This is a genomic window from Kolteria novifilia, from assembly GCA_007748055.1.
Taxonomy (GTDB): Bacteria; Planctomycetota; Planctomycetia; order Kolteriales; family Kolteriaceae; genus Kolteria; species Kolteria novifilia.
The window spans coordinates 3,460,290-3,690,975 of the sequence record CP036279.1 but is presented as its reverse complement, the minus strand read 5'-3'; the positions used below and the strand labels follow the sequence as shown (position 1 = coordinate 3,690,975).

Annotated in this window: 163 protein-coding genes and 1 tRNA gene (2 of these 164 only partly in view); 96 read left to right on the top strand and 68 right to left on the bottom strand. The window is 61.7% G+C overall.

The genetic code is table 11. The features are described 5' to 3' along the window. Positions 1–3,032, top strand: the 3' portion of a protein-coding gene (locus tag Pan216_RS13430; protein ID WP_145258479.1) for an ABC transporter permease/M1 family aminopeptidase. Its footprint begins 241 nt before the window's first position; the window shows 3,032 of its 3,273 coding nt (coding positions 242–3,273); its start codon lies beyond the left edge, outside the window; its stop codon occupies positions 3,030–3,032. On the opposite strand, the gene Pan216_RS13425 is transcribed toward Pan216_RS13430, so the two are convergent. Then, entirely contained in the window at positions 3,008–3,706 is a 699-nt protein-coding gene (locus Pan216_RS13425; protein ID WP_145254028.1) for an IS630 family transposase, read from the bottom strand. The two genes, Pan216_RS13430 and Pan216_RS13425, sit on opposite strands and share 25 nt — an antisense overlap. After that, positions 3,703–4,146, bottom strand: coding sequence for a helix-turn-helix domain-containing protein (locus Pan216_RS13420; protein WP_145254025.1), 444 nt, complete (start codon positions 4,144–4,146; stop codon positions 3,703–3,705). The genes Pan216_RS13425 and Pan216_RS13420 overlap by 4 nt, the downstream gene beginning before the upstream one ends. Before the next feature lie 129 nt (positions 4,147–4,275). Here Pan216_RS13420 and Pan216_RS13415 point away from each other — a divergent pair, with 129 nt between their 5' ends. The 6 genes from Pan216_RS13415 to Pan216_RS13390 all read left to right on the top strand — a co-directional run bounded on the left by Pan216_RS13415 (position 4,276) and on the right by Pan216_RS13390 (position 12,224). Next, positions 4,276–4,593 carry a hypothetical protein gene (locus Pan216_RS13415; protein WP_145258478.1) on the top strand — a complete coding sequence of 106 codons (318 nt, stop codon included), beginning with the start codon at positions 4,276–4,278 and terminating at the stop codon, positions 4,591–4,593. A gap of 452 nt (positions 4,594–5,045) precedes the next feature. Beyond that, complete coding sequence (locus Pan216_RS13410) at positions 5,046–5,411, top strand: DUF4280 domain-containing protein (protein WP_145258477.1); 366 nt, start codon at positions 5,046–5,048, stop codon at positions 5,409–5,411. An 83-nt stretch (positions 5,412–5,494) separates the two neighbouring features. Then, entirely contained in the window at positions 5,495–8,482 is a 2,988-nt protein-coding gene (gene tssI, locus Pan216_RS13405; RefSeq protein ID WP_145258476.1) for a type VI secretion system tip protein TssI/VgrG, read from the top strand. A gap of 7 nt (positions 8,483–8,489) precedes the next feature. Further along, entirely contained in the window at positions 8,490–9,095 is a 606-nt protein-coding gene (locus Pan216_RS13400) for a DUF6931 family protein (RefSeq protein ID WP_145258475.1), read from the top strand. Continuing rightward, entirely contained in the window at positions 9,092–9,751 is a 660-nt protein-coding gene (locus Pan216_RS13395) for a hypothetical protein (protein WP_145258474.1), read from the top strand. Before Pan216_RS13400 ends, Pan216_RS13395 begins: the two co-directional genes overlap by 4 nt. 118 nt (positions 9,752–9,869) lie before the next feature. Next, entirely contained in the window at positions 9,870–12,224 is a 2,355-nt protein-coding gene (locus Pan216_RS13390) for a serine/threonine-protein kinase (RefSeq protein ID WP_145258473.1), read from the top strand. A gap of 1,332 nt (positions 12,225–13,556) precedes the next feature. Here Pan216_RS13390 and Pan216_RS13385 read toward each other — a convergent pair. The 6 genes from Pan216_RS13385 to Pan216_RS28695 form a co-directional block, all read right to left on the bottom strand. Then, complete coding sequence (locus Pan216_RS13385; protein ID WP_145258472.1) at positions 13,557–15,383, bottom strand: Hsp70 family protein; 1,827 nt, start codon at positions 15,381–15,383, stop codon at positions 13,557–13,559. Positions 15,384–15,460: 77 nt separating this feature from the next. Next, positions 15,461–16,117 carry a nucleotide exchange factor GrpE gene (locus Pan216_RS13380; RefSeq protein ID WP_419193622.1) on the bottom strand — a complete coding sequence of 219 codons (657 nt, stop codon included), beginning with the start codon at positions 16,115–16,117 and terminating at the stop codon, positions 15,461–15,463. Between the two features lie 66 nt (positions 16,118–16,183). Then, complete coding sequence (locus tag Pan216_RS13375; protein ID WP_145258470.1) at positions 16,184–16,573, bottom strand: DnaJ domain-containing protein; 390 nt, start codon at positions 16,571–16,573, stop codon at positions 16,184–16,186. A 30-nt stretch (positions 16,574–16,603) separates the two neighbouring features. Continuing rightward, positions 16,604–18,823 carry a hypothetical protein gene (locus tag Pan216_RS13370; protein WP_145258469.1) on the bottom strand — a complete coding sequence of 740 codons (2,220 nt, stop codon included), beginning with the start codon at positions 18,821–18,823 and terminating at the stop codon, positions 16,604–16,606. A gap of 607 nt (positions 18,824–19,430) precedes the next feature. Next, positions 19,431–19,502: transfer RNA gene (locus Pan216_RS13365), tRNA-Asn, on the bottom strand. Positions 19,503–20,175: 673 nt separating this feature from the next. After that, entirely contained in the window at positions 20,176–20,463 is a 288-nt protein-coding gene (locus tag Pan216_RS28695) for a hypothetical protein (RefSeq protein ID WP_145258468.1), read from the bottom strand. A 98-nt stretch (positions 20,464–20,561) separates the two neighbouring features. On the opposite strand from Pan216_RS28695, the gene Pan216_RS13355 reads away from it, so the two are divergent. Then, positions 20,562–21,263 (top strand): metal-dependent hydrolase, encoded by a 702-nt coding sequence (locus Pan216_RS13355; RefSeq protein WP_145258467.1) that lies wholly within the window; start codon positions 20,562–20,564, stop codon positions 21,261–21,263. 179 nt (positions 21,264–21,442) lie between these two features. Here the strand turns inward: Pan216_RS13355 and Pan216_RS13350 are convergent, their stop codons facing one another. The 4 genes from Pan216_RS13350 to Pan216_RS13335 form a co-directional block, all read right to left on the bottom strand. Next, positions 21,443–22,246, bottom strand: a complete 804-nt coding sequence (locus tag Pan216_RS13350; RefSeq protein WP_145258466.1) for an ROK family protein — start codon at positions 22,244–22,246, stop codon at positions 21,443–21,445. A 298-nt stretch (positions 22,247–22,544) separates the two neighbouring features. Next, a complete protein-coding gene (locus tag Pan216_RS13345) occupies positions 22,545–23,987 on the bottom strand; it encodes an MFS transporter (RefSeq protein WP_419193620.1) in 1,443 nt (480 codons plus the stop codon). 247 nt (positions 23,988–24,234) lie between these two features. After that, on the bottom strand, positions 24,235–25,680 hold the full coding sequence (locus Pan216_RS13340; protein WP_145258464.1) for an MFS transporter: 1,446 nt from the start codon (positions 25,678–25,680) through the stop codon (positions 24,235–24,237). 218 nt (positions 25,681–25,898) lie between these two features. Further along, complete coding sequence (locus Pan216_RS13335) at positions 25,899–28,676, bottom strand: valine--tRNA ligase (RefSeq protein WP_145258463.1); 2,778 nt, start codon at positions 28,674–28,676, stop codon at positions 25,899–25,901. An 872-nt stretch (positions 28,677–29,548) separates the two neighbouring features. On the opposite strand from Pan216_RS13335, the gene Pan216_RS13330 reads away from it, so the two are divergent. The 10 genes from Pan216_RS13330 to Pan216_RS13285 all read left to right on the top strand — a co-directional run bounded on the left by Pan216_RS13330 (position 29,549) and on the right by Pan216_RS13285 (position 38,214). Then, positions 29,549–30,808, top strand: a complete 1,260-nt coding sequence (locus tag Pan216_RS13330; protein WP_145258462.1) for a HEAT repeat domain-containing protein — start codon at positions 29,549–29,551, stop codon at positions 30,806–30,808. A gap of 252 nt (positions 30,809–31,060) precedes the next feature. Next, positions 31,061–31,882 carry a hypothetical protein gene (locus Pan216_RS13325; RefSeq protein ID WP_145258461.1) on the top strand — a complete coding sequence of 274 codons (822 nt, stop codon included), beginning with the start codon at positions 31,061–31,063 and terminating at the stop codon, positions 31,880–31,882. A 139-nt stretch (positions 31,883–32,021) separates the two neighbouring features. Then, on the top strand, positions 32,022–32,624 hold the full coding sequence (locus tag Pan216_RS13320; RefSeq protein WP_145258460.1) for a 4Fe-4S binding protein: 603 nt from the start codon (positions 32,022–32,024) through the stop codon (positions 32,622–32,624). A gap of 55 nt (positions 32,625–32,679) precedes the next feature. Beyond that, entirely contained in the window at positions 32,680–33,153 is a 474-nt protein-coding gene (locus Pan216_RS13315) for a DUF2203 domain-containing protein (protein WP_145258459.1), read from the top strand. Between the two features lie 12 nt (positions 33,154–33,165). Further along, positions 33,166–33,747 carry an NADH-quinone oxidoreductase subunit A gene (locus Pan216_RS13310; RefSeq protein WP_145258458.1) on the top strand — a complete coding sequence of 194 codons (582 nt, stop codon included), beginning with the start codon at positions 33,166–33,168 and terminating at the stop codon, positions 33,745–33,747. 204 nt (positions 33,748–33,951) lie between these two features. Continuing rightward, a complete protein-coding gene (locus tag Pan216_RS13305; RefSeq protein WP_145263947.1) occupies positions 33,952–34,527 on the top strand; it encodes an NADH-quinone oxidoreductase subunit B in 576 nt (191 codons plus the stop codon). Continuing rightward, complete coding sequence (locus Pan216_RS13300; protein WP_419193619.1) at positions 34,524–35,054, top strand: NADH-quinone oxidoreductase subunit C; 531 nt, start codon at positions 34,524–34,526, stop codon at positions 35,052–35,054. The genes Pan216_RS13305 and Pan216_RS13300 overlap by 4 nt, the downstream gene beginning before the upstream one ends. Positions 35,055–35,113: 59 nt before the next feature. Beyond that, positions 35,114–36,283: an NADH-quinone oxidoreductase subunit D gene (locus tag Pan216_RS13295; RefSeq protein ID WP_145258457.1), complete on the top strand. Its 1,170-nt coding sequence runs from the start codon at positions 35,114–35,116 to the stop codon at positions 36,281–36,283. A 614-nt stretch (positions 36,284–36,897) separates the two neighbouring features. Then, complete coding sequence (locus Pan216_RS13290) at positions 36,898–37,704, top strand: MBL fold metallo-hydrolase (RefSeq protein ID WP_145258456.1); 807 nt, start codon at positions 36,898–36,900, stop codon at positions 37,702–37,704. Positions 37,705–37,710: 6 nt separating this feature from the next. Next, positions 37,711–38,214 (top strand): DUF1499 domain-containing protein, encoded by a 504-nt coding sequence (locus Pan216_RS13285; RefSeq protein ID WP_419193618.1) that lies wholly within the window; start codon positions 37,711–37,713, stop codon positions 38,212–38,214. Positions 38,215–38,259: 45 nt separating this feature from the next. Here Pan216_RS13285 and Pan216_RS13280 read toward each other — a convergent pair whose 3' ends face one another. The 5 genes from Pan216_RS13280 to Pan216_RS13260 all read right to left on the bottom strand — a co-directional run bounded on the left by Pan216_RS13280 (position 38,260) and on the right by Pan216_RS13260 (position 44,970). Next, the gene (locus tag Pan216_RS13280) at positions 38,260–38,871 is read right to left on the bottom strand and encodes a hypothetical protein (protein ID WP_145258455.1); all 612 of its coding nucleotides are present in this window, start codon (positions 38,869–38,871) and stop codon (positions 38,260–38,262) included. A gap of 83 nt (positions 38,872–38,954) precedes the next feature. Then, positions 38,955–39,497, bottom strand: coding sequence for a type II secretion system protein (locus Pan216_RS13275; RefSeq protein WP_145258454.1), 543 nt, complete (start codon positions 39,495–39,497; stop codon positions 38,955–38,957). Beyond that, a complete protein-coding gene (locus Pan216_RS13270) occupies positions 39,494–42,691 on the bottom strand; it encodes a serine/threonine-protein kinase (RefSeq protein ID WP_145258453.1) in 3,198 nt (1,065 codons plus the stop codon). The genes Pan216_RS13275 and Pan216_RS13270 overlap by 4 nt, the downstream gene beginning before the upstream one ends. 78 nt (positions 42,692–42,769) lie before the next feature. Then, positions 42,770–43,411: a sigma-70 family RNA polymerase sigma factor gene (locus Pan216_RS13265; RefSeq protein WP_145258452.1), complete on the bottom strand. Its 642-nt coding sequence runs from the start codon at positions 43,409–43,411 to the stop codon at positions 42,770–42,772. Between the two features lie 938 nt (positions 43,412–44,349). After that, positions 44,350–44,970, bottom strand: coding sequence for a hypothetical protein (locus Pan216_RS13260; protein ID WP_145258451.1), 621 nt, complete (start codon positions 44,968–44,970; stop codon positions 44,350–44,352). Positions 44,971–45,057: 87 nt separating this feature from the next. Here Pan216_RS13260 and Pan216_RS13255 point away from each other — a divergent pair, with 87 nt between their 5' ends. Beyond that, entirely contained in the window at positions 45,058–45,918 is an 861-nt protein-coding gene (locus tag Pan216_RS13255; protein ID WP_145258450.1) for a hypothetical protein, read from the top strand. A gap of 227 nt (positions 45,919–46,145) precedes the next feature. Here the strand turns inward: Pan216_RS13255 and Pan216_RS28335 are convergent, their stop codons facing one another. Next, positions 46,146–47,279, bottom strand: a complete 1,134-nt coding sequence (locus Pan216_RS28335) for a hypothetical protein (protein ID WP_419193617.1) — start codon at positions 47,277–47,279, stop codon at positions 46,146–46,148. 431 nt (positions 47,280–47,710) lie between these two features. Here Pan216_RS28335 and Pan216_RS13245 point away from each other — a divergent pair, with 431 nt between their 5' ends. From Pan216_RS13245 to Pan216_RS13200, 10 genes are all read left to right on the top strand, one after another. Beyond that, positions 47,711–50,395: a PVC-type heme-binding CxxCH protein gene (locus Pan216_RS13245; RefSeq protein WP_145258449.1), complete on the top strand. Its 2,685-nt coding sequence runs from the start codon at positions 47,711–47,713 to the stop codon at positions 50,393–50,395. Between the two features lie 242 nt (positions 50,396–50,637). Next, on the top strand, positions 50,638–52,581 hold the full coding sequence (locus tag Pan216_RS13240) for a c-type cytochrome (RefSeq protein ID WP_145258448.1): 1,944 nt from the start codon (positions 50,638–50,640) through the stop codon (positions 52,579–52,581). A gap of 710 nt (positions 52,582–53,291) precedes the next feature. Then, positions 53,292–53,744 carry an IS200/IS605 family transposase gene (tnpA, locus tag Pan216_RS13235; RefSeq protein WP_145258447.1) on the top strand — a complete coding sequence of 151 codons (453 nt, stop codon included), beginning with the start codon at positions 53,292–53,294 and terminating at the stop codon, positions 53,742–53,744. A 490-nt stretch (positions 53,745–54,234) separates the two neighbouring features. Further along, positions 54,235–54,642: a hypothetical protein gene (locus Pan216_RS13230; protein ID WP_145258446.1), complete on the top strand. Its 408-nt coding sequence runs from the start codon at positions 54,235–54,237 to the stop codon at positions 54,640–54,642. Positions 54,643–55,050: 408 nt separating this feature from the next. Further along, positions 55,051–56,343, top strand: a complete 1,293-nt coding sequence (locus Pan216_RS13225; RefSeq protein ID WP_145258445.1) for a Gfo/Idh/MocA family protein — start codon at positions 55,051–55,053, stop codon at positions 56,341–56,343. Between the two features lie 177 nt (positions 56,344–56,520). Then, positions 56,521–57,411, top strand: a complete 891-nt coding sequence (locus Pan216_RS13220; protein ID WP_419193616.1) for a sugar phosphate isomerase/epimerase family protein — start codon at positions 56,521–56,523, stop codon at positions 57,409–57,411. Positions 57,412–57,629: 218 nt separating this feature from the next. Next, a complete protein-coding gene (locus Pan216_RS13215) occupies positions 57,630–58,556 on the top strand; it encodes a sugar phosphate isomerase family (RefSeq protein ID WP_145258444.1) in 927 nt (308 codons plus the stop codon). A gap of 17 nt (positions 58,557–58,573) precedes the next feature. Further along, on the top strand, positions 58,574–59,350 hold the full coding sequence (locus Pan216_RS13210; protein WP_145258443.1) for a PIG-L deacetylase family protein: 777 nt from the start codon (positions 58,574–58,576) through the stop codon (positions 59,348–59,350). 216 nt (positions 59,351–59,566) lie between these two features. Then, positions 59,567–60,853: a polysaccharide pyruvyl transferase family protein gene (locus Pan216_RS13205; RefSeq protein WP_145258442.1), complete on the top strand. Its 1,287-nt coding sequence runs from the start codon at positions 59,567–59,569 to the stop codon at positions 60,851–60,853. Positions 60,854–63,807: 2,954 nt separating this feature from the next. Beyond that, positions 63,808–65,715: an endonuclease MutS2 gene (locus tag Pan216_RS13200; protein ID WP_145258441.1), complete on the top strand. Its 1,908-nt coding sequence runs from the start codon at positions 63,808–63,810 to the stop codon at positions 65,713–65,715. A gap of 352 nt (positions 65,716–66,067) precedes the next feature. On the opposite strand, the gene Pan216_RS13195 is transcribed toward Pan216_RS13200, so the two are convergent. Beyond that, positions 66,068–66,466: a (deoxy)nucleoside triphosphate pyrophosphohydrolase gene (locus Pan216_RS13195; RefSeq protein ID WP_145258440.1), complete on the bottom strand. Its 399-nt coding sequence runs from the start codon at positions 66,464–66,466 to the stop codon at positions 66,068–66,070. A 299-nt stretch (positions 66,467–66,765) separates the two neighbouring features. On the opposite strand from Pan216_RS13195, the gene Pan216_RS13190 reads away from it, so the two are divergent. The 5 genes from Pan216_RS13190 (at position 66,766) to Pan216_RS13170 (ending at position 74,035) form a co-directional block, all read left to right on the top strand. Continuing rightward, positions 66,766–68,181, top strand: a complete 1,416-nt coding sequence (locus Pan216_RS13190) for an ArnT family glycosyltransferase (RefSeq protein ID WP_419193615.1) — start codon at positions 66,766–66,768, stop codon at positions 68,179–68,181. Positions 68,182–68,496: 315 nt separating this feature from the next. Next, the gene (locus Pan216_RS13185; protein WP_419193614.1) at positions 68,497–69,786 is read left to right on the top strand and encodes a DUF1207 domain-containing protein; all 1,290 of its coding nucleotides are present in this window, start codon (positions 68,497–68,499) and stop codon (positions 69,784–69,786) included. Positions 69,787–71,043: 1,257 nt separating this feature from the next. Then, complete coding sequence (locus Pan216_RS13180; RefSeq protein ID WP_145254871.1) at positions 71,044–72,288, top strand: ISL3 family transposase; 1,245 nt, start codon at positions 71,044–71,046, stop codon at positions 72,286–72,288. Between the two features lie 249 nt (positions 72,289–72,537). Then, entirely contained in the window at positions 72,538–73,350 is an 813-nt protein-coding gene (locus tag Pan216_RS13175) for a hypothetical protein (RefSeq protein WP_145258437.1), read from the top strand. Between the two features lie 190 nt (positions 73,351–73,540). Then, complete coding sequence (locus Pan216_RS13170; protein WP_145258436.1) at positions 73,541–74,035, top strand: hypothetical protein; 495 nt, start codon at positions 73,541–73,543, stop codon at positions 74,033–74,035. 233 nt (positions 74,036–74,268) lie between these two features. Here Pan216_RS13170 and Pan216_RS13165 read toward each other — a convergent pair whose 3' ends face one another. The 3 genes from Pan216_RS13165 to Pan216_RS13155 form a co-directional block, all read right to left on the bottom strand. Continuing rightward, entirely contained in the window at positions 74,269–75,576 is a 1,308-nt protein-coding gene (locus Pan216_RS13165; protein ID WP_145258435.1) for an MFS transporter, read from the bottom strand. 241 nt (positions 75,577–75,817) lie between these two features. Beyond that, a complete protein-coding gene (locus Pan216_RS13160) occupies positions 75,818–77,278 on the bottom strand; it encodes a sulfatase (protein WP_145258434.1) in 1,461 nt (486 codons plus the stop codon). A gap of 64 nt (positions 77,279–77,342) precedes the next feature. Further along, positions 77,343–78,788, bottom strand: a complete 1,446-nt coding sequence (locus tag Pan216_RS13155) for a sulfatase (RefSeq protein ID WP_419193613.1) — start codon at positions 78,786–78,788, stop codon at positions 77,343–77,345. 365 nt (positions 78,789–79,153) lie between these two features. Between Pan216_RS13155 and Pan216_RS13150 the strand changes: the two genes are divergently transcribed. The 4 genes from Pan216_RS13150 to Pan216_RS13135 all read left to right on the top strand — a co-directional run bounded on the left by Pan216_RS13150 (position 79,154) and on the right by Pan216_RS13135 (position 83,899). After that, entirely contained in the window at positions 79,154–79,615 is a 462-nt protein-coding gene (locus tag Pan216_RS13150) for a hypothetical protein (RefSeq protein WP_145258433.1), read from the top strand. Between the two features lie 304 nt (positions 79,616–79,919). Continuing rightward, positions 79,920–80,897 (top strand): substrate-binding domain-containing protein, encoded by a 978-nt coding sequence (locus Pan216_RS13145; RefSeq protein WP_145258432.1) that lies wholly within the window; start codon positions 79,920–79,922, stop codon positions 80,895–80,897. Between the two features lie 114 nt (positions 80,898–81,011). Beyond that, on the top strand, positions 81,012–82,541 hold the full coding sequence (locus Pan216_RS13140; RefSeq protein WP_419193612.1) for a sugar ABC transporter ATP-binding protein: 1,530 nt from the start codon (positions 81,012–81,014) through the stop codon (positions 82,539–82,541). A 17-nt stretch (positions 82,542–82,558) separates the two neighbouring features. Continuing rightward, complete coding sequence (locus Pan216_RS13135) at positions 82,559–83,899, top strand: ABC transporter permease (RefSeq protein WP_145258431.1); 1,341 nt, start codon at positions 82,559–82,561, stop codon at positions 83,897–83,899. A 31-nt stretch (positions 83,900–83,930) separates the two neighbouring features. Here the strand turns inward: Pan216_RS13135 and Pan216_RS13130 are convergent, their stop codons facing one another. The 4 genes from Pan216_RS13130 to Pan216_RS13115 form a co-directional block, all read right to left on the bottom strand. Next, positions 83,931–86,081, bottom strand: a complete 2,151-nt coding sequence (locus Pan216_RS13130) for a HEAT repeat domain-containing protein (protein WP_145258430.1) — start codon at positions 86,079–86,081, stop codon at positions 83,931–83,933. 72 nt (positions 86,082–86,153) lie between these two features. After that, positions 86,154–87,677: a sulfatase family protein gene (locus tag Pan216_RS13125; RefSeq protein ID WP_145258429.1), complete on the bottom strand. Its 1,524-nt coding sequence runs from the start codon at positions 87,675–87,677 to the stop codon at positions 86,154–86,156. Positions 87,678–87,965: 288 nt separating this feature from the next. Beyond that, positions 87,966–88,982, bottom strand: a complete 1,017-nt coding sequence (locus Pan216_RS13120; protein WP_145263933.1) for an NAD-dependent epimerase/dehydratase family protein — start codon at positions 88,980–88,982, stop codon at positions 87,966–87,968. A 129-nt stretch (positions 88,983–89,111) separates the two neighbouring features. Continuing rightward, positions 89,112–89,942, bottom strand: coding sequence for an ABC transporter ATP-binding protein (locus Pan216_RS13115; RefSeq protein ID WP_419193611.1), 831 nt, complete (start codon positions 89,940–89,942; stop codon positions 89,112–89,114). 331 nt (positions 89,943–90,273) lie between these two features. Here Pan216_RS13115 and Pan216_RS13110 point away from each other — a divergent pair, with 331 nt between their 5' ends. Then, a complete protein-coding gene (locus tag Pan216_RS13110) occupies positions 90,274–91,032 on the top strand; it encodes a class I SAM-dependent methyltransferase (RefSeq protein WP_145258427.1) in 759 nt (252 codons plus the stop codon). Between the two features lie 227 nt (positions 91,033–91,259). Here the strand turns inward: Pan216_RS13110 and Pan216_RS13105 are convergent, their stop codons facing one another. Beyond that, positions 91,260–92,831: a PRC-barrel domain-containing protein gene (locus tag Pan216_RS13105; RefSeq protein WP_145258426.1), complete on the bottom strand. Its 1,572-nt coding sequence runs from the start codon at positions 92,829–92,831 to the stop codon at positions 91,260–91,262. 675 nt (positions 92,832–93,506) lie between these two features. Here Pan216_RS13105 and Pan216_RS13100 point away from each other — a divergent pair. Together Pan216_RS13100 and Pan216_RS13095 are read left to right on the top strand one after the other, a co-directional pair. Beyond that, positions 93,507–94,292, top strand: coding sequence for an ImuA family protein (locus tag Pan216_RS13100; protein ID WP_145258425.1), 786 nt, complete (start codon positions 93,507–93,509; stop codon positions 94,290–94,292). Beyond that, positions 94,216–95,814 (top strand): Y-family DNA polymerase, encoded by a 1,599-nt coding sequence (locus Pan216_RS13095; RefSeq protein ID WP_145258424.1) that lies wholly within the window; start codon positions 94,216–94,218, stop codon positions 95,812–95,814. Before Pan216_RS13100 ends, Pan216_RS13095 begins: the two co-directional genes overlap by 77 nt. Before the next feature lie 95 nt (positions 95,815–95,909). Here the strand turns inward: Pan216_RS13095 and fusA are convergent, their stop codons facing one another. After that, positions 95,910–97,991, bottom strand: coding sequence for an elongation factor G (gene fusA / locus Pan216_RS13090; protein WP_145258423.1), 2,082 nt, complete (start codon positions 97,989–97,991; stop codon positions 95,910–95,912). Positions 97,992–98,888: 897 nt separating this feature from the next. Between fusA and carB the strand changes: the two genes are divergently transcribed. The 8 genes from carB to Pan216_RS13050 all read left to right on the top strand — a co-directional run bounded on the left by carB (position 98,889) and on the right by Pan216_RS13050 (position 108,780). Further along, positions 98,889–102,122: a carbamoyl-phosphate synthase large subunit gene (carB, locus tag Pan216_RS13085; protein WP_145258422.1), complete on the top strand. Its 3,234-nt coding sequence runs from the start codon at positions 98,889–98,891 to the stop codon at positions 102,120–102,122. 257 nt (positions 102,123–102,379) lie between these two features. Further along, positions 102,380–103,618 carry a putative sugar nucleotidyl transferase gene (locus Pan216_RS13080; RefSeq protein ID WP_145258421.1) on the top strand — a complete coding sequence of 413 codons (1,239 nt, stop codon included), beginning with the start codon at positions 102,380–102,382 and terminating at the stop codon, positions 103,616–103,618. A 303-nt stretch (positions 103,619–103,921) separates the two neighbouring features. After that, the gene (locus Pan216_RS13075; protein ID WP_419193610.1) at positions 103,922–104,878 is read left to right on the top strand and encodes an EF-hand domain-containing protein; all 957 of its coding nucleotides are present in this window, start codon (positions 103,922–103,924) and stop codon (positions 104,876–104,878) included. Between the two features lie 220 nt (positions 104,879–105,098). After that, complete coding sequence (locus tag Pan216_RS13070; RefSeq protein WP_145258419.1) at positions 105,099–105,785, top strand: MotA/TolQ/ExbB proton channel family protein; 687 nt, start codon at positions 105,099–105,101, stop codon at positions 105,783–105,785. Then, positions 105,782–106,651, top strand: a complete 870-nt coding sequence (locus Pan216_RS13065; RefSeq protein WP_145258418.1) for a hypothetical protein — start codon at positions 105,782–105,784, stop codon at positions 106,649–106,651. Before Pan216_RS13070 ends, Pan216_RS13065 begins: the two co-directional genes overlap by 4 nt. 52 nt (positions 106,652–106,703) lie before the next feature. After that, entirely contained in the window at positions 106,704–107,111 is a 408-nt protein-coding gene (locus Pan216_RS13060; RefSeq protein ID WP_145258417.1) for a hypothetical protein, read from the top strand. A 630-nt stretch (positions 107,112–107,741) separates the two neighbouring features. Continuing rightward, a complete protein-coding gene (locus tag Pan216_RS13055; RefSeq protein ID WP_145258416.1) occupies positions 107,742–108,308 on the top strand; it encodes a Uma2 family endonuclease in 567 nt (188 codons plus the stop codon). A 25-nt stretch (positions 108,309–108,333) separates the two neighbouring features. Next, a complete protein-coding gene (locus Pan216_RS13050; protein ID WP_419193609.1) occupies positions 108,334–108,780 on the top strand; it encodes a Uma2 family endonuclease in 447 nt (148 codons plus the stop codon). Between the two features lie 120 nt (positions 108,781–108,900). On the opposite strand, the gene Pan216_RS13045 is transcribed toward Pan216_RS13050, so the two are convergent. Beyond that, positions 108,901–109,896 carry an acetyl-CoA carboxylase carboxyltransferase subunit alpha gene (locus Pan216_RS13045; RefSeq protein WP_145258414.1) on the bottom strand — a complete coding sequence of 332 codons (996 nt, stop codon included), beginning with the start codon at positions 109,894–109,896 and terminating at the stop codon, positions 108,901–108,903. A gap of 288 nt (positions 109,897–110,184) precedes the next feature. Here Pan216_RS13045 and Pan216_RS13040 point away from each other — a divergent pair, with 288 nt between their 5' ends. Next, positions 110,185–111,699 (top strand): serine hydrolase, encoded by a 1,515-nt coding sequence (locus Pan216_RS13040; protein WP_145258413.1) that lies wholly within the window; start codon positions 110,185–110,187, stop codon positions 111,697–111,699. Between the two features lie 61 nt (positions 111,700–111,760). Here Pan216_RS13040 and Pan216_RS13035 read toward each other — a convergent pair whose 3' ends face one another. Further along, positions 111,761–113,998 (bottom strand): sensor histidine kinase, encoded by a 2,238-nt coding sequence (locus Pan216_RS13035; protein ID WP_145258412.1) that lies wholly within the window; start codon positions 113,996–113,998, stop codon positions 111,761–111,763. Between the two features lie 226 nt (positions 113,999–114,224). Beyond that, on the bottom strand, positions 114,225–115,370 hold the full coding sequence (locus tag Pan216_RS13030) for an aminotransferase class V-fold PLP-dependent enzyme (protein WP_145258411.1): 1,146 nt from the start codon (positions 115,368–115,370) through the stop codon (positions 114,225–114,227). Between the two features lie 211 nt (positions 115,371–115,581). Here Pan216_RS13030 and Pan216_RS13025 point away from each other — a divergent pair, with 211 nt between their 5' ends. Both Pan216_RS13025 and hemL read left to right on the top strand, forming a co-directional pair. Next, a complete protein-coding gene (locus Pan216_RS13025; RefSeq protein WP_145258410.1) occupies positions 115,582–116,796 on the top strand; it encodes a Tm-1-like ATP-binding domain-containing protein in 1,215 nt (404 codons plus the stop codon). 504 nt (positions 116,797–117,300) lie between these two features. Next, entirely contained in the window at positions 117,301–118,596 is a 1,296-nt protein-coding gene (gene hemL / locus Pan216_RS13020; protein WP_145263930.1) for a glutamate-1-semialdehyde 2,1-aminomutase, read from the top strand. Positions 118,597–118,785: 189 nt separating this feature from the next. On the opposite strand, the gene Pan216_RS13015 is transcribed toward hemL, so the two are convergent. The 3 genes from Pan216_RS13015 to ligA form a co-directional block, all read right to left on the bottom strand. Further along, entirely contained in the window at positions 118,786–119,610 is an 825-nt protein-coding gene (locus Pan216_RS13015; protein ID WP_145258409.1) for a tetratricopeptide repeat protein, read from the bottom strand. An 801-nt stretch (positions 119,611–120,411) separates the two neighbouring features. Beyond that, complete coding sequence (locus Pan216_RS13010; RefSeq protein ID WP_145258408.1) at positions 120,412–123,789, bottom strand: fused MFS/spermidine synthase; 3,378 nt, start codon at positions 123,787–123,789, stop codon at positions 120,412–120,414. A gap of 224 nt (positions 123,790–124,013) precedes the next feature. After that, complete coding sequence (gene ligA, locus Pan216_RS13005; protein ID WP_145258407.1) at positions 124,014–126,029, bottom strand: NAD-dependent DNA ligase LigA; 2,016 nt, start codon at positions 126,027–126,029, stop codon at positions 124,014–124,016. Positions 126,030–126,248: 219 nt separating this feature from the next. Here ligA and Pan216_RS13000 point away from each other — a divergent pair, with 219 nt between their 5' ends. From Pan216_RS13000 to plsX, 6 genes are all read left to right on the top strand, one after another. Then, positions 126,249–127,457, top strand: a complete 1,209-nt coding sequence (locus Pan216_RS13000; protein WP_145258406.1) for a HAMP domain-containing histidine kinase — start codon at positions 126,249–126,251, stop codon at positions 127,455–127,457. Beyond that, positions 127,454–128,881 (top strand): bifunctional folylpolyglutamate synthase/dihydrofolate synthase, encoded by a 1,428-nt coding sequence (locus Pan216_RS12995; protein WP_145258405.1) that lies wholly within the window; start codon positions 127,454–127,456, stop codon positions 128,879–128,881. The genes Pan216_RS13000 and Pan216_RS12995 overlap by 4 nt, the downstream gene beginning before the upstream one ends. Before the next feature lie 118 nt (positions 128,882–128,999). Beyond that, complete coding sequence (locus Pan216_RS12990; RefSeq protein WP_145258404.1) at positions 129,000–129,590, top strand: FHA domain-containing protein; 591 nt, start codon at positions 129,000–129,002, stop codon at positions 129,588–129,590. Positions 129,591–129,977: 387 nt separating this feature from the next. Next, entirely contained in the window at positions 129,978–130,478 is a 501-nt protein-coding gene (locus Pan216_RS12985) for an FxsA family protein (protein ID WP_419193608.1), read from the top strand. Positions 130,479–131,003: 525 nt separating this feature from the next. Next, positions 131,004–131,189, top strand: coding sequence for a 50S ribosomal protein L32 (gene rpmF / locus Pan216_RS12980; protein WP_145258402.1), 186 nt, complete (start codon positions 131,004–131,006; stop codon positions 131,187–131,189). A 4-nt stretch (positions 131,190–131,193) separates the two neighbouring features. Continuing rightward, positions 131,194–132,216: a phosphate acyltransferase PlsX gene (plsX, locus tag Pan216_RS12975; protein WP_145258401.1), complete on the top strand. Its 1,023-nt coding sequence runs from the start codon at positions 131,194–131,196 to the stop codon at positions 132,214–132,216. A gap of 54 nt (positions 132,217–132,270) precedes the next feature. Here plsX and Pan216_RS12970 read toward each other — a convergent pair whose 3' ends face one another. Beyond that, positions 132,271–132,801 carry a hypothetical protein gene (locus Pan216_RS12970; protein ID WP_145258400.1) on the bottom strand — a complete coding sequence of 177 codons (531 nt, stop codon included), beginning with the start codon at positions 132,799–132,801 and terminating at the stop codon, positions 132,271–132,273. Then, positions 132,798–133,559, bottom strand: coding sequence for a hypothetical protein (locus Pan216_RS12965; protein WP_145258399.1), 762 nt, complete (start codon positions 133,557–133,559; stop codon positions 132,798–132,800). The genes Pan216_RS12970 and Pan216_RS12965 overlap by 4 nt, the downstream gene beginning before the upstream one ends. 473 nt (positions 133,560–134,032) lie before the next feature. On the opposite strand from Pan216_RS12965, the gene Pan216_RS12960 reads away from it, so the two are divergent. Continuing rightward, complete coding sequence (locus Pan216_RS12960) at positions 134,033–135,553, top strand: hypothetical protein (protein WP_145258398.1); 1,521 nt, start codon at positions 134,033–134,035, stop codon at positions 135,551–135,553. A 473-nt stretch (positions 135,554–136,026) separates the two neighbouring features. Here the strand turns inward: Pan216_RS12960 and Pan216_RS12955 are convergent, their stop codons facing one another. Beyond that, entirely contained in the window at positions 136,027–136,866 is an 840-nt protein-coding gene (locus Pan216_RS12955; protein ID WP_419193607.1) for a sugar phosphate isomerase/epimerase family protein, read from the bottom strand. A 218-nt stretch (positions 136,867–137,084) separates the two neighbouring features. On the opposite strand from Pan216_RS12955, the gene Pan216_RS12950 reads away from it, so the two are divergent. The 5 genes from Pan216_RS12950 (at position 137,085) to Pan216_RS12930 (ending at position 143,847) form a co-directional block, all read left to right on the top strand. After that, the gene (locus tag Pan216_RS12950) at positions 137,085–138,056 is read left to right on the top strand and encodes a DUF1573 domain-containing protein (RefSeq protein ID WP_419193606.1); all 972 of its coding nucleotides are present in this window, start codon (positions 137,085–137,087) and stop codon (positions 138,054–138,056) included. 382 nt (positions 138,057–138,438) lie between these two features. Beyond that, positions 138,439–140,190 carry an aspartate--tRNA ligase gene (aspS, locus tag Pan216_RS12945; RefSeq protein WP_145258396.1) on the top strand — a complete coding sequence of 584 codons (1,752 nt, stop codon included), beginning with the start codon at positions 138,439–138,441 and terminating at the stop codon, positions 140,188–140,190. 15 nt (positions 140,191–140,205) lie between these two features. Then, positions 140,206–140,784: a hypothetical protein gene (locus tag Pan216_RS12940; protein WP_145258395.1), complete on the top strand. Its 579-nt coding sequence runs from the start codon at positions 140,206–140,208 to the stop codon at positions 140,782–140,784. A gap of 285 nt (positions 140,785–141,069) precedes the next feature. Beyond that, complete coding sequence (locus Pan216_RS12935; RefSeq protein ID WP_145258394.1) at positions 141,070–143,271, top strand: glycosyl hydrolase family 95 catalytic domain-containing protein; 2,202 nt, start codon at positions 141,070–141,072, stop codon at positions 143,269–143,271. Positions 143,272–143,358: 87 nt separating this feature from the next. After that, entirely contained in the window at positions 143,359–143,847 is a 489-nt protein-coding gene (locus tag Pan216_RS12930; protein WP_419193605.1) for a DinB family protein, read from the top strand. Between the two features lie 17 nt (positions 143,848–143,864). Here Pan216_RS12930 and Pan216_RS12925 read toward each other — a convergent pair whose 3' ends face one another. After that, the gene (locus Pan216_RS12925; RefSeq protein ID WP_145258392.1) at positions 143,865–144,308 is read right to left on the bottom strand and encodes a nucleoside deaminase; all 444 of its coding nucleotides are present in this window, start codon (positions 144,306–144,308) and stop codon (positions 143,865–143,867) included. Positions 144,309–144,594: 286 nt separating this feature from the next. Here Pan216_RS12925 and Pan216_RS12920 point away from each other — a divergent pair, with 286 nt between their 5' ends. From Pan216_RS12920 to Pan216_RS12895, 6 genes are all read left to right on the top strand, one after another. Beyond that, complete coding sequence (locus Pan216_RS12920) at positions 144,595–145,905, top strand: TolC family protein (RefSeq protein WP_419193604.1); 1,311 nt, start codon at positions 144,595–144,597, stop codon at positions 145,903–145,905. 118 nt (positions 145,906–146,023) lie between these two features. Further along, complete coding sequence (locus Pan216_RS12915; protein ID WP_145258390.1) at positions 146,024–147,121, top strand: HlyD family efflux transporter periplasmic adaptor subunit; 1,098 nt, start codon at positions 146,024–146,026, stop codon at positions 147,119–147,121. Between the two features lie 65 nt (positions 147,122–147,186). Beyond that, entirely contained in the window at positions 147,187–148,386 is a 1,200-nt protein-coding gene (locus tag Pan216_RS12910) for an FtsX-like permease family protein (protein WP_419193603.1), read from the top strand. After that, the gene (devC, locus tag Pan216_RS12905; protein ID WP_419193602.1) at positions 148,383–149,627 is read left to right on the top strand and encodes an ABC transporter permease DevC; all 1,245 of its coding nucleotides are present in this window, start codon (positions 148,383–148,385) and stop codon (positions 149,625–149,627) included. The genes Pan216_RS12910 and devC overlap by 4 nt, the downstream gene beginning before the upstream one ends. Beyond that, a complete protein-coding gene (locus Pan216_RS12900) occupies positions 149,624–150,742 on the top strand; it encodes an ATP-binding cassette domain-containing protein (protein WP_145258387.1) in 1,119 nt (372 codons plus the stop codon). The genes devC and Pan216_RS12900 overlap by 4 nt, the downstream gene beginning before the upstream one ends. Positions 150,743–150,957: 215 nt before the next feature. Next, positions 150,958–151,335 carry a hypothetical protein gene (locus tag Pan216_RS12895; protein WP_145258386.1) on the top strand — a complete coding sequence of 126 codons (378 nt, stop codon included), beginning with the start codon at positions 150,958–150,960 and terminating at the stop codon, positions 151,333–151,335. A 133-nt stretch (positions 151,336–151,468) separates the two neighbouring features. Here Pan216_RS12895 and Pan216_RS12890 read toward each other — a convergent pair whose 3' ends face one another. From Pan216_RS12890 to Pan216_RS12875, 4 genes are all read right to left on the bottom strand, one after another. Beyond that, positions 151,469–152,956, bottom strand: coding sequence for a DUF1501 domain-containing protein (locus Pan216_RS12890; protein WP_419193601.1), 1,488 nt, complete (start codon positions 152,954–152,956; stop codon positions 151,469–151,471). A gap of 51 nt (positions 152,957–153,007) precedes the next feature. After that, a complete protein-coding gene (locus Pan216_RS12885; RefSeq protein ID WP_145258385.1) occupies positions 153,008–155,215 on the bottom strand; it encodes a DUF1549 domain-containing protein in 2,208 nt (735 codons plus the stop codon). A 165-nt stretch (positions 155,216–155,380) separates the two neighbouring features. After that, complete coding sequence (locus Pan216_RS12880; RefSeq protein ID WP_145258384.1) at positions 155,381–157,078, bottom strand: LamG-like jellyroll fold domain-containing protein; 1,698 nt, start codon at positions 157,076–157,078, stop codon at positions 155,381–155,383. After that, a complete protein-coding gene (locus tag Pan216_RS12875) occupies positions 157,075–157,590 on the bottom strand; it encodes a sigma-70 family RNA polymerase sigma factor (RefSeq protein ID WP_419193600.1) in 516 nt (171 codons plus the stop codon). The genes Pan216_RS12880 and Pan216_RS12875 overlap by 4 nt, the downstream gene beginning before the upstream one ends. A 596-nt stretch (positions 157,591–158,186) precedes the next feature. On the opposite strand from Pan216_RS12875, the gene Pan216_RS12870 reads away from it, so the two are divergent. The 10 genes from Pan216_RS12870 (at position 158,187) to Pan216_RS28330 (ending at position 172,939) form a co-directional block, all read left to right on the top strand. After that, positions 158,187–159,440, top strand: a complete 1,254-nt coding sequence (locus Pan216_RS12870; protein WP_145258382.1) for an urea ABC transporter substrate-binding protein — start codon at positions 158,187–158,189, stop codon at positions 159,438–159,440. A 101-nt stretch (positions 159,441–159,541) separates the two neighbouring features. Further along, positions 159,542–161,677: a methyl-accepting chemotaxis protein gene (locus Pan216_RS12865; RefSeq protein ID WP_419193674.1), complete on the top strand. Its 2,136-nt coding sequence runs from the start codon at positions 159,542–159,544 to the stop codon at positions 161,675–161,677. A gap of 266 nt (positions 161,678–161,943) precedes the next feature. After that, the gene (locus Pan216_RS12860) at positions 161,944–163,656 is read left to right on the top strand and encodes a methyl-accepting chemotaxis protein (RefSeq protein WP_145258380.1); all 1,713 of its coding nucleotides are present in this window, start codon (positions 161,944–161,946) and stop codon (positions 163,654–163,656) included. A gap of 7 nt (positions 163,657–163,663) precedes the next feature. After that, positions 163,664–164,158 carry a chemotaxis protein CheW gene (locus tag Pan216_RS12855; protein WP_419193599.1) on the top strand — a complete coding sequence of 165 codons (495 nt, stop codon included), beginning with the start codon at positions 163,664–163,666 and terminating at the stop codon, positions 164,156–164,158. Beyond that, entirely contained in the window at positions 164,128–165,402 is a 1,275-nt protein-coding gene (locus Pan216_RS12850) for a CheR family methyltransferase (protein WP_145258378.1), read from the top strand. The genes Pan216_RS12855 and Pan216_RS12850 overlap by 31 nt, the downstream gene beginning before the upstream one ends. Then, on the top strand, positions 165,399–166,094 hold the full coding sequence (locus Pan216_RS12845; protein ID WP_145258377.1) for a chemotaxis protein CheW: 696 nt from the start codon (positions 165,399–165,401) through the stop codon (positions 166,092–166,094). The genes Pan216_RS12850 and Pan216_RS12845 overlap by 4 nt, the downstream gene beginning before the upstream one ends. Continuing rightward, entirely contained in the window at positions 166,094–168,955 is a 2,862-nt protein-coding gene (locus Pan216_RS12840) for a hybrid sensor histidine kinase/response regulator (RefSeq protein WP_145258376.1), read from the top strand. Before Pan216_RS12845 ends, Pan216_RS12840 begins: the two co-directional genes overlap by 1 nt. Beyond that, complete coding sequence (cheB, locus tag Pan216_RS12835) at positions 168,952–169,956, top strand: chemotaxis response regulator protein-glutamate methylesterase (RefSeq protein ID WP_145258375.1); 1,005 nt, start codon at positions 168,952–168,954, stop codon at positions 169,954–169,956. The genes Pan216_RS12840 and cheB overlap by 4 nt, the downstream gene beginning before the upstream one ends. Before the next feature lie 316 nt (positions 169,957–170,272). Further along, the gene (locus tag Pan216_RS12830; RefSeq protein WP_145258374.1) at positions 170,273–171,241 is read left to right on the top strand and encodes a YybH family protein; all 969 of its coding nucleotides are present in this window, start codon (positions 170,273–170,275) and stop codon (positions 171,239–171,241) included. 24 nt (positions 171,242–171,265) lie between these two features. Continuing rightward, positions 171,266–172,939, top strand: a complete 1,674-nt coding sequence (locus Pan216_RS28330; RefSeq protein ID WP_419193598.1) for a hypothetical protein — start codon at positions 171,266–171,268, stop codon at positions 172,937–172,939. Positions 172,940–173,328: 389 nt separating this feature from the next. On the opposite strand, the gene Pan216_RS12810 is transcribed toward Pan216_RS28330, so the two are convergent. Continuing rightward, positions 173,329–174,768 carry a sulfatase-like hydrolase/transferase gene (locus tag Pan216_RS12810; RefSeq protein WP_145258371.1) on the bottom strand — a complete coding sequence of 480 codons (1,440 nt, stop codon included), beginning with the start codon at positions 174,766–174,768 and terminating at the stop codon, positions 173,329–173,331. A 316-nt stretch (positions 174,769–175,084) separates the two neighbouring features. Then, entirely contained in the window at positions 175,085–175,858 is a 774-nt protein-coding gene (locus Pan216_RS12805; RefSeq protein WP_145258370.1) for a hypothetical protein, read from the bottom strand. Positions 175,859–176,179: 321 nt separating this feature from the next. Here Pan216_RS12805 and Pan216_RS12800 point away from each other — a divergent pair, with 321 nt between their 5' ends. Continuing rightward, entirely contained in the window at positions 176,180–176,842 is a 663-nt protein-coding gene (locus Pan216_RS12800) for a nucleoside/nucleotide kinase family protein (protein ID WP_419193597.1), read from the top strand. A 183-nt stretch (positions 176,843–177,025) separates the two neighbouring features. Here the strand turns inward: Pan216_RS12800 and Pan216_RS12795 are convergent, their stop codons facing one another. The 4 genes from Pan216_RS12795 to Pan216_RS12780 all read right to left on the bottom strand — a co-directional run bounded on the left by Pan216_RS12795 (position 177,026) and on the right by Pan216_RS12780 (position 183,574). Beyond that, positions 177,026–179,425, bottom strand: a complete 2,400-nt coding sequence (locus tag Pan216_RS12795; protein ID WP_419193673.1) for a serine/threonine-protein kinase — start codon at positions 179,423–179,425, stop codon at positions 177,026–177,028. Between the two features lie 143 nt (positions 179,426–179,568). Further along, the gene (locus tag Pan216_RS12790) at positions 179,569–180,294 is read right to left on the bottom strand and encodes a hypothetical protein (protein WP_145258368.1); all 726 of its coding nucleotides are present in this window, start codon (positions 180,292–180,294) and stop codon (positions 179,569–179,571) included. 65 nt (positions 180,295–180,359) lie between these two features. Further along, positions 180,360–180,953, bottom strand: a complete 594-nt coding sequence (locus tag Pan216_RS12785; RefSeq protein WP_145258367.1) for a DUF6931 family protein — start codon at positions 180,951–180,953, stop codon at positions 180,360–180,362. Positions 180,954–181,210: 257 nt separating this feature from the next. Continuing rightward, the gene (locus tag Pan216_RS12780; RefSeq protein WP_145258366.1) at positions 181,211–183,574 is read right to left on the bottom strand and encodes a type VI secretion system Vgr family protein; all 2,364 of its coding nucleotides are present in this window, start codon (positions 183,572–183,574) and stop codon (positions 181,211–181,213) included. Between the two features lie 590 nt (positions 183,575–184,164). Between Pan216_RS12780 and Pan216_RS12775 the strand changes: the two genes are divergently transcribed. Beyond that, the gene (locus Pan216_RS12775; RefSeq protein ID WP_145258365.1) at positions 184,165–184,557 is read left to right on the top strand and encodes a hypothetical protein; all 393 of its coding nucleotides are present in this window, start codon (positions 184,165–184,167) and stop codon (positions 184,555–184,557) included. 278 nt (positions 184,558–184,835) lie between these two features. Here the strand turns inward: Pan216_RS12775 and Pan216_RS12770 are convergent, their stop codons facing one another. Both Pan216_RS12770 and Pan216_RS12765 read right to left on the bottom strand, forming a co-directional pair. Further along, positions 184,836–186,284, bottom strand: a complete 1,449-nt coding sequence (locus tag Pan216_RS12770) for a DUF1501 domain-containing protein (RefSeq protein WP_145258364.1) — start codon at positions 186,282–186,284, stop codon at positions 184,836–184,838. Between the two features lie 5 nt (positions 186,285–186,289). Continuing rightward, complete coding sequence (locus Pan216_RS12765) at positions 186,290–188,764, bottom strand: PSD1 and planctomycete cytochrome C domain-containing protein (RefSeq protein ID WP_145258363.1); 2,475 nt, start codon at positions 188,762–188,764, stop codon at positions 186,290–186,292. Between the two features lie 425 nt (positions 188,765–189,189). Between Pan216_RS12765 and Pan216_RS12760 the strand changes: the two genes are divergently transcribed. Next, positions 189,190–191,556: a hypothetical protein gene (locus tag Pan216_RS12760; RefSeq protein WP_145258362.1), complete on the top strand. Its 2,367-nt coding sequence runs from the start codon at positions 189,190–189,192 to the stop codon at positions 191,554–191,556. A 32-nt stretch (positions 191,557–191,588) separates the two neighbouring features. On the opposite strand, the gene dgt is transcribed toward Pan216_RS12760, so the two are convergent. From dgt to Pan216_RS12745, 3 genes are all read right to left on the bottom strand, one after another. Next, positions 191,589–192,950 (bottom strand): dGTP triphosphohydrolase, encoded by a 1,362-nt coding sequence (gene dgt, locus Pan216_RS12755; RefSeq protein ID WP_145258361.1) that lies wholly within the window; start codon positions 192,948–192,950, stop codon positions 191,589–191,591. 710 nt (positions 192,951–193,660) lie between these two features. Next, positions 193,661–194,860, bottom strand: coding sequence for a DUF3365 domain-containing protein (locus Pan216_RS12750; RefSeq protein ID WP_145258360.1), 1,200 nt, complete (start codon positions 194,858–194,860; stop codon positions 193,661–193,663). A gap of 881 nt (positions 194,861–195,741) precedes the next feature. Further along, a complete protein-coding gene (locus Pan216_RS12745; RefSeq protein ID WP_145258359.1) occupies positions 195,742–196,683 on the bottom strand; it encodes a ParB/RepB/Spo0J family partition protein in 942 nt (313 codons plus the stop codon). A 400-nt stretch (positions 196,684–197,083) separates the two neighbouring features. On the opposite strand from Pan216_RS12745, the gene Pan216_RS12740 reads away from it, so the two are divergent. Beyond that, on the top strand, positions 197,084–198,073 hold the full coding sequence (locus tag Pan216_RS12740) for a chemotaxis protein (RefSeq protein WP_145258358.1): 990 nt from the start codon (positions 197,084–197,086) through the stop codon (positions 198,071–198,073). 162 nt (positions 198,074–198,235) lie between these two features. On the opposite strand, the gene Pan216_RS12735 is transcribed toward Pan216_RS12740, so the two are convergent. The 4 genes from Pan216_RS12735 to Pan216_RS12720 form a co-directional block, all read right to left on the bottom strand. After that, on the bottom strand, positions 198,236–201,484 hold the full coding sequence (locus tag Pan216_RS12735) for an error-prone DNA polymerase (protein ID WP_145258357.1): 3,249 nt from the start codon (positions 201,482–201,484) through the stop codon (positions 198,236–198,238). A 418-nt stretch (positions 201,485–201,902) separates the two neighbouring features. Beyond that, positions 201,903–202,877 carry a DUF1559 family PulG-like putative transporter gene (locus tag Pan216_RS12730; RefSeq protein WP_419193596.1) on the bottom strand — a complete coding sequence of 325 codons (975 nt, stop codon included), beginning with the start codon at positions 202,875–202,877 and terminating at the stop codon, positions 201,903–201,905. A gap of 207 nt (positions 202,878–203,084) precedes the next feature. Continuing rightward, positions 203,085–204,041, bottom strand: a complete 957-nt coding sequence (locus Pan216_RS12725) for a DUF1559 domain-containing protein (RefSeq protein WP_419193595.1) — start codon at positions 204,039–204,041, stop codon at positions 203,085–203,087. Positions 204,042–204,321: 280 nt separating this feature from the next. After that, a complete protein-coding gene (locus Pan216_RS12720; RefSeq protein ID WP_145258354.1) occupies positions 204,322–204,789 on the bottom strand; it encodes a nucleotide exchange factor GrpE in 468 nt (155 codons plus the stop codon). Positions 204,790–204,946: 157 nt separating this feature from the next. Between Pan216_RS12720 and Pan216_RS12715 the strand changes: the two genes are divergently transcribed. Then, the gene (locus Pan216_RS12715) at positions 204,947–205,366 is read left to right on the top strand and encodes a hypothetical protein (RefSeq protein ID WP_145258353.1); all 420 of its coding nucleotides are present in this window, start codon (positions 204,947–204,949) and stop codon (positions 205,364–205,366) included. A 97-nt stretch (positions 205,367–205,463) separates the two neighbouring features. On the opposite strand, the gene Pan216_RS12710 is transcribed toward Pan216_RS12715, so the two are convergent. Both Pan216_RS12710 and waaF read right to left on the bottom strand, forming a co-directional pair. Next, the gene (locus Pan216_RS12710) at positions 205,464–205,862 is read right to left on the bottom strand and encodes a VOC family protein (RefSeq protein WP_419193594.1); all 399 of its coding nucleotides are present in this window, start codon (positions 205,860–205,862) and stop codon (positions 205,464–205,466) included. Between the two features lie 152 nt (positions 205,863–206,014). Further along, positions 206,015–207,112, bottom strand: coding sequence for a lipopolysaccharide heptosyltransferase II (gene waaF, locus Pan216_RS12705; RefSeq protein ID WP_419193672.1), 1,098 nt, complete (start codon positions 207,110–207,112; stop codon positions 206,015–206,017). Between waaF and Pan216_RS28325 the strand changes: the two genes are divergently transcribed. Beyond that, positions 207,045–207,191 (top strand): hypothetical protein, encoded by a 147-nt coding sequence (locus Pan216_RS28325; RefSeq protein WP_419193716.1) that lies wholly within the window; start codon positions 207,045–207,047, stop codon positions 207,189–207,191. The two genes, waaF and Pan216_RS28325, sit on opposite strands and share 68 nt — an antisense overlap. Before the next feature lie 421 nt (positions 207,192–207,612). Here Pan216_RS28325 and Pan216_RS12700 read toward each other — a convergent pair whose 3' ends face one another. After that, complete coding sequence (locus Pan216_RS12700; protein WP_145258350.1) at positions 207,613–209,139, bottom strand: hypothetical protein; 1,527 nt, start codon at positions 209,137–209,139, stop codon at positions 207,613–207,615. A 539-nt stretch (positions 209,140–209,678) separates the two neighbouring features. Here Pan216_RS12700 and Pan216_RS12695 point away from each other — a divergent pair. From Pan216_RS12695 to Pan216_RS12680, 4 genes are all read left to right on the top strand, one after another. After that, on the top strand, positions 209,679–210,206 hold the full coding sequence (locus tag Pan216_RS12695; RefSeq protein WP_145258349.1) for a hypothetical protein: 528 nt from the start codon (positions 209,679–209,681) through the stop codon (positions 210,204–210,206). 151 nt (positions 210,207–210,357) lie between these two features. Further along, complete coding sequence (locus Pan216_RS12690) at positions 210,358–210,858, top strand: hypothetical protein (protein ID WP_145258348.1); 501 nt, start codon at positions 210,358–210,360, stop codon at positions 210,856–210,858. A 260-nt stretch (positions 210,859–211,118) separates the two neighbouring features. Continuing rightward, the gene (locus Pan216_RS12685; protein WP_145258347.1) at positions 211,119–212,030 is read left to right on the top strand and encodes a carbohydrate kinase family protein; all 912 of its coding nucleotides are present in this window, start codon (positions 211,119–211,121) and stop codon (positions 212,028–212,030) included. A gap of 37 nt (positions 212,031–212,067) precedes the next feature. Then, a complete protein-coding gene (locus Pan216_RS12680) occupies positions 212,068–213,390 on the top strand; it encodes an amylo-alpha-1,6-glucosidase (protein WP_145258346.1) in 1,323 nt (440 codons plus the stop codon). Positions 213,391–213,735: 345 nt separating this feature from the next. On the opposite strand, the gene Pan216_RS12675 is transcribed toward Pan216_RS12680, so the two are convergent. From Pan216_RS12675 to Pan216_RS12665, 3 genes are read right to left on the bottom strand one after another with little or no spacing between them, the layout of a single operon-like run. Beyond that, positions 213,736–215,034: a sulfatase family protein gene (locus Pan216_RS12675; RefSeq protein ID WP_145258345.1), complete on the bottom strand. Its 1,299-nt coding sequence runs from the start codon at positions 215,032–215,034 to the stop codon at positions 213,736–213,738. Positions 215,035–215,043: 9 nt separating this feature from the next. After that, a complete protein-coding gene (locus Pan216_RS12670) occupies positions 215,044–215,949 on the bottom strand; it encodes an alpha/beta hydrolase (protein ID WP_145258344.1) in 906 nt (301 codons plus the stop codon). A 19-nt stretch (positions 215,950–215,968) separates the two neighbouring features. Continuing rightward, on the bottom strand, positions 215,969–216,562 hold the full coding sequence (locus tag Pan216_RS12665) for an STAS domain-containing protein (protein WP_145258343.1): 594 nt from the start codon (positions 216,560–216,562) through the stop codon (positions 215,969–215,971). A 354-nt stretch (positions 216,563–216,916) separates the two neighbouring features. Here Pan216_RS12665 and Pan216_RS12660 point away from each other — a divergent pair, with 354 nt between their 5' ends. The 4 genes from Pan216_RS12660 to lpdA all read left to right on the top strand — a co-directional run bounded on the left by Pan216_RS12660 (position 216,917) and on the right by lpdA (position 223,521). Next, a complete protein-coding gene (locus tag Pan216_RS12660; RefSeq protein ID WP_419193593.1) occupies positions 216,917–217,651 on the top strand; it encodes an HAD-IA family hydrolase in 735 nt (244 codons plus the stop codon). A gap of 208 nt (positions 217,652–217,859) precedes the next feature. Further along, positions 217,860–220,544, top strand: a complete 2,685-nt coding sequence (aceE, locus tag Pan216_RS12655) for a pyruvate dehydrogenase (acetyl-transferring), homodimeric type (RefSeq protein ID WP_145258341.1) — start codon at positions 217,860–217,862, stop codon at positions 220,542–220,544. Positions 220,545–220,616: 72 nt separating this feature from the next. Further along, positions 220,617–221,942, top strand: a complete 1,326-nt coding sequence (locus Pan216_RS12650; RefSeq protein WP_145258340.1) for a 2-oxo acid dehydrogenase subunit E2 — start codon at positions 220,617–220,619, stop codon at positions 221,940–221,942. Between the two features lie 148 nt (positions 221,943–222,090). Beyond that, entirely contained in the window at positions 222,091–223,521 is a 1,431-nt protein-coding gene (gene lpdA / locus Pan216_RS12645; RefSeq protein WP_145258339.1) for a dihydrolipoyl dehydrogenase, read from the top strand. 22 nt (positions 223,522–223,543) lie between these two features. Here lpdA and Pan216_RS12640 read toward each other — a convergent pair whose 3' ends face one another. Both Pan216_RS12640 and Pan216_RS12635 read right to left on the bottom strand, forming a co-directional pair. Next, complete coding sequence (locus Pan216_RS12640; protein WP_145258338.1) at positions 223,544–223,771, bottom strand: hypothetical protein; 228 nt, start codon at positions 223,769–223,771, stop codon at positions 223,544–223,546. 8 nt (positions 223,772–223,779) lie between these two features. Continuing rightward, positions 223,780–224,148 (bottom strand): 4a-hydroxytetrahydrobiopterin dehydratase, encoded by a 369-nt coding sequence (locus Pan216_RS12635; RefSeq protein ID WP_145258337.1) that lies wholly within the window; start codon positions 224,146–224,148, stop codon positions 223,780–223,782. A 339-nt stretch (positions 224,149–224,487) separates the two neighbouring features. Here Pan216_RS12635 and Pan216_RS12630 point away from each other — a divergent pair, with 339 nt between their 5' ends. Beyond that, positions 224,488–225,888 carry a sulfatase family protein gene (locus tag Pan216_RS12630; protein WP_145258336.1) on the top strand — a complete coding sequence of 467 codons (1,401 nt, stop codon included), beginning with the start codon at positions 224,488–224,490 and terminating at the stop codon, positions 225,886–225,888. Between the two features lie 99 nt (positions 225,889–225,987). On the opposite strand, the gene Pan216_RS12625 is transcribed toward Pan216_RS12630, so the two are convergent. The 3 genes from Pan216_RS12625 to Pan216_RS12615 all read right to left on the bottom strand — a co-directional run bounded on the left by Pan216_RS12625 (position 225,988) and on the right by Pan216_RS12615 (position 230,144). Then, positions 225,988–226,653 (bottom strand): hypothetical protein, encoded by a 666-nt coding sequence (locus Pan216_RS12625; RefSeq protein WP_419193592.1) that lies wholly within the window; start codon positions 226,651–226,653, stop codon positions 225,988–225,990. 86 nt (positions 226,654–226,739) lie between these two features. Then, a complete protein-coding gene (locus Pan216_RS12620; protein WP_145258335.1) occupies positions 226,740–228,182 on the bottom strand; it encodes a Gfo/Idh/MocA family protein in 1,443 nt (480 codons plus the stop codon). A 150-nt stretch (positions 228,183–228,332) separates the two neighbouring features. Continuing rightward, positions 228,333–230,144 carry an adenylate/guanylate cyclase domain-containing protein gene (locus Pan216_RS12615; RefSeq protein ID WP_419193591.1) on the bottom strand — a complete coding sequence of 604 codons (1,812 nt, stop codon included), beginning with the start codon at positions 230,142–230,144 and terminating at the stop codon, positions 228,333–228,335. A gap of 275 nt (positions 230,145–230,419) precedes the next feature. Here Pan216_RS12615 and Pan216_RS12610 point away from each other — a divergent pair, with 275 nt between their 5' ends. After that, positions 230,420–230,686: the 5' end (the start) of a class I adenylate-forming enzyme family protein gene (locus tag Pan216_RS12610; protein WP_145258333.1), read on the top strand. Its footprint extends 1,302 nt past the window's final position; the window shows 267 of its 1,569 coding nt (coding positions 1–267); its start codon is at positions 230,420–230,422; its stop codon lies off the right edge, out of view.

Sequence of the window (230,686 nt, the reverse complement as noted above, 5' to 3'; positions counted from 1 at the left end):
CCTTTCGAACCGAGGAGCTAGTCCTCACCGCGCCCGTCGATCGCATCACGCTCGGCTTGGGGCGATTCCTGGTCGCGTTCCTGGTTGTCATCGCCGCCGCGGCGATGTTCATTCCCGGCATGTTGCTCGGTACCCTGGCGAGCGGAATTCCCCCCGAGGTGATCGGGCCGACCGTGCCGTCTCACTACGCCAAGGCGATGGGGTACTTCCTCATCCCGAACTACTTTCTGCTCTCGGCGCTGGTCTTCCTCATCTCCAGTCGTTGGCAGAGCAAGTCGCTCGCCTTTGGGTCGGGGATCGGGGCGCTGGCGTTGTGGGTGACCTGCCGGATGATGCTTGGCCGGGGCATCTTTCGCCAGGAGGTCTTCTCCACCTATGCGCTGCTCGATCCCTTCGGCTCGATCGCGTCGTTCGAGTTCGTCGTCGGCCGGACGGTGGCCCAGAACAACGTGCTCTTTCCTCCGTTGGACGGCCTGCTGTTCACCAACCGGCTGATCTGGATAGGGGTTGGTTGTCTCTTCGTGGTCCTTGGAGTCGCCCTCGTTCCGATGCGGCCACGGGTGACGCGACTCAAACGAAACAGCCTCCTTGCGGGGAAGTCGAGCAACCACGCGGGCATCGCTCCCGCGAAGGCCCTAGGACCAACGTCTTGGCAAGCTAGCGAGCCGAGCCCTCTCGTCGAACTCGTCGCACTGCTGCGATGGGAGCTGATGCTTATTTGTCGCCAGCCCTCATCGAAGATCTGTCTCGCGTTCGCGGCGATCACGATCTGGTGGTCGGCGGCGAGCTCGGCCACGTACCAGTTCTCCCTGCCGAGCACGGACCTGCTCGTTCACACGACGAGCTACTACTTCCGCAAGACACTGGTATTGGCGATCGTCTGGATCGCGAGCGAGCTGATCTGGCGCGACCAATCCCTGGGCGTCAACGAGCTGATCGACGTTCAGCCGAGTCGGGACAGCGTCCGATTCCTCTCCAAGACGCTGACGCTGGTGGTCGTGGTCGTCGTCTTCTGGATGTTGGCGATCCTGGTCAACATCTCCTACCAACTCGCGCACGGATACGTTCGTCTAGAACTCGGCTTATATCTCACCGACAGTTTTATCTTCAAGGTTCCCTACTACCTCTTCCTCGCGGTGTTGGCGCTTTCGATTCAAGCGATCGTGAGACATCGCTACATCGCGATCGGGATCGTGCTACTCGTCTACGTGTCCGAGACGTTTCTCGACGCGTTGCACTGGTACCACCCGCTGGTGCGCTACGGTCGCGTCAGTCACGTCTGGTACTCGCTGATGGATGGGTACGGCCACTTCTGGAAGGCTCACCGATGGATGCTGCTCTACTGGTCACTCGGTGCCGTGGTCGTCTGGCTGGTCGGCTGGGGTAGCTATTCGCGAGGCACCCATCCGTCCCCGCGGAGGCACTACTGGCGACATCGATTGCTTTCTGCCAGGGGAGGGGGCGCGCTGTTGGTGGCCCTGAGTCTGTTCCTCGGAACAGGTGGGTACATCTGGTTTCAGTCGACGGTGAACGCGACGTGGCCCCCCATTGACGTCGACGCGACCTACGCCAGGGTCGAAGCGACGTACGGCGAGCAATGGCGTGGCGTTCCCCAGCCGCGCATTGTCGCGATCGAAGGGGATCTCGAACTTATTCCTTCCGAGCGGCGCTTCGAATTGAAGGGTGCGTACGTTCTCGAGAACCAAAGCGAGGCCGCGATTGAGGAAATTCTCGTCCTCGCGTCGCCGGGGCTCGACGTCGAAGAGATCGCGTTCGATCGCGAGGCCGTCCTCACCCACCGCGATGAGGCCCTGAACATCCAGACCTGGCGGTTGTCGACTCCGATGGAGCCCGGCACGCGGATGGAGATGTCCTTCCGCACCGCGAACGCTCCTCCGACCGGTATCGAAGTACACGCCCACGGTGACGGCGTCCCGGACGTCGCTCCCATCGAGGTGATCGGGAATGGAACCTCCCTACTGAACCTTCAGATCATGCCGGCGATCGGCTACACCGACCGGGTCGAACACAAGCCGGCTTGGAAACGCCGCCGCTACGGGCTTCCCAAGACGTGGGCAGCGCCTTCGGGTGACGCCGCGATCAGTCAACCCCACGCGACGCTGCATCTTGGGTGGGTCGAATCGTTCGAGATGGTGATTCACACCGCTCCCGACCAGACGGCTCTCCACGCCGGAGTCCTCGTTGATCAATGGATCGAGCCCAACGGTCGACGCGGGTTTCGCTACCGAGCCGACAGGCCGACCAGGGGATGGAGCGGCATCCTAAGCGGACGCTACGTGAAGAAGAAGCTTTCTCGCGACAGGCTACCCGATGTCGAGGTCTTCGTCGATCCGCAGCACGTCGCCAACGGTGACTTCTTCGGACGAAGTCTGCACGACGCGATGGAGCATTTCACCAACCGCTACGGTCCGCCTCCCTTCGAGACGTTCCGCCTCGGAGAACAGTCGCTGCACTACGATGGGCTCGGGGCCCGTGGGGGGCTTGGTTTCTCCAGTGAGGTGCTCGGCTGGAAGACCGACATCGATGCCAACGGCGGCGAGGACATCAAACGGATGGCCGCGGTGATGATGGGGCTGAACTGGTTTGGGGATCAGATCATCCCCGCGAACGTCGCGGGCGCCAAGGTCATCCATGCGGGATTTCCCTATTGGGCCGCGTCGCTCTACCTGCACCAACATCGCGACCCGAACGTCGATCGACGACTGCGTGCCCAGGACCTGCTTGAGATGTTTCGCGGCCGCGGCGAGATGACCGACCAGGAGGCGCCGTTCGCCGTGGAGTTCAAGGACTCCACACTGATCCGCAAGAAGGGATCGGTCCTCATCCTCTATCTCGCCCACCTGATCGGTGCCGAGGAATTGGAACGAATCATCGGGGCGTTCTTGGAGAAGTGTCGCTACCGAAAGGCTCCCTATCCGACCGCGGCGGAGTTCCTCGATCACTTACGTGCCCACATTCCCGAGAAGTATCATCCTCAACTAGTGCATCATCCATTCTTAATTTTTGGGTAGAGTCGGGCCAGTTTGGTGCGTGCTTCGTCGATTTGTAGTTGCCAGTCGACGCCGCGCTGCTTCTGGTTGGTCTGATCGGACCAAGCCCCGATTTCGTCTCGTAATTCGTCGAGTTCGCCGACGCGTCGACCGGTCAGACACTGTCGTGTCATCGCGCTCAGTTCGCATTCGGCGACGTTTAGCCAGCTCCCATGCTTCGGAGTGTAGACGAACGTGATTCGCTTGACATAGGCACGTGCCACGGCAGGCTCAAACAACTCGTAGAACGCTCCCTTGGTGTGGGTGTTTAGGTTGTCGAGAACCAGCGTCACTTGCTGGCAATCGGCGTAGCGAGTGTCGAGCAGTTGCGCGACCTCTTGCGCCCAATCAACCTTGGTGCGTTGCGACCTGGCCGTCGCTTGGCGAAAACCTGAAAGCGGCTCGCTGAACATGAAGATGCTCGCCGTTCCGTTTCGTTCATACTCGTAGTCGACTCGCTTGGGATGGTCCTTGGCAGCTTCAATCGGCTGCCTTGTTTCTTTGATCAGCTGGACCGGTTGCTCGTCCATGCAAATGACCGGATGGTCTGCATCGTAGGGTCTTTCATAGGTTTCGAGGACTTCCTCCATGCAAGCGACGAACTCAGCGTCGTTCTCGGGGGGGATCACCCAATAGTCGATCATACGCTTGGTCATGCGATTTTTTTTAGCGTCTTGCGAACGGTCTCGGGACAAATGGATTCCACTACCTCTAGTTTAACCAATTGATCGGCAAGCAGTTGCAGCGTCCACTTGCCGTATCCCTTGGGCGGCTCTCCCAGACGCATGGCGATTAGTCTTGCTTCGGCCTGCCCGTCGAGCTTCGGCGGAGTCGGTGGCTTCTCGCGTCTCATTCCATCCAATGCCAACGCAAAACTCTCGGTGACTAGGCGTTTGCGTAGATTCTCAACGGTCTGGACACGACAACCAAAAGCCTCGGCAATTCTCTCATCCGTCCACGCCGGACCGTTGGCGTCTGTCTTCAAGAGCATTTGTGCCCGTCGAACCTTCTGGGAGGAGCCTTTGAGCTTCTTGATGACCGCGTGACAAGTTGCGCGTTCCTCTTCCGTGAGGCGAACGATGTACTTCTTGTTCATTGGGAAACCTCCGTGCTTTCCAGGAAGCAGCAAGTTTCCTCGAACAGAAGCAATCAACCAACCCGAAATCCTAGGATAGATGAACCACTAGCCGACATATTCGAGCGGGTGACGATCTGGCGTCTTTCCGTGAAGGAGGCACGCCGCGAACTGCTGGGCGACGGACGTTGGAAACTGACCGCGACCGTCGAGGCACGCAAGTTCCACATTCACGGCTGGGGCGAGGAGACGGAAGCCGAACTCGACACGCCCATTTCCTTGGCCGCCTTCTCCGGCGTGGGGTTCGCCAAAGAGGAGGTGATCTGGGCGGAGGATCGCCGCTTGTCGCCGGGGAGGAACATCATCGAGTTGGAGCTCGACGAGAAACCGACCCGGTTCGGAATCGATCCCTATCTGCTGTTGGTCGATCCCAACCCCCACGACAATGTTCGACGTGTCGCGAACTAACGTCCTACTCTCAACGTTCGCTCTTCGCATCCCGCGGAGTGTTTCGATGCTTCGCGGGGTGTTCGAATCGACAAGAGGTTAGATGTCGTATCACGTTATGACGTAAGCAGTTCCTTTCCCAACTCTATTTGCTGAAAACACGTATCGACTAATGAGCCTAGAGAACTCCTCTGGGCGAGTCGCAGGTAGAACCATTCCGCACGCGACGATTCATCCTAACGAATCACCAATCACTTCCCGTCCGAGGCGAGGGAGTCGTTCTCGTTGAGAACGCGAGAGGGGCCGTACGCCCCTCGTCTCTCGGTCGCCGGCGGTTTCGAGAGACGATCGAGAGGGATTGACCTATACCCAGATCGGGCGGCCTTGGCGATGCAGCGATCATCCGCGCCTCGGCGCGGACGCTGGGGGAATGATGGGCGAAGACAGAACGATCCATCTAGGAGACACCCACGATGTCACAGATCGTTTGCCACTTGGATCAATGCGTCTGTACGTTCGGCACGGTCCCGCAGCCATTGATGGCCACGACCCAAACGTTTCGCACCATCAATGGCTCTCCCGTCGCGACGATCAACGACGGCAAGGCCCTCGTCAACATCATCTCGTTCGGCACCTGCACGAAGCTCACCGCGCAGAACAATGGCGTTCCGACGCCGTGCATGCCCGTCATCCCGGCTCCGTGGACACCTGGCTCCACGGTCGACAAAGTCAATGGTATCCCGGTGCTTACGCAACCCTCGACGCTCACGTGCTCGGTCGGCGGCATGATCACCGTGTCGGCGCTGGTCGCGAACGCGACGCTTGCGAGAACCGTGTAAGGTCACTGCCATGTCGTCGACAGAGGGCCCATCACCCATCAATCCACTAGGCAGACAAGGGGCACTCACCCTAGGACACTCCAATGAACACCTACTCCCAGAAGAACCGGCCGATGGTGCTGTCAACGCCTTTGGGCCCGGACGTGCTGTTGCTCACGGCGTTTCGCGGGCGCGAGGCGATCTCGGAACTCTTTCGTTTCGAACTCGATGTCGTTGTTGAAAGAAGTACGGAGATCGACTTCGCGCGTTTGCTCGCCCAGCCGGTCAGCGTGAGCTTCACGCAAGAGGTCAATGGCTTCGAGGCGAAGCGCTACTTTCATGGGATCGTCTCGGAGATCGCCGAGACCTCGGGCGACGACCTCTTCACGCACTACTCGCTCGAGGTCGTTCCCAAACTGTGGTTGCAGTCGCGCAACCAACGCTACCGGATCTTCCAACAGAAGAGCGTTCCCGAGATCCTGGCCGCGGTGTTGTCGAAACTCTCTCCTCGCTTTCAGCTCAGCGAGACCTACGAACCACGAAACTACACCACCCAGTTTCGCGAGTCGGACTTCGCCTTCATCAGCCGGTTGATGGAAGAGGAGGGGATTCACTATCACTTCGAACACTCCGAGGACAACCACCTACTGGTCATCGGCGATACCTCGTCCAACGCGACCGCGACCGCGGAGGACTCCTCGATCCGTTTCGACCCGACGGAGGGGGGAGCCCGACCCGAACGGCGGATCTCCCGCTGGCACAAACGACAGCGAGTCATGCCACCAAGGGTGTCGCTACGCGACTATTCTCCCGACCTTCCAAACGATCTGTTGGAGGCATCGGTCCCGGCGCCATCGACGATCAAGATCGGCTCGGTGTCACATCGGTTTGACGTGAACAAGGACGACGCCCTTCAAATCGAGGAGTTCCCAGGAGGTTTTGCCCACTTTGTCGACTCGACAGGACCGATGGGCCAAGACTACTCCGGGGACGTGCAGCGGCTCTTCCAGTTGAACCAGCGCGTGGCGAGCCTGCGGATGCAGGAGCACGCGGTGCGGGGAATCGACCTCGAGGGGGCGGGGGACCACGGCGGCTTGATGCCGGGGTACACGTTCGACTTGAAGGGACACCCCAACGCCGACGGGTCCTATCTGATTCGATCGGTTGAGCACTCGATCCGGATGCCTGGATACTTGGCGGAGCCGGAAGATCGAGGCGGGGAGTCCTATGCGAATCGTTTTAGCTGCATGCCTCTCGAGCTTCCCTTTCGTCCGATCAAACGCCATCCGAAGCCGAGCGTCTCGGGTCCGCACACCGCCAAGGTCGTCACGCCCAAGGGGGAAGAGATCTTCACCGATCCGTCCGGGCGGGTGAAGGTCCACTTCCACTGGGATCGTGAAGGAGCCAACGACGGCGGCGACTCCTGCTGGGTTCGCTTCGCGCAGTCGTGGGCAGGCAAGGGCTACGGCATGATGACGATTCCCCGCGCGGGGCAGGAGGTCGTCGTCAACTTTCTCGACGGCGATCCCGATCGCCCCCTGATCGTCGGTTCGGTCTACAACGCCGAGCAATCGCCACCGCTGAATCTTCCCAACGAGAAGTCTTCCCTGGCCATCAAATCGCAGACCTATCGCGGCAAACCCGGGGACTTTCACGGCATCAAGCTCGACGACAGCACCAACAGCGAGATGATGCAATTGCGCTCGCAGTTGGACTTGGTGCTCGAGGCGAAGCGTCACCAAACGCAGACGGTGCCCGGAACGCGGCAGGACGTGATTGGCACCGACGAGTTCAGATTCGTCGGAGGGCTTCCCGGATCGAGTCATTCACCCGATCCCCGAGCCGGTTCCGGAGGAAACGGATCCAACGACAGCGGGTCAGGCGGTGACAGCAAAAATAGCCCTCCATCTCCACCACCTCCACCTCCTCCGCATTGGCAGGAAGGGCTCTCGACGGAACTCTTTCCCGCGTTCAGCTTGGCGCAGACGTCAGGCCTTTCGTCCGCAACCAAGGTTGGTAGCTACAAGAGCTATACCGTCGGGTCGAAGTTTTTCGGTGGGTTGGATCTCTTGGGGGTCGTAGGATTCTTTCCCTCGGCGGCTCCTGTTGTTTCCGCGCTTTCCGGGGCGGGCTTGGGGATCAATACCGGCCAGTATGGACTGACCCAGGGAGTCAAGTGGGGGCCAAACTACGAGTTCGGCCTTGGCGGCGACAAGTACACATTGGAGCACCTCGGTGAGGATCCAACCACACTCACCTTGGTGAAGGCATTCGCCAGCTTGCACATCGCGTTGATTCTCGGAAGAACCAGTCTGTACTACTTCATGACGATCAAGGATGAGGTGAATCTCAACAGTCTGAAACATGCTTGGATCGGCGCCTCCATCGCCGAGACGTCCGTGTACGGTCTGTTCTGTGGCGTCCTCGCCTACATGGCGAAGGTGAAAGAAGCGAAGAAAGCGGTGGACGAGGTTGCCGATTCGGTCAGCAACGCATCCGAAGCGGCGACGAACCTCGAAGTGTCAGGCGTGCTCAACGAAGTCAACTTGGGGCTCGACGAGGCCGTCGATGGAGTTTCTCAGCTCAATCCCATGTCCGAAGTGGGCAATGTCGAACGAACCGCGAAGTCACGGACAATCTCGACGACGGAGAAGCTCTCCTTGACCAGCGAGGACACCTGTACGCTCTCCGCCGACAACAACACGTTCATTCGAGGCAACAAGTCGGTTAACATTACCGCCGTCGACGAGAAAGCATCGATCCGACTGGACAGCAGCGGGGCCACGATCAGCGCTTCCAAGTTGCGGTTGCAGACCTCCCCGCTCACGTACATCGAACTCAACGAACTCGACCAGAGTATCACCCTGAGCACCGTGGGCGGATCACTCAGGCTGGCCCCGACCGGGACTTATCTAACCAACACGTCGGAAACGATCTCGTTGATTGGCACGACGACGACAATCTCCTCGGGCATGGGAACGGCCAAGACGATCTTTTCGGGAGGGACCATCGTCAACTCCGCCACCGCGATGACGACCACCGCTTCGAGTTTCAATCTCAAGACAGCGATGTTCACCACAGTACAAGGCTGAAACATTCATGTTCCAATCGGATGTTGCCCACGGTCCCGCGGCGATCGCGTCTTCCGAGCAACTGCTCAGCCGCCTCGATCTCTCCTCGAAGGCGAGGGACTTGCTCGCGGGCACCGAGAGTCTCGATGCCTATCTCGAGAGTCTCGTGGTAGCCGAGTTGTACGTCGATGCGCTCGGGTTGTTGTCTTATGGACTCCCGATTCGCCGCGCGGTCTGGTGGGCATGCCTAGCCACGTGGCACGGGCTCGGTGGAAAGCCCCTCGCCAGCGACCAAGTGTTGCAGTCGGCCGTCGTGTGGGTAATCGCCCCAACACCGGCGACGCAGTCGGAAGCGGCTCGCCTCGCGACCATGGATCAACTCGAGACCGCCGCGGGATTCTGCGCGTTCGCCGCATCGAAGGCTGGTGTCATCCCGCGGCGTGGTGAGCCCTTCACCGCGCAGGATGCTACGGGAGCGGCCGGTTTGGTTCGCAGTGCGGTCATCACCGCTTTCGCGAAGGGAGCCGAGGCGGGCCGTGAAATCACCTATCGCCAAATGATTGACATCGCCTGGGACATCGCCGAGGGGAAGGCTCTCTGGTATCCTTGGCCAAGAGAGGAGACCGCCGCGTGATGAATCCTTCTGACTTGTTGAGCAAGCCCCCCGCCATCGGCGAAGTTCGGCAACAATTGACGTCGGTTCGGGAGGAACTTCAGTCGCTATTGAATGGAATGCCCTCCGGTGACGTGCGTCAGTTGCTCGAGGATGTGCTTTCCTCCATTGATACGAATGGGGAGCCATTTCTGGCCGAATGCGAACGCCTCAACGAAGCGAACGCGCAGGAAGCCGCGACCGCCAAGCAGCAACTGCAAAGCTACACCGAGCAGCTCAAGGCGATTCAAGAGAAGGCGACAGCCCCCAAAACACCTTCGGCGCCATCGGGTCCCGCACCTCGCGATACCGAACTCGCCCCGCGCCTGCGCGACGAACTCCTTGGCTACTACCTGCCCAAGGAGAACGCCGAGGAATCGGTGATCGGCGTGAAGTCGTGGGCCTTCGAAAGCATGGTGGGCACCACGTTCGACTTCAAGGCTCGGCGAGACGAACCCGCCGCCGCGCCCGACTGCGAAACGACTCCGCCACCATCGGTTCCCCAGGTGGGCGCTGTCGGCGAAGCGGGGTGGAACACTTGGCTTGAACAGTCGCGCGCCCTCGAAGACCAAGTCAAGCCTCCGAGTGACTCCAAGACGGAAGGCTCCGAGAAGACCGACTGGCGCGACTACGTCTGATCGCTGGCCAACGCTCGCGACCGATCGGGTTCCCAGACTTGCCGATCGTGATGCCGCGCCGCGACTCGTTTCCATCCGTGACGAAACCATCGACGATCTTCGGGAAGGGGCTCGGGCCGTGACATCGGAATCGGAACGACTCTTTGTCGCCGTCATGCTCAATGGGGGCGTCCTCTCGGAGCAGTCGCTCGCCCCGCTCCTGTCGCAATCGGCGACGCTTCCGGACGCAGAACTCTCCGAACTGCTTATTCGGCAAGGTGAACTCGACGCCAAGGAGCGCGACGAGTTCCAACAGCGACTCGAACGGCGTCTCGTCGAACAACCGGGACGCGCCGGCGAGATCGTCTCCGAACTCTTGCGACGCGCGGTGCGCGACGCGTTGGGGAAGGTTTCCGATCCCTCGATTCGTCGTTTCCTCGAAGGTCGGCCCATCGTGGTTGGCGGCTTTGGTGATGCTCACTTCGAATCGTCGTTTGTCCCGATCCGCATGCACGCCAAGGGAGGCATCGGCGAAGTCTGGCTCGCCGAGGATGTCGCCCTCAAGCGGGAGGTCGCGCTCAAGCGAATCCTCCCCCAACACGAACGAAACGATCGGCTCGTGCGCCGCTTCAATCAAGAAGCCACCATCACCGCCCAGCTTCAACACCCGAATATCGTTCCCGTCTACGGCTTCCATCCGCGAGAGGATGGCTGCGACGCGTTCTATGCCATGAAGTTCATTCGCGGGAACGCGCTGAGCGAAGTCGTGAGCGAAGCCTCGCTGCTGGATGAAGGGGGGCGTTTCAATCCGGTCGAACTCAATCGGCTCGTCGGGGTCTGTATCGAGGTCGCCGATGCGATCTCCTACGCGCATTCCCAACAGGTCATCCACCGCGACTTGAAGCCGGAGAACGTCATCGTCGGCGACTTTGGCGAAGTTCTCGTCGTCGATTGGGGGCTCGCCAAGAGAGCCAAGGCCCCAAAATCTGACGGCGGCGGAACTCCAGAGTCGCTCGACGATCTCGCGGACGAGCGGACCTTGGCGGGAACCGTCCTCGGGAGCCCACTCTACATGGCGCCCGAACAAGCGGCGGGCCGGATCGGTGATATCGACGCACGCACCGATGTCTATGGGCTCGGGGCGATCCTTTTCACCATCCTTTGCGGTCGCCCGCCGCACGCCGAACACTCCGGCAGCACCATTCGCGAGCATCTTCAGATTGTCGCGAAGTCCCCCACGCCGCGCGCGCGGGCGATCCGCCCGAACGTCTCTCCCTCGCTCGATGCCGTTTGCGCCAAGGCGATGGCCCCCAAGCCGGGCGATCGCTACCCGTCGGCCGAGGCCTTCGTCCACGACCTACGCCGTTGGCAGGCCGGCGAACCGGTAGATGCCTACCGGGAACCGCTCCTGAGACGAATAGTTCGTTGGTCCATCCGCCATCCGTCCTGGACGATCGCCATCGCGCTGCTCTTTTTCGTCGCCTCCGTCGGGCCCGCGATGCTGCTCACTTACACCCTACTGTCGAGAGACGCACGCATCGACCGCCTCCTCTCCTACCTCAACGACGACGATAGCTTCATCGCGAGCGAGATCTCATTTCGCTATCAACAGATGGTCTCCGCCACCCGTTACCTCGCACGAAGTTCACTTGCCGAGAGAATGCTCAAGCAAGCGGCGACCGACGCATCCCAACTCGATCAAACCACGTTCGAGGACCTGACTTCGTGGCTGCGCGACCATGGTTCGGTCACGAGCGTGTATATGCTCGACGACGCGGGACGCCCGCTACTGCAGGTCGTTCGGAACAACTCGCTCAACGACAAGCCGCGAATCGTCCCTCCAACACTGCCGCCCAATGCCAACGAGACGATCCTCGAACCGCTCGCGAAGCTCTCGGCGAAACGAGTCTTCATTTCCGAGCCCCGCTTCGAACGACGCCCCGACGGCTCCTTCGCGCCTGTCGTCGTATTCACGACGCGCGTTTGGAACGCGAAAACGGGAGAGAGGCTGGGAACGCTCCTCGTGACGGCTCCGTTCTCGCGGTTGTTTCTCGGGCCGAAGAAGGATGAGTTTCCCAAGACTTCGCACGCGTCGGAGATCAGTGTCGCCACGCCCGACGGGAAGCTTCTGGCGATGATCTCCGAGAATCAAGTCGTGAGCCTGGGACGCGAGGAGGGGCTGAAGATGCTCGAGAATTGGGAAGAACTCGCGCCAACGTTCGAGGGCAACCGTTCGGCCAACCGAATGGGGGTGCGCTACACCAGCAAATCCGGGGAAGTCGTCTACGCTCGAAAGGCTCGCTTCGACCCGAACAATGCCGATCGTTTCCTGGTGATCGTCGCCTCGACGCCGTTCTCCACGATCGTCCAACAGCAACGGGTTCAGGCGTTGTCGATGGCCCCGGCTTTCGTGCTCTCCTTCTTCGTGGCCTGCTTGATCGCCGTGCTCATTCTTCTCTGCTTTAAGCAGTTGGCGACGGCGAAGCTCTCGTAGATCCTCATTGCCGTCTGCCGGCACAGCGCAACACAAGCCGCAGGCGAGAACCCCTCGGGCATCAAACTCATCCCGCTGGAAACCATCTCCTCAATCGAATCGCGAGGGATCGCGGTCCGCGTCGGGGGAGGACGATGCAACGTCAGCCCTTGTTCCGACTCGTTGACCACAATGCCGCTCTTCATGCGTCCTTCCTTGGTGATCACCGGGTAAGTGACATACTTCGTGTCGACCGACCGATTCGGAAGAAGCATGGACTCGATGAAACCGTTGCGGGTTGAATTGCTGAGCGAAGTGAGTTCCGGGCCAATCAGGTTGCCTTCCCAGCGACGCGATGATGCTGACGACAGTACTCTTCATCGACCGTCCGACCAGCCTTGGGATCGCCCGTTCTCGGGATGGTCGAGAGGTAGCGGTTGATCGTTCCCTTCGACGTGGTTGCGGGAACAACCATTGGCTGGTCGCGAAGTTGCTGCCTCGTCGCCATGGGCGAGTAGTTGCTTGCGAAAGGACCCGTTGACATCCCCGGGGGGAAAGCTCACCCTCCTCGAGCGCGGCCACCAAGGGGGGCGGGCGGCGATCCGTTGCAGAATGCTCTCTCTGATCTGGGGCGAATGACGTCGCCAATCGGAGAGGAGCACCGCGCCCATCCGGGGATCGCGAACGTTCTCAGCCTAATCGCAGCCTTCCGCGAGACCGCGAAGGTGGCGCGGCGATCGATCAAGTCGTCGATGGCCAGTGGGCGGCAGGAGCATTCTCGCCCCTCCATCAGCACGCGACCGGCTATCTGCTTGCTGTGGATGTCCAGACCGACGTACAACTTAGCTGCCCCCTCAATCAGGAAACTGCGGAACCCTTCACACGGTTCCACGATACCTGGTGGGCGGGGGCATCCTTCATCGTTTCCGCTAGACGATGGGATCGTCGAAAGTCGGACCGCTCTCGCCCGGCACTTCGGCGTCTCCCGAACTCGCGTCACGCAGGTCCTGAAGCGACTTGGGAGATAGTCCCGGGAAGCAGTCGGCAAGAAGTTGAATGCACGTAGGCGAATGTCCTCGAAGGAAGCGATGGCATTGCCGGTGGGGCAATGAGGCAAAACCGAACCGTTTGTGGTCGCATCAGAGCCGTCCGGGCGCAAGCAGTGTCAATTCTGATGCGAGGATCTGCTCAAGTTCCTGATTGCCTCGAGCTTGGGCCTGCCGATGCTGGGCAATCAGAAAATGCATTTGACGATGAGCGCGTGCCACCAGCGACAGGTCGGCGCCGCAGCGTCGACACTCGTCGCGCAACGTCTGCCGTGCTCTGCAAACGGGACACCGGAAGGTGGGGGAACTATCGGACATAGAAAAGGATGTCGTCCAACTCCTCACAAAGGTCGGCAACCGCGGATTGATTTCCGGCCTTCATCGCCTCCGTCAGTTCCTCGGACAGCGATTCAAGATCCTCGGCGTCGTCGCCTTCGACCGACGACTTCACCTCCTTCGCTCTAGCTAGAAGCTTGACGGCCTCCGGGAACCTCGACTCGAAGTCCGCGGATTCGTTCGGAGGCGAAGAATCTGGAAGCCGCGGTTCTTCCTCGTCGCCCTCGGACCACGAACCTCTTCCCGGCAAATCCGCATCCTCAAGCAATTCATCGGATGCGTCAAACATCGCACCGAGCCGGGCTTCGGCGCGATCCCGCTCATCGGCCTGAAACTGGCTGAGCGCATTGTCGATCGTCAACTCCTTGCTAAGCCCCGTGGCGGGCTGTGTCGCGGTGACGAGCAACGTGCCATCGATCGTCAGATCGAACCGCACCACGATCTTGCTTCGATCGCCGGCACCGGTTTCGAGATCGAGTCGAAACTTTCCGATGGATCGATTGCGATGAATCTCGGGATGTTCGCCTTGAAGGACGTGGATCTCCGCGGCCTCCTGATCGTCGTACAGTGTCGTATAGACTTCCTCGTAGCGGGCGGGGAGAGGGCTATTTCGGTGGATGATCGGCGAGAAGACGAGGTTGGGCCCCATGAAGGACATCCCCTCACAGGCCTGGATTCCCAGCGTATGCCCGGTCACGTCCACGAGGACCGACCCCATCGACTGGCCGTCGATCATCGCGGCTTGCACGGCCGCTCCCAAGGCAACCGCTAGATCGGGATCGACCGCACGGCTCGGCTCCCGAAGAAACTCCGCGCGCAAACACTGCTCGACGAGCGGCGTTCGCGTCGATCCACCGACAAGCACCAAGTCGTCGATCTGATGAATGGTCAAGGCCGCGTCACGAAGCGCCTGATCGACGCAACTGATCGTCCGATCAACGAACGGCTCGATCAATTCGTCAAACTCCCAACGCGTGATGGTCAAATCGAGGTGCAGCGGTCGGCCTTCCTTCTCCGCGATGAACTCCTCGGCAATCGGCACGACCACATCGACGGAAAGTTGCCGCTTTGCCTGTTCACAAGCTTGCAACAAGCGAAACCGCGTCGACGCATTCTCACGGAGGTCGACGTCGTGCTCCTCTTGAAAGCGATCCGCGACATGGTTCATCAATGCGTCGTCGAGGTCGTCGCCGCCCAACTGGGTGTCGCCCTTGCTGCTAAGGACTTCGACAACGTCCGATTCCATGCGGACAATCGAGACATCGAACGTCCCGCCGCCAAAATCGAAGACGAGGATCTGTTTGCGATCGCGAGAACCGGCGTGATAGACAAGTGTCGCGGCGGTCGGCTCGTTGATGATGCGTTCGACGGTGAGACCAGCGAGTTCGCCGGCTTCGCGCGTCGCCTGGCGCTGGTTGTCGTCGAAGAAGGCTGGGACCGTGATGACCGCCCGGCTTACGGGTTGTTGCAAGGCGCGGCTGGCACGATCGCGCAGCCGACGGAGAATCATGGCGCTGATTTCCGGTGGCGTGAAGCTCTGATCCCCAAGCTTTACGGTGTCCATCGTCCCCATTCGCCGCTTGATCGACGCTACCGTTCGCTCGGGAAACGCGGCCAGTTGGTTGCGAGCCACGACACCCGTCATCAGCTTTCCGCTCCCGTCGACGGCGACAACCGACGGAAGGACCTTTTCACCCTCCTCGGCAAGCACTTGCGGTTGACCATTGACGACCGCGGCGACGACACTGTTGGTCGTTCCTAGATCGATTCCGACGATTGGGCCATCCGAGTTGGCCATGAGTCTACCTTTCGTTTGTGTTTAGGTGCAAAACCACAGGGAGCATCCAACCAATACTTCGACCATCATTCCTTCGGTCATCGCGCGGCTGACACGCGCACGTTCGCGAATAGCAAGATCTGGCCGCGCCAGCGATAGCATGGAGAAATCTCCTCGGCGACGTGGCCGGAAGGATAGTCCTCGGAGTCGAGCGAACCGATCGCTTGCATGCTATTGGCATCAAAGGGCTGGCCGAGCGTTTCGATTCGCTCGATGCCAAGCTCTTTCATGGCTCGGCGAAGTCGAGCCAGAACAAGGCACAAGCCTTCAACGGTCGTTTTCTCATTCGTCGCATCCGAGGCTTGGAAGCGTTCGATGACGAATGTCAACAGCGGGCGGGCGAACCATCTCGCCACGGCATTCATCTGTTCGAAATAGTCCGTGATCGCGTCCGCGTCGGCTTCGGCGCCATGTTGTCGGTTCGCTTCCCCTTTCTCGGCGGCCGCCAACGATCTCGTTACTTGTTGATCCGTTTCGGCGATCAGCACGGCGAGTTTCCGGGATTCGTCCGTACTCGCCTCGGCGGCATGGGCGAGAAGCCTCGTCTCCAGATCCTGGATTGAGGTCACGGCCGCGTGGAGTGATTGGGCAACCTCGCGACTTTCCCTGGTTTGCCCACGCCATTCATGACGCATCGCGGTGAACGCTTCGACGACATCGACCAAACCGAACTCGGGTGGAGCTTCTTCCGTCAACCGCCTTTCCTCCATTGGCTCAGCATCGAAGCATGACTCACTCACGCGGATTAGGTTCTTATACCGTTACGGACTCTGGTCGACAGCGGCATCTGAGTCCCGGGCCGTGATGTGTTGCGCCTTCGCTTCGGATGGCGCTCGGTACCTTTCGTCCCGGTTGCCGAGGCTCAGGAGAAACGCGGGCGTCATCTTGGGCGGAACCTCTTTCTGCTCCTCAATCGCGTCCTCCCATTGGGGAGCTTCGTCATCATCGGGTGGCTCGAGCAGCCGTTCGGCGATCAACAACGGGTCGCGGACTGCTTCGTATGCGGCCCGAATCTCGCGGAACTTTTGAGGCTCCCGCTCCGGGGGGAACTGTTTGACGAGTTCTAGATAGCGGGAACGAATTTGCTCTTCGCTCGCTATCCTGGGCAGGCCCAGGGTCATGAAGGGATCGTCTGAAGCCGAGTTGTTCATCGGTGAATCTCCCTGCGAAACGTGTCGGTGTCAATCCCTGCTAGCACCTGCTTGTGCTCTTTGCTTCGCGGCCCGGCAATTGGGGCAATCGCAGTTCGGGTCAAACTCCTCGTCACCATCGTCGTCGACGAACCCGAAGAGTCGATCGAAGAATCCGAATCCAGAGCCTCTCGCGTCGACGCGCGCGAACACGTCGTCCAATTGGTCCGCCAAGGAGGCGAACCAATAGCGATAGTACGGATCTCGTTGCGATGGGGCCGCCTCGCGCAACAGGGGAGCGAGGTCCTCGTACAACTCGCTATTCCAATGGACACTGAGCTTGATAAACGCATTCGCCTTCGCCGCGGCGACGAAGGGGTGCTGTTTGACGGTGGGCGTCGAAAACGAGGATGGAAGCCGCAATTCGTATCGGTCACTGCAAAAGCGATGTTCGGAGCACCAAAGGATGGCTTGGTGAATCTGCCGGTCGTCGATTCTATCCTCGATTAACTTCGGGTTCTCGTTGAACCGGGCAACCATCTCCTCGACGAGGCGCTTTCCATGCATGCGATAAGCCGGGTATAGAAGTTGCGCTCGCTGCATATCCCAGAAGAACTCGCCGGCCGAAAGGAGTTCGTCCGATGGCAGTCGTTTGACAGCTTTCGCGGCCGTATCGACCGGTACTCGTAGCGGCTTGAGATCGGCACTCGGCACCCGCATCCGCTGCGCCGCCGCCAACATCATGCAAGCATCGCTCAACGAGTCTCTGGCGACCCCGAAATCGCCGCAGATCTGTTGTCGCTGCTCTTCGTACTTCTCGGTCATGCCGCTGCGCAACATCCAGGCCGCCTGAAGGTACGGAAACCATTGTTCGGATAGCCAGGTGGGCCAGCACGCCCTGGCTTCCTCCAGACGCTTGGGAACTTCCGAAAGCCACGCTTTGCGCCGGCACAGTCGCATTGCCTCCAGGATTCCCCACTTCCAAGGCGTGGCGCGGATGCGCGGATCGTCGTGCCGGGAGGCGGTAAGCCAGTCGACGTGGGGCTTGGCACCTTCCAGGTCTTCGGTCTCCATCAGATGATCGACCAGCCACAAACGCGGTCGGCTGTCCTCGGGGAGACCCCGTGACCAGTCGACCATCACCTTGCGCAACTCGTCGATGAGCGAGCGACGTTTCGGCTTCGTCAACTCATCGTCTTCCAGTTTGGATTCGAGCCACTCGACGTAGTTCTCGTAGGCGCGGCGATTTGCTGGATAGGCTCGGATGGATGCGCGAAAATGTTCTCTGACCGCTCTGGTGTCTTCCCGCTTTCCAAAGAAAACACTCTCCATTGCATCGTTGGACGGAATCAGGTCCATCGCTTCGTAGAGATGAATTTGACTTGCGATGGCCTGGCGCAATGGTTCGGAAAGGTTGTTGTTTCGAGGTAGCTCGTTCGTCAGATAGCCGCTCAAACTCTCTTGTGATCGTTTTTGCGCCTTTCGGTCATTGCCGAAACGCGTCCAGTAAAAAAAGGCGAGCAGTCGATTCCTGGGATCGTGAAGCGGGCCCCTGAATGTCTTGACAGCCACGTCGAACATGTCGCCATAGTACTGAGCGAATGCTCGCCCCAGAGCAACTCGTTCCAATGCGGCGACGAGATCCGGTTCGATCGCTCGATTCTCGGCGGCGAACTTCCCAAGCCACTCGATCTTGCTCGGACCCAACTTGACTTCTTCCGCCTCCTCGGGAACGCGTACGCCGGACCATGCGACACGAAGGGCGATTCGATCAATGCAAGTTCGTCGCAAGAGTTTGGCGTGGTAGAGGAGCCGATCGTCCAATCGCCCTAGCCAATGTGACGATATCTCGTCTTGCGCCTCCACGTTCGAATTTCCCGGAGACACGCGTTCTAGGTCCGACCGGCGCGCGACCATCATCGCGGTCGCGATCCGTCCGGCTCGCCGCTCCGGACTCAATCGCCGCCACGCCTCGTGGGCACCTTCCGTGTCTTGCGCTATCCAATGAATGAGGCCGCGAACAAATAGTCGCCACTCGCTGAGCGGACTGTTGCGAGGAATGCCGGCAACTCGTCCCATGGCATCCTCTTGGCGGGATTCGCTGACACACTCGAGAGCCTCGCGAATGGCGCGGACGTGACCGGCCGATTCCGAAGGCAAGGATTCCAAGACCGAGTCGTCAAAGATTGCCACGTCTTCGGCGAGTTCGCCATCCCAGGCACGCGGGATCTGCCGCGCGACCCGATCACGATGGCGTGCGAGGCTTGCCATTGCGCCGCCTCGTCCGTTTTGATGTTCCTTCTGTCGTTTGCGTTGCTCAGCCTTTCGCTGCTGGCGCCTTCGCTGTTTGTCGTTTCTTCGTTGTGATTGACTAACCATGCCGCTTCCAATGAGTCCGCAGGCGGCCCCCGACTTGGAGTCGAGCCTGCCGCGTTTCCCGAGTGTTGCCTCCAATGTTGGATGGAGTTTGAGCGATCGGCCCACGTTTTTGAAGAGGGAATCCTCAGAATGGATGGACTCCTCGTCTCCCTCCGAAGGGACGCCACACTCTTGCAGGCCGTTCGAGGCACGAACGGTCTTGATTCTCCACTGGAAACGACATGTCGTGTTTGCCCAAGGTGGGCATTAATCCACAAATCATGTTGAACTGTCTGCGGTTGTCTTTTCACGCACGGTTTCGAGTGCATGAGGTCCAAACGCGGCTACCGAGTCGTGCCATGGAAAAAGCGCGTCGTAACGAGAGGCGCATGATGTTCTGTTCGACGGATGATTGTCCGTCTATGTCGTCATCGTTTTCATCGAGTGTCCGGCAAGGAAGGATCCATTGGCTGTCGGCGAGGCCGCGGCGCAAGAGATGTTCGCCAAGTGGGTGGGAAAGCTCCCCGACAAGGACTCGAACCTTGAACCTAGCGGTTAACAGCCGCTCGCTCTACCATTGAGCTATCGGGGATCGAACACGATGTTGAGCGCGTCGCGGGACGAACGAACCGGGTCGGATCACTCGTATTGGGCCACGAACACCAACAGCGTTTCACGGATGTGTTGTTTTAGTCAAGAGTCGCCTTTCTTTCAATTCCGTTTGTCAGTCCCACCTAGGAATTCTTCCGTTTCGACTGGCCTTTGCGGGGCATGTCGATGGGGACTCCGCGCAATCGTCGCCGGGATAGTGACTTGCAACATCCGTCGAGATCCCTCTCTCTCCTAAAAGGAAGAATCGGCCTCTCGGCCGTGTGGGAATCGAGGGCCATCGTTGCCCGGGGTGGGGCGTTCGATAATGGCGGGCCCGCCGGCAATATTGATGGGTTCGGGGGATCGGAAGCAGGCGAAACAGGCATTTGTAGAGAGGTTTTTGCGATGGGAGCCATCGGATGCTTTTGGAGCGAGAGGGACATCTTGGCTGAAATGTGGGTTGCCCGTTTCTGTGTTCCTGGTAAGTGAAGGCGGCATTGGACTACCCGTGATGGATGGATGCCTCACGGGAGCATCGTGCCTACCTTGCAGGAAGCCATGAAGGAGCCGGCGATGAAGGATCAGATTGAAGAGATTCGCCGCCACGTGCACGCTCTTCGCGCGGTCGCTTGGGGCTATGTCGGTGCGGAAACACCTTCGGAGACGATCGAGCACTACGACGCGATTCTCCGTTCGTTAAAGCAGATCGAGCAGCAAACGGCGATGCCCGTCAGTGCGGCTCCCTCGGCGGAAACGCAGACCAAAGCCGCGTAGCGGGCGATCAACAGAATCGCGTAGCGGGCGATCAACAGAGCCGCGTAGCGGGCGATCAACAGAGCCGCGTAGCGGGCGATCAACAGAATCGCGTAGCGGGCGATCAACAGAATCGCGTAGCGGGCGATCAACGGAATCGCTTGAGCATTGGCGGCAATCGCGAGAGCATCGCCCAAGCGGCGGTCCATGCAACAACCCTCCAGGGCCTCGGCCGCGTCAGCGTGGCCCACGAGACGTCACTGGTCTCCACCCTCAATCCGACTGCCAACCAACCGAAGGAGTCCCCATGGCCGCCTTTCGTGAACACGTGACCGTTTCCTCGCTACTCGGCGTCGGCTTCGCCGGAACCTGCGCCGCCTCGGGCGTGAAGTGGTCCTACGCGATCCTCGGCGGAATCCTTTGCGGCGTCGGCGGGATGCTTCCCGACTTGGACAGCGCCAGCGGCAAGCCGATCCGGGAACTCTTCGGGTTGCTCGCCGCAGTCGTACCGATGATGCTCATTCCCAAGGCACACGAATGGGGGCTAATGCCCGACGAGTTCGTGCTGGCCGCGGTGGTGATCTATTTCTTGATCCGGTTCGGGGCGTCGTGGTTTCTAAGGCAACTGACGGTACATCGGGGGATGTTTCACAGTCTGCCGGCCGCCTTCATCGCCGCGGAGATCGCTTTTCTCTCGTACAACGCCTCGGATGTGCACGGCAAGCTCGTGATGGCTTGCGGCGTGATGCTGGGATTCCTGTCCCACTTGATTCTCGACGAGGTTTACAGCGTCGACATCGACGGGGTAAAGATCCACATCAAACACTCGGCGGGAACGGCGCTGAAGTTCTTCTCGCCCCATGTCCTGGCGACGGCCACGACCTGGATGATCTTTCTCGGGCTGACGGGGGCGATCTGCTACGAGCAGGGGATCGTCGACGTCCCCGCGATCGCCGCTCATGCGGAGCAAGCGATCGCCGGGGCCGAGACCGAGACGACTCAGCGGTAGGGAGAGGCCGGAAATGCCTACCCGTGGTCACCCGTTGGCAAGCGGCAAGTGGCACTGGATAGGAATCCCCAATCAGTGGCGCACTGTTTTATCGACGGGTTGGGTGGCACTAGCTTCTCGTCAGCCAGTGCCAAAGGGTTAGGGTCGCACAAACACCAACTTCAAGTTGGAACAGAACACTAGGCGGACTCGTCGATCGGCCGGTGGGCGCGATCGGCGGGAACCGGCGGCACGCGACGGCAGTCGGTGTCGTGCAAGTCATTCCAAAGGGCGATACCACCCAAAAGCCCGGCGACGTTGGAGACGATCCGCACGTTCTCCGGCAGGGCATTGCGCGTCACCTTCGAAGCGTTGCCGCCACCGATGTGAATCTTGTCGCAATTGAACGTCTTTTGGAGCGTCTTGAGCGCGAACTCGAGACGCTTTTGCCACTTCTTGCGACCATCCTTCTCCAAAGCCGCTTTGCCGAGCAGATCCTCGTACGTCTTCTTCTTGCCGCGGAAGGGATGGTGGGCGAGCTCGAGGTTCGGAAAGAGGATTCCCTCGACGAAGAGAGCCGAGCCGAGTCCGGTTCCGAGCGTCAGGACCAGTTCGACGCCCTTGCCGGTAATCGCGCCGAAGCCCTGGACGTCGGCGTCATTGGCGACGCGAGTGGGGGCTTCGAGGAGTTCGGTCAGCTTCGACTGCAAGTCGAACCCTTCCCACGCATCATCGAGGTTGGGGGCGTCGAGGGTGATGCCGTTGCGGACCACGCCGGGGAAGCCGACCGAGACGCGATCGTAGGGACGATGCTTCTCCGCGAGCTTCTTGATGATCTTGATCACCGGTTCGGGCGGAGCGGGGTGCGGGGTCGCTTCCTTGATCCGGTCGTCGAGCGGGTGTCCGTAGTTGTCGAGCACCATCGCTTTGATGCCCGTTCCCCCGATGTCGATCGCCAGGGTACGAATGACGTCCCCTTCGGCTCCGTTGCCTTCAGTGGTCATCGAGAGACTCCTTCGCGGCGGGTGACTCGGAAACGCCCACGACGTTCCCGGTGAGCGAGTCTCGGTTGGCAAAAACGCCAGGGACGGGGAAGTTCACCGGGCGTCCGCCACGCCAGCGAACGCGACTCCCGTCAGCGTCCAATCTATTCCATATTGCGAAGATAATATACAGAGCCCCGACACAGGCAATCGATTTCGACCGACGAGTGCCCCTCAACGCTTGCGCCGAGGGTGCGGACCGCTCGAATACGGAACAATCGCTACCTTCGGAGCCGGCAGCGAATCGATCGATCGGCTGCTAGATCGGCTCGACCAAGGCCGCGCGGGGCGTCGCTCTCCCGGGGGTGAGGAGAAAGACCGCGAAGATGAAACTCGCGACCGCCACCCCAGCGACCCAGTCCATCGTGAGCATGAACCCGAGGATGAAAAAGTTGTCCTGCAAATCGGGCGTCGGTCCGACCGGTGGATTACCATAGGAGTGACTGATCCGTACGTACGAGAAGAGGATCTGCGTCGCGGCGATCCCCATCACGCCTCCGATTTCGCGCATCATCGAGATGAGGCCCACGGTCACGCCGGTCTCGCTTTCCTCGACGGACGTTAGCGCGGTTTGGGCCTCCAGCGAGGTTCCCAACCCATGCCCCGTCCCCGCCAGGAGCATCGCTCCCATGAGGAGGAGAAAGCCGCTTTCCTCGCTCGCGGTCGCCATGATGAACTGGGAGATCATCACGAAGACCAGGCCAATCAAGAGAGGACGTTTTGGCCCCAGTCGGCTCGCCAGTTGTCCCGCCAAGGGACCGGTGATGACCACCATGAGCGTGAAGGGAAGGAACATCAACCCTGTCCCGGTGGGGGAGTAACCGAGGATGTTCTGTAAGTAGAGCGTGCCGTAGAAGATCAGCGCCGTGGCGACGAAGTTCCGCAGGAAGCCGACCATCACGGTGCCGGCGATGTCGCGATTCAGGACCAGCGAGAGTTCGATAATTGGGGCCGACGCCTTTCCTTCGATCAGGATAAAGGCGATCAGAAGGACGATTGCGGTCGCCACCAGGGCGTAGAGCCACGGCGAAAACCACCCGATCTGATCCCCCTCGTTCATCGCCAGGACGATCGCGAAGGTCCCCAGCGAGAGGGTGAGCGCGCCGGCGATATCGAGTGACTGTCGCTTGCCGCTCGCTCCCAAGCTCGGGACGAAGGCGAGCGTTCCGAGCAGCGAGACGATGGCGATCGGGACATTGACGAAAAAGATCGACCGCCATCCGAGAAACTGCGTCAGCGTGCCGCCGAGCAATGGTCCGAGCGCTTGGCCGACGCCGGAGATCCCGAACAGGATCCCGGTTGCTTTGTGGCGTTCCTCCGCGGGGAAGGCGTTGCTGACCATCGCGACCGCCGAGGGAACCAGCAGCGCCGCGCCGATTCCTTGGATCGAGCGACTGGCGATCAGCATGATGACGTCGAGCGAAAGCCCGCAACTCGCCGAAGCGCTCGTGAAGAGAATCAATCCCGCCACAAAGACCCGTTTATGTCCGTGGAGATCGCCGAGCCTGCCACCCAGCACCATCACCGCGGCATAGCAAAGTTGATACGCGATCAGGACCCAACTCAGTTCCGAGACCGACACCTTCAGCGCGGACTGAATCGACGGAATCGCCACCGTCAGCGCGAGGATGTCGATCAGCGTCATGATCACGCCGGAGCCGGCGCAGAGGAGCGTGATCCATTTGGTCCGATCGTTGGCCAAGGGCTTGTCTCCCTTTGGTGGTGATGGATTGATGGCGAAATACGGTCGCTCGAGACATGAAGACGGCGAGGAACTCGCGTCGGGACTCGTTGGGTGGGCCTTGGCCCACTCTAGATGCGCTGGTCGTTTGCCTCTCCCCGTGGGAGAGGCGAGGAGTTCCTGGCAAGTAGAGAGACCAACTCGTCGGCCAGTCCCTCGGTTCACCATGAACCGTCCAGCGCAACGCGACGTCGACCGTTCCCCGCTTCTATTCCGCGGGGACGTGGGTCGGAACTTTGCCCTTCGTCTTTCCGGGGGAGAGCAACACGATCGCGAAGATGAAGCTCGCGATCGCCATGACGACGACCCAATCCATCGTCAGGGCGAATCCGAGAATGAAGAAGTTGTCCTGCAAGTCGGGCGTCGGTCCCACGGGCGGATTGCCGTAGGAGTGCGAGATCCGCGTGTAGGAGAAGAGGACCTGCGAGCCGGCGATGCCCATCAGCCCGCCAATGGTTCTCATCATCGAGACGAGCGCGACGGTCACGCCCGACTCCTCCTCCGAAACCGAGGTCAACGCGGTCTGGGCTTCGAGCGAACTGCCGAGTCCGTGCCCCGTCCCGGCGAGGAACATCGCGGCCAGAAGCATTAAAAAGCCGGTGTCGTGCCCGGCCTTGGCCATGATCAATTGCGAAGCGGTCACGAACAAGAGGCCGATGAGCAGGGGACTCTTCGGCCCCATCCGGCTGGCCATCTGACCGGCGAGCGGACCGGTGACGACCACCATGAGCGTAAAGGGAAGGAACATCAGCCCCGTCTCGGTCGGGGAGTACTTGAGGATGTTCTGCAAGTAGAGCGTTCCGTAGAAGATCAGCGCGGCCGCGACGAAGTTGCGAAAGAAGCCGACGAGCACGGCCCCGGCGACATCCTTGTTGCGAACCAGCGACAGTCGCACGAGCGGGTCTTGGGCCCGGTTCTCGATGTAGATGAAGGCGATCGCGAAGAAGATCGCTCCCCCGAACAAGCCAAAGATCCACGGCGATTGCCATCCCCAAGAGTCCCCTTCGTCCATCGCCAAGACGAAGCCGAAGACCGCCAGGGTGAGCGCAAGCACGCCCGCGAAGTCGAGCGGCGCCTTTCGCGGTACTTTCGGCGGGGAAGGGACAAAGATGAAAGTCGCCACCAGCGCCACCGCGGCGAGCGGGACATTGATGAAGAAGATCGAGCGCCAGCCGAGGTACTGGGTCATCACACCGCCGAGCATCGGCCCGAAGGCTTGGCCCAGCCCGGCGATGCCGAAGAGAATGCCGGTCGCTTGATACTTCTCTTCCCCAGGGAACGCGTTGCTTACCAGGGAGGCGGCCGAGGGGACCAGCAGCGCCGCGCCGATCCCCTGTATCGATCGGGCGATGATCAGCGTCCAGATCTCCGGAGCGAGCCCACACGCGATCGAGGCCCCGGTGAAGATCACCATCCCGATGATGAAGATGCCCTTGTGCCCCTTCATATCGCCAAGCTTGCCCGCGAAGACCATCGGGGCGGCGTAGAAGAGTTGGTATGAGACGAGTACCCAAGTCAGTGTCGCGACCGAGACGCCCATCTCTTTCTGGATGTCGGGCACGGCAATGGTCAGGGCGAAGGCATCGATGAGGGTCATCACCGTGCCGATCCCGGCGCAGATCAACGTCGTCCACTTGCCGCGATGGCTCGCCATGGGGTCTCATCCTCTTCGGAGATCGCGAAACCGGCCCGAGTTCCGCTCGTGTCCTGATTGACAAGTTCGCTGGGTCACTTCAGCGATGTTGTTTCCTTCACTGCGGTTGGGTGCCAGGCCCACGCTTGCGTGGGCATGGGAGAAACGCCTGTCATTCGAAAGCCTGCCCATGCAAGCGTGGGCATGGCAATCTCGACGAACGTTCCGAGCGCAGCCTTCTAGGCGTTCAATTCGTTGATGATCGCGGTCACGGCCTCGACTTGTCGGACGAGGTCGTCGCGCAATCGCCGCTGTTGATCGACGACCTCGGCGGGAGCCCGGGAAACGAACCCCTCGTTGGAGAGTTTGGCATCAACTCCCTTGAGCCTCTTCTCGAGGTCGGTCTTCTTCTTCTCCTGCTTACCCAACTCGGCATCGAGATCAATGTGATCCGCCAAGGGAACGTAGACTTTGCACGTCGGCAGGACGTGGGCCGCGGCCATCGCCGGACGGCTGGCGTTCGATTCACTCGAGAAATTGCCCACTTTCGCCAACAGCTTGATCGTCTCCTGATTCGTCAAGAGAAACGCGGAGGACTCGGCGTCACCATCGACGACGACGTCGACCGAGGACTTCGGATCGACGGTGAACTCGCCCCGAATGTTGCGCACGCAGCGAATCACGTCCTGCAACAGACTCATCTGAGCGGCGATCGTGTCGTTCTCCCACGAGGGCAGCGGCTTGGGCCAGGGAGCGGTCGTCACCACCGCGTTGGCGGTCGACGGGGTCGGCACGCCGCGTGAGGGAGCCACTTCGCCCAGCGCCTGCCAGATCTCCTCACTGACGAACGGCATCACCGGGTGAAGCAAACGGACGATCGCGTCGAGGACCGCCGCGAGGACACGCTGCGCGGTCACCTTGGACTTCTCGTCGCGGAAGCGCGGTTTGACGATTTCGATGTACCAGTCGCAGAACTCGCTCCAGACGAAGTCGTAGAGCGTCCGTCCGACGTCGTTGAAGCGGTAGCCATCGAGGGCTTCGGTCACGCTCCGCGTCGTGCGCGAGAGTCGATCGAGAATCCAGCGGTCCTCGATCATCAGTTCGTCTTCGTCGACAGGACCGGCGATGAAACCCTCGAGGTTCAGGATCGAGAATTTCGCCGCGTTGAAAATCTTCGTTCCGAAGTTCCGCCCGATCTCGAACTTCTCGGAGGTGTTGATCTGGCGGCCGCCATCGACCTTCTCCTTCTTGACCGGCAGTCGTACGTCCTGCGTTTCGGTCGCCATCGAGACGAGGGTGTAACGCATCGCGTCGGCGCCGTACTTCTCGATGATGTCGAAGGGATCGACGCCGTTGCCAAGGCTCTTTTTCATCGGCATGCCGTTGCCGTCTTGAATCACCGGATGGATGTAGACGTCGGAGAAGGGGATCGTGCCCATGTTGTAGTCGCTCATGATGACCATGCGGGCGACCCAGAGGGTGATGATCTCGCGAGCCGTGCTCAAGAGGCTCGTCGGGTAGTAGTACTCCAAATCGGGGGTGTGGTCGGGCCATCCCATCGTGCTATGCGGCCAAAGCGCCGAGCTGAACCACGTGTCGAGCACATCGGGATCGCGCTGGAGCGTGGTGCCGGGCACCGCGTTCTCCGCCAAGTCCTCCAGCGAACAGAGAAGCCAGCGATCGTTCTCCTTGTCCTCCTGCCAGACGACATCGTCCCGACCGGCGAAGGCCTTTTCAAGGTCTACCTCCGAACAGTTCGGCGCGTACCAGATCGGAATCTGGTGCCCCCACCAAAGCTGTCGACTGATGCACCAGTCGCGCTTCTCCGACAGCCAGGAGAGGTACGTGTCCGCGTAGCGGGGCGGGTGAATCTTGACCCGCTGCTCGCGGACCGCCGCCATCGCCTTCTCGGCGAGCTCATCCATCTGGATGAACCACTGGTCCGAGAGATAGGGTTCGACCGCCGTCTTGCTGCGATCGCTGTGCCCGACCTGATGGACGTGATCCTCGACCTTGACGACCAGCCCCTCGGCTTCGAGAGCTTCGACGACCGACTTGCGGGCTTGCTCGCGTTTAAGCCCTTGGAACTTGCCGCCGTTCTCGTTGATTCGTCCATCCGGCTCGAGGATGTTGATCATCTCGAGCTTGTTGCGCAGGCCGCAGGCATAGTCGTTGGGGTCGTGCGCGGGCGTCACTTTCACCACGCCGGTCCCGAACTCCGGATTGACGAGCTGCCCATCGGCGATGATTGGAATCTTCCGGCCAACCAGTGGCAGCACGACGTTCATGCCGATCAGATCCAGATAGCGTTCGTCTTTGGGATGAACCGCGACGGCGGTGTCACCGAGCATTGTTTCGGGGCGGGTCGTGGCGACTTCCAGCAACCGATCACTACCCTCGACGGGGTAGTTGATGTGCCAGAGGTGTCCCTTGACCTCGTCGTGATAGACCTCGTCGTCGGCCACGGCGGTATGGAGCTGGACGTCCCAGTTGACCAGCCGCTTGCCGCGGTAGATCAACTGGTCGCGGAACATGTTGAAGAAGGTGACGCGAACCGCGCGGGCTCGGGTCTCATCAAGCGTGAACGACCAGCGGCTCCAATCGCAACTGACGCCCATCGCCTTGAGTTGCCGCATGATGCGGTCTTCGTGCTCGTCCTTCCACGCCCAAATACGGCGGACGAGTTCCTCGCGGCCGATGTCGTGGCGCGTCAGCTTTTCCTGCTCGAAGAGCCGTTTCTCCACGACCGCCTGGGTCGCGATGCCGGCATGGTCGGCGCCCGGAATCCAAAGTGCCTCGAAGCCCTGCATCCGCTTGAAACGGATCATCACGTCCTGAAGGGTGCCGTTGAGGGCGTGGCCGAGGTGCAACGCTCCGGTGACGTTCGGAGGAGGAATGACGATGGTGTACGGCTTCTTCGAGGGATCGGGGGCGCTTTGGAAGTGCTTTCCCTCGTCCCACAGCTTGGTCCAGCGGTCTTGAATTGCCTTCGGGTCATTCTGCGTCAATGGCGTCATCGAATCGTGTTCCTCGTCCTTCATCTCATCCGTGTCATGGCGTTGTACGTGAACGGCGGGGCAGCGCCCAGCGGGGCTGCGCCCCGAGAGAGGTGTCCGGAGAGAGTGGAGAGGAGAAAGCCGCGTCATGTTCGGCTTCCGTGACCCAAGGGCTCACCTTTCTCCAAGGGCCGTCCATTTGCTCCCCCTTGTCCAAGGGGGAGGTAGAGGGGGGCTCTCAAAGGCGCGCTCCTTGAACCTCCTCAATCAGCGCCCAACTCTTTCAGCCACGTCTTGGCTAGCACCGGTTGCTTCGCTACCGGTGCGGCGCAGCCGTCGGAAGCTTCGGACAACGGGACGACCGTCGGCAAACTCCTCGCGCCGCCCCGACGAGCATCAAACGCGGAATGCCCGCTTCTCAAACGCTCCCTCCGTCCGTTCCACCCCCGAAACCGAAGAAGAGGACGTGTTACCCATGTCCCCGAACACCTGTTACCCTTGACTCCGGCCCGTACAAAGGGGGAGGTAGAGGGGGTCTCTCAAAGGCGCGCTCCTTGAACCTCCTCAATCGGCGCCCAACACTTTCAGCCACGTCTTGGCTAGCACCGGTTGCTTCGCTACCGGTGCGGCGCAGCCGTCGGAAGCTTCGGACAACGGGACGACCGTCGGCAAACTCCTCGCGCCGCGGCGCCGCCCCGACGAGCATCAAACGCGGAATGCCCGCTTCTCGAACGCTCCCGCGGCAAACCGACCCGGAACTCGTTGCCATCGCCCCTCCGACCACTCGCATCGTTGACCGTTGGCCCGGCTCGATTTACAATCGAGCGCCTGGGGAGTTCGCCTATTCCCGCGCCAAGTCACCGTCTGTGAAAGGGCGACTTGTGGAGGGCTCAATGTCCAGACCCCGCATTCTGCTACCTATCCTGACGATCCTGCTTCTCGCTCCGGTCGCTCTCCGCGCCGATGTCGTGCACAAGCGGGGCGGCGGATTCATCCGCGGTCGCGTCCTCGACGACGAGTCCAACGAGAAGAAACTCGTCATCAAAACCAAGATTGGCAAGCAAACCGTCTCCCGTTCCCAAGTCCTCCGGATTGAACGGACCACCGCCGCCTACCAGGCCGAGGCAACGAAGGCGAAAAACACGGCCGAGGACCAGTTCGCCCTCGCGATGTGGTGTCTCGAACACGACATGGACGACGAATACGAAAAGCTCCTCGAGAAGGTGATCCAGCTCGACCCGAACCACGCCGAGGCACGCCGACGACTTGGCTACAGTCTCTACAACGGCGTCTGGATGACCCGCGAGGAGTACAAAAAGTCCCAAGGGATGGTTAAGTACAAGGGGCGTTATGTCCTGCCCCAAGAGCGGGATGCCGCCATCCGTGACGCCGACCGCCAAGACCAACGTCGCGAGTACTTTCGCAACATCCGCGTCTGGCAGAAGTGGCTTCGCCAAGACCGCCCTGAAAGGCGGCAAGAGGCGACCGACGAGCTACTCGCCATCGACGACCCGCTAGCCGTCGAACCGCTTTTGTCCCTGCTCGGCGAAAAGGGACAGGACCCCGAACGCAGGTTGCTCGTCGAGGTTCTCAAGGGAATTGAGGGGGATGAAAGCACTGCTGCTCTCTTGCGGGCCGCTTTGGAGGACAGCGTCAGCGGTCATCGCGACGCGGCCGCCGAGGCTCTTCTCGACCGCAAGTCGCCGGCCCTTTTGGCGGAAGTGACTCGCTATCTCGGTCACAGCAACAATTTGGCGGTCAACAGAGCGGGGGAACTCCTGGGAGAGATCGGCGACGAAACGATCTACTCCGCCCTGATCGAGGCACTCGTGACGCGGCACTCGTACGTCTACGCCCCGAGTTTCGCCGACAAGGCCCGATCGCTGAGCGGCTACAGCTACTCCGTGCGGACGATGCAGGTCGGCCCCGACGGGATCATGCGGGGGACTTATGGCGGCACGACGGGCGGTTCGGGCGGCCTGACCATCGGTGGCGGTTCGGGCAAACAGGTGATCGTCAAGGACTTCAACAACCGCGAGGTCCTCAGTTCGCTCTACAAGCTGACGAACGTCAACTTCGGCTATGACAAGGAGCGTTGGCGTCGCTGGCTCGCCGAGAATCAGCAGCAAAAGGCTGCCACGCTGACGAAGTAGGGACCGTTCATTTGCTCCCCTTGTCCAAGGGACCGTTCATTTGCTCCCCTTGTCCGAGGGGGAGTTAGAGGGGGTCTCTTAGAGAAGATCTCTCGAAAGCGGACATCCGAGACACCGGCCCCCCGCATTCCCCCAATCGACAAGGGGGGAGGGAAGAGGCTCTCCCTTACAATAGGGAAGACGGAAGAGGCAAGAGCACCCTGAGGGATCATGATGGTGGTCACTGAAACACGCTCCGGATCCGCGATCACGATGAGCCGTTTCCCCGTTCTCGCGGCGATTCCAGCGATGATCTGCTCGCTCGCCCTCGGCTGCCTGCAAGCAACCGCCGAGGAATCGGCCGAGAAGGGCGGAAGCTCGCCACCCACGGCGCCCGAGGGGCCGTCTCCGGAGTTGATGGCGAAGACGCAGGCAATCATCCGCTCGGTGGCCAACGAGCGCCCGAAACCAACGGTGCCGCACTTGGCGGGTGGGTCGCTGGAGACCGGGGCGATCATCGGCAAACTCGTCGCCGAGGAGGCCGAGCGCCACGCCCTCGATCACCAGGATGCCCTACTCCTATTCGATCAAGCCAAAGCGAAGGCCCAGCAGGGCCAGACCGCTGCGGCGCTGAAGTTGGCTCGCGAAGCGCGGACGCTGTGGTCCGATCATGTCGGCATCAGGGAGTTCGTCGCGACTCTCCAAAGACAGGCCAGTTCCGACCACGAGGGCTCCGCGGAAGATCGGGCGAGGGCTCATTTGTCGGCCGCGGTCGTTCGGGCCAGGGAACTCCTCCAACGAGGCGAAACGAAGCGGGCCGACGATCTGCTGACGGGGATCGCTCACGCGGCGCTGCTCTTTCCCTCGGATGAGACGATCGACGAGGTCCGTCGCTGGGCGACGGCGCGGAGCCGCCAATTGAGCGCGGTTTCGGACAGAAGTGACCCGAAAACGGACCCGAAGAAGCCACAAAAGCTCCCGGTTCCGTCAGAAATCTCCTCGATCCTAACCAAAACGGAACAACTTCAGGACGTTCCCGCGTACCTCCAGAGCGGCCAATCGCTGGTGAAAGACATCCAGCGGTTGCTCCGCTAGGGGGTCTCCGACATTCCTTCCACAAAACCCAAAACAGCGCCTTTCCGCAGGCCGTGTCGTCCAGCTATAATGCCGGGCGAACGGGCAGCGCACCAGGCTGTCACTCTGATTGGGGCATCAGACGAGAGCGGGTCGATCCATGCGAGAATGGTTCCGAAATGTCTACACGACGGTTGAGACTGTCGCCAAAGGCATGCTGGTCACGATCAGCTATTTCTTCCGGACCTTTGATCCCAAGCGTCGGACGTTTACCGAGAAGTTCGAGTATCCCGAGCTTCCGGTCGCCGTCTCGCCACGCTACCGGGGCTTTCACCGCTTCGACCTGACCACGTGCATCGGCTGTGACCAGTGCGCGAAGGCCTGCCCCGTCGACTGCATCTATATTCACAAGGAAAAGAACCCGACGGGGAAGGGCTTCCGCGTCAACGGGTTCATGATCGACTACACCAAGTGCATGTTTTGCTCGCTCTGCGTCGATCCTTGCCCCGTGGAGTGCATTTTCATGGGCTCGAATCACGACTTGAGCTGTTACAGTCGGGACGGATGCGTCGTCGATTACGCGAAGCTCCCGCTCGAGATCGCTTGGGGACAAGCGACCCTCAATCCGACCGCGGTGATCGAGTCCAAAGTCATCACCGAGCCGGTTTGGGTCAAGCCTCCCGAGCCAGTCGAAGCGAAGAAGAAGCCGGCACCGAAAAAGAAAGCCGCGCCCAAACCTGCCGCGGAGGCGACCGAGGGCTGAACGGCGGCGCCGACTTCGGGACATTTGGTTCCAGTCAACGCAACAGAAAGACACCGTGGACTACGTTCCCAAGAGACTCTTTACGCCCGAGCAAGCCAACAAGATGCTGCCGCTGGTGCGGCGCATCGCCGAAGACGTCTCCGGCGCCTATCGCGACCTCGTCACCGACTACGAGGCGTGCAAGGACATCCTCTCCATCGATCCCGAAACACTCACCGAAGGGCACCGCGAGGAACTCGACGACGTCAAGCGTCGCCTCGAGATGAAGCAGGCCCGCGTCGCCGAATATGCCGAGGAACTCGACGAACTCGGGGTTCTGCTCAAAGGCGAGGCCGACGGGCTGCTCGATTTCCCCTGCGAACACGAGGGCCGGGTCGTCTTTCTTTGCTGGAAATTGGGCGAGAGCCAAATACGCTACTGGCATGAAATCGAGGCTGGTTTCCGCGGACGGCAGCCTCTCTGGACCGATGATCCCGAATCCTCTTCCACCGTCGCCGCCGAACCGACGGCCGGACCGAACCAAGACTGAGAGCGACTTCGCATGGACTACTTCAGTTTTCGTCCCGTGTTGTTCACCGGCGCTCTGTTTCTATTCGCCGCCGTCGCGATCGGGATGCTCTTGGCGCCGCTGCTGCTCGGTTGGTTCCTCCGCCCCCACAATCCCTCGAAAGAGAAGGGGGACATCTACGAGTGTGGCGAGCCGACCATCGGTGGTAGCGACGCCCAGTTCGACATTCGCTTTTACGTCGTGGCGCTGCTTTTTATCGTCTTTGATGTCGAGATCGCCTTCTTTTTCCCCTGGGCCGTCGTGTTCGGCAAAGCGACGACCCTGGCGAAGTCGACCCTGAGCGAGGGGCAACGTCAGCACGTCAGCGCCGCACTGTTGGGAGAAGCCGATGTCGAGGCGGTCACCCCGGTCGCGGCCGACGCCGCAGGCTTCCTGCAGCGGGTCGCCCTGATGGACCTGCTGGTCTTCTTCGGCGTGGTGCTGGTCGGGTTCGCTTATGTCTGGAAGCGAGGGGATCTCGATTGGGTTCGGGCGATGGCGCGAGAACGGGCCGTGAAGACGGCCGCCGGCGATGGGCCCCCCAGCGGAACGAAGAGTCCGTCGCTCAGCGTCTAGTTCTGAGCATCCAGTGCGCCATGCTCCACGCTCGCGTGGGCATGCCAAATGAGTCTCACGCTCGCGCGGGCATGTGAGAGACGCCGGTCATTCAGGTACGTGCACGACGTTCCCTTCGCGCAGGCGATACGTGGGAAACGCTACAGTAATTAAGAGGCATCCTTGCGGATGCCCATTCGATCTTTCGACGAGGAACCGAAGCCGATGGCGTGGATCGACCAGAAGATGGAAGAGGGCGTGGTCACCACCACCCTCGAACAAGCCCTGAACTGGGCCCGCGAGTCGAGCCTGTGGCCGATGACCTTCGGGCTGGCCTGTTGCGCGATCGAGATGATGGCGACCGGGGCGAGCCGATTCGACTTGGATCGGTTCGGTGCCGGCGCCTTCCGGGCGACGCCCCGCCAGTCCGACCTGATGATCGTCGCCGGCACGGTGACCTTTAAGATGGCCAGCCGCATCCGCCGTCTCTACAACCAGATGCCCGATCCTAAGTATGTGATCGCGATGGGGGCGTGCACCTGCGGCGGTGGCCCGTACTTCATTCACGGCTACCACGTCGTCAAGGGGGTCGACTTGGTCGTTCCCGTCGACGTCTACGTCCCGGGATGTCCTCCCCGTCCGGAGGCCCTCATTGAGGGGGTGATGCGGATCCAGGACAAGGTTCGCGGAGAGCGGATCGCCAAGGGGGCTGAAAACGAGCTTCCGATGCCGCACCACTCTGGTCACCCGGCGCCCTCGGTCGTTCAGATCAACATGAACAACGTCAGGAGTGGAGCGTGAACGCCGACGAGATCGCCAATTGTCTGTCCGAGGAGTTCGGTGACGCGATCACCGGTAAGAACGTCGAAGCGATGGACCCCTGGGTCGAGATCGCTCCCGAGGCGATCGCCGACGTCGCCCAATTCTGCCGCGACGACGAGCAGCTCCTGTTCGACTATCTCCGCAACCAAAGCGCCGTCGACTACTTGATCACCGACGCCCGCAAGGCCAAAAAACTCGAGATCGAGCCCCGGCTGGAGATCGTCTACCACCTGCACAGCTACCCCCACGGCCACGACCTCGTGCTCAAGGTTCTCTTGCCGCGCTGGAAGGGCGATGTCGAGGGTGAGTTGCCCGAGTGCCCGACGGTCTCCCACGTCTGGGCGATCGCCGACTGGCACGAGCGGGAGATCTTCGACCTGATGGGGGTTCGGTTCACCGGTCACCCGAACCTTCGCCGGATCCTCTGCCCCGAGGATTGGGTCGGGCACCCGCTTCGCAAGGATTACGAGTTCCCGCTCGAGTACCACGGGATTCGCTGTCAGTAATCGGGTCAGGCCCGAACGAACAAGCCCACGCACCGAGCCGCCAACGGAAATAGTCGCCGATGTCGTACACGATCGAAGATCCCGCGGACGTCGAGTTCGATGTTCGTACCGACGAACTCCTGATCAACATGGGACCGCAGCACCCATCAACGCACGGCGTGTTGCGACTCGTTCTTCGCACCGACGGCGAAGTCGTCATCGACGCGGTTCCCCACATCGGCTACTTGCACCGCTGTGCGGAGAAGATCGGCGAGAACCTCTCGACCATCGAGTACATCCCGTACACCGACCGGATGGACTACCTCTCGGGCATGAACATGAATCTGGGGTTCGCGGTCGCGGCCGAGAAGCTGATGGGAACCGAGATCCCGCCCAAGGCCCAATACCTGCGAATCATTATTGCCGAGATGAACCGGATCGCCAGCCACTTGGTCGGCATGGGCACGTACGGGCTCGACCTCGGCACCTTCAGCCCGTTTCTCTACGCCTTCCGCGAACGTGAAAAGATCCTCGATCTCTTCGAGGAGGTCTGCGGCGCTCGGTTGACCTACAGCTACATCACCGTCGGGGGCGCTCACGACGACTTGCCCGATGGCTGGCTCGACAAGTGTCTCGCGTTTCTCGATTACTTCGAGCCGCGAATCGAGGAGTATCACACGCTCCTGACACGCAACCACATCTTCATCAAGCGGACCGCGAACATCGGCGTCATCTCGCCGGAGATGGCCAAATCGTACGGCTGTAGCGGACCGGTGCTCCGGGGCAGCGGCGTCAATGACGACCTTCGCGTTAGCCGGCCATATCTCCCCTATGACGAGTTCAAGTGGGAGGTCGAGGTCGCGCCTTTCGACGACGCTCCCGAGGAGACTGTCGTCGGGGACTGCTGGAACCGCTACTACGTCCGGATGCGTGAGGTGGTCCAGAGCGTGAGCCTCGTTCGCCAAGCCGCCAAGGCCTACGTCACGGCCGAGGGAAGCCACCGCGCCGATCTGCCGCGAGCCCTCAAGGTGCCCGTTGGCGAGGTCTACGTCGAGACCGAGTGTCCGCGCGGGGCGATGGGTTTTCACGTCGTCGGCCAGGACGATCCCAAGCCACTTCGATGTCGCGCGAAGTCCTCGAGCTTCTGCAATCTCTCGGTCACCGGCGCCTTGGCCCCCGGCGTCCTCATCGCCGACCTCTCGGCCATCGTCGGCAGCCTCGATATCGTCATGGGCGAAATCGACCGTTAGTCGCGGTTGGGTTGTCGCCGAGTTGACCGAGGATGAACTGATCAAGCTGCGTCATTCAGGTACCCCTGGCTGCTTGTCATCAAGTGCGATTTTGTGCCCCGCGAAATGCTGGGTGTCATGCCCACGCTCGTCGTGGGCATGCGGGAAGATCCTATCATTCGGCTGATTACGAACGAGCCTCTTCACTTCATCTCGGGGAGAATTCGGCGAGCGAAGCGAGCCGGGTGAGGGAGTGAAGGGTTCTCCCACCATGATTCAGTCACTTCTCGGAAGAGTACCCCTCACCCCTAACCCCTCTCCCAACGGGAGAGGGGAATATTGAACGTTCTCTCCCGACGGGAGAGGGGAATATTGAACGTCCTCTCCCGACGGGAGAGGGGAATATTGAACGTCCTCTCCCAACGGGAGAGGGGAATATTGAACGTTCTCTCCCGACGGGAGAGGGGAGTATTGAACGTCCTCTCCCAGTTGGAAGCGGCGGTGGTTGGGTACACTTCACGTAACCCCGTCCGTACCCGTTCAATGCCTTCGGCATCGACTTGCTGCATCCTCCCGCTCCCGGCGCGTATACTTGACGGTGCAGGGCATCCCTAGTCCACCCATCGGAGAACGCCATGCCCCACTTCATCTGCGTCACTTGCGGAGCACAATTCGCCGAGTCCGCGGCGCCGCCGGAATCATGCGCCATCTGCACGGACGAACGCCAATTCGTCGGCTGGGAGGGGCAACGCTGGACCACGCTGGCCGAGCTTCGACGAAGTCATCGCACCAGCGTCCGGCTTGAGGAGCCGCGTCTGGTCGGAATCGGCATGGAACCGAGCTTCGCGATCGGGCAGCGGGCCTTACTCGTCTGTCATCCCGATGGCAACGTCCTCTGGGACTGCATCCCGCTGTGGGATGAGGCGATGATCGCGATGATTCATGGCCTGGGAGGAATCTCCCTGATCGCCATCTCGCATCCCCACTACTACACGGGGATGGTCGAGTGCGCCCGCGCCTTCGAGGCTCCGATCCTGCTTCACGCCAACGACCGGAAGTGGGTGATGCGCCCCGATCCGCTGATCGACTACTGGGAAGGGACGCACAAGAAGATCGGTTCCGGTCTGACGCTAGTCAACTGCGGCGGGCATTTTGCGGGCGGAACCGTCTTGCACTGGCGCGATGGTGCCGAGCAGCGTGGGGCGGTGCTGGCGGGCGACATCCTGCAAGTCGTCGCCGATCGTCGTTGGGTCAGTTTCATGTACTCCTTTCCCAACTACATCCCGCTCCCCGCGAGCCACGTCGAGCGCGTGATCACCGCCCTCGAACCATACGAGTTCGATCGGATCTATGGTGCCTGGTGGGACCGCGTGGTCGACCGCCACGGCAAGACCGCGATGGTGCGATCCGCCGAGCGGTACATCGAGGCCATGAAGGATTGAACGAGATTGTCGAAACTGATGTACGTCCTGTTGTTGACTGTCGCCCTGGTGGTCCTCGTCCCCATCGTCGCTCTCGCGGTGTTGAGCCTGAGCACGGGCCCGGCAAGGAACATCGGCATGCGTGAGGGGCGACTCTCCGGTTGCCCAGGGTCGCCCAACTGCGTCTCGAGCGAGGCGTCCGACACGGAGCACCGCATCGAGCCCTTACGGTTCGAGGGAACGCCAAACGAAGCGATGGATGAACTCGTTCGCATCGTCGAGTCGATGCCGCGCTCGCGCATCGTGACCCGGGCCGGCGACTATTTGCATGTCGAGTTTCGCAGCCGAGTCTTTCGCTTCGTCGACGATCTGGAGTTCCTCATCGACGCAAGGACGAAGATGATCGCGTGCCGTTCGGCGGCGCGAGTTGGTTACTCGGACTTTGGCGTGAATCGGGATCGCTTGGAGAAGATTCGCGCCGCCTTCGAGCAATGGTCGGCGGCGCGGCGATCAGAGGGAGGTAGAAAGTAGGAGCGCCACCCCGACGGGCCAGCGCTCCTGGAGTAGTTGGCGGTTCTAACGGCCTCGACGGCCCCAACCGGAGCTAATGCCACGCTCCTTCATGCGGTTGCGAAGCTGGGTGAAGAACTCGGTCCGTTTGGCCCGCTCCTGGGCGGAGCTGTCGTTGAGCCGGTCCTGGCGGCGGTTGACGCGATCTTCCGCGGTGCGTCTGGGGCGGTCGCCACGCCGTCGGTCATTCCCGCGACCGTCCTTGCTATCTTTGCGGGCGCTTTCGTTCTGAGCCCGTTCCTTGCGACGCTTCTCCCACTCCTTGCGGCGCTTTTGCATCTCGTCGATCATGTTGTCGAGATACTCGGTCCGCTTCTCCGGCGGCATGAGGAAGAAGGCGTTGAGTCGCTCCTCGTCGCGGCGGCGGCGATCTTCGTTGTTGAAGACCTCGCGCCGCTGCTCGGGAGTCAATGACTCCATGTGATCGCGAAACTGCTTGCCCAACTCCCGACGCTGTTCCTCGGGCAACTTGCGGGCTTCCTCGCTAAAGGCCTGCTTGGCCAGAGCCCGAGCTTGGACCACTTGCGGGTCGCCGAAGGGCCACCATGCCCAGAGAGCGCCGCCCAGGAGCAAGGGAGCGACCCCGATACTCAGCAGCATGGTGCGTTTCTGTTTCATGAACGAAGTCCCCTCGGGCTTCTTCGACGGGCTTCGCATCGCAGCGTGGTTGGTTCGATTGACGTTGCTCATCGCATGGTCCTCTAGTTAGTTTCGGCGTGGCCATCGGCGAACAGGAAATTGCGACCACCGCTACCCGGCACTCCGTGAAAGTTCTCGTAGTCGTAGAGAATCATGACCTGATCGCTGCGGTAGATGGTGCCGCCGCGCGATTCGAGCAATTCGGGGTGACGCTTGTTGCCGACGCGGTGGGAGGGATACTCGTAGCTGAGTCCCTCGACCTTGAAGAACTCGTTGTCCCAGGGGCACTCGAAGACCTTCTGGTTCTTCTCCACGTGATCGGACAAGACGTCGAAGATCGTCGGCTTGGTCGGTGTGACGCTCGGCAGTAGGGCGGCGTCGGGGTAGTAATCGTTGAAGAGATCGCGGTACTGGTGAAACGCGACGCCGATATTCTTCAGATTCGACAGACATTGCGTCCGGCCGGCGGCGAGCCGAGCCGACTGCACCGCGGGCATCAGCAGTCCGATCAGGACTCCCATGATGCCGATGACCACCAAGAGTTCCACGAGGGTAAAGGCGAGACAACGCGAACCGACGCGTTGGGCGGGGGAAGGCCAAGTCATGACTTCGTCTCCTGCTTGGTCACATCACGAGTGGCGGGTTGACTGGACGAGTTCGACTCGCCCGGAAGCTTCGGGGGATTGCTGTCGACGGTCTCTTCGTCTCTTTTCATCTTACGAGCGATTCGCGACAAGCTATGTTCTAGGCGTTTCTGCATCCCTCGGACGAATGGATTCTCGTGCATCGTCCGCGTGTAGGGCCGAAAGTCGTCGATCGCCGTCTCGAGTCGGCGTTGGGCGATCTCGTACTGGCCCTGATCAAGCTCGAGTTCGGCATAGCCCAACTGGAAACGAGCCAGTGCCAAGCCATACAGGGCGATTTCGGGAAACTGGGATGCTAACGGCTTGAGGCGACCGATCGCCGCGAGGTAGTGCCCTTCGGCCGCGGTCCAGTGGTCATCCCGATGATAGAGCGACGCGAGCCGACCCTGCGCCCCGGCCAGCAGGGCGCTGTACTCGTGAATTCTCGGGAACGCCGCGGTCAGTTCGTTCGTGATCGCCACCGCCCGGGAGATGCGATCACACGCCAGCTCCTTCGACTCTTCTGAATGACGACGCCCGCTACAGCTCAGGAGCGTCTCCGCCAGTTCGTAGCGGTAGCGCGGCTCCATGGGATAGTCGTGCGAAAGATGTTCGAGCAGCGAGATCGCCTCCTCGAGCGAGGCCCGAGCGCTCTCGTAGTCGCCGTGGAAACGCGACGAATGATGCGACGAGAGAAGACAGCGGGCCAGAAAGAGCCGGTACTCGGGACGGCCGGGATCCTCCGCCATCAACTCCTCGACGATCGCCAACGCCTCGCGGCGGTAGCGTCCCAAGAGCGGCAACCACCAGGGCGGCCTTGGGGACGGTGAGACGCTGCGGTCGTCTCGCGGTGGCGACTGGGGAGGGCCCTGGGCCAAGGGCGTCCGGGGACGTCGTTCCTCGGACGCGTCCGCAGGGGGGGGGGCGAACGAATCTTGCGTAAACCGACGCTTGGAACCGTCCGAGGACCGGAACTCGCGCGAGCGATGCCGACGGTCCTTGTCGCGTGAGGGGGGCTTGGGGCCACCCGAGAGAATGCTGCTTCCTACGGGAGCCGAAGCGAACGACAGACACGCGTGAGCGAGCTTGAAGCGAACCTCCTCGTGCAGACGGACGGCCTCAGGCTGGCCCTCGAGAAAGTCAATCGCAGCCTGGAATGCGGTCCGAGCCTCGTGGAAGTCCCCCGCCAAGTCGCGGACGAGACCGATCTGGATCAAGATGTTGGCTTGGGCGACAGTCGTTTCCGGCGTCGCGTCCATGTTCGTGAGTTCGTCGTAGATTCCCTCGGCTTCCCGATAGGCGACCAGGGCGCTGTCGTACTGCCCGAGACGCTGCCGGATGTCGCCGACCTTGCGGTAGGCTTCCGCCCGTTCCCGGTGCAACTCCCCACCGTTCTGGCAGGCGAACTCGTCGAAGAAACTTAGCAGTCCCTGTAGCAGTTCCGCGTCGGCGTTGGTCAGCACCGTCGTCGTCGGCGTCGGTTGATCGCCCTCGCCGAGATCCCACTCCAGGGCGATCGGCAATCCCCGCGCGGAGATGTTCGCCATGATCTTATCGAGCGCCGAGACCGCGAGGGTCAGGTTCGCCTCGGCGCGTCTGGACTCGTTGGCGGCCCGGTTGCGTTCGGTCTCGGCCCGCTCAAGGGCGCTGAGGGTGATCTGACGCTCATCGCGAAGATCGCGCAGCGCCCGATTGGTCCGAACGTTGCCGACGGTGGCGACGATCGCGACGAGTGCCAGCAGCAGTAGTGTCGCCGCGCTCGAGGAGGCCAGGGCGGGATTGCGCCGCGCCCAGCGCCATGCCCGTTCCACCGAGGTCGCCCGGCGAGCCCTGATCGGCCGGTCGTCGAGAAAGGCTTGCAAGTCGTCCGCCAACTCCCCGGCGGTTTGGTAGCGTGCTTCCGGCTCGCTCGCGGTCGCCTTGGTCACGATCGTTTCCAGGTCGCGCGGGATCGTGGGGCAACGTTTGCGGGGGGATTCGGGCCCGGTGGTGGTGATCATGCGGATCAGCGAGCCGCGTTTGGTCTCCTCGAAGGCCGGACGTAGCGTCAACAACTCGAAGAGGGTCACTCCGAGACTGTAGATATCGGTGCGAGCGTCCCCCTTGCCGTTGAACTGTTCGGGCGCCATGTACCGGAGCGTTCCCGCTAGGTCCCCGGTCTTCGTGACGTCGTCCATCTCATCCCGCTTGGCGAGCCCGAAGTCGGTGATCCAAACGGCTCCGTTGTGGTCGAGCAGGAGATTCGACGGCTTGATATCGCGATGAAGCACCCCTTGGCCGTGGGCGTAATAGAGCGCGTCGGCCAACTGGAGCCCGACACACGCGACGCTCTTCCAGTAGGAATCGTCGAGCTTGATGGCCCCGACGGCTTCGTCATGATCCCGATCGCGCGACTCGGCGACATCCGGATCGGTCGCGGAGGGCGCCTCATCCGGATGAAACGTCGTCTCGATGCTTTCGGAGAGGGGCCGCGAGTGCGTCGCGGTCGTCATCGCTGCCGTCTTCGCAAGGGTCGGCCAGGTGTCGCTCTGCGAACGACGCGAATGCCAGCGAAGGATTTCGCCGCTGCGGAGCATCGTCGCGGCATTGGCGACAAAGGAGGGATCGGACTTGGACGCGGGCGACTCGGGGGAGCCGCTTTGCCGCAGGTAGGCGACAACGACATCGAGCCCGGCTCCCTGGATGAGCTGCATCACGTAGTAGTGAAGCCCCTCGTGTTCGCCGACGCCGAAGACCGGAACGATGTTGGTGTGGTGCAAGCTTGCCGCGGCGTGAGCCTCACGCAGGAAGCGTTGCAGTCGGGTAGGGGAGTGCATCTCGCTGGCGGAGAGCACCTTGACCGCGACGCGACGGTCCAACGATTCCTGTTCCGCCTCGAAAACGACCCCCATGCCGCCGCGGCCAATCTCTCGGATGATCCGAAAGTCGCCCAATCGCTCGAGCGGCTTGCTGTTGAGCAAGGTCCGGGACTGAACGCGATCGACCTCGGCGTGTTCGTGCCGACTCAGCTCCTCGATCATCGCGATCGAGGGGAAGACCTCCTGGATCTCCTCCGCCAGATCGGTGTAGCGGCTGGCGTACTCGTCGATCGTCGGATGTTCACCCCGGCGCAGACGGCCGGCGAACTCTTCCGCCAGCACCTCCACCGGGTTTCGATCGTGGTCCGAGTGATCCATGACGACGAACGCGCGCCTCAACGAGAGAAAGACAACCCTAAGAGTCCGTGGAGCCTCGACGCGCCCGACGCGCGACGGTCACCGATCCTCACCTCGAATCTCGGGCATCGACTCGAGCATCTGCTTGAGTCGCTTGAGAGCTCGAACATACCGGTTACTGGCGGCGGTCGGTTGGATGTCGAGCACCTCGGCAACTTCCGAGTTCCCCAAGTGCTCAAAGTGACGCAGGGCGAGAACTTCCCGATCGAGCGGGTCCATCTGATCGAGGGCGTCACGAAGTTGAGCGTAGCGTTCTTCCCGAATCACCGCCTGGCTGGGCGAGGTCAGATGCGCGACGAGAAATCCCGCGAGCGAGACCGACGTTCCTCCATCGGGTCCCGTCCACCGCAGCGAGACCTCCTGGCCAGCCGAGCGACGCTGGGCCCCCAAGTGGCGGCGATGCGTCATTAGCAAGATCTGCCAAGTGATCTGTCGAATCCACACGAAAAATGTCGCTGGTTCCTTTGCCAGATAGTCGTCGATTCGCCGCGAGATCTCGAGGTACGCCTCCTGGAGAACGTCGGCCGCGTCGACTCGGGCGTAGAGTCGCCGATCGAGCCGTAGCGCCACCATGCGTTCGAGCCTCTTCTGGTACCTGGAGAAGAGAGCCGCCAGCGCCTCACTTCCCCCGTTCCGGAGGAAGTCGATCTCGTCCTCGGGCGCGGCGGGCAACTGATCCATGATGCGTCTCGATCCTCCTCACTCCACTAACGGCCCTCGGGCGACAGTCTGACTCTGGTGTCGCGATTGGCTGGTTCGTTGCCCCAAACGATTCTTGGGTGGCTGTCCACGCTTGCCGTGGGCAGGCGGGAAACGACTCGGATTCAGCACACTCTCGCACGACTGGGGAACGAGGTTCCATGAAACGAACTTGCCAATCAGGCCACCATCGCACTGGACCATCCAAACGTTCCGGGTGCCACTGGCTGCTTGCCAGCCTGTGAGACGAACGCGCCGCCAACGGGCGTTCTCTCCGCATACCCACGGCAAACGTGGGCATGGCACCCGAACCCGCCAGATGAACTAACCCCGTCGAGAGCATGGGCGTACCGCCCCTGATCGCGAGAAGCTCCATTGTCCAATGAACTCGGCCGCCAACGCAATCCCCATTGCGGGCCGACAAGACATCTCGGACTCCAGAAAGGTCCATCTCGTTCGATTGGGAATGGAAAGATCGTACGGCTGGGAGACCAGACTCCCAACTCGATTCTTCGCCGTCATTGCGATACGCTCTGCTAGTGTCCTGATTGGTCAATTCATTGCTCAAGGGACTCTTGGGTGCCATGCCCACGCTCGCCGTGGACATGCGGGAGACGCCTGTGATCGGGGCAATTTTTCGCACGATCACAGGGCCGAGATTTCAATGAACGAACTTGCCAATCAGGAGACTAGCAGTCCGTTGATTGAAGTGGGCCAAGGCGAGAACGAGCTTCCATGAGGTTGTCCCCGCCAAGACCAGGAGCGAGGCATTCGCAATGCCGAGGCCGGGACGAAAATTGCCTTTGTCGGTGGACGGAACGGTTTGGGTCTCAGTTCCATTGATGGTTGTCACGTCATCACATGATGTCCTCGGAATGAACGTCATCTCAGCACCGACGAAGCATTTCCTGACCGTCAAGTCAGCAACACGGTTGGTGGAGATGAGGGACGCGGCAGGACATCACCATCGACCTCCAGGGGATCGTGAAAAACAGGCCGACGGTGGTGGGCGTGGGGAACAGGGGCCAAGTCAACACGTAGCCGAAGGGAGCGCAACGATGCCTCGATGGGTGTGGTTCTTGACAGTAGCTGGTTTGGCGACGATCGTCGCCGCCCCGGCGGTGGCTCAGCCGCCAGAACGACGTGATAGAGACGAACGTCGATCGGACCGCCAGGGACCGCCGCCGTGGATGCGGGGCCCGCGAAGCGACTGGTCCAAACGCGATCGCGATCAAGAGCCGAAGGATCGCAGCGAGCGGGCATCGCGCGATCGTCGTGACCGGGACGATGACCGACGTCGAGACGACGATCGCCGCGGGAGACGCGCCGGTCGTGGTGACGACGATCGAGGCCATCAGTTCGCTCGTCATGACCGTCATCGCAAGGATCACGGCGGCGAGGACCGTGGGGACAAGGATCGCGGCGAACAAAAACGCGGTCACGGAGACGATCACCGCCGAGAGCATGCTCGTCATCATCGCGGACGCTGGGATCACCGCAAGCATGACCACGGGGAGAAGGACCACGGGAAGAAAGAGCACGGAAAATCGGACAAGAGCAAGGACTCTCGTCGTCGCGAGTACTTCGCCAAGCGCGGTCACGGCGGTCGCCGTCCGAGCCCCACGGCGATGGCGTATTGGAAGGGTTGGCACGACGCCGTCCGCTGGATGATGATGCACCGCGCCGCCGCCGCGAAGAAGGGTTCCGAGGGCAAGAGCCACGATTCGAAGATGGGCCCCGGCTCCAAACGCGGACCTGGCCCCATGATGGGACCGGGTTCGAGGTGGGGATCCCGAGGTCCGTTCTCGCGTCGCGACGACGGAAAGGGCGAATCGCGCCGCGGTCCTGGCTTCATGGGGCGGCGAGGCGGAGAGGACCGCAAGGGTGGTCCTCCGTCCTGGATGCGTCACCGCCGGGGCGATCACGATCACGGCAAGGGCAAGGACGACCGCAAGCGCGGTGGCCGTGGCGATGACGACAAAAGACGCCGGCCGCGTGGCTTCGGAGAGGACAATCCCTTCCGCAGCGAGAGCGACCTCGTCGGGAAGGGGGAAGTGAAGGCTTCCGAGCCCAAGAAGGACGTAGCGGATTCCCAAGTTCCTGAGTCCAAGACGGGAGTCGTGACAAAGCCCGCTCCCGAGTCCAAGACGGGAGTCGTGACAAAGCCCGCTCCCGCGACCAAGACGGGAGCAAAACCCGCTCCCGAGTTGAGCAAGGACGAGAAGCGATCCAAGGCGAACGAGCCGATCGTCAGCGAGCCCGCGAAGGCGGAAGTCGCTCCCGCCAAACCGAAGTCCGAGAGCCCAAAACTCCTCGACCAGAAGATTCGCAAGGGAACGAAGGACGCTCCCACGGAGAAGACCAACGCCGGCCTCTTCGTTCAGCAGGGCAATTTCTTCGTCACCAGTCTTTCGCGAGAATTCGGGTCACCGGAGATGAGCAAGCGGTTCACGCAAGCCGGCCGGGTTTCGATGTTGTTGCTCTGGTAGGAACTCGGCGTGGGTGCTGGCAGTCCGTTGATCTAAACGTGTCACAGCCATTGGATCAACGGGTTGCTAGTGCCCCGTGAACACCTGATGTTCGGCTGCCACTGGCTGCTTGTCAGCAAGGGAGCCAGGTTCGCCGCCAATCGAGGCTCTCACACGCATGCCCACGGCGAGAGCGTGGGCATGGCCCCAAGAGAGTCATTGGGCTGATGAATGATCCAGTCACGACACTAGGCGATGTAGTTGAGAAGCAAGTCGCCGACACGCCCGGTCGACCCGTCACTCCGCACGAACTCGCTTTCCAAGACCACTTTGTTGCCGTTTGAATCCTCCTCGACGGCGGTCGCGGAGAGCGAGATTTGTGCGATCCCCGCCTCGTCGAGCCGACGCAGTTCTCCCTCGTCGGTGATTCCATTGCGATTGACGTCCGCGAAGAGTCCCAGCGACCCGTAGATCGAGTCCGCCTGATCGATGCGGCCGTCGCCGTTCTCGTCGTACTTGGCCAACTCGACGAAGCCGTCGGCAGCGCCGTTTTGGTCCCCAAAGAGTTCGGTCCCATCGTCGATGTTGCCATTGCCGTTGCGGTCATAGACGAGCAGAGCGTCGCCCTGGGACGCGGTCGCGGCCCGCACGAGACTCCCATCCCCGAGCAAGTCGAAGTCGTGGCCCTCGTCCGCTGTGGTGGTATCGAAGACGCCGTTGCCATTGAGATCGAGCACCAGCGGGTCGGAGACGCTGAGAATCTCCTCCACACGAGCGCGAATTGAGACCTCGACTTCGGTGGCGGTCAGCGATTCCCCCGATTCGAGCCGGCCCGAGATCTCGGTGACCGACGCCTGGATCGCGATCTCGATTCGTTGCGAACGCACCTGCATGCTGGGCGGGGGAGCGACGTTGAACTCGTGACCACCCCCACCGACGATCGACCCGAGGTGTTCGACGATTCGGCCAAAGGAACGTCGCATCGCGTCGGCGGCTTTCCCATCGAAGTGCTCCATCATCTTCAGCAGCGCCTGCATGTCGGCGGACGTCTCGGCGTCGAGCGACTCGAGCCCTCCGAGCAACTGATCGCTCCGCGGCGAGTCGTCGTTCTCGGCGCTGCCGACGGGAAAGAGCATGTCGAAGAGTTGCAGTTCCTCTTGCCGGACCCGCGCGACGACCTCGCCGACGTTCGCCAACGTGATGCTCGCGCCGTTCCCGTTCTCGGCGACAGGGGTGTCGGTCGCCGTGGAGATCGCTTGCGAGACATTGCGAGTGAGGGACTCCGCGAGGGATCCTTGCGCATGCTGGTCCCGTTGAAGCGGGCCAATCATGCCACGGGCGGCGGAAAACGGGTTCTCGGAAAGAGTTGCGAGGACGCTCATCGGGTGCGACTCCAGCCTCGTGGTCGGCCAACACGCCGGGGAGGGCTCCGACCACGTAGCAATCCTAGGTCACGGTTGCGTCGCGAGTAGGGCGTTCGTCAGCATTACTGAAATCTTGACATGACCATTTGAGCCACTCGCCGTGTCCGCACGTCACGACCCGACTCTTCGCGTTCCCACGCATCCGTGGGTCGGGCCATTGCATGACTCTTCGTTTGATTAACCAACCCGGCGTGGGTGTCAGGCAGTGGCCTGACCTATAGCCGGCCGTGTGATCTACCTGGTGGCAGGGCCGATCACGAGCTGTCCGACTCCCCGTTGCTAGGTTTCGGTGGATTCTTGAATAGCGCTCTGCCAAGATGGGAGACCTACTGGGGACAACCTCCCGTCAGAGACCTTTGCTCACCCAAGCTGAAACACGGATCTTTCGCATGAAGTACGTGCCGATTTACGTCGCCTGTCTGGCTCTACTGACGATTCTCGCTCCGGCCCACGCGGCGCCGGTCGCTCTCGAAAAGGGAGACCATCTCTGCCTCGTCGGCAACGAGCTTGGCGAGCGGATGCAGCACCACAACTACTGGGAGGCGCTCCTGTACCAGCGTTTCCCCGAGAAGGGACTCGTGGTTCGCAATCTCTGCTTCCCCGGCGACGAACCCTTTGAGCGGATTCGTTCGCTGAACTTCGGCACGCCCGACGATCACTTGAAGCACAGCAAAGCCGACGTCATTCTCTACTTCTTCGGGTTTAACGAGTCCTTCGCGGGGAAGAAGGGCCTGCCGAAGTTCACCGACGAGATCACCAAACTCGTCGAGGAGACGAAAGCGAAGGACTACAGCGGCAAGGGCTCTCCCCGCATCGTGCTGGTCTCGCCGATTGCGTTCGAGGAGACGGGCGATCCCAATCTCCCTGACGGGAAAAAGGAGAACGCCAACCTCGCCGCCTACACCGAAGCCCTCAAGAGTGTCGCCGAGAAGACAGGCGTCGGCTTCGTCGACCTCTTCACGCCGACCAAGAAACTCTTCGACGAGACTGACGAGCAGCTCACTTTCAACGGGGCTCATCTGACCGACGCGGGCTACAAGGCGCTGGCGCCAATCCTCGACGAAGGGCTCTTCGGGACAGGGGGCCCCGAGAGCATCGATCCCGCCGTCAAAGCACAGATCGACGACAAGAACTTCCACTGGTGGCATCGCTATCGCGCCGTCAACGGCTATTCGATTTACGGCAAACGCGGCGAAGCGGGCTCGGACGGAACCTACAACAATCGCGACGTCATGGAGCGCGAGCGGGCGATCCTCGATCAGATGGCCGCCAACCGCGACCAGCGGATCTGGGCCGTCGCCCAGGGGAAGGACGTTCCCGAGAAGGTCGACGATAGCAACACGCTTCCCTTCCTCTCGACCAAGACCAACGTTGGCGGTCCGGACGATCTCAACGCCAAGCGAGGTAAACTCGGTTCGCTCGACTACTTGAGCGCCGCCGAACAGCAGAAGAAGTTCAAACTCGCCCCCGGCTATCAAATCGATCTGGTCGCCTCGGAAGAGCAGTTCCCCGAACTCGCCAACCCGGTCTCGATGAACTTCGACAACGCCGGACGCCTCTGGGTGTCGGTCATGCCTTCCTACCCGCACTGGCAGCCCAAATCGACGATGGACGACAAGCTCCTCATCCTCGAGGACACCGACGGCGACCACCGCGCCGACGAGTGCAAAGTCTTCGCGAGCGGGCTGCATCAGCCGACCGGCTTCGAGTTCGGCCAAGGCGGGGTCTATGTCGCCGAGCAACCCGACATCCTCTTCCTGAAGGACGAGAACGGGGACGACGTCGCCGACACCCGTGTTCGCCGGATCGCCGGGCTCGACTCGGCCGACTCCCACCACGGCCCCGCCGGCTTCGAGTGGGGACCGGGCGGCAATCTCTACTTTCAGGAGGGGACCTTCAAGTTCTCGCAACTCGAAAGCCCCTACGGTCCTAAGAGGATGCAGGAGGCTGGCGTCTGGCGGTTCAACCCGAAGACCGGCGAGATCGAACGCTATATCGCGCTGTCGTTCTCCAATCCCTGGGGACATGTCTTCGACCGCTGGGGCCAGGACTTCATCGCGGACGCGTCGCCGGGCTTCAACTACTGGGCCGCTCCTTTCTCCGGGAAGATCGACTACCCCCTGAAGCACCCCGGTGGCTCCCAACACCGCCGCGTTGCCAAGGAGAGTCCCGTCGGCGGCGATCCCCAGTTCCAGGCCCCCACCTTCATTAAGAAGCGAACCCGACCCTCGGCAGGCTGCGAGCTTATCTCGAGCCGCCATTTCGCCCCCGAGGACCAGGGGGACTACCTACTCACCAACGTGATCGGTGATCGCTCGGTCCTGATGCACGGCATGAAGGACGAGGGCTCGGGCTTCGTCGGCACCGAGAAGACCCCGCTCGTCTACGGCGAGGACGGCAACTTCCGCCCAGTCGATTTGCAGTTCGCTCCCGACGGCTCGCTCTACATCGTCGACTGGCACAACGCCCTGATCGGGCACTTGCAGCACAACCTTCGCGATCCCAGCCGCGACCACAGCCACGGCCGCATCTGGCGCATCACCCACAAGGACCGCCCGCTCGTCGAGCCGGTCAAGATCGAGGGTGAGCCGATTCCGGCGTTGCTCGAAGTCCTCAAGGAGCCCGAGGACCGGACCCGCTACCGCGCCCGCCGCGAGCTTGCCGAGCGCGATCCCAAGGAGGTCGTCAAAGCCCTCGACTACTGGACCAAACAGCTCGACGACAGCGATCCGGACTACGAGCACCACCTGCTCGAGGCGCTTTGGGCGTACCAGACCCAGAACGTCGTGCGTGGGGAACTCCTCAAGCAACTCCTCGAGGCGAAAGACCCTCGGGCTCGGGCCGCGGCGACGCGCGTCCTCTCCTTCTGGATGGATCGCGTCAACGAACCCCTGGAACTCGTCCGCGCTCGGATCAACGACGAGCATCCCCGCGTTCGGCTCGAGGCGGTTCGCGCCCTGAGCTTCGCCGAGGGTGACGAGGCGATGGAGCTTGCCCTCGAGGTCCTCAACAACGACGTCGACGACTACCTCCAATACACGCTCGACGAGACGATGCGATCCTTGGAGCAATAGCTTCCGATGGCGCATGTCACGACCACGCCGACAATCGACAACCCGTAGGGTGGATCTCGACCCACCAGGCCGTAGGCCATAGCCTGACATGAACAACGAATGGCGCTCGCGTCAGGCAATTGCCTGACCTACGAAGAGGAAAGCCCCCTCCAGCTTGGGGAGCAACCCGTAGGGTGGATCTCGACCCACCACGACCGATACTCGCGTCGGCTCGCGCCGACACCACCACTTGAGAATTCAGCATGACTCCTAGCCTTCGACACGTGTCTCCGCTCATCCTCTTGTTCCTCGCCGGAACCGCCTCGGCTCAGACGCACGAGCATCACGACCACGGGCACGGCATGAAGAAGGACATCAAGCCGCCGAAGATCTTCCTCGACAAGAGCCCGCGCATCGTCGCGTACCAACTCAAGCGGCTCGACAATGAGCGTCTACTGCTTGTCGAGCGCTCCGACGACGACCCGAAGTACGCCCCGGTACACGCGGCGATTTTTCAGCGGGCGGGGATCTCGCCGCAACATCGCGAGGAGGCCCTCGCGGCGCTCGTCAAAATCAACAACTCCGACGCCCCGACCGAACTCCTGACCGCCATCGAGACCCTCAAGCCTGGCGATCGCCAGGACCAGCGGACCGCCAACCATTTGGCGGCAATGCTCCTGAAGCTTCCCGCCGAGGAGCTAGCGAACAAGAGCGACGCGTTCCTCGCCGCGACCGACTCCAAGAGCGATCTCGTCCGACCTCTCGGCTATGCCGCGTTGATCGCCTCGGGCCAGAAGGCCAAGGCCTGGGAGCGGGCAAGCGACTCGCCCGAGGGGACGCTCGATTGGCTCGCCGCGGTCCCGTTGGTTCCCAACGCCACCATCCGGGCGCAGCTTCGCGACGAGATCGTCGGACTGCTCGACGACGCCCAGCCTCTCGCGGTGCGCAAGGCCGCGATCGGGGCGCTCGCCCATACGCCCGCGAAGCAGGCCGAGACCTTCGGAAAACTTGCTCCCTACGTCTCCGATCCCAAGTTGCGCCAAGCGGCGGTCAAGACGCTCCTTTCCATCCCGGGCGACGATCGCGACCCCAAGACGAGCGAGGAACTGGTCAAGGTTCTCGTCGAGCTCGCCGAATCGACCCCGCCGAATGGGCGAACGACCGACCCCTTCATCGATGCGATGCAGTTGGCCGACCAATTGCTCGCTCGTGTCCCGGCCGAGACCTCGCGGGCCTTTCGCCAGCGCCTTCGCGAGACCGTCGTCCGGGTCGTTCGGATCTCGACGGTTGAGGAAGAGATGCGCTACGACACGCCATACTTCGCGGTCGAGGCGGGACGTCCAGTTCAAGTGATCCTCCGCAACGAGGATCTGATGCCGCACAATCTCGTCATCACCACGCCGGGCAAGCTCAAGGAGGTCGCGGAGCTCGGACTGCAAGTCGGGCCCAAGGGAGGCTATCAGGGAAAGCAATACGTGCCCGAGTCGGCCGATGTCCTCCACGCCACCGACATGGTCCAACCTCGCAAACAGGAACGGCTCACTTTCACCGCTCCCTCCGAGCCCGGCGAATACCCCTATGTTTGCACCTTCCCGCGTCATTGGATGCGGATGTACGGCGTGATGGTCGTGGTCGACGATCTCGACGCGTGGCAGAAGAACCCGACCGAGCCCAAGGATCCGGTCGGCAGCAACCGCCCCTTCGTGAAGAGTTGGACCTACGACGACCTGAAAGACCACGTCGCCAGCGGACTCCAAGGTCGCACACCCGAGATCGGGGCCCGCATCTTCAAGGAAGCGACTTGTGCCCAGTGTCACAAGATCGAAGGGGAGGGCGGTTCGGTCGGCCCCGAGTTGACCGAGGTTTTCAAGCGTTGGAAGGGTGATCGCCAAGCGGTGCTCCGAGAGATTCTCGAACCATCCCACCGCATCGATCCCAACTACGCGATGCACGTCATCGTCACCGCCGACGGCGATGTCATCTCCGGCATCATCAAGGCGGAGGACAAGGAGTCGGTCTCGATCCTCGTCAATCCCGAAGCCCCCAAACCGACGGTTGTGCAGCGGGACGACATTGACGAGATGGTCAAGACCTCCAAGTCGATGATGCCCAAGGCGCTGCTCGATCGCTTCACCCAAGACGAGATTTTCGAACTCCTCGCCTACCTCGAGTCGGTGAACCACAAACACGCCGCCGCGGGAAAGTAGGGTGGGTCTTGACCCACCATCGGTACCGGCCGGCGAGCGACCAGTGACACCCTGACGACACTTGGACAAAGGCGTATCACGACGGGGAGGATTGATCTCCCTCCTGAACCGCGACGCCTCTTTCAGTAGGTCAGGCCATTGCCTGACACGAGTCTATGTCAGTAGGTCAGGTCATTGGTGTGGACCCGAATTCCTCCATTCCCAGTGGGGCGACGGCCGCGGGAAGCCGCGAAGCGGCATCGGGCCATTAGCCAGGGGTGCCAACCCCTGGTATGCTTCCGAATACCATCAAAGCCCCAAAGGGGCGACGGCCGCGGGAAGCCGCGAAGCGGCATCGGGCCATTAGCCAGGGTTGCCAACCCCTGGTATGCTTCCGAGTACCATCAAAGCCCCGAAGGGGCGACGGCCGCGGGAAGCCGCGAAGCGGCATCGGGCCATTAGCCAGGGGTGCCAACCCCTGGTATGCTTCCGAGTACCATCAAAGCCCCGAAGGGGCGACGGCCGCGGGAAGCCGCGAAGCGGCATCGGGTCATTAGCCAGGGGTGCCAACCCCTGGTATGCTTCCGAATGCCATCAAAGCCCCGAAGGGGCGACGGCCGCGGGAAGCCGCGAAGCGGCATCGGGTCATTAGCCAGGGGTGCCAACCCCTGGTATGCTTCCGAGTACCATTAAAGCCCCGAAGGGGCGACGGTGGCCGAGGAGCGACACCGATGCCATCCACGATGACCAATCTTCTTTACCATCTCGTCTTCAGTACCAAGGGGCGAGAACCGATGATCACGGACACGTTGAGGCCAGGCCTCGCCGCCTACATGGGTGGGATCATTCGCGGCGACGGTGGCGTCCTGCTGGCCGAAGGTGGCATGCCTGACCACATCCACCTCCTCGCCAGTTGCTCGGCGAGCGTCTCGGTCGCGGACATGCTTCGCACGATCAAGTCGAAGTCGTCCAAGTGGGTCAACGAGAGGGAACATCGCACCACACGGTTTGCCTGGCAGACGGGTTACGGAGCGTTCACTGTCAGCCAATCTCAGATGAGGACGGTAGAGCGGTACATCCAGAACCAAGAAGAACACCATCGAACCACGTCGTTTCAAGACGAGTATCGTTCCCTCCTGCGAAAGCATGGAATCGAATTCGTTGAGCGTTATCTCTGGGGATGACCTACGCCCCTTGCGGGGCTTCGCGAATGGGTCGGCATCGTTTCCAGGGGTTGCCACCCCTGGCTAATAATCGGTCGCCGCTTCGCGGCTCAAGAGAACTCACGCGACCCCCGGCGAAGCGAACGACGGCCGAGTCGCCCCACCATCAGTACCGGCGGCGAGCGACCCCCGGCGAAGCGAACGACGGCCGAGTCGCCCCATCATCGGCCACGGCGGCGAGCGACCCCCGGCGAAGCGAACGACGGCCGAGTCGCCCCACCATCAGTACCGGCGGCGAGCGACCCCCGGCGAAGCGAACGACGGCCGAGTCGCCCCATCATCGGCCACGGCGGCGAGCGACCAGTGCCACCCTCACGACTTGGACGAACGCGTTCTACGATGGGGGACTGATCTCTCGCTTGAGCCGCGAGGCGGCCTAAGAAACTGGCCGCGTGCGCATCCCTATTTCCGATGGGTCAGGCCATTGCCTGACACGCTTCGTCGACGGCTCTTGCGACGACGAGTGCCCCATCCTTCCGAACGACGACGAACCTTTGCAGGGTGGCCCGGAAGAGCTAAAGGGAAGGCGGCCACCCTTCCTTCCAATCGGCCACCCTTCCTTCCAATCGACAACGTCATCCTTCCAATCGACAACGTCATCCTTCCAATCGACAACGTCATCCTTCCAATCGACAACGTCATCCTTCCAATCGACAACGTCATCCTTCCAATCGACAACGTCATCCTTCCAATCGACAACGTCATCCTTCCAATCGACAACGTCATCCTTCCAATCGACAACGTCATCCTTCCAATCGACAACGTCATCCTTCCAATCGACAACGTCATCCTTCCGAACGGCAACGTCATCCTTCCGAACGGCAACGTCTTCCTTTCGAACGGCAACGCCGTTCTCTGATGAAGCCCAGGGTCGCGCTTCGCGCACCCTGGGTACCGATCGCATGGTAGAATCAACCCCGCAGGGGTTGTCTAGCGTGAGTCGAAACCGCGCGAACAACTCCCGCGACCGGGGTGGTTTCCCTCCTTATCAGCACCAAAAGAACTTCTTAGGTCAGATAGAAAAACACCACCGCTTCGGCTTTCTAAAGTTCCATATGTATCGGTGATGTCAGGTGACATCAATGATTGGGCTTTTCTCCCACGCGCGACTCTGCCATAATTGGCTCGATCGGACATTTGCCCGTAAGTGTTCGACCCAACACCACCGCGGTTCGTGCCGTCCTTCCAAGGGACGCGTGGCCGTCTCGCCAAGGATTGTTCCACCAAAACGTCGGCGGATGACCTGTCCGTCTCGGGAGACCCATCAATGAGCGATCAGTCAAAGTCCACGGATCAAACGGCCTCACGCCGCGTATTCCTTCAACGTTCCACCACCGCGGCAATCGGTGCCGGCCTCGCCGCCGGCATTGTCCCCGCCGTTCACGCGGCTGGAAGCGATACCTTGAAGGTCGGGTTGATCGGCGCCGGCAGCCGTGGTTCGGGCGCCGCGTTGCAGACGCTGCAGGCCGATCCGAACGTCGAACTGGTCGCGGTCGGTGACGTCTTCCAAGACCGCATCGACACCAGCCTCAGCGCGCTCAAGAAGTCGAAGGTCGCCGATCGGGTCAAGGTCGACAAGGAACGTCAGTTCCTCGGCTTCGACGCTTACCAGAAGGTGATCGACTCGGGTGTCGACGTCGTCCTGCTCGCGAGCCCTCCGCACTTCCGCCCCAAGCACCTCGAGTACGCGATCGATCAGGGCAAGCACGTCTTCGCCGAGAAGCCGGTCGCGACCGATCCGACCGGCGTGCGGAGCGTCATGGAGAGTTGCCGCAAGGCCAAGGAGAAGAACCTCTCCGTCGTCTCGGGGCTCTGCTGGCGCTACGAGACCGGCATGCAAGAGACGATCGACAAGATCCACAACGGCGCCATCGGTGATATCGTGACCGCCGAGTCGACGCGGTTCCTTCGCGATCTTTGGTCCTGGCCGCGCGAACCGGGCCAGAGCGACATGCAGTGGCAGGTCCGCAACTGGTACTACTTCACTTGGCTTTCGGGTGACTTCATCGTCGAGCAGTACGTCCACGACCTCGACATGATCGCGTGGGCACTCAACGAGTACCCCGAAAAGTGTTACGCCACCGGCGGCCGCATCGTCCGGACCGAGCCGAAGTACGGCAACATCTACGACCACTTCGCCGTCGTCTACGTCTTCCCCAGCGGGGCCCGTTTCTACGCGGCGACCCGTCAGGAGACCGGCACCGAGCCGCTCTATTCCAACGATCTCTTTGGCACCAAGGGCAAGTGCGACCTGATGAAGTACCGCATCACCGGCGAGAATCCCTGGCGCCGGCGGGCCAAGCGGACCGTCATGCACCAGCTCGAGCACGACGAGATGTACAAGGCGCTACGTGCCGGCAAGCCGATCAACAACGGCGATTACATGTGCAAGAGCACGCTCATGGGCATCATGGGCCGCGAGTCGGCGTATACCGGCGACACGATCACCTGGGACGAGATCTCGAACTCGAAGCTGAAGCTCGGCCCCAAGGAGTACGAGTGGAACGCCTCGCTGCCGGTCGAGCCGGTCCGCATCCCCGGGAAGACGAAGTTGGTCTAACGGCTTGTTTTCCAGCGAGTTGCCAACCTGTCAAGGGCGCCATGCCCATGCGTGCGTGGGCAAGCGGAAAGCGATGTTGATTCGAAAACGTGCCCACGCAAGCGTGGGCATGAAACCGAGCATCGGATTGTTCAACAAACACTTTGATCAACACAGCACTAAGGGAGATCTGCTCTCGTGGAGCAATCGAGACGTTCGTTCCTCAAGGCCGTTGGAGTGGCTGGCGTCGCCGGGATGGGGTCGGCGCTCGCCGGGCCCTGGACGCGAATGGCTTCGGCCGCCGCGCCCGCCAAGGGTGATCCCTCCTTCGCCGGAAAGATCAAAAAGGCCGTCAAGTACGGCATGATCGGCGAGAAGATTCCGGTCGAGGCCAAGTTCCAGATGCTCAAGGAACTTGGTTACGACGGTGTCGAGCCGGGTCTTCGCGACAAGGTCGACCCCAAGGAGTTCCGCAGCGCCAGCGACGCAACCGGGATCACGATCCACGGTTTCGTCAACGGCTGGGGGCTTGATGACATCCCGCAGTCGATCGACATCGCTCACGATCTCGGCGCCAAGACAGTCCTCGTCGTCGCCGGCAAAGTGACCGAGGAGGCTCCCTACGACGAGATCTACAAGGTCTCGCAGGAGAAAATCGGCGCCGCGATCCCCCTCGCGGAACAGGCCGGCGTCCAACTCCTCGTCGAGAACGTCTGGAACAACTTCCTGCTCAGCCCTCTCGAGATGGCTCGGTACATCGACGAGTTCAACAGCCCCACCGTCGGCGTCTACTTCGACGTCGGCAACGTGGTTCGCTATGGCTGGCCGGAACAGTGGGTGCGCATTCTCGGCCCGCGCACGAAGAAACTCGACATCAAGGAATACAGTCGCAAGATCCAGCGCGACGAGGGTCTCTACAAGGGATTCCAAGTCGAACTGGGCGAAGGCGATTGCGACTGGCCCTCGGTGCGAAAGGCTCTCGCCGCGAACAACTACTCCGGTTGGGCGACGGCGGAAGTCAAAGGCGGCGACCGAAAACGGCTCGCCGACATTTCCCAGCGCATGGATCGCGTCTTGAATCTCGGTTAACGACATTCGCTCCGGCCGCACGCGTGCGAGAGGGCCAACGATCGTTCCCTTTCGCACCCAGGTCCGACCCTCGATCTCGGGAACCACTGGTTGCTGGCCAGCCAGTGAGTTCCGAGAGCGAGCACGGCGCCCGAGGTGAAGTCCCTTGAAACGATGTCCCTTGGAGTTCCTATGCTCAGAGCACCTGAGCACTTATTCATTGAGGAAGACCGTCTACGATGCGATCCGTTAGTAAAGTCGCCCCCGATTGGTGGGACTACACGACCCTCGATCAAGAGATTCTCGACGACGCCGCGAAACTTAGTGCCGAGGATGTGTTCGGTCTCTCGCGCGAAGGCTTCACCGTTCACGTCCACGACACCATCGAGGACTTCTATCTCGCCGAGGCCCTCGAGTACATCGACGCCTGGAAGCAAGCGACCGAGGATGAACCCGCGGGCATTTGCGGCCCGATCGGGCCGACCGAACAACTGCCATTGGTCGCGCGGCTCGTCAACGAGCTGGAAGTCGACCTGCGTCATGCTCATTTCTGGGGCATGGACGAGTGGGTCCTCGACGGCAAGGAGGTCCCCGAAGATCATCCGCTTAGTTTCGCCAAGGCCGATCACCAACTTTGCTTCGATCGCATCAAACCCGAACTGCGGATGCCCAAGAGCAACATTCACTTCCCCAAGGCGGATGTCTCCGAGTACGTCGCCAGTTGGGAGAAAGCTCGCTGTGTCGTGATGCAGGGCGGGCAGGGCGAAGTGAAGCACTGGGCCTTCAACGATCCGCCCCATCGCTCGGGCGACTACAAGGACGCTCCTCCCACGCCGGAAGAATATCGCAAGCTCGGCACCCGCGTCGTCAATCTTCACCCGATGACGATCATCCAGAACGCCCGCACCTCCGGCGGTGGCGTGGTCTCGAACGTTCCGACCACGGCGGTCACCGTCGGTCCGGCTGAAACTTGGAAGGCCGAGCGCGTCTCGATCTGGCAAGCCGGCAATCACGACAACCCCTTCGGACAGCGTCTCACGGCGCTGATGATCGCGAAGAAGCTCCCCGACAGTTCGGTGCCGATGTCGCTACTCGCCGATCATCCCAACGTCCATTTCCATTACTTCCGTCATGGCTTGGGCACCTGCGAAGCCGAGATGCACTAGACCGCGGGGAGTCACTCGTGACCAAGCGTGCCTTTGCGGTCGTCGCTCACCCCGACGACATTGAATTCGTCATGGCGGGAACGCTCCTGCGCCTTGGCGAGGCCGGCTACGAATTGCACTACATGAACGTCTCCAACGGCTGTTGCGGGTCGAATGACCTCGACCGGGAGACGATCGCGCGGATCCGCACCGAGGAGGCCAAGGCCGCCGCTAAGATCCTCGGGGCGATCTTTCACGAGCCGATCAGCGAAGACTTGGAGATCTTCTACGATCGGCCCACCTTGCGAAAGCTCGGGTCGGTGATGCGTAACGTCGCTCCAGATCTCCTCTTACTGCATTCCCCGGTCGACTACATGGTCGATCACGAGAACGCCTGCAAGCTCGCGGTCACCGCGGCCTTTAGCCGGGGGATGAAGAATTTTCCCGTCGACCCTCCTCGTGAGCCCGTCGGCAACCCGCTCACGATCTACCACGCCCAACCGCACGGCAACAAGGACCCGCTCGGAAAGCCCGTCACGCCAACGCATTACGTCGACGTCTCCTCCGTCATCGAGACGAAAGTCAACGCTCTCTACGCTCACGAAAGCCAACGAAAGTGGCTCGACGAGACCCAGGGCCTCGACTCCTACACCGAGACCATGAAGGAACTGGGGCGCGAGGTTGGCACCATGTCAGGCCAATTCGAGTACGCGGAGGGCTTCCGCAAGCACTCGTATCTCGGTTTCGGCGAGGAGGGGGCCGACCCGCTGGCCGAGGCGCTCGGGGCGAGTTGCCTCATCCCATTGAAGGGCTGAGATCGCTCGATTTCGGTCCATTTCCGAGCCATTTCTCGCCGATTCGGGGCCAAAACGAACCGAATCGGCGCATTTTCGTTCCATTTTTGACCAAAACGACGTCAAATCCGTCCCGATTGGCGCTCTTTAAAGGGTACGGCGGCTCCTCGGGGCCGGGTGGGTCGCCGCGCCCTCGATCACCATTCACTCCTCCACGACGACACGGAAACCATCTTCATGAATCGACGTCAGTTTAATCAAGCGGTACTCGCGGGAACTTTCGCCTCCGCCTTCGGCACCATCCGTCAAGCGATCGCGGCGACCACCTCCTCGGAGCCGAAAATCCTCCTGCGGTCCTCTTGGCAGACCGTCAACATCGGCGACATCGCCCACACGCCCGGCGTCTTGCACCTGCTCGAAACCTACCTCCCCGATGCCCAAATCACGCTCTGGCCAAGCAACGTCAACAACGGCGTCAAGGAGATGCTGCTCGAACGCTTCCCGAAACTCAAGATCGTCAATCGCTCCGAACTCAAGCAAGCCTTCGCGGAGAACGACTTCCTGCTGCACGGTTCCGGCCCCTCGCTCGTCGCCGCCAAGGACGTCGATCGCTGGCGCAAGGAGACCGGCAAGCCCTACGGCGTCTACGGCATCACCTTCCCGGTGCGCAAGTCCTCCTCGACCAAGGACATCTCAAGCAAATCGCTCGACTGGCTCCTGGGCTTGCTCGGCGATTCGAGCTTCGTCTTCTTCCGCGACTCCAAGTCGCTGGGACTCGTGAAGGAGCTAGGGTGTCAATGTCCTGTCATGGAGTTCGGCCCCGACGGTGCCTTCGCGTGCGATCTCCGCGATGACGCCAAGGCCGAGGCGTTCCTCAAGCAACACGGCCTTGAGGAAGGCAAGTTCCTCTGCTGCATCCCGCGACTGCGCTTCACGCCTTACTGGACCATCCCGGAGAAGAAGCGGTCGATCGACCCGGTCAAGCACGCCCGAAACGAGGCGATGAAGGAGCACGACCACGCCCAGCTTCGCCAAGCGATCGTCGACATCGTCGAGACCACCGACAACAAGGTCCTGCTTTGCCCCGAGGACCAAACGCAGATGCGCGTCGGCAAGGAGGTCCTGCTCGACAAGCTCCCCACCAGCGTTCGCGACCGCGTCGCCTGGCGGCCCAACTACTGGCTCACCGGCGAAGCGATCAGTACCTACGTCCGAAGCAACGGCCTCTTCGGCAACGAGATGCATTCGCCGATCATGTGCATCGGCAACGGCGTTCCCGCCATCGTCTGCCGCTGGGCCGAGCAGACGTCGAAGGGCTACATGTGGGAAGACATCGGGCTAGGGGACTGGCTCTTCGATCTCGACGACGAGTCGCAAGTCGCCAAGGTCGCCCCCACGATCCTCGCGATGGCTCGCGACCCCGAAGCCGCCAAGGCCAAAGCCGCCAACGCCCGCCAATTCGTCGAGAAACGCCAACGCGAAACGATGGCCCAGATCCCCAAGTCACTCAAGCAGACCTCCTGACAACCAACATCGGGTGGCCCAGGTTGCTCGTCAACCTGGTCGTGCGCAGCACGCAAGCTCGCAGGACAGGCCCGTGGCCCATCAGGGCTGCGTTCCCACTTCCGCTTCATGGGTAGCCCCGGTTGCTCGTCAACCTGGGCGTGCGATCCCGTGGACCGCTTGTCGCGCGTCCGCGGACAATCGGTGGCGCAAGAGGTCTCGGATGACGTGAATGTTGGCCGGGAGATGGGACTCTTCCAGTTCGGACTGAGTCACCCAGATTGCTCCGCAATCACCCTTTCAACATCACCACCGAACTCGATAACGTTCCCGGACAATCAGAGAAGAAGATCGGCCACTCATCAGCTGCGGAGCAGCGCAGGTGAGTAGCCAGGGGTGACAACCCCTGGTGAACGAAGGGTTTGGATCAAGCCCCGAAGGTGGCGACGGTATCCTTCGAACGACCTGCGCCCCGTCGGGGCTTCGAGAATGGATCGGTTTCCTTTCCAGGGGTTGCCACCCCTGGCTAATAACCGCTGCCGCTTCGCGGCTCAGGAGGGAATGCAGTCACGAGGAGACACCGGGGCGTCCTCCGCATCACAATCCTACTTCGTTTCCAGACATCGCGTCCTGACTCATTCTGTTGGGCACAATGCGAGCGGATGTTGGAAGGGTTGGTTGCTCGTCAACCTGGGCGTGCGCAGCACGCAAGCTCGCAGGACAGGCCCGTGGCCCATCAGGGTTTCGTTCTCATTTCCACTTCTTGGCTAACCCAGGTTGCTCGTCAACCTGGGCGTGCGATCCCGTGGACCGCTTGTCGCGCGTCCGCGGACAATCGGTGGCGCAAGAGGTCTCGGATGACGTGAATGTTGGCCGGGAGATGGGACTCTTCCAGTTCGGACTGAGTCACCCAGATTGCTCCGCAATCACCCTTTCAACATCACCACCGAACTCGATAACGTTCCCGGACAATCAGAGAAGAAGATCGGCCACTCATCAGCTGCGGAGCAGCGCAGGTGAGTAGCCAGGGGTGACAACCCCTGGTGAACGAAGGGTTTGGATCAAGCCCCGAAGGTGGCGACGGTATCCTTCGAACGACCTGCGCCCCGTCGGGGCTTCGAGAATGGATCGGTTTCCTTTCCAGGGGTTGCCACCCCTGGCTAATAACCGCTGCCGCTTCGCGGCTCAGGAGGGAATGCAGTCACGAGGAGACACCGGGGCGTCCTCCGCATCACAATCCTACTTCGTTTCCGGACATCGCATCCTGACTCATTCTGTTGGGCACATTGCGAGCGGATGTTGGAAGGGTTGGTTGCTCGTCAACCTGGGCGTGCGCAGCACGCAAGCTCGCAGGACAGGCCCGTGGCCCATCAGGGTTTCGTTCCCACTTCCGCTTCTTGGCACGCCCCGGTTGCTTCTGCTACCTGGGCGTGCGATCCCGTGGACCGCTTGTCGCGCGTCCGCGGACAATCGGTGGCGCAAGAGGTCTCGGATGACGTGAATGTTGGCCGGGAGATGGGACTCTTCCAGTTCGGACTGAGTCACCCAGATTGCTCCGCAATCACCCTTTCAACATCACCACCGAACTCGATAACGTTCCCGGACAATCAGAGAAGAAGATCGGCCACTCATCAGCTGCGGAGCAGCGCAGGTGAGTAGCCAGGGGTGACAACCCCTGGTGAACGAAGGGTTTGGATCAAGCCCCGAAGGTGGCGACGGTATCCTTCGAACGACCTGCGCCCCGTCGGGGCTTCGAGAATGGATCGGTTTCCTTTCCAGGGGTTGCCACCCCTGGCTAATAACCGCTGCCGCTTCGCGGCTCAGGAGGGAATGCAGTCACGAGGAGACACCGGGGCGTCCTCCGCATCACAATCCTACTTCGTTTCCGGACATCGCGTCCTGACTCATTCTGTTGGGCGCATTGCGAGCGGATGTTGGAAGGGTTGGTTGCTCGTCAACCTGGGCGTGCGCAGCACGCAAGCTCGCAGGACAGGCCCGTGGCCCATCAGGGCTGCGTTCTCATTTCCACTTCATGGGTAGCCCCGGTTGCTTCTGCTACCGGGGCGTGCGCAGCACGCAAGAGACCCTTGGAAGATTTCTGTCTTCCGGATGATGATCGCGTCATCCATGACGTCTAACACCGTTGGCGCCGCTCTCGCAAGCTCGCAGGACAGGCCCGTGGCCCATCAGGGCTGCGTTCTCATTTCCACTTCTTGGCTAGCCCAGGTTGCTCGTCAACCTGGGCGTGCGATCCCGTGGACCGCTTGTCGCGCGTCCGCGGACAATCGGTGGCGCAAGAGGTCTCGGATGACGTGAATGTTGGCCGGGAGATGGGACTCTTCCAGTTCGGACTGAGTCACCCAGATTGCTCCGCAATCACCCTTTCAACATCACCACCGAACTCGATAACGTTCCCGGACAATCAGAGAAGAAGATCGGCCACTCATCAGCTGCGGAGCAGCGCAGGTGAGTAGCCAGGGGTGACAACCCCTGGTGAACGAAGGGTTTGGATCAAGCCCCGAAGGTGGCGACGGTATCCTTCGAACGACCTGCGCCCCGTCGGGGCTTCGAGAATGGATCGGTTTCCTTTCCAGGGGTTGCCACCCCTGGCTAATAACCGCTGCCGCTTCGCGGCTCAGGAGGGAATGCAGTCACGAGGAGACACCGGGGCGTCCTCCGCATCACAATCCTACTTCGTTTCCGGACATCGCGTCCTGACTCATTCTGTTGGGCACGATGCGAGCGGATGTTGGAAGGGTTGGTTGCTTCTGCGACCGGGGCTAGCAAACGGCAACTGCTCCTGCTCCCCCCAAACCGCCAATCCCGTTCGGCGGGCGGCTCTCCGGTAGCCCAAAATAGGCTGCCTCGTTATCATCCTTCCTTGGGGCGGATGGGCGGTCACCGCGAGTGGGCCTATTCGCAATCGAAATCAAGATGACGCGAACCTTTACGCACGGACACGACTCGTCACCTCCATGGATGAACGAACCCTTCAACTACTCGAATTCGACAAGATCCTCCGCCTGGTCGAAGGCTTTGCTGGCTCCTCGCTCGGAAAGGAACGGATCCGGGCTCTGGCGCCTTCCGAAGAGGTGGAGAAGATCGAAGCGGCGCTGGCGCTGACCGCCGAGATGGTCGAAGCGCTGGGCGCTCGGCTGACGCCTCCGTTGGGAGGGCTGCACGACATCTTCAAGGCGGTGAAGCGGGCGCGACTGGGGCTCTTGCTCGAAATCGAGACGATCCGCGAGATTCGCGATGTCCTCGAACTCTCCGGGAGGGTCCGCGACTACTGGGTCGATCTGGGCACCGACTACCCCCGGCTCGGGACGATGCTCGCCGACGTCGAGGATATGCGGCATCTGGCCAACGTGATCGACAACGCCATCGACGAGCGGGGGATCGTTCGCGACAACGCCAGCCCCGAACTCAAGCGGATCCGCGAGGAATTACACGTCTACGACGAGCGGATCCAGGTCGAACTGAAGCGACTGCTCCGCCAACCCGACATCCAAAAGGCGCTGCGGTACCATGGGGCGACGGTGAGCGGCCACCATCATGTCCTGCCTGTCGCGGTCAATCATCGGCACAAGGTCGAGGGGGTCGTCCATCGAGCCTCCGCCAGTGGAGAAACGGTCTATATCGAACCGGCTCGGGTCGCAGAGATCAGCGCCGAGATGACGCTCTTGCGGGCCGCCGAGCAGCGCGAGATTCGCCGGGTCCTTCGCGAACTGACCGGCAAGATCGGCAACGAGACCAAGGCGATCCTGACCTCGCTCGAGGTGATGGCCGACCTGGACGCGCTCCACGCCAAGGCCCGCTTCAGCATCGAACACGACCTCGCGGTTCCCGAGATTGGGGCCAAGGGAGCGCTACGGCTGGTCTACGCACGCCATCCACTCTTACTTCAGCAAGCCAAGGAGGCGAGCCGTCACGGCGAGGAACGCTCGGTCGTGCCGATTGACATCCGTCTCGGCGATCCCTTTCACATCCTGGTGATCACGGGACCGAACACCGGCGGCAAGACGGTCGCCCTCAAAACGGTCGGACTGCTCAGCGTGATGGCGCTCAGTGGCCTGCCGATTCCCGCCCGGCCGACGAGCCGCGTTCCCATCATCCGCAACATCCTTGCCGATATCGGCGACGAGCAGTCGATCGAACAGTCGCTGAGTACCTTTTCCTCGCATGTCGGACGCATCGCGAAGATCCTGAGCAAGGCCCATCCGAAGACGCTGGTGTTGCTCGATGAACTCGGGGCGGGGACGGAGCCGAGCGAGGGGGCGGCGCTGGGTCGGTCGATCCTCGACGAGCTGGCGTCGCTGGGTAGTTTCGCGATGGTAACGACCCACCTCGGGGCGCTCAAGAAGTTCGCCCTCTCGACCGACAAGGCGGAGAACGCCGCGGTGGAGTTCGACCCGGAGACCTTGCGGCCGACCTATCGGCTGATGATTGGCCAGACCGGCGAGAGCTGCGCCCTTCGGATCGCGCGGCGTCTGAACCTGCCCGATCACGTCCTCGAACGGGCCGAGAAGTATCACGAGAGTGGCCGAGACGCTCGCGACATTGAGGAGGAGTCGCTCCAGCGGCTTCGGCACGACGCGGAACGGCAACGCTTGGCCGCCGAGGAAGCCAAGGAACAGGCTACCAACGCCGCCGAGGAGTTTCGCAAGAAGACCGAACTGCTCGAGCAAGAGGCGATTGTCAAGGAGCAGATCACCAAGGCCCGCGAGAGCCTTCGGCCAGGCGATCGGGTTCGCGTCCCACGCTTCGACAAGACCGGTACCGTCGTCCGCGTCGATCGTCGTCGGGGCGAAGCGGCCGTCACCGTTGGAGCGGTCGAGTGGCAGATCGCGCTCGACGACCTTATCCCCACGCAAGACGATTAGTCGTTGATCGCGTTGTGACATTGATGTTCTCTTGCGCCTCTCCCATGGGGAAAGGTCGGCGGGAAAACGAAGAGTTTCGTCGGAAGAGTTTCGTCGGAAGAGAGCCCCCTCACCCCTAACCCCTCTCCCACAGGGAGAGGGGAACAAGAGGCTTTCTCTCCCACAGGGAGAGGGGAACAAGAGGCTCACTCTCCCACAGGGAGAGGGGAACAAGTGGCTTTCTCTCCCACAGGGAGAGGGGAACAAGAGGCTTTCTCTCCCACGGGGAGAGGGGAACAAGAGGCTTTCTCTCCCACGGGGAGAGGGGAACAAGAGGCTCACTCTCCCACAGGGAGAGGGGAACAAGAGGCGGCTACGCGTCGAGGGGCGATCCGACGATCATGGAGAGGACCATCGCGTTGGCTTCGGGGAAGTCGAGATCCGCGACGGTCTGAAGATCGACCCAGTCGAAGGGGGGGCGTGGTTCGGCGTCTCCGTCGGGATCGGCGATGACACAGTCGAAGAAGTGCAGCTCCAAGCGTCCGTGGTCGTACTGATGCTTGCAGCGATGCCGCTTGCCCGCCACGCGAACGCGAAGTCCCGTCTCCTCGCGACACTCCCGAACGACGGTGGCCGCGGGGGGCTCGTTGGGCTTGCACTTGCCGCCTGGGAACTCGGCGGCACCGCCCAGCGGAACGTCTTGTGAACGCCGTCCCACCAGGACGCGTCCGCCCCTCCACACAATACCGATCGCAACCCGAGTGATGTCCATGGAGATGTCGTGTTCCTGCGGGGAAGTGACGAAATAGGGGGATTGATTGATAGTCCGTTGATCGATTCGCTGCCGGCCGCGAACGGCCCTTTTGGCCAATCTCGGCGTCCAAATAACTCGACGAATCGACCGATTCGCGTCCGATTCTTCTCCTTGACCTTGGCCAACATGGCTCCTTCTCGCATTGGCCCGCTTAGATCAACGGACTGCGAAACCCCTCTTGTGCAAAACTGTTCCACACTTACCATCCAGGTCGTGGCCGTTCCAGCATCCTTCGAGGGATTGGGGAGAAGTCGACCTTGGACCGCGTCGTGGGAAGCCCGCTGCTCGCCCGTCCTTGCAAGGAGGCCGCCGCTTGGACGCTACTGTTCCTGGCCGCGTTCGGACTTCGCGTGAGCGCCATCGGCCTGCTGGGGGCTCATCAACGAGGAGTCGAGACTGCCCATCACGAGCATGCCTCGATCGCCCGCTCGCTGGCGCTCGGCGACGGTTTTCGCTACAACTTCTTTGGCCCGGACCTGCGGGGGGACCTCTCGAGCCACCAGGCGCCGCTGGTGCCTTACCTGCTCGCGGGCAGCTACCTGATCTTCGGGGTTGAGTCCCCAACCGCCTTCGCCGCGGTCCTCGCGATCCAGGCCCTCGTCTCCGCGCTGACGGCGATCGGGATGGGGTTCCTAGCGAAGCGACTGACGGGGAGTCTCACGGTTGGCCTACTCACGGCGGCGGTCGCGACGCTCTATCCTCCATTCTTGGTCGGGGCAACTCACGTCCAGGCGGTGACGTGGAACCTCGGCTGGCTGGCGCTGATGGTGCTCTCGACCGAGGCCTGCCGCCGAGGGGCAGGGTGGGGCGGCGTCGGTCTCGCTCTTGGCGGCATCGGCGGGCAACTGACCGATCCGATCCTCGGCGCGGTCGCGCTCTCGCTGTTGGGGCTGCTCGTCGTCGAACGTGTCACCCGCCGAGCATGGCGTGGTGTCGGCGCGGTGTGCCTCATCGGTTTGGCGATCGCGGCCGGGGTTTCGCCCTGGCTGGTGCGAAACCGGCTCGTTCATGGGCGTTTTGTGCCGATCAAGAGCACCTTTTGGTTCGTCTTCTGGCAGGGAAACAACGCAATCTCCGCGGGAACCGACAAGCTCCCCGTCGCGAGGGAGGATGCTCGACGCCTGCTGCGGACGTGGCATCCCGGAAGGGCCCTGTCGCTGGCGGCCGAGGCCCGGCGACGTTCGCGAAGCGTCAACTCGCTCCTCTCCGCGGAAGCGATTGGCGAGCTCCAGGCGCTGCCGACCGAGCTCGAGCGGATGGACCGCTTTCGCGAACTCGCGTGGCACCAATTGGGCACTGATCCGTGGCACTACGTTGGTCTGTGCGCGACGCGGCTCGGCTGCTGGTTTTGGTTCGACCCGACGAATCCACGTTCGTACCTCTGGCCGTACCGAGCCAGTTACCTTGCGCTCGCCTCGTTGGCCCTATTGGGAATGTGGCGTGCTCGGGATCGTTGGCGCGACTGGCTCCCGGTCATTGTCGCGGCGGTGGTGCTGACGATGGTCCACAGCCTGATCATCACCTCGGCCCGTTTTCGACTGCCGATGGAACTCCTACTCGTCCCCTCGGCGGGATGCGGGCTGGCGAGCTGCGTCCTTTGGGTGGCTTGCGCGGCGAGGTCACGCCAGATCTCCTTTGCTAACCGCATGTTCCGTCACTCCCATCCCTCCTAGGCTCTCACGCTCCAATCCGACCTCGGGTCCCCGTCTATCCAGAGAGACTGATGAATTTGGGGAAACCGGCAGAATCGGCTATTCCCCGGAATTCCGGCGATCCGATACAGAAGGAAGTCGCGGACGCTCGTTTCGGAGCGCTTCGGAAGATCGCCTCGAAAGGGACGGTCGACCTCGCGCGCCAAACGCCGGATCATCGAGGTGGGTTGCATGGATCGCATGGGACGAACGCCCTTGAGTCTTCCTCCGAGGACATCGGGGCAGGGCACGCCGCCTTCGGGTGGGCCAGGATGGGGAAAGGTCATCCTTTCCGCCATGGCGCTGACTTTCTTACCAAGCGTCGCCCCCGCTCAACAATCCCTTCCGCCAAGCATCTTGCCGCTCGACGCGGCCGAGGCGGAAACGTTGCCACGCACGCCGCCCCGGTTCCCATCCTATCGCACCCTTCCGTCAGTGGAGGTCTTCGAAGAACAGCGCGATCCCGACGGCCCGGCCTTTAGCGACATGGAGACCGTCGAGCAACTGAGCAAGGAACCGTCCGAGGCCCCGGCTCCCTTTCCGGTCATCTCGCAAGTCGAGGAACCGGAGGCGATGCGGGCGATGGAGCCCATGACCGCGGAACCGCCGATGCTCGCTTCCGACGGCGCGGTCCTCGAATACCGACCGATCGCTTCCTACGCGGCGGAGAACGTGATCAACCGGCCGCTGACCGAGAACACCTGGGTGCTCGAGCCGGTCCATTTCGAGGACTACCCGCGAACGATCCCGACGCCCGAGATGGGGCAGGATGTCGGGCCTCCGTTGTGCGAAACCTACTCCGACGCCGACGCGTGCAGCTTGCTGTGGAGCCGGCCGTTGCGGTGTGACTTTCTCCCTACCGGACTTCTATGGCAACCGCCCATGGCCAACCAACGGGCGCCGCGGATGTACGGCAAATTCAACAACGCCAACGACGAGAACACGATCGATACCGCGATCGGTGGCGAGTTCGGCCTCATCCGGTTCGCCCCCGAGGGAACGGTCTTCGAGGGGATTCAGCTCGACGGCTTCGCGGCGGTCTTCACTCGCTTCAACGAGCAGCGGCTCCTGAAGACGAGCGACTTCCGCGCCGGCATCCCGTTGACGTACGCCAAGGGGAACTGGCAAGCGAAGATCTCCTACGAGCACACCAGCACCCACATGGGCGACGAGTACTACGAGAAGACGGGGCGCCTGCAGGTGCCGCACGTGCGGGACGAGATCGTCTTCGGGTTGTCGTACCGCTTCTGGAACCAGCTTCGACTCTACGGCCAGGCGGGGTTCTCGTTCATCACCAGCGACGAGATCGAAGGAAAGATCGACCGCTACGACTGGGGGCTCGAATGGGCCAAGCAGCGTTCGACGGGCCTCAAGGGGCAACCCTTCGCGGCGTTCGACATGGACGTCCGCTCGGATCAGGAATACACCGCGAACCTCACCTTCCAGATCGGCTGGATGTGGATGAAGATGCGTAACCGCCACGCCGCCCGGATCGCGCTGGAGGTCTACTCCGGCAAGTCGCCCTACGGGCAGTTCTACCAAGACAACGACGACTACATCGGCGCCGCGTTCATGTACGACTGGTGAGCGGAATCACGGCCACTCAGCGTGAATGACGCTTCTGCGCCATTGCCAACAGCCAAGGAACGTCGCTATCATTAAGTGGTTCCAACAATGCGGAAGAACGGCCACGCAATGTAGTACTCGCTTTCGCGGATAGCGGATGCCGGCGTTTCGGGACAAGAGGAGTTACGCCACTGACAGAAAGAACGTTTCGAGGGACTCCCAGGAGGCGCGTCGGACGCAATTGCTTCCACTATCGACAACTGCCTTGAAACGAACCTATCAACCAGTTTGCCGTTGCCTCTGCACGATCAATACGTGACCTTGGAGCGTCGATCGAGGAAGCCATCAAGGACGGCGAGACCCATCGGTGCCGAGTTCACTCAATCATTCAAACAGCCGTTTCAAGACAACGTGATGATCACAACCGAGGTGAGAACTTGACCGCTCCCGAAGACATTCAAAAGCTGCGGAGTACGATACTCGAGTCGATTAGAGTTCAGCGTGAGGGCCCGAAGACAATCCCATACATCGATGTAGGGCACTCGCTCACCGACGTGTCCGCGCGGCAGAATCACGCAGTTTTCGGAAGAAGAGGTTGTGGGAAAACGTTGCTCCTTCACCACAGCGCCAAACAATTGCCAAAAGACATCCGGAAAGTCTACATCAACTGCGAAGACTTCAAAGCCCATTCTTTCCCCAACGTTCTGATCGAGATCCTTGACGCTCTATTCAAAGAGTTGCACGAAAGAAGAAAGAGTTGGTTCGGGCGAAAGAAGAAGATTAAAGATCTGATCGATCAAATCCGCAACGATCTCCAGCTTCTCCGGAATCAACAGGACAACCAGACCCAGGCGGTCCGGCACACGACTGAGTCAGAGTCTTCTGAATCAGGAAACTCAAAACTCTCCATGAATGCCGCCACGCCGGCGGCAGAGGGAACCCTTTCACTATTAAGAATGGCTCTATTGCCAAATCTGTGGGTGGTGAGTGTATTCTCCGTTCCGCTTGGTAGTGGAGGTTACCGCCGTATGCCAAGGGCCGCGTCCGGCTGCTGCTTTGCCTGGTCTTCTCGCTTCGCTCGCCCTGCATCCTCGCCATCGTGGCTCGGCTTCGGTCGCCCGGCAAAGACTCCTCCTTGGCCGTTGGCGGGGAGGATGTTCCACTGGTCAAGCGGAAAGGAGAGAAGTCGGCAGGAGGCCAAAAAAGAGCATCCCGCTCTCGAGGGGCGCATGATGGAGTTTGCAAGGACTTCTTCAAACGCCAGCCGCGAGAGACGGGATGCGACTTCAGGTTATCCTCAACGCCTTGGAGCGTCACGGGAGTTTCGTCTACGAATCGGCGGCTTGGGCCGATTCGTCGAAAGAGGGACTGCTGGTTCGGGTTCGCCCACGGCGTCGCAGCCGGCCGATCTGTTCGGGTTGCGGGAATCGTGGCGGCACGTACGACCACTTGCCGGAACGCCGTTTTCAGCACGTGCCGTTGTGGGGCCTGGCGGTCTGGTTCGTCTACGCGGCGCGGCGGGTCGCATGCCCTGCTTGCGGGGTGAAGGTGGAACGCATTCCCTGGGCGTCGGGCAAGGAGCGAACGACGTCGAGCTTCCAATGGTTCCTGGCCCGTTGGGCCAAACGCTTGAGCTGGCGTGAGACCGCCGAGATCTTCGGCACGAGTTGGCACACCGTCTTTCGTGCGGTGAAAATGGCGGTTTGCTGGGGAATCCGCCATCGCGAGCTGGAAGGGATCGAGGCGATCGGCATCGACGAGGTCGCCTACCGCAAGGGGCATCAGTACTTCACCCTGGTCTATCAGATCGACCGCGGATCGCGTCGTCTGCTTTGGGTCGGGCAAGACCGGACCAAGGAGACGCTCGGTCGTTTCTTTCGCTTCTTCGGCAGGCGGCGAACCGAGCGGCTGAAGTACATCTGCAGCGACATGTGGAAAGCCTACCTGTCGGTCATCGCTCGCGAGGCCAATGGGGCCCTGCACATTCTCGACCGCTTCCACATCATGCAGTTGTTCAACAAGGCGATCGACAAGGTGCGGGCCCAGGAGGCACGCGAACTCAAACGCAAGGGCTTCGAGGTGCTCAAGCGGACGCGTTGGCTGCTGCTCAAGCGTCGCGGCAACCTCAAACGCAAGGAGGTCCTTCGTCTCAACGAGTTGTTGACGCACAACCTCAGGACGGTCAAGTGCTACCTGATGAAGGAAGACTTCCAGCGGCTTTGGGACTACAAGGCTCCCTGGCGGATCGGATCCTTCTTCCAGGAGTGGCTCGATCGGGCCTTGAGCACACGGATCGAACCGATGCGCAACCTGGCACGAACCCTCGAGCGTCACGCCGAGCAGATCTTCAATTGGTTCGAGGCAAAAGGAGAGATTTCCGCGGGCGCCGTCGAGGGAATGAATCTGAAGGTCAAATTGACGACCCGCCGCTCCTACGGCTTTCGCGACCCCAGCACCCTCAAATACGCTCTCTATCACAATCTCGGCAACCTCCCCGAGCCACCATCGACCCACAAATTCTGAAGACGAGGCTTAAGAATTTCCACATCAAAACAACGAGATGCCGTCGAACGAGAATACAGGCAGCATGACAACAAGGCTACATCGCTTCACTCACTCCTCCCTCCTCTCAAGGAGAAAATAAGGGAGTTCTTTAGGCTTTCGAGCGATGTCAAAGCAGTGTTCGTACAGATTGATGACTTCTATCATCTAAAAAGGGTTGATCAACCGCACGTGATGGACTACGTACATCGATTGTGCAAAGACCTTCCAATGTACTTCAAGGTCGCGACTCTTCGGCACTCAAGCGTTCTCTATGTGGACCGCCAAGGACAGCCCACGGGAGCGCAAGCCAGGCACGACTACCAACCAATTGACGTCGACTTCACGCTTGAGAATATATCAAAAACAGAGCGGCAGTTCCGGGATATCCTGCACGAATTCGGAGCGCTATCTGGAATGTCTAAAGAGGATATCGACGGGCTATTTAAAGGCGACGGTTTCCGGCGTCTGGTCCTCGCGGGTGGCGGAGTCCCTCGAGACTGCCTTTCTTCATTCCTCGAAGTCGTGGACAACGTGTCTGCAAACGATGGACGGATCGGCAAGGACGACGTGCGTTCGCATAGCTTAGAGACGTTTGAACGGCGAATTGAAGAACTAAAGAGTGACTGTGAAGCACAAGAGCAAGACGCATTGTTGTCTGGTATTTACTTGGTCAAGAGCTTCTGCATGGACAGGAAGCATGCTGCATTTTTGGTGTCAGAGAAGCTACTAAGAGATAATGATGAAGTTCGTGAACTGCTTTACCGCCTGCTGGACTACCGGATCATACATCAAGTAGCGAGCGCGTTACCTCACAAGCATCGCGAGGGAACTTACCGAGCATTCATGATCGACATAGGGTGCTACGCATCCATGAGGAAACTTCAAGGAAAGTTTACCGAGATCGATCTTTGGAGCACAAAGGCAAGAGACAAGCTTAGGTCAGTTCCTATTTTGGCCTTCGAAGAGATCAGAAACAGAGCGAGCAATATTCCTGACAATCCAGAGGAAAAGCTCTTGCTCGAAGCCAAAGACTCGTTGTAGTGTTTGGCCTGAATGCGATCTCATTACATGGAGAAAGCAATATAGCACGCAAGGGAATCTGTCCTCGTCGTTGCTCAGACGCTTCCGCGCAACTGACAAGAATTGTTTGCGCGCTCTCGAACCATCTTCGTTACCGCCATACGTAGTTCACATTTGGATGAAGCGATCAACAGAAGTCAACGAGCCCCTCATGCTTCATCTCTTTTCGATCTGTCCGCGAGTGAAGGAAGTGAAGGGGAAGGTCGTGGCGTCGACGGGGTGGACCTTCACCATCCTGACGCTGGGGACAATGCTCAAGTGGGTCACCATCGACCCCAAACGCGAGAAGATCTTCATCACCCGACGCTACCTCTGGCTCCTGCGGTTTCGCAAGACCATCTCCTTCAAGCGGGTGCGGGCGATCATCTATGGGTACGACGACCTCTCGCCAGGGACGATCACCTCGGTGGCGCACGACAGCCTCGATTGCTTCACCGTCGGCCTGCGTCTCAAGGACGAATCGGAGATGAAGCTCTTTCGCTTCTTCGGCGACGGGGTCTTCACCAACGATGGTCCCTACCACGACTTGCTCTACTGGCGTGAATACCTGCGTGATCGAACTGGGACGCAGGAACGCGAGTCCTTCGTCTTCGCCGAGGTCATCTCCGAGTTGATCGACGCCCCCATCGACGCGCCGCGACACTGAACGAACGCGACAATGAGTGCGACTGCCCGTCTTTCACATGGAACTTTGCCGAACCCAACGCGTCCCCCCGCATGCGCGCGACGAGCGTGGGCATGGCACCCAAGAGAACGCGGGAAGGAGTGCACGACTCGACCGAAGCGTTGGGTGCCACTGGCTGCTGGTCAGCCAGTGCCAACGCGTGGAGAGATCAACACAACCTTCAAATCGGAACAGACCACAACCCGCCGGGGCGATCAGGGCTTGAAGGATGAAGCGCGACTCTTGATGCCGCTGCGCCAATCGCTCTCGTCGAGGAGTGGTTCGCAGCGTGTCTCCCGGATCAGCAGGCCCGAGATCACGACCGCGAGAACGCTGATGATCACGAAGGGGAGCAGGGCGTTGCGAAGCTCCAGCCGCGACGGCTCGGCGACACTCCCGAGGATGACGCCCGGCGTGAGCTGTAGGAGCGAGCCGAACAGAAATGCCACCATGTTGACGATCGCCATCCCGATCCCATGAACCCGGCGCGGGGCGTTCTCGCAGACCAGGGCGTAGCAGAGAGGGGAGACTCCCCAGGCGAACCCCTGCACGAAGATGACGGCGAACAGGAACCAGGGAGCATAGTGGAACGGCAGGATCACCAAAAAGACGTTGGCGACCAACGCCAGCATCGCTCCCCAAAAGGCGACCAACTGCCGACGACCAATCCAGTCGGAGAACCATCCGATCACTACCGCTCCGATACCGAATCCGATCCAGAGCATCGCATTGAGCTCCGCCGCGTCGGGAAGGGCATGCCCCCAACCGGCATCTTCCCAAGTGACGTTCCATAGCCCGCCGAAACCGACGAGGTTTCCGAACGTCGTTCCCGCGAAGAGGGCGACGAGCAGGATCTGCGGACGATCGAAGACCTCGTCGAGTGACTGAAAGACGGAACGCCGCGGCTTGCTCTTCGGAGGAGAGTGGTCGCCGGACAGTTCCTCCATCGGCGGGCGTTGGCGAATCACGGTGGCGGCGAGCAGCACGACGAGCAGCCCCATGCCCGAAGCGATCAGCAGGATTTCATTCCAGGAGTGCCGCCGCAAGAGATCGGAAACCAAGACCGTTCCAAACCCCGCGCCGACGACGGCGGAGACCCCTTGCGTCAATCCCAGGACGAGGGCGAAACGGCGTCTAGGAAACCAGGCGCGGATCAGGTACGCCGCCGAGACGAACGCGAACGCGGACCCGATCCCCGCGAGGATCCATCCGGCGGCGACCAGCGGAACAGTGTGCGCGAGGCCGAAGAGGGCACAACCGAGCGCTAGCGCGGCGCTGGCCAGCGTGATGAGCCGACGTGAGCTGATTCGGTCGAGCATCAGGCCGACGGGGATCTGCATGATGCCGAGCGTGATCGCGTAGAGCGCCGCGACGAGGCTGACGGTTCCGCCACTAAGCCCGAGATCGTGCTTGATGGGAGCTTGCAGCACGCTGAAGGACATCTGGATGAGGAACTGATAGGTCGCGAAGAGCGTGACGGTGAACCAGACCAGCCACGCCCAGGTTGTCGTCTTCAATACCATGCCGTGCTCATAGGCCCATGGGAGAAGGTCGTCCCAGCGTCAGGATATAGGGCTCTCGTTCGATCGCCAGGTGAAGTTCGCCGCCGGAGTGCTTTCCTTCTAGATCGATCGACTTTCCTTGATAGATGCCGTTCCCACGCGTTGACGGTGATCCTTTGAGCATGCCCACGCAGGCGTGAGCTTGGCACCCAGAACTGGCACCCATGTCAGTGGTTCCGGAACAGGAATGATGTCGAAAGGACTACAGTCGCGATCGTATCACGGGGGTCTCGGGGTTGTTGCCTCGGGCCTTCTCCGAAAAGAGGCGTCGAAGCCGTTTGGTCTTGTTCTGGTGCTCGGGAGCGTCCGCGAGGTTGGTCAGCTCACGCGGGTCGGTTTCGTGGTCGTAGAGTTCACGACCCTGGCGTCCCTCTTCCCACTCCGCGTAGCGCCAACGGTCGGTAGTGACGGCTCTGCCCATGATCGGTTTCTGCTTGCCGGGACGGAGGATCTGCGTGAACGCCACCCCGTCCCAGGTTCGCTCGGGATCCTCCAGCAAGGGCCGAAGGCTCCGGCCATCGAGGTCCTCGGGAATCGACAAGCCGACCAGATCGACCACCGTCGGGTAGATGTCGACAAACTCGACCACCCGCTGGCAGGGAACGCCATGAGACTTGGCCGCTGGCCAGTCGATGATCAGCGGGGAACGGGCCGATTCGTCGAAGAGCGTCCGCTTTTGCCAAAGGCCATGCTCCCCGAGGTGATAGCCGTGATCGCTCCAGAAGACGACGATCGTCCGTTCTCTGAGACCAAGCCGATCGACGGCATCGAGCACCCGCCCGATCTGGGCATCGAGGAAGCTGACGCTGGCGTAGTACGCTTGCAGTGACTTGCGAAGATCCTCGTCTGGCAAGCCGTAGTTCGGCTTCGGGATGTTGTGCGGGATCGCCGCCTGGGGGATGTCATCGCGATCGTCGGACGGGATGTCGGGCAGCCGGATCGACTCGAGCGGATACATATTGAAGTACTTCTTCGGCGCCACGTAAGGGGTGTGCGGCCGAAAGAACCCGACGCCGAGAAAGAAGGGGCGGTCCGCAAGGTTCTCCAACAACCGAATCGCCTCGGTGGCGATCATGCCGTCGGTCTGCTCGTCATCGCTCCCGCCGGCGGCCAGCCAACTCATCGCCGCGCTGACCGGTTTGTGCGGGGTTGGGTTGGTGATCTTCGCTTCCTCGGTGACGTCGCGGCCCTTGGGATTGACGACCAGGTCCCACGAGGGTTTGTCGTCCAAGCCGTTGGTACCGATGCCACGCGGGACGTCGTAGTGGTAGATCTTGCCGACTCGCGCCGCGAACCAGCCATGCTGCCTGAAGAGTTGGGGCAGGGTGACGGCATCGCGCAACTGGTCCCGGAAGTGGCGATCGAGATCGTAGACGGTGGTCGCGTCCGGCCGGAGTCCCGTCATGACCGACGCCCGGCTCGGGTTGCACAGAGGGATCTGGCAATACGCCCGCTCGAAGAACGTCCCCCGCTTCGCCAGCCGATCGAGATTCGGCGTCCTCAGCCCCTCCGGCCGCGACTTTCCCAGCACGTTCCCCAGATCATCCGCCGCGACAAAGAGGACGTTCCATTCGGGTTCGCCGGCGCGGGAGGAGGGAGCGGGAACGACGAGAAGAGTCGATAAGCAGGCGATCAACCAAGAGGCGGGGTGAAGGGTTCGCATCAATAAGGCCTTTGCTGAAATCATCCGAGAGGTTTCGACAAGCGAACTCGGCGAGTGGAAGCACTCACGTCCCCGTCTGGTCGATCTTTCGCAACGTCTCCGCCTCGCGCCAGGCTTTGACCTCCCAGGGAGGGTTCTTGCCGAGGATGGGAGCGGCGTTGATTGTGGGGAGGGCGGCGCGCATCCTCGAGATGACCGCGGCGTGCTGGGGCTCGGCGGCGAGGTTGTGCCACTCGTGAGGATCGTGGTCGTGATCGTAAAGCTCTTCGCTGCCGTCGGCGTAGCGGAGGTAGTGCCAACGCGTCGAGCGGAGCGAGTGATTGTTCGGGCCGAAGGTCGTCAGGATCGGGCGGTCCCAGATGGCGTCCGGATCGACGAGCAGGGGAACGAGGCTCTTGCCCTCGAGGTCCTCGCGAGCCGGTTGGCCGGTCAGTTCGAGCAGCGTCGGAAAGATGTCGATCAGTCCGGCGGGGCGATCGCTGACTTGGCGGCTCTTCTGTCCCGGGGCGGCGATGATGAGAGGCACGTGGATGCCGTCGTTCCACAGAGATCGCTTGGCCCAGCGTGCCTTTTCGCCCAGATGCCAACCGTGGTCGGAAAAGAGGACCACGATCGTGTTGTCGCGATAGGGGCTCTTGTCGAGGGCGTCGAGCACCCGCCCGACGCAGTGGTCGACGAAGGCGACACTCGCGAGGTAGGACTGGACCGCCCCTTTCCAGCCGTCGTTCTCGAGAAACCACTCGTGACGGGGCGCGGGTAACCCGATCGTCAGGGCCTTGGCGTAGGCCGACAAGTCGTCGCGATCGCTCGTGAGGACTTCGGGAACTTCGATCTCGTCGAGCGGAAAGTCCTCAAAGTACTTGGGCGGTGCGAACATCGGCACGTGGGGACGCCAGAAGCCGGCCACGAGCAGGAAGGGCTCGGACTGCTTCGACTCCAGTTTACCAATGACCCAGTCGGCGACCTTGGTGTCGGGCATCTCCGCCTCGTCCTCCGGATAGGCGCCCCAATCCCACAGAGGATGCCCCTCGGGGTAGGAGAGCTTCTCCTTCGGACGGGGGCCGAAGCCACCCATGCCGCCGCCATACTCGTCGTAGTACTTGGCTTTGTCGTTGCCGTGAACGAACTTGCCCGCCCCCATCGTGCGGTAGCCCACCTTGGCGAACTGTTGCAACAGATTGGGGCGACGGGTGGCGATCTTCGAGGCCTCGAGTCCCGGCTGGAGGAAGTAGAGCCCCGTCGTCGACGGGTAGAGCCCGGAGAGCAGGGACGCTCGCGAGGGCGTACAGATCGGTGCCTGGCAGTGGGCGTTGCGGAAGAGAGTGCCCCGCTGGGCCAAGCGGTCGATGTTGGGAGTCTTGGCCTGCGGATGTCCACCTAGACAGCCGGTCCAGTCGTTCAGGTCATCAATCGAAATGATCAGGATGTTCGGTGGGGAGTCGCTCCGTCCGACATTCGTCAGCGTCAAGATGGCCAGGGCTGTCGCCAAGCAAGGAAGCATTGCGTTCATGAGAGTCGTTTGTCCCCACCTCCAAGGCTGTCGAATCCAAGCCGATTTGCCCGAGACGCCCCGCGTCGACAGCGAATAGTGCACTGGTCCATCCTACTTTTGGGATGCGACTGGCTTCTTGTCAGCCAGTACCGAAGGGTTAGGGGTGCACGAACACCAACTTCGAGTTGGAACAGAGCATTAGGCCCCGCATCTCCGACGAACATGACGCCAAGATACACCGAATGCGCGATGCTTGCGAAAACAACTTGCCGGACGGCCGGGGATCGCGGGAATGAATTTCTCCGGGTGATGACTTGGCGCTTTTTCGTGCGATTGCGTACAGTAGGGTATCAGCACCGCCACCCTATTCCGGGAATGAGACTATGGCTGAATCGCAAACCACGGCCGCCCCGAAGACATCGCCTCCCCAAAACCTGAACGATTCGAGCCTAACGGCGTCGAAGATCGTCGAGGAAGCCTCGCTCGCGTCGGGCCGCTGCGTCACGATTCGCACGCAGGGCGACAAGGATCACCTGGAAGTGATCGCTCCCAACGGCGCCGTCGAAGTGACGATCGACCTCACGCAGCAGGGACCGATGATTCGTCTCTCCGGAGCGCACCTTCAGCTCGAGTCGCTCGACCAGTTGACTCTTAAGGCCGACGACGTCAACCTCCTCGCTCGCAAGGCCATTCGGATGCGAAGTGAAGTGCTCGACGTCGAAACGTCGCAGGACCTGCAGCTCTACAGCGACAACACCGCCAAGCTCCTCAGTCGCGAGACCTACCTGCGGGCCGCCGACGAGATCTGCATGAATGCCGGGATGATCGTTTCCCAAGGACCGTGACCCTTGGGGCCACTCCCAAGGACCGTGACCCTTGGGCGAACGACCTCCATCTGCCGAGGCCATCGTCCCCACGCTCGTCGTGGGGATCGTCATTTCTTGAACCTTGCCGCGTTGCGCTCTTCACGCCGTGCGACGTCGAATGAGGATCGGCGAGTTTCCCCGTTTCCTGGAGAAAGCGTCCCCAAGTCGCCCCGAGGTGTTTATCCTGTGGGGAGGCTTGGGTGATCGGGCACTTCGCCAGCCGACGACGTTCGGCTCGCGGGCGTGGTGCCGCACATCTTCACAGACGACGGGAACCGCGGCGATGAGACTGACTCGGTGGACGACCACGACGGTGCTGCTGGCCTTCCTGGCCCTCGGGTGCGGCCAATCAGGGGGGACCGGCGAGCGGGGCACGATTGGGGTCTCCGTCTTGACACTGACCAATCCGTTCTTCAAGGTGATCGCCGACACGATCAAGGCGGACGCCGCCGAGCGGGGCTATGATGTCATCGTGACCAGTGGCGAGTACGACGTCGCCAAGCAGCAAGCCCAAGTCAAGGACTTCATCGTCAAGGGAGTCTCGGCCATCGTCCTGTGCCCATGCGACTCCAAGTCGATCGGACCGGCGATTCAAGAGGCGAACCAGAAGGGAATCCCGGTCTTCACGGCCGACATCGCGTGTCTGGCTCCCGAGGCCGAGGTCGTCTCCCACATCGCCACCGACAACTTCGGCGGCGGCAAGCAAGCCGCCCAAGCGATGATCGAGGCTCTCGGGGAAGAGGGGGGCCAAGTCGTCGTCCTCGACTTCAAGCAAGCCGAGTCGTGCATCCTACGCGTCGACGGCTTCAAGGAGGCGATCGCCGAGTACAACAAGGGACGAACCGAGGGGACGATCGACATCGTGGCGGAACTTCCCGGTGACGGCAAGAAGGCACAAGGCTACAAGACGACCGAGGACGCTCTGCAAGCTCATCCAGGGGTGAAGGGGATCTTCGCGATCAACGATCCCTCCGCGCTCGGCGCCCGGGCAGCTCTCGAAAAAGCGGGCAAGGCCGACGAGGTCACCATCGTCGGGTTCGACGGCCAGCCGATGGGCAAGCAAGCGATCAAGGAAGGGAAGATCTATGCCGACCCGATTCAGTTTCCCGACAAGATCGGCGCGATGACGATGGACTCGATTGTCCGCTACTTCAACGGCGAAGAGGTTCCCCCCGAGCAGTTGATCGAAACCGCCCTTTACCGGAAAGAAGACGCCCGACAGGATAACTCCCTCGACTCATCGAGACGTGTTGAACCATAGAACCCGGCCGACGAACGGGGGAACCAACCTCACTGGCGAACCAGCGGCCAGCGGCGCCCGAAGTCAGTGGACGGGACGCGCCACGACAGCGCCAGACTCCATCATCGGATCGTCATGATCGAAGCGACCCAAGCACCACGACTGCGCATCGCCGGGATCGAGAAATCGTTTCCGGGCGTGCGCGCCCTTCGAGGCGTCGACCTCGAGTTGCAGGCCGGGGAAGTCGTGGCGCTCTTGGGCGAGAATGGCGCGGGCAAGAGCACCCTCATCAAGATCCTCGGCGGTGCGATCGCGCCCGACGCGGGGACGATCACGATCGAGGGGACCGAGCGTGAGATCACCTCTCCCGTCGAGTCCCAGCAAGCCGGCATCGCGGTCATCTACCAGGAGTTCAACCTGATCCCCGCCCTGAGCGCGCGGGAGAACATCTTCCTCGGACAAGAGCCCGCGACCGCCGGTTTCATCCATGGTCGCGACGAGCGGCGCCGCGCGAAGCAGCTCTTTGACCGAATTGGCGTCTTGGTCGATCTGGACAAACCATGCCGTCAGCTCTCAATCGCCCAACAACAAGCGGTCGAGATCGCCAAGGCCCTGGCGCTTCGCTCCCGCATCATCGTCATGGACGAGCCGAGCGCCACCCTCACGCCCCATGAAGTCGAGTCGCTCTTCGCGATCATTCGCGAACTCAAGGAGCAGGGAATCGGCGTCATCTACGTCAGCCATCGGTTGGACGAAATCTTCGCGATCGCCGATCGCGTCTTGGTCATGCGTGACGGGGAACGGGTCGGGGCCAAGCCGATCGGGGAAGTCTCTCGCGACGAACTGATCGAAATGATGGTCGGACGCGCGCTGGAGAACGAGTTTCCCAAGCGTTCGGTCTCGATCGCCGAACCGCGGCTTGTGGTCCGCAAGCTCTCGCGCGGCGACACCGTTCGTGAGGTCTCCTTCGACATCCGCCGGGGCGAACTGGTAGCGCTCACCGGCCTGGTGGGGGCCGGACGCACCGAAACCGCGCGACTGATCTTCGGCGCCGATCGCGCCGAGAGCGGCTCCGTCTCTCTCGACGGAAAACCTCTGAGGCTGCGTCGTCCAGCGGACGCGATCCGCGCCGGGATCTGTCTCTTGACCGAAGATCGCAAGGACCAGGGACTCGTCTTGGGCCAGTCGGTGCTGGAGAACTTCACGCTTCCCAATCTCCCGAGCTTGAGCCGGCTCGGTTTCGTCCTCCCGAACCGGCAACGAACCCGGTTCGCAAGCTATGTCGATCAGTTGGGAATCAAGCTTGCCCACCCCAGTGTCCTCGCGAAAACGCTCTCCGGAGGCAACCAGCAGAAGGTCGTCTTGGCGAAGTGGCTGGAGACCAATTCGGAGGTAGTCATTTTCGATGAGCCGACGCGCGGGATCGACGTGGGGGCGAAGTTCGAGATCTACGAACTGATGAATCGCTTGGTCGAGACCGGCAAGTCGATCCTGATGATCTCGAGCGAACTCCCCGAGGTCCTCGGCATGGCCGATCGCATTCTCGTGATGCACGGCGGCAGCATTGTCGGCGAAATTGACGACGTCACCTCGGCAACGCAGGAACAGATCATGGCGCTGGCCGTGACGTCGCCAGCGGCTTTCGGAAATCCAACGTCACGATGACGAGATGGAACCTCAGGATGCAGATCAAGAGACCGAAACGTTCGTTCTTTGGAGGGCTGGGCGAGCACGGCATGCTCGTCGTTCTCGTCGGACTGTGTCTTTATTTCAGTGTCGCGACGTGGGCCGAACAGCATCCCACCGGACCGGAGGCGGCCCGCTCGTTGGCGGACCTGGTCGCGGGCGAAACACTGCCGAAGGCCTCGGTGCTCATCGTCGTCCAACAGGGCCGGACGGAAACGGAGTTCGCCGAGACGCTCGGCGATGAACTCGAGGAACAGGGGCTCACGGTCGCCGGGTTGGTCCAGGGTCGCCCCTCCGATGCGCGCCGGGCCCTGGAGCGAATCGCGGCCTCTTCCGGCAAACTCGGCGCGATCGCGTGCACGGAGACGACCGCCTCTTGGGGGCTCATCGCCCAGCTTGGCGAGCAGTTTCCCCACCTCAAGGAGGTGCGGGTCTTTCAGCCTCAGGGCTACTATTGGCCCAACTTTCTCAAGACCGACAACCTTCTCAATATCGCCAATCAGATCGCGGTGATCGCCATCATCGCGATCGGCATGACCATGGTGATCATCACCGGAGGGATCGATCTCTCGGTCGGCAGTCTCATCGCGCTCTCGGCCGTCGCCGCCGCGCTTCTCCTTCGAGACGCGGCGGGAGGATCGACCGCGACGACCACGGCGCTAGTCGTCTGCTCACTCGGCGGGATCATCGTGTGCGCGGCGTCGGGCCTCCTCACCGGGCTGATGATCACGCTCTTCGCGATCCCACCCTTCATCGGCACCCTCGCGATGATGCTGATCGCGAGCGGACTGGCGTACATCCTCGCGGATGGCCAGTCGATCAATGAGATTCCCGACGCGATTCTCCAATTCGATCGCGGCACCACCCTCGGCATCCCGAACACCATCCTACTGATGATCGGGCTCTACGTCGTCGCTCACGTCGTCATGACGCGGACGGTTTTCGGACGACACGTCTATGCCGTCGGCGGCAATATCGAAGCGGCGCGACTCTCGGGGGTTCCCGTCAAGCGGGTGATCGTCTCGGTCTACGTACTCTGCGGGGCGCTCGCGGGTCTCGCGGGGATCATCATGATGTCACGCTTCAAGAGTGGCGATCCCAAGTACGGCCTCATGTACGAACTCAGCGTGATCGCCGCCGTCGTCGTTGGCGGAACGTCCCTCGCGGGTGGGGAAGGGCGAATCATGGGAACGTTGACCGGCGCGTTCATCATCGCGGTGATTCAGAATGGAATGAATCTCACCAACGTGGAGAGCTACACGCAGAAAGTGGTGTTGGGCGTCGTCATTCTGGGAGCGGTGATGCTCGATCGCTTCCGGCGCCGCGACGCGGGATGATGCTTGCGCCGTCCCCAGCGATCTCCGGCGGTCATTGGTCGTTGGACTTCCCCAGTGCCTGACGGGCTCTCTCCTTCGCCCATGCCGACTCGTCGGGCGAGTCGAGGATCTCCTCAAGTCGTTTTTTCGCCTTGTCGCCCCCACGGAATCCAAGCCCGTCGATCGCATTGCCCCGATCATAGCTGTCGGCCGACTCGTCAATCACGTCGATGAGTTCGGTCACGACCAGATCGCGCGCCGCGTCACTGGCCGAGTGGTGGCTCAATCCCCAAATCGATCGACCACGATGCCTGGGCGTATCGTCGATGAGTCTTCCGAGCCGCTCGACCACGGGAGGACGCATGAGTGGACGCGTCGAGAGCGCGTAGTAGATCGCATCATCGCCGAGGCGACTGTCGAAGCTCAGCTCGATCATCCGTTTCTCCGCCGCCGGCGAGGTGGGATACCCCCACGATGAGCGAATCATCGCGAGCAGCACGTCGCGATCCTCGTCATTGAGCAGTGTTTCAACGGTCTTGGCGGTCGAGGGGGCCTGTGCCTTGGGATCGACGTGAACGATGATCTTCGCCACTGCCTCGCGAACGAAGGGGCTCTCGTCCTTTGCGAACGTGCTCAGCGAGTCACGATCGAGAGCATCGTCCCCCATGGTCGCCAGGGCGAGCAGCGCCCGGGCGCGAATGAGCGGTTGCTCGCTCGAAAGCATCGGCTTGACCAGGGGGATCAGGGACGAGCGATCGAAGACGGCATCATGGGCTTGCGCGAGGATTTGCAGCGCGGCGCCCCGCTGAGCGTCACGCTCGAGCATGCTCGTCACTTGTTTCAGGGCTTGCCGCTTGAGCTGCGGATCGTTCGATTGAGCGAGTTGCTTCCAGAGTTCCTTCTGGGACGAGCCATGGTCGGCGGCAACACCCGCCGGGTCGCGATGGAGTTCGGGGATCGGCGCGCCCAACCGCTTTAACGCCTCCGTGGCGGCGCCACGAGATGTTTCGGTCTCGTTGGGATTTGAAGCGATCGCGTTCAGGGCGTCGATCGCCTTGGGTCCTCCGTGAGCGCGAAGTCCCATGATCGCTTCACGCCGCATCCGTGAATCGACCTGCTTGCCTAGCTCCCGGATCAACCCATCGACGACAAGGGGATGAGCGTCGTCCGTCGCCGGCTTCCGCAGTCCCCATACGGCACGTTGGTACGGTCCCTTCGCCTGTTCGAGCGCTTCGATCAGCCGTTCGGCCACCACGCGACGGAGCAACGGTCGCGTGGCGAGGGCGTAGTAGAGGACTTCCCGCCCCTTGGTCGGATGCCGACTCAGCTCGACCAGACGCTCCTCCATCGCGGGCGTCGACGGCTTGCCCCAAAGACTCTTGTAGGTCGCGGTGACGACCGCGCCGTTCTCATCGTGGAGAAGCTTCTCCACGGCAGGGAAGATCGCCGCATCGCTCGCTTGTGGATCGATGGCGTAGAGCACCCCGGGAACCAACATCCGCAGACGCGGATCCTGGGCGTCGGCATACGTCAGAACTCGGGGAACATCGCTCTTGTCGCCCCCGATGACGGGGAGGACTCGCAGGGAAAGATCGACGTGATTGCCATCATCGAGGAACTTGCGGACGGTGGACAGAAACCGCGACCCATCGAAGCGATAGCGATTGGCTCGCCGCAACGCGAGCAGCGCCTTGGCGTGGTCACTTGGATCCTCGGCCGCCAGCATCGCCGCGACCTCATCCAGCGCCGCGGCTCTCTTCGAGGAGTCGCTCGAGGTAACCCGATCGGCAAGAGTAGGGGGGCGAAGTGGAAAGACGCGCGTTCGCACCTCACCATTGTCTTCGATACGCGCGACCATCTCGCGAACGCCGAGATCATGGAGCCCGGCAAGACGTTGACGGGCGAAACGCTCGAAACCCTTCCAGTCCTCCATCTCCAGGAGAAGTCTCGACTGATCTTTCAGGAGACGCGGTAGTTCCTTGTCCACCTCACTTGGCCCGAGGCGATGCTCCTCGCCCTCGACTCGAACCAGAGCCGAACCATCGACGAAGAGCATTAACCGCGTTTCGGGAAGGGCTTCGCCGACTTGAAGATCCTCCGTCACTTTGGAGTCGTCGGCGGCCCAGGCGCCCAGGGCTTGCGCGAGGGTGAGGGCCATCCCCAAAAGGAGGAGGTTGACACGACGCGGGCGGGGATCACTCATGGGGAACTCCGATCACGCGGGAGTTGGGGGCTCGCCGAGAGCATCCCTCGACGTTCTCAACGCGGGTGCAGGTTACTTGCCTTCGGCCGCCCACGCTTTCATCTGGGCGATATTGTCTCGAATCTCCTGGGCCCCCTCGGGCTGGCGTCGCTCGAGAGCCTTGAGATAGACGGCCATATCGCTGTCGTACATCCCCTCGGGCTCGGTCTGCTGACCGCGGTCGCCCGACCAGTGGACCCAATCCGAAAGCGCCCGCCTCATGGAAATCAGCCGCAGGGCATGGTCGGGACTCTCGGCGAGATTGGTCGCTTCGTAGGGATCGTTCTTCAAGTCGTAGAGCTCTTCCTCGGGCCGCGTGTCGGCCATGATCCGGGCCTGCTCGGCGTTTAGTTGTCCCGAGGCGTGTCGCCGCCGCATCGCTTGAAGGATCGGCTTGTTGTCCTTGTATCGATTGGGAGCGAGATAGGGACGCTCGGGGTGGAAGTTGCGGATGTACTTCCAACGAGGTGAGCGAAGAGCCCGGATGCGATCAACCGTTTCATCGCAGCGATCGCGAGCCGAGACGGCGTAGTCTCTCGGGACGTAGTCGGCCGCGAAGATGTCCCGTCCCTGCATCCAGGCGGGTTTCCCCACCCCGGCGAGGACCAAGGACGATGCACCGAGGTCGATCTGCTCGACGGGATCCTCCCGCACGCTCGCGGGCTCGATCGCCGGTCCCTTGACGATCAGCGGAACGTGCATGCCGCCGTCATAGAGATACTGCTTGTTGCGGACGTGACTGATCCCGTGGTCGGTGAGGAAGTAGATGTAGGTCTGGTCCAGCACGCCGGCTTGCTCGAGTCGCTCGAGAATTTTGCCGACTTCCCAGTCGGTGTAGCGAACGGTGTCGAGGTACTGGGCCCAATCTTCGCGAATGACCGGATCGTCGGGCAAGTAGGGAGGGAGGGTGACGCGGCTGGGATCGGTGCGCGAGCCGAGCGTCTTTTCGACTTGCTTGGGCCACTTCTCGCCGTCGCCAGGACCGCGGAGCTTGCCGCCGCGAAGCTGAACTTGGCAAAAGAAGGGCTGACCCGGCTTCCGCGCCGCCCAATGAGTCGCGTCGTACATCGCCGGATCCGACTCGAAATTGTAGTCGGTCTTGGCGGTCTTCACTTTCGGGTTCTTTTTCACCTGAGCCTCCGAGCGAACAAAGTCGCCGAAGGAGAGGTTGTTGACGTGATAGTCGGCCTTCTGGAAGAGTTCGGGTACGGGAACCACGAAGTCGGGGAGATGGATCTTCTTCTCCCCGCGACCGGAGCGATGTTGATGGGCCCCGATGCTGGTCTGATACATGCCCGTCACCAGGGCCGAACGGCAAGCGGAACAAACGGGAGCGGTGACGACGGCGTTGGTGAACTTGACTCCTTGCTTGGCCAGCCGGTCGACGTTTGGGGTTTCGATTACCTTTTGCCCGTAACAGCGAAAGTCCGCCGACATATCCTCGACGACGATCCAGACAATGTTGGGCCGAGCCGCTTCCGCGAGCGCGGATCGCGAACCGACAGGAATCGCGACGGCGAGACAACACAGGACGGCGAGAGCGCGACACCAACGCATCGAAGAACCTCATGTGACTAGGGTAGGCATCAGAAGCCCCGCGCGGCCCAATCGCGGCGGCCGTCCCCATGATCGAGCATCGACGATCGATCGTCAACGGTTAGCAGTCCGTTGATGGATGCGGTCCGAGGCGAGAACGAGCCATGTTGGTCAAGGTCAAGGAGGACAAACGCAGGCGAATCCGTCGATTCGTCGAGTTGTTCCAACGCCGAGATTGGTCAAAAGGGCCGTTCGCAGCCGGCAGCGAATCGATCAACGGGCTGTTGGTCCGGATCGAGTTCGCTCGCGTCAGAACTTGCCGTCGCGGACCTGGAAACTGGTCGGTTTGCCGTGAGTCTCCCCTCCACGCATCACCCACGCCGCGACCCAATCGATCATCTGGGTCGCGTTCACGCTCGGGTAGCCAAACCGCTGATGTGATTGCTGGCCATTGTTGAGCAGGGCCGTGGGAGCCTCCTCGCCGGAAAAGGTGACCGGCTTGTCCATCCGCCGGGCGAACTCCTCGCAGACGTGGCGAACGCCCAAGGTCTCGGGGCCGGAAACGTTCAACACGTGCGGCGGGGTGTCGCAATCCTCGAAGGAAGCCAGCGCCATCGCGCACGCGTCGGTCTGCCAGATGACGTTGAACGCTCCCATCGAGACATCGATGACTTCCTCCGCCCAGACCCGCCTCGCCAAATCGACGAGCACGCCGTAGCGGAGTTCGCAGGCGTAGTTCAGACGAATGATCGCCATCGGGATGGAGCACTGCTGACTGAAGTAGGTGAGGATGCGTTCTCGTCCCAGGCAACTGTTACCGTATTCGCCGACCGGCTCGAGCCGGTCCGATTCGACCGACCCTCCCGAGACGACGGGGACCAAGGGATAGACATTTCCCGTGGAGTACGCCACGACCCGGCTATCCCGAAAGCGACGGGCGACCATCGCCGGCACCCAGGTGTTCATCGCCCACGTGAGAGCCTCGTTGCCCGTCGTCCCGAACTTGACGCTCGTCATGTGGACGACGTTGGGCGCATCGGGGAGGGCGGCAAATGCCTCCTCGTCGAGTAAGTCGGCTTGAACGGTCTCGATCCCCCATGCGTCGAGCTTCGCCCGCTCGGCTTGCTTGCTGAAGCGAGAGACGCCGACGATGCGACGCGACTTCCCCGCGAGTTCCGAGGCGCGCCGCGCCAGCCGGGCCAACGTCGGGCCCATCTTGCCGCCGACTCCCAGGATCAGCAGATCCCCCTCAAGGCGTTCGAAGGCCTCGACCAGATAGGACGGCGGGACGCTCAGACGTTCTTCGAGTTCACCAACGGATCCGATCGACATGGGGACGCTCTCTCAACGAGGGAAGGCGAGGGGGACTCACAATGCCACCACGTGACATCATGCAAAAAAGTGCGAGGTTCGGCGAGTCGCTTGAACGAAACATCGTTTCGGGTCGCGAGAGACTCACGTCCCGACCGCGGCTCCCACGCGGCGCCGGGGCGTGACGGTGGGACGTCCCGATCGCTCATCGGGACGAATGTCGACGTTCACGCGAAAGACCGACGCGATCCGCGCTTCGGTGAGCACGTCGGTCGGCGTCCCTTCGGCAACGACCCGGCCGCCGTTGAGCAACAGGACTCGATCGGCGTACGCCGCCGCGAGGTTGAGATCGTGCAAGACCGAAAGGACCGTCAAGCCCTGCTCGCGCCGCCAAGCGACTTGGTCGAGAAAGGCCTGCTCGTGGTAGAGGTCGAGATGGGCGGTCGGCTCGTCGAGAGCGAGGATTGGCGTCTCTTGAGCGAACGCGCGGGCGAGGAAGACCCGCTGCCGCTCGCCGCCGGAGAGGGTGGTGATGACCCGGTCGGCGAATTCGGTGACGTCCGCCTCGCGCATCGCTTGGACGATCGCCTCTTGATCAGTTGGTCCGGGAGGCTTGAGCCGTCCGAGATAGGGCGTGCGGCCGGCGGCGACCACTTCACGAACGCTGAAACCGAAGGCGACTTGACCATCCTGGGGCACGAACGCGATCCGCTTGGCGACCTCTTGACGGGAGAGCCGCGGCAACGGATCGCCGCCGACGAGCACTTGCCCCGCCGTGGAAGGGACAAGGCCGAGCAGCAGTCGCAGCAGGGTGGTCTTGCCGGCGCCGTTGGGGCCGACGATCGCGAGCCATTGACCCGAGTCGACGCTCAAGCCGACGGAATCGACGAGGGTCTTGTTGTTGACCACGAAGGAAAGATCTTCGGCGGCGAGTTTCACGGGTCTCTCGGCGTTGGGAAGGGAGAGTTTGTCCACTCTCCCAGGATCGGTTTTGGAGATTCGTCGTGGATGGGGGAGAGCGCTCCCCGACCGATGTCCTCACCAAGATCATCCTATGGAATGAATGGGGTGAGTCCCTCTCCACGGTCGTTGCCAGGCGATTGCGCGACCTTCTGGTGGCAGGATGTCAGCACCACGTTTGGGATGCTAGAGTAGAGGGCGTGATCGGGGGAACCCGGCCTTTCGATCGACGGAGCTGTTCGGGTGCCGCTGGCTGACTGCCAGCCAGGGAGAGCTGGTTGGGGGTCCGCCAGCACGCCAATCGGATGATGACACGACAACTGGATTGAGTGATCGGAGTGAATGAATGGAAGAATCGACCGGCCAGCGCAGCACGCTTACCAAGCCTCGGTACAGTTTTCTCGATCTCGGACTGTTGGCCGTCCTGTTACTGCTCGCCCTCGCATTTGGTGTGAAGCCGCTTGTCGAGCGAATCTATCTTCAGCCGACCCCGATCGCTCCGGTGTCGCTGGCTCCCTTGGCGCCGAAGACCGGGGCGAAGGCGTACCAGAACGAGTACCAGTTCTCCGACGACATGTTCACGCACAACATTCCCGTCTGGGAAGCGGCCCTGGCTCCCTATAAGGGGAAGCCCGACCTCAACTATCTCGAGATCGGCGTTCACGAGGGGCGGTCGGTGATGTGGATGCTTGAGAACGTCCTGACCGACCCCACATCGCGATTGACCGGCATCGACGTTTTCGCCGACGAATATAAGGGCGTGAAGGGGGGATACAAAGCCGTCTACCTCGCCAACTTGGAAGCCGCCGGAGCCTCCGACCGTGCCACCACCATCGAGTCGTTCTCCCAATTGGCGCTGCGAGAACTGCCCCTTGACTCGTTCGACATCATCTACATCGATGGCTCCCACGCCAACGACGATGTCCTCGAGGATGCCATCCTCAGCTCGCGTCTGTTGAAGAAAGGGGGACTGATGATCTTCGACGACTACGGCGGAGAGCACGGGCACCCGAAGTTCGGCATCGACACCTTTTACGAGATCTATGGCGACGACTACGATACCTTGCACAACGGGTACCAGATCATCTTGAGGAAGAAGGCGTGAGGCTCGACGGCCGATGCGGGAAGACTCTTGAGGAACATCGGGCGGGAGTGAACGGGCCGGCGAAGAGAGACGCCCCAATCCTTGGTGTGCGTCCCTCTTCGCACGGGTGTCTTCGGACGGCGACCGTCCCGACGAAACAAGCTCGCGGAACGTTTGCCGACATCCCGAGCGATCCGCTCTCGCGTCATCGCTCGGGAACTCCATCGACAACGTTCACACCGACGGGACTACGAATTGTCGCCAGCCGGAGGGCTCCCCGCCGAACGATCGAGATTCGTCTTCGGACGAAGGGTGTTGGGCGTGGCCTTGTTGTCGTCGACCGACGGCAGGTCGCGGTCGGCTCCCCGATCAAGAGCGTCCTTGGCGTCCTTCGAACGTTCCTTGAGCGACTCGTCGAAGTTCCGGTTCATCCGCTTGTTGAGCGGTGTCGGCGCGTCGGCGTCCTTCGGAGTTGCGTCGGATTTGTCAGCGTTCTCACGTTCACCGCTCGCGTCCTTGTTCTCCGACGACTTCGTCCGCTCTTTCGTCGAGGGCTTCGCGTCGTCCGAAGGAGGATAGAGGCTGGTACGAGGGTCGAATCCCTGCTGTCCGTCACGACCCTGCGTCCCGAAGTGACGATGGATTTTGGAGGCGAAGGCGGTGTCGAGGAGACGGGTGTAACCATCGGCGTCCACGGCGGGAGCCTGGTTTAAGTCGTTCGACGAGTCGAGACGAAACGCCCCGTCCTCTTCGGCCTTGCTCGCATCCATCGTCAGGGCCTGGAAGGGCACCGCGACGACGTCTCGGCGATCCGAGCCATTCTGACGATCGGCTTGATCGACCTGATTGGGGGCATTGGCCTCGCGATGGTCGGCCTGGCTATCGCGTTCCCCCGTCCGCTTCTGGGGTTCGAGGATTGCATACGCCAGCCGATCACCTACACCGACGACCCAGTCCTGAACGCCGGAGTGCTGACCGCCATCTTTCGTCAACGCGATCTTCTTCTTGTCGAGTTGCGACACCCGCCAGAAACGCTCGTCCTTGGTGGAATCGTAGGCGGTGTCGGCACTGTTGGCAGGACCCTGGTTCCGCTCGGCACGGGCCGTATCGCTGGAGCGATCATCGCTGCGCGACGCGTAGCCGAAGTATTCGTTCGTTCGCGCGATCGCCTGGTCGAGCATCTTCCGCGTTAGATTTTTCTCCTGGAACGCGGGAGCGTCGTCGAGCTTCTCCTCGTCGACGCGGAGGACGATATCGCGGCCTTCGGTGTTGATGTTGACCATTTTCCACGGAATCACGCGGAGATCGCCTTCACGCTGACCTTGCGGGTCCTTGTTGCTTGCAAGCTCGTTGTCGCGGGGAGGCGGGTTCAGTCGCTGGGAAGCCCGCTCTTGGTTCTGCTGGTTGTTGGCCGGATCATCCCGCGATTCTTCCCGATCGGAGCGAGCCGTGTTTCCAAGAGCGACGACCGCGTAGGCCATGTCGCCGTTGCTTGAGACCAAGATGTCGTTGAGCTCACCGATCTTCTGCCCATCCTTGGTCTGCACGGGCATCTTGAGCAGATGACGGGTCGTCAAGGCGTGCGTCTGGTGCTGTTGGTCGCCGGCGGTTTGTTGGCGATCGCCGATCGAGTCGCGAATCACCCGCCTGCTCGCATCAATCGGCATGCGGCCGGGCAACACGGGGCTGGGATCGTAAATGACGGTTCGCCCGTCGGGCAGTCGTTCGATGACGCGCTGGGCGTTGGCGGTTGGCGTGCTCAGCAAGCACAGGGTGATCGCGGATCCCGTCATGGTCCCCGTTGTTAGCCACTTTCTCATGATGTTCCCTCTTTCGGTTTCGTCGCGTGAGATCCAAGCCCGCGCGGTGAATCAACTAGGCTGAATTGATCCCTGCGATAGCGTCATGTGACGTCGTCCCCGTACGAGCGTCTCGGGATTCGCCGCGCGGAGTCGGCGAGATCGCCTACCTCTCCCAACTCCGCGCGTGAATCCAGGTCTTTGGCTCGATAGGGGGCCTCGGCGGCAACCCGTTCCCCACGCGATTCGCTTCCCTTCGAAGAGCCCCTTGCCCTCCGTCGGAAGAAGTAGCTTGCAACGTCGGTGCCAGCGAGGGGGCAGATGAGAAGAGATGCCACGAATAGCGATGCCATGGTTATGTCATTCATCCCGCGAGTCGGGCCGAGCGGCGAACGCGATTGCGGGAGGATTTCCTTGCAAGACCGTACTGCCAGCAGGTGGTATCGGTCGTCGTGGGCGACGAGAAGATGAAGAGATCTTGTTCGCTGGCCCGATCCTCCAACAGTGTTCCGTCAGCCGACAGCCGCCCGGAACTGTCCCTTAAGGAACCGACATGATCGAATGGGAGTCAACGACGCCTGTGCCACGACGGGGGAAAGGCTTCCAGCTCCCGGCGACTGTTTCTTGTTGACACGAAAGTGTTCAAATGTACACTATTGATAGTCTCACTGAAAGTGATTGAAGGAGCGGGGCACCATGACGCTCACCTGGAAACAAGCACGATCTCTGGAGGAGCTTCGGGCGGAACTGGACCGTCGAGCCGAAGTCCAGCCCCGAACTCGGGGGACGATCTCGAGCGGGATTGGACCACTTGATCGCGTCTTGCCCGGGGAAGGCTATCGGCGGGGAACCTTGGTGGAATGGATCGCCCCCCAGGGAGGCTCGGGGGCGACAAGTCTCGCCTGGCAAGTCGCCCCCTCGGTCCTTCGCGAGGGAGCGAGTCTGGTCGTCATCGACCCGGAAGAAGAATTCTACCCGCCTGGATTGGCGACACTGGGAATCGATCCCTCGCGGCTGCTCGTCGTCCGCTTTCCCACGAAGCGACGCGATGCTCCCCCCCGACAAGGGCGACGGCAGCGATCGAGACGATCGCGTGACGATCCCAGGGAGTCGGAAGTCGTCTGGGCCCTGGAGCAAACGCTGCGCTGCCCGGCGGTCGGCATGACGTTGGCGTCGCTGGAATCACTCGAGAGTCGTTCGTTTCGGCGACTTCAACTGGCGGCGGAGCAGGGGGGAGGAGTCGGCGTACTACTTCGCGGGCCAACGGCGACCAAGGCTCCTTCCTGGGCGGAGGTTCGGCTGCGGGTCGAGCCGAAGCCGAGCCAAGGGAAGGTCCGGCGCTGGCGGGTCGAGCTGCTCAAGTGCCGCGGCGCGGCGGGGATGACATGGGAGTGGGAACGAGACCGTGAAACGGGCGTTGTGTCTTTGGCTACCCAATTGGCCCCTCCAGCGTCTAGGTCTTTCGCGGCCGGAGCTTCGTGATGCTCCTGTCGCCCTGATCGCTCCCCAAGGAGGAAAAGGGCTGCGGGTGGTTCGTTGCTCGCTCGCGGCGTCCCAACTCGGGGTGGCGCTCGAGATGCCGGCCGCGGAGGCTTCGGCACTCGCCAAGCAACATCACCAATATCGGCTTCAAATTGAAACTCACGATCCCGCCGCCGACAGGGAGATGCTCGAGCGTCTGGCCCGCTGGTGTGGTCTCTTCAGCCCCGCCATCCTCCCCGAGGAAGGAGAGGAACCGGAGGCGCTCCTCATGGATGTCACCGGTTGCGAGTTGCTCTTTCATGGGGAACGGAAACTGGCCGACCGGCTGTTGGCTCGCTTTCGCCGACGACGCCTCACCGCGCGAGTGGCAATCGCCGAAACGATGGGATGCGCTTGGGCGGTGGCTCATTTCGGGTTGCCCGATCGCTCGCGAGCGTCCGAGGGCTCGTGGTCGCTCCGGTCGGTGCGGGCTGGGGATTCCGTTCCCGCCGACGCGATCGTGATCCCCGAGGGGCGGGGAGCCTCGGCGCTACGTCCCCTCCCGGTCGAGGCGCTTCGGATCCCTGGGGAGTTCTTGGAGGTACTGGGCGAATTGGGGCTGACGCGGATCGAACAACTGGAGCCCCTGACGTTCGCGAGCCTGGCCGAACGCTTCGGCGATCCGCTCGTCCGACGGCTTGGCCAAGCCTGGGGGCTGGTTTCCGAACCGCTGCTCCCCCCCGAACCGGCCCCACCGGTCCATGCCGACTGGAGCTTCGAGGAACCGGTCGACTCCAGTCAGATCCTCCAAGCGGTGATCGAGAAACTGATCGAAGGAATCGTGGCGCTGCTCCAACCACGCGGCGAGGGCATCTTGCGACTGGAATGTCACCTTCATGAGTCCAGCTCCCAACGAGATCAGTGGTCGATCGAGTTGGTGAGCCCCTCGCTGTCGCTGCGTCATCTGACGGAACTGTTGCGACTGCGCCTGGAACGCTCCCCCTTGGCGCAGCCGGTGATGTCGATCCGCTTGCTGGCGAGCAAGACCGCCCCGCTCTCGGTCCGTCAACAATCGCTATTCCACGAAGAGGAGGGGGGGCACGACCCGTACGCACTGGGGCCACTGATCAACCGGCTGCGTGGTCGCCTGGGAGACCGCGCGGTGCTACGTCCCCGACGTCAAGCCGACGCGCAGCCGGAGCGGGCTTGTCGCTTCGATCCCGTCAAGCAGATCGGCAAGGGCCGCCAGGGAGAGTTCAAGCCCTGGTCGCCGGGCCCACGTCCTCTACGCCTGCGATCCCGACCAGTTCCTGTCGAGATGATCTCGCTGGTTCCGGAAGGGCCTCCCGTCCGGTTTTGTTGGGATGGACAAGAGCACTTTATCCGTTCGGTTTGGGGACCGGAACGCATCGAAACGGGGTGGTGGCGTGGGTCGGCGGTACGGCGTGACTATTACCAAGTCGAGACCGCGCAGGGGTATCGCTATTGGCTATTTCGGCGTCTGGAGGACGCGCGGTGGTTCCTGCACGGGAGCTTTGATTGATCCCCACCATCACCGCGCAAAGCAAACGCCCGGAAGGAAACCAACCGGGCGTTTGCGTGAACAATTTGTCTGATCGCCGAAAGGGCGAAAGGGAACTACTTCTTGGCGAGTTCCTCTTCCTTCTTCTTCTTGACGATCTCTTCCTGGACGCTCGCCGGCACGCGGGCGTAACGGCTGAACTCCATGGAGAAGGAGCCTTTACCCTGCGTCGCCGACCGCAAGTCGGTCGAGTAGCCGAACATGTTCGCGAGCGGGACCTCGGCGGAAATGACCGTGAAGCCTTCGCGCGATTCCGACCCCATGATCATGCCGCGTCGCGACGAGACGTCGCCACCGACCGCACCCTGGAACTCCGTGGGGACTTCAATTTCGACCTTCATCACCGGCTCGAGCAGAACCGGTTTGGTCTTGGGGAAGTACTCCCGGAAGCAGTCCTGGGCACAGATCTGGAACGCGAGGTCCGACGAGTCGACCGCGTGGAAGGTACCGTCCTCGAGCTGAGCCTTGAGGCCAACCACCTCGAAGCCGGCCACCGGCCCCTTGACAATCGCCATCCGGAATCCCTTCTCGACGGAAGGAATGTATTCCGTGGGGATGCGACCACCGGAGATCGTCTGTTCGAAGACGAACGTCCCTTCCTCCTCGGACTCAAGCGGACTGAGCTTGCCGACGATGTGGGCGTATTGACCCGAACCACCAGTCTGCTTCTTGTGCTTGTAGTCGTACGCGACTTCCTGGGAGGGAGCCTCGCGGTAGCTGACCTTCGGGGCACCCGATTCGCAGGGAACCTTGTACTCGCGGCGAATTCGCTCGAGATAGATCTCGAGGTGCAGCTCGCCCATGCCCATGATGATCGTCTCGTTCGTTTCCGGGTCGGTGGTGACGCGGAACGTCGGATCCTCCTTGCGGAAACGCTGGAGAGCCTTCGAGAGCTTGTCGCCGTCGGCCCGCTTCTCCGGAATAACCGCCAGAGAGATGACCGGCTCGGGAACGTGGATCGACTCGAGGGCGTAATTGGTGTCGCCGCCGACGTAGGTATCGCCGGAGGAAGCATCAATGCCGACGATCGCCAGGATGTCGCCCGGCCCGGCGGTATCGATTTCCTCGGTCTCGTCAGCGTGGATCTTAAGCAAGCGGGCGAACCGCTGCTTGCGACCCGAACGGGTGTTGATGTACTGCTCGGCCTTCTTCAGGGTTCCCTGATAGACGCGGAAGTACGTCACCTGCCCGAACTGCTCGTCGACGAGCTTGAACGCCATGCCGACCATCGGAGCCTTCGGATCGGGCGAAAGAGTCGTCTCCTCCTCCTTGTCGAGATCGGTCGCGTGGATGTCGCGATCGAGCGGGGAGGGGAGGTACTTGCCGACCGCGTCGAGCAGGGGCTGAACGCCCTTGTCCCGGTAGGCCGTCCCCATCATGACGGGCGTGATGTCTTGGGAGAGGGTCGCCTCGCGAAGGATCGTGTTGATCAACTCCTCGGGAACCTCTTGCTCCTCAAGGACCAGTTCCATCAGCTCATCGGAGAACATCGAAAGCGAGTCGAGCATCTCGTGGCGAGCGGCCGCGGCCGCTTCCTTGAGGTTCTCGGGAATCTCGTCCAAGCGGACGGTTTCGCCACGATCGCCGTCGAAGTAGACCGCCTTCATCTGAACGAGATCGACGACCCCTTCGAAATTGGACTCCTTGCCAATGGGAATCTGCAGGGGAACGCCGACGACGCCCAGCTTGTCCTTGAGTTGGCGAATGACGGCATCGGGATTGGCGCCGGCGCGGTCCATCTTGTTGATGAACGCGATCCGCGGCGTGCGATACCGCTTCATTTGGCGATCGACGGTGATCGACTGCGACTGAACGCCGCCGACGGCACAAAGGACGAGAATCGCCCCGTCGAGCACACGGAGACTACGCTCGACTTCGACGGTGAAGTCGACGTGGCCGGGCGTGTCGATGATGTTGATATCGTACTTGCCCCAGGTGACCGATGTCGCCGCGGAAGTGATGGTGATGCCGCGCTCTTTCTCGAGCTCCATGTGATCCATCGTGGCTCCGTCGCCACGCACCTCGCCGATCTTGTGGATCTTGCCGGTGTAGAAAAGGACCCGCTCGGTCAAGGTCGTCTTGCCCGAGTCGATGTGAGCCGAGATTCCAATGTTTCTGATAAGGTCGAGCTTACTCATCGCTCTTGTCCATCCTGCCGACGGGGAAAGCCCCGACGGTACTTCGGTAACGAATCCAATCGCCCAAGGGAACGACCTCTCGCGAGGTCAACGAGAGAAGTTACGGGGCCACGTGGGGGCGTGGTCGCCTTCCCGGTGGCAAGGAGCCAGGAACTCTAGGCAAAAAATAGGTCTTTTCCTAGCTCAGTTCGACGCAAGTCGACGATTTCTTTCAAAAATCGCCACATTTTGCGCCAAAGGCATCTGTAAAAGGTTAGCAACGCGAAGAGTTCCGGCAAGGCATTGGTCCAAGCGGACCACGCTCCAGGCCCCTCGATCCCCGTCACCCTCTCTCTTGACGCCCGCTGGGCCGAGCGATGTCCGCTCATCGCCTCCATCTCGCTCGGTCTATGGATCAGCATGCGCCGGTCAACGCACGTGACGCCCGCCCGATCGCCCTCCAGGGCCCGTTCCCACGGAAATCGCTCGGCGTATTTGCTACGGGACGGGAGCCCTCGACAACCCTTCGGCGACGGGACGGAATGGGTGGAGGGCGCGTCCAAAGAAGGACGACTTGCGGACCGATTGCCCACTTTCGCGAGGTGGGAGGGCGCGGACCATTGTCGGAGAGGCTTTAGAGCCATACGTTTCCTACGTTTATTGTGTTGTCGGAAACCGCCATCCGCAGCTTCATTTTTCCGCGAGACTCGCCAGGAGATTCGCCGCGAAATGGTGACTCGGATCACGCGACCAACACCTTGACGTGTGGTCGTCGTTCGGACCCGCATCCACAACGATGCGTCGGGTCGCTCTTGGGCGACTCTTCCGCGGAATCCGCCCCATACGGCCGATCCTCGCCGGGTGGTCGAGGGCGCCCTGGCCGTAGTTTCCCCTAGCGAACCGGGTTGAGGAGCCTCCGTGCCCAAACGGACAGATATCCACAAGATTGTCATCATCGGCTCCGGGCCGATCGTGATCGGGCAAGCTTGCGAGTTCGACTATTCCGGCACGCAAGCCTGCAAGGCGCTCCGCGAGGAGGGCTACGAGATCGTCCTGGTCAACTCCAACCCGGCCACGATCATGACTGATCCGGAGATCAGTGATCGAACCTACATCGAACCACTCACGGTGCCGGTCCTAAAGAAGATCATCGAGCGCGAGCGCCCCGACGCTCTCTTGCCGACGCTCGGCGGCCAGACCGGACTGAATCTGGCGTTTGACCTCGCCCAGAGCGGGGTCCTTGAGGAGTTCGGTGTCGAGATGATCGGCGCCAACGCCGAGGCGATCGCCCGCGCCGAGAGCCGCGAACTCTTCAAACAGGCGATGGAGGAGATTGGACTCGAGTCGCCTTCGAGCCAGATTGTCCGCACCGAGGCGGAAGCCCTTTCGGCTCGCGAGGAAGTTGGGCTTCCCTGCGTGATCCGGCCCGCGTTCACGCTGGGCGGGCAGGGGGGCGGCATCGCGTACAACCGCGACGAATTCGACGAAATCATGTCGCGCGGTCTCGAACTCTCCCCGGTGAACGAGGTCCTCGTCGAGGAATCGGTCATCGGCTGGAAAGAGTTCGAGATGGAAGTGATGCGCGACGTTGCCGACAACGTCGTGATCGTTTGCTCCATCGAAAATTTCGACCCGATGGGGGTTCACACGGGCGATTCGATCACCGTCGCGCCGGCCCAGACCCTCACCGACAAGGAATACCAGCGAATGCGGGACGCATCGATCCGCATCATTCGCAAGATCGGCGTCGAGACTGGCGGCTCCAATATCCAGTTCGCAATCAATCCGGCCAACGGCCGCATGGTCGTCATCGAGATGAACCCGCGCGTGAGCCGCTCGAGCGCGCTGGCGTCGAAGGCGACCGGCTTCCCGATCGCGAAGATTGCCGCCAAACTCGCGGTCGGCTACCGGCTCGACGAGATTCGCAACGACATCACGCGCGAGACCCCGGCCTGCTTCGAGCCGACCATCGACTACGTGGTCACCAAGGTTCCTCGCTTCACGTTCGAGAAATTCCCCGACGCCGAAACCACGCTCACGACACAGATGAAGTCGATCGGCGAGGCGATGGCCATCGGCAGCACCTTCAAGGAATCACTCCAGAAAGCGCTTCGGAGCATGGAGACCGGGCACTTCGGGCTCGGCTGCTCCCGCAGCGACCCATGGGGAACCCCGGCCCAGCCCTCACGGGAAGAGATTCTCTCGAAGCTGACGACTCCCAATGCCGAGCGGATCTGGTCGATCCGCTTCGCGATGCTCTCGGGACTCACGGTCGAGGAACTTCACGACCGGACCAGCATCGATCCCTGGTTCCTCCAAAACATCGAGGAACTCGTCCAGTTTGAAGGGGAGCTGCGCAAGGTTCGACGGCACGAGGAGGCTCCCGACGAGCTGATCCGAAAAGCAAAGCAGTACGGCTTCTCCGACCGCCAACTCTGCTTCCTCTGGGGCGTCAGCGAGCTGGAGTTCCGCCGCTATCGCAAGTCGCGCGGGATCGAGGCGACCTTCCGGCTGGTCGACACCTGTGCCGCCGAGTTTGAGGCCTACACGCCTTACTACTACTCGACCTACGATTCGATCGACGAAACGACCTTCTCCACCGATCGCAAGCGAATCATGATCCTCGGGGGAGGGCCGAACCGCATCGGGCAGGGGATCGAGTTCGACTATTGCTGCTGCCACGCCGCCTTCGCCCTTCGGCAAGCCGGCTACGAGTGCATCATGGTCAACTCCAACCCCGAAACGGTCTCGACCGACTACGACACGAGTGATCGGCTCTTCTTCGAGCCGCTGACCGTCGAAGATGTCCTGAACATCTGTGACCGAGCGAAACCCGACGGCGTGATCGTGCAGTTCGGCGGCCAGACGCCGCTCAATCTCGCGCGAGCCCTCGAGGCGGCCGGCGTGCCGATCATCGGAACCAGTCCCGAGAGTATCGACCTGGCGGAGGATCGCGATCGTTTCCAGGCCCTGATTCAGAAGCTCGGATTCCACCAGCCCGCCAACGGCATCGCCACCTCCAAGGCGCAAGCCCAGAAGATCGCCTCGGAAATCGGCTTTCCCGTCCTCGTTCGTCCCAGCTACGTGCTCGGCGGCCGCGCCATGGTGATCTGCTACGAAGAGTCGACACTGAGCGACTACACGACCAAGGCGATGGAGGCCTCTCCCGGCCAGCCGATCCTGATCGACCGCTTCCTCGAGGACGCGATTGAGGTCGATGTCGACGCGATCTGCGACGGCAAGGAAACGCTCGTCTGCGGGGTCATGGAACACATCGAGCAAGCCGGCATCCACAGTGGCGACTCGGCCTGCGCCTTGCCGCCTTTTAGCCTTCCCAGCGAAACGATCGCCGAGATCAAACGGCAGACCTATTCGCTCGCCCGAGAGATCAACGTCATTGGTCTGATGAACATCCAGTTCGCGGTCAAGGACGACCGCATCTACATCCTCGAAGTCAACCCGCGAGCGAGCCGGACCGTTCCCTTCGTGGCGAAAGCGACCGGCATCCCGCTGGCCCAGCACGCCGCCAACGTCATGGTCGGGCGAAGCCTTTCGGAGCTGAATTTCACGGAAGAGCCTTGGCCACCCCACGTTTCGGTCAAGGAGAGCATCTTCCCGTTTCGGCGCTTCGTCGGTGTGGATATCATCCTCGGTCCGGAAATGCGTTCGACCGGCGAAGTCATGGGAATCGACCGCACCTTCCCCATGGCCTTCGCGAAGAGCCAGCTCGCCTCGGAATCGCGTCTCCCGACTTCGGGGATGGTTTTCCTGAGCGTCGCCGATCGCGACAAGAACTGCATCGGAGACCTCGGGCGCCAGTTGGTCGATCTCGGATTTCAGATCGTCTCGACCGCCGGGACCGCCGCCGCGCTGCAAGAGGCCAACATCCCCGTCACCCGCGTCAATAAGGTGCAGTACGGTCGCCCCAACATCATCGACTACATGAAGAATGATGAAGTGAAGCTCATCATCAACACGCCCAGCGGGCAGGGGGCCCGGACGGACGAGGGCCGCATTCGCGCCGAGGCGGTCGCTCGCGGAGTGCCGTGCATCACCACCATCTCCGCCGCCAAAGCCGTTCTTCAAGCCATCGAGGCTCTCCGCACCGGCGACTTGCAAGTTCGCTCGCTCCAAGAGTGGCACGGCAACTAGCGTCCCGACTAATTCGTTCCCCAACGTGTCATGGGTGCCTGCCCACGCTTGTCGTGGGCACACGGGGCACGCTTGTCGTGGGCGCACGGGGCACGCTTGTCATGGGCACACGAGACACGCCGCTGAATTTGCGGAATCCCGCTCGGCGGGGAGCGAGACTTCCAAGGTTGGCATGTTCCTCTTGACGGTCGTCGTTACAATGTCGGCCGACCCTGGCCCAGGAGTGCCGGCCCTCTTTCCTTCGATGGTGGTGAGACATGACGTCGACGTGCATCGTTTTTGAGGACACCCTTGTCGAGCAGCTGCGCCCGATCAACCTCGCCCGCTCGACCTCGTCGATCACCTGCGGAGCGTTCTGCCTCGAAGAGCTGATCAGCGTTTGGCCGCAAACGCTCGCGTACCATCTGCGGCCGCACCTGCGTCCCATCGCCAAGAGGGCGGGGAAGACCCTCACCGGTGCGATCGAAGGACCGATCGGCTACCTCAACGCTGCCGTCGTCCCCGATCTCGCCACTATCGACCGGATCGCCGAGCTCTTCGCGAAAGGGGAGCCATTCCTCGCCCTGAGCGACCAACGGATTACCGCGGCCCTGGCACCGGGAGCTTTCCCCGAGGCGTTGGCCGACAAGCCGATCGGCGAACTCGTCGCCCACCTTCTCGATCAGCGGCTTCCGATCATCGACGACGAGTTCGCGACCTTCGAGCGGACCTTCGACGTGATGAGCCACCATGAGCGGCTCTTGCGGGGCCACCTCGACCGCCTCATGCGGCGGGGCGTGGGAAAGGAGATCAGCAAGGACATCGTCGTCGGGGAAGGGGCCGACATCGCCGATAACGTCGTCCTCGACGCCAGCGGGGGACCGATCGTCATCGGCAAGAACGTCCGAATCATGCCCTTCAGCTACGTCCTCGGCCCGGTACGCATCGGCGACGATTGCCGCATCATCGACCACGCCTCGATCAAGCATGGCACCGTCCTCGGTCACACCGTCAAGGCAGGGGGGGAGTTGGAAGAGACCATTATCGAACCCTACAGCAACAAACAGCACCACGGCTTCCTCGGGCACTCCTACATTGGCAGTTGGGTTAACCTCGGAGCGGGAACTTCCAACAGCGACCTCAAGAATACCTACGGAGAGATCGCGATCAGCGACGCCGCCAACCGCTCGGTCCCCACCGGTCGACAATTCCTCGGCTGCGTGATCGGCGACTACACCAAGACCGCCATCAACACCTCAATCTTCACCGGCAAGCTCATTGGGTTGGCCAGTTTCCTCTACGGCTTCATTTCGACCAATGTGCCCAGCTTCACCAACTACGCGCGTAGCTTCGGGCAGGTCACGGAGGTCTCCGTTGACGTCGCGGTCAAGACACAGCAGCGGGCCGCCAGTCGCCGTAAGGTGGAAGTGACCGACATCGATCGGCAGTTCATGCGCGATCTCTTCGAGATGACCCAGCCCGAGCGCCAGCTTTCCAGTGAGCAACTGGTCCTCTAGTGCTCAGTTCCGACTTGAAGTTCGCGTTGGTGTCGCCCTATCCCTTTCGCACTGGCTGACCAGCAGCAAGTGGCACCCAAGAGTTCAGTTGGGCCCGTGCACGAGCCTTTGGATTCTCCCGGCGCGACGTGATTCCGAGTGCCATGCTCCACGCTTGCGTGGGCATGCCGAGGCGACGTGGTCGTATTCCTGCAGTTCCTACCCCAGGGGCCATTGCCTTCTCCAAATGCGACGTTAGCATGGACGCAGTTTGACGTTGGTGGTAAGGGACGACTCGTCACTTGAATGTCGGGATCGATCAACATGAAGTCATTGCTCGCCTTGATCGCGGCGATTTCGCTGTCGCAAGCCACTCCCCAGCCTCCGCCGGCCAACGGCCAGGACGAGTTGCTGATGCGATTCCTCCAAGAGTTCGACCGAGACGGCGACGGACGTCTTTCGCCCTCGGAGCTGCCCGAGAAATGGGTCAAACACTTCTCCGGCGCCGACGCCAACAAGGACGGCGCGCTCGACGCGATGGAACTGCTGACCGCGAAGAACAAACTCGGCAGGAAGGCTCGCCGCCAAGAGGCGCTTCGTCTCGACCGAGAGGGGAGGCTGGCCCCGAAGATGATCACGGCCAAGCTTCCCGCTCGTCAAGCGGCGACCGAGTTCGAGTCGCTCGACAAGGACGGCAACCGCCGACTGGATGCTTCCGAAGTCGTGAAGGTAATCGCGCCAGCCACCTCGCCCCAGAACGCCAACCCCGTCGCGACCGCGCCAGCGACCCTGACACCACCCGTGGCCCAGGTCCCCCAGTCACCGAATCAGACGATTCCGAGTCAGCAAGCGCCCGCGTTTCGCCCGCTGAAATCACCGCCAACAACGTCGCCGGCGATGCCTGCAACGCAAGAGAAGCTTCCGCCACCCGTCGCTCTCGGAACGCAGGCTCCTCCCCAGACGCAGGTCGCGCTCGGGTCGCAAGTTCCCGCTCAAACGCCGACCGCCCCGACCACCCAACCGGCGACGCCCGCAGTGAAGCCCACAAATCCCAACGAGTTCCCGCCCGTCGAGACGATCATTAAGGTGCTCGACAAGAACAAGAACTCGGTGCTGGAACCGGACGAGGCAGTTGACCAGTTGGCGACCAACTTCAAGCGACTCGACAAGGACAAGAGCGGGGGACTAAGCGCCGCCGAGATCGAGCGTGGGATTCGCCTGGCACGCATGTTCGGTATCAAGCCCAAGGTCGACTGGAGTAGGTACGGCGCCGGCAATTAGAACCACGATTCGGCGGCGCATCCCCTCTTTTCATCGCTATCAGGAGAGCCTCGTGACACGAGGTTCTCCCGCCGTGACGACACCTCCACTTCACCAAATAGCGAGTCCGAATCGATCGCATTTCCCCTCAAAATGGCCTTCCGCTATTTCTCGCATTGGTCTCAAATCGGGCTAGATGAAGGGCTGTCATGACGCCGGCTCTCGAGGATAGGAAGTTCTCATGCTCGCCTGGCTGGAATACCTTGAAACGCTGCCGCTTTCGTGGACGACCACCGGCATCCATCTCTACGCCGCCGTCGTCTTTCTGCTCGCGATGACGGTGTGGTACGCCCATCGTTCGCGGCTCACCCGGTTGGCCCGCCGCGTCGCCAGTGTCGCCGATCGCGTCGAGGGCAAAACCCTACGCTTGGGCAACGTCCGCCTTGAGCAAGTACGCGGATTGGTCCTTTCGCTGAGCGACTCGCTGGTACGTCACCGCGACCGAGACATCGCCGCCGTGCTCGACTTCGTCCGGGCCGAGGAGCGTCACGGGGACTTGGCCGTGGCCCGTACCACGGTGAACCTCGTCGAAACGATGATCGAACTCTTCCCCATCTTGGGCATCCTGGGGACGGTCTACGCGATTTCCGGGGTGGGTCAGGGCGACTTCACGTCGTCGAGCTTGCTGTCGCTCTTCGGGGTCGCCACCGGGACCACCCTGTGGGCCCTCTTTTACGCCGTCATCTTCCGCATCGGTTACTCGGCATTCATCCAGGGCACCGTCGCCAAGCTCGAAGAGTCGAACGAGGGTTACGATCAATTCCTCGCCGTATTGGAGGAGCGGAGCCGTGAGTTCCCACGGCAAGCAGCCGCCGCCCCCAGTCAAGAGTCCACCGGGTCCGTCTCCACGTTGAGCTACTCGTCATGAAGACCAAGGGCTTTCGCCGCTTCTTTCTCGATCTGACGCCGATGGTCGATGTGATCATGATCCTGCTCTTCGGGGTGATGATCAACTCGGTGGCGCGGACCAACGAAACGACGCTCGCGGCGGAGGAGGAGGTCTCCGAAGCCCGCCGGCTCGTCGGGGCGGAGCGTTCCCTGGTCTCCGGGCTGCGTCGCGAGGTCGAGGCGGAGCGAGACTCAAGCCGTGAACTCCGGCGGCGTCTGGCCGAGATGACTGCCCAATTGAGCGGTTCCGAGCGGGATCGCGTCGACCTGCAATGGCAACTTCGCCAGCAGCGCTACGACCTGGCCGACGTCATCGCTCGCGTCCTGGGGCTCGATGACGATGAGCGACTCCGTTTTCGCCAACAACTCGATCACGTCTCCCAGGCGAAGGCCGAGGACCTCGCCGCGCGAGCGGAAGAGACTCGCTCCAAGCAGAACCCAGTCGCTCTCTACAAAGCGATTCGCCGCATCGAAGAGATGCAGAAAATCTTCACCTTCGTCGACGTTCATCTCGACGATCGTGACTTTCTTACGATACAAGCAGAGAACCGACGGCTTTTGCGACTCCCGGCACGGGGACGCACTTCCGAAGAGATCGTGGCACAACTTAGCCGGACACTCGAGTCCGTTCACTTCCGCGGTGTCGTTCTCATTCTCTTTAGTTATGACGGCGACGCTCGCGATCTTACGGTCGAAACGACCGAGGAAGCGGTCATGCGGCTGGTTCGTTCCTATCGCGCCGACGGAGAAGGGCGGCGGTTTCGCTACGGCCGCATCGGCATGATCGACGAGACCGTCAAGCCACGGCCATCGTCCGCCGCTCTCGACGAGAAGCGACCGCAGTAACCGAGGACAACAAGAGCAGGGGACCGACGGAACCTGACGCCGAGGCCTAACGATGAGATTTCTTCGCAGAAACATGGGAATTGCGGTCGCGATGTGTTTTCTCGCGGGCGTCCTCTTTGGATGGCGCCTTCCCGGTCTCGGGCCCGGGACCGCCACCGAGGCGACACCGGCAAACGCCGTCGCTCCGGCCCTCCCCACGGTCACCCCGCGACCGGTCCTCCCGACGCCGACCGTGACGTTGACGAGCGCGAGCGAGCTCGATCCCACCATCACGGTGAAGATCGACGGCGACGACCTCCTTGTCGATGGCCAGCCGACTCCCGCGTCGCAGATCGCCCAAAAGGCGCTCGACCGTCAAGCGCGTGTGATCATCGTTCGTACGCCTGACGCCAAGCGCCGCACGCGCGAAAGCCTTATCACCGCACTCGACAGTCGGCAAATCGACTATCTTCTTCGCTGACGAGTCTTCGTAAATACGTCACGTCCCACTGGTCACGATTCTGTCAGTCAAAGGAATCCACGACGCCTGGAGGCAGGGGAGTACTACCTCTCGGAAGTCCGCTTCGATCGTCGCGAATGCCCCGGCTTCGGAGATGGCTGCCACTTTGCGATCAACGCGGCGGCCACACCAAGACTTCGAGTCGCGCCCCACGAACAGAACGAGTGGCGGATTGAGGTCAGCGATCTTTGGTGGCCCGTCGTCGAGGACGCTGTCCTAAAACAGTGGACGACCGACCTGATGGATATCCATGCGTATCGACAATTGAGAGAGGACGCGATCATCTCGGAGTCGGGCTTCGCAAGACTGCAGGAGATCCGCGCGCCGGAGTTTGCCGCGTTCTCTGAACGGCCGCGGCGACATCTCTTGAGCAAGCCCGGTGAATGCTCAGGCAAGCCCGCTCCCTGATCAGCACCTTTCTCTCATCCCAGCGATTTCCCACAAGAACGCAACATAACGCACATTATCGGACGTTGGGGATCTTGGACGATTCTGGCTCCGTCTTCCGTCTCGTCTCGGATTGACTCGACTCTCGATTCCCTGCCTTGCTGGTACAATGAGCGCGGCGAGACTCCAGACGAGGAGACGACGATGAGCACCGAAACGCGACCGATCACCGCCGAACAACTCTTCGCCGAGCATGCCGGAGAGCGCACCGAACTCGTCGCCGGAGAGCCAACTGCCATGACACCCGTTGGCATCACGCAAAGTTTGATCGTGGGCGCCCTCAACGGAATGATTTGGAACCACATCAATGGACGGCGGCTCCCCGTGATCGTGGGACCGGAACTCGGCTTCGTCCTTCGGCGAAACCCTGACACGGTCCGGGCTCCCGACTTGGCGGTCCTTCGTGTCGAACGACTTACTGATCAGCAGAGCGGGTTCTTCGAGGGCGCTCCCGATTTGGCGATCGAAGTCCTCTCCCCTCACGACAAGCCTGCCGAGGTCGAGCGAAAGATCCGCGAGTTCCTCGACGCCGGGACCGAGGTCGCCTGGGTGGTTGACCCGGAGTCGCGAACAGTGAGCATCCATCGAGGCGACGAGTCCGTCGTTCGACTCGATCCCAACGCGTCACTTGATGGCGGCGAATTGCTCCCAGGGTTCACTTGCTCGATCGCGAACATCTTCGCCAAACCCGGCCAGCAACAACAGACGTAGGTTCTTCCGAACCGACGAGACGACCATGAGCACCGAGACACGACCGATCACCGCGGAGGAAGCCGTCAGCCGCTACGGTGACGAACGATGGGAACTCGTCGATGGAGAGATTCGCCTCATGACACCGGCTGGCTTCAATCATGGGCTGGTCGTTGGGGCGATCTACCGATCGGTCGATGCCCACAATCGTGAAGTGCGACCCGGTCATGTCGTCACCGGCGAGCCCGGCTTCTATCTGTCGAGAAATCCAGACACGGTGCGGGCTCCCGATGTCGCGTTCGTGACCAAGGTGCGACTTGCCGCCGCCGGTCAATACGGATTGTTCTTCCCTGGCCCGCCCGACTTGGCGGTGGAATTCATCTCACCCGACGATCGTAGCAAGGCGATCGACGAGAAGACCCGCTGTTGGCTCGAGCACGGGACTCGCGAGGTGTGGCTCGTCAATCCCTTCTCGCGAACGGTGACGCTTTAACGATCCATTGAGGACTTCGAGATGTTCAAGTCGAGCGAGACCCTCGTGCGTAGCCGAGTGTTGCCCGGCTACACGTCTCCCGTCCGAGCGTTCTACGAAGATCTCGACCACTAATAAAAACTACGCCGAGGCGTTGGCGAGAACGTCGGCGGGATCGCCTTCCTCGAAGACCCCCATCGAGCGGAACTTCTCGTAGCGGTTTTGAACAAGCTGTTCGCCGGACTGAGAGGCCAACTCTCGCAAGTAGCGCAGGAGCTGAGCCTTGAGATTCGCGGCCGTCGAGCGGTGGTCACGATGGGCTCCGCCCAGTGGCTCTTCGACGACATTGTCGACGATACCGAGTCGCGAGAGATGGTTGCTGGTGAGCTTGAGCGCCTCGGCGGCCTTTTCCTTGCTGCCGTCGCCGTCCTTCCAGAGGATACCGCTACAACCTTCGGGGCTGATGACGGAATAGTACGCGAACTGCAACATGCAGATCCGATCGCCGACACCGATGCCGAGCGCACCGCCGGAGCCACCTTCGCCGATGACGCAGCAGACGATCGGCGTCTCCAGCAACGACATCTCGAGCAGGTTGTTCGCAATCATTTGCGACTGGCCGCGTTCCTCGGCTCCGATTCCCGGATAGGCTCCCGGCGTATCGATCAGGCAGATGATCGGGACGCGATACTTCGCGGCGAGCTGCATCTTCGCGATCGCCTTGCGATAGCCCTCCGGATGAGCACAGCCGAAGAGCCGCTCGTTGCGTTCCTTGAGGGTCTTGCCCTTCTGGTGGCCGACGAGCATCACCTTGTAGTCGCCGATCTTGGCGAAGCCGGTGACGATGGCGCGGTCATCGCCGAAGGCTTTGTCGCCATGCAGCTCGACGAACTCATCGCAGACGAGTTCGATGTAGTCGGAGGTCTGCGGGCGGTTGGGATGACGGGCGACGGTGATCGTCTGCCACGCCGTGAGATTGCCGTAGATCTTGCGTTTCATGTTGTCGAGTTCGCGCCGCATGCGGCGAACTTCGTCGGAAACGCCGAACTGCGACACCGACTTCGCTTCGAGGTCGGCGAGTTGGGCTTCCAAGTCGTAGATGGGCTTCTCAAACGGAAGCTGAAAGATCTTCTCCATCGAGCTCTCGGCAATCTTCGGGCATCGTGCCCTATCCCTAGGTGACGTCGCTCATAGTCTCGCAAATCGAACCGGTTTGGCAAGGTATTGTACGGAGGCGCGATGCGTCGTCCCGTCCGCTTCGCTTTTGCCCCAACCGACTCAGGCTCGCTCTCACGCCGACATTGTCCCTCCTCGTCAAGGATGATAAGGTAGCGTCTCGCGTAGGGACAACCACTTCCGACTCTCGTCGCCGACTCGGTTTTCTCCCCGGCCGGTACCGGCTTCGTGCCCCTGAAGGGACTCATCATGAACCGTTTGCCCACCGTCTTGCTTACCGCGATGTTGACCATCAGCGCAGCGAGCACTTCCGCCGGCGCGGCCGAGCCTTGGGACGGCTTCGACGAGTTCGTCGTCAACCAATTGGAACGCTACGGCGTGCCGGGAGCGGCGGTCGCCATCGTTCAAGACGACAAAGTCCTGGTCAGCAAGGGCTACGGCGTCCGTGCCTACGGAAAGCCCGAAACGGTGAACGAGAACACGCTCTTTATGTTGGCCTCACTCACGAAGTCGTATACCGCCGCCCTTCTCGCCACCTTCGTCGACGAGGGTTCCATTGGCTGGGACGAGCCGGTCATCACCTACCTACCGGAAGTTGTGCTTTACGACCCCTACCCCACTCGCGTCGTGACGACACGCGACTTTCTCGCCCATCGAAGCGGCCTTCCTCCTCATGGCGGCAATCTCCTTGAGGCTCTCGGCTACGACCGTCCGGAGATCCTCCGACGCTTACGTTACCTCAAGCCTGAATACACGTTCCGGGAGGAAGCGGGCTACTCGAATCCCGGGTACATGATCGCCGGAATGACCGCGGCCCGCGTCGGCGGCAAGAGTTGGGAAGACCTCATGAGGGAGCGGATTCTCACGCCATTGGGAATGACGCACTCGGGACTTTCCCACAATGACCACGAGAAGACCGACAACTACGCCTCCGGGCACGTCTCCGCTGAGGGTGGAGGGGCCAACGTGATCGCCTGGCCCAACCACGACGGCATGGGCCCCGCCGGCTCGATCACCTCGACGGTCTCCGACCAGACCCACTTCCTACGGATGCTCCTCAACAAGGGGACGTTCGAGGGCAAGCGGCTCCTCTCCGAAGAGGTCATCGAGCAGATGTTCGAGCCCTCGATGGTTTCCGAGGTGACTTTCACGGAGCTTCCCCCCTGCGATCCGCATAGCGGGTTCAGCTACGGACTCGGATGGAACAACTTTCACTACGCAGGCGAGGAGATCATCGAGAAGGGAGGAGCGCAACCGGGCATGCGAACGATCGCCACGCTAGTTCCAAGCAAGAACTTCGGGATCGTGATCCTCGCCAATCTCAGCTTGACCGCCCTGCCGGAAGCGATTCGCGCCGAGGCGCTCGCGCGGCTCTTGGATCAACCCTCGGAAGCGATGCTCAAGGAGATCAAGGAGCGTGAGGAGGGAATCCACAAGATGCTGGCGAATCGCCCAAAGCGGGCCGGGGAGGTTCTGGCCCCCCCTACTCTGCCACTCGAAGCCTTCGCCGGCACCTACGAGAATGATCTCTACGGCACCGTCGAATTCTACCTCGATGACGGGCAGCTCCATTGGAAGGCTGGGCCCGCGGAGTACGGCGGCAAGCTGACTCACGCCAACTACAACGTCTTCTCGATTCACCAGCCCCCGCACGTGATCGCGATGCCATCGTTCGCGACGTTCGTGATCGACGCTGACGGCAAACCGGCGGTCGTCCTCTCCGATCTACTGGGCGATCTACGGCGCGTCGACGAGAAGCGATGAGTGGCGAGAGATTCTCTCTCGGTGAACTCCAAGCCGTGGACGAGTGTCGATCTCGATCCGCTCACTCGGCGTCGTGGTTGACGGAGGTCTCGTCGGTCGGCACCGTGGTCGCCGAGGAGAGGCGTTTGTTCGGCGGCCCCGGATTGGGGTCCTCGCGTTCGGCTGGTTGGTTCGGCAAGTAGAGCGTGAATCGCGTCCCGCGTCCCGGCCAACTGTGGACCTCGACCCAACCGCCCGCGCGTCGGATGATGCGATAGACCGTCCATAGGCCGAGCCCAGTCCCCTTCCCGTCCTTCTTTGTCGTGAAGAAAGGTTCGAAGATCGTCTCGAGAATCTCCGGCGGCATACCGCTGCCAGTGTCGGCCACTTCCACCATGAGGTAGTCACCCGAAACGAGCTGCTCATTGACCGAGTTGGCTTCGAGATGGCGCGGGTACGCCCGAAACGTCAGCGTCCCTCCGTAGGGCATCGCGTCGTTGGCGTTGACGAAGAGGTTGTCGAGCACGCGCCGCAGAGAGTGAGGCGTGATCCAGACGGTCGGCAACTCCGGACGCAGGTCGACGTCCAGGTTGATCTTCTCGCTGAGCACCTTGCGTTGGCTACCGACGAACTCGTTGAGCAGCGGCGTCAGCGCGATCGGGACATCGGAAACGACATCGTCCCGGAACGCCATCAGGTTGCCGACAAGTCGCGACGCGTCGTCCACCTTCTCCTCGATCGCGGCCAGATCCCTGTTCATCTCCGAGTCGGCGGGCACATCCATACGAACGTTCGAGACGAGAATCTGAACCTGGCCGAGAAGATTATTGAAGTCGTGCGCGATCGTCGAGGTAAGTGCTCCGACCGAGTCCATGCGCCGTAGCCGCGCCACCTGGCGTTCCAGATCGCGCCGCTGCTCGACGTCGTTGGCCATCAGGATCCAGTGCTCGCCGATCTTTCGTCCCCAGATCTCCGCGAGCGCGGTCGATCGATCGCCGGCACGGACGAGATGCGTGTCGCGCGAGTGGAGGTTCCCCTTCTGCTGTAGCGAGTCCCAAACGGGAGCGATGGAACCAGGTTCGAAGAACTCTTGGAGTTCCTTGCCGACCGCCTCTTGCCGCGAGCGACCGAGCAGCCGCTCCGCGCTGTAGTTGCAATCAACGAGCATTCCCGTGACGTCGATGACGAGCATCGCCGTCGGGTTCTCCGCGAAGAGCTCCCGGTAGTGCAACTGTACTTCCCGTAGCTGTCGGGACTGTTCTTCGCCGTAGACCGTCTCGAGCCGTTCTCGCTGCCAAGAGAGCAGCATCCCTCCTCCGAGAATGGCTCCCAGGGCCACGAGCGCGAGCGAGACGATCACCAGACGCTGGGCGTTGAGGTTCTCGGTCGCCACCGATCCGGGCGTGCTCAGACCGAGGATCCATCGCTGAGTTCCGAAGACGATGGGGACGTACGCGAGGACTTGCTCGCGATGACGTCCGTCGCGTCCCGGGAGATTGACGGTTTCGTCGCCTTCGCCATACTCGCTGAGTACCTCGGTTGTATCGCGGAGCGACTTCAGGTAGGAATTGGCATCGCGTCCCCTGCTCCCGACCCAGTTCGGCTCATAGGTGTTCCAGACGATCGCCGGGAGCGCCTCCTTCGACGATTGGCCCACCTCCCACTGAAGAACGAAGGCGTGACTCTCCGGGAGCAACCGTGTCGGATCGAGAAAGAGGTCGAAGAGCCGAGACACGGGAAACGCCAGACAAATCATTCCCGAGGCGGTACCACCATTGTCCTCCGACCAAACCGGCGCGCAAATCCGCACGACCGCGGAGCCGACGCTGTCCGAGGAAACTACCGGCTCCGCGATGCTCCGAAGAGCGCTGCGGCGATGTTGGGGGTCGGCCGACCACTTCAGGGCCGACTCGATCACCTCCACAGGAGCTGGCGGAAACCGCCTGGCCAAGCTCGAGTGTTCCCAGACCTGTTCGCCGCTGGCATCGTAACCGCGAATGTGGAACTGACCGAGTTCGAGGGGTTGGGTCGCCTCGTAGACCTTTCCTTCGAATTGCTTCCGGTCGGTGGCGAGGGTTCTGACTTCGGGCAGACTCGCCAGCTCGATCGCGACCTCCTCGTACTGGCGTAGACTGTCCTCAATGCGATCGCGAGCCTGACGCAGGAAACGAAGCTGGATCGTTCCGATGCGCCGACGCTCGTTCTCGGGGGTTTCGTAAAGCCCCCACCAAGCCAGGCCGATCACGATCAGTGCCAGCGACACGGCGCCGATGACGAACAGCGTCGCGAGATTGCCGAATCCTCGGCGATTACCGGTCATGGGGAACCTTCTGCTGCTCCATAGCGTGGTGCCGCCCCCCGACTTCCGCGCAGAGCCGCTTCTCGAATACGAAATGATTCCAACGATCGTCCGCGTTTGAGACCCGAGAATCAACCCTGATCATTCGTCCCTCGACTCGCTTCTCGCGGGTCCTCTGCCCTGCCTCCTTCGAGAACGTCGAATCTCGTTGGATAACGTTGAGCACTCCCTGGCCGACGACAACCAATCAACAAAACTCACCGGCCAATTGCGACATCGACTCGGCGAACGATTCGAGGTCCGACTCTCGCGTGAGCGCACCCGCGCTGACCCGAACCAGGCCGTCGGGCAGCGTGTCGAACCGCTTGTGCACCCCAGGAGCGCAGTGAAGCCCAGCGCGGACCGCGATCCCGAACGCGCTGTCGAGCAACGCCGCCAACTCCGCGACCGGCAGCCAATCCGCCCGAAACGCCACCACCGCCAATCCGTCAGAGTCCTCCTCTGGGTAGACCTGGACTCCGGGCAGAGCCTTGAGGGAACCACGCAGTTGCCGCCGGTGTTCGCGCTCGCGACGCTGGATCTCCTCCGCGCCAACCGAACGCAAGTGGTCCAGCGCGGCGGATAGCCCGACGATGCCAAGAACGTTCGGCGTCCCCGCTTCGAGAGCCGCCGGCAGCTCGGTCGGTTGCAAGGGATCGAGCGACCTCCCACCGGTCCCCCCTTCCCTCCAAGGCTCCAATCCACAGCGAGCACCCACGTAGAGCACGCCAACCCCTGGAGGACCAAGCAACGCCTTGTGCCCCGAACAGGCAAGGAGATCGACGGGCAACTCCCGCAAGTCGATCGGCCATGCCCCGGCCGTCTGGGCCGCGTCAACCATGAAGAGCACTCCGTGCTCGCGGCAGATGGCACCGATCTCCTCGATCGGTTGCACGGTCCCGAGAACATTCGACGCGTGGGTCAGGGCGACGAGACGGGTGTTGGTCTCGATCGCCTCCTTGAGTTCTTCCAGGCTGTAGGTCCCTTCTTCACCACAACCGACCGTCGTGACACGAACGCCGCACCGGTCCACGAGTCCCCGCAAGGGGCGCCGAACGCTGTTGTGCTCGAGCACGCCGGTGACGACATGATCGCCCGTCCGAAGCAGGCCTTTGATCGCCATGTTCATCGAGTCGGTGGCATTGAGGGTGAACACGAACCGGTTCGCATCGTCGGCATTGAAGAACTCCCTCAACTGACGGCGCGTCCGAGCGATCGCGTCCTCCGAAGCGACCGCGAGCGAATGCCCTCCCCGGCCGGGGTTTCCCATCATCGTGCGTGCGAACTGTTGCATCGCGTCGTGAACCGCCTCGGGTTTGGGAAAGCTAGTCGCCGCGTGATCGAGGTAAATCATCGTTGTTCCGGTGCCGATCTCTTCAGACGACGTCGGTCGTCGCCGAGGGTCCGTCCGATCATCCGATCCGACGATCACGAGGCGGGCAACGTCTCCGCTGGCCCCCGCGCCCCGACGCGCCTATTGTACGATTCGGGCGGACGCACCATAGGATAGGCCCCGTGTTCCTTGCCCGAGGGACTCTCTTGAACCGGTGAAGTAAGGGACAGTAATGCCTGTGATCCTTGTCGCGAGCTTGGACCAGTCCGCCGCGATCGTCGAGTACGTTCGGAACCGGATGGCCGAACAAGGCGTCGATTCGCTCGTCGCGGACGTGGGATTCCGAGGCGACCCGACTCACCACGCCGACATTCCACGCGAAGTGGTGTTCGAAGCCGCCGAACAAACGGTGGAAACACTGCGAGCGATGTCCGCCGACGAGGCCGGTGGCTTGATCGCTTCGGCCCTTTCCTCGCTGATTCTCGACTACTACCTCGAAGGCAAGGCCGACGGAGTCTTCGCGGTGGGAGACCGGATCTTCGCGCCGATCGCGATCAAGGCGATGCACCAACTCCCATTCGGCATCCCCAAACTCGTCGTCACGACCCCCTCCGACGGAAGCGTGGGGACGATGGCCGGTTCCCGAGACATTTTGATTCTCGACTCCGTGCTTGATTTAGCGAGCGACGATCGCATCAGCCGCGGCCTGCTCGATAACGTCTCGCTCGCGATGAGCGGCATGGTCTGCGGAGACGGGCAAGACTCCTCGCCGTCGGAAAGCGCGCTCAAGCCACTCGTTGCTCTCTCCACCACGGTGACGACCGAAAAGGCGGTCCACCAAAGTCGCATCTTTCTCGAGGGCAAGGGCTACGAATCAGTCATCTTTCACGTGACCGGTCCAGGGGGACGGACCATGGAGTCGGTCATCAACGAGGGCCAAGTCATCGGCGTCCTCGACATCACGACCGCGGGTCTCTCCACCCAGCCGATGGAGCCGGAGATCGTCGGGCCCGACCGCTTGACCGCGGCCGGTCGCCGAGGCATCCCCCAAGTCATCTCGGTGGGAGGATTGGACAGTACTTGCTTCGCCAGCGACGCCGTGATCACCGACAGCTTTCGTCACCGACCCTCGCACGTCCGCGAAGATCTGCGGGTGCTAGTCCGCTCCAGCGCCGAGGAGAGTGCCGAGTTGGGGGCGGAACTGGCGCGACGCGCGTCGGCTTCGACTGGCCCCACCCTCATTTGTCTCCCGCTCCGAGGAATCTCCTCCCTCGACGCCGAAGGAGAGCCATTCTGGGATCCCGATGCCGACGCCGCCCTGTTCCAAGCGGTCCGCGACCATGCCTCGGGAGCCGCGCGCGTCGTCGAGCTGGACCATCACATTGACGATCCGGAGTTCTGCGAAGCGATGGTCAACAGCCTCACCGAGATGATCGCCGAAGACTAGGCTTCGTTTCAAAAGTAGGTCGTCGGCCCGAAACTCAGCCAATCGGTGCGGGTCGAGGAGGGCGAAGCAGGCGAATCCGCTGGATTCGTCGATGCAGCCCGACAAAGTCCCGTGCCGATGCAGCGAGTCGAAGCCGGAGCCGAGTTTTGAGACGGAGCCTAGCTTCGGGTACCATGCCAACGCTTCCCACGCTCGTCCTGGGAATGCGGGAATCGCCTTGGGTTCGGCAAGTCCTTCACGATCGCGGGCCAAGACTTCACCGAGCGAACTTGTCAATCAGGACACTCGCAGATCGTTGATTTTAGCGGGCATCGAATAGATCAACGGGCTGCAAGCCCAGCACGATTGACTCCAGCATCGGCGGATCGTCGATGCCAGACCAGTTGGATTTCTGTTCGCGCCTCCGCAGCGCGACCTTACCATCACGGCAAGGAGGAGCCGGGAACCGATCCAGGCTCGAAGGCCGTCTCACCAACGTTCAATGGCTTTATTACGCGAGGAACAATCGTGCCGACCCAGTGGAAGAAGAGCGAACAGGAATTCGAGCGTGCATGCAAGTCGATCCCTGGAGGCGTCAACAGTCCCGCCCGGGCTTTCGGTGGTGTCGGGGGCCATCCCATCCTCATGGCTTCCGGCGAAGGACCGATGCTGACCGACATCGAGGGCAATCAATACATCGACTACATCGGCTCCTGGGGCCCGCTCATCCTGGGACATCGCCATCCCGCCGTCGTCGCCGATATTGAAAAGGCGCTGCACGAGGGAACGACATTCGGCGCCCCTACCCTTCGAGAGACCGAAGTCGCCGAGCTAGTGGTCAGCGCGGTGCCCAGCGTCGAAAAGGTGCGGATGACCAACAGCGGCACCGAAGCGTCGCTCAGTGCTGTGCGTGTCGCCCGCGGTTTCACCAGCCGCAACAAGATCATCAAGTTCGCGGGCTGCTATCATGGCCACGTCGACTCTCTGCTGGTCCAAGCCGGTTCCGCCGCCACGACCCTGGGAATCCCCTCGAGCCCCGGCGTTCCTGAGTCGACCACGAGCGATACCATCGTCGTTCGCTACAACGACCTTGACGACGTCAAACGTGCTTTCAAGGAGCATCCCAGGGCAATCGCCGCGGTCCTTCTCGAACCGGTCGTTGGCAACATGGGGCTGGTTCGTCCCAAACCCGGTTTTCTCGAGGGGCTGCGAGAGATCACCCAGGCCGACGGCGCCCTCCTCGTCTTCGACGAAGTGATGACGGGCTTTCGACTCAGTTTTGGCGGTGCGCAGCAGTTGTTCGGCGTCACCCCCGATCTCTCGATCCTCGGGAAGGTCATTGGCGGCGGCCTGCCGGTGGGAGCCTTCGGTGGGCGGGCGGAGATCATGGACTGCGTCGCCCCCGTCGGCGCGGTCTATCAGGCGGGCACGCTCTCGGGGAACCCGCTCGCGATGGCCAGCGGGTTGGCCACGCTTCGGCAACTCGAACAGTCCCCCCCCTACACCACGCTGGAAGAACTCTCGTCCGCACTCGCGGAGGGACTCGACCAAGCGGCGACCGACGCCGGCATCGTTCACACCGTCGCGCGCTGCGGCAGCATGCTGACGCTCTTTTTCAATCCCGACGCGGTCCACGACTACGACGTGGCCTGCCGCTCGAACACCGAACTCTACGGCAAGTTCTTCTGGAAGATGCTCGAGCGAGGCGTTTATCTCCCGTGTAGTCAGTTCGAAGCCCTCTTCGTGTCGGCGGCCCACACGAAGGAACACATCGATCAGACCGTCGAAGCGACCAAGGAGGTACTCGCACAGTTGGCGTGAGCCACCTCCGCCAATCGAACCGCTCGGCTTGGCGAATTGGCCCGCCCACCGTTCGCCAAGGGACGCGAAACAGGACTTCTTCCCTGCGGCGAAGCTCAATAGCTCAAAGGAAGTAAAGATGCCCGAGCCAAAAGCTTAAAAGGAGGAGGCCGATCGTCGCGATCGACCGAACCCACTCGAGGCGACTGCTCATGACGCCCCCTCCCCTGCTTCGACGCTCGTAAAGGCAGTGGGGAGAGCCAGGCAACAGTTCCGGCGGCGGCATTGGGGCGCTCCGGTACCATGGGCGCCGTTGGCGAGTTCGTTCGCTTGAGCGCGCCATCGCATCGCCTCGGTGGCGTTGCCAACTCTGGCGCACTCCGCCTGAACCGCTTGGAGCAGGCTCGGGCATCTCAGTTCGACGGAGTCCATCTCCTCGAGGATCGCCCACCCTTCTCGCTCGTCGCCGGAAGCGATCCGCAAGAGGGCGAGGTTCGTCTTGTAGACCGCGTGGGCGCTGTTCAACTCATGGGCCCGCGCGACGAACGGGAGAATCTGCTTCGGGGAGAATTCGAGCCGGGCGCGATAGTAGCCGATGCCGAACCATGCTGGATGGGCACACGGCCTCTCTTCGATGATGCGTTCGCAAACCGCCAACGCGGTGGAAAAGTCGCCTACCAAACCAAGGAGACACGAAATCTGCGAAAGGAACCTCGTCGTGCAGTTCGGATCGCATGCCAGTTGCCGGGCAATCCGGGCACAGAGGTGATTCTCACCCCGTCGACGGTAGCAGTCGGCAAGAGCGAGCTGGGCCGAGGGGGACAGCGGACCGAGGGAACTGGCGAACTCGAGATCGTTGATCGCGAGTCCAATCTCGCCCAACTGTTGGTGCATGCCTCCCCGGACCTCCCAGGGACGAGGATCCCAGGAAAAGCTCTCGATCGCCTCGTTGATCAACGAGAGTCCGGCGGTGGGATCGTCGGCATGGAAATGGATCGCCGCCTGGCGCAACATTTCTTCCAGTGATGTGAACAAGGTACTTCCTCCGGTGCCAAGGGGAACGCATTGGCGTTCGCGGTTCATTTGCGCCCCCTGTCGGGCCGACAGGGGTGGCTGGCTGGGAAGTCCCTGGCTAGCGGCAATCGCGGTCACCCGAAAGGCATCACGATACCCGACGAGCTTCCTGTAACCGATACTATTGAGACTGAGTGTCAATGTCAATAATTGTCCTCCCACAAGGGACGAAACGACAAACTCACCCAAGAACTACGAAGTAACCCAAAATCAACGAACAAGTTGCGACGGAGCCTTGAACGCTCGAGGAATGGGGAACTAACCCCAAGAGGCGGACTGGAGCCAATGAGACTGAGGCTCAGTCGATTTTCATGGTCATGGTCGGATGGGATTTTTGGTGAGCGCTCGTACGCCTCTCGCGCGAGAGCGTGCTGAACCGCAAGCTTTTCGCGTATGTCCCCCGGATCGCGCGGCATAGCACTCAAGGCTGTTGCGGGCAAGGTATTGCCAAAGAGACCACTCGTGGTGAGTCTAGCTCTAAGCCTCTGGAGTTCCTGACCTCTCCTTGGAGAAAGGTCGGCGGGCAAGGCGAGCCGGGTGAGATTCGGGCTCGGAATACGAAGGGTGATTCGGGAAGATGCCCTCCTCTTCCCTGCCCCCTCGGGACCACAGGGAAAGGGAAACCCTCGAGCCTGACACTTGGGCCTAGCTGGAACACTTGTGCAATGGTCCATCGACGATTTACGGTGCCACTGGCTGCTTGTCAGCCAGCGGCAAAGGGTTATGGTTGCACAAACACCAACTTCAAGTTGGAGCAGCCTCCTAGTCGATGCGTGTACCGGTCACTTCCACCGTCAGGTTGTCGACTGGAGCGTAGTCGTCCGTCAGGATGATCTCTTGGTCCGAATAGGTTTGAACGACCAACCGGCTGCCGGCCCGTGGCGGTTCCTCGAAGACGAGTTGGTTCCCGTCCACAGTGTACGCGCCGGGGTCCAAGACTCCGGTCGCCTCTCCCGTCACGGTGAAGCTTGGGAGTTCGAATCGCTTCTGTTGGCCGTCGGCGGTGAATCCGACTCGCTTGAGCGGTAGCGATGGGCGGAGCACCAGATCCCCTTCGATGGGGGGCGGATGAATCTCGACGACAAAGTCTCCCTCAACTGTCGTGGGCTCGGGTGACGCGTTCCAGCGAAAGAGCGGGATGGTGAAGCGGGGTTGCTCTCCGGAGCTGTCGTACTCTTCCTCCTTGCGACGGGGTCGCATCGAAACTTTGACGGTCGTCCCTTTCGCCGGCGGTTCGTCGTACTCGATGTAGGCATTGCCGTTGACGACCACGTCTTGCGGTTCGAAGTACTGATGGACCGTCACCTTCACGTCCTTGACTCCTTCCGGGAGCGTGAAGGCGTTCGCCTTCCCATCGGCCACGAAACTCGTGGTCCCCAACGGGACGAGCCCGCCGCGAATCACCGGTTCGAGCAACTCCCCTTCCATCACGGCCCCGCGGAGTCCTCTGAGATCTTCGGGGTGCTGGCCGAGGTCATCGACCTTCAGCGGAACTTGCGAACATGCCAGGACGAACGTCGCCCGATCGTTCGATGGCTTTCCGGAGCCGGTGCTGAAGAGGTAGACGTGCTTGTAGACCTTCGCCAACGTGTTTCGATAAGCCCCCATGAAGCGACTCGACGGCCAGATATCGATGATGTTGGCGAGGAAGATCCCATCCGGCTTGAGGAGCCGCGCGAGCTGTTCATTGAACTCGTACGTCGTCAGGTGCGGCGGAACGCTGAAATCGTTGAACGCGTCGCCGTAGATCACGTCGTACTTGCCCACGTTGGGGTTGGTCATGACATACTGGCGGGCATCGCCGTGATGGGTGTGGATATTCTCGTGCGACGGCTGGGCGATGAGGTTCTCGAGGCCACGCTCGTCGATGACGGGGATCTTTCGTTCTCGGGCCTCCTGGACCTCGGGAGTGTCGATCAACCGGTCCGATCGCAAGTCGAGCACGTAGTCGACCGGTTCGTCGAAGGAGTGCGCCACCCTGCCGCCAACCCCGTAGATTCGCCGGCGGATACGATCCTCTTGCTTGAGCACCGGCATCATGAGGGCGTTGACGAGGCTCTCGTCGTCGGAAGGTTCTTCGGCGAGTTCGGGATTGGAAGCCTCCGGATCGAGAAGTGACCCGGGACCACCCAAAATGAAATCCTCGTCGGTGAGGATCAGGAAGTCTTTGTCGTTGGCCCCGTTCATCCCAAGCCCTTCCTTCACGGCCATGGTGACGCGCGGATCGATCTCCGCGACATCGCAGGGAATCCCGGGATAAAACTCGCTGAGGTAGCGTGGAAAGGTGAACGAGCCTCCACCCAGGAAGAGGACTCGCAGCTCTTGCCCTTCCTCCTGGTGTCTCTTCAGAAGTCGATGGGAGAGGCTGGCGTAGATGTGCTCGTACTCGTAGTGGAGGTATTTGAAGTCTTCCAAGTCGACGTAGCCGTGAATGAGGGCGTCGAGCACGAGTTGCCGCAAGTGACGTTCGCGTGTCATCGGCTCGCCATCGTCGCCGAGCACGACATCGCCGTTGCGATCGACTTCGAAATCGTCCATCAGGTTACTGTCGAGAAACCGCTCGTCGACGCGAATCGTGTAGTAGTTCGACTCGTCGTAGTACGAGTAGAGCGCGTCGCGGCGGTGCATCGACCACTCGTTGATCTCGTCCTCCCGCGCGAGCAATCCCGCGACGGTTTCGACCTTTTCGCTGTCGGATTGACGGCCAGGCCAGCCGGCGATGACGACATCGTCAAACTGTCGGGCCGGAACGCAAGCCAGCACCGCGACCAAGAGAGCCGCCGCACTCCACACGCCCCCGATCGCCTTCATCACGCGAGTCGAATGACCGAATAGAAACGGCAGCGAGATCAACGCCAGCACGAGGCTCGACAGCGAAACCAGCTTGCTGATGTAGAGCGAGGAGATCAGGAAAAATCCGGTGACGAACGTCCCGAAAATGCTGCCCAGGGAGTTCCACGCGTAGAGCACGCCGACGGTTCGCCCTCGATCGGAGTGGGATTCCAGCGCCCACTTGATCACTGCGGGGCTGATCGTCCCGAGCACCATCGTCGGGAAGAAGAAACAGAGAAAAACGAGCCCGAAGACCCGCATCGCCCAGCGGTGGTGATCGCTTAGCCAGTCCGGATCGCCCATCCAATCGCCCGAGGTGTTCCCCAACAACTGCTGCGCCGGCAGCACCGCCAAACAGAAGATCGACGCATTGAGAAAGAGCGACCCGATCAGCCCACGCACCGAGAAGGCATCGGCGAGCTTTCCTCCCAGGTAGTTCCCCAGGCTGATTCCCGCCAGAACCACCGCGATCACGCTGGTCCAGGTGTAGAGCGACTGCCCGATATGACGCGAAACAAGACGGCTGACGACGAATTCGAGCATCATGATCGCGAAACCGCTCGTGAAGACCAACAGCGCGGGCACCAACAAGCCGGATGACGAGCCCTCTTCGTCGATGGTGGGTTGCGGCTTGGTCGCCCCGGCACTCATGTCGGACCGCAGCACCGGAACCACAATCGCCGCCAGCAGAGCGAGCCCGACACTGGTGATGACGATGATGGTGCTAACCGAGAAGACCGCGATGAGATAGAACCCAGCCACCAGCGTCCCGAGGATGCTTCCCAGGTTGTTGGCGGCGTAGACCTTCCCCACCGTCTCGCCAGTCGCCAGTTCGTGATCGAGCGCCCATTTGGCCACGGTGGGAGCGATCGTCCCCAGCGCCACGCCGGGGAGGAAGAAGGAGACGGTTCCGACGACGATCAGCCGCACCCGCCACGCGAGTGCCGAGCCGGTCCAACCAGTCGTCAGTGACCCGATGATGTCGACTACCCAGGGGGTCACGAAGCAGAAGAGCGCCGCAATCCCAAACAACGCGGGGATGGAAACCCTGGTGGAGACCCGATCGGCCAACCAACCGCCGAGGAAACTTCCCAGGCTGATCCCGGCGAGGATCACGCCGATAATCACCGTCCACGTCTCCAGGGACTGCCCGACGTAACCAGAGACCAACCGACTGGCGATCAGTTCGTAAACCATCGTCCCGAAGCCGCTGGCGAACGTCACCGCGCAGGGAACGAGAATCCCCTGCATCACTCGCGGGGAGGAGGAAACGTCCTCCACCTGTCCATCTCCCTGGGCCGTGGTCATGGTTGTGTCTTCTCTCAACGAATGATGGCGAGGGCGACAGCGCCTCGCGGGAGTCATGTGATTCTCGGCGGACGTTTCTGGCTAGCGGACCGGCGTCGATTGATCGGCAACATCCGCTAGACTCCGCCCCATGGAACACGATAAGGGATGGGTCACCCATTTCCCATAGGTACCCGACGCAATTCATCCCCCGCCCTTCAAACAAGATGCAACCCTCGTCGGGGCTACACTGACCGCGCTTGCTCGACGAACTCGAGGAACTCGGCTTCGGATAGGATCTTGATTCCCAGCGACTGTGCTTTCTTGAGTTTGCTGCCCGCATCCTCGCCGGCGACGACGAACTCGGTCTTCTTCGAGACGCTCGAGGAGGGCTTGCCGCCGAGCGACTTGATTCGCTCCTCGATCTCCGAGCGGGTGAACTGCTCGAGCTTGCCGGTCACCACGATCGACTTACCGTCCAGGATCGCCTCGGAGCCGTCGCTGGCCGGCGTTTGGCGATCCTCGGTGAGCTTCAACCCGACCTCGCGCAATTCGGCCACGATCTTCTGACCGAGTTCCTCGTGAAAGTATTGATGAACGCTCTTGGCGATGACGGGCCCGATCTCGTCGATCGCCGCGAGGCTCTCCTCGTCGGCTTCGAGAAGGGCGTCGATCGAACCGTATTCCTCGGCGAGCAGCCCCGAGGCATTCTGGCCCACGTGGTGAATCCCCAACCCGATCAGCACCCGGCGCAGTCCACGCTCCTTGCTTCCCGCGATCGCCTTGATCAGGTTTGCCGCGGACTTCTTACCCATCCGTTCCAGTTCGAGCAGATCCTCCTCGGTGAGCCGGTAGAGATCGGGGAGCGATTTCACCTTCTCGGTTTCGACGAGTTGTTCCACGATCGCCGGACCGAGCCCGTCGATGTCCATCGCGTTGCGGTGAGCGAAGAACTCGAGCACATTCTTGAACTGCGCCGGGCAGCGCGGGTTTGGGCAGCGAATGTAGACGCCCCCTTCGTCCCGCTTGACCTCGGTACCACAAGCCGGACAGATGGTGGGAAAAGTGAAGGTCTGTTCGGAACCGTCGCGCCGTTCCGTCTTCACCGCGACAACCTGGGGAATGATCTCGCCGGCTTTCTCGACGACGACTTGATCGCCGATCCGGACATCCTTCCGCTTGATCTCCTCGTCGTTGTGGAGACTGGCGCGGGAGACCGTCGTTCCCGCGAGCAAGACCGGTTCGAGATAGGCCACCGGTGTCAGCTTGCCCGTCTTCCCGACGAAGACCTTAATCTCGTGGAGTTTGGTGACGGCTTGTTCGGCGGCGTACTTGTAAGCGACTTGCCAGCGGGGCGCCTTGCTGCGCGCCCCGAGCCGACGACGTTGCTCGTAGTCATCGACCTTGATCACCATCCCGTCGACTTCGAACGGCATCTCCCGGCGACGTTCCGCCCACGCGAGACAATGTTCCAACAAGGCGTCGAAGTCCTCGAAACGCTTCGCCTCGTCGTTGGTTGGAAGGCCGTACGACGCCAATCGCTTGAGCGAGCCCCAATGGGTGGTCTCTTCGAAGCCCTCGGTATAGCCGACATCGTAGACCAGCACTTGAAGGGGCCGCTGGGCGACGATCCGGGAGTCGAGCATCTTGAGCGTCCCGGCGGCGGTGTTGCGCGGATTGGCGAAGAGCTGCTCCCCCGCTCTTTCACGCAGCCGATTGAGTTCCTCGAAGTCCTTCTTCGCGAAGAAGATCTCCCCACGAACCTCGAGTACCGGCGGAACGTTCCCCTTCAGCCGCGGCGGAAGGTTCTTGAGCGTGCGGAGGTTCGCGGTGACATCGTCGCCTCGACGCCCATCGCCGCGAGTCACCCCCAGCGTGAAGCGAGCCTTCTCGTAGTGCAGGGAAATCGACACGCCATCGATCTTCGGTTCGGCGACGTAGGCGGGCGATTCCCCCTCCAGTCGCCGGACGATGCGCTCGTGAAACGAACGCAGTTCGTCGGCGTTGTAGGTGTTCTCCATCGATAGCATCGGGACGCGATGCTCGACGGTTTCGAATCCCTCGAGCAACCCGCCGCCAACGCGTTGCGTGGGGCTATCGGGGGTCGCCAATTCGGGGTGTTCCTGCTCCAATTGCGACAGACGTCGCAACAGAGCGTCGAACTCCTTGTCGGAAATCTCGGGGGAGGCTTGATCGTAATAGAGCCGGTTGTGGCGTTCGATGTCGGCGCGAAGCCGTGCAATCTCTTCCGCGACACTCATGGAATTGATGTCTTTACCCTAGAACGGTTCACGCAGCTTCGACGAGTCACGTATAGCTGATCGAAGCGCTATTCGCCAGCATCAAGTCGAGTTGATCCCCCCTCTCGGGGGCCGGGAAGTCGCCCCCTCATCGCTTTCGCCATTGCGGAACGTGGATTCAGTCGTCAAGTTGGATAAAAATTGCTTCGCGAGAGTCTGTCGGGGGAAGGGAAAAGCTCAATGTCGATCGATGGCGCGATCCTGAACGTGGTCCTGGCGGGAGTCGCCTTGGCCGCGGTGATGTGGGGTCTACGCCAGCGGGCGCTGCTCGAACGCGTCCGGCGCGGGATCGAGCTGCTCCTGCAGGGCAAGTCGGACGTCCGCGCTCGGCGCGGGAACGAGGACACCGAATCGGTGCTCACGGCGTTCGATCGTTTGGCGGTCAATTGGGACAGTCAACAACGCGGTACCATCGATCCGGCCGGTCACGGTGTCGATGAAACGGCCGACATCACCGAGGCGGTCCGTCGACCATTGGCGGTGATCCACGGAAGTCTCGCCCTGCTGGCCCATCACGAGGGAGCCCTCACCGCGACCGAACGCCAAGAACGCATCCGCCTGGTGAGAGCCCGAACCGAATCGCTCTTGCGACTACTCGAGTCTCCTCCCGGACTTTCCGAACTGCACCGCCAACTCTCGAACTTCCATCGACAGTCCGACGACGACGACCTCGATGAACGCCATCTGCTCCTGGTCGACGACGAGGGATCGTGGACCGACAGCATAAGCTCGATTGCCTCGGGTCTGGAGTGGTCGGCTTCGGTCGCCCCCGGCGTGGAAGCCTGCGACGTGATGCAGCGTCACCTCTCCCCTAACCTCTTGCTCGTCAACGGTGGCCATTCGCGAGGTCTCGGATGGCGGGCCCTGGCCCGAATCCGCGAACGCTGTGGCGACGGCAACCTCCCGACGTGGCTCTACGCGATCGATGCCGAATCGGCCGCGGGACGCGTTTGGAGTTTCAACGCGATCTGGTTTTGGCCCGATTCGATCGAGGACTGGTCTCCCCCGAACGGATGGCGGCCACCGGAGGAAGGGTTCACCTTCGCCGTGGGTGGCGTGGAGCCCTTAAGAGGAAAGCTCTTTCGCTTCTTCACCAATCAAGGTGGCATTGCCGAGGGCGATCTCCCCGTCGAAATGGGGGACACATCGGGCATGGGGACGGCGGTGGTCCGAGAGACCAAGGCTCCACACTACCGGGTTCGTACGTTGGGCGTCGTTCCCGCCGCGAGCATCGAGAACGATGCCGAGGAGTTCTCCGAGACGTTTCGCGAGTCACTCGGCGAGCCGACCGAACTCACCTCGCTCATCGATCAGGTCATTTTGCGACTCAGCGACGACTCCGCGCGACATGAAGATACGACGGTGACCCGACAGAGCGCCCTTCCATGAACTACGAAGAGGCGCGAGCCTATCTCGACTCCCGCGTGAGCTATGAAAAACGGGGGATGCCCGAGTCGACGGAGCTGCGGCTCGACCGCATGGTGACGCTTCTCGAAGCGATCGGCTCGCCCCACGCGGACTTTCCCATCATTCACGTCGCCGGCACCAAGGGAAAAGGGACGACCAGCACGATGATCGCCTCGATGCTCACGGGCACCGGGCGGAAGGTCGCGTTGCATACCTCCCCGCACTTCGAGCGGGTCGAGGAGCGTGCGGTCATCTCGGGAGAACCGATCCCCGGCGACCGATTTACCCGCCTCGTCGAGGAAATCGCGTCCGTCGTCGAGGAGATCGACGCCAAGTTGGCTCCCGATCAGCCTGGATTGACGTTCTTCGAGATCACGATCGCCCTCGCGATGCTCTACTTCTCGAGAGAGCAAGTCGACGCGGCGGTCGTCGAAGTCGGTATGGGAGGGCGTCTCGACTCGACCAATGTCGTGATCCCCGTCGTCTCGGTGATCACGAGCATCAGTTTCGACCACACCAATCGCTTGGGGAATACGCTCGCCGCGATCGCTCGTGAGAAGGCGGGAATCATCAAGACGGGCCGCCCGGTCGTCAGCGGAGTGGTCAAGGAGGAACCAGCCAGCGTCATTCGCGAGGTCTGCCGGCACCTTCACGCCCCCTTGCGCGAAGCCGGCCCCGACTTCGTCGACCAGTACCACTCGAAAGGTCTTGCCGGTGGTCGCGTCGAGGTGAGCACCTGGCGGCGAAGCTGGCCGCCGCTCGACGTCGCCCTTCCAGGACGCCATCAAGGCGCCAACATCGCCCTCGCGGCGGCGACTTGCGATACGCTCGAAGAGTTGGGTTGGACGCTGCCTACAGAACAACTGAAACAGGGGTTGAGGCTCTGTCGGGTTCCCGGGCGAATCGAGACGATCCGGCGTCACCCGCTCGTCATCACCGACGTCGCTCACAATGAAGCGTCGGCATCGGCGCTGGTCGCAGCGATTCCTTCCAGGCCGGAAATCCCCCCCAGCAGTCCCAGTCCCCCACGTGTCCTCATTTTCGGGAGTTCCGTCGACAAAGACTGGCGAGCCATGCTGGCGATCCTATTGCCTCATTTCAGCCACGCCATTCTGGCTCGGTACGTGGCGCATGGACGGGCCGTCGAACCGAGCACGATGGTGGAGGATGCCTCGCGTGCCGGTATCCCGGTGTTGACCGCGGAGACTCCAGCAAGGGCGTGGGAGGAAGCGCTCCGGTTGGCGGGCACGACCGAAGAGCCACAGGAACCAGCGTCTTCCGATCTCGACGTCGCCCCCCTGCCCGACGAACCCATGATCTGCATCACCGGATCTTTTTTTCTCGTTGCGGAGATGAGAACGATGATGCCTCTTGCGGAAGCATCTGTTCGACCGATATCTTCGTAGATGCTACACTTAGGTAGGCCTGCCGGGAGGAGATGAATCCCAGGCCGAGGCTTGCCGGAACGGTCTACGACGTTTCCCGTCGTCGCGTCGTCACAATTCTTCTGCACCGAGGTACTCCATGCCTTTCCGGCTGGTGGCCATCGACAGCAACTTTGACATCGAGGTCGATCAATCGATCCTCGTGGTCGGCCGTAGCGGTGACTGCGATGTCATCATCGACTCCAAGAAGATTTCCCGGGTGCACTGCTGCATTGTGGGCTTCTCCGATCACCTCATCATTCGGGATCTCGGGAGCACCAACGGGCTTCGCGTCAACGGCATCCGCCTCGACGAAAGCAAACTCATCGAAGGTGATGAACTGCGGCTCGGGAATGCCAGCTACCGCGTCACGTCGGCCGACCGGAACGATCTAGGCCGTGGCACGGTCCCCTCGGCGATGCCCAGATCGCGGGAGTGCGTGAATGACGCGCCGGACGACTCGGAATCCGAGATCGCTCCCATCCCGATGCCCTCGACGGAGCCGAGTACCAGCGACTCGAAGTCGTCGCATCACATCGCGGTCGCGAATGGGGCCGGAACTGGGAACGGGAGCGGGAGCGGCAGTTCCGACTGGATCCACATTCCCGAGGATGTTGGCCTCGCCCCGGGTTCGGAACCGAATCTATTGCGTCGAATTGAAGACGAGCGAAAGAGACATCGCCAGTCATGAGTCCGTGAAGGGCGTGGGTGCTCTCAGAGCCACTTGGGCAGCCAGATCGTCCGTCGCCCTCGAGACCAACGGCGGGACCGTCCTCCCTTCCGACCTCGAAGCCCGCCATGCCGACGGGGTCGCTCCGAGTCGAAGAGGAGCCGAAACAGAGTCGTCGCCGCTCGGGCGATGAGACCTGTCATGTTCACGCCCATGAATTTCGCGGCCGGTACGAAATCGGTTGACTTCCCACACCTGCCGCTGCGTAGAAGAGAGAAAAGGCGCATCCTTGCGCCTTGAAGGGCACGTCCATGTGCCACAGGCGCCGCGAATAAACTTCGTGACGTCATGGGTCAAGCCCAATATCTCTTCCGTTCACTGTCGCCACTCCGATTCATCGAGCAGTCCATGCTGATTCGCCTGATCCTTTTGTTGACTTGCGTTCCCCTGGTCGAGCTGTTCGTCCTGCTTCAGGTCCACGGATGGATGGCGCAGCGCCTCGGCAGCACGATGGCGACGATGGTGACGATCGGCAGCATTTTGGTCACCGGGGTTCTCGGAGCGGTCCTTGCCCGCCAGCAATCGCTTTCGGTTTTCCGAAGCATTTCCCAGCGGTTTCGCGGAGGCGGCATCCCTGGCCCGGAACTGGTCGACGCGGCGCTTGTCCTGGTCGGGTCGGCGTTGTTGTTGACGCCCGGGTTTCTGACCGATGCTGGCGGTTTCGCTCTCCTGTTGCCCCCAACCCGCAAACTTTGCCGAGAGCGTCTGGTCAGGTGGTTTCAGGAGCGGATACGCCGAGGGGACATCCGCTTTCACGGGGGATTCTCCCAACAAGGGGGGCCCCGCCCTTACGATCGCCCGGACGTAGTCGACGTTCCTCCCCACCTGGACAAGGACGTGAAGGACTGAGGTGCTTGGCGATCCCGATCCTCGATGGGCTCTATTTCTTCAGCCAATCTTCACCAAGTGGCTTCGAGGGCTCAAGGAGAGACGCGAACGCTGCTCGCGCCCGTCGGTCGGCCTGTGGATAAACTGTCAGAAAATTCCCAAGTGTCCAAAGATGGCGTGAGCAAATGGTCTGGGGCATGCTTGCGGGGCGTGTACTTGACTGTGAGCGGGTTAATCGTAACTCAATTGTTTTGATATCACTGCCTTAGGGCATCTCATTCGCCAGGTGGCGAGCTCACCGGTCAGGCCACGGAATTGCCCGACTGGGCGAACCAACTGGGAGCTTAACGGTTACGCACGGCATTCGGCATGCCGCATCGAGTGAGGTGTGAATCGCCTGATTGACTTCGTGAACGAATGTGAGACACTACGTTCGCAGTCGTCATCGCGGTTCCCAACCGACGATCGGCCAATCGCCTGACATGCCGCCGACAAGCATCGGCACGGAAATCTCGCGATACCGAAGAACGGAAGGAAGGATCGGACATGGCTGTACCCAAGAGACGGAAGTCTCATTCCAAGACGAGGTTGGGACGCGCCAACAAGGCGTTGACCAAGCCTCGATTCATTCACTGTTCGAACTGTGGAGCGGCGACTCAACCCCATCGCGTCTGCGAAGCTTGCGGATACTTTCAGGGCCGAGTCGTGGTTTCCCAAGAGGAGGCGCCTTAACGCGATGCGACTCGCAGTCGATGCCATGGGTGGCGATCACGGACCCGAACCGGTGGTCTCAGGTGTCTTGAGCGCCTTGGAGACCGACGAGGATCTCTCGGTAGTTCTCGTTGGGGATCAGGACCAGATCGAACCACACCTCGACGCTACGGCGTCGGTTCTCGATCGGATCAGCTTCAATCACACCGTCGAAATCGTCGGGATGGACGAAAGTCCCGCCAAGGCGATGCGGAACAAGCCCGAAGCGTCGACGTTTCGGTGCTGGGATCTGCTCTCGGCCGGCGACGTTGAAGGTGTCATCAGCGCCGGGAATACCGGAGCGGTGGTTGCCGGGGCCTTGATGAGTCGGCGCTTTTTGCCCGGCATCAAGAAGCCCGCAATCGCCGTGACGGTCCCCTCCCCGGTCGGTTGGTCCGTCCTGCTGGACGTCGGCGCGAACGTCAATCCGCGGCCTAGCCATCTCTTCAACTTCGGCCTGATGGGACTTATCTACGCCAAGCAAATGCTTGGACAGGACAATCCCTCGATCGGGCTGCTCAATATCGGCACCGAAGAGGCCAAGGGCAACGACCTGGCGAAAGAGACGATTCATCTCTTCAACCAGAGTCCTCTTCGCGACCAGTTCCACGGCAACGTCGAAGGCCGGGACATCTTCCGTGGCGTGGTCGACGTCATCGTCTGCGAAGGCTTCGTCGGCAACATCGTACTGAAGTGCTGCGAAGGGATGGTCGACTTCCTGATGGAAGCGGCCGGCCAAGAGCTACTCTGCACGCTCCGGGACGAACGAGAACTCGGCCGTCAGGCCCTCAGCAAGCTTCACCGTCGCTATCACCACAGCGAAGTCGGTGGAGCTCCCCTTCTCGGCATCGACGGTGTCTGCATGATCTGCCATGGGGCCAGCGACGCCCGCGCGATCCGCAACGCCCTGGGCGCTGCCAAGCAGTTCCGCGTCGTCAACAAGATGATCTCTCAAGAGATGGAACACACTCGCAACTGTTCCAAAGTCGAAGCGGAAGCCAGCGCCTAAGTTCGGCCACGTCGTCCGACTGGAACCATTGGTTCCTTCGAGCCCGGGACTTTCTTAGTCTCGGGCCTTTTCATGCGCCGAGGGCTCGGCTGCTTCGGAAGGGGGCCCCGAAGACTCCAATTGCGCCCGTTCCTTGATCCGAATGCGCTCCTGGCGGTAGCGTTCCCCAATCGCAAGGTCGAATGCCAAATGCTTGGGGTTCTCCCCCGCCCCGCGGTACATCGCGAGGCACCGATAGCACACCGTGACGTCTTTTCTGGTGTGAAAGAGAAGAAAATCGATCAACATTGAGCCGAAAAGGACCAAAATCCATCCAATCCAGCTGTAGTACAGCCAGAAAATCGACGCGAGGACGAACCCGACGCCGATAATCAGCCAGCCCAACTGTGGCGGAAAGTCCTTCTGCATGTAGAGGTCATCCGTCCCGCAAACGGGGCAGCGTTGGATGACCTCCCCTTCGATCGCCTCGTGGTTGATCGCTCGCGTCTCCCCGCAGGCATCGCAGCGTGCCTCAGCCGCCGCCGAAACGTCCACAAGATGACAGATCGCTTTACAGGTAGAACACTCCCACTGCATGTTGATCACACCGGTACTCCCGCGAGTCGATTGAGCGCGATGGCGGAGACCTCCCCGATCATCGTGACGATGACCGCCACGTAGAGGATGCCCGTCGCGGCTTGCGTGTGTTTGTACTTCAGCACCTGCCACGCCATGACCGAAAGCACCAGCGGCGCCAGCAAGCCGACGATCAATCGTAGGCTGACGTAGAACCACCAACTCCCGCTGGCCAAGGGGGCGACATCGCTCGCCGGCCCGAATTGGTTGCTCAACAGGAGGCCCGTCAACGACGACAGGCTCCGCAGCGACGCGGCGAAGAAGATGCTCAGGATCAGTCGACGCAGTGGCGTCAGCGACATCCAGGGAGCCGTCAGATAGTCGTGTCCGAGCAACATCGCTCCCAGACACGCCCCCATCAACCACGCTCCTGTCAGCGCGTTGGCGACCTCCAGCGCCGCCCACGAATGGGCTCCCGCGAGGGTTTGCTCAACGAGCACGCCGATCAGCAGGACGCCCATCGCGAGCCCCAGATTGCGCGCTGCCCCAATCCGTTCGAGCGCCCAAAGGAAAAAGCAGAGATAGCAACCAACCGCCCCAACCACGATCAGCGTCGAGCGCACCATCGAGGAGTCGTTCCAGCCGCTAAGAAACGACAGGACCAAGAGCCCTAGGCAGACCAACCAAGACGTCCGAAAGAAACCGGGATGGACATCCGTCGTCGGCAAGAGCGGCAACGTCCACGCGAGCCCGGCTGCGAGAGAGACGGCAAATAGACTGAGTTCCATGGCGCTATCTTATGGATCCTCCCCCGGTGTACTTCCCGCTGCCCGGTCGATCGCCGACCTCCCGCGGCGGTTGCCTTGGTCGAGGACGTCGCCAAGCGGCCATCATTCGTTCCTGACGGAGACCACGGGCGTGTAGGAGAGTTCGTTCTACGAACGCGCCGCTCCGTTCCCTGGCGGTATCCTGGTCTTTCTACGCGACAGATGTAAATTGGTCGAGGCGGGGCACGCTCGCGGGAAAGAGCCGAGAGCACCACGACGGCGCACGTCCCTCGGTCGGATGTTCGACCGAGCAAACCACGCCAACAAGCCGGCGAAGACTGAAACCAAGGACCTCCGCCAAGCCCAAGGAGAAGAACGACGGGCGAATCCGTCGATTCGTCGCGTTCTCTTGACGTGGAGATCGATCGAGAGAAGGGTCCGCATCCGGCATCGAATCGCTCTACGGTCTGCAAGGGGAACTGGGATCATCAGGCGTGGAACATAGTCGCACCCATCACTCGCCATCGGCCCGGAAGCTGACGCCACTCTCGATCGTGGTGCTCACCGCGCTGGCGACATTCGGGTTCACGCTCTCCTATGGGACCCTGTACTCGGCTCCACTTCTGTGGTTCGCGCCGATCCCGCTCCTACTGATCGCGTTTCAAACCTCGTGGCTCGTCGCGGGCGTGCTGACCTTCGGCGTCTTCAGCCTCGCCTTCATCGACGTCTTCGTCACCTTCGGCTTCTCGGCCGACGCGCAGAGAATCCTCACCTTCATCGGTCACGGAGACTATCCCCAAGCGGTCTACCTGCCGATCTTCACCTTCGCTCTGGTTCAAACCGTCATCGTGCTGGCGACCCGTTTCGTTGTCCGACGGTTGGGTCACTGGAGCGTCGTCCTGATGTACCCCTCCTCGATCGTCGCTTACGAGTACCTTCTGTCGCTCTACCGCGACGGCGACGTTCATTTCAGCATCGCATACACCCAGACCTTTTTCCCCGCGATCATTCAGATCGCGAGCGCCACGGGTATCTGGGGCATCACCTTTATCTTGACCCTCTTTCCCTCCGGGATCGCGGTCGCTTGGTACTATCGACGTCAGACTGATGTCGCGGCCAGCGCCCTGTCGGTCACCTTCGTTACCCTGACGATTTGCCTGATCTTCGGCTACTTTCGGCTCTTCGATCCACCGATGGTCAATCCGCTGCGAATCGGCATGGTGGCGATTGCGCATGACGATGAGGACGAGGAAGAGTCACTTCAGATCACTACCGTGTCGCCGGACCAGACCCAGGCGTACGTCGACGCCATCGTCCGACTCTCCGAGTTGGGTTGCCAAGCGGTTCTCTGCCCCAAGCGGATGTTTCTCGTTGGAGTCGCGGAGATCGACGATTTGCTGGAACTCTTCGCCAAGACGGCAAAGTCGCAAGGAATCACCCTCGTCGCGGGGCTCACCCAGATCATTCTCGAGGACGAACGGGACACCGCCGCGACCTTTCTCCCCTCGAGCGAGCAAATCTACTTCTACGAACGCTCCGAGTTGGTTCCGGGATTCGAGGTCGATGATAGCCTGGGCGGCGATCCGGTCTTCATCTTCCAAACGAGTCCGCCCTGGGGCGTCATCATGAGCGACGGCATGGAGTATCCCCATTGGGCTCGGCTCTATTCCAACGAGGGGGTGGGTCTCGTCTTCGTCCCCGCTCGCGACGCGGTGATCGACGGACCGTTTCACGTTCGCTCGGCGATCATGCGTGGGGTTGAAGGCGGGTTCGCGGTCGCGCGGGCGAGCCAGAAGGGATGGCTCAGCGTCAGTGACTCCCGCGGTCGACTCCTCAAGTATCGGCCGACGATGTCGTCCAAGATGCAGGAACTCAGTGTCGACGTCAGCCCTGGTCGGGGGCGGTCCGTCTACGCCAGGCTCGGTGACGTCTTTCCCTGGCCGTGCATGTTGGTGACCGCTGGACTTCTCCTCGCCGCGTTCGCGATCAAGCCCGAGTCAATCGCGGATCATTAAGCTGTTGAGGTCCGCGGGAAACACCTCGAAGCAGGGCTCTCGAAGAGACCCCCTCTATCTCCCCCTTGCACAAGGGGGAGCAGCATGACTTGACCTTGGACAAGGGGGAGCACAAGAAGTGTCCGTGTCCAAGGAGATGCACAAGAAATGCCCGTGGGGACAAGGGGAACGCCTCTTCCGTTCCTCCTTGTCCAAGGGGGGAAAGAGGGGGGTCGGTTCCTCGACCATCGCGGCTCCGGAACCCCATTCGCAAAATCCCGTTCCGTCCCCCCTTCTTCCAAAGAGGGCTATCGCGAGACTCCCGCGATGGCTAGCAGTCCGTTGCCTCAAGCGGGCCAAGGCGAGAACGAGCCATGTTGGCCAAGATCAAGGAGAAGAAACGCGGGCGAATCCGTCGATTCGCCGAGCTTCATTGACGCGGACATTGGTCAAAAGGGCCGTTCGTAGCCGGCAGCGAATAGATCAACGGGCCGCTAAGCCATCAAGCCTCGGAGCAACTCGATGCCGGCCTTGATGTCCTTGAGTCGACTGGGAACGTCGCCGGCCTCGCGTTCGATCAAGAGCGGGCCCTCGAAGCCGATCTCGTCGAGCTTGGCGACAAATCGGGGAATGTCGACCGAACCGGTTCCCAGCGGCACCTCCGCTCCCCATTCGCCGGCCGTGGTCGGGGGATGAGCGTCCTTCAGATGGACCCCGGCGATGTCAGGGCCGAGAAGGTCGAGAGCCTCGATGGGATTGCCCATGTTGTAGAGCAGCATGTTGGCGGGATCGAAGTTCACCTTAAGGTTCTTCTCGCCGAGTTCGTCCAGGGTCCGACGCAGGCACGAGGCTGTCTCCTGCCCCGTCTCGAGCATGAGCGTCACCCCTTTCTCCGCCGCGATCCCCGCCGCTTGCCGCAGTGCCGCGAGCATCTGATCCCGCTCGGGGCCATCGGACTCCGGCATGAACCCGCCGTGGCAGAGCACCTTGTCGAGCCCAAGAGCGACGGTTCGCTCGACGGCCCAGCGGAAAGTTTCGATGCGTTCCTCGCGCGTCTTCGGATTGCCGAAGCCGCCGGTTTGCTGAATCGTGGCCGGTGTGGTGTAGTCTTCCCCGGGAAATCCGATCATCGCCGAACTCAAGCGAAAGGGAGCCGACTTCGCCGCGTCCACAAAAGTTTCATTCTCTTCCCAAGCGGCGTGATGGGGGTCGCCGCAAGCGATCTGCACCAGATCGACCCCAAGTTGCTCGCAGTATCCGGCAAGCTGGGGAAGATTGGTCACTTGTAACGACCAACTGCAAACGCCAATCTCGCGTCGTTTCAGACTACCCAACGTTCAATCCTCCGCTGATGCGTTATCTCTACTCAAAAACAAGAAAGTTTAGGGCCATCCGCAGGGCCTCGGAATGTCGTTGCCATTTATTCAATTCATCTTGCCGATCCGACGTGCCGATACCAAGGTTGCCGCCGAACCATCGTCGCGTGACCCCTCTCCGTGCGCCTGGAAGCCTCGTTGGCGGCAACCGAGTCTGTCTTGTGCGAGGAACAAGCATGCTGCCTAGGACTGCCGTTGCACTCCTGTGTCTCTTGTCGGTGGCCTCCTCGGTCGAAGCCGCGTCGCGACTAGGAAGCTATTTCGATACGCTCGAACACGAGTTGGGCACGCTACAGCGGGGAAAAGTGGCGAGTCAGTCCTTTCTTCTCCACAACACGGGAAGCGAGGAACTGCATATTCGAAGTCTGCGGGTCTCCTGCGGCTGTACCCGGGCCGAAACGCCTGTTCGCACGATTTCGCCCGGTCACGCCACCGCGATCAACACCGTTCTTGATACTAGCGGTTTTGAAGGTGCCAAGTCCGTAACGATCTTCGTTCAGTTCGATCGCCCCCGACGCGAAGAGGTCGCGCTGCGTTTGCACTGCGTTAGCAAGAGCGATACCGCTCAAAGCGTTCACGAGGTCGATTTCGGAATTGTCGAACAGTCAAAACCAGTACGAAAACAGCTCAATATCGACTATCGCGGCAACGCCGACTGGAAGATCGAACGACTCGACTACGGCAGTCCCTCCCTGCAAGCCGATGTCGAGGAACTCTCCCGTGACGCCGATCACGTTCGCTACCGTCTCAACGTGCTGCTGAAGGACTCCGCCCCGGCGGGACCGTTGGAGGACCGCATCCAGCTCTACACCAACGATCCGGCCAACGAGAAAGTGACCGTCGTCGTCAACGCGGTCGTCGAGCCGAGCGTCGCGGTGCTGCCGGAGACGCTCAAGTTCGGCAAGCTCGTCTCGGGCAAGAAGGTGACCAAGAACCTCGTCATCAAGTCGAGCAGCCCCTTCCGAATCCTCCGTGTCGACAATACCAAGGGACACTTCAAGATTCGCTCCGCGCCGACCGCGAAGAAGACGCAACTCGTCGTCGTCACGCTCGACGTCCCCAGCGACACCAGCGACGTGACCGACCATCTCGAGTTCGTCACCGATCTCTCCGACGAGCAGGTGATCACCGTCGACGTCGCCGAGTAGTCGGTCCCCGACAGATTGAATCCCCTCGCGGCCCATTCCCACTCCGGTGGCGATGGGCCGTTTGCATTCCCCTTCCCCGACCCTCTTCTCCCATCGATTCTGGTGGTGCGTCTGTTCGCTAGTGAGTCGCCCCAGTTGCTCTGCTTCCGGGGCGGGGCATCCGCAAGATTCCCGCGAGTGGACGTTGCACCTCGGGAGACGGAGTGTGTCCCAAGGAGTCGTCTCATCGAAGACATCGTGCCGTTTCCGCCAGCCTCTTCCCTTGCTCGATCGCGGCTCGGAATTGGAACCTACACTCCTCCCCTATAAAACAGACCGACTATCGAGTGCCGTCGCTCCAATCCAGAGATGGCCGGGCTAAGTCTTGCAAGGGAAATACGCAATGCCGTCATGGCAACGGACGCATACCTGTGGTGAATTGCGCCTCGATCACGAGGGCGAGGAAGCGACACTCAACGGATGGGTCAACAACTGGCGTGATCACGGCGGACTCGTCTTCATTGACTTGCGCGATCGCTACGGCATGACCCAGGTCGTCTTCGATCCCAACACCGACGAGGAAATGCACAAAGTCGCCCGCGATCTGCGGAGCGAGTACGTCATCTCCGTCGTCGGCAAAGTCGCCCCGCGTCTGGAGGGCAAGCGTAACCCGAAGCTCGACACCGGCGACATCGAGCTCAAGGCCACCAAGCTCGAACTGCTCAACCGCAGCGAGGTGACGCCCTTCGAGATCGGTCCCGAGGCCGAAGCGACCTCCGAGGAGATTCGGCTGCGCCACCGCTATCTCGACTTGCGGCGTCCGCGCATGCAGCGGATCCTCGACTTGCGTCACCGAGTCTGCAAGACAACGCGTGACTACCTGAGCGAACGCGGCTTTCTTGAAGTCGAAACGCCGATGCTGGGACGCAGCACGCCCGAGGGAGCGCGTGACTTCCTTGTCCCCAGCCGCGTCAATCCGGGCGACTTCTACGCCCTGCCGCAATCGCCACAACTCTACAAGCAGATCCTGATGGTCGCCGGCTACGACCGCTACTTTCAGATCGCGCGTTGCTTCCGGGACGAGGACCTTCGGGCCAACCGTCAGCCGGAGTTCACTCAGGTCGACATCGAAATGTCCTTCATCGACATGGACGACATCATCGGCCTCATCGAGGGCCTCGCGTGCGAGATCATGAGCGGCATCCTCGGCCGTACGATCACGCCCCCCTTCCCTCGCTACACCTGGGACGACTTGATGCGCCGCTACGGCGTCGATCGGCCCGACCTGCGTTTCGGCATGGAGATCGTCGACATCACCGGACTCGCACACGAGACCGACTTCAAGGTCTTCCAGCAGGCCCCATCGGTTCGCGGACTCAATGCCAAGGGCGCGGCCGACAGGTACAGCCGCAAGGGACTCGACGAGCTGACCGCGTTCGCCGGCGAGTACGGTGCTCGCGGTCTGGCGTGGCTCAAGGTCGACGCCAACTCGTTCACTTCGCCGATCGCGAAGTTCTTCTCCGAGGAGCAAGCGGGCAAACTCCGCGAAGCGATGGGCGCCGAGCCGGGCGACTTGCTCCTCTTCGTCGCGGACCGCTACGACGCGAGTCACGCTCCGTTGGCGGCACTGCGGCACCGCCTGGGCAAGGAGCTCGAACTCTACAACCCCGACGACTTCCATTTCTCGTGGTGCGTCGACTTCCCGCTTCTTGAGCACGACGCCGACACGGGCCACTGGGTGGCCCGGCACCATCCCTTCACGATGCCGCTCGAGGAGGATTGGCACCTTCTCGAAACCGAGCCCGAGAAGGTCCGTGCCAAGGCCTACGACCTGATCGTCAACGGCGAGGAGGCGGCGGGAGGCACCATCCGTCTGCACAAGCCCGATCTGCAAGCGAAGGTCTTCTCCCTAATCGGACTCGACGAGGAAGAAGCTCAGAAGCGTTTCGGATTCCTTCTCGACGCCCTCAAGTACGGTGCCCCTCCCCACGGCGGCATCGCGATGGGGCTCGACCGTTGGGTCATGCTCCTGGCGAAACTCGAGAACATTCGTGACTGCATCGCGTTTCCGAAGACTCAGCGAGCCACCGATCTGATGACCGGTGCTCCGTCGGAGGTTGAGCCTCGCCATCTACGCGAGCTGGGTCTCAAGTAGCTCCGGAGGATCGAGATGAGTGACTTCCATCCTGCCGAGTATGGACCGGTCTTCGCCGAGCTGATCGACGCCGAGCGACTGCCATCGCTGGGGCCGGGGACACCGGACCGAGAACTGCGCGGTCGTCTCTCCTCGCTGACCGCCTCGGAAGCGTTCGCCCACGTCCCCATGGCCGAGAAGACCTACTCGGCCGCCTGCCTCTCGGGCCTTTGGTTGCTCCACGACTTTCTCGAGGAGTCGCACACGATCAGTCAACAGATCGGCAACGCCACCGGCAGTTTCTGGCACGGCATCATGCACCGCCGCGAGGGGGACTTCGGCAATAGCAAGTACTGGTTCCGACGCGTCGGCCACCATCCGGTCTTTGTGGCCCTCGCCCGTGAAACGACCGCGCTCACACGGAGCCAGAACGACTTGCCGGCGGAGGCCGAGTATCTGACCGAGCAGTCCGACTGGGATCCGTACCGCTTCGTCGATCTCTGCGAACAGTTCGTTGGCTCCGGCACCCAGGACGAGACCTTCCTTCAGCACCTTCAGATGCTGGAGTGGCAGTTGCTCTTCGACGACTCCTACCGCCACGCCGTCGCGGTTTAGCGGTCCATTGATCTATTCGATGCCGGCTACGAGCGGCCCTTTTTAACCAATCTCGGCGTCCAAGAATCTCGACGAAACTACCGATTCGCCTCCGTTTCTATTCCTTGATCTTGGCCAACATGGCTCGATCTCGACTTGGCCCGCGTAAATCAACGGACTGTTAGACGCGGGCTTCCAATGGTGGGAACCCGCGCCCGTTCGTCTTGCTCTTGCTTGGTATGCCGCCCCGTCACCGGTTACACTGAGATCGACGGTTCCTGATTCGATCTCGAGAGCGCCGACGCCGTGAGCATCCTCCTCGTTTCCCTCGCGTTTCTCGCCAATCCCCCCACGGAGACGGAGAGTCTCCTTTGGGACTCCGCGCCGGCCTCGAGTTACGCACACGGCTACCCGCTCGGCAACGGCCGACTCGCGGGGGTGGTCTATGGAACTCCCGATCGCCAACGCCTTTCGATCAATCATGTCGGCGTTCGCCAACCATTCGACCGGCGGCGGATGATCGAAGACCTGATCGCGCAATGGGAACAGGTACGGCAACAGGAGAGAACCGGACATCTGGACAAAGCTCGCGAGACCGCCGACCGACTACTTCACCAAGCTCCCACTCGACCAGGCGGCCCGGTCCTGATCGCCGACGTGACGCTCACCTTTCCCGGTCACGTTAAAGCCTCCGACTACAGGCGGAAACTCGACCTGTCGACCGGAATCGCTCGCACGAGCTACCGCGTCGGGACGACTCGGTACGCGATCGAAACGCTCGCTCAATCGTCTGGCGGCCCGTTGGCCATTCGCCTGGAAAGTGACGGCGGGAAGGGATTCACGGGAACGATTGAGTTCTCTCGCCCGCGCGATCCAGAGTGCCGCCTTTCGGCCTGGTCGGCGCCGGGTATCATCGGCGTCGCCGGCCGCTTCGTCGATGACCAAGCGTTCCAACTCACCGGGCGATCGCTCCTGCTCAAGGGAGGCAGCATTCGCGAAGTCTCCGACAAACGAGCAGTCTGGGAACTCGAGAACGTCCGCGAACTACTTCTCTTGATCGACGTGGAACTCACCGATGAGGACGCGTATGCCCTCGTGGCACGCTATGAACGAGACCATCCTCCAAAGGACTATCGCTGGTTTCGACTGATGCACAGCGCTCGCCAAGGGCGTCGCTTTCGCCGTGCCCGACTGCACTTGGGGAGTCCGTCCCCCGATCGACTTTCGACCGCTCAGTTGCTCGAAGCGTGCCGGGAGAGTGGCAAGCTCAGTCCCAGCCTCGCCCAGCAATACATCGACGTTGGGCGGTACCTGCTGATGTCGACGAGTCGGTCCGAAGGCGACGCTCCCGGTTCCTCCGGGCTCTGGGAAGCGGGCGTCCATCGGCGCGATGGGAGCGAAGAGATGGAGGCTCGCGTCGCCAATCAGTGGCCCGCGAACGTCTGGCAACTCGTCGACTCGGCGGAACCCTTCCTTGACGAGGTGATCGAGGCGGGTCTCGATGGACGACTCCTCGCCGAGAAGCTGTACGGCCAACCGGGAATCGCGATGCTTCCCAGTTCCTCCAGCAACTCTGGGATGACCGGACTCGCGATCGCCGACGAGATGTCTCGGTCGCTGTGGGATCACTTCCTCTTTGAGGACGATCGGCGGATTCTCTCGACAACATCCTATCCGTTTCTGCGTGATGTCGCCCTGTTCGCCAGCAGTGAGGACGGTTCCTCGATCGTTGCCTCGTCCGCTGACGAGGAGTCTCGGCGATCGATACTAACGAGGGCGCTCGCGGTGGCGGAGCAACTCGAAACCGACGAGGACCTCCGGGCGAGGTGGCGACGTCGACTCGATCAACTCGATCGATCCGCCCCGCAGGCCCCCCAGGTGAGTATGCCGGCCGCCTGGCGACGGGTCTATCCTGGCGCCCAGCGTCGAGAAGAGATCCCCAAGCAGGTCGCCACGGAGATTCGAGCGTTCGCAGAGTCGTTGAGCAAACAACCTCAGCCATCGTCTGGCTGGAAACAGTCGTGGATGGCCTGTCTGTTGGCCCGCCTGGGCGACGGGGACTCAGCGCACGTTCAACTAAAGACGCTAGTTCTCGGCGAATCGTCACCAAACCTTTTGCCATCGCGTGGCGCCGACTCCTTCCGGATCGACGGCCCGATCACGGCGGTCGCCGCGGTCGGCGAGATGTTGCTGCAATCGCACGGCGGCCGAATCGAACTCCTCCCCGCCCTACCCTCGGCTTGGCCCGACGGCAACGTCCAAGGACTCGTCGCACGAGGTGGCTTCGAAGTCGATCTCGCGTGGCGTGAGGGGGAAGTCGAGAACGTCGAGATCCGCTCGCGGCACGGAAACACCTGCACGCTGATCGAGCCCGCCACCGGAACATGGAAGATCAACGACGATCAGGGGCAGCCGATCGAGTGCGACCGCGAGAAGGGCCTCGTCCGATTCCCCACCGAACCGGGGAATCGTTATCGCCTCGTTTGGTCGATGGACGACTTGGACTAGCGCAGCCTTCCGAACCCTCGTCATCATGAGGACATCCTCCTATTGTGCTCCTAGGGTTCCCTAGCCAACTCAACGGAGGAGAATATCGTGTTCCCAGACTATCTGGCCAACACCGCCCGGGTAAACCTCAAGTATGCCAAAGGTCTTGTCGTCGATCTTGAAGACGAACAATTCTGCGAGCAGCCCGGAAGTATCGTCAATCATCCCGCTTGGATTCTCGCGCACATGTGCTCCGCGAACGAGACGGGGCTCTCCCTCCTCGCCCGCGAGCCGGTGATGCCGGAAGAATTGGCCGCTCGCTATCGTCGTGGCTCCGAGCCGACCGCCGAACGTTCGGACTACCCTTCGAAAGAGGAACTTCTCAGCTACTTCGAGCGGCAGACCGAGTCGCTCATCGCTGGCGTCAGGGAACTCGACCCCGCTCAGCTACAAGAGCCGATGACGATCGAACGCCTCAAGGAGCGATTTCCACACATCGGCGATGGGGTTGTCTACTTGCTCACCGCTCACCCGGCCATTCACTTGGGACAACTGAGCGCCTGGAGACGAGCGATGGGCATGGGCCCCATCAACTAAAAGTCATACCGGATGAATCAGCCTGGGGGTCGTCGAAAGAGATCGTCGCAATCCGCTTCGAGAATCCCCCCTGTCAAGGACACCTTGGCAAAACCGGCGCGACGACCAACTTCCTCGGCACGAATATCGATCTGATTCCATCCAAATCGCTGGAGCGTCGGGATCGACGTCCCATAGTAAACGTTCCCGATGCCTGCCCAAAGGATCGCCGACTGGCACATCGGGCATGGTTCCGCCGTTGTGTAGAGGGCCAGCCCGCTCCAGTCGATCTTCGGGTGATTCGTGGCACAGTCGTTGATCGCGACGATTTCGCCGTGATGGGTCGGGTTTGCCGACGCGTTGTTGACTCCCTCCGCCAAGATATGTTGGGTTCCACGCTCGACGACAACGGCGCCAAAGGCGAACTTGGGATTCTTCTTCCCCATCTCGATCGCACGCCGCATAAAGAATTCATGGTCCATGCCGGTTCTCTCCTGCTGCTTGGCCCCGAAGGCCGGACTCCCTCTACCCCACTCGATCACCAGGCGTCCACTGGCGGCTCGCACGTCGAGTCGGACTCCCAGGCGAACCGACCGACTCCCGAGGTCGACGTCGCGACCCTCCCACCGCGTTGGCTCTACAACCAGAACAATAGGAACACTTCGTTCGATCGTGCGCGTCACAATCGCCTTCGGACGTGAAGTATCCCCCATTCAACGGTCGATTCCAATCGTGATGGACCCGATTCGGACGAGAGGATGGAACCTCATGCGCCTGCGGTATGGACGACAATTCTGCGCCCTCCTTGTGCTCTCGAGCATGACGGGCCTCGTCCTTTCGGCAGCGGCCGCCTCCCCCAAGGAGGAGTCCCCTCCCCGTCCCGAGCGAACGATCAACCGCCTCGATCTCAAGATTCTTCAAGAGATTGCGTCCACAGACGCGGTCCTCGCCGACCTCAAACACGAATTCGAACAGCAGAAGCAGGCCGAACCTCTCGAAGAGGAGGAGTGCCGGCGCCTTGCCGCGGAAGCGTCGACGTCGGCGACCCTGCTCGAAATGGAACTGTCGATCGTCTTGAGCCAGAAGCTCCCTTCCGCAAACCGGGCATTGCAGGCCGCTTGCGCTCGGCGGCGACTCGAAACGGCGCTCATCTCCAACGCGGCCGTCAACGCCCGACGACGGACGGTCGCGCAGGCCCTGGAAGCATTCGTGGCCCTCGCGACCGCTCAAGCCCGGCTAGAAACACTGTGGAATACCGTGGCCGAGCTCGATGCCGCCGTCGCGGAGAGTGCTCGACTCGATCGACTCGGCATTCCGTCCGAAATGAAACCGGACAAGTTGCGCGCCGATCGGGAACACGTTCTCGCTCAGGGAGTCGCGCTGTATGAGGAAGTGGACAAGAGAAACGCACAGCTTGCCTATCTTCTCGGTCGAGATGACTCTCCGGGATCGTTCCGGCCTCGACTGAGTTGGCACATTCATCCGATCACCATCGATGTGGAAGCCACCGTCGCCCTCGGGCTCCAGAACAACGAAGAACTCCGCGTCCTCGACGAACTGGCTCGTCGGCTCGACGCCGCGACGCTCGAGACGATCGAGTCGTTTCTTCCAGGGTTGCAGCCGCTGCTGTCGATCGCCTCGGCTGGCGGACGGGGAAAGCTCGGGCTTTTACTTTCTTTCTTGTGTCCTCCGAAGCCGGACGGTTCGAGGATCGAGGCTCGTCGGGCCCAGCTTCGCTTCTACCGCGACCGACGTCGTCAGGAACTCGCAAGCGAAATCCGGGACGCGGCGGCGACGCTCGTGACCAGCCAACAGCGACTTTCGTTCGAGCGTGAGCGTTGGAAGCTCCTCCGAGATGAGTGTGACGACGCGACCCAGAAGCACGGCGAAGGCGTCTTGCCACTCCTTGCGGTCACCAACGCCAAGATTGAGCTGCGACGCCAAGAGGATGCGGTGATCTCCGCGATCGCGCAGTGGCATGGGGCTCGCGTCAAGCTCGGAGACGTGACGGGAACGCTTTGGCCGCCGGGCCAGGAAATGGTCCTTGTGACCGAGCCGGAAGACGCGCTGAAACAATGATCGCTCCCCGGCTCCCGTCGCGGTTTTTAGGGATCGGGTGTAGGATGGACCGGTAGACGGCGCGAATCCCGATCTTAAGGGTGGTGAGAAGAATGAAGAAACGTCGAGGGGTTGTCACGTGAACCGCGTATTTCTGAGCACGACGATCGGCGTGACATCCGTCGCTGGGCTCCTGCTCTTGGCGGCCGCCTTTGGTCAAGAGGCGAACACGCGTGCCGCTCAAGCGGCCACCACTCCTGAGAACACCACCTTCTCCCAGGACGCGATCCACGCCCTGGGACGGCTCGAGCCCGACGAAGGCTTGGTGATCATCGGCACTCCCCCCGGCATGCGAATCCAAGAGGTGAAGGCCGAGACCGGAGCGATGGTCGACCGAGGGGAAACGCTCGCGATTCTCGACGGATATGACACGCGGAAACAGCAACTCGCCGTGGCCAACGCCGAGCACCAACGGGCGGAGTTCCTCCGAAAGCTCAAACAGCGCCAATACAAACTCGAACGCAGCCAGTTCGACAAGACCCACGCGAAGCGGCTCGCTTCGCAACGCGAGTTGATCGGCATTCTCGAACACACGCTCGAGCTCGCCGAGTCCGATCTCAAGCGGTTCACCGACGCGAAGATCGCCGAGACCCAGATCAGTCAACAACGAATGCTCATCCATGAAACGGAAGCCAAGCTCATTCAAGCTCGTCTGCAGTTGGCCGAGTTGGAAACGGTCTCGGAGGCCCTGAAGGAGAAGCGGGCGATCGAGGACGAAGAGGTCGCCGACGGCAATCCTCAACTCGCGGTCCTCGACGAGCAAGTCGACCTCGCCAAAGCCAATCTCGACCAGACGATCGTCAAGGCCCCGCAAGATGGCGAAATACTCAAGGTTGTCGGACGCGCGGGCGAGGTTAGCGCCGGTCCCCTTCTCTTCCTTGGCGAAACTGACAAGATGGCGGCGATCGCCGAAGTCTACCAAGCCGACGTGAAGGACATCAAGCTGGGCGATACCGCTCAGGTCCGCGTCCTCGGAAAGAAGATCGGCGGCCGCGTCACCGAGATCAGCAACCTGGTCGCGAAGAACCGACTGCACAGCATCGACCCGCTCGATCGCGCCGATCGGCGGGTGATCGAGGTGAAGGTCCTCCTCGACGACGCGAGCGTCGCTGCCAACTACGTCAACATGGAAGTCGACGTACTGATCTTCCCCGGCCAGCCCGCCGAGACCCCTTGATCGCATGGAAGAGGATGGCCACCAGTCCGACCCGTCGCTGGATACCGCGTCGAACTCCCCTGTCGATGCGAAACGTGACCCATCAACGGGTCCGTTCGTTCACCGCAATCGCAGGGCTTTGCTTCGCGGTGGTTCTGGTGCTGCTACAGCTTGGCTTCCTCGGCGCGGTCGCGATCACCGCCACGAACGTCTACAATCGGCTTGCGTTCGACATCGCGCTGGTCTCTCCCGAGTACGAGCAGTTTTACAACCCCTCGTCGTTTCCGCGCAGTCGGCTTTGGCAAGCCAAGTCGATCGCCGGCGTCGTCGACGCCAAACCACTTTGGACGACCATGGGGCTCTGGCGCTGCCCCCCGAAACCGCTTGATCCATCGTCGACGTCGCTTTTCGACCGGATCCCCGTCGTCTCCAAGCCACCTCGAGGGGTGATTCGACGGGGCCTGTGCATCATCGGGGTCGACCTCGACGAGAATCCCTTTCGCGGCAAACTAGGCAAAGCGATCGACGCAGCGGCCTCGAGACTACGTGTGCGGCGAACGGTCATCCTCGACCGACTCTCGCATCCCGACTTCGGCTGGGCCGTCCGGAACGAATTCAACGGCTGGGAACTCAACAACCAAGAGGTCAGCATCGTCGACGGCTACGAACTCGGCTCCGGCTTCGCCGCCGATGGTTCGGTAATCTGTAGCGAGGAGAATTTCGTCCGCTTCGAACCAATGGCCAACGAACTCGAGGTGAACATCGGTCTGGTGAGTCTGGCCGACTCGGGGGCGGACATTGAGGAACTCGTCGAGGAGATGAACCGGCGCTTGCCCCCTGATGTCATCGCCCTGACCCGCGATCAATTGGATGATCGGGAACGCTACTACTGGGTTCGCAACACCGCCACTGGCGACCTGTTCGGTTTTGGAGTCTTCGTGGCTCTTTGCGTCGGTTGCGTCGTGATCTATCAGGTCCTCTCGGCCGACGTGATCAGTCGGCTTCCGGAGTACGCGACCCTGAAGGCGATCGGCTATTCGAATCTCTATCTCACCAGCGTCATCTTGAAGCAGGCGACGATCTACGCGATCGCCTCGTGTATTCCCGCGGTGGCGATCGCCGCGGTCCTCTACCAGATCACCGCGGCTCTGGCGAACATCCCGATGGAACTGACCTGGCAGAACATTCTCTTCGTCTTTCTGGCATCCTTGACCACGTGCATGGGGTCCGCACTGCTGACAGTGCGGCGCGTGCGAACGGCGGACCCCGCGGAGTTGTTCCGGTGAGCGCGACCACCCGGCCCGACAATCTGCCATCGCTCGCCGCGGAGACGCCCTCTTCGACCACGCCGCCCCCGTCGCGGTCGCGTCGACGCACGCCGCTCGCATGGCGGAACGTGACCGAGAAGAAGCTTCGGCTCTTGGCCTCGACGCTTGGGGTCGCGTTCGCCGTGGTGCTGATTTTCATGCAAAATGGCTTCAAGAACGCGTTCGTCGACGGCATGCTACAAATCATTGAGGTGCTCGACGGTGAGCTCTTCATCACCAGTCGCTCGCGCTACATTGTCACCGTTCGTCAGACCTTTCCTCGCCGCCGACTTGCCGAAGCTCGGCGTATCCGGGGAGTCGCCGACACCAGCCCGCTCTATGTCGAGGATCAGCTTGGACGCTGGAAGAGCACCGAGGATCGCGTCTCGCGAAAGATTCGCGTCGTCGCGTTCGATCCGGATGACTCGATCATCGGTATCCCCGAGGTCGAGGCCCAGCAGCACAAGCTCGTCGGCTACGACACGGCCCTCGCCGACCGGCGTTCGAAGAGGAACTTCTACGGCGACTTCTCCAGCCAACCCGAGTCGTTGCTCAACCGAAAGCCGTTTCGCATCGTGGGGACATACCGGCTCGGGACCGACTATCAGAACAATGGAACGCTGATGTTGAGCGAGACGAGCTTTCTCGATCTCTTTCCCCATCGCGATCAAGGCGGATTTGGCGACACGGCGGTCGATATCGGCGTCATCAAACTCGATCCCGGCGCGGATGTCCCCGTCGTCCTTGAGGCGATGCGAAACCGGCTGCCGCGCGACGTCGTCGTGCTGACAAAGAATGAGCTGCTCGCCAAAGAGTCGGCCTTCTGGAACGAGGTGACGCCCGTCGGGGTCGTCTTCAACATCGGCATCGTCATGGGATTTGTCGTCGGGGTGATGATCTGCTACCAGATTCTCTATTCCGACATTTCCGATCGCTTGCCGGAGTTCGCGACGCTCAAGGCGATGGGATACTCGAAAACGGAACTCTTTCGCGTCATACTGTCGCAGGCGATCTATCTTTCGTTCTTCGGATTCGCCGCCGGCGCTCTGGTGAGTTGGTCCCTCTACCAGTTGGTCGACTATTGGACGGGGCTGCCGATGCGGTTTCTTCCGCTCTCGGCGCTGACCGTCTTGGTGGCGACCATCCTGATGTGCGCCTTCTCGGCCTTTATCGCGGCTAGGCGTCTAACGTCGGCCGATCCCGCGGAGTTGTTTCGATGATGCACGACGCAATCGCTCCTCCTCCCGAGTCCGACGAAGCCACCGTCATCGAGGCGCGCGGCGTCGAGCACTTCTTCGGCGAGGGGGAGACCCGGACCCAAGTCCTCTTCGACAACTGTGTCTCGATCGGGCGTGGCGAGATCGTCATCATGACCGGCCCCTCCGGTTCGGGAAAGACGACCCTGCTGACGTTGATCGGAGCGCTCCGGCAGATTCAATCGGGATCGCTCCAAGTGCTCGGCCAAGAGCTTCTCGGCATGTCCGACACCAATCAGATGAAGCTGCGAAAGAACATCGGGTTCATCTTCCAGCAACACAACCTCTTCAGTTCGCTCAGCGCCCTGGAGAACGTCCGCATGGCAATCGAGCTGAAACCCTCCTCACCCAAGGAAATGGATCAGCGTGGTATCGAGATGCTCGAGCGATTGGGGATGGGAGAACGAGTCCACTATCACCCCGAGAACCTCTCCGGCGGCCAACGCCAACGGGTCGCGATCGCTCGGGCGCTGGTCAACAGGCCGCGTCTGATTCTCGCCGACGAACCGACCGCGGCGCTTGACGCCAAGTCGGGAGAGACGGTGATGGAACTCTTTCGAGAACTCGCCGAGGGCCCCACCGGCTCGACGATCCTCATTGTCACTCACGACAAACGGCTCATCGATCGCGCGAGCCGCATCATCAACATGGTCCGTGGCCGAATTATCTCCAATGTCGCGACCGAGGAGTCGGTCCACATTTGCCAAACACTCGCGCATTGCAAGCCGTTCGATCACCTCGGCGAGTCGGCGTTGGCCCAGATCGCCGATCGCATGCTTTGCGAGAACTTCGAACAAGGGAGCCGGATTATCAAGCAAGGCGACGAGGGAGACCGATTCTACGTGATCGACGAGGGGACCGTCGACGTCAGGGTCGACGACGAGCTCAAGACGGAGCTTCAGAAGGGAAGTTACTTCGGCGAGATCTCTCTCATGGAGTCTCGCCCGCGAACCGCGACGATCGTCGCGAAGACGCCCGTGAAACTCTACTCGCTGTCCAAATCGGACTTCGAGCTCGCTCTGTGTGAGCATGGAAGCCTTGAAGAGCGAATTCGCCGCGTCTATATGGAAAGACAGTAGCCGGCGGGCTTCGTCTAACGTAGTCTCTACCGGAAGCCGCATTCCCAAATACTTTCCGAACCAGCAAGCCTGGTTCTTCCTCCTTCTCTCACTGGCCGACGACGGCCCGGATTCTCAAATTGAGAGAACGCTTCGATGAGATCAATGTGGCATTTGCTGGTCCGAATAACTAGACTGGGCCGCGAAGTATCTTCACGTCTGGAGGCAATGGTCCCGTGAGCGTTCGCTGGGGCACCCTACTTCTCTTGGTCATCGCCGGATGTGCGCGCATCGACGCCGCGAAGTTCGAGGACGTGACACTCGCCGCGCAGTTCCTCCAGAAGGAATTGGATCGCCGCGACGATGACGCCGCGAGCGCGTCGGCGCCGATCTTCTTCCAGTCGGACAAGACGGCACTCGAGCAAGCCGTTGAGCAGCTCACCTCGCTCGTTTCGACGGAGGAGGAAGAGATGATCTATCGCCGCTTCCTCAACGCTTCCACGCGACTGACGCTGGCGGAGATGGAACGAAAGTCCGGCAACTTCGACCGCGCGTTCGACCTGGTCGAGACCGCGCGGGAAGACCTCCGCAAAGCCTTCCACGCCCTCAAGTAGCCCGCCGCGCCGAGCCGCTGGTGAGCCTTGTGCGCCGACGGGCCAAATGGCAGCCCAACGAACGTGGTGTTCCCCGAGTGCCTCCCTTGGCGTGACTCGGCACCGGACGTCCGAGACTCAAAACAGCACGGCCCTACGCGATGATCTCACGGATCACTTCGCCGCCAACGTCAGTCAACCGGAAACGGCGGCCGTTGTACTTGTACGTGAGACGCTCGTGATCCATGCCGAGCAAATGCAGGATCGTCGCGTGCAAATCGTTGACGTGAACCTTGTTCTCGGCCGCCTTGTAGCCAATCTCGTCGGAAGCGCCGTAGGACATTCCCCCTTTGACACCGCCTCCGGCAAGCCACGCGGTGAAACAGTGCGGATTGTGGTCACGGCCCGGCTTGTTACCCTTCTGGGCGATCGGTAGCCGCCCGAACTCGCCGCACCAGATCACGAGCGTATCTTCGAGCAATCCGCGCTGATCGAGATCGGTGAGCAACCCCGCCACCGGCTGATCGGTCTCGCCGGCGAACTGGGAGTGATTGCCTTTGATATCGGAGTGACCGTCCCACGATCGCTGGTTCTCCATCCCACCGGAGTAGATCTGCACGAAACGAACGCCGCGCTCGACCATCCGCCGAGCGATCAGACACTGCCGGGCCACGTGGTCGCAGCGCTCATCGCCGAGCCCGTAGAGTTGCTGAATCGCGTCGGGTTCCGACTCGATGTCGATCGCCTCGGGCGCGGACGACTGCATTCGATAGGCGAGTTCAAAGCTCTCGATCCGCGCCGCCAGTTCGCTTTCGGCTTCGTACTGCTCGCGGTGCATCTCGTTGAAGCGTTTGAGCAGATCGAGTTGTCGTCGCTGCGCCTCGTCGCTCATCGCTTCGGGACGCACCAGGTTGTCGATCGGCTGTCCTTTTGGGCGCAAGTGTGTTCCTTGGAAAACGCCCGGCAGGAACCCGGCGCTCCAGTTGGCGGCATGTCCCTTCGGCAACCCCCTTCCCTTTGGATCACTCATCACCACGAATCCGGGTAGATCGCGGCTCTCGCTTCCCAATCCGTACGTCGTCCACGACCCGACACAGGGAAAACCCATGCGCGGCAGCCCGCAGTTCATCATAAAGAGCGCGGGCGAATGGTTGTTCGACTCGGTGTGGCCGGAATGGAGGAAGGCCATCTTGTCGACATGCTCGCCCAGCTTGGGAAAGAGGGACGAGACCATTTTGCCGCACTCGCCGCGCGGCGTGAACTCGAACGGTGACTTCATCAGAGCGCCGACGGCATTCTTGAAGAAGCCGGTCGTGTTCTTAAAGGAAGGATCAAACTCCTTCATCGACTTCCCGTCCCATTTCTCCAGGGCCGGTTTGTAGTCCCACGTGTCGACTTGACTGGGCCCGCCGTTGATGAAGATCCAGATCACCCGTTTGGCTTTCGCGGGAAAGTGCGTCTCTTGCGGCGCCATCGGGTTAAGAGAACGGTTGCCGAGATTGCTCGCCGCGCTGGCTCGCCCCTCGAGAAATCCCTCTTCCTGGAGTAGCGACGCCAAGCCGAGCATGCCGAGCCCGCAGCCCGCGCGAGCAAGCAGCCGCCGTCGCGTCATCATCGTCATCGCGGTCACCGGATCATTCATCTGTTCGCTCCGCCAAGGGGAACACGTTGCACGTTGAATCGTTGTGGCGAGTCAGTCGACGTAGACGAACTCGTTCATGCTGAGGATGGACTGGCAAAGATCGATCATCGCGAGTCGTTTCGGGTTCGGTTTCCCCGACTCCCGATACTCGCTGGCTTGACGGACGAGAAAGGACTTCGCGGACCCGATCTCCCGCTCGGTCGCCTTTCGTCCCAAGGCGATGACGAATGCACGCCCGATGGCCTCGCCAGGAGCCTCCTTCTCCGCCCGCTCGGCGAGCCCCTTCGCCAAGAGCCGCCCCTGCGGGTTGTTCATGAAAAAGAGGGCCTGAGGCGCCGTGGTGGTCGTGGCGCGTCGAGCGATGCTAACGAGGTGCTCGGGCCAATCAAACAGCATCATCATCGGAATGAGTTTGCTGCGTTTCACGAAGAAATAGACGCTTCGGCGCCGCATCGCCTGATCGAGCGTCCCCGGCCCGTACATGGAGGGGTCAAGCATCCCCGAAACGCTCAAGGCCGCATCGCGGATCGCCTCGCCTTCGAGTCGCCGAGGCGCCCGCCGCCAAAGGAACCGGTTCTCGCGGTCAATGCTCGCCCGATCCTCGTCGAAGGCACCATCCTGACGATAGACGCTACTGGTCATCATCAGCTTGTGAAGAGGCTTGAGCCGCCAACCATTGCGAACGAGTTCCGCCGCGAGCCAATCGAGCAATTCCGGGTGCGTCGGTCGTTCACCCTGGAAGCCAAAGTCGTTGGGGGTCGCGACGATCCCCTGACCAAAGTGATGGGCCCAAAGGCGATTGACCACCACCCGCGCGGCCAAGTGTCCCGCTCCCCGCTCGGTGTCGACGATCCACTCGGCGAGCCCCTGGCGCCGGAGACTGGTGCGCGCCGCGGTCGACGGTTGATGCCTCCAGCGTGACTCATCCGAGGATGGGTCGGTGAGTACCTGAAGAAAGCCCGACGTGACCTCTTCCTTCTTCTGGTGAACGTCGCCGCGTTCGAGAAAGTACGTCTTAGGATAGAAGTGGGGGTAGCCCCTACCGTCGGCGTGGTGCTTCATGTGAGGAAGCCCCTCGCTATTGACTTGGACCTTCACCGGTTCGGCGTCGGGTTTGAGCTGCAAGTCGACCTCACTGCGAATGGTTGTCGTGAAGGTCGCCGCCAAGCGGTAGTAGTCCCGCGTCGGAATCGGATCGTACTTGTGGTCGTGGCAACGAGCGCACCCGACCGACAACCCGAGGAACGCGACTCCCGTCGTCGCCGTCATGTCGTCGAGTTCGTCGTAGCGTGCCGATTCGAACTCCGCTTCGGTCAACTGCGTCGGAAAGGCCCCCGCGCCAAGAAAGCCGGTCGCGGTCATCGCGAGCGGATCCTCGGGAGCGACCTCGTCGCCCGCGAGTTGCCAACGAACGAACTGGTCGTAGGGCATGTCGTCGTTGATCGCCTTGATGAGAAAGTCGCGGTAGTGGTAGGCATGCGGCCGATCGTAGTCTTGCTCGTACCCGTGCGATTCGGCGAAGCGAGCAACGTCCATCCAGTGGCGCGCCCACCGCTCCCCGAACTGGGCCGACGCGAGAAGTCGGTCGATCAGCTTCTCGTACGCGAGCGGGTCGGGATCGTTGACGAACTCCTCGACTTCCTCCGGGGTCGGGGGAAGCCCCAGCAGATCGAATGTCGCTCGCCGGATCAGCGTTCGGCGATCGGCCGACGGATTCGGGTGAAGCTCCTTCTCCGACAGCTTGGCCATGATGAACCGATCGATCGGCGTGCGACCCCAGCGGTCGTCGCTCTCCACGGGAGGATCGACGGCAGTCAACGGCTGAAACGACCAAAACTGGCGATCCGAGTCGGTCACCTCCAGCTCGCCAGACCGATTGACGACACCTTCGACGAGAGGCTTGTCGTATGGCGTGCCCAGGTCGATCCAGCGGGCGATCGCGCCGATGTCGCTCTTGGCGAGCTTGGGAGCCTTGAATGGCATGAAGGGTTCTTCGGCATGCGTCAACAGCGACATCAAGTAGCTGTCCTCGGCCGTCTTGTCGATCATTCCGCTCTCGAGAAGCGCTTTTCGGGTGGAGAGATCGAAGTCGGCCTTCACGCTCTTGCCGCCGTGACACTCTAGGCACTGCTCGACCAGAATCGTTCGAACCGACTCCTTGAAGAGCGAGGTTCCCCGCGCCATCCGCGACGCGTGATCGGGTTCCAGCTTCTTTGGGGCTTCCGCGGCACTGGTCGAGACAAGCATCACCAGCGCCATGCACCACAACGTTGAAACAGCTCCGAGCCCGTTTGGCGAGAATGGACAACGCATTTCTGTCGTCCTCGGATTGGCAGGCCGATCGATCAGCATGAAACAGACTCCTGAAGAACTCACGGAGGCACGCTCGCGCGTGATTGGCATGGCTAGGGTGGTGTTGACTCGCTAGTCGGGTCGGCCGACGTCGAACATCTCGCGGATTTCCTCATCGGAGAAGGCTCGCCCGAAGAGACCGAACTCGTCGATCCGGCCGTTGAGGCTCCGGATCCCATGTCGGCCGCTTCCCTTCGAGTTCCAATTGCCGATCTCCGCCGGCCCGATCCGAAGCCGAATCGGTTCGCGCAGCTCGTCGCGGCTGACGATCTCACCATCGACGTAGTGCGTGACGGCTCCTCTCGCGGGATCGTAAACCGTGGCCAGGTGAACCCAACGCCCGAGATCGGACGGTCCAAGAACGCGAGGCGAGAAGTAGTTCACTCCCGGATCTCCGCTGACGCCAAGAATGATCTCCCCTTTGTCGCTGAGCTGCCAATGGGGTTCGCCGAAGTCGAAACCATCGGTGAGCATCAGCGAACTCAGCCACTGGTCGTAGCCCTCGATCCGAACCCACGCCGCGAAGGTCATCGCGTCAAACTCGCCGTCGACATCAATTCGGACTCGGTCAGTCGGCCTCTTGAACTCGAGAGCGCCCTTCCCGGGCCAACGTCCCTGCGTCCACGCGCAACCGACGATCGCTCCATCGAGTCCCGCGCCGGAACCGGAACCCTCGTGGTGGAGGACCCGTTCCCACGCGGGATGATCGTCAAAGCGGTAGTAGAGCAGCGTGCTCGGGTCATCTCGCAGGCGCCGACTGTGCGTGAGCCACGATGTCCGACGTGCTTGATGTTGATCGTCGGAAAGCCGCAGCATCGTCTCTCGGTCGACAAATTGCTTGGGGTCGCTGGGGATCGTCTCCGCGTCCCCTCCGACCGCATAGCGTGCGCCCTGTCCGGCGAGGAGTTGTTTCGCCCCCGACATGCCCGACTGCCCCTCAACGGGATGCAGTTCGACCTCGCCGTCGAGGACATGAACCTCTCCATCGCCCCGCTTGGTGACGCTGACCGCGAACTCCGTCCCCAGGTCGACCGCGTCGACGCCTGGCGTCCCGACGGTGAACCCGTGAGCTTGAGAGGGGACGTGGGCTCTCAGTTTACCGAGACGACAGTCGACGCGCATCGAGGAAACGAGCTCCAGGTCGGCCGGTCCTTCCACAATGACGGAGGCCCCGCTGAAGAACTCGAACTGAACCAGTCCCTCCGCGAGACGAACCCGCCCCCGCCCAACCACCGCACCGGCGGAATGCCCACTGGGAGCGTCTTCCCAACGAGCGTCGACCGTTCGTGTAATCACGGCGAGGCCGTCCTTGACGTCGAGAGACGGCTCCGCGCTGGCGAGAGCGTTCGCGCCTTTTTGATCGGGACTGGGCGGAACGCTGTTCATTCGCCACATCAGGCCCGCGTTGACGAGCACCGCGGCGAGGAGCGATAGGAGCAAGACGCGATGGATGCCCGACCAGCGATCGCGACTTCGGGCAACCCGCCCGGAGGGAACAAACTTCTCCGATGCCCCGACAGTGTCGAACGAAGGAGCTAGCATGGAATTCCCGGGCATCGCGGCGAGACCGGGAAGCCCCGTGCCATCCGCTCCCGCGTCGTAGCTGAGATGGAGATTGGCATGGAGACTCATGAACTCGCGGTAGGCATCCTGAGCTGCGGGATCGTCGCGGAGCAACTCTTGAAGCCGGTGGCTCTGATCCTCGCTCAGCGACCCTTCGGCAAGATCGTTGATCAGCCGCATCAGTTCATCGTTGGAGTCAGTGGTCATGTCTCGGCCAGCTTTCCTTCAACGCAGCGCATCAGCGCCTGCCTGACGCGCAGCAAGGACATCTTGATGGCGCTTTGCGACTTGCCCACCGCGTTGGCAATCCGTTCGATGGACCCATTGCCGGCATAGCGGAGGTTGATCAGTTTCCGATGTTCTTCGGGAAGCTGGGCGAGACAATGGCGAAGCGCCAGTCGCCTCTGCTCCTGATCACCCTTTGGATCGGGCCGTTCGGCGATCTGGCTCATCAGGTCCGCGTCGAAAATGTGGCGATCGCGTTTGCGGTCGCGCAAATGAGCGAGCACCTGAAAATACGCAACCTTTCGCGACCAAGCCCCGAAGTCGGTTCCCTCTTCGAATTCGCCGGCCTTTCGCCAGAGGACCAAGTTCGTCTCTTGAAGAACGTTGTGCGCCTCGTGGAGATCGCCGAGCAACGAGACGAGATAGGCGTAGAGTCCTCCCTGCCCCTCGGTGAGGTAGTGGATGAATCGTTCGCCTTGATCGTTCACTTCCATCGGCGGGCAATGGATTCCTTCACACGTCAGGAGAGCGAAGCGTTTCCCTGCTTCCCTGGATCCTCTCATCCAGGAAGCTCGATGTCTCTTCCCCAAGAACAAATACCGCGACTTGGCGATCGGTCACATCGAAAGCGCACCTCGTGACAGATTTCGTGGCCCACCCGCCGTTCATCCGGACGGAGCACAGGCCGACTAGGTGCCTGACAGTCGGTTGATGTAGCAGCCCGCTTGCGGAGAGGTGTGCCGACGGCATCCCCACTTGGAATGACGGAGCGGTTCAATTCCGCTCAAGGAGGAATTCCCGCATCCCCGATACCTAAATAAGCTCCAGTCGGCCCAGTTTCCACGGACTCGTGGAAATCGTCTCGTGTGACCTTGCACCTCCAGGGCACGGAGGATTCTCCCCCTTCGTGTCCTTGGAGTCCTCCTTCTCGATCGCGACCGTCATTCCGATTCTCTCGATTGTGCGAGAGATTCCCCCACCGAACGAGCATCCCCCCATCCATTCGCTCTCCCTTCCTTCCGTTCACGTGCTACCATGAGCATTCGATACGGTTTGCCTCGTTTACCTCGCGGACCCGAAAGATTCGTCGATGCGCTGGATCATCCTGCTAGTCACGGCCCTCTTCGTCGCCGGCGTCGGTGTCTTCGCCTTGCGTCCTCCCACCGAGGAACAGGCACCGATCAAGGTGGGTATCCTGCACTCCAAGACCGGAACGATGGCGATCAGCGAGGCGTCGATGATCGATGCCGAGGTGATGGCGCTCGAGGAAATCAATCGACAGGGAGGGATTCTCGGACGTCCGATCGAGTGGTCCATCAAGGATGGCGAATCCGACTGGCCCACCTACGCCGAGCGGGCGGAGGAACTGATCACCGAAGATGGCGTCTGTACCATTTTCGGTTGCTGGACCTCCGCGAGCCGCAAGACCGTCAAGCCGGTGGTGGAAAAGCACGACCACCTGCTCATCTACCCGATGGCCTACGAGGGTCTCGAGCAGTCGAAGAACATCGTCTACACCGGCGCCGCACCCAATCAGCAAATCACGCCGGCGGTCCGCTGGAGCTTCGACAACCTGGGCAAGACCTTTTTTCTGGTCGGTTCGGACTACATTTGGCCCCACTCGGTCAACGAGATCGCGAAGGACCAGATCAAGGCGATCGGCGGAGAGGTTGTCGGCGAGGAGTACCTCCTGCTCGGTTCGACCAATGTCGACGCGATCGTGCGAAAGATCCGCGATACCAAACCCGCCGTCGTGCTCAGTACCGTCGTCGGTGATAGCAACTTGGCGTTTTACACGAAACTCCGCGCCGCGGGAGTCGATCCGAAAACCAGCCCGGTGGTCTCGATGAGCATCGCCGAGGACGAACTGCGGGTTTTGCCCGTCGAATCGATGGCGGGCAACTACGTCGCGTGGAACTACCTTCAGGGAATCGACCGCGACGAGAACCGCGAGTTCATCAAACGGTTCAGGGAACGCTACGGTCAAGACCGGGTCACCAGCGACGTGATCGAGGCGGCGTACTTCAGCGTCTACCTCTGGGCCCAAGCGGTCGCCGACGCGGAGTCGGACGACACGGACGAAGTCCGTCGAGCAATCCTCCGGCAAAGTTTCAATTCGCCCGAAGGAGTCGTCTCCATCGACTCGACGACCCAGCACACATGGAAGATCATCTGCATCGGCCAAATCGAGCCCGACGGATCGATCGAGGTGGTCTATCAGTCCCCTAAGCCAATTCGGCCGGTCCCCTACCCGGTGACGCGATCGATTGCCGAGTGGGACGCGTTTGTCGAGGGACTCCACGAGAAGTGGGGAGGCCAGTGGGCCAACCCCGGAGGAAAGTGACTCTCGTTCAGGGAAGGTCGATCCCGAGCACCTCCCCCGCCCGCTGAGTGGGTATTCGAAGTGTCGATCATACCACGACGCGAAGAGACAACAGGTTGACTATGGCCTTCCACATTTCCGCACTTCGCCGTCCCAACATCGCGACCCGATTGGCGTTTTGGTTCCTCGTCATTCAAGTCGTCTCCATCACGATCATCATTCTCTTCATCGACGCGATCACGACGCGGTCGCTCGAAGGAACGATTCGCGACAACCTCATCGCAATCTCCGCGAGCAAGGCGGCACAGATCGAAAACTACGCCCGCGAGAAGATCGAGAGCACCAGCGCCCAGACCCGAAACCCCTACGCGGTCGCGGCGTTCGAGGAACTCGTCAAGGCCACCAACGCCTCCGGTTTCGAGAGTCCAGAGTTCAATGAGGTCATCAAACGCTACACGCCCTACTTCGAGTACTACGGGGACACCTTCCAGTTCGCCGACGTGCTACTGGTCTCCCCCGAGGGGAAGGTCCTCATGACGACGCGGGACAGCCCCCTTCGGGGCCTGTCGATGAACGCCGGCGCGCTCGAGGGGACTGAGCTCTCGGAGGTCTTCGATCGGGCACGCGCTCTTCTTCAGACCGACATCAGCAACTTCGAGATCTACCCAGGAATCGACGATCCCGCCGCGTTCGTCGCGGGACCGGTCATCGACGACGAAGGACGACTCGTCGGCGTCTTGGCGATGCAGATCAGCAACAAGGAGATCTATGGCGTCCTCAACGACTACACCGGACTGGGCGCCACCGGCGAGACGGTCGTCGGTTCCCTGGAAGGAGACGATGTGGTGATCGTCGCCCCCGTCCGCAATGCCGAGGACATCGCCTTCAACACGCGAGCGCGCATGGGAAGCGACAAGATGGCACGCCTGCAAGCGGCGGTCAGGGGCGAAAAAGGGTTCGGTCTGAATGAGGATTACCGCGGCATCGAGGGAATCGCGGTCTGGTCCTACCTTCCATCCTTTCGCTGGGGCATGGTGGTCAAACTCGACCATGCCGAGGCGTTCACCCTAATCGCCCACCAGCGCGACGCGATGATCATGATCGGGGTGGCGACCCTCTTTCCGGTCTTCTTCCTGGCGTTGATGGTCGCGCGTTCGATCTCTCGTCCGATGCAAGCCGCGGTTCACTTGGCCGAGCGGGTCGCCGCGGGCGATCTGACGGCGACTGCCGACGTCCAATCGCGGGACGAAGCGGGACGTCTGCTCACGGCGATCAACCGCATGGCCGCGAACCTCAACTCGCTGATCGGGCGCGTAAAGGTTTCAAGTCGCCTGTTGACGTCGGTCTCGAAGCGGACCCAGACGGTGGCCCACCATCAAGAGGAAACGGTGCGGGAGTTCGGGACGTCGACCGCCGAGATCTCCGCCGCCGCCCACCAGATTTCGGCCACGAGCGAGGAACTCCTCGGTTCCGTGACGGAAGTGAACCAAGTCGCCAACAACACGTCCAAGGTTGCCGTCGCCGGTCGCAGCAGCCTCTCGGAGATGGAGGCCCAGATGAACCAGTTGCGCGAGACGACTCAAGCGTTCACTGAGCGTCTCGCCACCATCAACGACAAAGCCGCGGGAATCACGTCGGTCGTCACGACCATCTCGACGGTCGCCGATCAAACGAACCTCCTCTCGGTCAACGCGACCATCGAGGCCGAGAAAGCGGGCGAGGCGGGAAAGGGATTCCGGGTGGTCGCTCGGGAGATTCGCCGCTTGGCCGACCAAACCGCGGTGTCGACCCTCGACATCGAACGCATGGTCAAGGACATGCAATCGGCGGTCGCCGAGGGCGCACACGAGATGGATCGTTTTCGCGATGACGTCAGCGCCAGCGTCCGCGAAGTCGACGCCATCGCCGGCCAACTCGGCAAGATCATCGAACCGATCCAGGAACTGACCGGACGTTTCGCTCAAGTCAACGAAGGGATGCGTTCCCAATCGCTCGGGGCGAGACAGATCCGCGACGCGATGCAGCACCTCAACGACAGCGCTCAGCGTTCCAATTTGGCCATCGACGAATTTCTCAGTGCCAACGAGGACCTACGGGACGCGGTGCGTGGTCTCAACGAGGAGGTCTCTCGGTTCAAGGTGTCGGTCGAGGATCTACCGCAGGACGAGGAGTCAAGCGACCAGCCGAGATCACCATCGACGCGTCCGAGCACAAAGGGCCAAGACTCCAGCGTCCTCGAGCAAGTCGGCGCCAAATGACCCCTACGTTCCCCTCCGCCCGTGTCGTCGGCATGCTCGGCACAATCCGGATACTTGGTGATTCTCCCTTCACAGGTCGCGAAAGATCCTCGGAAACGTTGAAGTCCGCTACTTCTTGTTTCTCGATCAAACGTTAGGGCGTAGAGTGGATGAGGGTGGGCCCGGGCGACCGAGTTTCCCATCGCGCGAACGAATTGTGACTAACTCTCGTCCGGGAATGTCCCGCCGACGGGGAGCATCCCGACACCCTACCACCTCATGAGCCCATGGTCGCCATTTCGTCGAAACAACGACTCCTGATCCTCGTCGCGTTGGCCGTGCTGGTTCCATCGGCGCTGGCCTTGATGGCGTTGCTTTGGGAGGCGGGACAAGTCCGCCAGACCATCGCCCAGCACTGGGGCGCCAACGCGAAGGCGGAAGTCGAGGGCGTCGCCACGGGAGTCTCCCTCGTCTGCAAATCTGCCAGCCAAGCGGGCGTCTCGCGCGGGGGAAGCGGCATTCTTCGTACCGCGATCACCCGCCCGGTGGTCGGACGCCAGACCGCGTACATGATCATTCCCAACGACGACAGCAAGGGAGCGGCGGCCAGGGTCGATCCGGTCCAGCTTCTCGCCGAGCGTGGATTCTTGCCGCAAGGGACCAAGGGTAAGGAAATTCTCAATCGGCTCTCCAGCACCGCGATCGACGCGCGCGGATCGACGACACCCCCGATCTCCTTTGCGGTTTCGCCATCGGACCAAGGGACCTCCTCCGCGATGGTCGCCTCGGCGGTTTACTTCGCCCCGTGGGATTGGATCATCGTCGCCTTCGCCGAACAGCATGAAGCGGGCTCGCCACCGATAGCGATGTCAAGCCAGTACCTCATTGGCGGCATGTTTGTCGCGTCCTTCATCCTTTTAGTTCTCGGACTCGTCGCCGCGCGCGGACTGGCGTGGAGTTTCTCGGCTCCGCTACGCCAGCTCGCCGACATTCAGCAAAGCGTGGGCGATGGCGATCTCGTCGCCGCGCGCGGACACGTCCTCGCCCGAAGGCCAAGTGAGAACGGTTCCCCGGCCGATCGCGGGCGACCTTGGGATCACGACGCCGCCGAAGCGATTCGAGCCGCCGACAAGATGACGCGCGCGATCCTCTTGCTTCTCCAAGGGCTTCGACGCGCGATCGGCGAGATGTCGACCACCTCCGAGAACATCGTGTCGACCTCCAACCAGCAGGAACGAACGATCATGGACTTCGGCGCGTCGACCAGCCAGATCGCGACCGCCGTCAAGGAGATCTCGGCGACCAGTCAGGAGTTGGTCGGGACGATGGAGGACGTCGCGAGCGTCTCGGCCAACGCCACCGAGCTAGCCGAATCGGGTCGGACCAGCCTCGAAGGCATGGAGGCGACGATGAAGCAGCTCGCGGACGCGACCTCGTCGATTCGCGGCAAGCTCTCAGTGATCCGCGAGAAGGCGGGCGATATCAATCTCGTCGTCACGACAATCAACAAAGTCGCCGATCAGACCAACCTCCTCTCGGTCAACGCGGCGATCGAGGCCGAGAAGGCGGGAGAGTTCGGCACCGGGTTCGCCGTCGTCGCCCAAGAGATTCGTCGCCTCGCCGACCAAAGCGCGACGTCGATGTTTGAGATCGAGCACATGGTCGACGAAATGCACGCGGCGGTCACCGCCGGCGTCCAGGAAATGGATCGCTTCGCCGACGAGGTCCGTGGTGGCGTCGCGGAAGTCGGCACCATCGGAAGTCACTTGATCGAGATCATCGAGAGTGTCCGCGCCATGACACCGCGGTTCGATTCGGTCAACGAGGGGATGCGGGCGCAGTCGCTCGGGGCGCGGCAGATCAGCGAGGCGATGATCAAGCTCACCGACGGAGCGCGGGCCGCGGCTGAATCGGTCGAGCACCTCAATGGCGCGACCCAATCATTGCGCGGCGGCGTCGAGGAACTCCGTCACGAAGTCGACCGTTTTCGCGTGGAGTGATCACGACATGCTCGCTCTTCTCTTCTCCATCGGCGACGACCGCTTCGCCCTCGACACCATCTCGGTCATCGAGGTCGCTCCGATGGTCGACTTGACGCCGATCGCCGACGCGCCGGCTCACGTCATCGGACTCTTTCGCTATCGCGAGCGAATTCTGCCCGTGATCGACTTCGGAACGCTGTTGCGCGACCGGCCGAGCCATCGACGCCTCAGCACGCGAATCATCGTGATGACGACCCAAGGAGGTCACGAGCCGACGCGGCGCTGCGGGATCGTCGCCGAACGGGTCACCGACACCCTGCACTACGACGCGGCCGACCTGAGGGACGTCGGGATGCGACTCGACAACGCGCCCTTTCTCGATGCGTTGTTGCCGACGCCCGAAGGGATGATTCGCTTTGTCAACGGCGAACGACTCGTCGCCGGACTCGTGGCCAACGAGCTGATCACCGGTGCCATGGAGCATGAGGCATGGGACTCGCATTCATCCTCGACCGACTGACCGGCGTGATCGGACTCAACGTCGAATCGATCGGCGTGCGGAGCGTCGAGCGCGCCGTCGAGGAACGTCGCCGCGCGACCGGAGACGACTCGATCATCCACTACGCGCGGCGCGTCGCCGACGATGATGAAGAGTTCGATCAACTGGTCGAACGCCTCCTGGTCCCCGAATCGTGGTTCTTTCGCGATGTCGAACCCTTTCGGCACCTGCGGCACTATCTCACCTACGAATGGCACCCGACCCATCCTCACGCGACCTTGCGGCTTCTCAGTGTTGGCTGTGCCTCGGGCGAGGAACCCTACTCCCTGGCGATGACGATCATGGAAGCGGGGATTCCTCACGAACTCTTCGCGATTGATGCCATCGACTTGTGCCAAGCGGCGCTCGCTCGGGCGCGAGAGGGTCGCTACGGCGCGATGTCCTTTCGCGGCGAGGATCTCTCTTTTCGGGACCGCTATTTCCAGCGCCAAGGAGATCGCTACCAGCTCGCGGAGAACGTGCGGCAGCGCGTTCGCTTTCAACGGGCGAACCTCCTGGGCGAGCAACTCCCTGGGATTCATGGACCCTACGACGTCATCTTCTGCCGAAATCTGTTGATCTATCTCGTCCCGGAGGCCAAACGGCGCGCCTTGACCACCTTGTCGAGCCTGATGCGTGCCGACGGTCTTCTCTTCGTCGGTCACGCCGACCCCAGCCCCGGCCAACACTTCTCGTGTCGCGGAGCCGCCGCGTTCGTCCATCAATTGGGATCGCCCAAGCCTAGCCAGTCGACACCAGCACGCCGCCCGGTTCCATCGTCCACCACGCGATCGCGCGCGGCTTGGCGACAATTGACGACGACATCCAAAGCATCCACATTGAGGCAAGTACCCGGCCCAACGCCGAGTCCCCCCAGTTCGAGTTCGCCTCCTCGAAATGGACGCGGACTGGCCGAGGCCGAACAATTGGCCAACGCCGGCGAGATTCCCCAAGCCGTGGCCGCTTGCGAGAAGTATCTTTTCCAAGCCCCTCGAGATGCCGACGCGCACTATCTGCTTGGGATCCTGCGGACCGCTCTCGACTGCGACGATCTCGCGGAAGCGTCGTTTCAACAGGCGGTGATCCTAAACGAACACCACTACGAAGCGATCGTCAATCTCGCTCTCCTGGCGGACCGGAGGGGCGATCTCGATGTCGCCCGTGAACTACGAGAGCGGGCCGAGCGCGAGAGGAACGAACTGAGGAAAGCGAGCGAACAGCCATGACACTGGTCGTACTCGAAGAGACCGACGAAGCGGTCGATTGCTGGAACACGATCGGCGTCGCCGGCGACGGCAGTTGCCCGGAGTTACTCAAGGTCACTCATTGCCGAAACTGTCCCGTCTTCGCCACCGCCGGGCGTCACCTTCTCGACCGCGAACCTCCCTCGGGATACCGCGAAACGTGGACCGAGTTGCTCTCCAAGAAGGAGAGCCCCAGGACCGAGGACGACCTCTCGGTCGTGATCTTTCGCGTCGCCGATCAGTGGCTGGCGCTCGAGACCCACCTCTTTCGCGAGGTCTCCGAACTACGACCGACGCATCGGCTCCCTCACCGGACCAACAAGGTCTTCAAAGGCCTTGTCAATGTCAACGGCGAGCTCGAACTCTACGTCTCACTGCACGGACTTCTCGAACAGAGCGACGAGAACTCCGACCAGAGCGTGACCGAAGAGGAGGGTCGTCGGGTCTACCGGAGACTGGTGGTGATCGAACGCGACGGCGACCGCTGGGCCTTTCCCGTCGACGAGGTTCATGGCGTGCGCCGGTTCCCGAAGTCGCAGCGCAAAGCGGTCCCCGTGACCGTCGCGAAGACGGGCGACACCTTCACCCGCACCGTGGTTCCCTGGGACGATCGCGACGTTGGCGTCCTCGACGAGCAACGACTGTTCACGGCTCTGCAAAGGAGTGTTCGCTGATGAGTGACGCTGGCGGATTGGGTGACGTCCCGATGCTCGATCTCTTCCGCATGGAGGTGGAGGAACAGTCGGCGACGCTCAACGAAGGTCTACTCGTTCTTGAGAACGAACCCGAACGAACCGAGCCGCTCGAAGGTCTGATGCGGGCCGCGCATTCCATCAAGGGAGCGTCCCGCATCGTCGGGATCGATGCCGCCGTCCGTCTCGCTCACGCGATGGAGGACTGCTTCGTCGCGACTCAGGAAGGTCGGCTCCGCCTCGACAGCGGGCGCATCGACCTTTTGCTCGACGCGGTCGACATGCTCTCGCGCATTGCCAACGTTCAAGAGTCGCAGTTCGACCAATGGCTCGCCGAGGAAGGCCCGGCCATCGAACAACTGACGACCAAGATCGCCAACCTGATGCGGGAGACCTCCGCGCCCGAGGTTCCACCGGAAGCGGTGAACGGGAGTGATCCCAACGTCGCCGAGGAGCCCGCCGTTGTTCCAGGAGCGCCATTATGGCGGACCGAGGCGCCCCGCCCGCTCGAGGAAGGGATGCTCGACCTCTTGCGCAAGGAACTCGCGGTCAACACCGTCGCCCTGAAGGAAGGTCTCGCGACGATCGAGAACGACGCGAGTGGATCGGCCTCCTGCGAACCGTTGCTCGATGCGGCACGAGCGATCCGTGGCGCTGGCAAGATCGTTCGGTTCGACGATCTCTTCCATTTGGGGCGAGCCCTTGAGGAGTGGCTCCAAGGAGTCTCGACCGAAGCGACGGGAAACCCGCAGGTCGTCATCGAACGAATTCGTCCGGTCGTCGACGTTCTCGAACGACTCGCCGAATCGGAAGAGGCCCCCTTTGAGGAGACGCGGCAGATCTTTTCGAATCAGATCGCCGAGTTGACTCATCAGCTCGCCAGTACGCCGGTTCCCACTTCCGTGGAGGAAGTGCCCGCCCATTCCGTGGCGAGTGCCGAGCCTTTGCCTCCCAAGGCCGCCCCCGGGCGGCGCGAGCGTCAATCAACGGGTGTCGTCTCCGCGACAAGTTCCTCCGCGGAAGTTGCTGCCGAGCCACGAAGCGAAGCCGCCACCCACCACGGAGTGGTCCTCGCCTCCGAGTCGCAAGACCGGGTCGTTCGCGTCAGTGCCGAGAACATGGATCGACTGATGGGCCTCGCCGGGGAATCGCTCGTCGAGGCTCGCCGGCTGCGTCCTTTCGCCGACTCCCTGGTGAAGCTCAAGAGTACGCAGATCGCTCTCTGGGAAGCGTTGCGAAAACTCGGGCACCATAGCGACTCGGAGGAGTCGTCGCTGGGCGACGATCAATTCGACGCCCTTCTCGCCGAGGCCCGCCTCCGCGCGAAGGACTGTCGCGACATCCTCGCCGATCGCATGGACGAGTTCGAAGGCTACGCTCGCCGCGCGGACATGATGACCAGCCGGCTCTATCGAGAGGTCATCTCCAGCCGGATGCGTCCACTCAGCGACGGCGTCGCCGCCCTGCCCCGCTCGGTCCGCGATCTGGCAAGACAACTCAACCGCAACGTTCACTTCGAGATCGTCGGCGCGTCGACTCCCGTCGATCGAGACATTCTCGAGAAGCTGAAAGCCCCTCTCAACCACCTGCTGCGCAACGCCATCGATCATGGGATTGAAACCCCCGAGAAACGAGCCGAGACGGCCAAACCCGAGAAAGCGACCATCCGGCTCGAGGCGATGCATCAGGCCGGCATGCTCATCCTCACCGTCTCCGACGATGGCCGAGGCATCGATCCCGAGCGGGTCCGGCGAACGGTGATCGACCGGCGAATGGTCAGTGCGGAGGTCGCGCGCGATCTGAGTCAGGACGAACTTTTCGAGTTCATGTTCCTGCCTGGGTTCTCGACCCGAACGGAAGTGACCGAAGTCTCGGGGCGTGGCGTCGGTCTCGACGCCGTCCACAGCATGATCCAAGGAGTCGGCGGGACCGTTCGCTGCACATCGACCTTCGGTCAGGGGACTCGTTTCAAGCTCCAGTTGCCGATTACTCTCTCGGTGATCCGCGCCGTCTTGGTCGACATCGATGGCGAACCCTATGCCTTTCCCACGACGCGCATCGACCGAATCGTGACGGTCAACACGGAGGATCTAAAGTTCATTGAGGGACGCCGGCACTTTGAATGGGAGGGGGAAGCGATCGGACTCGTCGAGGCCCGGGAGGTGTTGGAACTCGACAGCGAGAAGTCTCCCTCCGAGCGGTTCTGCGTCGTGGTGGTGAGCGATCGCAATTGCCGCTACGGCCTGATCGTCGATCGTTTTCTCGGGGAACGTGACTTGGTCGTCCGTCCGTTGGATCGTCGCTTGGGGAAGGTGGCGGACATCAACTCCGCGGCCCTGATCGAGGATGGATCGCCTCTGCTCATCATCGACGTCGACGACATGGTCCGCTCGATCGACACTCTACTCACCGAAGGTCGCCTTCGCTCCTCGCGCGCGGTCCCCGAGGAGAACCAAGTCGTCCGCAAGAAGCGCATCCTCGTCGTCGACGATTCGATCACCGTCCGCGAGGTCCAACGGCGTCTGCTCGAGAATGTCGGCTTCGAGGTCGAGGTCGCCGTCGATGGCATGGATGGATGGAACGTCGTGCGCAAGGGTGGCTTCGACATGGTCATCACCGACGTCGACATGCCGCGAATGAACGGCATCGACTTTGTCCGCTCCATCAAGCAAGATGCGCGTCTCAAGAGCACCCCGGTGATGATCGTTTCCTATAAGGATCGGGAGGAGGATCATCGTCGCGGTCTCGAAGCCGGGGCGAACCACTACCTGACCAAGAGCAGCTTTCACGACAATACGTTCATCGAAAGCATTCATCGTCTCATCAGCGAGTCGGCCCAATGAGAATCGCGATCGTCAACGACATGAGAATGGCCGTGGAAACGCTGCGACGGTTGGTCGTCTCGCTGCCGGGTCATGAGGTCGCGTGGATCGCCCGCGATGGAAGGGAGGCGGTTGATCTCTGCTACCGCGACTGCCCCGACTTGGTGCTGATGGATTTGATCATGCCGGTCATGGATGGCGTCGAGGCGACGCGCCAGATCATGAGCGAATGCCCTTGCCAGATCCTCATCGTCACCGCGACGGTCCAGGGACACCTCGACAAGGTCTACGACGCGATGGGCTACGGCGCGATCGACGCGGTCCCGACCCCCACCTTCGGCGGCGACAAACAGGTCGAAGGCGCCGAGTCGTTGCTCGAGAAGATCGCGACGATCAGGCGTCTCATCGGCAGCGACAAGGCGACAGGTGTCGCGCCGGCTCCGGTTACTCCCAAGCCAACCACCATCCTCATTGGTTCGTCCACTGGTGGCCCGCAAGCGCTCGAAGCGATCCTGGGGCGCCTTCCGGGCAGTTTTCCCGCTTCGATCGTGATCGTCCAGCATGTCGACTCGGAGTTCGTCGCCGGATTGGTCGACTGGCTCGATCGCCGGACCGAGCTTCCCGTCTCGTTGGCCGACGAGGGGCAACGGGCCACGGCGGGAACGGTCAAGGTCGCCAGGACCGACAACCATCTGCGCATCAATCGGTCGATGGTCTTCCACTACACGCCCGAGCCGGCCTCTTGCCCCTATCGCCCCTCGGTCGATGTTCTCTTTTCCAGCGCCGCCCAGGAGTGCCCCGAGCCAGGACTCGCGATCCTTCTCACCGGGATGGGACGGGACGGCGCGGACGGCCTCCTTCAGCTCCGCCGCGCCGGCTGGAATACCATCGCCCAGGACCGCTGGTCGAGCGTCGTCTACGGCATGCCGCGAGCCGCGGCCGAGCTTGGCGCCGCGATCGACGTCCTCGCCCCCGACGCGATCGCCGAGAAGCTCCTGAAGATCCACAACGTCTCAAGCTGAGCGGGCACGGCCTCGGCGCCAACGTGAGCGCCGACTGTCAGGCGACAGACAGCGGTGTGCGAGCCACTTCACCGAGCGGCCACTTCACCTGAATCGTTCGCGAGTTCCAGCGAGAAATTGCCTCCGGTCGTCCGGGCAAGGTACAGTGGAGCGGACGTGCCATCGCCAACTGGTGCCTCGGCGAAGAGAGCGTCTGGACTTGGCCGGAACGACGTCTATCAATGCCAGAGCCGGTGGGCCGAGTTGGGCCATCCGTCGAGTTGAGAAGACCGACCTCAACTAGCGTCGGCCACACATTGCTTAGAGGTTCTCATCCATGGGTGAATCGAGATCCAAGACGTCGTGGCTTCGCCTCGCGGCCCGCCACGGCTTGATGTTGACGGCCCTCTTCGGCGTCGTCCATGCCGCGACCGCTCAAGAGGAGAAAGGGGCGACCACCGAGGCAAGCGAACCCAAATCGCCTCAGGCCGAAACGGTTCGCAAGCACCTCACTTCCTACGTCGATGCCTACAACGCCAAGGACGTCGACAAGCTGATGGAGCACTGGCACGACGACGGTGTCCACACCGACGCCGACGGGGGGAAGACGGTCGGCAAGGAAGCGCTCGCGGCCCGACTCAAGACCCTCTTCAAGGCCCAGGGCGACGCCAAGCTCGACCTGATGGTCACCTCGGTCTCGGCTCCGGTCGCCGATGTGCTCATCTCCGATGGCATCGCCATGGTCAGCGTCAACGGTCGTCCTCACATGGAGGGACACTTCTCGGCGGTGTGGGCCAAGGGGACCGACGGAACGTGGAAACTCGCCAGCGTTCGAGAGTTGCCCGGCTCCGGCAGCGACTCCGAGACACCCAACGAAGTCGGCGCCCTTGCATGGATGGTCGGCAATTGGTCCGGCGAAGACGGCAAGATGACCGCCCGGCTCTGGTGCCACTGGTCGATCAACGGCCACTTCCTCATTCGCCGTTTCTCCATGTACTACGACGGCCAGAAGGTCATGGAAGGACTCGAGTTGATCGGATGGGACGCCGCCGAGGAGGAGATCCACTCCTGGTCCTTCGACTCCGAGGGGGGCGTCACCCAGGGCGTCTGGAAGAACCGCGACGACGCCTGGCACGTCAACGCCCATGCCTCGCTGGCGAGCGGCGACAAGGCCTCGGCGATTCACGTCTACAAGGCGATCGACGACAATTCGTTCGAATGGTCCTCCATCAGTCGTGAGGTGGATGGGCAACTCCTTCCCGACATCGGTCCGATGACCGTTGTTCGTGACGCGTCCGGACAGTAGGGAACCGCAAAGCGAGGATAGATCATGAGACAGTTCGCGCTCGTAACGATCGCGTCGCTCTTGCTTGTCGCCCACCAAACGGCACCCGTTTGGGCCATCGGCATGCGAGGTGGTGGTGGAGGTGGCTTCCGCGGTGGCGGAGGTGGTGGCGGCTTCCGCGGCGGCGGAGGAGGCGGCAGTTTCCGCGGCGGCGGAGGAGGCGGCAGTTTCCGCGGCGGCGGAGGCATGTCTTCCGGTGGCTTCCGCGTCGGTGGCGGTGGAAGTGGAGGTGGCGGAGGTAATATCAGCAACTTCCGCTCTTCGTCGGGAGGCTTTCACGGCGGCCCCTCGTCCTTGAGTTCCTTCCGCTCCTCCGGCGGAAGTGGTGGCGGCGGAAACGTTCGTCCCGGCGGCAGCGACTTGGGCTCCCGATTGAACTCAGGTGGTGGCGGCCGGCTCTCAGGCGGTGATTTGGGCGCCCGCCTCAACCCCGGCGGCGGCAACCTCAGCGCCGGTCGGCTCGATGGGCTCCGACCGGGCAGTGGTGGAGCCCCTTCCAGCCAGGATCTTCGAAGCTTTCTCAACCTTCCCGCGGGCGGTCAAGCCGGACGCCCAGGAACTGGCGGAGGACAGCGTCCTCTGGGGCCAGGCGGCGAGCAACGCCCTCTCGGTCCGGGCGGTGAGCAGCGTCCTCTGGGGCCAGGCGGCGAGCAACGCCCTCTCGGTCCGGGCGGCGAGCAGCGTCCTCTGGGACCAGGCGGCGAGCAACGCCCTCTCGGTCCGGGCGGCGAGCAGCGTCCTCTGGGACCAGGCGGCGAACGACGACCGCTCGGTCCGGGAGGCGAGCAGCGCCGCTTGGGGCCTGGTGGTGAGCAGACTCGCGCTAGCCGAGCCTACGCCAACGCTCGCAACGACGTCCCTCGCTTCGAGGGAAATCGTGACCAGCGAGTCGCCCGGCGTGATGCTCGCGCGAATCAGATCCGGCGCGATCATCCGTGGCGTCCCTACAACCGTCCGTTCACTCAGAATTGGTGGCGTCGTCGCCCCTATCCCCCACCCTACGGGCCGTGGCGCAACTGGTGGCGTCGTCCGTACTATGGTTGGGGATGGGCCGCGTGGGGCGGGTTGACCGGCTTCCTTGTCGGTTCCAGCTTCTCGCAACCGATCTATTACGACTACGGCAGCAACGTCTACTACGACAGCGGCAGCGTCTACATCGATGGACAAGAGGCCGCGACCGCGACCGAGTACGCCGAGCAAGCCGAACAGATCGCCAACGACGGAACCCCCAGCACCTCGCAATCGGGGGAGATGTCCGCGGAAGAGGCCAAGAATTGGATGCCGCTGGGTGTCTACGCCTTGACCAATTCCGACAAGGGTGATGCCACGATGTACCTTCAGCTCGCGATCAGCAAGGACGGCAAGATCAGCGGCACCTATTACAACACCATGACCAACCAGAACCTTCCGGTCTACGGTTCGGTCGACGAGAAGACACAACGGGCCGCATGGTACATCGGCACCAACAAGGACACTGTCATGGAGACGGGGCTCTACAACCTGACGAAGCCGCAAACGCCGATCTTGGTGCATTTCGGGAAGGACAAGACCCAACAGTGGCTCATGGTCCACCTCGATCAACCCAAGGAGGACGGCAGCGGCGGCGACGAGAACTCGGAAGCTCCCGCTCCCACCGGGAACGGCGAAAAGGCGTCCTAGGGTCCTGATTGGTTAATTCATTGACTAAAAGACTCTTGGATGCCACGCCCACGCTGGCCGTGGGCATGCGGAAAACGCCTATGACTAGGCAAACTTCCGCAGGATCTGAGGGCCGAGATTCAATGTAGCGAACTTGCCTATCAGGACACAAGGGCACCGTCATCGCTTGATGCTCGGGTGTCATTGGCTGCTTGTCAGCCAGTGTGAACGACTTGCGTCGCCGACAACCCGAAGGCGAACGTTTGACCGTGTGCGAGGCATTTTCGATTAACGGCCTGTCAGCCCGTTGAACAAAAAATTAAGCCGGCGCGCCTCGTAAGTCGCGCCGGCTTCGTTGTTGCGCGGACGGTTCATCTCGCCACTTTCCTCATCAAGTAGTCTAGCGAGGTTCACCCCTTCTTCTGAGGACTCGTCGTCGTCTGGGCCGTCCAGTCGGGAGCTTCCTGCTGGACGCCCTTGAGGATTCCCTTGAGTTGTTCGGACATCTTCTCGAGTCGCTCTGGCTCGGCCGAGGAGAGGTCGCGCCGCTGACCGAGGTCGTCTTTCAAGTTGTAGAGTTCGAAGCGAACCAGCTTGTAGTTCTTGATGACGTCGTCGTCGCCGGGCTGGTAATGGCGTGGTTTCTTCTTGTCGAGATCCCAAATCCCCAGCACCACCCAGTCGCCGTCGCGCATCGCCGAAACCGGTTCGGTGAGCGAACGATAGTAGTGCCAATGGAGCGGCGTCTCGCGTTTGATCGGTTCGCAGTGAAACGCGGGCACCATGCTCGTGCCATCGATCGTCTTGTCTGTTGGAACTTTGACGCCGGCGAGTTGACAACAGGTCGGCAGGACATCGACGCCGCCGACCGGCTCGTCGCAAACGGCCCCCTTGGCGACATGCCCCGGCCAACGCATGATCCCCGGTACCCGGATTCCCGCTTCGTAGAGGTGGAGCTTCATGCCGCGAAGCGGTCCTGGCGACCCGTGGGAGCGCCAGGCGCTACGGTAGCGGCTGAGCGTTTCCGGGCCGTTGTCGGAGGTGAAGAAGACGAAGGTCGAGTCGTCGAGCTTCTCCTTATCGAGCGCCGCCATCAGCTTGCCGACCGCCTTGTCCATGTTGGTGACGTTGGCGTAGTAGAGGGCCTCCCCCTTCTTGGTCGCTTGCGGATAGGACGTGACCAGATCCTCGGGCGAGTCGATCGGTTCGTGCGGCTCGTGGAAACAGACGAACATGAAGAACGGCTTCTCGGGGTCGCGCCGCTCGAGCCAGCCGATCGCCTCGTCGGCGACGACTTGGCAGGAGAAGTCCTTCGTCGGGCCGACCGGCTCGCCGTTGCGGACGAAATTCGTCGGCTGCTTGTGCGTCGGGGAAGCGTTATTCTGCGTCGCGAACCAATGGTCGAAGCCGTGATCGTCGGGTTGGGGCTGGAGGTCACTGTTGAAGTGGCCGTTGCAGTGCCACTTGCCGAACTGTCCCGTTTGATAGCCCGCCCCCTTCAGCAGCTTGGCGACGGTCTTCTCGTCCTCGCGAAGGTGGGTGACGTTGCCTTCGGGAATCCAGTCATAGACGCCGAGCCGGTTCGGCGTTCGCCCCGTCAAGAGGCCCGCCCGGGAGGGTGAACAGACCGGCGCCGCGGAATAGCAGTCGGTCAGTCGCGTCCCCTGATCGGCCAGTTTGTCGAGGTTCGGCGTCTTGATGGTCTTGTTGCCGTAACATGCGAGATCGCCGTAGCCGAGATCGTCGCACAAGATGATCAGAAAGTTCGGCCGGTCTTCGGCCTGGGACGCTGCCTGTCCCGTCGCGACGAAGAGGCAGCAAACGAGCAGCGAACGTAGTCCTACGCGCATCAATCACTCCAGTGGGAGAATGGTGACTTTCAACCAGTATCCCGATGGTAATGCTGCGTGCGCGCCGTGGAAAGTCTCTCGTCGCCAATCGGAGAGAGGAGGTGATCGTGACTCCAAGAGAAGTGAAGGTCGTCCACATCGCGAACGCCGGTACCGTCGAGGCTGTCCGGCGTTCGCGAGGGCCATCACGAGAAGGCGACATCGAGGGAGTCGCGAATGGAGGGAAACAGAGGCGCGTCACCAATCGGGCCGGCGCCGAACGAGTCCGTACCGCTCGAATTCACGTCAGCCCCTGGGAAGTGGAGATGAAGCTCCGTCACGGCGTGCAGCCGCGGCACGACTCCAGCTCGAGTGCGAAGTACATCTTGCGTTCATGGCAGCAGCGACGCCGAACTTGCATGACGCCCAGGTAGAGCCCCGGCGAGACTTCCCGCATTTCATCGCGGACGTTGCGCCAGACGATGGGAGACTTCCCTTGATAGTCCATGATCACCGCGTCGCGACCGTCGACCCAACTTGGCCCCACGCTCACGTTCGCCTTCACCGCGCGAAACCCCGCCCACTGATTGATGAGATCGCCCTTGCAGGGACGGAAAATCTTACCGCGCCAGACGAACCGCGTGACCTTCGAGCGGATCGGCGTCATCTTCTCACAAGGCGGGTAGAGGGCGAGCCCGTTCGCTCGACCCACGGGGATGGTGGCTCCATCGGACTGGCGATAGAGGGCATCGAGTTCCGGCCAGTTCATGCACGCCAAGCGCTCGAGCGACAGGTTCTCCTCCCCGACACAAGTACCCCCCATGTGCTCCACGGAGGAATCAACCACCGCGCCGGCCACATTCGCCACCGTCTCGTCACTCGAAGAGATGGAGCGTAGAGAGGCCTCCTCCCCCTTCTCGTCAACGGTGCGGGTGGGCCCCTGTTCCATCGACAACGACGGAGCGAGCTTCGCGGGAAGGTCGGCGGTCACTTCGAGACTGACCGGGACCAACCCAGGCGTGACCTTCTCGTCGTTGGCTCGTCCCAAAGCGGGAAGGATCAGCATTCCAAGACATCCGCAACCGATCAGCGAGCGACGCAGCGTGAGCATGAGCAACTTTCTCTTCGAGTCACGGCGGACATGATGTCGTGAACCCAGGTACCTTCGGCCGATGGTTGTCCGCACCCTCTTTCCCATCGGCGCGCGGCGGATCCATCGTGAGCCAAAGGCCCCGTCGCCGAAGCGCGGAACGGTCTCGCATCTCGGCATCCCTCACCCGATGGGGATCCTCCCGACAGGTGACACCACCGGCACTCTCCGTACAACCAGACTTCGACTCGCCGCCCCCTCGCGACGAGACGCGTCCGATGATCCGCCGGAACAACGCCGGCCAGTCCCTTCAACGCTGTCGGCAAGTGAGGCGAAATCGTCATGGCCACGACGAAGGTGACTCTCCCAGAAACGGTCGATCTCATTCACGCTTGGCGAGCCGGCGTTCCCCTGGGCCGAAGCCTCCTTGTCGCGGTCAGCGGCATCGATGGGTCAGGCAAGGGTTTCGTCTCCGCGCGACTGGCCGAGCACTGCCGGGGGCTTGGCCATCGGACCGCCGTGATCAACATCGACGGTTGGCTTCGTCTTCCGGCCGAGCGTTTCCGCGACACCGATCCCGGAGGGCACTTCTATCGTCACGCGATTCGCTTCGATGCGATGTTCTCCCAGTTGGTCCTCCCCTTACGCGATCAACGAAGCATCGCGGTCGAGTCCGACTTCGCCGAAGAGACGGCAAGCAGCTATCGGAGAGAACGCTGGGAGTTCGACGACATCGACGTGATTCTGCTGGAGGGAATCTATCTACTCAAGAGCGAGTTTCGCGAGCACTACGACGGGTCGATCTGGGTCGAGTGCACCTTCGAAACCGCTCTGGAGCGGGCCATCGCCAGGGGCCAGGAGGGACTCGAAGAGAAGGCGACCATCGATGCCTACCGAACGATCTACTTCCCCGCCCAAGAGCGCCACTTCCGTCTCGATCACCCCAAGGACCATGCCAACGCCCTACTCCTCAATGACGAACGTCTTGGCGATAGCGTGGAGTAGAGTCCCGATTGGCAAGTTCGTTGCATGAAGCCTCGTCTACCTTTCGTGCGGAAGCTTGCCGAAGGAATGACGTTTCTCACATACCGACCAAAAGCGTGGACCGACGGGTACGACTCGCTCGAACGGAATGAGTCACCACGGACCGCGCCCGCGCGCCGCCTGTCAAGAGATGGGGACTGGACCTTACCCGGTGAGCTTGCGTTGATCTCGTAGTGGGGGCGACGTGGCCCCAACTCGAAGCCAGTTCGATCGGGGAGTCAGGATCCAAAAGAGGACCACGATGACGATCAAGGCGCCGACCAGCAGGAGCAACTCCGTCAACACGACTCGGTCGCGCCGCGCTCGAATCATGTCGAGGAATGGGGCGACGTGGCGGACCTTCGCCAAATGGAGCGATCGATCCAAGGAGAAGAGGTCGTTGTTGACCGGCTCAACTCGCGCCGCCCAATTCTCCCCACTCATCGACAGCGCGTCGCCACGAACCAGCGAAAGGTCCGTCGCGTAGTAAGGCCCCAACTCGGGAACGACATCTTCGATGCGCGTGGTGGCGTCCGGCACGATGGCTTGACGATCGCTCCTCGACGCTAGGATCACACCTCGATGGTCGGTCAGGTAGATGTCGGTCCTGACCAAGTCCTCGCGATGAGTCGAGAGGTCGAGCAATCCAATGTCGGCCTCGATGAACGCGATGATCGAAACGGCGTCCGAAGGATCCGTGAGCGGAGCGACAGCGAAGAGTCGAACGGCCTTCGACGGATCGCGCGACTCGTCCCACCAAGCCGTCATGCGAACGGTGGCGACCGGCAGGGAGCGGCACTCCCAGAGGAACTCGTCGATCGACTCCGGAAGAACGGTCTGACGAATCGATGGCGGGACGCCGTCACCGTTGGGCATCACCTCGAACGTCAAGTCCGGCCCCCGTCCGACCAGGGAGAGGCCGATCGAGCGGTAGTCCCGGTTCGAGTTCAAGAACTGCCCGACGTCCTCCAGGATCGTCTTCGGTTCCTCGCCGCGAATGTCGTTGTCCGACTCGAGCACGTGATCGAGATACTGGCGCACCGACGACAGTCGGACGACGATCTGAAGATCGCCCTCTATCTCGACCATCCGCTGCTGAAACAGCTTTTGCTGTGACTGCATGCTGCGGTCGATCTGGCGATGCATCTCGTCATCGATCACTTGCTGATGGGTGTCGACGAGGAACATCGAGGCGCTGGCCAGTACCGCGGTCAAGACGAGAAACGACGCGCAAAGAAGTGTTCCCAAACGACGCCGGACAAACCAACGAGCGACGCGCGCCCGCGTTGGCTCCGGATAGGCGGCAACCGGTTCGCCGACCAGCCATCGTCGGATATCGAGTTCCAGTTCACCGACACTCTCGTAGCGTTCGCTCGGCTCCTTCTCCATCGCCCGCGCGCAGATCGCGTCGAGGGCTTTGGGGACCCATCGGGCAAGTCGCCGCACCCGAGGCGTTTCCGCATGGACGATATCCTCGAAGTGCGCTTTGGCGTTTCGAGCGGCGTGGCGTTGATGGGGAGATTCACCGGTGAGCACCTTGAACAGGATCGCACCGAGCCCATAAATGTCCGTCGCGGGCCCGACCCGCGTGTTGGTCCCCGCTGCTTGCTCGGGCGCCATGTACAACGGGCTGCCGACCACGAGCCCCTCGCGAGTCTCCTCCAGACACGGCGCGTTCGAAAGGTCGTTCTCGTCGAGTGGTCGCTCGCTGCCCTCGTCGGCGCCCCCGAGAATCTTCGCGAGTCCCCAGTCGAGCACGACGACTTGGCCGAAGCCACTCACCATGATGTTCGCGGGCTTCAGGTCGCGATGGACGATCTCACGCGAGTGGGCGAACGCGACCGCGTCGCAAACGTCGAGGAAGATGCTCATCAGGATGTTGAGCCGGACGGGATCACACCGCCTCTCGGAAGTGCTCGCGTGGAATTCCTGGATGACTTCATCGAACGTGCGTCCCTCGACGAAACGCATCGAGTAGCGAGGATTGCCCCTCTCGTCGGTCCAGATGCTGTAGATCGGAACGATGTTGGGATGCTGTAGTCGGGCGATCACTTGGGCTTCGCGTAGGAAGCGACGACGGGCCTCGTCATTGACGAGCGACTGGGCACGGAGTTGCTTGACGGCGACCTCTCGGTCGAGGGCCACTTCGTGCCCCCGCCACACCTCACCGAACCCGCCACGTCGGTACAACTCGAGAAGCCGACACGACTCCCTCCCATCGGAACCGTCTATTCCTTGGCCCTTACTCCAGTCGCCATTGAGGTAACGGCGTAGGATGGGATCGCGAACCCGTTCGACGGCTTCCGAGATGTGCTGAGCGAGCAAGCGGTGGAGCAACTCGCGACGATCGACTTCGCTGGTGGCGTCGTCCAGACGTTTCTCGAGCGAACGCGAGAACCGCTCCTGTTCGGAGCCCGCAAGTAACCCGTGCCCCACCAGGACATCGACGAGGCTCTTCGCCGGTTCGTGAGCCGCGAGAAGCAACCCGCGCACCAGGGCTCCTTCATCAAGGATGCCGTGGAGAAGCGCCCCCGCCGCGAAGAGTCGGTCGGTCTCATCGTGCATGATCAAGGAGTCGATTCCGTCGCAAGAGTCGCTTCAGGCAACGACCGGTCCCATCGGCACGGTGTGTCGCGGGGGACGTCATTGCGCCGAGCTTCGCCTCAACTCACGTTGGCGTTGGTCGATGTCCGTTCCGATGACGAGGCCTATTTGAAGAAGTCGGTCCAGCGACTGTCTTCGTCCGCCTTCGGATCGCTCGGCTCCTCGCGTGACTGTGCTTCGAACAGCGACTGCGAACTGCAAAGCCACGCCGCCCAACTCTCGTGGAGATTGACCGAGTCGGGTAAGTCCATCGACGAGTTTGCCCCACTCTCCCCGATGGGTGAGGCAGCGGCGTCGGTGGACGTCGTCCCGGGAGTCGCCGGTCGAACCACCGAGAGAATTGATCCCGAATCGTGAACCCAATCGGGAATCTCGAGTGGCTGAAGCGTCGACTCCTCCTCGCGACGCGACGAGCGTGTCCCATAGGATCGCCAATCGTGTTCCTCGGCGAAACGCTTCGCGGCCGCCCCTTCCACGTCCGCGAGTTCGGGGTTCTCACCAATCGCTCGCAGCGATTGGTACTGCGCGATCTGCTCCGCCTCGAGATCCTCCATCTCGTGGTATTCGGGCGGGACCTGGGAGAGAACCTTTTGCCGATCCTCTTCCGACATCGCGGCGGTCATCTCTTCGACGTTGGGCAACTTCGCCGCTTGAGGTTCGGGGACCTCGATCGACCGTAGCGCCTCGAGCACCTCGGCTTGCTGTTGCTGAAAGAGCTTCTCGACCTCCCGCACTTTCTCCAGCGGCGCCCCCATGTCGGCGACCATCCGTTTGGAATTCGCCATCGACTGAAGCAGTTCGATGAGTTGAGCGGGGTTGAACGATGCCATGTTGTCGCCTCGCAGACTTGCCCTCGCGTTCCATTTCGTACCTGCGTCCCCAACGGGACCTCGAGTCACTCCTGGTGATCGAGCACGTTCCAGGGGCGTTCCCCGCGCGAGACCTCCAGTCCCAACAACAGGCAACCGCGCACCAGTTCGTCACGCCGTTCCGGCTGGAGGTTGGCGGCGATGACGATCGCGGCATGAATCCCTCGAGCCTGGAAGTCCTGGGGAACGTGGTATTTCGGCCGCGGCAGCGGAATCACCTCGTAGCCTGCCGCCCGTGCCAAGATCGTCACGCAACTCTCCTCGGGACACCGCTCGGCGGTCTCCTGCACCCGCTGGCGATGTTCATCATTCGGTTCCACCACCCAGCGGATCATCGCGTCCATGGCTCGATGCTCGATTGGAGAAAGCGTCTCGGGATCGAGGATCTTGATGAGGCAAAGACATCCCCACCAGACACTCTGACGCGTCGGCAAGGTGTACGCGATGAACCGCAAGGCATCGGTGTAGAGATGCTCCTTGAGGAGAGTTTCCAGGTACTCCCCCGCCGTCAGCCCTTCGCGAAGCTGAGACTTGGCCGACTCGCCGAGAAGCATCTCGACTTCGGAGCAGAGCTGACCGGCCGGTTTCTCGGCGGCTTCGAACTCGTAGACGACACTCATCGAGCGTTCCCGTTCCCTTGGTTGATGGTCGACATTCGGACCTTACCAGACCGTCGATCGATTCGCCTTAGCAGTCCGTTGATTTGAGCGGGCCGAGGCGAGAACCAGCCATGTTGGCCAAAATCGAGGAGGAGAAACGCAGGCGAATCCGTCGATTCGTCGAGTTGTCCCAACGCCGAGATTGGTCAAAAGGGCCGTTCGCGGCCGGCAGCAAATAGATCAACGGGCTGTTGGCCCGCTCTCAAAGCAACGGACTGCTACGTGTGCGTGTAGAGCGAAACCGCCCGCGTCAGGAGAGACTGACTCTGGTTCTGGAGCGAATTGAACCAGGTGATGGCGGCGGTCACATCGGAGCTTGCGATCACGTCGCTCTTTTTGATCACGTTGCTCATCTTGTTGCCGACGACGTAGTCGGCCTTGAACCCCAAAATGTAATCACCTTTGAGCCCCTGCACGAACTTGAGGTTCTTCCCCGCGATGACGTCCATCTTGTTGCCCGTCACGAGATCCATTTTCGTGCCGATGATGAACTTGGAATAGTTCCCGATGACCAGCGTGAGGTTCGCCCCCAAATAGAATTTCGTCTCTAGGGGTGTCGTGAAGCTGAGACTTCCCGTGAACTTCGCCTGGACGATGATGCCGGCATAGGCGCGCAGATCCACCGCCGCCTGGACGGTCGACTTGAACCCGGTGACGAAGTCGACCTTGACGAGGTAATGGCTGACGTACTCCGGCCCCCAGTCAATAGTGTATTTCCCGGTCGTCTTCTCCTCGCGATCCCCCTCGTGCACCTCGGAACTGTCGCCTTTGACCACCATGCTGTGGTCACCGTCGATGGTCTCCTCGCTGAAGCCCGAGACGTGCATCCGATGCCAGCCGTCGACGTCGATGTCGTAGCACGCCTCCTTATCCGTTACCGATTCCGCCGAGCCTCCTTCCTCCGAGGCTGGACGCGGACGAACCCGTGTTGGGGCCATGCTCTCGGTGTCAATCGACTCGTTCCATGCCCCAGGGCCGATGCGCACGATCTGCGAGTTTTCGGCGACGACCTCTAGATCTCGCTCCGCATGGAGATTGACCCGTTCCTCGCCGAGCGTGTCGTCGAACATCAGTTCGTTGTAGTTGCCCGGATCACCCGACTTGGAGTGACTCCTGATGCCGAACTTGTTCCGCTCTCGCGGCAGTTCATACGGGGGCGGACATTCGCTGTTGTAGAGCGATCCGACGATGAGCGGTTGATCCGGATCGCCGTCGACGAAGGAGACGATCACTTCCTGACCGACCCGCGGGATGTTGATCGATCCCCACTTCTCACCCGCCCACATCTGGCCAACGCGGATCCAACACGAACGGGAAAAGTCGTCGCGCGCGTCGCGATCCCAGTGAAAGCGGACCTTGACGCGGCCATACTCGTCGGTGTTGATCTCCTCGCCCTCATGGCCGGCAACCGTCGCGGTCTGAACGCCATCGATGCGCGGCCGCACCGTCGTTCGCGACGGCCGAAACGCCAATCCGAGCGGCGCGCACGCGAAGTCGTTCTCGTAGGCGCGCGACTCGTCCTTGCCGGCGAGTTCTCCCTGAGCCCGGAAGCGGTGGCGGACCTTCGTGACGAAGTAGGCATCGTCGGCGTCTGGATGTTGGCTGAGCTTGAATCGATAGCCCGGCACCATCATCGCGGCTCGTCCGTTCCCCTCGATCACGATCGCCTCGGCGAGTTGGGCCTCCTTGTCGACCGCCACCAGCCGCTCTCCCGCCGCCGTGACCCGTCGCGCCAAGGCCGCGGAATCGCCGTTGCCCTCGAACCGATGGGAAACGTCACCCACCAGATCACGTTCGCAATGCGCGAGCCCCGGCTGATCGAGCTTGTGCTCGATCGACCCCACCCGAACCGTGCCCGTCGTCCGATCCTCGGCTTGCCAAGACTTCTTGGCCGCTTGGAACGAGAAGTCGCGATGCGCGAACCGTTGCGGACGGACCCGCTGCGACTTTCTCCACGAACGGATCGTGCCGAACGAGTCGCTCTTGGGTTGAAAGGCGATCGTCGTCGACGGAGCGACCTCCGCGGCGAGCTTCGAGTCGTCGCCTAGGATCATCCGGTGGCGTTCGCCTTGATGATCGAAGTAGTAATAGATCCCCTCTTCCTCGAAGAGGCGGGAGACAAAGTCGAAGTCGCTCTCTTGGAACTGCACGCAATAGTGATGCGGCTCGTACTCATGAAGAAGCCGGGAGACATCCAGTTCGACGCCAACCAGCACCTCTTGAGCGATCTCGGCGACGGTCTTGTTCTGGAAGATGCGGCTGCGACGCGTCTGGGTCGCGAACCAAAGCGTCGGCACCAGCACCGCCCGAAGGTAGCGGTGGACGTCGTCGCGCTCTGTCTCGGAAACTTCACAAACGACCCCGTCGAAACGCCGACCGCTTGCCCCGTCGTCGCCCACTCGGATCGTCATCGGCTGGCCGAGCAACTTCTCGAACGGCTCCTCCCCGGCAAGGGGAACCTGCAAGTCGACCTGGAACTCGAAAGGCGTCGATACGGCTTCGGTGCCTTCAAAACCGACGATCCGAACGTCGGGAAGCACCGGAGCGATCATGGTCAACGGGATGATGTCTTCGGCGATCATGGCAATTCCCCTCCCCGATCGTGACCCATCAGTGATGCCGCTCTTTGATACGGCCCGAACTCGCGAAGCGGCTAATGTGTCGGCAAGAAAATTACATCCTGGCTCAACTCATCATCCGCCGGCGGGAAAACGTACGACAACAGGAGACCGACGCGGAGACCAAGTTGGCGCGGTACTCCGTTGCCCTGCCCTGGATTGGCGTTGTACAACGTTCCTGGTGGGCGACATCTGAGCTTTGTCTCAAAACCGATCGTTGGTCTCAAGCCAGGCGAGTTGGTGTGCGATGACAGACGCGTGCCGAGAGACCGGAACGAAACAAGTGCGGGTTCCTCGAACAAGTCCACGGTGACTAGCAGCCCGTTGATCTAAGCGAGCCAAGGCGAGAACGAGCCGTGTTTGCCAAGATCACGGAAAAGAAATGGAGGCGAATCGGTAGATTCGTCGAGTTTCATTGACGCCGAGATTGCTCAATAGGGCCGTTCGTAGTCGGCATCGAATAGTTCAACGGGCTGCTAGGGTCGGTGATGTTCGAGAGAAATCGGTTGGGACCGCTCTCAAGAGCGCTCGCTAGAAACAGGAGTGACCAGATCATGACCGAGACCGCCAAGGCAACAATGCCCGACGAAAGCGTGCTCACGTCGACTCAGGATACGCCGCCCCAAGCTCTCCGTTCGGGTCGGTCGATCACATTGCGTACGGACGAACAACAGGACACCGTCGAGATCCGCTCCCCCCAAGGGGACGTCGAACTGACGATCGTCCTCACGGACGCTGGTCCGGTCGTCTCGCTCAAGGGAGCCAAGCTCGAGATGGAAGCGGTCGACACGCTGTCCATGAGCTGTCGCCGGCTCGACGTCAAGTCGAAGGAGCGCGCGACGATCTACAGCGACGAGGACATCGTCCTGGCCAGTCGCGAGACCAAGCTCCGTTCTTCCGACGACATCACGCTCAACGGGGCGCATATCCGGATGAACAGCCCCTAGTTCATCCTTCGCCCCCTCAAGGGGGTTCAGCGTATTGGAGTTCGTGTCGGCTTGCGCGCCGGTTCATTTCATGTTTCGGGTGCCACTGGCTGCTTGTCAGCCAGCGCTCAAGGGTTCTCGCTGCACCAACACAAACGTCAACTTCGCACAGAGGACCGGTGACGTCATGGGCAAGCTCATCGCGGGAACTCGTTGTTCCCTAACTTGCTTCCGCTCGCCGAATCAAAAGCGCTTCCCGCATGCCTACGGCAAGCGTGGGCATTGCACCCAAGAGTGGCTTACGCCAGGATCTCCTTGACCACGTGCGCCTCCTCGACGCCGGTGAGCTTCGAGTCGAGACCCTGAAACTTGACGTGGAAACGAGAATGGTCGATCCCCAGGAGATGCAGCATCGTCGCGTGCAGATCGCGAACGTGAACGATCTTGTCCACCGAGTTGTAGCCTAGCTCGTCGGTCGCGCCGTGGGTGATGCCTCCTTGGACCCCGCCGCCGGCAAGCCACATCGAAAAGCCCTTGATGTGATGGTCTCGGCCGACGCCTCCCTTGCCTTGATACATCGGCGTCCGTCCGAACTCCCCTCCCCAGACGACGAGCGTGTCGTCGAGCATGCCGCGTTGCTTCAGGTCGGTGATCAACGCCCAGACCGGCTGATCGGTCAGTTTGCAGCAGACGCCCATGTACCTGACCAGCCCGCCGTGGTGGTCCCAGCCGCGATGGTAGAGGTGAATGAAGCGAACGCCCCGCTCGGCGAGCCGTCGCGCCAGTAGGCAGTTGCTCGCGAACGAGCCATCGCCCGGCTTGGCGCCGTACATGTCGAGCGTTTCGGCCGGTTCCTCCGAGATATCCATCAGCTCCGGCACGGAGCTTTGCATGCGGAAGGCCATCTCATACGCCGCGGTGCGGGTGTCGATCTCCGGGTTGCGGACCAATTCGTTGCGATGGGCGTTGAGTTGCTGAATCGCCGAGACGAGCTGTCGCTGCTGGTCGAGCGTCACACCTTTGGGCGGACGGACGTAGTGAACCGGATCGCCGGTCGCGTTGAACTCGACTCCCTGGAAGCGGCTTGGCAGAAACCCCGCCGACCATTGCCGCGACGCGATCGGCTGCGGGTTACGACCACCGGTGCTGGTGAGGACCACGAAGCCTGGGAGGTTCTCGCTCTCGCTCCCCAGTCCATAGTTGATCCACGAACCCATCGAGGGCCGGCCGCTGATCGCCGTCCCGGTGTTCATGAACGTGTTGGCCGGGTCGTGATTGATCTGCTCGGTCACCATCGAACGGACGATGCAAATGTCGTCGGCGATCTTCGCCGTCCAGGGTAAGAAATCGCTGATGTATTGCCCGTTCTCGCCATAACGGCCAAACTTGGTCATCGGCCCCTGGCACCTGAGTTCCTTCCCTTGAAGCTGCGCGATCGGCTGGCCCTCGGTGTAAGAAGCCGGCATCGGCTCCCCAGACATCTTCTCGAGCGTCGGCTTGTAGTCGAACGTCTCCAGATGCGACGGTCCGCCCGACATCGAGAGGAAAATGACCCGCTTCGCCTTCGGAGCGTGATGGGGGAATCCGCGCAAGCCCTCGTATTTGGCGGTGATCGCTTCGGACGACTCCTTCGCCGCGAGGTCCCGGGCGAGCATCGACCCGAGGGCGATCGAGCCGAAGCCGACGCCGGCTTGGCCGAGGAAGGCGCGCCGCATCAATCGAGCCGCTAGTTCGTTGGGAATGGTCATGCTAATCAGTTCCTCGTGATCGTCTCACTGAGATTGAGGATGGCCCTGGCGACCATCGTCCACGCCGCCAAGTCCGCTTGGTCGAGATCGTTCGGCACCGGCGTCAATCCGGTCGCGACCAGCTCGGCCGCGTCCTTCGGTTCGTCTTGGTAGAGCTTCCGACTCGTCTCCAACAAGCGCGTCAACGTCGCCGCTTCGTACTCGTCCGGACTGCGCGAGACCGCGTGACGAAAGGCGAAATCGAGCCGGCTTTCGGGCGTGCTCCCCCCCTCGCGCACGATGCGCTCCGCGAAGGCCCGTGAGGCTTCGACGAAGGTCGGGTCGTTGAGAAGGGTCAGAGCCGCGACCGGCGTGTTGGAGCGCGGACGCTGCGCCGTGCACTCCTCGCGACTGGGAGCGTCGAACGCCTTGAGCATCGGATGGAGAAACTGACGCTGCCAGTGGATGTAGAGTCCCCGCCGCCATTGCCGTTGATCGGAGTGATGCGAGTAGGTACGTGTGGGGAAATTGAGATGACGGTAGTATCCGGCCGGTTGGTACGGTTTGGCGCTGGAACCGCCAACTTGATCAACGAGCAACCCGCTGATCGCCAACGCGTTGTCGCGAACCATCTCCGCCGGCAACCGGTAGCGTGACTGACGTCCGACGAGCTGGTTGTAGGGATCCTTGGACCGTAGCGACTCCGGCGCGACCGACCCTTGACGATACGCCTGGCTCATCACCAGAAGCTTGACGAGCCGTTTGACATCCCAACCACTCTCGAGGAACTCGATCGCGAGATTGTCGAGCAACTCCGGCTGCACCGGGGGCTCTCCCTGGCCGCCGAAGTCGTCGAGCACCTTCGCGATCCCGGTGCCGAAGAAGAGGTACCAGAACCGGTTCGCGAAAACACGCGCCGTCAGTCCGCCGACTCCCTCCTCGGGAGACATGAGCCAATAGGCCAGATCGAGGCGACTCGCGCGGCTCGAGGAATCATCGCCGATCTTCCCCATGAACTCGGGCACGGCCGGTAGGACGACCTCGCCCGTCTCGTCGAGCCAGTTGCCGCGCGGCAAGATCCGCGTCGTTCGCGGCTCGGTCGCGACCGTCACCATGGTGCGTCGCCCGATCTTCATCAGGTCGTCGCGGACCCGCTTGGCCGTCTTGAGCTTCCCCTTGATCGTTTCGAGCTTCGCCCGCGTCGGAGAACCCGCCGGAAGCGGTTCCGGCTTCCAGTTCTTCGGCGCATTCTTGGGCTTGGGGGGCGTGAGGCGTTTGAATTCCGCCTCGAGGCTCTTGACCTTCCCCTCCCAATGCTGGAGCTTGGCTCGGTTCTCGTCGTCCTCGAAGACCCAGATCTCCGGGTCCCGACGAGCGGGAAGCGTGTTGGTCCCGTTGCGAAAGTGCGCCTCGTCGTTGACGTCGGCAAAGAAGGCGGAGAGCGCGTAAAAGTCCTTCATCGTGTACGGGTCGTACTTGTGATCGTGGCACTGGGCACAGCCGACGGTCGCTCCGAGCCAGACGCCCGACACGTTCCTCACCCGATCGGCGGCGTAGATCGCCCGGTACTCCTTCGGTTGCAGGCCCCCTTCGTGGGTCGTCTGCAAGAGCCGGTTGTAGCCGGTCGCGACGCGTTGGGCGAGCGTCGGATTCGGCAGCAGATCCCCCGCGAGCTGCTCGCGCGTGAACTGGTCGAACGGCATGTTCGCGTTGAAGGCCTCGATCACGTAGTCGCGATAGGGCGTGATCGCGTGATCCTGGTCGCCGTGATAGCCGACGGTATCGGCGAATCGGACAAGATCGAGCCAATAGATCGCCATCCGTTCGCCAAAGTGCGGCGACGCGAGCAGACGATCGACCAGCCGCTCGTAGGCTCCCGGATCGCGATCGTTGACGAAGTCATCGACCTCCTCGGGCTTGGGGGGCAACCCGGTCAGGTCGAACGTAAGCCGCCGAATCAGCGTCACCCGGTCGGCTTCCGGCGAGGGGGATAGACCTTCCTTCTCGAGCCGGCCCAGCACGAAGCGATCGACCCAGTTGCGCGGCCAGCGGGAGTCCCGCGTCCGCGGCGAGGGATGGCGTTTTGGCGTCACGTACGCCCAAGGCTCCGACCACTTGGCCCCGTCGGCGACCCAACGCCGCAGAAGGTCGACTTGTCTCTTCGTGAGCTTCTTGCCCGAATCGACCGGTGGCATCAATAGATCGTCATCGTCCGTCATGATCCGGGCGACGAGCTCACTCTTGGCGGGGTCTCCGGGAACGATCGCCTGATACCCACCAAGATCGGCGGTCGCGCCGGCGAACTGATCGAGCCGCAAGTCGGCCTCGCGGTGATTCGCGTCGGGGCCGTGGCAATAGAAGCAGTTTTCCGAGAGAATCGGGCGGATATCGCGATTGAAGTCGATCGCGTCGCTCGCGCCGGCTTCGGGCAGGACGTGAGACGTCAAACCGAGAATCACCGCGAAAGCGATCGCGACACGACCACGAGGGAACAGCACCATGAGCGACTCCAGCGGACGCGGAACCGGAACGTCACCGCCGGCAGCAAGAACGGCGCTACCGGAGTGGCAGGAAGGAATTAGCGGTAGGTGAGAGCCTTCGCCTCCCTGGCAAGCCAGAAATACCGAAAGCCGGTCGTCGGCAACCGGATCGTTTCACCCCCCCGATCACCTAGATGAACTATACCTGATACCGCGTCGCACATCAATCGCTACCTTCGCTCGCCTCGGCTCCCGGGGCCAGAGATGATGTCTCGAGACATCTATCTCCCGAGCCATCCCGCGTCCCCCGCGCGATGGGCGGACTCCCTCCACATCATAAGTTGACTCTTGGGCATCCCGCCGCCTCCCGACGCGGCGTTTATCCACGATTCCCCCGCAACGTGCCGTTCGCGGCGCCGAGGAGACCGACACCAGTGAGTGGACCAGTGACGAGACGAACCGGGACCAGCGTCTCGTCGCTCACCTGGGTCATCGGCCCCGTCGAGACGCTCCTGGTCATCTTCTCACTCACCGCCCTTCCCCTCGGCCACCTCCAAGTGAGCCGAACGCTCCTCTTTCTCCTGCTCGGTTGGCTCGCGAGCAAGGGGCTCCGCCGAGCGATCCATCGACCGAATTCCTCGACCCTGGCCCTCTTGGCGACACTGACGATCGGCTACGCCCTCGTCGTCTGGACCCAACTCGCCTCCTCCTGGATCGGCATCCTCGACGCCGGCAGTCAGTGGCTTCTCTGGTCGGCCCTCGGCATCCTCGGAGTCGCGGCCGGGAGTCGCGCCTCCTCCGGCGTGGAGACCGACTCCCCCGAGATCCCCACAACTCCCTGGGCGACGATCGCCGCCGGAGCCGTTGTCCTGCCCGCCTCGCTCTTCGCGATCGCGTACATCTTGGTCGGTTGGGAATACCCGCCGATCGAGTGGGACGCTCTTTCGTACCACCTCTACTTCCCGATACAGTGGGTCCAAGCCGGCCGAATCGACTACATCCCGACACCCTTCGGCCCCGAGTACTTCACTTACTTCCCCGGCAACTACGAGTGCTTCGTGACGTGGCTCCTCTGGGCGAACCCGAGCGATTGGCCCGCCAAGAGCGCAACCGCCCTCTTCGTCGGCTGGGTCGCCGTCGGCATCTGGAGTTGGACCCGCCTCGTCACTGACGAATCCGAGTCCACGACGACCGCCTCGGCCGCGTGGTCCTCCGCGCTGAGCGTCGCGGTGCTGCTTTGCACACCGAGCATCTACAGCGCCGCCAAGGGAACGATGAACGATCTGGCTGGCGCCGCCTGTTCCGCCACCTCGCTGTGCTTTCTCGTCGCCGGAAGACGGTCGAGCATCCGCCGGGAGCGATTCGTCTCCTTCGGACTCGCGGGACTCGCGGCTGGCCTCATGATCGGCACGAAGGCCACCAACGTCATCTACCTTCCGCTGCTCCTGCTCGGGCTCTTCGCGATCCTCCTTCCGCGACCCTCGAAGCCCCAGCCCACTGGCATCGGCAATGCCACCCTCATGACACTTCCGTTCTTCGCGATGACGACGCTCGGCGGCGGCTATTGGTTCGCGCGCAACCTGATTGAAACCGGCAATCCGGTCTATCCGCTGAACGTCGACTTGGGAGGTTGGACGATCTTTCGAGGACCGCTCGATCGCGGCACGATGTACGAAGGGGGCTGGAGCGTCGAGGAAACCGGGCTGACTGGCCTGTGGGAGACGGCGAGCCGCTACTTTCAGCAATCGCCCCTCGGCGAACGGCTCCTATCGCCTGGTTGGACGGCGAGCCTGTGGCCCGTCTTGATCGCGCTGGGCGTGGTCCTCACGACGACCCTCTTCCTACGGCGGCCCTGGAGACTGCTTCCCTGGTCGGCCCTTGGGTTGCCGATCGCGGGCATGCTCCTCTTCTGGATCCTCATCCCGCACACCACCGAGTTCCGACTCGCGGCTCCCGCGGCGGTCCTGCTCTTTGCGTGGGTCGGGCTCCTTCCCACACTCTTGCCGGGACGCTGGTCGATGCTCGGCTGGATCGTCTCCGCGGGGATCGCTGGAGGCTGGTTCGCTCTCAACGCCGGCATTTTGCGGGTGCTTCAAGACGGTTCGTCGTCGACCGCGATCGACAGCGTTCTCCTCGCGATCGTGATGGGGGCCCTGCTCCTCGTACTTCTCTGTTGGCAGATCTTCGGAGCATGGCCAGGACGACCGATCGTCTCCCTGCTCGGTGGGGTCCTTCTCGCCATCGCCCTCGCGGTCGTCAACGCCTTCACCCACGCGCCGACCCTTTGGCTCGATCGGCAACAACAGTTCCTTCACCTCGGCCAGCCCGCGAACACGCCCTGGATGCAAGCCTGGTTCGTCGGACAGCGGCTCGTCGCCCAGTTGACCCAAGACCAACCGAGCACGATCGCGTACGTCGGCTTCAACAGTCCCTACGGCCTCTTCGGGGATCGCCTCGCCAACCGCGTCGTCTACATCGCCCCGAGTCCGACCCAGGGCTGGTTCCTGCACCAGCACGTCGAGCATCACGGGCCGGAAGCGACCGCCCGCACCCGAGTTCGCGACCGCTTTCCGATTTATCGCGCTGATCGCGACCGTGACGACTGGCGAACGAACCTCGAACGCATCGGCGTCGACTACCTCTTCTTGACGACGGTCCACCCCAACGAACGTCACGCCTTTGCCGGCGAGATGGACCCGAACGGCTTTAGCATCGAACGGCGTTGGGCGGACGAACTGGCCTATCCGCTCCTCGCCCACGGCCCGAACTTTCGCCTCTACCAGGTCACTCCCCGGAGCCGCTCAACGCGGTGACTTAACACTGACACCATCACCGGCGTGGGTACTCACTCCAGATCGAACGAGACCCCGGCGATCACTTGCGAAAGGCGCGTGGCGTGGTCGTCGGTCATGCCACTGACGTAGTCCATCACTTGCGAGAGCCACCAACCGTACGGCTGCCCGAGATGCTTCTCGACATGCCGCTGCCCCCAGGTCAATTCGATCGTTCGCTGCGACAGAAAGTGAATTTCCGCGTACCGCTTCGCCGCGGCGATCGAACGAACGCTCTTCACGAACGCCTTGAGGATCCGCCCCAGCACGTGGTAGGCCCCGAGTTCGGTCGCGACCTTCTTGCGTTGCCCGAAGATCGAGTCGTAGAGGTGGTCGACCTCCTTCAACTGATCGTGACACGCCGGCCCGAGCGACGAGCGGAGACTGTCGAGCCGATCGCCGTTCATGATCGCGCCGAAGTCGCCCCGAAAGACCTCCCAGCATTGCCCCATCAGGCTCGCGATCGCCTGCCCGCGCAACCGGGAGAGCGGCATCCCGGCCGGGGAATCGAGGACCGCGATCCGCGCGAGCAGATTGTGAACGCGCGCCGCGTCGCAGATGCCCATCTCGACCGCGTCCTCGAGGTCGATGATCCGGTAACAGATGTCGTCGGCCGCCTCCATGAGGAAGGACAGCGGATGCCGACAGTGATCACCGCGACTGTTCGCCAAGCCGAGTCGGTCCGCCATCGCCGTGAATAGCTCGACCTCGGTGCTGTAGATATTGTGCTTCTGCTTGGTGGTCGTCCTCGGATCGGCCGAGGACCACGGGTACTTGACCGCCGCGCCCAAGGTGGCGTAGGTCAACCGCAGGTAGCCCGGAAGTGGATTGTCGGCCCGGGCCGCGAGCCGAAACCCCTGGGCGTTTCCCTCGAAATTCAACCAATCGGCTTTGAGAGTTGCCCACGTCTGTTCATCCGGAACCAGTTCTTTCGGCAGCAGTTCCTCGACATGCTCCCGAGCCCATTGCCGAATGATCTTCTCCCCCGCGTGCCCGAAGGGAGGATTGCCGAGGTCGTGCATCAGGCACGCCGACTGCAAGATCCACGGCAGATCGCGGACTCCCTGCTCGTCCAGATCGCTCCGCTCGACGGCGAACTTGGCCAGCAGCGTCGCGAACGAGCGTCCGACACTCGCGACCTCGATCGAGTGCGTCAGTCGGTTGTGGATGCGGTCGTTGCTCGCCATCGGATGGACTTGCGTCTTGCGGGCGAGTTTTCGAAAGGGTGGCGAGAAGACGATCCGGTCGTAGTCCTGCTCGAAGGGCGACCGATCCTCCTGGAGCGTCCGAACCTTCGCCGTACCCGACGAGGTCGTCGCCGGCCGCGGCACGCGCTCGGAGCACAACAGCCTCTTCCACGTCAATCGATGCGACATCCGGTCCGCTCCCCTCCGCCATCCCTTGGTTCCAGGAGCTTTTGATATGAGCTAGCGGACGGGGGAACTATTCGAGACGCGCCACCCGGCAAGCCGGGTGGACCTGTGGCAGCAAGTACGGTCGGCCTGTGGCCCACCAGCAGCGAGTCTTGACCCACCATCGGTTCGTGTTAACCGTTCTGCCTCGGGTGCCATGCTCCACGCTTGCGTGGGCATGCAATGGGAATCCACGCTTGCGTGGGCATGCAATGGGAATCCACGCTTGCGTGGGCATGCAATGGGAATCCACGCTTGCGTGGGCATGCAATGGGAATCCACGCTTGCGTGGGCATGCAATGGGAATCCACGCTTGCGTGGGCATGCCGTCGGAGTCACACTTCCGAAAGTACGGTGGGCCCTTGGCCCACTAGGATTGCCAAACGACAGCTTTCCGAACTCGTCGCCCTGCTCTCCGGAGCCGCAAACGCGGCGGCATCGCGTAGCCTGGTACGTGAGTGCCAGGTAATCGTCACCGTACATCATCTAAGCCCCGAAGGGGCGGCACCCATCGAACGGCCTGTCCCGATGCCGTCGCTTCGCGACTTCGAGATGCAATGTCGCCTCGGACCTGGGGCTGACGCCACCAGGCTACGTGATACCGTCGCTTCGCGACTTTGGGCAATGGGTGGTTTCCTGCCTCCACGTCCCGTCTTCTTCCAACAGCCGCCCACTCACGTCGACGGCGTCTCTTCGCTCTCGACCACCACCGGCCGCTTGCGCCGCAGTTCGTAGGAGAAGGCTCCGAGCAGATCGCCTCGGCGGCCGTGATGACACTTGAGGCAGTTTTCGCCTGCTCGCAAGGAACCGAGCATGCGAACCGATGACTCCGTTTCCTCGACGACCAGGTCCTCTTCGAAGCGTAGCTTGTCCAACGCCTCCGTCTCGAACGCATCGAGCGGACGCCGAGGCGCATCGACAAGATCGTCCATCCGCGGAAGGTGCTTGGTCACATAGACGCTCGGTTCATCTCCTTTGAGTAGGCTCACCAGTTCGAGACGCGTCAGCACCCAGTTCCGAGCCGAGGCGGTGAACGACTTCCCTACCTTGGGAACCTCGCGAAAGTGATGGGGCTCGAAGCCAACGACATGGTCGCGGTTCTCAGCATAGCCGAGACTGTTAGGTTCGACGAAGTCGAAGACGCCATCTTGATGAAGTTGGAACAGCGTCGATTCCGCGAGGTCAGCCGCAAAATCGTCGGCGGTATCGGGCGAATAGGGACGCTCGGGCGACTCGGGTTCCGGCAAGCTCATTGGCTTGGAGTCCTTGTTCGGCGCAAGGGGGAGTCCCTTCCGAAACGCTCGCTTGAATGGCCCCATCCGCGTGACACCAAAACCCTCGCTAAGGATGAAGTGCTCCGCAGCGCGATCGTGAAGCCAATAGAAATAGAAAGTCTTGTCCGACTCGCGCCGCGTACGCCGTTCGAGGTCACTGATTCGGCGTCTCATTCCCATCGACAGTTGCAGCCAAGTCTGATCCTTCGGCAAATCGGACGTCTCACGCTCGTACGCGAGTCGCTCCGACACCGACACGAGGGGAAAGGTCCTTCTCGACGCCGCGAGAGCTTCCAGCCGACGACTGACCACGAAGCCCTGATAGGCGAAGCAACCGACCAACACCATGACGGAAACGGGAGCCAGAACGCGAAGGCGCCATCCCAGCCCCGCGTGTAACCCAGTGACGATCACGAGGGAAACGGCAAAGAGCCTCACGTCAGGCCCGAATCCCCACAACACCGACAACACGCCTAGTTCCCCGAGAGCGACCCAGAATGGGCGCCACTTCCCTTGCCAACATGCGGCAAGGAGCACCACACCGAGAATCACCAACGACACCACCAACGAGAACGCGAAACGTCCCATCACCATTGACATCGATGCTCCTCCCCTCCTTTTGCTTCCAATTCCCTTGGCTTAATAGTGCCAGGTATCTGTCACCCGACGACCTCCGAGACCTGAAGCACGCTTCCTGGGGCCGACGCCACCAGGCGACGCGAGGCCCTCGCTCACGGGACTTGGAAATATGGGGAACGAACCGCTGTCGACGGAGGCCGAGAACTGAGTGCGTGACCGATCCAAGACTCGCGAGCATGGTGACTCCCAGATGACAGTCGATGGGCGCGAACCAAACGGAAGACGTGCGGACGGCCGCGTCGGCGACGGGGACGACTTACTCATCTTGTACCATCAAAGGGAGTGATTCGCGTAGGAAATTCGCCGAGTGCCCATCAAGGAAGGGATCGAAGAGGAGCGTGAATCGCGCGGAAAAGGACTCATATTCGGACCGAAACGACGCCGATCTCATCAAAAAAGCGCCCGTTTTCATCCAAAAAGGTGCCGAAATGATGCGAAAGGAAGCGCTACAACGGGGTCCGGTTTCAGCCGTGATGAAAGGGGGAAACGTGGCCGGCAGAAAGTCCGGGGTAGCCCTTCCAACGGCCCCGGCCCACGGGGTAGACTCGCGACAGATTCCGGTCGCTCTCCGCCTGTTTGGGATCTGAAGCATGCCCACACAAGCGTGGTGCCCAATTGCATGCCCACACAAGCGTGGTGCCCAATTGCATGCCCACACAAGCGTGGTGCCCAATTGCATGCCCACACAAGCGTGGTGCCCAATTGCATGCCCACACAAGCGTGGTGCCCAATTGCATGCCCACACAAGCGTGGTGCCCAATTGCATGCCCACACAAGCGTGGTGCATGGCACCCAAGGCAAAGCGACGCGCGGAGTCACCTCATTAGCCGGGGCATCCGTCGTTACTGAGCGTGGCTGTGGCTGCCGAGTTGTCCCATCAGCCGCTCGAAGTCGTCGTTGGTCTCGAAGTGCAGGACGATCTTGCCTTTGTCCTGGCCCTTGCTTTGGATCTCGACCTTGGTGCCGAGACGTTGACGCAAGTCGTTTTCCAGTGAGAGGATGTGATTGGACTTGCCCGTGGCTTCCTCTTGCGGCTGCTCCTCGGGTTGAATCACTTCCCCGTCGTGGACCTCCTCGTCCTTGGGGACCATCCGCCGTTGACGCACCAACGCCTCGGTCTTACGGACCGAGAGGGCCTCGTCGATCACCTCTTGGTAGATGGCGATCTGCTCGACGGGGTCGTTGATGCCGAGGATGGCGCGGGCGTGGCCGAAGCTGATCTTGGCGTTGCGGACCGCGTCCTGGACGACGGGAGGTAACTCAAGGAGTCGCAAGAGGTTAGTGACTGTTGAGCGATCGACGCCGAGGTGCCCGGCGAGTTCCTCGTGGGTGGTGCCGAACTGCTGGACGTAAGCTTGGAAGGCTTCGGCCTTTTCCATCGGGTTGAGGTCTTGCCGCTGCAAGTTCTCGATGAGCCCGACTTCGGAGGCCTGCTGGTCGTTGATCGCAACAACGCGGGCGGGGATCTCGGCGTGCTCGGCCATGCGGGCGGCCCGCAGGCGGCGTTCGCCGGCGATGAGTTGGAAGCGGCCGTCGCCGACGGGGCGGACGACGATCGGTTGGACGACGCCATGCTCGCGGATGCTCTGAGAGAGCGCGGCCATCTCGCCGTCGGAGAAGTCGCGCCGCGGTTGGTAGGGCGACCCGTCGATTTGGTCGAGGGGGATGTAGCGCATCTCCCCGGCCGACTCGGTCACGACGTCTTCCCCGAGAGCCTCGGGATCAACGTCTTCGTCGAATCCCAACAATGACTGCAAGCCTCGTCCCAGTGTTTTGCGGACCATCCGTGCATCCTCTACGTGCATTTTAGGGCGTCGGAGCCGGCGCCAGCAATCACGACCCGCCGCACTCCTTTGCCGCGGGGAATCCCTTCCCCTGTTTGATCGGCGCCCTCGCGGAACTGATATCACCGAATCTCGCCCGGCAATCGGCACAAAAGCGAGGGGCCGTCCAAATGTATCGGCTTTCCCGGCGAGGACATGGAGAGAGTTGCGAAAAGAAGCAAATTCGAGCGAAGATTGGCAGGAACTTGAACCAAATCGGGCGGCTTGCCCGAGGTTCCTCTAGGGAGGAAGCCGACAATCGCTCCCGTCGGAAAGATCGGTGCGACGGCCTCCATCGCCAAAATGACGTATTATACTATGACTGTATCAATCATCTCGAACCACCTGGGGAACCTGGAGCATGCGAAGTTTTGATGTCAAGCAAATGCTCCTGGAAAAGGACATCTTGCTCGAGGCGGGGACCAACGAGCTCGAGGTCCTCGTCTTCAGCCTCGATGGAAGACCGTACGGGATCAACGTCGCCAAGGTCCGCGAGGTGATTTCGCCGCCGACGGTTCATCGCATGCCGTCGAGTCACGAGTCGGTCGAAGGAGCGTTCCGGCTTCGCGATCGCGTGATTCCCCTCATCAATCTAGCACGCTTTCTCGGGATGGAGTCGAGCGTCGCGCCCAAGGACTCCCGCATTGTCGTCACCGAGTTCAACAGTGTGCTCAACTCGTTTCGCGTCGACGACGTGCGGCGGATTTACCGCGTTTCCTGGGATCACATCGAGCCGTTGCCAAGCATTCCGGAGTTTTCCGACACGCCAATCACCGCGGTCACGCGAATCGATGACGTCATCACGCCAATGCTCGACTTCGAGATGATCGTCGACCGGATTCACGCGTTCTCCGGGCTGCGTCCCGAAATCACTCCCGTCACCGACGCGGGCCATCGCCAGGGGCGTCACATCGCGATCGCCGAGGACTCCGTCACCGTCCAACAACTCATCTCGGACACGCTCACGACGGCGGGTTACGAGAACGTGGTGATCTTCAACAACGGGCTCTCGTTGTGGGAGTGGCTCGAGGCCCAGGCCGCCGATGGCCCGGAAACGCTGTCCGACCGCATCGACGTCGTCATCGCCGACATCGAGATGCCGCGAATGGATGGCTTGCACCTGACCAAGCGGGTGCGCGAACATCCGGTGCTTGGCGGGCTGCCGATCATCATCTTCTCGTCGTTGATCACTCCCGACAACCTCAAGAAGGGCAAGTCGGTCGGGGCCACGATGCAGATCAGCAAGCCGGAGCTTTTTCACGTCGTCACCATCCTGGACGACTTGCTTTCGGGAAGAGTCGCCGAGGAAGAGGCTCGAGCAACCTCGAGCATGCCCGCACGAAGCGGCTAACAGTCCGTTGATTTAAGAGGGCCGCTCGTAGCCGGCATCGAATAGATCAACGGCTGCTAGGGTACTGTTCCAACTTGATGGCTGTGTTGGTCTCGCCCGAACCTTTTGGCACTGGCTGACGAGCAGCCAGTGGCACCCTGAATCGTAGTTGGACCGAGGCGGCTAGCGATAGTCCCGCGACTTGACGCGCACGTCGGCCAAGAGAGACGAGACGTCCTTGATCGTGTGGGTGATGACGTGGATCACCCCCTGCTCTCGCTCAAGGATGCCATGGGCCAACATCGCCGGCGCCCGCCGTGCCGAATGATGCTGACGCTCCCACGTCTTCAGATAGACCACGAGGTTCGCCACCCCGGTCTCGTCCTCGAGCGTCACGAAACGAATCCCCTTGGCGGTCCCCGGCTGCTGACGCATCAAGACCAACCCCGCCACGCGCACCGGCTTCTTATTGGGATAGGTCTTGAGGTCGACGGCGCGAACGACGCCGAGATCATTGAGCCGCTCCCTGATGAAGCCGAACGGATGTTGACGCAGCGAAAGCCCCGCCGCCCGGTAGTCGGCGGCGACCTCTTCATACTCCGACAAGGAAGGCAACGCGGCCGGACCACTATCCGCCTCAAGGCCCGCGAAGAGGGGCGGTTCCTCTCCCTGGGCCAAGGCCTCCCACAACCCGGCCCGGCGATCGAGCTTGAGCGATCCGAGAGCGTCGGTCCGAGCCAATCGCGTCAACTCCCTCTTCGAGAGTCCACCGCGCCGACCGAGGTCCTTCAGCGAGCGAAAGAGCCCCTGCTCCGTTCGGGTGCGCACCATCTGCTCGATCCGTGCCTTCGAAAGACCTTTGCTCAAGCGAAGCCCTAGGCGGAGCGCCCACGGCTCAAGCCCTAGGCGGAGCGCTCGCGGCTCAAGCCCTAGGCGGAGCGCCCGCGGCTCCTGGTTAGGACGCGATTGCTCCTTGTGCCCCTTGGACTCGAGGGTCATGTCCCAATCACTACGGTTGACGTCGATGGGGCGAACTTCGACCCCATGGTCGCGCGCGTCGCGGATGAGCTGGGCGGGAGCGTAGAAACCAAGCGGCTGGCTGTTGAGCAGTGCCGCGGTGAAGACCGCCGGGTAGTGCCGCTTGATCCAGGCCGAGACGTAAACCAACAGCGCGAAGCTGGCAGCATGCGATTCGGGAAAGCCGTACTCGCCGAAACCGCGGATCTGGTTGAAGACCCGCTCGGCATACTCGAGAGTGAAGCCGTTGGCCTTCATCCCCTCGACGAGCTTGCGATGAAAGCGATCGATCACGCCGGTCTTGCGCCACGCCCCCATCGCGCGGCGCAGTTGGTCGGCCTCGCCCGGAGTGAAGCCGGCCGCGACAACCGCCAGGCGCATCGCCTGTTCCTGGAAGATCGGGACACCGAGAGTCTTTTGCAGAACGTCGCGCACCGCGTCGCTCGGGTAGTCGACCTCTTCGTCGCCCATCCGACGACGCAAATAGGGATGGACCATGTTTCCCTGGATCGGGCCGGGACGGACAATGGCGACCTCGACCACCAGGTCGTAGTAACAGTTCGGCTTCAGACGCGGCAACATCGCCATCTGCGCCCGGCTTTCGACCTGGAAGACGCCGATGGTGTCGGCTTCTTGGATCATCGAGTAAACCGCCGGATCCTCGGGCGGGACCGTGGCGAGCGTGAGCTGACGTCCCTCGTGCCGGGCGATCAACTCGAAGGCCTTGCGGATCGCGGTCAGCATCCCGAGTCCCAGGCAGTCGACCTTGAGGATGCCCAGCGCGTCGAGATCGTCCTTATCCCATTGGATGACGGTGCGATCGGGCATCGCGGCGTTCTCGATCGGAACGAGTTCACACAAAAGCCCGCGCGTCATGACCATGCCACCGACGTGCTGCGAGAGATGACGCGGGAAGCTGAGTATCTCCGCCACCAGCCGCTGGAGCCGTTGGCCGAGCGGCGACTCGGGATCGAGACCGGCCCGATGAAAGCAAGTGGCGAGTTCGTTCTCCTGGCCGCGACCATCGAAAGCCTTCGACAAGGTGTCGATGCGGTCGAGCGACAACCCCAGCGTCTTGCCGAGATCGCGAACCGCCGAGCGTGGTCGATAGGTGATCACCTCGGCCGCCATGCCGGCCCGCTCACGGCCGTACTTCTCGTAAATGTACTGCAACACCTCCTCGCGGCGCTCGTGCTCGAAGTCGATGTCGATGTCGGGAGCCTCGTCGCGCTCACGGCTGACGAAACGCTCGAAGAGCAGATCGATGCGGGCTGGGTCGACGGAAGTGACTTCCAAGCAGTAGCAGACGGCGGAGTTCGCGGCCGAGCCCCTCCCCTGACAAAGGATCCCGCGCGAGCGGGCGTAGCGAACCAGGTCCCAGACCGTCAGGAAGTACGCCTCGTAATGGAGGTCCTCGATCAGCTCCAACTCGTGCGTGAGGAGTCGGTGGACCTTGTCCGAGATCCCCTCGGGGTAACGCCGCGCCGCTCCCTCCCACGTCAGCCTCTTGAGGAACTCCATCGGGGAGAGCGCCTCGTCGGTGAGCATCTCCTCGGGATACTCGTAACGCAGTTCGTCGAGCGAGAAACGACAGCGCGAGGCGACGTCGACGGTCCGGGCGATCGCGTCGGGATAGCGGTGGAAGATCCTCGCGATCAGCTCGCGCGTTTTAAGGTACCGCTGACTGTTGGGAAAGAGAGACTCCCCCGCTTCGGCGACAGGGAGGCCCTGACCAATCGCGACCAGACAGTCGTGCAAATCCTGACGTTCGGGGACGTGGTAGTGGACATCGCCGGCGGCGACCATCGGAACCCGGGCCCGCTTGGCCGTCGCCGCGATCCGATCGAGATAGCCCTCGTCGTCGGGGCCGCGCCAAGGTTCCGCAAGGGCGTGGCAGCGATCGCCAAAAAGCTCCCGATAGCGCGACAGCTCCCTGGCGTGGTCGGCCGGGGGATCGTGCTCGGCCGGGGTGAGAACCCCAACAAGCAGCCCTTCGTGCCACGCGGCGAGGTCATTCCACGCGAGGTCGCACTCCCCCTTCGGCGCCCGGCGGCGTCCCAAGGTCAAGAGCTGACAGAGCCGCCCGTAGGCCGCGCGGTCGGTCGCCCAGAGGACGGCCGGGGCGGCATCGGCGGGAGTGATCTCGGCCCCGATGAGAAGTGGGAGATCCGCCTCCTTAGCCGCGACATGGGCGCGCACCACCCCCGCGAGGCTCGAGCGATCGGTGACCGCGATCGCGGTATAGCCCAAGAGCGCCGCCTGGCTCACCAGTTCGTCGGGGTGCGAGGCTCCTTCCAGGAAGGAGAAGTTCGACTTGGCATGCAACTCGGCATAAGCCGGCCCCAAGGCCTGACAGGACGACCTCACGGGACGGACGATCGGGACCGCGCGTTTCGCATCCGGCAGTTCGGGCATGGCTCGCCTCGGCAATGAAGACCCGAGACAAGAATAGTGAACAAAAGAACACTATTCAAGAAAAGAATTCGCGAATGGGTGCAGCGGGGTCGCGATGTCGCCCCTTCGGGGCTTCGGAGTTGGTGGGATGACAGGCACCTGGCACTGACGTACCAGGCTACGTGCTGGCGCCGCGATTGCGGCTTTGGGCAAAGGCGAATCCGGAAATGGTGGGCCACAGGGCCATGTTCGACCCCGGTACCTCGGCACTGGCTGACAAGGAGGCGGCACCCTCTTGACACTTAGAAACAGATCAACCCGTAGGTCCGGCATTTGCCTGACGCAAACGCCTTTCCGTGCCCAAGAGTCAGGCAATGGCCTGACCTACGGGAAGGCGGCGGAGAGCTCGTTGCGATGGGTGGCGGGCGAAATGTTCGACTCAATAGCCCTCGACGATCTCGCCGCCGGAGATCGACACGAGGGGCGCGACGACGTCGTCCAAATCGACGTTTTCACTTAGAAACCGGGTCGCACCGTCGGCGAGGAGGATGTGTCCGCCGCCGGGATGAAAGCTTCCCGCAGCCCACGCGTAACCGCCGGGCCCGCTGTTGTTCCACGGCGCGTTCATCGCGTAGGAGGGATTTGCCGGCTGTAGATAGAAGGTCCAGCTACCCGCGTTCCAGAATGGCCCGAAGCCGCCATAGTTGTCTTGAGTGGTGGCACTGGAGGTCTTGTCCATGCGATTTTCGATCAGGAGCATGGTCTTGCTGGTGCCGTCGACGATATCGCGCATCCGGGCCGAGCCATTGGTGCCGAGAGCGCCCCGAAGCGTGGAGGCATTCGTCGACCAGTCCCCGTAGGTGGCTCCGTTCGTGTAGGCGGGAACGCCATAGCTACTCCTCCACGCCCCGTCGACATCGTAGGTTCCCCCGCCAATAGTCCCGCGATTGGGACTGCCGTCGGAGGGGCACTGGAAGATGTTGAGCTGCCGTTCGGCGATGTCGAACTGGTCCGTTCCCGTAATCGTACGATTGCAGGACCCGCCGGAGTGTCGGCCGCTGTTGCTCGGTTCGCTGAAGTTGTAGCGATCGTAGAGGGCGACCTGATCCAAGTAAGGAAGGAGCATCTGAAAGCAGGTGTGGTTGAGGATATTACCTCCGGTGGGAATGAAATTGTCGCAGCCGGAGTGACCGGGGTTGATGAGCGCGGGCGGGAAGGTGCCGTGGCTCTCCTGGTAATTCTGAAACGCGATCCCGAGCTGCTTGAGGTTGCCGGTGCACTGCATGCGCCGGGCCGACTCGCGGGCCTGCTGGACGGCGGGAAGAAGCAGGCCGACCAAAACGCCAATGATGGCGATGACGACGAGGAGTTCGACGAGCGTGAACGCGCGATAGCTGCGTTGCGACGAGTTCATGAAGCCATCCTTGCGGCAATGGACGATCGATTGCATGGAGTCTCTCGGAGCGATGCTTGCCGGAGACCAGGTTCCGCCCACGAGGGAGGGAACCCTAGATGTCACGTGACATCAACAAGAGACACTTCTTCGAAGCATTCGGGCCGGTCCGTAGCGACGAGAAGATTCGGAGCAATGAGAGGAACGACGCGAACGAGACCTCGGGGCTCAATAGCCCTCGACGATCTCCCCGCCGGCGACCGAGATCAGCGGCGCGACGACTTCGCCGAGATCGACGTTCTCGCTCAGGAAGCGAGTCGCCCCATCGGCGAGGAGAATATGCCCCCCACCGGGATGAAAGCTACCCGCCGACCACGCGTAGCCGCGAACGCCACTGCCGGCGGCGGTGTGGGGCGTGTTGAGCGCGTAGAGCGGACTGGACGGCTGAATGAAGAAGGTCCACGTCCCGTTGTTCCAGTACGGCCCGTAGGATGCACTGGTCTTGTCCATCCGGGTCTCGATCAGGAGCATCGTCTTGCTGGTGCCATCGATGATGTCCCGCATCCGAGCAGCGCCGTTGGGCCCCAGAGCCCCCTTACGAGAGTCGGTGACCCCGCCCCACGATCCCCCCCAGGAGCCGTTGGTGTGACTGGCGACGCCGTAGCTGGTCCTCCAGGCGCCGTCGGCGTCGTACCAACCACCTCCGTAAGTGCCGAGGCTCGAGTTGGGTTCGGAGGGACATTGAAAGACGGCCACTTGGGACTCGACCAGGTCGTGCTGATCGGTCCCGGTGGTGGATCGATTGCACGACCCGCCATTGTGAATACCGCTGCTGCTGGGGAGGCTGAAGTTATACCTGTCGTAGATATTGGACTGGTCGAGATAGGGCAGAAGCATCTGGAAGCAGGTGTGGTTGAGGATGGTCTCCCCCACCCCGATCGCGGCATCGCAGCCGGAGTGCCCCCCATTGATGATTCCCGGCGGAAGGGTACCGTGGGTCTCCGCGTAGTTGTGGAAGGCGACACCAAGTTGCTTGAGGTTGCCGGAGCACTGCATGCGCCGGGCCGACTCGCGGGCTTGCTGGACGGCGGGCAAGAGCAAACCGACCAACACCCCGATGATCGCGATCACGACCAGAAGCTCGACGAGGGTGAAGGCGCGACGGCGAAAGACGTTCGAATCCACAGATGTTCTCCCTAACGCGACAGCGGACCTTGCCATCAGCCACAGCGACGATCGTGCCAAAGGTGAACGAAATGACGTGCGATTGCTCTAATCCCTTGTGAGGACTGCAAAAGATGCTACCGAATGATGTCTCGTGACATCAAGAAGAATTTCTCGAGAGCGGCCAAACGACGCAGACTTGCCACCTCTCTAGGCAACCGGTGGCGACGACACTGGCGAGGAAAAACCACTGATTCAGTGCTGGAATTGAGCAATTTCGAGAGCGAGATCAACCACGATCTCAGCCCTGTCGGGAGACGCCGATCTTTCTGAGGCGAGCGCCCTTAAAACCGAGTCCGCGGGCGCGAACGACCACGGATTCGCCCGCCGTCAGCCCGGCGTCACGAGGAGCATCGTGAAGATTCGGATCGAAGGGGACTTCCGCTCCGAGGGTGCCGGTCGTCTCGAGCCCATGGAACTGGAGCGTCTCGAGGAGCTGATCGACTGGTTGTTCCAAGTGGTCGTGGCCGCGAGAGTCGGCGAGCAACCGGGCCAGAATGGGAGTGAGATCGCGAAAGAGCGGAAAGAAAGCATCATACGTGGCGGCATCGATGCGGGCCTGCTCGCGCAGGCGTGAGCGCTCGGAGGCTTCGCTCAGCGTCGCGACCGCGAGCCGGGCTTCGTCGAGTTCCTTGCGGAGTTCGGCGACCTCCCGTTGGAGGCTTTCGATCCGTTTTCCCGCGAAGAGTTGCTCGAGGTAGCGGCCCATTGGTTCTCCTTCACCCATCCCCAGTTTCCGTCCCCTGCCCGGCAATCGGTTGTACGAAGCTGGCATCTGTTGGCCGAGCAGAAGGCCGCCGGAGACAAGCCGGAAAGCGCGAGCTATGATCGAATCAGCGTTCGATCACCTTCCCATGGAAAACGCGATGAACGAAGTCCTCGTCTTGAGTGTCGCCAAACTGGAACAGGAGGGAGTCCTCTCCTCGACGTCGACGCACGGCAAGTCGCTTGAGTTCCGCGGCGAGTCGGGCGCCTCGATCTTCACGGCCCGACTCGACCTGGATTGGAGTGACGCCGAACGGGGGCTCCTAACGCTTCGATTCCAAGGAGGAGCGACGTCGGCAACGTTCCGAATCGACGCCGTTCGTGGCGACGGGACAGCGAGCGGCGAATCCTCCTGGTGGATGATCTGCCCGGCCACGAAGGGAGGAGCCCCTTGCGGACGCCGCGTCGCGAAACTCTTCCTCCCCTCTGCCGGCGGAAGCTTCGGCTGCCGTTTCTGTCACGGACTGAGTTACGGAGCGATGCCGCGCGAGCAGACGCGTACGGACAGGGGCGGAGCCTGAGCGAAGCACTTGGAGTGAGTAGCGTTCTCCGCATGCCCACGCACGCGTGAGCATCGCACCCGAGAGCTTCTCGGCAATGAATCAGCCAATCAACGCACTAGTTGAGTTCCTTGATGGAAGGATAGGTGCCGAGTTCGATGTGATTGCCGTCGGGATCGTTGAAGAAGATCTGGACGGTTCCGCTGCCGCGCTGGACCTTCCGATCGTACGCGATGCCATGGGCTTGCAGACGCCGTTCGCACTCGTCGATATCGGCGACGTCGAACGCGAGGTGATCGCTACGGCTGAGGATCTCGCCTTCGCCCTGGGTCTTGTCGCCCTCAATCAAGTGAACCATCACCCGGTCGTTGGTGAGCCACGCCCCAGGGTAGGTCAAGTCGGGCCTCCACACCTGCCGAAACCCCATCACGTCGCGGTAGAACGCAAGCGCGGCATCGACACTCTTGGTCAGTCGGGAGATGTGATTCACGGAGATCAGATCAAGCGGTTCAGGCAACGTGGACTCCTTCAGCAAATGTCGCCGACGTTCCGTTGAGCGTTTGCACGGGCGATCGGTGCATTCGCTGATCTCGCTGGCTGATCAGCGGGACCCGAATCAGGAACGGTCGCGGCGACACTCGATTGGTATAGAGGCTCCGAGCGTGGGAGTCACGCGGCCTCGTCGCGGGAGAGGGGAGCCGAACGGGAAGGAAGATCGATGCCCTGCAAAATGGGCAAAACCCTATCGGTGGTGAGGTCCTTCATGCAGTCGAGCCGGTCGCACTGCCGCAAGTAGCTGGCGCGACAGTCGACGCTCGTCTGCACGACGCGATGTCCACCTCCGAAGGGAGCGGCCCGTTCGGGAGACGTGCAGGTGAAAACGGAAACCGTCGGGGTCCCGACGGCGGCCGCGACATGCATCGGTCCACTGTCGTTGGTGAGCATCACGTCGCAGGCATCGAGGATCGCAACCAACTCACGCAAACTGGTCTTTCCAGCGAGATTGCGGTGAGGACGATCGAGCTTGGCCACCAAACGCTCGGCGACATCGACCTCATCGGGTGCCCCGAGGACGACACAGGAACCGGGCCGATCGCCGAAGTAGCGGTTCGCCGCTTCCGCAAAGCGTTCGGCGGGCCAACGTTTCGTGTCCCAACGACTTCCAGGATTCAGCGCGAGCAAAGGGCCGGGCAAGCCGTCGAGCAGTTCCTTCGCCCGCGCTTGCTCCTCAACCGAAATGCCGAGTGGAAAAGTCTTGGGCCAATGGCCGACGCCGAGCAATTCGGCAACCCGCCAGTAGCGGGCGACCGCCGGTTGCTGTTTCGGCAGATCGTTGACGACATGGGTGTAGCTCAGCGAAGCCCCTTCACGGGACGAGGCAAGCCCGATCCGAAGCGAAGCGCCGCTCGCCCAGGTCATCAGGCCGCTGCGAAAGAGTCCCTGAAGGTCGACGACCAGATCGAAGTGCTTCGCGTGTAGGTCCTTGAGAAAAGCCCGAAGGCGATTGAGCGACCCGACGCCGACGCTTCGGAAGTGATCTCGTTCGAAGGGAATGACCTCGTCGAGACCTTCCACCGGTTCAATCAGGGAGACGTAGGAAGAGTTCACAACCCAGGAAATCTTCGCCCGCGGAAATCGACAACGAAGCGCAGCCAAGATAGGCAACGACTGAATCACGTCCCCGAGCGAACTCGGCTTGATGAGACAGATGCGCCGTGCGTGGACGGTGCTGAGCGGAGCCGGCTGCAAGTATGACGTCAGTTCCATGGCGCTGGCAGGATATGCCAACGCGGCAGTTTCGCCGCAAGAGGAGTTGAGCCAAGGAATCTGGTTGAGCGACTTTTGACTGGTGGCTCGTGGTTTGTCAGATCCAAGAGTTCGGGCAGCGCTGACTGCTTGTCAGCCAGTGCCCAAGGGTTTGGGTTGCACGAACGCCAACGTCAAGCTGGAGCAGTGTACTAACGTCCAGATTGGCAGGTTGTTCACATTAGATCTCGGCACCCAGATCGTGCGGAAGATTCCCCGATCACAGGCGTTTCCCCCATGCCCACGCTCGCGGTGGGACCTTACCGCATGCCCACGCTCGCGGTGGGCATGGCACCCAAGAGTCACTTGGATATTGAATTGACCAATCAGGACACTAGACCGCCCATGCTGATACGAAGCGATCGCCGCGTTCTGGGCAACGGACTGGGCGTCAAGAAACGCCAAAACCCGCCGACCCACAGGGTGATCGACGGGTTTGAGGGTTGCGGTCTCCGGTCGACTTACCAGCCGCGACGCATCCGGCGTTGCTGACGACGGTAGGCCTTCTGAGCCTTCCGCATCGCCTTCTTCGACGAGTAGACCCGATGGGGTTGATGGTAGCGAGTGGCGGTCGGGGTCACGTAACCACCGGCGTGGACAACGTAGCCCGAGGAATCCGACGCGTAGGCCGCGACCTGACGAATCGGCTGATGGACAACCTCCTCGTACACGACCGGCGTGGAGCTATGCCCGCTGACGACCACCTCTTCGTAGACCACCGGCGAGGTGCTGGTCTCGCTGACAACCACCTCGTCGTGCGAAACCGACGCGACACTCGTCCCGACCTCTTCGTCGGTCTCGGTCGCCATCGCGACTTCGGTCACCTCTTGCTCCTCGGGGGCGGAGTCGGCGGAGGCCAGCGCGGTCGGAGCGGCGCTCGGCGTCGAGGCGACCCCGAAAGCTCCGAAGGCCGACGCGAACGAGAGCTGCTTCACTTGACGTCGAAGGTTGAGCAAACTGGCGACGCAGTTGGTTTTGTCTCCCTTGCAGACCTCGACCCGGTCGATCAAGCATCGGCCATTCTCATGGCTGGCGTGGATGCGAACGACGCGATCGGGATAGGAGATCTCCGCCGTGCGACCGTCCCCGAGGATCTCCAAGCGATCGCGCTCTCCTTCCATCTTGAGGGGGAAGTTCGCCTCTGACTTGGCCTCGGTGAGCAGTTCACGCAGTTGTCCGTCGGCGACGAAGTCCTTGGGCTCGTGCTGCGAGGGGTTCTTGACGAACTCGCCGAAGGAGCTGACCCGGGCCAGCAGCGGCAGCGATTCGCGGAAGGACGCGATCTCGACGTCGGCACCGCGAACGGAGTAGTCGTGCACACGCCAACCGCCCTGGCGATGCAGGGTGAAGGTCGCTGTCCGTGGCGAACCGGTCGGTCCGACGACGCTGGTTTGGACGATCGCTTGGGAACCGTGGAAGCGAACCCGCGGCTTGAGATTGGGGTCGATCGGCGGCAGTTGGCTTCGGATCTGGTTCAGTTCCGTGGCGGAGAGCTGGCGGAACGAGTGGCGGAAGTCGCCGGTGATCGAATCGTGGAAGGACGAGCCGCCGCGATTCTTGAGGTCGACCATGAACTCGCGAGCGGTCAGCGAGACGTCGAGGTAGGACTTGAGCGAGACGTTCTGCCCGTCCATGTTCTTGCGGATGTCGGTGACGCGCCAGTTGAATCCGCGCCCGACGAGCACAAGCGTGCAAGGTCCGTCCGGGGTGCTGATGGTGACGGTGCCGTGTCCGTTGCCCTTGCTGCTGGAGAGCACGCGGGCGTCGCGATAGCGCGGAAGCGTGACGAATGCCTCGCGTGGCATTCGCGCCCACTGCCGACCGAAGTCGGACGTCGTCACCCCGAGCATCGCTCGCTGGTTTCGCGTCTTCCAAGCATCGCCGTACTTCTTGCAGGCGAGCTTCATTCCAATGTTCAGGCCTGCACGCGCCATGGCGGGCGATACGCACGCGACGGCAAGTGACATTACGAGTAATCGATGAGCCATGAGCCCCTCCCTAGTCTCATGCGGCCAACTGCTCAACGATACCCGGACTCATTCGTCATTCGGTATCCCTTGCCTTTTGCCGCCGTTAAAGATCGCTTGGAGGGATATCGACGGGGATCGGGCAATGACTGTCCAGGCAATCGTTTCTTTGTGATGAAATGATCTGTCAAAGGGACGGTCCTGTCGGCTAAGCAGAGATGAGGGATCACGCCCGACCCCTTCGCGGGTAGCAAAGATGTAGAGATGGAGGAACACAACTTTTTGCGATCGCGTGAATCAGTTTTTCTTCTCGGAATGAGGTTCCGATTGATTCCGACTCTCGACTTGTCCGGTCTTCACGATCAGTCGTTTCGTCCCGCCTGAAACATCTATGTCGGCAGGGCTTCGCGGGCACTTTTTGCCGATTGTTCGAATTCCGCAATTTAGAGAACCGAAGGGCGACGATTTGCCCGAAAAGCTGACGCATCTTTCCTGGCCTATGTCCATTTCGTCATTAGACTCGGCGTTGCAAACATCACTGATGGCCGAGGACTCACATCATGGACCGACGCTTGGCAGGCCTCTCCGCGCTGCTCTCTTTCGCGTTTCTGACCGCCGAGGCGCCTGCCGACTGGCCGCCGCCCTACACGCTGACGGAGATGCAGCCTCCGACCGCTTCGGACTGGATTCAGCTACGTCTCAAACGCGAGGCGCGGGCACGAGCTCGCTGTGGGCTTCCGCCGCGGAAGCCGGTCATGATCCCCGGCGACACGATCTACTTCCCCTGCCCCGAGTGCCGCGAACCGGGTCGGCCGCCGCACATGAGCTTCCAGGGAACCTACGGCTACTTCTATCCGACTCCCTACTACATCCCGGCTCAACCGAAATGGTTGCTCATCGATCCCCTTTGCCCGACGTGTCGTTCCCCGCATAGCCCGACCTACCGCTACGACGTGACGAGCAATTCCAAGACATTGGAGGAATCGAGTGAAGTCCGCCCGGCCTTCGCTCAGACAGCGGCTAAGCTTGCCGTGTCGACGACCATCGATCGTCACGATAGCGACGCGCCAGCCGACGCTGACGACTGAGCCGACGCCTTTCTCCTTGGGAACCGCGGCCGGAACCGCTTTGCTCGTCAATCCTCGTCGTGATTGACCAAAGTGACCGCTCCGCGCCACCTCGAGTGCCAGAAGGTTTCGCTCGCGACGCACGACCGGCCTCACGAGGGAAGGTTTCCCGATGAAACGTACACTGCTTGCCATCGCGCTGGCTTTCTGCTCCGGTTGCTCCACGTGCCCCACGGCGAGCATCGCCGACACCTTTTTCCCACAGCGCGGGATGTGCCCCTCGTGCGCTCCTCCCAAGAAGAAGTGCGGCTGCCATCTCTTCTCGTGGCTGCATCACAAAAAGAACAAGGAAGCGCCTCCCGTCGGGGTCGTGCCGATGCCTCAAGCCGGCCCGGCGCCGGTGATGGTGGCGCCCGGCACCGTGCCCATGCAGACGCCGATGCCCCAAAACGCACCGCTCGTCGCCGAAAGCCCTCAGAAGAAGGGAATCTTCGGTTGGCTGCACAAACACAAGCACAAGAAGCAGGATTGCCCCACGTGCAACCAGGGTTCCGCGGTCGCGCCGTTGTTGCCGCCCGATCAGGGAGCGGCTCCGTTGATGATGCCGCAGCCGCAGCAATACATGCCCCCAACGAACTCCTGCCCCACGTGCGCGTCCCCCGGTGTTGGCTAGCAGTCCGTTGACCTAAGCGGGCCAAGGCGAGAACGAGCCATGTTGGCCAAGATCGAGGAGAAGGAACGCAGGCGAATCAGTAGATTCGTCGAGTTTCGTCGACGCGGAGATTGGTCAAGAGGGCCGTTGGGAGCCGGCAGCGAATAGATCAACGGGCTGTTATGGGCCCGTCCGATAGAATGAGAGCCGTCTGACTCGCGCGGCAATGCCATGCGGCGCGAATCGCCATCTGCTTCTCGTTTCCACATTGGACCGGCACCATGACAACTGAACGGCCCACCGTCATCGGGCTAGGCGAGGTACTTTGGGACTGCTTTGACGAATCGCGACGCCCCGGCGGCGCTCCCGCGAACGTCGCGTTCCAAGCCAATCAACTCGGCGGCCACGGTCTGGTCTGCTCCCGCGTTGGCGACGACGCGCTTGGAAGCGAACTCATTGACTACCTCCGCGAACACGGCCTCTCCCCCGAGACACTTCAGGTCGATTCGACCCATCCGACCAGTACGGTGACCGTCGACACGTCTCAGGGTGGCGATCACCCCAAGTATGTGATTCACGAAGGAGTGGCGTGGGACCATCTGGCTTGGACCGACGCTTGGACGAGTGCCTTCACCAAGGCGTCGGCGGTCTGCTTTGGGACACTCGCCCAGCGGTCTCCCGAGTCGCGAGCGACCATCCGCACCGCCCTGGCCTCGGTTCCCGAGGACTGTTTGACGGTCTTCGACGTCAACCTCCGCCAAGCGTGGTACGATCAGGAAACGATCGAAGAATCGCTCAAGCTCAGTCGCGCGATGAAACTCAATGATGACGAAGTGAAAGTCATCTCCGGACTGCTTGGGCTGTCAAGCGAACTCGGGCCCTTCTGCGAGGCGATGATCGAACGGTATGGGATCGAACTGGTTTGCGTGACTCGCGGCGCGGAAGGATGCGTGCTCGTCTCGGCGGACGGGTTGGTCGATGTGCCGGGGAAGCCTGTCGAGGTGGTCGATGCCGTGGGGGCCGGGGATGCATTCACCGCGGCCCTAATCGTCAAGAGAGTTCAAGGTTGGCCGGTCGAGTCGGCCGCGACGTTCGCCAACGAAATCGGCGGTTTGGTCGCCTCCCACGCGGGAGCGATGCCTGATCTGCGAAACCAGCTTGCCGACCTCAAGGCCAAATACTCCCCGAGCTAGCTCAACGCGCTAGCCACCTGTCCGATAGGAAGAGAGCATGTTCGACAAACACAACGTCCCCGAGGAACCCCTCTTCTCGCCGTCGGAATACCAGGAGCTCAGCCTAGAGGAACAATCCTTTCTGCAGACGGCCTACAACAAGGCGGTCGACGGACTACGGCGAAACATCACCCCGATGGGCTTTTCCGCCTGCTCGCTCGAGGACAACGACGTTCATGGCACCGACTCGAACTATCGTTCGGTCTGGGGACGCGACGGTGCGAAGGTCGTGATCTGGTCGTTGGAACGCAGCGATCCCGACATCCGCGAATGTTCCGCCAGCACCCTGCGAACTCTGTTTCGCCATCAATCGCCCACGGGCCAGATTCCGACCCATGTGCTGATCGATACCGACACGCCCGAGTACAGTGGCGTCGGCAACATCTGTGGTGTCGACAGCGTCATGTGGGCGGTCATCGCGATGTACCGCTACGCCGCGGAAGTGGGTGACTGGGAAATCGTCGAGGAGAACGCCGGCAAGATCCAGCGGGCGATGGACTGGCTGAGCGCTCACGACTCCAATAACTGCGGCATGCTCGAGATCCCCGAGGCGGGCGACTGGATGGACTTGTTCGCCCGCAGCTACCACGTCCTCTACGACGAAGTGATCTGGTATCGCTGCCTGATCTGTTACAGCCGGGTGCTCGAGCACTTGGGGCAGCCCGATCGAGCCAACGACTATCGCCAGTGGGCCGACCATGTCCGCGAGGTGATCGTCCGAAACTTCTGGCCCTCGACGCAGGCGGAGTGGGAGAAGAGCGGTACCAGCTTTACTTCGACGCAGATTTCGCTCGGCGACTCGCGCTATCTCGTGGCCGAACTCTCACCGTTCAGCTTTAGTTGGCGTTGCGATGTCTACGCGAACATCCTCGCGTACATGGACAACCTCGTCGACAAGGACAAGGCGATGCGGACCTTCCACTTCCTCTGGGGAGTGGGCGCCAACGAGCCACACCCGGTCAAGGCCCTCTATCCCCCGGTCCAGGCCGGCGATCCGGAATGGCGGTCGTACTTCACCGTCAACCTGCTGAACCTGCCGCATCACTATCACAACGGCGGTATTTGGCCCTTCATCGGGGCGCTATGGGTTCGGTATGTCCACAAGTTGGGGATGACCGATCTCGCCCGGCGGGAGTTGGTCAAGCTCGCCCGCATGTGCGCGATGGGCATCACGCACGAGTGGGAATTCAACGAATGGCATCATGGGCTGACCGGCAGACCCATGGGGAAGGCCTACCAAGCATGGAGCTGCGCGGGCTTCATCCAAGCATGCCACGATGTCTTGTTGGACCCGAACCAAGTTGACGACGACGTCGAGTAGACCGTTGGGTGAAGTCCTCTCACCCACTCTCTTCCGTAGGTCAGGCCATTGCCTGACACGCAAGCCAGTTGATTCCCTCTCGCGTCGTGGTCCGTCTCGTACTAAATGTCAGGCTCTCCACACCTCTCCTTGGGGAGAGGTCGGCGAGCGAAGCGAGACGGGTGAGGGAGACTCCAGCTCAAGAAATCGAGGCTCGCTCGCGAATGGGCCCCCCTATTCCCTCTCCCGCGGGGAGACGGGAACCCGAAAGCCTGACACTTTCGCGTCGATCCACCGGTAGGTCAGGCCACTGCCTGACACGAGCGCCAATTCGCCCTCCGGGTGGGTCAAGACCCACCCAACGTTCTACGTCGAGGGGTTCCACCACTCGTCGAGACGACGCTGGAGGTCGTCGAGCTTGTCCTTCGACTTCGCGTCATCGACGAGGTTGTGCTCTTCCTTAGGATCGGAGGCGAGATTGAAGAGCATGTCCTTCTCGTTCGGGTCGGCCGAGTCGATCAATTTCCAATCGCCATGCCGAACCCAACGGTAGTAGAGATCCTTGGGAGGGTTGCCGAGCGTCGAGGCGTCATGGGCGAAGATCTCCCCGAAGACCGCGTCGCGCTTGAGCGGAGTCCCCTTCTCCATCAGCGGCAGCAAGTTCACCCCTGGCATCGAGCCCGTCTTTTCGCCGAAACCACACGCAGTGAGGACGGTCGGAACGATGTCGATGCTGTTGACCAGATCCGGATACTCCTTCGGCGGAATGTGCCCCGGCCAACGGAACATGATCGGCGTGCGAACTCCTCCCTCGAAGGGAGAACGCTTGCTCTTGGGAGCGTAGCGGGGCCTCTTGCCCGTCGTGTCAGTGATCCACCCGTTGTCGATGACGAAGACGACGATGGTGTTATCGGCCAGCCCGCGTTTCTCGAGCGAGCCCATCAACTCCCCGACCGTTTCGTCGAACCAGGTGCACATCGCCGCGTAGTTGGCCTGGTGTGGGTGCATTCCGGCGTCGAGATAGTGCTTGAGCAATCGTTGCGGCGGCTTGTAAGGGGTATGCGGCATAAAGGGGGCATACCAGACGAAGAATGGCTTCTGGCCAACGTCGTCGAGGAAGTCCTCAATCGGCTGCATCCCGTCGCGACCGATGGTCAGCCCCAAGTCACCGTGCCGGCCGCGAAGCATCCCGAGCGTCGGATGCCGATCCGCCCGACTGGGGTCGCCGTGGGTCATGCCGTCGGTGAATCCGGCGTTGCGGTAGTTTCCTTCCCAGAACTTGCCCGTCTGTAGGCACCGATAGCCCGCTGATGCCAGAAGCCGCGGCAACGTCGGGGTTTCCTTGATGAACTTCTCGGCGGACTGTCGAGGGCCTCCCTTCGGCGGGTCGTTGAAATGGACCCCGTGCTGATGGGGATAGAGCCCCGTCAGAAGCGTCACCAGCGACGGACGACACAGGCTGTTGGGCACGTAGCCGTTGGGAAAGGTCGCCGACTGCTTGGCGAGGCGGTCGATATTCGGCGTCTTGATCGTTGGATGACCCATGAATCCGAAGTCGGAGTAGGCTTGGTCATCCGAGACGATCATGACGACATTCGGAGGAGCTTGCTCCTTCGTGTCGGCACCGGAAGCGACGAGGAGAAGAGAGAAAAGCAGTGATGTCATGCGAGGCGCTCAGTTCTGTTCAAGCAACCCGTGCCGCCCCATCCAGTCGTTGAGCCGGTCGGGCCATGTCCCGAGGACGGGATCCTTCTGGGCTAGGCCGAACCCATGCTTGCCGTCCTCGTAAATGTGCAACTCGGCGGGAACTCCCGCTCGACGCAAAGCCAAATAGTACAGGATGCTTTGCTCGGGAACGACCCCTTTATCGTTGTTGCCGTGAACCAGGAAGGTCGGCGGCGTCTCCTTCGTCACCTGCTTCTCCGAGGAGAGCTTTTCGGCAAGTTCCGGATCGGGATCGGGGCCGAGCAAGTTGCGCTTCGACCCCTTGTGCGTCCGGTCGGTCATGCTGATCACCGGATAGACGAGAATCGAGAAATCGGGACGAGAACTTGCCCGATCGATCGGATCGGTCGACGCCGCGTCCCCCGCGTCAAAATGGGTCGAGGCGGTCGAGGCGAGATGACCTCCCGCGGAGAACCCCCAAACGCCGATTCGATTCGGATCGACGCCGTACTGGCTCGCGTTCGCTCGAACGAAACGCAGTGCCCGCTTGACGTCCGTCAATGGCCAGGGATGGTTGTAGCGCGGTCCCAACCGGTAGCGAAGAACAAAGGCGGCGATCCCCCGCTCGTTAAGCCAGTTGGCGATGTCGAGGCCCTCGTGCCCCAGAGCCAAGTGACCGTAACCACCGCCTGGGCAAACGACAACCGCCGAACCGGTCGCCTTCTCCTTGGGCGGGAGATAGATCTGCACGCTGGGAACGTCCTTGGGCTCCGATCCCTTCGCCCCCGGCACCTTTCCGTCGGGCCAGAGATTGACGATCGGCGCCTGGTCGGCGTCGGACGCTGCCCCCCCTGCCCCGACACAGGCCAACAGTCCGCCAACTACCCAGAAACAGTACGTTCCGGCAGATCGCATTCGCCGCATGGAGATCCCCTCAGTCGTCGTTGTTCTTGTCTTGATGAGAGCCATCGAAGTCGAGCAGTTCATAGACGTCGGTCTCGGTGAGTTCCTTCTTGACCGAGTCCTCCTCGATCATTTCGACGGCGGCGTCGAAATCGTCGTCCTCTTCCGGCTCGCCCAAGTCGGTCGTTTCCGCGTCCGAGGGTTTCGGTCGAGACGGTGCCTCCTCGAGATCCTCTTCCACGTCTTCTTCGTGCTCGAAGGCGGTAATCGCCGACTGCCGATCGGGAAAAATGGGAAATCGCTGATCGAAGCCTGGGACGGAAAAGACCGGCTCGATCTCATCGCCGACTCGGCAAAGGTGCATCTTCCCGTTGCGACGATGGAGGCGTTCCTGGACATTCACCAGGACCCCGACACCGGCGCTGGAAAGGTACGTGACTCCACGGAAGTCGATGAGGAACTTGCCGCTGCGGTGGGCGAGCAGATACTTGCGAAGTTGCAGCTTGATCGCGTCGGTCATCGGAAGACCGCTGATCCGAGGGCGCATGAACGTGACGACGAGCACGTCCCCAACTTCCTCGATCACGAGAAACTCGCGTTTGGCTTGTTCTCGATTGCCTAACATGGCCTGTCGGTCGTTTCCTCTGTTCGGAAGGATCTGTAGGAGTATCGCGCGGAGGCCCGATGCTCGTCGCGCTAGATTAAATTACCAAAACCTCGCCAACGTCATCAGTAGTTGGCGAACTTTTCGCTGAGCAAAAAGATTCGCAATGTGAAAAATCGCTGTCATCGGGGACGGCCAACGAATCCAAGCTAACAGCATGATCCACAACGACCATTTTCGCGTCAAGAGGACGTCCGACTCGCTCATCGCCGCGAAGTCCCCTCCGCACGATCGGTCTTCGGGGAAGACTGCTCTTCCACAGAAGGCAGGACGCTCTTGCCACGAATCGTCGTCCATGAAGGAGCAATGAGTCTCGTGTCCGCGCCTGATGTCGACGCCGTCCTCTTCGATGCCGGGATGACGCTCTTGGAGCCCGTCCTCCCGGTCGCCGAGATTTACCTGCAAGAGGCCCGCGAATTGGGGACGGAGGTTCCCCAAGACGAGTTTGTCGAGCGTCTACGAGGACTCTGGCCCAAGCTCGCGAGCGAGTACCGCTCCGCTCATCCCGAGCTCGAGTGCTCCGAAGAGATGGAACTCCAAGGATGGTGGAGGTTTACGCACGAACTCTCCCGCCCGTTCGCGACACTCCACGAGCAACACGACGAGTGGCTTGCTCGGCTCTTCCAGCGGTTCGACGACCCCCAGACATGGAAAACGACTCCTGGGGCGCTCGCGTGCCTGGAAGCCTGTCGCGAGGAGGGTCGCGAGGCGGCGATTGTGAGCAACTGGCACTCGTCGTTGCACGGGATCCTGCGCGGTCACGGCCTGGATCAGTTTGTCACCTTCACCTTGACCAGCGCGGAAATCGGCCGAAAAAAGCCTCATCGGGAGATTTTCCAAGCGGCATTGGACCAACTGGGCGTGAATGCGTCCAGCGTCGTCCACATCGGTGACTCCTGGGAAGAAGACGTGCTGGGGGCCGCGGCGCTGGGGATTCGTCCGGTGCATCTCGCCAAGCAACGAGCGGCTTCGACCGACTGCCCCAGCGCGGCGTGGGTCCGAAGCCTGGAAGATTTCCGAGTCGCGAAGTTGAAAACCATGAACAGGTGAGGCGAAAATCCGATGCGATCGCGACTCTCTTCGCGGAGACTCGCCCACTTCCCCGATAATTGGCACAATCCAGGGGCCAAGTGTGGGAAATGAAGCGCGATCCGAGTATGCTGCAAGCGGTACGGTTGCGTCCAGAAGAGTCCGCATGACAACGCCGCGAACGACGTCTCAACGCGGCTAGTGAATTAGACAGAAAGAGTACGCTCCCATGCTGAAGGGTGTGACACGGGATCTCCTGAGTGAAGACATTGATCCGCAGGAGACCAGTGAATGGCTCGAATCGCTCCAGGATGTGATTCGTCGAGAAGGACCTGCTCGGGCCGGGCAGTTGCTGACGCGTCTCATCGAGGTGGCTTCGAAAGAGGGAATCGAACCCACCCGCGCCGTGCGAACCCCTTACATCAATACGATTCCCGCTTCGGAACAGCCCGTCTATCCCGGTGATCGGGCCATCGAGCGGCGCATCAAGAGTATCATCCGCTGGAACGCCATGGCGATGGTGGTCCGGGCCTCGAAAGGTAGCTCCGGTGTTGGCGGGCATATCTCGACCTACGCCTCGGCCGCGACCCTCTACGAAGTCGGCTTCAACCACTTCTTCCGTGGCCCCGATCACGATTGCGGCGGCGACTTCGTCTTCTTCCAGGGACACGCTTCGCCCGGCATCTACTCGCGCGCCTTCCTCGAAGGCCGGTTGACGCCCCAACAGCTCGACAACTTCCGCCGGGAGCTTGGTGAGGGAGGCGGACTTTCGTCCTATCCCCACCCGTGGCTCATGCCCGACTTCTGGCAGTTCCCGACGGTGTCGATGGGCCTCGGCCCGCTGATGTCGATCTACCAGGCCCGGCTGATGCGCTACCTCGAGAACCGAGGATTGCGTCCCGCCTCCGACGCGAAGGTCTGGTGCTTCGTCGGCGACGGTGAATGCGACGAGGTCGAAACGCTCGGCGCCCTGTCGATCGCGGTTCGGGAGAAGCTCGACAACCTCATCTTCGTCGTCAACTGCAACCTGCAACGTCTTGACGGGCCCGTCCGCGGCAACGGGAAGATCATTCAGGAGCTCGAAGGAGTCTTCCGAGGCGCGGGGTGGAATGTCCTGAAAGTCGTCTGGGGGAGCCAGTGGGATCCCCTGCTCGCCGCCGATCATGACGGATTGCTCGTTCGCCGGATGACCGAATGCCTCGATGGTGAGTACCAGAAGTACAAAGCCGCCGGTGGCGACTGGATCCGCGATCACTTCTTCGGAGCCTACGACGAACTCAAGCGGCGCGTCGAGCACCTCTCCGACGAGTACCTCAAGAACATCAAACGTGGTGGGCACGACCCCGAGAAGGTCTTCGCGGCCTATCAAGCGGCGACGACCCACTCCGGTACCCCGACGGTCGTTCTCGCCAAGACGATCAAGGGATACGGCCTCGGCGATGCCGGCGAAGGTCAAATGTCGACCCACCAGCAGAAGAAGCTCAACTTCGACGCGGTGCGGGAGTTCCGCGATCGTTTCGGAATCCCGATTCCCGACGACAAGCTCGAAGAGGTTCCCTTCTACGTGCCGCCGGCCGACAGCCCGGAGATGGAGTATCTCCACCAACGGCGAAAAGAACTCGGGGGCTACCTTCCCCAACGCTCGGTGAAGGCCCCCAAAGTCGAAACGCCCAAGCTGGAAGACTTCACGTCGATCCTGAAGGACAGTGGCGGCAAAACGTCTTCGACGACGATGGCATTCAACCGAATCCTTCAGATCCTGCTCAAGAACAAGGAGATCGGCGACAAAGTCGTTCCGATCATTCCCGACGAGGCCCGTACCTTCGGGCTCGAACCGCTCTTCCGCCAGTGCGGCATCTACGCTCCCAGCGGTCAGCTCTACGAACCGGTCGACTCGGACAACCTCTTCTACTACAAGGAGGCCAAGAACGGCCAGATCTTGGAAGAGGGTATCAATGAGGCCGGGTCGATGTGCTCATTCATCGCCGCCGGGACCTCCTACTCGACCCACGGAATCAACATGATTCCGTTCTACATCTACTACTCGATGTTCGGATTCCAGCGGGTGGGCGACTTGGTCTGGGCCGCCGCTGATTCGCGCACGCGGGGCTTCATGCTCGGCGGGACCGCGGGACGCACGACACTCAACGGCGAAGGCCTACAGCACCAGGATGGCCACGGCCATCTCTGCATGTCGGTCGTTCCCAACCTCGTCTGCTACGATCCGGCTTACGCCTTCGAAGTCGCCGTCATCATCCAGGACGGCCTTCGCCGGATGTATCAGGAACAAGAGGCCGTCTTCTACTACATCACGGTCTACAACGAGAACTACGAGATGCCGGCGATGCCCGAAGGGGCCGCCGAGGGTATTCTCAAGGGAATCCACAAGCTCACCAGTCGTGACGTGTCCGGATCGCCCGCTCGGCCGCAACTCTTCGGAAGCGGCTCGATTCTCCAGGAAGCCCTCAAGGCTCAAGAGATCCTCGCCGAGCGATTCGGTATCGCCAGCGATGTCTGGAGCGCGACCAGCTACACCGAACTACGTCGCGACGCTCAAGCGACCGAACGCTGGAACCGACTCCATCCGGAAGAGACTCCCCGCAAGTGCTACCTCGAGCAGACGTTCGAGGGCATCGAAGGCCCATTTGTCTCCACCAGCGACAACATTAAACTGGTCGCCGATCAGGTCGGTCACTGGCTTCCCGAACCCCTTATCGGGCTCGGCACCGACGGTTTCGGTCGAAGCGAGTCACGAGAGGACTTGCGGGAGCACTACGAGATCAACGCCGACTACGTCATCTTCGTCACGTTGGGAGAGCTCCTTAAACGCGGCAAGATCAAGCGTGAGGTCTTCGACCAAGCCAAAAAGACGCTCAACGTCGATCCCGACAAGTCCGATCCAGTACTGGCTTAACGATTTTCGCGATTCGTCTTCGAGCCCAGTCATCTTGGGCTCGGACGTAAAATCCCCGACCATGGAATCACAATGACGATTGAGTTCAAGATCCCCGATCTCGGAGAGAATGTCGAAAGTGCCGACGTCGGCCAGGTCATGGTTGCCGAAGGCGACACCATCGAAGCCGAACAGCCGGTCCTCGAGGTCGAGACCGAGAAGGCGGTCTTCGAAGTCCCCTGCCCCCACGCGGGCACCGTTTCGAAGATCCACGTCTCCGAAGGCGACAGCGTTAGCGTCGGGACGCTGGTCTTGACTCTGGAGGAAACCGGTAGCAACGGCACCGCCGCTTCCGCCGCCGCAAGCGCGGAACCCGAGGCCAAGAAGGAACCGGAAGAGCCCGCCAAGTCGGAACCGGATACCTCATCCGCTCCGCAACCGTCCAAAGCGGATCCTGAGGCGGCAAGCGCCAAACCGGCGCAGACCGCCGCTCCCGCCACGACGGCGCCCTCCAAGGATCAGCCTCCCGCGCCCGCCGGCCCGGCGACGCGACGTTTGGCGCGGCAACTCGGTGTCGATCTCCACGAAATCACCGGCAGCGGTCCGGGTGGGCGAATCACGCAGGACAACGTCAAGGAGTTCGTCAAGAACCGTCTCGCCAACCCTGTCGGTGGCGGCACAACGGTGGCGGCTCCCCCCCTGCCCGATTTCAGTCAGTGGGGCGAAGTCGAACACGAAGCCCTGAACAAGATCGCCAAGACCTCCGCGAACAACCTGTCGTTCGCTTGGCAGACCGTCCCCCACGTGACGCAACACGACTTGGCCGACGTCACCGATCTCGAGGCGGCGCGTCGTCGGTTCGTCAAGTCCCACGAGGGCGCCCCGAAGATCACCATGACAGTCCTCGCCGTCAAGGCGGTGGTGGCCGCGCTCAAGGCTTACCCACGCTTCAACGCGAGCATCGACATGTCTCGCGGCGAATTGATTCTCAAGAGGTACTTCCACATCGGGGTCGCGGTCGACACTGAGAACGGGTTGGTCGTGCCGGTCATTCGCGACTGCGACCAGAAGAGCCTACTCGAGTTGGCCGCCGAACTCACGGACATCGCGGGCCGCGCCCGAGCTCGCAAGTTGGGTCCCAACGACATGAAGGGCGGCACTTTCACGATCTCCAACCTCGGTGGGATCGGCGGCACGGGTTTCACCCCGATCGTCAACTACCCCGAAGTGGCGATTCTCGGCATGGCACGCTCCCGCCAGGAGTACGTTCCTTCCGAGAGTGGTCCCGTGGCTCGACTGATGCTCCCTCTGTCGCTCTCGTACGATCATCGGGTCGTCAACGGCGCCGACGGCGCTCGCTTTATCGGCAAAGTGACGTCCCTCTTGTCCGAGCCGTTCCAACTTCTTACCGAACTGTAAACCACGACTTCGGATGGGAGCTCGTCGCGAGTTCTCCAAGTCGACCCTTCCCCGCGACAGGTTTGCTTCGGCGTCGCGACCCGCGAGGAGCAAGGGAGAACACCAAGCCGTCCCCTCCTCGGGACGAAGATCAAGGGAGTGAGCCTCAATGGCCGGTGCCGTCGTTGAAACGGAAGTCGTTGTCCTCGGAGGTGGCCCGGGTGGCTATGCCGCCGCCTTCCATGCCGCCGATCACGGCATGAAGGTCGCCCTCGTCGATCTCGACACGGCCCCCGGAGGCGTCTGCCTTCACCGCGGCTGCATCCCCTCAAAGGCACTGCTCCACGCCGCCAAGCTACTGAACGAGACTCGCGAAGCGAACGAGTGGGGCTTGAGCTTCGGCGAACCCAAGATCGACTTGGATCGACTTCGAGGCTGGAAGAACGAGGTCGTCGACAAGCTCACCGGAGGCGTTCGGGAACTCTGCCAACGGCGCGGTGTCGATCTGATCCGCGCTCGTGGTACCTTTAAGAGTTCCCAGTCGATCGCGCTTGAGGCCGTCGACGACTCCGCCCTGGTTCCGACAGAGATTCGTTTTGAACATGGGATCATCGCCACCGGCTCGGTTCCGGCGATGCCGGAGATCTTTCGGATCGGCGACGAGCGCGTCATGGACTCGACCGGCGGCTTGGACCTCAAGGACGTGCCCAAGAAGATGCTGGTCATCGGAGGTGGCTACATCGGCCTCGAGATGGGGACCGTCTACGCGGCCCTCGGCTCCGAAGTGACGGTGGTCGAGTTCACCGACGGACTGCTTCCGGGCGCCGATCGCGATCTGGTCCGCCCGCTCGCCAAGCGACTCGAGAAACAGTTCGCCAACATCCACCTCAAGAGCAAAGTCGACTCGCTCGAGGCCAAGCCCGAGGGAATCGTCGCTCACATCACCGGCGAAGGCGTCGAACCGGAGCAACTCTTTGATCGCGTCCTGGTCGCCGTCGGGCGACGCCCGAACAGCGCGAACCTCGGACTCGAGACGACCAAGGTGAAGATTGACGAGAAGGGATTCGTCGAGGTCGACTCGTCGCAAGCCACGGCCGATCCCCACCTCTTCGCGATCGGCGATATCGCCGGAGAGCCCATGCTCGCGCACAAGGCGTCCCGCGAGGCGAAGATCGCGGTGGAAGTGATCGCCGGAGAGCCCGCGGCTTTCGACAACATCGCGATCCCCGCGGTGGTCTTCACCGATCCGGAGATCGCCTGGTGTGGGTTGACCGAGAACGAAGTGAAGAAGCAGAAGAAGGAAGTCGCGATCGTTCGCTTCCCTTGGGGAGCTTCCGGACGCGCTCTGACGCTCAACCGGACCGAGGGGATGACCAAGCTGCTCGTCGATCCGAAGACCGAGCGGATCCTTGGGGTGGGCATTGTCGGCGTCGGCGCCGGCGAACTGATCTCCGAAGGCATTCTCGCGGTCGAGACCGCGGCGGTGGCCCGCGATCTCGGCGACAGCATCCATCCGCATCCGACCCTCACCGAAACGATGATGGAGTCGGCCGAAGCGGTCTTTGGACAGGCGACGCACATGTATCGCCCGAAGAAGTAGCCCTTTCCCCCGCAATGCGACGTCAGCGGCGATCCCTTGGCTCCAATGGCCGCCATGGCGGGACGAACGGGATCGGTCCCTCGATCGTTCTTCTGTGCTTGCGAATGAGCACCAGCGCGACGCCGACGAGAAAGATCCCTAAGAGATTGAGCTTGAACGTCGTCGCCACGACAGCGCCAATCATCCCCGCCACGACAAGTTGATTGAAGTGCGGCATGGACCACTCGCCACGACGACGGGAAACGGACATGCGGCCTCCTAGGTCCTCAGCGCCACGGGAATCTCGTCGATCTTCGCGGCGAGGATGAAGTCGTTCTCCGACAATCCACCGATCGCATGCGTCCAAATCTCGATCGCGACGTTGCGATAGCTGGAGAGATGGAGGTCGGGATGATGCCCTTCGTCCTCGGCCAGTTGAGCGATCTTGTTGAAGAACTCCATCCCGGCCATGAAGTTCTTTACCTGCCATTGCTTGCGAATCCGCAGGCCGTCCTCGGTGAGTGTCCAGCCCTCGAGTTTCTCAAGCTGCTGTTTCGACTCCTCGAGCGTCAGCCTCGGAACGCCTCCCTCGCAAGGAACGCACTTCTTCTTCAACAGTTGAGCGGTCTCATGAATCTGGACAGCCATGTTCACCTCCGCGAAGTAACAGATCTCGTGACAGGAGCGCCGTCGCGGACAGCCGGTTCCGCGTCCTCGGTGCCCCTCTTCCTTTGGCAAACGACAACCACAGTGCCGTTTCCCTCGCGCTCTCATTATGCGCTCGTTCGGGCGGATCAAGAAATGCTCGATGTCCCGTGCGCATCAAGATGGGTAGGGAGATGATGACCTGCGACGATCGAGCTCGCCCGATTCACCGGGTCATGATCTTTGTCAACCATCGAGGGACGGCAGTCAGTATACTGGGCGAAACTGGACCTGCCTTGCGGACTCACCCAAACAACATGCCATGGGGGGACACTTTCGCCAATGAGAACGATCGTACTTGCACTTGTCGCAATCGCGACCACGACGGGCTTCGCGCTTGGAGCGGAGAAGAACGTCATCCTTTTCGTCACCGACGACCAAGGATGCGATGCCGGCTGCTACGGAAATCCGGTCATCAAGACGCCGAACATGGACCGGCTCGCGGCCGAGGGAACGCTCTTTCCCTACGCGTTCGCGACGACCGCTAGTTGCAGCGCCAGCCGTTCGGTGATCCTGACCGGGCTCTTTAACCATGCCAACGCCCAATACGGCCACATGCACTCGTATCACCACTTCACGACCTACGATAAGGTCAAGTCGCTCCCGGTCCTCCTGGGCAGCGCCGGCTACCGTACCGCCAGCATCGGCAAGTTCCATGTCGCTCCCGAGAAGATCTATCACTTCGACACGTATTTGAAGGGAAACAGCCGAAACGCCGTCGAGATGGCGGAGAAGAGCAAGGACTTCATCGGCGCCAAGAGCGACAAGCCCTTCTTTCTGTACTTCTGCACCTCCGATCCCCATCGGGGTGGCGGGACCGCGGACGATCTTCCCGGCAAGCCGAATCGCTTCGGCAACGGCAAGGACTATCCAGGGGTGAAAGAGGTCGTCTATGACCCGAAGGACGTGATCGTTCCGCCGTTTCTTCCCGACACCCTCGAGTGCCGCGCGGAACTGGCTCAGTACTATCAGTCGGTCTCGCGGATCGACCAAGGCCTCGGCCGGCTGATCGAGATCCTCAAGGAGACCGGCCACTGGGACGACACGCTGATCCTGTACATCTCCGATCACGGCATCGCCTTTCCCGGTGGCAAGACCACCGTCTACGAGCCGGGCTTGCGTTGTCCCTGCATCGTCCGCGATCCCTACGTGAAGAAGAAAGACGTCGTCTGCAACGCGATGGTGAGCTGGATCGACATCACCCCGACGATTCTCGACTTCGCGAACGCGACGCCAACGAAGTACAAGTTCCAGGGACGTTCGTTCCTCTCGATCCTCGACAAAGAGAATCCCAAGGGCTGGGACGACATCAACGCGTCGCATACCTTCCACGAGATCACGATGTACTACCCGATGCGCGTCGTTCGCGATCGTAAGCACAAGCTGATCTGGAACATCGCGTACCCGCTGCCCTACCCCTTCGCATCGGATCTCTGGGCGGCGCCGACTTGGCAGAGTGTCTGGAAGGATGGCCCCGACGCCAAATACGGCCAGCGATCCGTCAAGGACTACATCCAGCGACCGGAGTTCGAACTCTATGACTTGGAGAAGGATCCCAACGAGTCGAAGAACTTGGCCGACGATCCGGCCTACGGGTCGCTGCTCGATGAAATGAAGGGAAAGCTCAAGAAGTTTCAGAACAAGACGAAGGATCCGTGGGTACTCAAGTGGACCTACGAATAGTTCCCGTTCGAGTGAGAGACGACACGAAAATGCCCGCGTACGAAGCGCGGGCATTTTCATTTTCATCTTGTGTTGGCAAACACGTCGCGGAAAGGACTGTTAGCGGCCCTGCAGCTTGATCTCGTCGAAGGCGTTCATGTCATCGAAAGAGCCGATTCCGACACGTCCTTTGCCGAAAGTCTTGTCGACGACCTCCATGTGTGGCTTGGACATGTCGTCGAAGTAGATCTGGATGGCGCCCGACTTCGTGTCGCGAACGACTTTGACGTCGTGCCAGCCACCATCCCAGGGCGTAAGGTTCTCGTTCTTGGTCAACGCCTTGCGCGGAGCGTCCTTGACGATCATGATCTGGCCGCTGTGCGGATCGGGCTTGGCGCCGAGATGGACGTAGTAGAAGTTCGACGGGTCCTGATAGTTGAAGAAGACGCAGCAGTCGCGATGATTGCCGGTATCCTTGGTGCTCTTCGCCTTGAAGGTCAGGACGAAGTCGCCGACCTCGACGTCCTTCATCAGCGCGATGTGACCGGGACTACGAACCTTCGGTTTGTAGTCGCTCTTGCGCTGGGTGATTGAAAGGCTCTTGCCTTTGCCGTGCTCCTGCAAATCCCACGAGCCGGGATCGACGAATTCCCACTTCTCGGTGTGAACCCCGCTGTCGAAGTCGTCCTCGAAGACGACCGGCAGGTCCGAGGTCGAGGGGTCGGCGGCCTGCGCGGTGACCGCGAGGCACGTCGTGACAAGTGATGCCGCCAGAAGAATACGCATCGGTTCCTGTGTCCTTTTAGACAGTCTTGAAATCGCCCCAGGGCCACCGCGGATCGGGCGGCCTTCCCAGTGAGCGGAGGTCGCTTCTACGTCAGGTTAGGTACTTCGTATCCCTTGCGGTACTGCCGCTTGAGGAACGTGTTGGCCTTGTCGGCATGCGCTCCGACGAACTGCTCCTTCTCGGGATCCATCGTGAGCATGGGGCTCATCTTGATCGCCTCGGCGTCCATCGTCAGATCGTGGGCCCCGAGATGAGCTTGCATGTCCGCGAGCAGGTCCTGCCACTGCTTCACGTAAACCGATTTGGCCTCGTCCATGGAAAAGGCCCCACCACTCTGGTAGGCGATATTGGCCAGGTTGCACCAGCCGGTACTGTCATGACCGACCTGGATCTCGGCATTGAGCAGCGAGCGATCGCGCTTGCGGACCGCGTCGACGAAGTTCTGTTGGTGACGCTTTCCGCTATCTCCCTTGAACTTCTGAATCAGCTTGCCGTTCTCGTCGTAGGCCGACGCTCCGCCGCGGTGCCCCTCGAAGCGACCACCTTCACAGTAGACGACATATCCGCTGCCCGGTCCGGGGTGCGGGGCGGCTTTCCCCTTGGCGCCCGGTTTGGCCGGCAAGTTCGACAAGCCAATGACGACGGGAATGTCGTCGGTGTCGAAGTAGGTGAAGTGAACATTGGGCGTGTTGCCGGCATCACCATAGACGACGCGGCCGCCACCACCGATGATCTTCTTGGGAAGCTTAACCCGATCCTGGAAGACGTTGTTGCGCACATCGTCGAGGACGTGGACGCCCCAGTTGCCCATCTCCCCGGAACCGGTGTTCCAATCCCAGTGCCAGTCATAGTGGAGCTTGTCGCGAAAGAGCGGCTCGTCCCGCGCCGGTCCGAGCCACAGGTCGTAGTTGACCGTCTCGGGAATCTCCAACGGCGTCGAGCGTTTGCCGATCGCGGGCCGGACGCCGTAGCGATTGACGCGAACGACTTGGAGATCGCCGAGCTTCTTGTCCTGGTGGAGAAACGCTTTGATCTCATCCTGCATCGGATCGGAGCGTTGCTGGGTCCCGATCTGGCAAATGCGGTCGTACTTGCGGGCGGCCGCGACGGTCTGCAAGCCCTCCCATTGACTGTGCGAAAGGGGCTTCTCGACGTAGACGTCCTTACCGGCCTGCATCGCCCAGATCGCCGCCAGACAGTGCCAGTGATTGCACGTCGCGATGACGACGGCGTCGACATCCTTCGCGTCGATCAGGTCGCGAAGGTCGGAGTAGCCGGTCGCTTGGGGATACTTCTTCTTCGCGCTGGCGACGCGGCTCTCATCCGGATCGCACAAGCCGACAATGTTGGCACCTTTCACCCCTGAAAAGGCGCTCATGAGATTGCGAGCGCGTCCCCCGCAACTGATGAAGCCCAGTCCAATTTCGTCATTCGCGTTCGCCGCACGAAGGCTTCCAATGGGAAGTGTCGCGGCGGCCCCGAGGGCGGCGGCTTGAGAGAGAAAGACCCGGCGGGTTTGCTTGGGCATCGTCGCTTTCACCTTCAACGTGTGGAATCGGTTCAGACGTCAGAGGATGACGTCAGCGTGTCGCTTGGATCGTCTAGCTTCCCCCAAGCAACCGACAAATGCAAGCGAGAATGCCGACCGCGGCCATGGGCTGGGCCGATGGCGCGACCGCTACTTCGACGTCAGCTCGAAGACCGGGTCGAACTCCTTGGGTGGCGTATTGAGACAACTGATGGCATGACCGAGAAGAAGGAGCGTCGGTTTGTCCTGATGACCTTCCGGGGTCATGATGGCGGGATAGAGAGCGTGAACCGTCTTCTCCCATTCGCCGTTCTCGTAGTGGCGTAGCGCCGTCTCGTACGTATCGCGCAGCGTCGTCCAACGGCCGTTCGAGCCGTCGCAGTAAAGTTCAAAGAGTTCGACCGGTTCCTCGAGGCCGACGACACGCACCCGGCAGAGTCGCCGTGTCGGGAAGGCGCCGTCGAGTTTCTGCTTGGTGAAACCGCTGACGATGACGGGAACGCCGAGGTGTTTGGTCGCCCCTTCGATCCTGCTACAGAGATTGACGGTATGCCCGCGAGGTCCGTACTTCAGCCTTGTCCGAGACCCGGCGTTGCCGACGAGGGACGGCCCGGTGTTGATGCCGATCCCGAGCCCCAGCGGCCGTCCGGTCACCTCGTTCCACCGCTCATTGAGTTCTGGCAAGTCGCCGATCATTTCGAGCGCCGCCCGGCAAGCGAAGTCGGGATGGCCCTCCTGCGGCTTGGGGGCGTTCCACATCGCCAGGGCCCCATCGCCCGCGTAGTCGACGACGACGCCGCCCTGCTCGATCACCCGCTGGGTGAAGGCATCCATGTAGTCTTCGGCGAGACGGTACAAGTCGTGAGGGTTGAGGCGTTCCGAGAGTCGCGAGAATCCCCTGAGGTCAAGAAAGAGGATCGTCACCTCACGCTCTTGTCCATCGAGCATGTGGGGGTCGCGTTCGAGCTCCTCGGCCAGTTCTGGCGAGAAAAAGCGAGCAAACCGTTCCCGTGACTCGAGCGCTTTTTGCTGGTGATCCATCCGCGAGCGACCGGTGCCCACACTCGCCGCGAGAAGCTGCACGATCCGGGCTTCCAACTCGGTGATGGGGTCGCCGACGAGGTCCGGCCGGAAGGAGCGCGAACCGTAGACGATGCCGGAGACCTCGTGCTCGGCGCCGAACACTGGGGACGCGACCACCGCTTCGATGCTGACGAGGCTCGCACTCTGGCTATCGGTCTCGAACCGATCATAGAACGTCCGCTTCTCCTCGACGACCGAGCGCACCACGCGACCGCTATATTCCTTGCCGAACGCCTCGGGACCGAAGCGAGCGACGATTTTCCAGCCTTCACCTTCTCGGAGCAGCACGAGGCCGCGATCGAGTCCCACCAATTCGACCAACGCCCGAGCGGTGCGCGCGTAGAACTCGTTCGAGGTGGCCGCGGCCTGCTGGACCGAGAGGACCGTCTCGAACCACTGCGTGAGCAGATCGGGGGAAATCGACTCGCGCAGCTCGATTAGGGAGTTACCACTGTAGTCGTAGCGAAACTGGATCGGCTCGTGAATCGTCGCGAGATGGCGTTCGTCGTGATCATCTGCCTCGAGTTCACCGACCCCGAGCGTTTGATCGGGTTCACTTCGGTCGCTGTGATGAATCGAAAGAGTGACGAGCGTTTCGCCAATCGTCAATTCGACCGGCATCGCGAGCGTCCGCTCCTCTCCGACGCCGATCGGTTCGTCGCCGGTGACGCGAACGATGTTGCGTTTGCTGAGGTTGGTGGCGATGACACGGCCGGATCCGACATCTTCCAATCGCAAATGATCGCGCGAGACGAAGGGATCCTGGAGAACGCAGCGGGTCAGTCCACTGGTAACGCCGGCGCGCCCAAACTCGAGTTGGTTCCCATCGTGGAGGAACTCTCGCTGTTCCCTCGGTCCCAGGACCCTGACATGAAACATTGCATTCCCGCAACTCATTGCAGCGGCCGAATGGCCCCCGCTCAAGTAGATGTACGAGCCGGCCGACGATTCCACAAGGGAGGATGACCCACGCAAGGCGAGTTGAACAACCTCCCCCGACGTCGGAAGCGATCGTGAACCGACTCCGCAGGCTTCCATTGACCACCGCGAGCGTCCCGTCCCGAAGAACCGTCGTCCCCCTTATCGCTGAGGGCCAACATTCACGTATCAACTGTTGACGAAAACGCACCGATCCCTTCCGGGAGGGAAGAGCCATGTTTCATTTGCGATATGTCATCGACAACGCCCTGAGACGCTGGCCCCACAAGACCGCCGTGTGGCACGAAGGATCCGACTGGACGTATCAAGAGCTCGAGGAGGCTTCCAACCGACTCGCAAGTGGACTTCGCAAGCGCGGGGTCGGTCCCGGAACTCGGGTCGCCCTTTTCATGCCCAACTGTCCGGAGTTTGTCCTCACCTACTTGGCGTGTTTCAAGCTCAACGCGATCGCCGTCCCCATCAATCATCGCTACACCTCCTCG

Coding starts and splice junctions, on each gene's coding strand:
- Pan216_RS13425 (WP_145254028.1), bottom strand. CDS start 3,706: ATGACCAAGCGTATGATCGACTATTGGGTGATCCCCCCCGAGAACGAC.
- Pan216_RS13420 (WP_145254025.1), bottom strand. CDS start 4,146: ATGAACAAGAAGTACATCGTTCGCCTCACGGAAGAGGAACGCGCAACT.
- Pan216_RS13410 (WP_145258477.1), top strand. CDS start 5,046: ATGTCACAGATCGTTTGCCACTTGGATCAATGCGTCTGTACGTTCGGC.
- tssI (WP_145258476.1), top strand. CDS start 5,495: ATGAACACCTACTCCCAGAAGAACCGGCCGATGGTGCTGTCAACGCCT.
- Pan216_RS13400 (WP_145258475.1), top strand. CDS start 8,490: ATGTTCCAATCGGATGTTGCCCACGGTCCCGCGGCGATCGCGTCTTCC.
- Pan216_RS13385 (WP_145258472.1), bottom strand. CDS start 15,383: ATGGCCAACTCGGATGGCCCAATCGTCGGAATCGATCTAGGAACGACC.
- Pan216_RS13375 (WP_145258470.1), bottom strand. CDS start 16,573: ATGAACAACTCGGCTTCAGACGATCCCTTCATGACCCTGGGCCTGCCC.
- Pan216_RS13370 (WP_145258469.1), bottom strand. CDS start 18,823: ATGGCAAGCCTCGCACGCCATCGTGATCGGGTCGCGCGGCAGATCCCG.
- Pan216_RS28695 (WP_145258468.1), bottom strand. CDS start 20,463: ATGGACCGCCGCTTGGGCGATGCTCTCGCGATTGCCGCCAATGCTCAA.
- Pan216_RS13355 (WP_145258467.1), top strand. CDS start 20,562: ATGGCCGCCTTTCGTGAACACGTGACCGTTTCCTCGCTACTCGGCGTC.
- Pan216_RS13350 (WP_145258466.1), bottom strand. CDS start 22,246: ATGACCACTGAAGGCAACGGAGCCGAAGGGGACGTCATTCGTACCCTG.
- Pan216_RS13340 (WP_145258464.1), bottom strand. CDS start 25,680: ATGGCGAGCCATCGCGGCAAGTGGACGACGTTGATCTGCGCCGGGATC.
- Pan216_RS13335 (WP_145258463.1), bottom strand. CDS start 28,676: ATGACGCCATTGACGCAGAATGACCCGAAGGCAATTCAAGACCGCTGG.
- Pan216_RS13330 (WP_145258462.1), top strand. CDS start 29,549: ATGTCCAGACCCCGCATTCTGCTACCTATCCTGACGATCCTGCTTCTC.
- Pan216_RS13325 (WP_145258461.1), top strand. CDS start 31,061: ATGAGCCGTTTCCCCGTTCTCGCGGCGATTCCAGCGATGATCTGCTCG.
- Pan216_RS13320 (WP_145258460.1), top strand. CDS start 32,022: ATGCGAGAATGGTTCCGAAATGTCTACACGACGGTTGAGACTGTCGCC.
- Pan216_RS13310 (WP_145258458.1), top strand. CDS start 33,166: ATGGACTACTTCAGTTTTCGTCCCGTGTTGTTCACCGGCGCTCTGTTT.
- Pan216_RS13305 (WP_145263947.1), top strand. CDS start 33,952: ATGGCGTGGATCGACCAGAAGATGGAAGAGGGCGTGGTCACCACCACC.
- Pan216_RS13295 (WP_145258457.1), top strand. CDS start 35,114: ATGTCGTACACGATCGAAGATCCCGCGGACGTCGAGTTCGATGTTCGT.
- Pan216_RS13290 (WP_145258456.1), top strand. CDS start 36,898: ATGCCCCACTTCATCTGCGTCACTTGCGGAGCACAATTCGCCGAGTCC.
- Pan216_RS13280 (WP_145258455.1), bottom strand. CDS start 38,871: ATGAAACAGAAACGCACCATGCTGCTGAGTATCGGGGTCGCTCCCTTG.
- Pan216_RS13275 (WP_145258454.1), bottom strand. CDS start 39,497: ATGACTTGGCCTTCCCCCGCCCAACGCGTCGGTTCGCGTTGTCTCGCC.
- Pan216_RS13270 (WP_145258453.1), bottom strand. CDS start 42,691: ATGGATCACTCGGACCACGATCGAAACCCGGTGGAGGTGCTGGCGGAA.
- Pan216_RS13265 (WP_145258452.1), bottom strand. CDS start 43,411: ATGGATCAGTTGCCCGCCGCGCCCGAGGACGAGATCGACTTCCTCCGG.
- Pan216_RS13255 (WP_145258450.1), top strand. CDS start 45,058: ATGGCGTATTGGAAGGGTTGGCACGACGCCGTCCGCTGGATGATGATG.
- Pan216_RS28335 (WP_419193617.1), bottom strand. CDS start 47,279: ATGAGCGTCCTCGCAACTCTTTCCGAGAACCCGTTTTCCGCCGCCCGT.
- Pan216_RS13245 (WP_145258449.1), top strand. CDS start 47,711: ATGAAGTACGTGCCGATTTACGTCGCCTGTCTGGCTCTACTGACGATT.
- Pan216_RS13240 (WP_145258448.1), top strand. CDS start 50,638: ATGACTCCTAGCCTTCGACACGTGTCTCCGCTCATCCTCTTGTTCCTC.
- tnpA (WP_145258447.1), top strand. CDS start 53,292: ATGCCATCCACGATGACCAATCTTCTTTACCATCTCGTCTTCAGTACC.
- Pan216_RS13225 (WP_145258445.1), top strand. CDS start 55,051: ATGAGCGATCAGTCAAAGTCCACGGATCAAACGGCCTCACGCCGCGTA.
- Pan216_RS13215 (WP_145258444.1), top strand. CDS start 57,630: ATGCGATCCGTTAGTAAAGTCGCCCCCGATTGGTGGGACTACACGACC.
- Pan216_RS13205 (WP_145258442.1), top strand. CDS start 59,567: ATGAATCGACGTCAGTTTAATCAAGCGGTACTCGCGGGAACTTTCGCC.
- Pan216_RS13200 (WP_145258441.1), top strand. CDS start 63,808: ATGGATGAACGAACCCTTCAACTACTCGAATTCGACAAGATCCTCCGC.
- Pan216_RS13195 (WP_145258440.1), bottom strand. CDS start 66,466: ATGGACATCACTCGGGTTGCGATCGGTATTGTGTGGAGGGGCGGACGC.
- Pan216_RS13185 (WP_419193614.1), top strand. CDS start 68,497: ATGGCGCTGACTTTCTTACCAAGCGTCGCCCCCGCTCAACAATCCCTT.
- Pan216_RS13180 (WP_145254871.1), top strand. CDS start 71,044: ATGCGACTTCAGGTTATCCTCAACGCCTTGGAGCGTCACGGGAGTTTC.
- Pan216_RS13175 (WP_145258437.1), top strand. CDS start 72,538: ATGTACTTCAAGGTCGCGACTCTTCGGCACTCAAGCGTTCTCTATGTG.
- Pan216_RS13170 (WP_145258436.1), top strand. CDS start 73,541: ATGCTTCATCTCTTTTCGATCTGTCCGCGAGTGAAGGAAGTGAAGGGG.
- Pan216_RS13165 (WP_145258435.1), bottom strand. CDS start 75,576: ATGGTATTGAAGACGACAACCTGGGCGTGGCTGGTCTGGTTCACCGTC.
- Pan216_RS13160 (WP_145258434.1), bottom strand. CDS start 77,278: ATGCGAACCCTTCACCCCGCCTCTTGGTTGATCGCCTGCTTATCGACT.
- Pan216_RS13155 (WP_419193613.1), bottom strand. CDS start 78,788: ATGAACGCAATGCTTCCTTGCTTGGCGACAGCCCTGGCCATCTTGACG.
- Pan216_RS13150 (WP_145258433.1), top strand. CDS start 79,154: ATGGCTGAATCGCAAACCACGGCCGCCCCGAAGACATCGCCTCCCCAA.
- Pan216_RS13145 (WP_145258432.1), top strand. CDS start 79,920: ATGAGACTGACTCGGTGGACGACCACGACGGTGCTGCTGGCCTTCCTG.
- Pan216_RS13140 (WP_419193612.1), top strand. CDS start 81,012: ATGATCGAAGCGACCCAAGCACCACGACTGCGCATCGCCGGGATCGAG.
- Pan216_RS13135 (WP_145258431.1), top strand. CDS start 82,559: ATGCAGATCAAGAGACCGAAACGTTCGTTCTTTGGAGGGCTGGGCGAG.
- Pan216_RS13130 (WP_145258430.1), bottom strand. CDS start 86,081: ATGAGTGATCCCCGCCCGCGTCGTGTCAACCTCCTCCTTTTGGGGATG.
- Pan216_RS13125 (WP_145258429.1), bottom strand. CDS start 87,677: ATGCGTTGGTGTCGCGCTCTCGCCGTCCTGTGTTGTCTCGCCGTCGCG.
- Pan216_RS13110 (WP_145258427.1), top strand. CDS start 90,274: ATGGAAGAATCGACCGGCCAGCGCAGCACGCTTACCAAGCCTCGGTAC.
- Pan216_RS13105 (WP_145258426.1), bottom strand. CDS start 92,831: ATGAGAAAGTGGCTAACAACGGGGACCATGACGGGATCCGCGATCACC.
- Pan216_RS13100 (WP_145258425.1), top strand. CDS start 93,507: ATGACGCTCACCTGGAAACAAGCACGATCTCTGGAGGAGCTTCGGGCG.
- fusA (WP_145258423.1), bottom strand. CDS start 97,991: ATGAGTAAGCTCGACCTTATCAGAAACATTGGAATCTCGGCTCACATC.
- Pan216_RS13080 (WP_145258421.1), top strand. CDS start 102,380: ATGACGTCGACGTGCATCGTTTTTGAGGACACCCTTGTCGAGCAGCTG.
- Pan216_RS13075 (WP_419193610.1), top strand. CDS start 103,922: ATGAAGTCATTGCTCGCCTTGATCGCGGCGATTTCGCTGTCGCAAGCC.
- Pan216_RS13070 (WP_145258419.1), top strand. CDS start 105,099: ATGCTCGCCTGGCTGGAATACCTTGAAACGCTGCCGCTTTCGTGGACG.
- Pan216_RS13065 (WP_145258418.1), top strand. CDS start 105,782: ATGAAGACCAAGGGCTTTCGCCGCTTCTTTCTCGATCTGACGCCGATG.
- Pan216_RS13060 (WP_145258417.1), top strand. CDS start 106,704: ATGAGATTTCTTCGCAGAAACATGGGAATTGCGGTCGCGATGTGTTTT.
- Pan216_RS13055 (WP_145258416.1), top strand. CDS start 107,742: ATGAGCACCGAAACGCGACCGATCACCGCCGAACAACTCTTCGCCGAG.
- Pan216_RS13050 (WP_419193609.1), top strand. CDS start 108,334: ATGAGCACCGAGACACGACCGATCACCGCGGAGGAAGCCGTCAGCCGC.
- Pan216_RS13045 (WP_145258414.1), bottom strand. CDS start 109,896: ATGGAGAAGATCTTTCAGCTTCCGTTTGAGAAGCCCATCTACGACTTG.
- Pan216_RS13040 (WP_145258413.1), top strand. CDS start 110,185: ATGAACCGTTTGCCCACCGTCTTGCTTACCGCGATGTTGACCATCAGC.
- Pan216_RS13035 (WP_145258412.1), bottom strand. CDS start 113,998: ATGACCGGTAATCGCCGAGGATTCGGCAATCTCGCGACGCTGTTCGTC.
- Pan216_RS13030 (WP_145258411.1), bottom strand. CDS start 115,370: ATGATTTACCTCGATCACGCGGCGACTAGCTTTCCCAAACCCGAGGCG.
- Pan216_RS13025 (WP_145258410.1), top strand. CDS start 115,582: ATGCCTGTGATCCTTGTCGCGAGCTTGGACCAGTCCGCCGCGATCGTC.
- Pan216_RS13010 (WP_145258408.1), bottom strand. CDS start 123,789: ATGACCACGGCCCAGGGAGATGGACAGGTGGAGGACGTTTCCTCCTCC.
- ligA (WP_145258407.1), bottom strand. CDS start 126,029: ATGAGTGTCGCGGAAGAGATTGCACGGCTTCGCGCCGACATCGAACGC.
- Pan216_RS13000 (WP_145258406.1), top strand. CDS start 126,249: ATGTCGATCGATGGCGCGATCCTGAACGTGGTCCTGGCGGGAGTCGCC.
- Pan216_RS12995 (WP_145258405.1), top strand. CDS start 127,454: ATGAACTACGAAGAGGCGCGAGCCTATCTCGACTCCCGCGTGAGCTAT.
- Pan216_RS12990 (WP_145258404.1), top strand. CDS start 129,000: ATGCCTTTCCGGCTGGTGGCCATCGACAGCAACTTTGACATCGAGGTC.
- Pan216_RS12985 (WP_419193608.1), top strand. CDS start 129,978: ATGCTGATTCGCCTGATCCTTTTGTTGACTTGCGTTCCCCTGGTCGAG.
- rpmF (WP_145258402.1), top strand. CDS start 131,004: ATGGCTGTACCCAAGAGACGGAAGTCTCATTCCAAGACGAGGTTGGGA.
- plsX (WP_145258401.1), top strand. CDS start 131,194: ATGCGACTCGCAGTCGATGCCATGGGTGGCGATCACGGACCCGAACCG.
- Pan216_RS12965 (WP_145258399.1), bottom strand. CDS start 133,559: ATGGAACTCAGTCTATTTGCCGTCTCTCTCGCAGCCGGGCTCGCGTGG.
- Pan216_RS12950 (WP_419193606.1), top strand. CDS start 137,085: ATGCTGCCTAGGACTGCCGTTGCACTCCTGTGTCTCTTGTCGGTGGCC.
- aspS (WP_145258396.1), top strand. CDS start 138,439: ATGCCGTCATGGCAACGGACGCATACCTGTGGTGAATTGCGCCTCGAT.
- Pan216_RS12940 (WP_145258395.1), top strand. CDS start 140,206: ATGAGTGACTTCCATCCTGCCGAGTATGGACCGGTCTTCGCCGAGCTG.
- Pan216_RS12925 (WP_145258392.1), bottom strand. CDS start 144,308: ATGGACCATGAATTCTTTATGCGGCGTGCGATCGAGATGGGGAAGAAG.
- Pan216_RS12920 (WP_419193604.1), top strand. CDS start 144,595: ATGCGCCTGCGGTATGGACGACAATTCTGCGCCCTCCTTGTGCTCTCG.
- Pan216_RS12910 (WP_419193603.1), top strand. CDS start 147,187: ATGCGAAACGTGACCCATCAACGGGTCCGTTCGTTCACCGCAATCGCA.
- Pan216_RS12900 (WP_145258387.1), top strand. CDS start 149,624: ATGATGCACGACGCAATCGCTCCTCCTCCCGAGTCCGACGAAGCCACC.
- Pan216_RS12890 (WP_419193601.1), bottom strand. CDS start 152,956: ATGAATGATCCGGTGACCGCGATGACGATGATGACGCGACGGCGGCTG.
- Pan216_RS12885 (WP_145258385.1), bottom strand. CDS start 155,215: ATGGCGCTGGTGATGCTTGTCTCGACCAGTGCCGCGGAAGCCCCAAAG.
- Pan216_RS12880 (WP_145258384.1), bottom strand. CDS start 157,078: ATGACCACTGACTCCAACGATGAACTGATGCGGCTGATCAACGATCTT.
- Pan216_RS12875 (WP_419193600.1), bottom strand. CDS start 157,590: ATGGAAGTGAACGATCAAGGCGAACGATTCATCCACTACCTCACCGAG.
- Pan216_RS12870 (WP_145258382.1), top strand. CDS start 158,187: ATGCGCTGGATCATCCTGCTAGTCACGGCCCTCTTCGTCGCCGGCGTC.
- Pan216_RS12865 (WP_419193674.1), top strand. CDS start 159,542: ATGGCCTTCCACATTTCCGCACTTCGCCGTCCCAACATCGCGACCCGA.
- Pan216_RS12860 (WP_145258380.1), top strand. CDS start 161,944: ATGGTCGCCATTTCGTCGAAACAACGACTCCTGATCCTCGTCGCGTTG.
- Pan216_RS12855 (WP_419193599.1), top strand. CDS start 163,664: ATGCTCGCTCTTCTCTTCTCCATCGGCGACGACCGCTTCGCCCTCGAC.
- Pan216_RS12850 (WP_145258378.1), top strand. CDS start 164,128: ATGGGACTCGCATTCATCCTCGACCGACTGACCGGCGTGATCGGACTC.
- Pan216_RS12845 (WP_145258377.1), top strand. CDS start 165,399: ATGACACTGGTCGTACTCGAAGAGACCGACGAAGCGGTCGATTGCTGG.
- Pan216_RS12840 (WP_145258376.1), top strand. CDS start 166,094: ATGAGTGACGCTGGCGGATTGGGTGACGTCCCGATGCTCGATCTCTTC.
- cheB (WP_145258375.1), top strand. CDS start 168,952: ATGAGAATCGCGATCGTCAACGACATGAGAATGGCCGTGGAAACGCTG.
- Pan216_RS12830 (WP_145258374.1), top strand. CDS start 170,273: ATGGGTGAATCGAGATCCAAGACGTCGTGGCTTCGCCTCGCGGCCCGC.
- Pan216_RS28330 (WP_419193598.1), top strand. CDS start 171,266: ATGAGACAGTTCGCGCTCGTAACGATCGCGTCGCTCTTGCTTGTCGCC.
- Pan216_RS12810 (WP_145258371.1), bottom strand. CDS start 174,768: ATGCGCGTAGGACTACGTTCGCTGCTCGTTTGCTGCCTCTTCGTCGCG.
- Pan216_RS12805 (WP_145258370.1), bottom strand. CDS start 175,858: ATGCTCACGCTGCGTCGCTCGCTGATCGGTTGCGGATGTCTTGGAATG.
- Pan216_RS12800 (WP_419193597.1), top strand. CDS start 176,180: ATGGCCACGACGAAGGTGACTCTCCCAGAAACGGTCGATCTCATTCAC.
- Pan216_RS12795 (WP_419193673.1), bottom strand. CDS start 179,425: ATGCACGATGAGACCGACCGACTCTTCGCGGCGGGGGCGCTTCTCCAC.
- Pan216_RS12790 (WP_145258368.1), bottom strand. CDS start 180,294: ATGGCATCGTTCAACCCCGCTCAACTCATCGAACTGCTTCAGTCGATG.
- Pan216_RS12785 (WP_145258367.1), bottom strand. CDS start 180,953: ATGAGTGTCGTCTACGAGTTCGAAGCCGCCGAGAAACCGGCCGGTCAG.
- Pan216_RS12780 (WP_145258366.1), bottom strand. CDS start 183,574: ATGATCGCCGAAGACATCATCCCGTTGACCATGATCGCTCCGGTGCTT.
- Pan216_RS12775 (WP_145258365.1), top strand. CDS start 184,165: ATGACCGAGACCGCCAAGGCAACAATGCCCGACGAAAGCGTGCTCACG.
- Pan216_RS12770 (WP_145258364.1), bottom strand. CDS start 186,284: ATGACCATTCCCAACGAACTAGCGGCTCGATTGATGCGGCGCGCCTTC.
- Pan216_RS12765 (WP_145258363.1), bottom strand. CDS start 188,764: ATGGTGCTGTTCCCTCGTGGTCGTGTCGCGATCGCTTTCGCGGTGATT.
- dgt (WP_145258361.1), bottom strand. CDS start 192,950: ATGTCGCATCGATTGACGTGGAAGAGGCTGTTGTGCTCCGAGCGCGTG.
- Pan216_RS12750 (WP_145258360.1), bottom strand. CDS start 194,860: ATGTCAATGGTGATGGGACGTTTCGCGTTCTCGTTGGTGGTGTCGTTG.
- Pan216_RS12745 (WP_145258359.1), bottom strand. CDS start 196,683: ATGGTCCGCAAAACACTGGGACGAGGCTTGCAGTCATTGTTGGGATTC.
- Pan216_RS12740 (WP_145258358.1), top strand. CDS start 197,084: ATGCGAAGTTTTGATGTCAAGCAAATGCTCCTGGAAAAGGACATCTTG.
- Pan216_RS12735 (WP_145258357.1), bottom strand. CDS start 201,484: ATGCCCGAACTGCCGGATGCGAAACGCGCGGTCCCGATCGTCCGTCCC.
- Pan216_RS12730 (WP_419193596.1), bottom strand. CDS start 202,877: ATGAACTCGTCGCAACGCAGCTATCGCGCGTTCACGCTCGTCGAACTC.
- Pan216_RS12720 (WP_145258354.1), bottom strand. CDS start 204,789: ATGGGCCGCTACCTCGAGCAACTCTTCGCGGGAAAACGGATCGAAAGC.
- Pan216_RS12715 (WP_145258353.1), top strand. CDS start 204,947: ATGAACGAAGTCCTCGTCTTGAGTGTCGCCAAACTGGAACAGGAGGGA.
- Pan216_RS28325 (WP_419193716.1), top strand. CDS start 207,045: ATGAGACAGATGCGCCGTGCGTGGACGGTGCTGAGCGGAGCCGGCTGC.
- waaF (WP_419193672.1), bottom strand. CDS start 207,112: ATGGAACTGACGTCATACTTGCAGCCGGCTCCGCTCAGCACCGTCCAC.
- Pan216_RS12700 (WP_145258350.1), bottom strand. CDS start 209,139: ATGGCTCATCGATTACTCGTAATGTCACTTGCCGTCGCGTGCGTATCG.
- Pan216_RS12695 (WP_145258349.1), top strand. CDS start 209,679: ATGGACCGACGCTTGGCAGGCCTCTCCGCGCTGCTCTCTTTCGCGTTT.
- Pan216_RS12690 (WP_145258348.1), top strand. CDS start 210,358: ATGAAACGTACACTGCTTGCCATCGCGCTGGCTTTCTGCTCCGGTTGC.
- Pan216_RS12685 (WP_145258347.1), top strand. CDS start 211,119: ATGACAACTGAACGGCCCACCGTCATCGGGCTAGGCGAGGTACTTTGG.
- Pan216_RS12680 (WP_145258346.1), top strand. CDS start 212,068: ATGTTCGACAAACACAACGTCCCCGAGGAACCCCTCTTCTCGCCGTCG.
- Pan216_RS12675 (WP_145258345.1), bottom strand. CDS start 215,034: ATGACATCACTGCTTTTCTCTCTTCTCCTCGTCGCTTCCGGTGCCGAC.
- Pan216_RS12670 (WP_145258344.1), bottom strand. CDS start 215,949: ATGCGATCTGCCGGAACGTACTGTTTCTGGGTAGTTGGCGGACTGTTG.
- Pan216_RS12665 (WP_145258343.1), bottom strand. CDS start 216,562: ATGTTAGGCAATCGAGAACAAGCCAAACGCGAGTTTCTCGTGATCGAG.
- aceE (WP_145258341.1), top strand. CDS start 217,860: ATGCTGAAGGGTGTGACACGGGATCTCCTGAGTGAAGACATTGATCCG.
- Pan216_RS12650 (WP_145258340.1), top strand. CDS start 220,617: ATGACGATTGAGTTCAAGATCCCCGATCTCGGAGAGAATGTCGAAAGT.
- lpdA (WP_145258339.1), top strand. CDS start 222,091: ATGGCCGGTGCCGTCGTTGAAACGGAAGTCGTTGTCCTCGGAGGTGGC.
- Pan216_RS12640 (WP_145258338.1), bottom strand. CDS start 223,771: ATGTCCGTTTCCCGTCGTCGTGGCGAGTGGTCCATGCCGCACTTCAAT.
- Pan216_RS12635 (WP_145258337.1), bottom strand. CDS start 224,148: ATGGCTGTCCAGATTCATGAGACCGCTCAACTGTTGAAGAAGAAGTGC.
- Pan216_RS12630 (WP_145258336.1), top strand. CDS start 224,488: ATGAGAACGATCGTACTTGCACTTGTCGCAATCGCGACCACGACGGGC.
- Pan216_RS12625 (WP_419193592.1), bottom strand. CDS start 226,653: ATGCGTATTCTTCTGGCGGCATCACTTGTCACGACGTGCCTCGCGGTC.
- Pan216_RS12620 (WP_145258335.1), bottom strand. CDS start 228,182: ATGCCCAAGCAAACCCGCCGGGTCTTTCTCTCTCAAGCCGCCGCCCTC.
- Pan216_RS12615 (WP_419193591.1), bottom strand. CDS start 230,144: ATGTTTCATGTCAGGGTCCTGGGACCGAGGGAACAGCGAGAGTTCCTC.